Here is a 197,933-nt window from a genome sequence, read left to right as displayed (position 1 = left end):
CGCCAAACTCGACGCTTCCCGTCAGTACCATGTTTTTTTACTTTCCATTCACCTTCACCGTAGACCTTTAGCCCTGTTGCATCAATGGCTAAATGCTGTATTGCGCCTCGGGTCTTTGTCTTGAATGACACATTAACCGTTTTGGCTCGTTTACTGATGCATGAATAATGAGGACATGACAACGGGAGTTGAGCGAGTTTGAAAACAGAATCGATGAATCCTTGTAACGCTCTCAACGGCATCGCGAATACTCGTTTAACCATGAGGGCGGTCGTAATGGCTAAGTCACTAAACAATCGAGGTCGATCTCGTTTACCTTGCTTGAGTTGCTTCCACTGTTGAATCGCTTCCTCATCAATCCAGAATGTCAGTGAACCACGATTGATTAGGGCTTGGTTATATTGTTTCCAGTTAGTTGTTCTGTAGCGAGGCTTTGGCATTGCTCTAAGTATGTGAGTGAACTTAGATGATCTGATCGTAGCTTTAAGCATTAGTTCCCTGATTTAGGAAACAAAGCCGTTTTTACCATCGGCATAATAGGAAACGACGGTTTTACCGATACCGTAAGTGATAGAGAAACCCAGACCGATAAGACCTAGATCCGTCATCGATAATCCATAAGTAGAAATCATGTCGTTTTGCGCGACATTGAAGTTCTTACGGATCAAATACATGGTTAGATAACCAATGAACACGACGAGGTAAGATTGTAGGAATGGTTTAAACCACATTTTTCTTCTAGTTTCGACCGGAAGATCCAGCGTCGGTTTTCGAACCTGATCTAGGAACTTTAACATTGTGAACTCTCTTATTTTTTGTGAGGTCTGCACGGCATAATTGCGGCCATACATTGTTTGTTAGTTGACCGTGAAATAATAAGGAGTCTAAAAATCGACCGCATGAGAGAGGGTCTTAGAATAACTAGGAAAAATTCTTAGTTCAGAATTGGGAGTCAAGAAAGCGTGAACAGCATCACTTTGTTTACGGTCTGTTATGGATTGATATTACGATAACAAAAGTCACTCATTTCAGGGCTGACGAACCTTGTAAATAAACAGAAACGAGTGGATTACTTCACTAAAAAAACACCAGTATCGGTTCATCACCATAAAACTCCATGGTCATGGTGTGTCCGATACTGGTTCAGCATTCATTCTGATTAAAATAGATTCAATAGGCTTGTTACGTTTCGCGTGAATCGTACTACAGTCGCTTGCCGCTACCGTCTTCCCACATTACTTCACATTCATCTTTGATGGCAGCTTTTAATAATTCAACCAGTGGGAACGCTCGACTACCGATATTAACAGGCGCTTCAACCACCTCTTCTTCATTGTCGTCATCAGTATTTTCATGCTCTACGGACTTGCTCTGCTCTGCTGCAATAGCAGCACGTAGATTATCCAGAGCTTGAGGAACCTCTGAAGCATCCATAGCACCTGGGATGGAGCCGCTATGCCCAAGCATCTTGATGAACTGGAGGCCGACTTCACCAAACATCGTGACACTAGCATGAGCTTTACAACTAAAGGTAATTAACATAATGAGCCTTTCTTAATTTTGGTCGTTTACAAACTATGTGGAGTAACTCTCTGGAAAGCAAGTAGATAAAGATCAAACAACGGTTACAAGTTTGATGCTTAAATCTAATCTTCTAGAGATGACCAGCACCATCGGTGATATACATCACTATTTGGAATTGATTGAACAGCCTTTCATATGAAACCTTGATAGTAGTCACACTAAATAGACATCTAAGCCTCTGCATAGCTTGTTATTTAATCTACTATTAACACCATTATCAAAAACTTTGGCACAGATCACATGAAAAGGCTCGTCGGCAGGCACCTAGAAGAAATGGCGGACATACGATCCACCCGCAAGCAAAAAATTGTCCACTCCTTTTCACTGACTGCCGCTGCGTTATTCATTTTCTATACTTGGGCTTACTTCGAAGGCGAGCATTACACGCTGTCAATATTCGAATTGTGCTTCGCCATCATTGCCATTTCTAACGCTTTATATGTAAGAAAAGTCATCAATCCTGAGTATTCCGAATTGATTCTGAGTGGTGTTCTTCTAGTTCAGGGCGTCATCCTATTCTTGTACAGTCACGCCATCCCAGATCGCATCCTCTGGCTCTACCCTATTCTGGCGGCGGTGATTTTTATCAATGACTTCAGAATTGGAATCATCTTCAGCACCTCATTTTGTTTGTTTATCAGCACCTTAATTACGGCAATGCCCAATAACTTTTCTCTGCCATTTAACAGCACACATCGGTTTATTCTTAGCCTGTTTACCATGAGCTTGGTGTGTCACACGTCCGCTTATTACTACACAAAAGCCGTCAGTTATATCCAACGCCTTTATAAAGAAGGCATTGAAGATCTGGCCTACAGAGACCAACTTACCGGATTGGCCAACCGTTGGAGCTTTGAGCGCTGGGCGGTGGAAAAGCTTGCGACAGTGGATAGTGAGCGATCACTTACGGCATTGGTCTTTTTGGATATAGATGACTTTAAAGGCATTAACGACAGCTACGGGCACGATGTGGGAGACAGTGTCTTACAGCATTTTGCCAATCGCTTGAGCAACAACATTCGAACCAGAGACAGAAAAAGCCATGAATACGATTATTCCATCGCGCGCTTTGCTGGAGACGAGTTTGTTCTGATGCTCTACGATGTGCCAACTCGTAAAGATCTAGACGGCATTCTAGATAGGATCTGCGGGCTGTTCGAAAGCGGCTGTCAAACAAACGAGAGAATCAAGGAATTGACGTTAAGTGTTGGGGTTGCTTTGTATCCGCAAGATGCCCAAGAATTACATGAGCTGACGAGATGTGCTGATAAAGCGATGTATGTTGCCAAGCATTCAGGAAAAAACCGATATGCTTATTATCACGACAACCCAGTATCGACCCTGATAGAAGAACTACCAACGAGCCTTGTTAGCTCAGCACCGGATTCATCTGAACTTGAAGATTGCTTTGAAGCGAAGATCGAAGGGAACAATGTTACGCTATTAAAAACGCGCCAACGCTAGCCATTCCTATAACGGAGCGGCGCTGCTAACCTGCAAGGTACATAAGCCAAAGACTCACTAACCCGATCATAATAATCCATATGACTTGACGTGTTCGGTTTGGGTTATTCCCTTTAGGTCGCCTCACCACGGTTTTAAAAGCGGCTTGCTTAGCTGACTGAATAAACGGCGCTTCTATCTCACGTTTTTTCACGCGGCGTTTAACTGCGCTGTTTGCAACCTCTGTAAAGCGCTGGCTTTGCTCCGTTGTAAAGTCGTTATCAAAACCTATCCGACCATGCCTTTCGCCATGTTTTTGCTGAACTGCCATAGCGGCCTCCTTGGCGATATACTCTCTATTGATTATAGACATAATTTCATATTGTTACCTGTTCAAGATTTTCGAATAAGTCACTCAACGCTGTGCCATCTTCTTTTTAAATCAAATTACATAAACTACAGCTATTCAAGTTTATGAGGGTTTCAAAATGACGAATGTGAGAGCAGTAGATCATGTGATTACAGCACATGCCACCTCAGATGGTGATGGCGTCAAAATCCAACGACTCGCAGGTTTTAATAACGCACGTTTCTCTCCATTTTTAATGATTGATGAACTGAAGTCGGATGAAAGCAAAGACTATGTTGGCGGCTTTCCTCCACATCCTCACCGTGGGATAGAAACGCTCACTTACATGCTCCAAGGTCACTTCCAACACAAAGACCATATGGGGAATGTTGGAGAGCTACGCAGCGGTGGCGCTCAATGGATGGCCGCAGGCCGTGGTGTCATTCACAGCGAAATGCCAATGATGGAAGAAGGTGCGCTGCATGGTTTTCAGATTTGGATAAACCAACCTGCGACACACAAAATGCAGCCAGCTCAGTATCACGATTTCCAAAGTGAAAGCATCGCGGAGCATCAAAGTGAACAAAGTGGTTTGTTAAGAGTGATTGCCGGAGGGTTTGAACTGCACAACCAAACTGACAAGGATTCAGAGGCTTTACGAGCGCAGGGTCCATTACAGAAAACAGGTGTGCCATTAAGCGTTGCGGATTGGCGCTCTCATTCTGGGCAAAAAGTGACGTTAGGGACTAATGTTAATCACAATGCCATGACTTACGTGTACAAGGGTAGTATTAAGATCGGCGACAAAGTGATCAACCAAAGTCAACTTGCCCTGCTCACCAAAGCTGACTTGCTGTCTTTGGGTAGCTTGGAAGATTCAGGGGTACTGATTTTTTCTGGTCAGCCGATTAATGAGCCGGTTGTGCATTATGGCCCGTTTGTCATGAACTCGATGGAAGAGATTGAACAGACAATTCAAGACTACAACAACGGTGTGTTTGAGACTTACTGATGTCTTGGCTTTGAGCTTTGAGCTTTGAGCTTTGAGCTTTGAAGATTGAAGATTGAAGATTGAAGATTGAAGATTGAAGATTGAAGAGATTTTGCAACGAACAACGATTTAGTCATCCATTTGATGACTACAAAAACAAGTGACACTATCCACTGCCGGTTACTATCACTTATTTAACCACGCTCCTAGAGCGTGGTTTTTTTCTATTCAATCAGAGACAAACGATGCCCTGATTGAACAAATTTAGATCTGATTACAAATACTCACATAGGTAAGCTGTCGCTTCTTTTACCTGTAGGTCGAATGAAGAGTCACCCGCAACGTCAAAAGACTCACCAGATTGGTATGTCGTCCAATCATCATCGCCAACACGCTTTACAATCAAAGCACCTTTAACAACGGTCATCTTTTCTGGAGCCGCAGTACCAAAAGTGTACTCACCAGCCGCCATTACACCAACACTCACATCAGCACCAGACTGGTTAAACGCTAACGACTTAACGCCACCTTCAAAGTATGTGTTTTCTTTAATCATTGTACTTCCTTGTTATCTTCAAATTGCAATAATTGAGCTCACCGAGTAAGCCTATGCGTAAATTTAGGTGATAATTGTTTTAACCAATTCGAGACTTTCCTACAAGAAATAAATACGCATAGCTTAAGCATTTCTGGAATTCGCTTTCATTGATAACGTAAATACTGAGGAGCAAGGCTAAAAACCACTAACGCAACCAAATTTATTAGAACATTCGATCCTGCTTCTAACTCTTAGAACAATTTTTGCAAACTAAGGTTTTAGTTAATAGAATCTAAAACAATATCAGTCGAAAAATGAAGAGATAATGGCAAAAAAGCCGACTAAAAGCAGAGATCTATTTGCCAACTCGTTACTCTACGGCTTCCTATTAGCTGGCTTTATGGTTGCCCTCACCGCCGGCTATTTTGCTTACCAAGCCCACCAGCAATCTGTCAGCCCAAGCAACGTCTATGGCACATGGATAGAGATTGCGGCGCCACCTTACAACACCGACATCCTGACACTTTCAGAAAACGGTGTGATGATGAATCATCGTCTTATCACTACCTCATTCGATTTTGACGGGAAGATCGTCACGATCAACACTGGCTCTGGAACCACCGTTTACACCATCAGTGGTACTTACGATTCGCCTCGCTTAAAGCGATTAGAGCCAAGCGTACCATCTCAGCAATTTATTAAAGAAGGCTACGAAGATACTGCGACTGGTGATACCCATAGTGTCATGCAACAACGACGCGCTTCCTTAGCTGAGCAATTCAAAAGATAACCCTCTTATCCATACTGCCATAAGCATTCGTCTTCAAGTTTACCCGTCGATCGACCCCGCTCGCTCAACATACTTCACTTTGTGATTCAGCTTCAATCCACAGTATTTTCTTATAGTTTGTCGCACCTTTTCATAACTTCATGTCGTGAATTTTCACTTGTGAGATTTTCCTACTGAAGGATGTTTTATTTTATAAAACATGGACTCAGCCTCTCATTCATTAAGCAACAGAATTGTAACAAGATACAATTTTTTAGTTGTCCATCGAAAACGGATTTATTTTCAGTTATGAAATTAAAACTCTCTCGAATACTGACTGGGAAGCTCCTTCAAAACTGATTGGAGCCGTTTATGGGGCCATTGGGTTCTCGTAATCTTCAAGGAATGAGAGAAATAGTATGATTCGTATAAATACCTGTGCTGCAAGCATTGCTCTAGCGCTATCTGGTACAGCATTAGCTGCTCCAACAGCACCTAGCATCGACATGTACGGTTCCAACAACCTGCAATTTTCTAAAATTGAACTCGCGATGGAAACCACCTCTGGCTACAACCAGATGGTTAAATATCACGACAAAGCAAAAGTCGACGTTAAGTTCAACCAATGGAGCGGAACGTCAGGAAACACGTACAACATCTACTTTGATGGCGTTAAAGTAGCCACTGGCCCAATCACTGGCAGCCAAACCACGGCTTCATTCGAATATGGCCAAGGCGGCTTATTCGAAATGGAAATAGAAGCGTGTGACGAAACAGGTTGTAGCAAAAGCGCACCCGCTAAAATCACGATTGCCGATACAGATGGCGCACACTTAGCGCCACTTGCGATGAATGTGGATCCAAACAACAAGTCATACAACACAGATCCAAACACGGTAGTCGGTACTTACTTTGTTGAGTGGGGTATTTATGGTCGTGACTACACGGTAGATAACCTACCTGCTGATAACTTGACCCACATCCTTTACGGCTTCATCCCAATTTGTGGTCCTAACGAATCAGTAAAATCGGTAGGTGGAAACAGCTACAACGCCCTCATGACAGCTTGTCAGGGTGTTAATGATTACGAAGTAGTGATTCACGACCCATGGGCTGCTTTCCAGAAGAGTTTCCCTCAAGCGGGCCACGAATACAGCTCACCGATCAAGGGTAACTACGCAATGATGATGGCGCTCAAACAGCGTAATCCTGATTTGAAGATCATCCCATCGATTGGTGGCTGGACGCTGTCTGACCCGTTCTTTGATTTCACAACTAAAGCCAACCGTGACACCTTTGTAGCGTCTGTTAAGAAATTCCTTAACACATGGAAATTCTACGACGGTGTGGATATCGATTGGGAATTCCCTGGTGGTGGCGGTGCTGCTCCAGACCTTGGTGATCCTGTAAATGACGGCCCAGCTTACATTGCACTGATGGCAGAACTTCGCGTGATGCTAGATGAGCTAGAAGCGGAAAACGGTCGTACTTACGAGCTCACTTCTGCGATCGGTGTTGGTCACGATAAGATTGAAGACGTGAACTACGGCGATGCTATCCAATACATGGATTACATCTTCGCAATGACTTACGACTTCTACGGCGGTTGGAACAACGTGTTAGGTCACCAAACAGCACTAAACTGCGGTAACTTCATGCGTCCTGGTCAATGTGATGGCACAGGCCTTGATGAAAATGGCGAACAATACACAGGCCCAGCTTACACCACAGACAACGGCATCCAACTGTTGCTTGAGCAAGGTGTTCCAGCGAACAAGCTTGTGGTTGGTACAGCGATGTACGGTCGTGGTTGGGAAGGCGTATTACCATCATCACTCACCGATCCTAGCGACCCTATGACAGGGGTGGGTAACGGCAAACTGAAAGGCAGCTCTGCGCAAGGCGTATGGGAAGATGGCGTTATTGATTACAAAGGCATTAAAGCAAACATGCTTGGCGCGAATAACCAAGGCATCAACGGCTTCGAATATGGCTATGACGAAATGGCAGAAGCGCCTTACGTTTGGAACCGCACTTCAGGTCAGCTCATCACATTTGATGATGATCGCTCTGTAAAAGCAAAAGGCGCGTACGTTCGTAGCCTTGGCCTTGCGGGTCTATTCTCTTGGGAAATTGATGCAGATAACGGCGACATCCTGAATGCAATGCATGAAGGCCTAGCGGGCGGTACAACTGATCCTGTCAACCGCAAACCAACGGCAGCTGCAGGTACAGACCAATCGGTTGAAGGCCCAGCTTCTGTTTCTCTAGATGGCAGCGCTTCAAAAGACAGCGACGGTACAATCGCGAGCTACGCTTGGTCTCAAGTCGGCGGTACAGCAGTAACACTGGCGAACGCTAATGCTGCGGTTGCGAGCTTCGATGTTGTTGAAGTCGCTCAGCAAGAAACACTAACCTTCAGCCTAACGGTAACGGACAACGAAGGTGCTACTTCTACTGACACCGTTGTTGTAACAGTAAGCCCTAAAGATACAGGCCCAGTAAACACAGCACCAGTAGCAGTGGTTACGGCTCCGGCTGAAGTGAATGCGGGTGATGTAGTCGTGGTTGATGCATCGGCTTCAAGCGATGCTGACCAAGACACATTGACCTTCACATGGGATGTACCTGCTGGTATTGATGCAATGGTTCAAGGTTCTTCAGTGAGCTTTGTCGCAGCGGAATACACGAAAGATACAACGCTGAACTTCTCTGTAACAGTCAGCGATGGCACAGAGACATCGGTAGCAGCTACTTCAGTGAAAGTTCTTAAGAAAACCACAGGCGGCGGTACGTGTACTAACGCTTGGGATTCAGGCGCGGTTTACACTGGTGGCGACCAAGTGACTCAAGGCGGTAAGGTTTGGGAAGCGAAATGGTGGACAACCGGTGAAGATCCAACAACGACAGGCCAATGGGGCGTGTGGAAAGAGATCGGCCCAGCAAGCTGTGCTAACTAAAAATAGGATTGAGCTAAACACCAACTAAGCACCTAAAAGCAAGGCCAACCAGATAATGTCTGGTTGGCCTTTTTAATGTTTGTTTTCTTAGCTTTGAGCTTAGGATCTTTTTACTGGCGTCCTACTGACTTGCGCTCGTTGTGCTTAGCCAATTAAGTTATCAAAGCTCTCAAACACTTGTGGGCACTTCATCACTCGCCCGTGACCTTGGCCTTGAGTCGCAATCAAGGTAACGCGACCCATTTCATTAGCTGCTCGCTGAGACACATCAAACTTAGTAAACTTGTCTTGCTCATCATGAACAATGATCGTCTGAGACTCACGAAGCGCTAGCTTTCCATAGGGATCAACAGACTGAATTGGATAGTTAAACTGCTCTTCCACTTCACCCACGACCGCCTCAAACAACTTCATTGAGTAGCCAGAACGCGCAACGCTGCCAAATAGGTTTTCTAGATAATCCAGTACAGGTGCAATCAGCAATAATGGCTTGTTTTCCAATTTAACGTGCTTACATTCCAACGCAGAAGCCGTGCCCATACTGTGACCAACTAAACCTGCTACTTCACCCACCGAATCGAGAACAGCTTCCAAACCATTCACAAACGCTGGGATATGACCATGTACGCCATCACTGCCACCATGAGCAGGATGATCGTAAGCCATTGCAGTAAAACCTTTAGCAGCGATGTGTTCCATTAAAGGAAAGAATTGACTCGCGGTGCCAGACCAACCATGAGTCAGCACCCAAACAGGCCCCGTACCCAAAGAATAGGTTTTTAAAACGCCATCACGACCTTTGATTTCACTCTTAATAAGCCCTTGTGGATCCGCGTTTTTTTGCTCGGTACGCATCGGAGTGAGCAGCAGTTTACGTGCCGTTTTCTTTGCATGACTCGGCGCTAAAATGTAGTGCAGATTGGTTGTAGCGCCAATCAAGCTACGCTTGAAGCTGAATTTGTTCGATGTATTGAAATAGATTTTGTCACTCATGACCGTTCCTTGTATCGCCATCATCATTGGCGGATCGAGCTCGGCCCTAAAAATCGAACGACCGTGCTATTTGTTAGTGTAAAAAATGGCGATAGCGCTTTTTATGGCTGCTTGCCGCCACTTCTCTTAAAATTTCTTATAAGCCTTAGTTAAACAAAACTCAGATGCTTTGCGAGCTAAACCTCTTTCCAGCTAGCGATTAAGCGCTCTACACCACTCCAAAAATGAGTGTGGCTGGCTTGTTGGCCCCGTAATGAGTAGAACAAGTTCGCACTCAAATAAAGACCGTACAACTCGAAGGTTGCCTGTTTCGGGTCTAAATCGGCTCTGAATTGTTTGCTTTCAACCGCTTTTTCTACCTGAATCGTCAAGTAATCAATCCACACTGAAATGGTTTTCTGCAGTGCCTTCTGAATCACAGAAGTTTCGCTGCCTGCATCTTTCCAAGCATCAATAAACATGCAGCTGCCTTGGAACGAATGGTTCCAGCCAAGCCAATTATCGAGCAGTTGTTTCAGCTTGGCTTCAATATCACCGTCGCCCAACTCTCTCGCCGGAATGATGACTCTTTCAGTGAATATGGCGTTGGAATACTCGAGTACAGAGAGTTGCAGGTTTTCTTTAGAGTTGAAGTGTGCAAACAAGCCACTCTTAGACATGCCACACTGTTTGGCTAATTCGCCAATCGTCAAACTCTCAAGCCCGTTTTCACTCGCAAGTGCGAATGCATGACTCAAAATATACTCTTTGGTTATCTTTCCTTTACTCATTATTCACCAAGGATAAATCTGATACGTTATTTTTAGCACGTTCGTTCTTTTTTTCAAAGATTTTTACTTATCTATTGGGATTCAATTTCTCTTCTCAAAGAATTGTGGAAAAATGCGACAGTATTCAAAGGAAATTGAAATCGACTAACAAAGGAAAAACAATGAACACACTTTGGGAACAGTTTGCGTTTTCGGCGTCAGTAACAGGCCCTATCTGTTTAATGCTGTTTCTTGGTGTGATGCTCAAACGAATCGGCTTAATCAACGACAATTTCATTGATGTCGCATCTAAGGTGGTCTTTCAAGTCACCCTACCCGCGATGCTATTTCTGAGTATTGTTCAATCGAATCACAACTTTTCAGCCAGTAGCGCGTTAGTTGCCTTTGGCGTCATCGCTAACTTTATCTTTTTCTTGTTCACGATTTTCTCGACCAAGTTAGTATTTAAAGGTTCGAAAGATCAAGGTGTGATTGTCCAAGGTGGATTCCGCGCTAATACCGCGATCATCGGCCTCGCCTATGTAGCTAATATTTATGGTAACCAAGGCGTGGCATTGGCGGCTATCTATGTCGCATCCCTAACCGTGCTATATAACATTCAAGCCGTAATTGCACTGACACCCAAAGGCGAAGACACAGGCGCGAAAGCGATTAAAGTGATCGCTAAGTCGATTACCAAAAACCCATTGATCATCGCTATTTTCTTAGCGGTCGTCTTCTATGCACTTTCGATTCCTATCCCAAAAATGGTCACTGATGCTGGTCAATATTTTGCCAACATGACGTTGCCTTTAGCACTGCTGTGTACCGGTGGGTCGCTCGATATCAGCTCGCTCAAACAAGAAAAGTTATCGACGTGGTTTGCCTCTAGCTACAAGTTAATTGCCTCACCGTTACTGATTACATTGGCGGCTGGTTACTTAGGATTTGAAGGGCTCGATCTCGGGCTTATCTTCTTGATGAGCGCGGCACCAACGGCAGCGGCAAGCTACGTTATGGCTCGTGCGATGGGAGGAAACTCAACACTGGCGGCTAACATCATCGCGCTTACTACTGTTGTTTCTCTTATCACTTGTACTCTCGGTATTTTTGTACTTACTGCAATGGATTTAATATAGCTGCGACAGGCTTCAAAAAACCGACACTAGCCTTGAAACAAAGGTCATAAGCCTTGATTTAGGACTAACTGGTTGGGCATAAAGACTGCTAGATTTCGTAAAAATTTTACTAAGAGATCTGATATGTCTTCCGTTCAACATACGCCTTCACAACACATCGCCAGTATTGAGTTGGGTCGAGTGATTGCTATCTTGGCGATCATTGGTTTACATGGCCAAGTGGCACTCACTTATTGGCAAATAGATGAAGTGCCTTGGATCGGTTATGTACTCAACCAAACCGCTCGTTTTGCGGTACCTCTGTTTTTCCTAATTTCCGGTTATCTTATTCAGCCCAAGCTGACTGCCTCCCCGTGGCAAACCGTCATTAATTACTCTAAACCACTGCTTAAGGTTTGGTTAGCATGGAGCATCATTTGCTTAGTGATGCCATTCAACCTCGCGAAGGTAGAAGAGTTTGGTTACCTAGGTGAGCGCCAAGGCTATTGGGGTTTCTTAATGAACACGCCACTTAACTCTTTCTTAGAGGGTGGATTGGTTCATTTATGGTTTATTCCCGCTCTCGTATGTGCAGTTTTGATCATTGCTTTGATAGTCGAAATGAAACTCGACAAACTGCTATTACCAGCGGCCATTGTACTTTACGTTTATGGTGTTTTAGCGGGCAGCTACGCAACGCTAACCGGGGTAGAAGCACCTTTCTTCACGCGTAATGGCCCGTTCTTTAGCACGTTAATGGTGACCTTAGGTTTCCTTATTCGTCAGAATCAATGGAAGGTGTCATCAACTAAAGCGTTGGGGTTATTAGCGTTAGGCATGTTGATTCATTTTGCTGAGGCATCATGGCTCACCACGTTCGACGTCGGATTCAACATGAATGATTTCTTGTTTGGCACGGCGCTATGGGGGATGGGCGTGTTCATGTGGCTTTTAGCAAATCCAAGCATGGGTAACTACGCTTGGGTTCGCGCCATTTCAAATCGCATGCTAGGTATCTACGTCAGCCATTTGCTGATCATTATCGTGTTGTTCAATGTCTGTGGAGTTTTAGGCATTACGGAATTGGCAAAAGACGTTACGGTATTTTTTGGCACCGTATTGTTGAGCTTCGGGTTGGTTGTTGGAATCGAAAAAACACCACTGCGACGTGTGCTGCTTCGTTAGTGTTTGTGCCTAACATCATCAGCTAAATCAGTTTTAAAGAGTCACAAAAAGTAAAGGCAAGATAACGGATTATCTTGCCTTTATTTCATCATGTCAGTAATGAGACTGTGTCACTCGCTGGAGTGTTATCGGAACGCCATTGCGCCCTTGCCAACACCTTCATAAGCGACGATTTGTAGTGATTGGTTCTCTGCTAGGCTCGGTTCAACTTGATCCGCGATATAGCCAGCAAGTAATTCCACCGTGGTATCTGTCGGTAAAATTTCCGTCTCACTCTTAGCAATCGCTAGCTCAAATTCGCCTTGTGGCGCGGTGTAGCGGAAGCCATAGTGACTTTCATCATTAACACTGTTCGCGTTTTCACTCAGGTTAAGTGATGAAACTGAAACTTGGTCTTCTTTAGAACCTAAATAAATGTCTTCCCAACGCTGAGCAAATGCTTGTTCACGTTGCCCGTCACGCTGACCATCGACCACGATTTCTACTGGAGAACGGTGACCATGCGCGATGCGTTGGCAGTTGCCATCATGCTTTTTTAAACCATGGGTGTAGTGGTAGAACGCGCCATTAATGTTCTCATGACGTAGGGTGATCTCTAACCCTGTGACGTTACTTGGTAGGTTATCGCGAAGAATATTGTAAACGTGTGCGGTCACACTCTCGATGGTGATCGCTTCTGCATCAATGAGGCAATATGCTTCATCAGGGCAATGTAGATGAAGACTCTTGTCACCACGCAACACATCAACCTTAGAGTAGCCCGCTTTGCTCGCTTGAAGAACAATTGCAGCGCTCTGCATTGGCAGCAGCAAACGATGATCAACATGCTCATCGACAAGCTGTTTGATCTGCTTTTTGACCTTGCTAAAATCCAGCACCATGCTCATTTCATTAAGTTCACCAGACATGGTGACATCTAAAATCCAACTATCTCCTACGACCCCTCTGTGTTCACAGATGTATGAAGAATCGATAACGGTAAGGTCTCTTACAAATAGGTTCAAGTTGAACTCCTTAATACTTTAATGAGATACGGGAGGCTGAATAATGTTCAGCAGGCACTTCGTCTCATTGGTGTCTAGATAAAATAGGACGGGCAGGATGTTACAACGAGCTTATAAAGTCCACCTTTTTACACCCTCTTCCGATAAAAGAACAAACTACATACAATTTCCGCTAAAACATAGACCAGCCAGATACGAATAGCCATAAATCGGGTGGGGATTGCCTGCCGTTTCACGACGCATTTTGCTTTAGCCAAAGGCGCGGCGACACTCCGGCAACATGTTGAAAAGCACGTGAGAATCCTGAATAGCTATTGTAACCCACTTCATCAGCGACCCAATTGATCGGCTTATTTTGCAATAACAGAGATTGAGCAACAGAGACTCGCCACTTTTGCACATAATCTCCCGGCGTTTCACCCACTTCCCGTTTGAACGCTTCAATAAACTGAGTACGAGACATCGCGGCCAGTGACGCCATTTCGGCAAATAAACAATGCAAGGCTGCGACAAATGCCTGTGTTCCGTGTGAGCGCTAGACAAGCTCAACTCCCCCGCGCTCAATACATGAAGGTGGCCCTCTTTACCTTGTTGCGCGTTAAATGACGATACTCCACACAGGTTTCCAGAATAGAAAACGCCAGTGCGTATCGAGAAGTGTTCCATTAGTTGTGAAAGCAGATCCATGCATCCTCCGAACGATTCGCTTAGTTTTTAGTTCTTTTGTCCCTCTATAGACCGGAAGAGTGGGCTAAATTATTTCAAACAAGATAACCAACACTGACAAGGAACTTGATATGTCACACATGAAATCGACCAGTCAAAAAATCACTCTAATGGCCGCGTTACTAGGCACCAGCTTTTCGTTAATGGCAGCAGACCTTGATATGAGTGTCGACAGCAATAACCTCGCAATTAAAGGCTATGATCCTGTCGCTTACTTTGCCAATGAAGGTCCAGTAAAAGGCACATCTGAGTTCACAGCGACCTATAAGAATGCGATCTATAACTTTGCGAGCAGTGAAAACAGAGATGAATTTCGAGCCAATCCAGAAGCCTATGCCCCTCAATATGGCGGTTACTGCGCGTTTGGAGTAGCCATGGGTAAGAAGTTTGAAACCGACCCTCTCGCTTGGAAGGTGGAAGATGGAAGATGGAAAGTTGTATCTGAACTTAGACAAATCGGTTCAGAAACGCTGGCTGGAGAATACACAAGAGTTCATCCAAGACGCCAACAGCAACTGGACAACCATCAAAACCGTAGAAGCCTATAAGCTCTAGCCTACAGCGCTTATCCATTGCCCAAGAATAAAACGGAAGCGACCGAACGCTTCCGTTTTCATTGGGATTTTCCCCAAAGAGGCCAACCCAAAGCGATTGGCAACACCTACTAAGTCCATTTCTATTCTATACTCCTAGCAGATAAGCTTTTCTTTTTATGGAAGAATAATGACATTACCTAAGATTTTGGTACTCGGCCTCTGCGCCCTATCGACACTGACTTATGCCAACCCATGGCAGTTCGTCAAAAGTGAAGATGGCATCATGATTGATAAAAGGCCACACAGCGAAGGCTTGGTCGAAATACGAGCACAGATGCAAACGCCCACCACTTACTCCGGTTTTTTACTGTTATTGGAAGACAGTGAGAACGTGCCAAACTGGATAGATAATGTATCGCAAAGCCGTGTGTTGATGCAGATATCTGAAGATGAAAACATCGTCTATACCCAATTCAAAGCACCGTGGCCTGCCAGAGATCGAGACATGGTGACCTACTCAAAATACAGCATTGAAGATGGTCAGTTTGTCTTGTCGATAAAGGATGCGTCGAACTATTTGGCGAAAGAGTCGGGGTACATTCGAATCTACGATGTGGACGCTCTTTGGACGCTGCAACCGCTGACTAATGGCAATACCTACATCACCTACACCGCGTATGCGAACGCAGGTGGCATCTTGCCAAATTGGTTGATGAACAAGTTATCGATAGGCAGTGCACTGAGCACGTTTAAGGGGCTAAAAGAACAGTTACCAAAGTACCAAGGCCAACAGCACCCTAACCTGCCAAACGAGTCTCGCTAACGGTACAAGTCGATAAGTAAATGAACGAAGTAAGGTTAAAGATTAAGGTCTTCTAGCGAGATCGCGAGCTAAGATAAGCGCCAAGCCAAATACTTGAAGAAACAGGGCGATGTTCTTATAGAAAGCCATTTTCTCATCAAGCCTTTGGATTAACTCAACCAAGGTCAGGTTATCCAAATAGTAATCATCGATTCGAGTTCGTTGCGCTTCTTGTGCACTGTTTATCAGCATCATCAGTTTCGGTAAGTGAGCCAAAGAGATACTTGGCACTTCGCTACTCACCCAACGCCTAAGTTGCCCACGCAGTGCTTCGTCGAGAACCGTGGTCGGCTGCACCGTTTCTGGTTTATCAAGGTGAATCAAAATCGCTTCACGCTTGCGCTCTAGGGTTTCAATCGTATTCCAAGCAAGCTGTATTGAGTACACATTGCCGTATTTGCGATCGTTGTATTCCGCTTTCTCAGCTTCAATTTTATCGAGCACCAAACTCGACATGACAATCGCCATGATGTTGAGTATCAAGCCTGCGAGGACAATCGCCCAAGCAGGAGGAAGACGCAACGCCATAATGCTCCCTAGAACATTTTATCAAAAGGTAGGTAAGCTAAGTTTAGGACAATCAAAGAGATCATGCAGATAAGCGTTAACACCATACCCACTTTTCGACCTTTGAAGTTCTTCGCTAAGATCCCTTTCGCATGAATCACACGCCCCAGAATAAACGCCACACCAATGACATGAATCAGCCACACACCGGCGCCATTCATCTCTAACAATCCCATCAAAATAACGGTGATTGGGATGTAATCCATAGCATTACTTTGTGCCGAACGTGCTATCTGTAACGACTCGACACCGCCATCAGCATGAGCAACAAGATTGATTCGCCTTTGCTTGATCACCTCTATTGCTAACCAAATCATTACGACCGTCAGCAAGGCTGCGTAAAGTGCTGTAACCATCATATTTCCCTATTATTTTGTGTTTACTCAGTGTTCTTTGTTATCTGTTCGACAACACCCGCCGAGATAAAATGAAAATCGCGCCCGAGCACTTGTAAGAGATCTCTCACACCGAACGTAAGAGATCACAATCAAGCTTCGCAGAAAATTCCTAAAATACAAACCCAAGCCCTTGTTTTGTATGAATCCACGCATATTTCTTTCGATCAGCGGGTACATTTATTTCTTGAGGTGGATTGTGAGCAAAGCCTCTGCAGTGTTTAATACACATGTCGACAGGGAGTTGGCAGGAACAGGAAAAAGCCTAACGGATTAGGTATCTTCAGGATGAAGATTTGATGGCTTAGGATGAGTTATCAGTAAGGAAGTTATGCTCTAGGATAGAGTCACTTGTCAGGATGATGAGTTAGTAAGGACACCGCTAGGACGGCGATGAATTGGATAGGTTAAAGGATTTAGCCACGTCAAGGAACGATGCAGGGAGCACCAGTTACCTATTGAAAGATAAGTAACGCGCAGTAGCAGGATGGCTACGAAAAGAACAGACCCCGTTTGGTGAAAGCCAAACGGGGTTTCCTTTTTTGTAACGTCTAAAAGCTATTCGCAGCTAACTGTTAAAAGTCACGTTACAAAATAATGTTCATCAAGAACATTGCACCAAACGCATTCAATACCGAAATCGCGATCATCACCGGGATGTAGCGACCTTCAGTACCAATTGGCCCCATAATACGACCCATGTATTGCACTTGAGAGCCCATCAAGTAGATAGCCGGCGCCAAGATAGCGATATGGTTGCCGTTCAGAATACCTTGGTCAAACAGCGTGATAACCACGCCCACCGCGCCACCCATCGACATCCACGCACCAATCAATACCGCTGCCGCTTCGCCCGGTAAACCAAATACCGCCATGATTGGAGCAAATACACTGCCCATCAAATCCAGCGCACCCGTTATCTGCAACGCCTTGATGATCACAAACGCCATCAGAACATTCGGTACCGTAGAGGTAGTCGCAATAACCCAGCCTTTCTTAGCACCTTCAACGAAAATATCAGTAACCATTGGTTTCTTTGCTTTAACTTCGCTCATTATGCTACTTCCTCTTCCAGTTTTTGTTCTTTGTCTGATTTTGGTTTGTCTTCTTTGCCTTCAGTAATGTTGAGGTAAATACGGAACAGATTCGCGCCGACAAACTTAAAGATAAACATCACAGCGACAGCCAAACCAATTGACGATGTCACCGCTAAAGAGCCGTCCATCGCGGTTAGAGTGAACAGCACCGCACCTGAAGAGAAAAAGTTAACGATCGCCGCACCCGCCGTAAACTGGAACATGGTGAACACATCGGTTTCACGCTTAGTGAGATGCCCTTCATCTTTCAACTGACGTGTCATCGCTGCGCCAGCATCGGTACTTTGCAAAGACGCGATCAGTGCCAAGCCTGAGTTACCCGGAATACCCATCAGAGGGCGAAGCAGAGGTGTCAGTAGTTTACGAGCCGCATCCAGTGCACCGTAGTGCTCAAGTACGTTGATCATACCCAGTGCAAACATCACAGTCGGAATAAGTGTCAAAGCAAAAATGAAACCGTCGCGAGCACCACTACCGCCTTTACCACGCAGTGACGTCGTTGCCGCTTGAATACCATCGGCCGTTTCACTCACATCGTAAGCGACCTTACCGAATGAACCGTTGAGCGTTGTAAAATCGAACACTCCATACCATTCATTGGACTGCATTAAGCCTGAAAAGAACACCATCGCGAACGCGAGTGCGATATAGCTGCCGATCGTGACTTTACGATCGGTTTTGGTTGGATTAGTCATAAGGACCTCTATACATCTCGTTTATGTGGAACAGAACACGTATAGATAGTGCAAACTAATGTTCGAAAGGTTAATGACCAAAATCAAATAGCGTATCGGTTTAAATAAAAGAAGCACAGCAACATATAAAACTGTGATTTGGATTTAAAAGCAGGACCATACGCTAAATAAATTAGAATATTTCACATACAAAACTAAAAAATCTTGCTTCAACAGCGCAACCAAAAACGCACACAATCGCCACACAAGTCTGGCTTCTAGTGAGAAGTTTTTACCTAGTGCGATCTCTGATAATGCTGTAAGAGATCTCTTACATTGTTTTTCTGGTCAATTTTAATTCGATTATAATACAGAGACTTAAAAAGTGATTTTGCCTCCAGAACGCAACCGTTTTCCCTTAGTTGATTGAGTTTTGAGCCAAGCGCAAACAGTGAGCCATTTTATAAAGAATTTGAGCTTAATTCGAAATTTCAGCCCTCAGAGGTGCTATAGACTTCGCGCAGCCAATATAGAAGGAGAACGGTGATGACTATGGAAATGAGAACGCTTAAATATCAAGTAATGGGCAAAGGCATGTGGATCACTGCAACAGTATCTCGCGTAGTAGCGGACAAACTTGCGCTTGAATACCAATCCTATGGCTGGCCTGTTGAAGTATGTGCAGCAGAACAAACACTGACGTTTGATCTCAATGCTGCATAATGTTGGCAATTTCGAATAAGCTCTATCGGCACTGAGTCCGGTAGGGCTTTTTCTTTGGTCTTTGGTCTTTAGTCTTTAACTTAAGTGTGGAAGACAGTAATTTTGAGTATGTAAGACCGTATTTCGTTCACATCACAGTCTATTCCTTTCATTATAATCTATTGAATTATTAAGATATCTATCACACTGCACATGGTTATTTAGGTCTACTCTTTTACCCGTGTTAATAACTTATTAACTTCGGAGCGTAATCCATGTTAGGTATCCAGCTTTCTGCTGTTCTCTCTTTGTTACTCTTTTCTTCGGTAGCAGGTGCTGCCACTTCTCAGTTGGGAGAACCACTCAAGCTCACCAACTCATTCGCTGGCTACCTATCCCTGACCATTTTCGTTGTCGCCTACATCGTGGTGATGATGGAAGAGTACCTAAAGCTCCGAAAATCTAAGCCAGTGTTACTTGCAGCAGGACTGATCTGGATAATCATTGGTTTTATCTACCAAGAACACAACCTTGTTGAAGTCGCTAAGCAAGCACTCGAACACAACTTACTGGAATACGCTGAGCTGTTACTTTTCCTACTCGTCGCCATGACCTACATCAGCGCCATGGAAGAGAGAAGACTGTTTGATGCGCTGCAAGCGTGGATGGTGGGCAAAGGCTTTAATTTCCGCTCTCTGTTCTGGCTAACCGGTATTCTGGCCTTCTTTATCTCACCGATCGCCGACAACCTCACCACAGCTCTATTGATGTGCGCCGTGGTTCTGAAAGTCGCAGGATCTAACCCTAAATTCGTTAACCTAGCCTGTGTGAATATCGTGATAGCCGCTAACGCTGGCGGCGCGTTCAGCCCATTCGGTGACATCACAACGTTGATGGTGTGGCAGGCTGGTTATGTGAGCTTCAGTGAATTCATTCCCTTATTTATTCCTTCAGTGATGAATTACCTCGCCCCTGCAATGATCATGTCTTACTTTGTTCCCACAACCCAACCCGACACGGTGCATCAGCACGTTGAATTAAAACGCGGTGCAAGACGCATCGTGTTGTTGTTCATCATGACCATCGGCACTGCGGTTGCTTTCCATGCCGTACTCCACTTCCCTCCAGTAATGGGCATGATGATGGGGCTGGCGTATCTACAGTTCTTTGGTTATTTCTTGCGTAAGACCTTACCAAATTCACTGGCGAAGAAAAAAGCGGTGGCGATTGCCAACAATGATGGGGGGGCATTGAAGCGACTCGGTTCAGTCGTGCCCTTTGATGTATTTCGAAGAGTGTCCCATGCCGAATGGGACACTCTGCTGTTCTTCTACGGCGTGGTAATGTGTGTAGGTGGCTTGAGTCTACTGGGATACTTGGAGCTTGCCTCTGGCGTGATGTATAGCCAATGGGATCCAATTTGGGCCAACATCATGGTGGGGATCTTATCTGCGATTGTCGATAACATTCCGGTGATGTTTGCCGTGTTATCGATGGAACCTCAAATGTCGATGGGTAACTGGCTACTGATCACCTTAACCGCAGGCGTTGGCGGCAGCTTGTTATCTATTGGTAGTGCGGCAGGTGTGGCGTTAATGGGCGCGGCGCATGGCAAATACACCTTCTTTGGCCACTTGAAATGGATGCCAGTGATCATGATTGGCTATGCCGTCAGTATCGCTGCACACCTATGGCTTAATGGCGATCTTTTCTAATTCGGAGATCTTTTCTAGTTCGAACTGTCTTTCACAGGCTTATCTACAAGTGTCCAGACGTTACTCAATTGTATCGCTGGACATTGGTTGCAAGTTAGCATCTCGCCCTTCTGTTGAATGCGCATCACTAGTCTAGAGTCAGTTCGGCTGCTTCCAGAATTGAATTCAATGGTGATCAAGTCATCATCAACACGATAGGTTCGAGTCACGGAATTATCCGTTGTTTGATAAGTCACTTGCCCGGATTCAAAAAGTAGATAACTGTCATTATCTGCGTTCTCATACATACCTTTGAACAGAGCAAGCTGTGGAACCTCGAAAGGTCGGCTGGTATCAGTTAAACAACCTGTCAAATAATGCAGAGCTGCAGCCAGATATTAGTAAGGGGAATCTATTCATTTGGGCATCCTTGCCTAGAGAACATAGTCAAAGAATATGCAACCAAATCGATATTTCCCAGAAAGCGTTGATTTTAATTCAAAGTCATATTTTAAGAACCACTCGCCTTCACCATTAAGTAGTACGAGATATTCAGCCAGCATCTCGACAGGCTCATGGCTAAATCGCTTGCTAGTCTTGCTCTCTTCCCTCTATCACCAATAAGTGCTGTTTACGTTCTACGCCACCTGCATAACCCGTCAGTTTGCCGTTTTTACCAATCACACGGTGACACGGCACAATCACTGAAACCGGATTTTTGCCATTCGCCAAACCCACAGCACGAACGGCTTTCGGATTGCCTATCGCATCGGCCAGTTGTGCATAGCTCCAAGTCTCTCCATAAGGAATGGTCGTCAGCGCCTGCCAAACCGACTGCTGAAATGGCGTGCCCTTGGCTGCAATCGGCACAGAAAACTGAATAGCTTCGCCCGAGAAATAGCGATTAAGCTGCTCGATAGCCAATGCAAAGATCGGAAAGCTATCATCTTGAACACCCAACGGTTCCGGCTTGGTGGTATGTGTCTCGAACCAAAGGCCGAGCAAGCCTTCATCGTTCGCCTGTAACGTCACGGTTCCCAATGGGCTCTCATAGTAAGTAAAACGGTTGTCCATGATATCTCCTAACTTAGTATTCCGATTAAGACTGATTCCAACAGTGGAACGTGGCGTAACTACCCCAAGGCGAAACACTCTCCGTGTTGATGGCGGGGCGATGCTCAATAAACTTCTTCACCACCAAGTCACCAACCAACAGATGATTAGGTTCGCTTAACCCGCGAAGCAGTGCATATTGAATAGTCCAAGGCCCAATCCCTTTTAGCTCAATCCATTTGGAAGGATGCTCAGCTTCATTGTCGACCATGTATTCGGCAAAACGCTTTAGGGTCTCTTTGCGGCTTCCCGGCATTCTCAAGAAGCTAACATCAGCGTCCGCTATCTGTTTTGGTGTTGGGAAGCTGGCTTTCTCATGTTCATCAGAAAGCTCTTTGACCAATAAGTTAAGCTGACCAATCGCCGCGGTTACCGAAACTTGCTGTCCTAGAATCGCTCTCACGCCTGCCTCCCAAGCACTCCACACGCCAGGAATACGGATACCACTCTTAGCCACCAAGTTAGGATCGATAGTCGTAAAGAACGTCTCAACCTTGGCAATATCGACATCAAGATCAAACATACGGCGGATATTCGCAATCAAGCTTCTTAATTGGCTTATATCATCCAACTCGAATTCAATATCCAAGCGGTTATCTTTGGCTAAAGTCGCCTTGAACCAACCCTTTGACCCGTTCACATTTACCGTGCGCTTATAATAATCTTCGCCAACGCCTTCTAAGCCCTCAATCATTCTTCGTCGATAAAACCTCAACAAGTGGTTCCAATCTAAGGGTCCATGAAAACCAAGCTGAATATGATTACTCTGAGTGTCACTTGGCTTCGCTCGCCTAATTTGGCTTGGCGAAAGCTGCAGCTCTTTTTGAAAGGCATCATTAAAACGGCGCGTACTATTGAAGCCACTAGCAAAGCCGACATCAGTAATGCTCATGCTACTGGTGTGCAGCAACTGCTTGGCAAACATCAATTGACTGTACAGGCTATATTGCTTGGGTGACACGCCGATGTAATTGTCGAATAAGGTTCGTAAATAACGATCTGAAATACCTAACCGCGTTGCAAGGTCGACGATAGATCCTGAATTCAGAGCGCCATTATCAATCAACTGCATCGCACGTAAGAAAGTGGTTTCGACGCCCTTCCAAGCCGGCGAAAAAGGTGCGCTGTCTGGTCGACAACGTAAACAAGGACGATATCCCGCTTTCAATGCTTGAGCTTGATGGGAAAAATATTCGACGTTTTCTTCTTTGGGTGGTGTGGCTGGGCAAATCGGGCGACAAAAAATTCCTGTCGTTTTCACCGCTGTAAAAAACATCCCATCAAAGCGAGCATCTCGTGCATATCGAGCCAAATGGCACTGCTCACTGGTTAAGCTGCTGTTGTGATTGATCTTTTTCGACATGCCGTACTCTTCCCACTTACCATAGCGTTTGATCCGATACCTAAAAGTTTACCGTGAACCACCATTGTCGCTAGCCACTTTCGGAAGCGAAGGTCAGATAAATCACAAAAAAGGGTTTTAATTTTATTCAATTCGACTAAATTTAACCTAGAGAGGGCATTCTTCTCACAACGTCAACGATCGGTACTTAGCACGCCAAGATGCAGAGACCTATCGAATATAAAAAGGAAAAGGCTATGGTTCTACACACATGTCGTATTGTTTTATCAAATCAACAGGTTCTCACCAGTCAATCAGTCGAGCAGTCTCTAAGCTTTCTTGAAGACAAAGCGGACAACGGGATTTCTATGATCGAGATTGACGCAACGGATGGCAATCAAATCCATTCGTACATGTCACGCTCTCTTGAAGAGTCTATTGAGAATCTAATGAACCTATAGGGCTTTTAATAAAGGCTACACATACCAGGCTTAAACGATATTTATGGAATTAGAAACGATCTCTAGTTCCGAAAAGAAGTACATTTCTGGTTTAAAACAAAAATGGCTCCCAACTATACAATTAGTTGGGAGCCATTTTTTATTGAATCTAATCAGCAAAGCCACTGCTTACCGCGAATGCCGTTACTCAGGTGCTTGTTCAGCGGCTTGCTGCAATGTGTAAGCCGTCGATGGGTCAATCTCATTAACCAACTTCTCAACCTGCATGATCGCATCAACCGAGGTACTGCTTTTACGGTAGCTCAGATAAATTGGGAGATACCAGTCTTCAACCCCTTTCACCTTGTGCAGCTGACCCGAATCGATAAAAGGTTCGACTAGAGACACCGGAAGATACGCACTGCCGCCTTTCTCTAAAATGAAATCGAGGGCGATACGGGCTGTAGAGGTACGTAGGTACGGTGCTGGCACTTTAGGGTGACGTTCTGCGTGTTCAGAACCAAAGCGCGTTCCCCAATCCACATAAACATACTTATGTTGAAATACAGATTCCAGATCATCTTGCTGCGTTGATACCAACACCAAAACCAAGTCAGCGACTTTTTTACAGTTCAGCTCTTCTGCTTTGATCTGATCGAACGCGAAAGCCATATCTAAGGTTCGTTCTAACAAATTACGGTTCAGTTGCTCGCGCCCCATCACCTCTGCCATAAAGCCGTAACCACCAAAAGAGTCGGTTACCACACTTAAACAGTTTTGCAGATACGCATCCCAAATATTCGGCGTGCCGCCCAGCGTTAACTGCAAGGCTTTACCACTCTCTAACGACAGCTCAAATTTGGCTTGTTGTAGGGTGGACACCATCACTTCGGCATAACCAATCAAACGTTCACCGGAAGATGTGAGTTTGATGTTATTGCGGTCACGAATGAAGAGCTGAGTATCAAAATAGCCTTCAAGCTGTTTGATCCGCGCACTCACCGCCGCTTGTGTTAAATACAAGTTTTCAGCTGCACGCCCAAAATGGCGCACCCTTGCAACCTCAAGAAAGGTTCTAAATACTTTCACATCCATCAAATACATCTCTGTAATAAATCTGCTAACTAGCCGATCTAGGATTGTTTATCGTAAAGGCAAAAACATTTTGTTTCCTATTTTAGCCTTTTAACAATATTTTCGCGTGAGCAATAAACACTAATTTCTATCTAACCACATTACTGAGGCTGATATGTCTGAGACCGAATTCCGACACGGAAAAAAACGTTTTTATGACACCATTAAATTCCCGAGAGGGTTCGCTAAGTCGGGTGATTTTACTCTTTCAGAAGAGGAAATCCTAACCTTGTTTGGTGACACTATGCTTGCACTTGAAACTGGTGAACTAGCACCAATCAATGCAGAAGAAAAACACTTCATTAAAGTGTTGTCTCACCCTCATAAGGCAAAGTCCAAGTTAGAGCGTGTTTGGTTGAAGTACATTCAACTGGCTCGTGGACGCCGTCGCTTTCACACCCTAAACGGCTGCAAACGCGGCGACGTATCTAGGGAAGAATACGAAAGTGAGTTAGTGTTAGAAGATTAGTAAAATCGCTCAAAGTGATACCTCATCACTTTGGGCTTTTTTTTGCCTTCAAACACACATCTTCTTTGTAATTGGTAAGTTTAGCCAACCTATCCATTTTTACCAATATTTATATACAATTCATAGCGATAGCGTGACTAAAACACAGCTCTCGTTCAATCTTATGGGTATTCATCCCACTGAGATTCATCGTTCTTCATCCTGCCCCTGTCTTTTATCACGATAGCGCTCCATTGCCATCATTATTTTTCTAGTTTCAACTATACGCTCAACGCTTGTTTATACTCGAAACACGTTAATGCACCAAAATTCGTCAATGGTTCGAGCGATGCCATTATTGCAATAATCGTATCAAGGTATAGAAACACACCAACCCTTTCAGGTGCTGAATTAGATCAACATTGCTGTATATGACAAACGTATTAATCTTGTTTAACGCCACCAAATATCCATACAATAATCGTGCAATTTTGAGAGTTCCAGTCACAGTTACGACGAAAAAAGCAAAAACTTGACCTAAAACAATAGCGGAACTGGATAACTTATTTTATAATGCGAATTAATGTTTCAGAACACTATAAAATTTTATTTCTAGGGGCAAAATCAATGAGACTTATTCCATTAAGCAACAAAGCTAAAGTAGGTAAATGGGCTGCTCGTCATATCGCAGATTCAATCAACAAGTTCGCTCCAACGGCTGAGCGTCCATTTGTACTAGGTCTTCCTACTGGTAGCACACCTCTAACTACTTACGCTGAGCTAATTGAACTTTACAAAGCTGGCGAAGTTAGCTTCAAGCACGTTGTAACATTCAACATGGATGAGTACGTTGGCATCGACCCTAACCACCCAGAGTCTTACCGCACATTCATGCACGAGAACTTCTTCAACCACGTTGATATCCAAGCAGAAAACATCAACCTGCTAGACGGCAAAGCTGAAGATATCGATGCTCACTGTGCAGCATACGAAGAGAAAATCCGTTCATACGGCAAAATCAACCTGTTCATGGGCGGCGTAGGCATCGACGGTCACATCGCATTCAACGAACCAGGTTCTTCTCTATCTTCACGCACTCGTATCAAAACGTTGACTGAAGACACTCGTATCGCGAACTCTCGTTTCTTCGATGGCGACATCAACCAAGTTCCTAAATACGCACTAACTATCGGTGTTGCGACTCTTCTAGATGCAGAAGAAGTGATGATCCTTTCTCTAGGCCACAACAAAGCTCAAGCGCTTCAAATGGCTATCGAAGGTTCTGTAAACCACATGTGGACTGTTACAGCTCTACAGATGCACCGTAAAGCTATCATCGTTGCTGATGAGCCAGCTCAACAAGAGCTAAAAGTTAAGACTCTACGCTACTTCCAAGAGCTAGAAGCTGAGAACATCCAAGACCTATAATTCCTATAGTCTTGAATAGCAGGGCGTTTTTATAAAGAGAGCGTCTTGAATAGAAAAAGCCACTGAATGTGGCTTTTTTTGTGCCTGCTGCTTTTGTATTTAATGGGAAGATATTTCGGATATTTTTTAGAAGCACAAAAACAACAAAGCGATTTCTCCAACGAGAGAAACCGCCATCATTTTAATCTTTGTATTGAAACGAACCAACAACTACAAGATATGTAGGGTGTGAAACAAGATAAGCAGGGCTGCAAACTAGAGCTAAGAGCTCAGCGCGTTATCTCGGCACAAGGTAGTGATAATGTCAGTGATAGCTAATACGATCGTCGACTTCACCTTTTGATTATGTCGCCCCAAGAACATTTCAAGCATTGGGCCAGACATGGTTTCCACCATCTCCGCGTCATATTCGATAGGCATAATACGCTGAATCGCGTGCACCTTGTTGAGCTCAAATATCACATCAACTTCTGTAAAGCTGGTGTCTTCACCCTGTATTTTCGCCCACTCTTTCAAGGTAACGAAAACCTCTAGATCGTCGTAGAGTTCTTTACTGATCACGCCAAGTCCGAGTAGCAACTTAGCACGAATCATGATCTCGCCTAACGGCCCACCACTGTTGAGAAGTGGCTCGACAACGAACTTAATTGCAGTGTCGTCTTTCTTAAAGATGTTTTTTAATACGGCATCTACCGTGTCGTCCAATGCATCATAAGCAGCCATTAGGCAGGCGCTAGCACTCTCAGCTTCCGAAAGGGCTTCGAGTAATTCAGTTTCATGGCTTGTTTGTATTGGCATAACGGCTCGACAATAAGAAAGTGCCACTGGTGTGGCACTTTGATGGTTTATCATTTCAATGCTAGATAAGCTTCTTCCGCTAGTTTAACAACTTCTGAGTCACTATTCAGCTCAGAATAATGCGCTAATGTCTCAGCAAAGCCTTTTTCTGCGAACATTGCTTGAAGTTCAACCGCTTGTGGGTCGTCTTCGTTCTTGTAATGGAACGCAGCAGCGATTGCTTTTACTAGGTGAGCATTCGGTAGGCCGTACTCTAATGTACCGTTTAGAGGCTTAACTAGGCGGTCTTGCGGGCTCAGTTTACGAATTGGCTGACGACCAACGCGGTCTACTTCATCACGTAGGAACGGGTTAGCAAAACGACCTAGAATCTTTTGGATGTAGGCAGCGTGTGCTTCTGGATCAAAGCCGTAACGCTTAATCAGAACCGCACCACTCTCTTCCATCGTCGCTGTTACTTCAGCGCGGATTACGTCATCTTCGATAGAGTCTTTAATAGTCTCATGACCTGCAAGCACACCAAGGTATGCCGTTACCAAGTGACCTGTGTTTAGCGTGAACAGTTTACGCTCAACGAAAGCCATTAGGTTATCAGTGCATTCCATTCCTAGGATGTTTGGAATCTCACCTTTGAATTGTGTTTGATCTACGATCCACTCGCTGAACGTTTCAACCGTTACCGCTAGAGGATCTGTTTCGCCCGCTTCTGCCGGTGGCACAATACGGTCGACCGCTGAATCAACAAAGCCAATGTGCTCTTCAGTGAAGGCTTTCATTTCATCAGAAAGGTGCTCTAACACTGCTGCTTTTAATTGGCTAGTACCGCGAACCATGTTCTCTGCCGCGATGATGTTCATTGGTGCCGTGTTGTTTGCTGCTGCACGCTTTTCAATGCCTTGAGCGATAGACTTAGAGATGATTTTAAGAACCGTAGGGCCCACTGCAGTCGTCACAAGATCAGACTCAGCAATGCAATCTACTACTGCGCTTGTCGCTGAGTTTACTGCTGTCACGTTCTTAACAACTTCGACAACACACTCTTCGCCAACAATCTTAACTGGGTATTCTTGGCGTTCAATTAACGCATTTACAACCGTTTCATTTACGTCAGCAAACGTAACCTTCATACCAGCATCAGAAAGAAGCTTACCAATGAAACCACGACCGATATTACCTGCACCAAAATGTAACGCTTTCATAATTTTGACCTTATAAATATTTGAATCTAGATAGCTAACTGCTCAACAACATGCCTTGACGATGTGCCCTAGGCATTAAGCAGTAAGCTATTCAGACTGAATCTTGTTAGAAAGATTAAGACCGAAAATGAGGCCAGTAGGGGGATACCGGCCTCCTTCACTCAGGAGCTTGACTAGAGCTTTTTAGTTTCCGTTGAGAATACGTAGAACATCAGCAGGGTTTGTTGTGTTCTGTAGGCATTCCACAGCTTCTTCATCATCGAGTGAATTGGTAATCGCCATCAGCACCATGTTGTGCTCATCGCCTTGTGCGGCAATACCGATAACCATCTTCGCGATATCATCTTCATCTTCGCCCCACTGAATACCTTCAGGGTACTGACAGAAAACGATGCCGGTTTTTTGTACGTACTGTTTCGCTTCGATTGTGCCGTGTGGTACTGCGATAGACTCACCTAGGTAAGTAGACACAAGCTCTTCACGAGCAAACATGCCATCTACGTATTCTGGTGATACGTTGCCAAGTTTTACTAATTGTTCGCCAGCAAACTTGATTGCGTCTTCTTTTTGAGTCGCTTTAAGGCCAAGGAAGATGCTGTCGTCAGTCAGTGCAAGCTTGTTGCCTTCTTGCGCTGGAGCTGCTGCTGGAGCCGGAGCTTCTACTTTCGCTTCACCACTTTGAGCATCGACAAGCTCGGCAACTAGTTGGTCGTATACGCCGCCGTCTAGGAAGTTGTTTAGAGACATATGCATCGCACCTGGCACAGTGCTACGAGCACGGTCTGTTAGGTCTTTATGCGTAATAACGATTTGCGAATCAGCCGGTAGGTTGTTGATTGCGTAGTTGGTTACTTCAATGTCTAGGCCAGCTGTTGCTACTTTCTTACGTAGTAGACCTGCACCCATTGCACTTGAACCCATACCCGCATCACACGCTACATAAACTGCTTTTACATCCGCTAGGTTTACGTTTGCTTCTGCTGCTGCACCTTTAGAAGACGCTTTCATGTCTTTCATTTGTGCAGACGCTTTTTCTAGAGAGTCTTCGTCGTCATCTTGAGCTGAAGTTTTAAGCAGAATTGAAGCCACTAAGAAAGATACTGCTGTTGCTGCGATAACTGACAATACAACACCGATGTAAGAGCCTTTTGGCGTCATCAGTAAGATTGCGAAGATAGAGCCTGGTGATGCTGGAGAGATAAGGCCAGAATCGAACATTACGTTAGTGAATACACCCGCCATACCACCTGCGATTACCGCAAGAATTAGACGTGGGTTCATTAGAACGTAAGGGAAGTAAATTTCGTGGATACCCCCTAGGAAGTGGATGATAGATGCACCAGCAGCAGATTGCTTCGCGCTACCTTTACCAAACACCATGTAAGCAAGTAGAAGACCAAAACCAGGACCTGGGTTTGCTTCGATTAGGAAGAAGATAGAGCGACCCATCTCTTCAGATTGCTGGATACCTAGTGGAGAGAAGATACCGTGGTTGATTGCGTTATTTAGGAATAGAATTTTCGCAGGTTCAACAAAAATAGATGCTAGAGGTAGTGCACCCGCTTCTACCATTGCGTTTACGCCAGCCGCAAGTCCGCCAGACAGAATCTTAACCGCAGGACCAATCACGATGAACGCGATGATCGCACAGATCATGCCGATGATACCCGCAGAGAAGTTGTTCACTAGCATTTCGAAACCACTCTTCACTTTACCGTGAACAGCTTCATCGAATTTCTTAATTGCGATACCACCTAGTGGACCTACAATCATTGCACCCATGAACATTGGGATATCAGTACCAACGATAACACCCATTGTTGTGATAGCGCCCACTACCGCACCGCGGTCACCACCAACCATTTTACCACCGGTGTAACCAATCAATAGTGGCAGTAGGTATGTAATCATAGGACCAACCATTGATGCTAACGTTTCGTTAGGCCACCAACCCGTTGGGATGAATAGTGCAGTAATGAAACCCCACGCAATAAATGCGCCGATGTTTGGCATTACCATATTGGATAAGAAACGACCAAAGTTTTGAACCTTAATCTTTGCTTCTGGTGATAACATAGGTAGAACCCCGTAATGTATTGGTTGGTCAAATGACCGAAAGTGTGTACTCAAAAGTCGATTAAAATGTATCACAACATTTCCAAAATGCACCTTAGCCCAACTTTCGTGATAGCCATCACACACGAAAAACACTTTCGGGTTAACAAGCACACCTTAGATCACAAAAACACCATGAATTTAAATTACAAAGCCACATTAATGAGAATAGATATCATCAACACACGATCTAGATCACATTTTATTTTGTAATACTTAAAAATAAATAGTGATTAAAGTCACATTTAATAAAATATAGCATCTAAGATCTATATAAGCCGTATAAAAGAACATCGTGTCACGTATATAAAATATGCACCCAGATGAGCAAAATCGCGATACATGTAATTTAATTACAGGTTGAGCTACATTTTGCTCAACATACAAAACGAGACCTAACGCTCTACTAAAAACATAGACCACTGAACTGCAGTTAGCATTGATAGATGTGATATGGTATTTACCAACGCTATCGCATCATATATATATCCAACACCCATCAGCTGATCACTCCGCTATTTGAGAAAAGACTATGTCAGACAAAATTTCCACATCCGCACTCGCTAAACAAAAAGGCATAGAAGCTAAAGCTTTATTTAGCGATCTAAAAACAGCGGGCTATATAGTGCGTTCACAAGAGCGTTGGATTCTCACAGAACGGGGAGAAAGCTTTGGTGGGGAATATGTCGAACACAAGAAGTTTGGTGTCTTTATTGTCTGGCCAGAGAAACTGCTTATCGATTTGGACTCATTCTCAGGAAAAACACTCACCGCCACCCAGCTTGGCAGTGCCTTTCAACTCAGCGCAAAGAAAATCAACTTACTGCTCAACGAGCTTGGTTGGATAACAAAAGAAGAAGACGGTTGGCATGTCACCTCTACAGGCTTAAAAGCCGGAGGTGAACAAAGAGAAGACAAAGCGACTCAAAACTTATTCGTGGTATGGCACGACTCATTGGTTCGCAATAAACGTTTAAAGCAGTCTGTTGTTGAATTCCTAGGGCATGATGCTGAAAGCCACTCGACCGATGTGTCATTCTCCAGTTTTCGTCAGAAATTTGAGGCGAAGCACCGAAGCTTAGACGGGCATTATGTTCGATCAAAGGGAGAGCTGATCATTGATAACTGGCTTTATATGGCAGGAGTGGTCCATGCGTACGAGCGTCCGCTTCCGATATCAAAAGAAGTGATCAGCGATTTTTATCTACCAAGTGGCAAAGTATACATCCAGTTCTGGGGAACTGATTCTGCGCCAATCGCCGAAAATAAACGTGAAGCTACGAGAAAAATCTATGAAGAGCATGGTTTTGGTTTAATCGAAATCACGCCAGAAGATATCCCCAACCTAGACAGCGTACTTCCGCCATTATTGCGCCAATATGGTATCAAAGCGTACTAAGCTACTGAATCTAGAGATTCCACCTCCATTAAGATCACACTTATTGAATCATTATGGACATTATTAACCATAGTGATTTGATATGTTCGCTATTTTTCCCGAGTCATTCTTCTATTATCTTACACCCATCGACTTGAGCTACCGCAGATACTCGATTTATTGGGGCATGTTCGATAACTATTTAGACGTTCAATCTATTGAGATTCGTTTAAATTGGTTATCCGTTTATTGTTGACGTAACTGAACATAAAACCATACAACATTTATTATTGATAGATATTAGGATTCAACATGACTCATCCAATCATTACTGATCTAAACACTCGTTACACAGCTAAAAAATACGATGCAGAAAAACGCATCTCTGCGGAAGACATGGAAGTAATCAAAGAAGCACTTCGCTTGTCAGCTTCTTCTATCAACTCTCAGCCTTGGAAATTCATCATCATTGAGAGTGACGCAGCAAAACAACGCTTCCACAATACTTTCGAAAACATGTTCCAGTTTAACCAACCACATGCGAAAGAAGCGTCACACACGATCCTGTTTGCTCACGATCCTAAGTACACTAAAGAGAAATTCGCGAAGCGTGCTGATACAGAAGTAAGCTCTGGTCACTTACCAGCTGAAATGTACGAGCAATTCTTAGGTGCTTACGCATTCGCAGAAATGAACACAGACGAAACAGGTTTCAACGGTAACTGGACTAAGTCTCAAGTTTACATCGCACTAGGTAACACACTGCACACACTAGCTCGTCTAGGTATCGCTTCAACACCTATGGAAGGTGTAGATGCAGCTATGATCAGCGAAGAGTTTGCTGACGAACTAGAAGGTCACGTTGTTGATGTAGCTCTAGCTATCGGCTACCACAAAGACGGCGAAGACTACAACTACGGCAAACCAAAAGCGCGCCTAACTCTTGATGAAGTCGTTACAACACTTTAGGGCGTGTTGATGTGACAGAGCCCTAACCGCAGGGGTATCAGGCAAGAAAACCTCGATAAACAAGAACAAAAAAAGCCAGTCAACAGACTGGCTTTCTTGTATTCATCTTAGTGCGATAAGCACATTGCGTTTAAGTAAAGGCGAACATTAACCGATAAACGAGATGTAACCCTGAAGGATAATCAGGTTAACGATATCGATAAAGAAGGCACCAACAATTGGCACCACCATGAACGCCTGTGGTGAAGGACCAAAACGGTTCACCAAAGAGCCCATGTTCATTACCGCTGTTGGTGTTGCACCTAGGCCGAAACCACAGTGACCACCTGCCATAACCGCTGCGTCGTAGTTAGAACCCATTACTTTGAACGTCACAAAGTAAGAGAAGATACCTAACACAACCGCCTGAACCGCCAGGATAACCAAGAACGGAATCGCAAGGTCAAATATGTTCCAAAGCTTAAGGCTCATTAGCGCCATTGCTAGGAACAGTGACAATGACACCGTACCAAGAATATCGACCGTTTCGCTGTCAGTCTTATGCAGCTTAGTCACTTCAAACACGTTAGTGATGAACACACCGATAAACAACGCGTAAACGAAGTCAGGAATCATCAACCAAGAAATTTCAAAAGTCGCCACCCACTGCTCTAGGTACTTCGCACCCGTGATACAGATAAGAAGGATGAACAACACTTCAATCACCTTCTTCGCCGTCACTTTGTCTTCTTCATACTCGTTGTAAGTAACAAGTTCAGGGAAGCGTTCATGTGTTTGCGTGCCAGTGCCGTACTCAGATTCAAGCTGGTTTTTATCAATCAGCTTTTGCGCCACTGGGCTACCGATAATACCACCGATGATCAAACCAAAGGTCGCTGAAGCCATCGCGATTTCTAGCGTATTTGCAATGCCAAACGTGTCTGCAAAAGTTTGAGACCAAGCCGCGCCTGTGCCGTGACCGCCCGAAAGGGTGATAGAGCCAGCAATCAAACCCATCAAGGGTTCAAGGCCTAGTGCCGTAGCTAAGGTTACGCCTACACCGTTTTGGATAATGATGTAAACCGACGCTACCCCTAAGAATAGGAATACCTTAGCACCACCTTTTATCAGCTGCGTGTAGTTCGCCGCAAGACCGACCGTTGCAAAGAACATCAACATAAACGTGTTCTGCAGGGGCAAGGAAAACTCAAGATCAAGGCCGTTAAAGTGCAGGGCTGTAATAGCAAAAGCGACAATCAAGCCGCCGACAATGGGCTCTGGAATGTTGTACTTTTTGAGAATCGGAAGCTTTGCATTGACGAAATGACCTAGAAACAAAACACTAATCGCGATTAGGAAGGATTCTAGTGGTCCAATTGAAATTAATTGATTCATATAACCTCTATTTTTTTACGTTCTCATCTTCCCTAATGAGTCTAGTTTTATCTGTAATTATTTGTGCTGCTCTACCTATATTTATACAAACTGGAGAGAAAGTGTGGATTCGAAAAGCGAACACATTACTGCGATCGCTTAGTACCATGTTAGTAGCACGTTAACTTTTATAGGAGATAAAAGGATTTGTGACAACAGTCACCTCCTAAAAGTTGAAAACGGCGTGAGTATCTATGCCGCTGACTCTGCTTTCTTAATACCTAAAAAAGCAAAAGGAGCTATTTCTAGCTCCTCTTTCATCACCATCGCTGGTAATTAGAATTTTTTCGGTGCGTAACCAGTCATAACCTCAATGCGAAGTTCTTTACCGATCTTCGTCATTGGGTGAACAATTACGAGTCCTTTAACAGACTTTTTAAGTTTACCCATATCCGCTTGCTCAGCCTTAGTGATCTCACGGCTAAATGGCATATCAACCAGAGACTTACGCTCTTGGTTCACATCATAGCTTTCTTTGTGTTTAAGCTGGGCAATTTTCTTAGTTAGCTTCTTAATCTCTTCCTCGAACTGACGAACAACAGGACGATCATTACGAGTTTTAGCAGCATCTAACTTGTGGCGACACTTGTCTAGACGGTTGTTAATTTGTTGAAGTTCGTTTTTAACACTCATAATAATTTCCTAAGATTAAACAAGCCAATTCGGATTGGGGCGCGGAGTATAGCACAAGGGTTGTGTTGAACCGAAATTTATCTGTTAATTACCAATAGAAACGAATCACATCGACACCGCTCATTCAGCTTACTTATTCTTTGTGGCGAATCTCTAAGCGGATTATTCATTGATAGGATAGCGCCTACTTCAAAAATTGCAGTCCTCGATGCATCAAAATTCCGTCTAAACTTATACTCTAACGCAATAACTAAATCAGGGTACACAGCTTGGAGTTGTTACCCCCAGCACGACTCTGAATCGCAACGTAATCACAAGGATAGCCGATGACATTATTGAAACGAACATTGACCTGCAGCCTAGCCCTGAGTGCAATGTTTGCCACAACTTATGCATCTAGTGAACAAGCCACCCAAAGTAACCTAATCGTCGAGTACTCTACACCGCAAAATACCGAAGAAGAGCAGCTCAAACGAGAGATTCAAAGCAGTGGCGTTAATGACACCGTGGTCGACCTATCAAACCAACTCTTCATGTTTGAGAAGCCATTAACCATTCAATATGGCGGGGAAGAAGGACCACTCTACGATCCACAAACCCATCAAGTACTGATCCCTTACAGTTTTTACGCTGAGTCACTCAATTACTTTGAGAAGAACCAATACGAAAAAGAGTATGGGAAATCTGCGCAAACCGGCGCTATTGATACCTTGCTGCACACCCTGCTACACGAGACTGGGCATGCGTATATCGAAGATAAGAACATTGCCATATTGGGTAAAGAAGAAGATGCGGTTGATAACCTAGCAACCGTGCTACTGCTTAACTACGTAGAGCATGGGGCCGACGCTGCTATCAGCGCTGCAGACATGTTCGCTTTCGAGTCAGAAGACCGCCCAGAGTATTACGACTTGGGGGAATACATCGACGAGCACAGTTTCGACCTGCAGCGTTACTTCTCCACGTTATGCTTGGTGTATGGCAGCGATCCCGATGCCTATAAGAACTTGCTCGATGAAGTGGAAAACGACTATTTGAAAGACAGAAAAGAGTTCTGCGTTGAGCACTTTGACGTGATCAATGAAAATTGGCATCAGTATTTAAAAAAGAGTGACGATGCTTAGATGCTTAAAGGTTAGTGTCGAGAACTAGGAAAACGGCTTTGGCATCAAATTCCAAAGCCGTCACTCGATAGATTGGCTTAAGTCTTACGTGTTAAGAGTTAAGAGTTAAGAGTTAAGAGTTAAGAGTTAAGAGTTAAGAGCTTAAACCCTAGACGTTCACTTTGTACTTCAGATCTTGTGCTTCATCGCCCGTCATCCCTCGAAAACCCCAACAATGTGAAGGCTGCTCTTTAATGGTGATTTCAATATCAATCGGAGAGATAGCTAACTGCTTCTCTATCTCAGAAAATATCTTCTTAATTAAGCGCTTTTTGGTGTTTACCGCTCGACCTTCCATCATATTTATCTCAATGACGGTATAGGCTTCTGTTCTTCCTTCCGGGTAAAAGAAGTCATCTCGTTCCAATGGCACAAACCGATGTGCTCGCTTGTCATCGGGTAAACCCATTTCACTGTTCAAGCACTGCTGCAACACATTAGAGAGCTGCAACTTAATTGGGTTTAAGCACTCTTTGATACCATAAATAACAATCATGACCATTCCTTTGATGCGATGTTAGGTATAGAAGAACGTCAGATAGAAGCATCGTCTGGCAACTACCCATTCGCTTACTATTTGTTCATATATTACCTAATGACGCGTATGAGAAAAGGTAAAAACAGTGAATTTATGAACAGGTGCAACAAAATATCTATCCCTTTGCGAACATAAGCCGAAGCGAATTGATCGAACACCACCCTCCCCGCGTATATCTTCTCAAATCACATTTGAACTAAGGAGTACTATGTGCCGAATTCACCTAGGAAGACCACGCGGACAGACGCCGAACCAGAAACACCCGTAGAGTCTTCTCTGGAGCTCGCTGTGTTTCCCCTCCCCATCTTCCTTTTACCGGGAGGCAGACAAAGACTGCGCATTTTTGAGCCAAAGTATCTCGCGATGGTCGCTCACGCAGCGCAGGGCGATGGTTTCATTATCGCCACTCAAGACAAATCTAACTCTGATCATCTCAGCTCTTGGGGAACAAAGGTGACCATCGTCGACTTCAATATGTCGGACGACCAGATATTAGAAATTGATGTCGAAGGCGAAAAGTTGGTGCAATTGCATGGGTCGTTTCGAGACGATGATGACCTGATTAAAAGTAAGTTCAGCTTGTTGCCTCACTGGCCTACCGATGAATATAAAGTGCCTAACGTGTTTACCGCTTTTTTGGTTCAGTTGTTTCGCGACCACGATTCGATAAGAACACTCTATCCCACTCCTGATTTTGAGAGCCCACAATGGATCTGTGCGCGATTGCTCGAAATGATGCCTATCCCACTGGAAAAGAAAACAGAATTTACTGAGCCAGCCAGTTTTCCGTCTCTAGTTCCTTTTTTAAATCAAATCATTACGGGGCAATAAGCACTTTTCTTCACTATAATTTTGTATAGTAGAAATTAATTTAAATTAAAGTGATCCCGACTTTCTCCTTTCACGTAGTGCCCATCAAATTCGCATGATGGTTAGTTACTATGCAAGTGGAAAGCAGAAGTTCAGGGAACGGCAAGGAGCATGTCATTATTCCCGATAACAAAGTACCTACAGACAACAAAGTACCGACAGAGCTCTCGAGCTGGCTGGTGTTGGTTGGTACAGACCGAGACAAGCAGGCGTTCACCTGTTTGTTCAAGTTCTTCGCTCCTAAGATCAAGCGTTTTGGTATCAGTAAGTTGGGTGGCGAAGCTGCTGCAAACGAGCTAGTTCAAGACACGATGACTAATGTTTGGAAGAAAGCACATCTCTACAATGTAGATAAAGGCGCTGCGACCACTTGGGTCTACACGGTAATGCGTAATGCAGCATTCGACATGTTGCGCAAAGTGAAAGCGAAAGCCGAACAAACGATAGCCGACGATATCTGGCCAATCGATGCGATGGTAGCCGAGTCTCAAAGCGAAGATTTGCCATTCGGTGACCATTTGATGAGCCGACACGTAATGACTCAAATAGAAAAGTTGCCTCTCGCTCAGAAAACCATCGTCAAAGGCGTTTACTTTCAAGAGCTCTCTCAAGAGCAACTCGCTCAGCAACTTGGCGTCCCACTTGGAACAGTGAAATCACGTCTGAGACTCGCTTTAGCCAAATTAAAAGTTCACATGGGGGAACAAGACCATGATTAAACATCACCCAAACGCGGCAATCTTGAAAGACTTCGTCGATGGCACGTTGGCTGATTCAGTTTCTTTGATTGTTTCTAGCCATGTAGAGCTGTGTGAACACTGCCAACAACAAGTCAAGCAGCTTACAGCTGTAGCAGCGAATAATGCTTTTGACGCAGAGCCAGTATTCTCAAATGAAGATCTAGACAGCTTCTCAATGGACGACATGGACTTTGATTTTGACGCGATAGAGCAAATCACAGCTGATACTTCTCAGTCTGTTGAAGTGACTCCAGAGGTTCAGAAAGTAACTGTTGCTGACACGACATTCACAATCCCTCGCGCTCTAAACTCAGTAGCGAGAAAGGACTGGATGAACCTAGGCAAAATTTCACGAGCAAGACTCGATTTTGCTGACGAAGCACACCACACCAGCTTGTTGCACATCGACAAAGATGGACAAGTGCCTTGCCACACCCACAAAGGCTTCGAGATCACGCTTCTTCTAGAAGGTAGTTTCGAAGACGAAATGGGCGTTTACAACAAAGGTGACTTCATCTGGTTGGATGGCAATCACACTCATCAACCTGCAACAAAAGAAGGTTGTGTCTGTTTAACCGTTTCAAGTGATGCGCTTTACTTCACAAAAGGTGTGAGCCAATTATTCAATCCACTTGGAAAATATATCTATTAACCCAGTTGCACGCTATAAATATACAGGATGGCATGAAGCTATCCTGTATATCGTCAATACATCTGAATAAAAACAACTACGGTGTCAAAGTAAAAACACACCCAGCTCTGTAAGTACGATTAGCAATGTTGAACTATAAGAAAAAGCTCAGAGCAAGAGCAAAGGAGTTGGCCAATGGAAAAGAAAATCAAAATCGGTATCAGTGCATGTGTTGCTGGACACAAAGTACGTTTCGACACAGGTCATAAACGCTCTCGTTTTTGTACAGACGACCTAGCAGACTACGTGGAATTGGAACCTGTTTGCCCAGAGATGGCTGTTGGTCTTCCAACCCCTCGTCCAACCATTCGTCAAACAAGAATGCTAGATGACATCATCCATGTTTCTCGCCCTGATGGCTCAGGTGATGTGACCAACGAACTGATCGAGTTCGGTCAAAACTACTCAAAGAAAAACCAACACATTGCTGGCTTTATTGTGTGTCAAAAAAGCCCAACCTGCGGTATGGAGCGCGTGAAGGTGTACCACCACCATGGTCGCGGCTCTGAATCGACAGGCGTAGGCATGTTCACCCAACAAATTATGGACGGTAACCCGTTACTCCCCGTTGAAGAAAACGGCCGCCTTAACGATCCCATTTTGCGTGAAAACTTCATGACTCGAGTGTTCACATACCAAAAATGGCTCGATCTTGTGGATGAAGGTGTGACCAAACACAAACTGATTCAGTTCCACAGCGCCCACAAGTACCTCGTCATGTGTCACCACGTTGAGGGTTACAAAAGCTTAGGCAAACTGCTAGCGGGTAATGACTTAGAAATCGACGAATTGGCGGCTCAATACATCGAGGGCTTGATGACAGCATTGTCACATCACGCGAATCGAGGGAGTCACGCCAATACGCTGCATCATTTGCAGGGTTACTTTAAGAAACAACTGAGTAGCGCCCACAAACAAGAGTTGACCAACCAAATTGCAGCTTTTCGAGAAGGTGTTATCCCACTGTTAGTGCCGCTGACACTGATAAATCACTACCTGATGGAATACCCGAACGAATACCTAGAATCACAGGTTTACCTAAACCCGCACCCTCAAGAGCTTAAACTGAGATACGGATATTGAGCGACATACTATGGATACGACGAGACCTGCGGATTCACGATAACCCAGCGCTCGTCTCGGCAGTTGAAAACGGCGTAACAATCGCCGTTTTCATTTCAACTCCTCAAACGTGGCAGCACCACCACCTTGCGCCAATCAAAGCTGATTTCATCTATCGTCATCTAAAACAACTCGATTCCCAGCTCGCTGAATTCGGGATAACGTTGCTTCACCTAAAAGCGACCGATTTTGACGACCAATCCAATCAACTCATCGATCTATGCCAGCAGCTTGATGCCAAGTGCGTCTACGCTAACTCTGAACCAGAGGTCGATGAACAAGCTCGCGATAAAAAGCTGATTTCAAGCGGCCTAAACCTGAAGATCAGCGATTGTGACGTTATGCTGCCACTCGGTAGCGTTCTCAACAAACAAGGCGAGATGTTCAAAGTCTTTACGCCCTTTAAGAACGCTTGGTTAAAAGAAGTTCAGGTGAAAGGCATCATCTGCAGTCCAGCTCCTGTCGAGTCAGCTGAACGTTCACAAACACAGCTTCCTGACGACTTACAAGCCTTAACCATCTCTGCTGACTATGATTTCGATTTTCCGCGTGTTGATTCGAGTCGCTGGCCATTAAGCCAAGATGTATTGGGCAATGTGATCCCCAATTTCTTAGGCAATAAAGTCAACGACTACGCACGTCTGAGAGATATTCCCTCAGTTAAAGGAACATCGGGGCTATCACCTTATTTAGCGATTGGCGCCGTGAGCCCACGTTGGTTAGCGATTCAATTGATTCAGCAGCAACCCGATCTGTTATTTGATACGCAATTACCGGCCTTTTGTTGGCTCAATGAATTGATTTGGCGAGATTTTTATAAGCATTTGATGTTCCACCACCCTAAACTGGTCAAAGGTGCTAACTTTCAGCAAAAATACAATGGTTTAGATTGGTATCACGATCATCCTAGCTTCAAAGCTTGGTGCGAAGGAAAAACAGGATATCCATTGGTTGATGCCGCAATGCGTCAACTGGTTGAAACGGGCTGGATGCACAACAGACTAAGAATGGTGGTGGCAAGCTTCCTAACCAAGCACCTGCTTATTGACTGGCGTTGGGGCGAGCGTTTCTTTATGTCGCACCTTATCGACGGAGACTTTAGCGCCAACAATGGTGGCTGGCAGTGGGCTTCAAGTACTGGCTGTGATGCTCAACCTTACTTCCGAATTTTCAATCCAATCACTCAGAGTGAAAAGTTTGATCCAAAAGGAATTTTTATTCGTAAGTACATACCAGAGCTGCAAAATATCCCAGATAAGCATGTACATTTCCCACATGACTTTATCGCTAAAAACGGAATAGACAGCGAATACTGGCAACCCATCGTTGAGCATAAAGAAGCACGATTGAGAGCCTTAGCCTTCTTCAAATAATTAGAGTGAATATTATGGATAACTCTCTATGGCTTGATAACTTTCTCAACATGTATCGAGAACTCGGAACCGACAATTTCGACGTGCTTAAGACGGTTTATCACCCTGATATTGAATTCCAAGATCCGCTGCATCATGTCAGCGGTATTTCGGCGCTTACGCACTACTTCGAGAACCTCTACACCCAAGTAACCAGCTGTTACTTTCATATCGAACACACTTTCGAAGCGAACGACGAAGCTTCCGTTTACTGGACGATGCAGTTTGCTCACAAGCAATTAAATGGGCAAAAGCCAATCGAAGTACAAGGACACAGCCATCTCAAGATGCTCGACGGTCAAGTGATTTACCACAGAGACTACCTCGACGTCGGTTCTATGTTGTATGAACACATTCCAGTACTGGGCTGCGCGATAAAATCCATCAAAAAGAGAGCGAGTCGATAATGCATATTATGATTACAGGCGCGACCTCAGGTATCGGCCAATCCCTAGCTAAAGATTACGCTCAGCAAGGGCATCAGGTGATTGCTTGTGGCCGCAATCCAGACAAACTGCAAGCCTTAGTTGATTCTCACGATACAGACATCGCGCATTCATCAATTACACCGCTCTGTTTCGATCTGACTGATTACCACAACTTTCCAGAACTCGACCAAGACAAGCCGCTCGATCTGCTGATTTTAAATGCGGGTGATTGTGAGTACATCGACGACCCAGTGAATTTTGATGCCGAGCTTTTTGAGCGCGTCATCAACATAAACCTAATTTCAATTGGCTACGCCCTTAAAGCTTGGTTAAAAAACATCAAGCCCGGCGGCCGTTTGGTTTTAGTCAGCTCCAGCGCCAGCTTTTTACCTTTGCCAAGAGCCGAGGCTTATGGCGCTTCAAAGGCAGCCCTCACCTACTTAGGCAGAACACTTTCGGTTGATCTGGCAACGCACAACATTCATGTCTCAATTGTGCACCCTGGCTTTGTTGAAACGCCATTAACCGAGCGAAATACGTTCTCTATGCCTATGATTATTAGTAGTGAGGCCGCAACTCAGCGAATCGTAAATGGTATCGCTCAAGGAAAGAGTGAAATTGATTTCCCAAGACGATTCATCATGTTGATGAAGCTACTAAGAATGCTTCCAACTCCAGTTTGGCAAAAACTCGCTTCAAGGATGGTATAACAATGAAGAAAATCGCCATTATTGGTTCAGGTATCTCTGGACTCACTTGCGCGCATATATTAGACAAGCACCACGACGTAACAGTATTCGAAAAGAACGATTACGTTGGGGGCCACACCGCGACCGTTGATATTGAACATCAAGGCTCGGCGTTTTCGATAGATACAGGTTTCATCGTATTCAACGATCGAACCTACCCGAATTTCAATCAGCTTCTAGAACAACTCGGTGTCGAAAGGCAACCGACTGAGATGAGCTTCAGCGTCCACAACACCACCACTAAGTTCGAGTACAACGGCCACAGCATTAATTCGTTGTTCGCGCAGAGGAGCAACATCTTCAAACCTCAGTTCTGGTCTTTAGTGTCTGACATTCTCAAGTTCAACAAGCTGTGTAAGGCTCAGTTTGAAAGCAATGAATTCACACCAGACGTTACCCTTGGCAGTTTCCTACGAGATAATCAATTTTCCGACTTTTTCAGCCAGCACTACATCTTACCGATGGGCGCGGCGATTTGGTCGACAAGCTTGGAAGAAATGGAAGAGTTTGAGCTCAAGTTCTTCATTCAGTTTTTCTACAACCATGGATTGCTCGATATCGCGAACCGTCCTCAGTGGTATGTGATTCCAAAGGGATCGCGTTCTTATGTTGAAATCATCCTTTCACGCCTAAGTAAGACTGTTGCACTGAATACATCGATTAAACAAGTGACTCGCCAAGAAACAGGCGTCACGATTGAATTTGAAGATGGCAGCGCACAAGGTTTCGACGAAGTAATCTTTGCTTGTCACTCAGACCAAGCCTTACGTCTGCTTGGTGATGCAACAGAACAAGAGCAACAGGTACTGGGCGAAATCCCATACAGCCGCAATGAAGTGGTTCTGCACACCGATACTCGCTTGTTACCAGACAGAAAACTGGCTTGGGCAAGCTGGAACTACATGTTGGATGGCGACAGTAAACGACCTGCTTGTGTCACGTACAACATGAACATTCTGCAAGGCATCGAAAGCCAAGACACCTTCTGTGTCACCTTGAATCAAAGCGAAGCCATCGACCCAGAAAAAATCATTCGCAGCTTTGTTTATCATCACCCGGTACTTAATTCGAACACGGTCGAAGCTCAACACAAGCGTGAGCAAATCTGTGGCAAAAACCAGACGCACTTTGCCGGTGCTTACTGGTATAACGGCTTCCATGAAGACGGTGTCCACAGTGCACTCGATGTGACCAAACGCTTCGGTTTAGATTTGAGTACGAGTTCAGCCCTATGAACAGTCAAACCCTGACACCCGAGATGGGGATCGCATCCAAAAAGAGTGAAGAGCTCAGCGGTATCTATTGGGGTAACGTCAGACATCGCCGCTTTGGCGACATCACTCATGAGTTCAGCTATCAGCTGTATATGATGGGGTTAGATCTTGATGAGCTGCCCCAAACCACAGCGCGCAGTGCGCTGTTCGGAACTCGTTGGTACAACCCGATTCGCTTTGTCGAATCGGATTATCTCGCTGAAAAAAAAGAAAATGTCACCACGGATGAACCAAAATCACTTAAGCAACGTATAGCTTCCAAAGTGCAACAACTTGGTGGGGTTTGGTCTGATTCAAACCGTGTGACGATGCTGGCTCAGTGCCGCTGTTTAGGCATCTACTTCAGCCCAATCAACTGTTTCTTCTGTTATGACGAAACTGGAGACTGTAAGTACATGTTGGCTGAGGTGAGTAACACGCCTTGGCGAGAAAGACACTACTATCTCATCGACATGCACCAAGAATTGAAGGTAAAAAAAGAGTTTCACGTTTCGCCGTTCATGGATTTGAACATGACTTATTTTTGGAAGATTAAGCCACCAGCGAAACGCACGTTAGTTCACATCGAAAGCCGCCGAAACGACAAGCTTTTCGATGCGACACTGGCTCTGACGAAGCAGTCAGTAACCAAGACAAACATTAGACGAACGGTATTCAAGATTCCGGCGATGACGATAAAAGTCGTGATGGGAATTTATTATCAGGCTCTCAAATTATTCCTGAAAAAAGTACCGTTTGTGGCGCATCCAGACTCAACGTCTTAAGCGCACATGAAAGAACTCAATTGAAGCTTGGGTTCGCTCCAATCAAGGAGCAGAACTCAGCTTAGTTGGCACAAAATATTAGAATGAGTTATCAGCGAGGTTTACATGGAACAGCTTGCCAAACAAAACAACAATATTGAACAACAAGCTAAAGCCGTTGCTGTTTCAAGCAACTGTAAATATCGAGCTTTAATCTTCAAGGTGTTAGAAAGCCTGCAATTCGCAACGCTTGAAATCATTGAGCGCGACCAGCATTCAGTATTTGGCGATCGAGAAGCTGAATTGAAAGGTCGAATCGTGATTCATGATGCGACCTTTTTTAGAGATGTGGTCATCAATGGCAGCATTGGGGCATCTGAAGCCTATATCGATGGTAAATGGACCAGCCCAAACCTCACGCGTGTGATTCAAATCATGGCTCGTAACCAAGCCCAATTGGATGAGCTTGATGACAAGACACAATGGATTTCTCGCATCAAAAACCTATTGCTGCGCCGTAAGAATGCCAACACCGAGCAAGGCTCTAAGCGCAACATTCTCGCCCACTACGATATTGGCAACGAGCTGTATGAGCGCTTCTTAGACAGCTCAATGCAGTACTCTTCCGCAATCTACAGCGAAGACGCAGAAACCTTGTCGAAGGCTCAACAAAACAAAATGAAAACCATCTGTGAGCGACTAGAACTGTCTGAGAAAGATAGCGTGGTCGAGATAGGCACAGGGTGGGGCGGCTTAGCCATCTTCATGGCGCAACACTACGGTTGCCACGTCACCACTACCACGATCTCAGATGCCCAACATGCACTAGCTGAACAGAGAGTAAAAGCGCTTGGTTTAACCGACAAAATCACCCTGCTCAAAGAGGATTATCGCAATCTCACTGGTGAGTATGACAAGTTGGTTTCGATCGAGATGATAGAGGCGGTCGGACATGAGTATCTACAAACCTTCTTTGAAAAATGTTCCTCGCTACTTAAGCCCTCAGGCAAGATGCTGATTCAAGCAATTACTATTGCTGACAGCCGTTACGACAAATACCGCAAAGGTGTCGACTTTATTCAGAAGTACATCTTCCCCGGCGGTTGCCTACCTTCTGTTTCAGTGATGACCCAACACCTTGCGACCAGCACCGACCTTGTGGTTCAAGAAATTGATGACATTGGCCTACACTACGCTCGAACGCTGAATGATTGGAACATCGCCTTTGAAAATAGTTGGGAAGAGCTAGAGTCTCTCGGCTATTCAGAAGAGTTTAAACGCTTATGGACCTTCTACTTCTGCTACTGTGAAGGCGCATTCAAAGAGCGCGTGATCAGCACTCACCATGTAGTCGCAAGAAAACCTCGTTACTTTGGAGAAAAAGATGAAGCGGTTTTGGATTATTAATCTCGTACTGTTTCAAGCGACCTGGGTTTGCAGTGCTTTCTTTACCGCGCAAGCCCCGTTCGTCACACCACTGATTGTAGTGGTTCACTTCCTTCTATCACCGACTCGCAGTAGCGATTTGAAGATACTCATTTTATTACCATTGGGGCTATTGCTTGATAGCCTCTTACTCCACTTCGGCGTGTTTGCCGTCGACTCTGAAATTGCGAATCAATCGTGGTTCCCGGTGTGGCTTGTCTGCCTGTGGATCATGTTCTTAATCAGTTTTAACCACAGCCTAAATTGGCTTTTAAAATGCTCGAAAGTGATCTTGTTTGTCATAGGGTTCGTAGCAGGTACTAGTAGTTATTGGGGAGGCATCAAAGCAGGTGCTCTTCTTACTACTTGGCCAGATGCATCGGTAGTTGCTGCCCTTGCAATAAGTTGGGGGATTTTGTTGCCCTTACTGGTGGCCGCCTACTCCAACTTAATACAACCTAAAATGGCAATAACGAGGTGACTTATGGCTTATCCACGCAACCCGACACAAACGTTCAAACCTGAGCGAGGTATTGTTCGCGCTCATCAGCAAGCAAAAAACACACTTCTAAGCTTTATTACTCTCCCATTAATCTTTACTGCGCTGTTATTTGCCGGACACGCTAGAGCCTCTGCTGTCGATGATCTGAACAAACGTGGTGAGGGTGAAATGAGTTACCTGTTTTGGACTCTCTACTCGGCAGAATTCTACGCGACTCCAACCAACTCCGAACGAGCTTTGAAGCTTGAGTATTACCGCTCTATCGATAGCAAAGACCTCGTAGACGCTACCGAAGATCAGTGGAACAAGCTTGGCTACTCTGACAGCAACATTCAACGTTGGTTGAAACCCTTGTACGCGATGTGGCCGAACGTGGAAGAAGGAAGCACACTCACGATTCGTGTCGCTGAAGATAACGTAAGTCGTTTTTATTTCGATGAACAACCGATCGGCACCATCCAAGACAAGCAATTTGGTGAAGCCTTTCTAGCGATTTGGTTGTCTGAAAACACCTCTGAACCCGGTCTTCGTAAACAACTTTTAGGTTTGAACAAATGAATCCAAAAACAACAATAATAAAATTTGCTCTGGCATTTTTTTCACTCACTTGGCTAGTGGGCTGTGGCTCTGCAAGTTTAGAAGACCATGTCGACACAACGCCAGAGCTCAAGCTTGAAACCTTTTTTAATGGCGAGCTAATGGCCTACGGCATGGTGCTAGACCGCTCTGGTAACTTACTGCGCCGCTTTGATGCCAAACTGATCGCGACTTGGGACGGTGACAACGGAGAAATAAAAGAGTGGTTCTCTTTTGCTGATGGCGAGCGCTCAACTCGCGTTTGGAATCTGATCAAAACGGGCGAAAACACCTATTCTGGGACTGCCAACGATGTCGTTGGAACCGCTTATGGTGAAACCCAAGGTTCTGCGCTGTATTGGAAATATCATCTAGAAATTGAAGTAGACGGCAGCACCTATGAAGTGGTGCTCGATGATTGGATGTTCTTAATGGACGATAAACGCTTGTTCAACAAGACTGAGATGTCTAAGTTTGGCTTTAAAGTCGGAGAGGTCATCTTATACATCGAGAAGATTTGATGTAACTGCCGTTTCTGATTCTTAGTTTTAAAACGATGACTACATCTACAGTACGTAACAAAACAGCCCACAACGAAAATTGTGGGCTGTTTTGTTTGATCCCTCGAATAGCATACCTGCATGCTCAAGCCATTGTGCTAAGATGCGCCACCAGCATACAAATGGACTAGACTGACACTAAGCAGTCCCCATTTGTTTCGCTAAGCGTAGATTCCCTACCATGAATAATTGAAAAGGCTTTAAAGCATGAGCAAGTTGACCTCAGCGGAGCGTAAAGCTCGCGACAATGAACGTTTCTCACAACGCGTAAACGACCGCAGAGAAAAAGGTGAAGACGTAGTTGCTTACGCACTGACCAACAAAAAAGCTGTAAAATTCCTGACTAAGTCAGAGAAAAAACGTTTCAACGAAACGAGAGCGACTCTGCAAGAAGAGAAGCGAGTGAAAGAACAAGAAGAGCTTAACCGAATCGAAGACGCGTTCACGATCAAACAGTTCGACGACGAATAATCACTTATGATTACTCAAAAGCGCTGGCTCTATGCCGGCGCTTTTACTTGTTAGTTCTGCTACTTTTTGGCTGTGTTATTTCTGACCAAACCAGTCGATTCTTAACGACTTTCCCCACACTCTTATTCCCCTACGGCTCAACCGATCACCCAAGCTATCAACCAGGCTATCGATCAACTTTAGCCATAGATCTCAGAAAATCTTAGCCTAGCCCCTTACTATCTCGAATCAACTCTACAAATTGAAGACAGTATGATTTTAATTACCGGATCAAGCAGCGGTTTAGGCGCAGCTCTCGCGAAACAATATGCTAACGCCGACGCTCAGCGCGTAGCCATTACAGGTCGCAATGCACAACGTTTAGCAGAAGTGGCGCAAGGCCTACCTGCGAATACCATTAGCCAAGCGTGTGATCTCTGTGACCCGCACTCAGTGAGCGAGTTATTGGATGCGTTACCTGAAATGCCGAAGCTGGTGATCCACAGCGCTGGCAGTGGGTACTTCGGTAAGATAGAACAGCAAGATCCAACCATCATCAGCGACATGCTGAAGAACAATATTGAGTCTTCGATCTTTTTGATTCGCGAGCTTGTACAGCGCTACAAAGATCAATCGGTCACCATCGCTGTGGTGATGTCGACGGCAGCACAAGGTGCTAAAGCTGAAGAGTCCACCTACTGCGCAGCAAAATGGGCCGTGAAAGGCTTTATCGAATCGGTAAGGTTAGAGCTAAAAGGTCACCCGATGAAAATCGTGGCGGTTTACCCTGGAGGAATGGCGACCGAGTTTTGGAATACAAGCGGTAAAGGCATGGATACCTCGAGCTTTATGACCGCGCAAGAAGCCGCTCAGATGCTACAACAGGCGTTGACCAGCACAGAGCATGGATTCGTGTCAGATATCACGATAAACCGCGGCTAGCAGGTAAACAGCTCGCTTAATCGGTAAATAGAGCGACACATTACCAAAGAAATGATTAGAGTAATTATTTGTGAGGGTGAGCATGAAAGTGTGCGACAATGCTCGGCGTAAATTCATATTCAAGGTTTATTATGAAACTTCTAGTTCGTAACCTATCGCGCTCTACCTCTGAGCAAGACATCCGTGTGCTATTTTCTGAGTTTGGCTCAGTAAAAGAGTGCAGCCTAGTTTTAGACCAAGAAACTGGCGACTCAAAAGGCTTCGCTTTTGTTGAAATGCCAGAGCAAGAAGAAGCTAAAGCGGCACTAAACAAGCTGAACTTGTCAAAGCTTGGCAAAAACACGATTCGTGTAAAAGTAGCGAACTCTTAATCGATTCAATGCTTCATCAGCCGCATGGCTTAGCTTAACAGCAGCACAGATGATAAAGCCCGTAACGATATGACGTTTTCCAGCGCAATATCGTTACGGGCTTTTTGCTGCTCGCAATTCTCTTTTCACACGATTTGAATACGCCTACAGACCTTCATGTTCATCAATAGCACGTCTTGCTTCGGCCATTGAACATCCAGATTCCATCACCAGCTGAGCCACAGTCATTGAAGGTGTAGCGGCCAACAGAGATGCCAAACACACCACGGGTTTAGGCAGCACTTTGTCGATTGCAATTGCTATCCAACCGTCTTTTTCATGGGTTAACATCGTTTTAAATTCAACGAGTTGATACTCTTGAGCGACCAACAGCCAATTACGCGAACGACGAACTCGTTTCAACTGACATCCACATTCCGCAGCATTCACCATCACTTGGCTTTTATCACTCACACGATGTACAAAACTATTCAATGGGACGCTAAACATAACTCTCTGCTAATCAATCTATTCCTACCATTCAAGAGCTCTCTACCTATCTCTCAAAACTTTCTAACTGTCACTCAATTAAAACCGTACGTAGGATTACACAGACACAAAAAAACCGCCAGTGATGCACTAAGCAACCTCGCGGTTTTTGGATGTTAACGTGTGTGGTTTACGCTTTAGTTTCTACCACAATGTCCGTTTTTACCGAGTTCGCGATAAAGCAGTTTTTGTGCGCCAAGTGGTGCAGTTTGTCGAGCTGCTTGGCGGTGGGCTTTTTGGTACCTAAAAACACAATTTTAGGGCGCAGAGTCACCTTAGTGACCGATGAGCGGCCAGATTCATCTTCTTCCAACACACCAATCGCATCATCGACATAGGAGTCGATCACGTACTTCTGCTTTGCGGCAATGCCCAAAAACGTCAGCATATGGCAGCTAGAAAGTGCCGCGATAAACGCTTCTTCTGGATCAACATTCGCTTCCACCGAAAACGGCAGTGGCACAACATGTGGAGAGGACGAAGCAGGCACAGTGACACCACCATCGAACTCCCACGTATGACCTCGACTGTATTGATTGTCGCTAAAGACTTCATCTTCTGCTTTTTTCCAGCGAATGATCGCTCCGTATTCAGACATAATTCCTTCCTTTTTTATGCTCAATAAATTAACGATCAGCTAGATGATTGACACCATCGTTGGTCACCACATCACCAATATCAAAAGGGTTTACCCCTTCCAAACAGCCGATGTTAAAACCGTATTCATTTGGGCTAGAACGGCGTTGATGATGGGTATAGATGCCGCAGTTTGAGCAGAAATAATGCTTTGCGGTGTTGGTATTGAATTGATAAAGCTTGAGATGCTCCGCACCTTTGAGGATCTTGATGCCGTCCAGTGCAACAGAGCCCACAATCGCTCCCCTGCGACGACAGATAGAGCAATCACAGCGGCGTGGTTTTTCTATCCCGTTAGGTAAGCTGAACTCTAGTTCAACCGCACCGCAATGGCAGGTTGCCTTGTGAAAAGGTTGGATAACCGTATCTCCGACGACTTTCATTTTTCTCTCCAATCACATCCTTATGTTGGTCGTATCATAACCAGTTCAATGTTCTCTGTCCGTACCCGGGTGTTGAGTTCAAGAGATCTGTCATGCGCTGCTTCTCGGCTAATTTAACTAGACTTTTCAACCAAATCGCCAAACCGCTCAAACAAGAAATCAAGAAACAACCGGATACGCTTGGGCTGATATTTCTTGCTGATGTACACCACATTCAAATCGGCACTCGACACCGACATCGCGGTGTTGAAGTTCTTCATGTAGCCATTAAGCAGCGTCACAAGACGCTGGTTATTGATGTCGCCTTGCACATCCAGTACCGATTTAAGAGCAATGCCCTCGCCTTTTAATGCCCAGTAGCGAATAACTTCGCCATCGTCTGAAAATCGCTTTGGAACAACAGTAATCGACTTCTTCATATCATGATCTTGGAAGTGCCATGTCTTGAGCTCTTCATTGCTGCGCAGCATGGCTAAACAATCGTGATCAACCAAATCTTGTGGTGTTAACGGTGTTCCATGCTTGGCAAGATATTCAGGAGAAGCACACAGCACACGTCGGCTTGGTGACAAGCGTCTGGATATCAAACTGCTGTCGACCAATTCACCATAACGGACCACGATATCCATGCCAGATTCAGCAATGTTCGAGAGGTTATCGTTCAAGTAGAGGTAAGGGATCACGTCGGGATATTGCTGACAGAACTCAGAGAGAATCGGAAGAATGTACTGCTTTCCGATGTCTTTCGGCGCGGCGATTTTGAGTGGACCTTTGACCTCTTTGACGCCATTTTGAATCAGGTTTTCAGCCTCGCTGACGTTATCCAATATCTCCAGACACGCCTTGTGATACAACTCCCCAGAGTCAGTTAAAGACACGTGTCTTGTGCTTCGGTTCAGCAGCTTCACACCATAACGCTCTTCCAACGCCTGAAGCCTTGCTGTCATGGTCGCAGGAGAAAGCCCTAACTCTCGCCCCGCCGCAGCTAACCCATGATGCTTAACAATGCTCACGAACATCGCCATATCTGAAAACTTGTCCATCCACCTCTCCTACTATTCAGTTAATCCGAATAATGATTTTATATTTTAGCCAATTATCAAATTTTAGTCGAATAAATATAATGACAACCATCAGCAAAACACGCAGGAATTCAGAACATGAACAACGAAATTACAAACCAAGAAAAGCACACATTCGTCATCATTGGTGGAACATCAGGTATCGGCAAAGCATTAGCAATGCAATTGAGAAACGAAAACAACACAGTACACATTGCCAGCCGACACACCGGCGTTGATATCAGCAATGAGAAATCGGTTTGTGAATACTTCGAATCGATCGGTGCATTTGATCACTTGGTGATAACCGCGGGTTCATACGCCCCCGCAGGAAAAGTGACAGACGTTGCTATCGCAGACGCAAAAGCAGCATTTGATACCAAGTTTTGGGGAAGCTTAAACGTAGCCAAGCACGCCGCACGTTACATGACTCCAAACGGCTCTATCACGTTCACGACAGGCATGTTGTCTCGCAAAGTAGTGGCTGGCACTTACGTAAAAACCGCCATCAATGCCGCACTAGAAAGCGTGACTAAAATACTGGCGAAAGAGCTATCACCCATTCGAGTCAATGCCGTTAGCCCGGGTTTAACCATGACGGAAGCCTACAAAAACATGGACGATTCCGCTCGTACAAGCATGTACGACAACGCCAAAAAGAATCTACCCGCAGGTAAGGTTGGCGAGCCTTCAGAGGTGGCTATGGGTTACCTATTCGCGATTAACAACCCATACGTAACAGGGTCAATCATCGACATCGACGGCGGCGCTCTACTCGGCTAACACCCCGCAAAGACATAAAGAACAATCGTTAGGGTGTTTATCTCAACGTCCTAACAAACAAGAATTTACATAGGTAACTCATTATGAAATCAAAAGCCATGACACAAGAAAAGATGCCATTCCAAGTTTGGATACTGACACTCGCAGCATTTGCAATTGGCACGGCTGAGTTTGTTATCGCAGGCATTCTTCCACAAATCGCTACATCACTTTCAATCACAGAAGGCCAAGCTGGCTACCTTATCAGTGCTTACGCGTTGGCTATCGTTATCGGCGGCCCGATCTTAACCATCTACCTTGCGCGCTTTAATAAGAAGATAGTGCTGATTGGCTTAATGGCACTGTTCATCATCGGTAACGTGTTGTCGGCCTTAGCGCCAAGCTACCCATTACTACTGGCAAGCCGTGTGATCGCAGGCTTAGTGCAAGGCCCTTTCTATGGCATCGGTGCGGTTGTCGCAACCAACTTAGTGTCGGAAAAAATGGCAGGTCGTGCCGTTGGTCAGATGTTCGCAGGCCTAACACTCGCTAACGTTCTTGGCGTTCCAGCGGGTACTTGGGTTAGCTTGCAATTCGGCTGGCACACCACTTTCTTTACCGTGGCTGCACTTGGCACGATTGCGATGATTTCTATTCTAACGTCAATCAAATCGACTGGTCACAGTGAAGCAAAAGACATCAAAACTCAGCTGTTAGCGTTCAAAAACCCAATGCTGCTGATCAGCTTGGCAATCACTGCTTTTGCTTGGTCTGGCTTCATGACGCTATACGGATACCTTGCGCCAATCGCTATGCACATCACCGGCTACGGTCAAGAGTCTGTTACTTGGATCTTAGTGATTGTGGGTGTCGGCTTAATCATCGGTAACACCTTGGGCGGACGCTCTTCAGATAAAAACCTAGGCAAAGCTTCAATGTTTTGGGCCGTCGCAATGATCGTGTCATTGGTTGTAGTTGGCCTTGTGGTAGACAACAAAATCCTATTCGTTGCAGCGGCATTTGTCTTTGGTATTGCATCATTTGCGAACGTTCCAGCCATGCAACTTCGAGTGATGAACAACGGTGGCGAAGGCCAAGAGCTAGCAGCAACCGCGAATATCTCAGCGTTTAATTTAGCCAATGCCTTTGGTGGATTCCTTGGCGGCATGGTACTCGACAGCCAACTAGGCGCAGGCATGATTCCATTCGCAGCCGTTGTTGTCCCTGTTATTGGTTTGCTGCTTATTGCGAAAGCCAACCGAGCGGGGAGGCCACAAAGCAACTCTATTTTCAGCCCAGCAGAAAGCAAATAAGCCCCAATAAAAAACGAAAGATCACAGCATTAAAACAAGGTAGAAACCATGAACAAATTATTCGAAACATCAGAACTAAAAGGCCTAGAACTGCAAAACCGCGTGGTTATGGCACCTATGACGCGCGCTCGTACTAGCCAACCTGGAAACGTGCCAAACGACATGATGGCAACCTATTACCAACAACGCGCAAGTGCTGGGCTTATCATCACTGAAGCCACGCAAATCTCAGATGATTCTCAAGGTTACTCATTCACACCCGGCGTTTATACCGATGCACAAATCGAAGGTTGGAAATCAGTAACCACAGCCGCAAAAGGGCAAGGTGCCGCGATATTCTGCCAATTATGGCATGTGGGCCGCGTGTCTCATCCAACCTTCCAAAAAGGTGAACTGCCAATCGCGCCTTCGGCACTGGCTCCGGTAGAAACTCAGGTTTGGATCTCTGATGAGAATGGTAATGGCAACATGGTCGATTGCATCCAACCAAGAGAAATGACCCAAACCGATATCGATCGCGTTGTTCAAGATTTTGCTAACTCAGCGAAAAAAGCAGTCGAGGCAGGGTTCAACGGAGTGGAAATACACGGTGGCAATGGCTACCTGATTGATCAGTTCCTAAGAACCAACTCAAACAAACGCACCGACAACTACGGCGGTAGCCGCGAGAACCGACTTCGCTTCCTAATCGAAGTGGTTGATGCTGTGATTGAAGAGATAGGTGCCGATAAAGTAGGTGTGCGCTTGGCGCCGTTCATCACATTCAAAGACATGAACTGCCCAGATATCGTACCAACGATTTTAGAGGCATCGAAGGCACTTCAAGATCGAGACATCGCTTACCTGCACCTATCAGAAGCCGACTGGGATGATGCTCCAGTTATCCCTGAAAGCTTCCGTGTCGAACTAAGAGCCTTGTTCTCTAACACCATCATCGTTGCCGGCAGCTACACACCACAACGCGCCGAAGAAGTACTAAGCAAAGGCTACGCCGATCTCGTCGCATTTGGCCGCCCATTCGTTGCTAACCCAGATCTAGTTTCACGCCTACAAAACGGCAGCGAACTATCAGAACTTGATGGCGCCACTCTGTTCGGCGGCAACGAAAAAGGCTACATCGATTATCCAGTGTTGTAGTGAATCTTAAATTGATAGAACTGCCTTAGATTTTCCTTCAGGCAAAAGAAAGGCTCGCATGACTAGTGCGAGCCTAATGCAGTTTAGGGGGTAAACCACAATCTGATATTAATCTGGGACTAATTATTTAACTTATGAGCCATTATGCACTTGTGCGCATTGATATTCTATTTTTAAATGATTCACTGCAATTAATCAATCGATAAAAGTTAGCGTTTGGTCAATTTAAACCACATAGGTAACAGTGATTTAGTGAGTGATGTCTAGAAAACCATCATAAAACCCATAAAAATCAGATCTATAAACTTCTCATTTGCCAGTAACCTTCACCATTAGTCGCGAGTTGGCTGTGTAAATAATCGAGCGTATCTGCGACCGTTCCCGCAATGCCTTGGGGAGGATTGAACAACAGTAAACCACTACCGATCAGGCGATCATCACCCTTAGGATCTCGAAGGCGAAGCTCCGACTTAATCGGACTTGGCAGCAAACCATCTTTCACTGCGGTCACACAATGGTTCAAAATCAGTGAGCTCTTGTCATCCGTGTAGAGCGGGTACCAAATTAGTGCAGATACCTTCTCAGATTGCTGATACGCCTTAACCAAGGCATCAATCACCGCGAGATATTCTGAATCGGTTTCATAGGGTGGGTCGATAACAATCAGATGGTGGTTGTCATGTTTAGCAACGTCATCAGGTAACGCTTTAAGCCCATCACCTGCGCTAATCGTAAGCTTGCTTGAAATATCTAGGTTACATTGTAACTTCTCAATATTGGTTTGCAGTAAATCAGCTTCATCTTGCTGAATGTCTGAAAAATAGAAACTATCTTGGCTGCGACCTTGTTGGTAAGTGATGGCGGCAGAACCCGGATACAAAGAGATAAGTTGATTCGGATTGTAGTATTCCAGTACCGACATAAAAGAAGCGAATGCCGGAGGAAGATAAGCCTTATTGCGCCACAAGTACCCGACCCCTTCAGCAAACTCACCGGCGTGATTACTTGGTGCGGTGGTGAGGTCATAACACCCTGTACCTGAGTGCGTGTCGATAACATTGAGGCGTGAATGCTGCTGCATTAATGACTGAACAAGTGCACTCAATACTGGATGCTTCAGTGCATCACCATGGTCGCCTACATGACATTGATGTCGATATTTCATTCCCTTGCCTCATTTCTACTAACGTCATCTAAACATACTTCATATCATGAGGGCTTGCCTGCTCAATCCATCGTTTTTTGAAATAGGCTCACTTTTCTCTAACCAGTTGACTCTTATAAAAAAATAAAGCCCCTGAGCTTACTTAGGGGGCTAAGTGAGTTCAGGGGCTTTCATTATTGGTTTCGGTTAATAGCGTAAGTAAATCGGCCTACCGTGCATAAGCTAGCTTAGCTTGACTAAGGGTACTCACCCTCAACTTCTACCGGCGCTTTCACTTGGTAGTGACAAGGCTGTAGACCAAGTAACTTAGGCAGTGTGATACCTACTGAAACTGAAGACCACGTACCGCTGACAATACCTACAACCAGTGCAATCGCGAAACCTTGAAGTGCCGCACCGCCAAGTAGCCAAAGCGCAGATACGGTGATTAGGGTTGTACCTGAGGTCACCATGGTGCGTGAGAAGGTCGCTTTAACCGATTCGTTAAGCAGGTTATCAGTGTCACCATTTGGATTACCACGCAGCATTTCACGAACACGGTCGGCAATGATGATCGAGTCATTCAATGAATAACCTAAAATCGCCAACACAGCCGCTAACACAGTCAGGTTGAACTCGAACTGAGTAAAAGCGAACAGACCCAAGATAAGCGTCACGTCATAGATGATTGCGGCTAGGGCGCCGAGTGCTAAACGCCATTCAAAACGTACACTCAGGTACAGCATGATCATTAGGAAACACACCAATACCGCCAAGCCACCTTGGTCAACCATGTCTTGACCCACTTGAGGCCCAACCACGCTGCTGTTAAGCACTTTTACTTGGTCGCTGACAGAAGACAAAGCATCCACTAAGTTTGGCTGTGGAGCATCTGTCAGTTGGCTATAACGGATTGTCCAGCGATCCTGTTCTGCCATACCAACCACTTGCACATCTTGTTGGAAGGCCGTATCAAGTTTTGTTTTTAACGCATCTTTGGTGACTTGATCAGAGAGCTGAACCTCAGCAACCACACCACCTGTGAAGTCCAAGCCCCAGTTAAAACCTTTCACCGCCACCAGCATCACAGAGCTCATGAACAGCACAATAGATATCGCAGACATCACCTTACGAAGGCGAGTCATATTCTTATCCGAAATATAGCTATTTGAAAAATAGCGGTCTGAAATAGTCATTTTTGAAGTACTCATGCTTAAATCCTTACATCGTGGCGTTGGTCACGCCCCCAAACCAAATTGATGATCGCTCGTGAAGCAAAAATGCCCGTAAACATACTGGTTAGAAGACCTAAGCCCAGTGTCAGAGCGAAGCCCTGAATCGGTCCATTACCAATGGTATATAGAGCCACAGCAACGATCATGGTAGTGACGTTAGCATCGAAAATTGACGAGAATGCGCTATCGAAACCACGGTCGATAGAGCTAGCAAAGCTGCGCCCTTCTTTCATCTTGTCTCGAATACGCTCGAAGATAAGCACGTTGGTGTCCACCGCCATACCAACGGTCAGTACTAGACCCGCAATACCCGGCAGAGTTAACACCGCACCCGGTAGCAGCGCAATCAAACCAAATAATGTGGTCATGTTAACCACCAATGCACAGTTCGCGACCCAACCTAAGCGGCGGTACCATAGCGCCATAAACGTTAGCGTAAGGCCAAGACCAAGTGCCAAAGCAGCAAAGCCGTTGGTTACATTTTCAGCACCCAAAGATGGGCCAATAGTACGTTCTTCAATGATGGTCACAGGCGCAGTCAATGACCCCGCACGCAACAGTAACGCAAGCTCTTGTGCGTCTGCCAAACTGCCTGCGCCAGTGATTCTGAAGCGGCTACCCAGTTGAGATTGGATGTTTGCCACACTAATCACTTCACTGTCTTGCTTGCTGTTGCCCGCTCTGTCACGGCTGTATTCGCTGTAAACGGTCGCCATTGGCTTGCCGATGTTATGGCGAGAAAACTCAGACATTTTCTTACCACCAGAAGAATCAAGCGTGATGTTTACTTCTGCACTGCCCATTTCACCAATGCCACTGCGTGCATCGATAATGTGTTCACCGCTCAGCACTGCTTTGCGAGCAACCACTACGCGATTACCATCTGAATCTTTCAGAGTTTGAGTATTGCGCGTTGCGTTGTCGTACACAGAGTAGAACGCTAATGAAGCCGTAGCACCAATCACGTCTTTCGCAGCTGCAGGGTCTTGTACACCCGGTAATTCGATACGGATACGGCTTTCACCTTGGCGTTGAATCGATGCCTCAGTGATGCCTAGCTCTTCAATACGGCTGCGCATGATCTGCAGGTTTTGTTGAACCGTTAGATTACGTAGCGTTCTTTGCTCTTCTTCAGACTGAGTTAACGTTAGCGATTTATCTGAACGGTCACGTTGCCATTGTGGGAACTCTTCGCGAATCAGTTTCTGTGCTTTCTCGAAATCGGCATCAGTACGGAAGTTAAACTCAACTTGGTTGTTCACCACTTTACCGCGTGCATAACGCACTTGGCTGGTGATTTCATCGACTACAGATTGCGCTTGTGCGTGGTAAACCGGTTCCATGTCTACTTCTAACAGGAACTGCACACCACCACGTAAATCAAGGCCTAGCTGAATCGGTGCGAAGCCCATGTCAGTCAGCCATTTCGGAGCTGCTGGCTCCATCGCTAGCGCAACCGTCGCGTTGTCCAATAGGCGCTCATTCAGCACCTCTTTAGCCTTCGCTTGTTGTTCTGCGTCTTCCAAGATCACGACTAAACGTTGGTCTTTTTGAAATGCCGATTTGGCTTGAATGCCTTCGCTCGCAAGGTATTGGGTAATTTGGCTAGCATCGATGGTCTGTTCAGAACGGTTGTTAATTTGAACCGACGCATTCTCGCCATACCAAGAAGGTAAAGCACTCAGAACCATGATGATAATGGTGGCGATAAGCACCGCGTATTTCCACTTTGAGTAGTGGTTAATTTGTTTTCTTTGAATGCGTTTTTTCACAGTCAAGATCTCTTCTTTCTACCAATCACCGTAAATACGTGCTCAAAAATAGCACCAGAAAAAAGCAGTGATCGAGCATTTTAACCAGCTAGGGTGACCAGTTATTTACTACGATTGGTATGTCTAATATTTTGCGAACACGAGCGATGGCTAATCACGACCAGAACAAGCTGATTGAAAGATAGTGATGCTAAAGCTGATGTCGCTATGTTTGTCTTGGTTAACTGGCGAGTTCAATGGGCACTAGGCGACCACCGATACGACCAATTTAGGGTCAAACGATTAGCTAAGAAGTTCTCGGAAATGCGAGTATTGGATGTTGCCCTCTTTCCACCCCGAAAGCCGGGAAGACGGAGAACTCACAATGCTGGTCCAGTGCAGCTTGGAATCCAACAACGGCGTGTTGAAGAGCAGGGAAGCCAGTATTGAGGGGGGAGAGAAGTCAATCAGTAGATGATAAGCAGGCTCAAGATCGGCCACGCTTTCTTGCTCGTTACTGAGCATACGTCTGAAGTTTGCTGCTTGAAGGCTTGATTCGGTGTCGTGATAGTTAGAACTGTCACCAGAAGGCACGGTGCCAAACTGAGCCTTATCGCACTCTAAGTAGCTCGACGGATTATCCGTATCAGCTTGTTTACAAAGATCATTCTGTGAAGATTGCTCTTGAGCCGAGTATATTTGAAATGGCTTAGAAGGAAACGAATAGCCGTTAGAATTCACTAAGCCAAAGCTCAGTAAAAACAACATTAAGACTAATCGGGTACCCAGTTTAAGCAATCTAATATCCAAACAACATTCTCGTAGATCGTCAATCTACAATACAAATGAAACGCTGTCTTGATTTAAAACATTTTTTTAGAAAATGATACGATGCAACCGATTAAGCGATCTCAAAATTTAGATTTACATAGATCTAAAACGGCTTAACAACAGGTGAGGCATAGACGTTATGAATGGTGGGAAAACAAGAAAGCCAAGCGGTGCTCGCTTGGCTTTGAGTTGTCTCTTTCTGTTGGTTTCAAGCTTTAGGCTTTAGGCTTTAGGACGCATGATGTTCTTAACCTTACGGCTATCTTCACCAAAGATGCGTTGGACAAGTTGATTCATGTCTTCCGCAGTAATCGACCTCGCCACTCGCTCAACTTGAGACAAAGCTTCGATATCGTAACCATGAAGTAAATAACGAGACAGGTACCATGCTTGGTCAATAGAGCTCATCTCGAGAGGCGTGAAGTCCGCTTCAAACTGTTTCACGACTGCGTGCATTTCCTTTTCAGAGACGCCTTGTAAAAGGTCTGCAATCACTTTATCGATCGCCACTTCGACTTGGTCAACGTTCTCCGGCGCTACCATCGCCCCGATAACCCACTCACCACTCAGCTCACTATCTGCGGATGATGAATACGTATATGGCGAGTAATCTAAGCTCAACTCTTCACGAATATAAGCATCTAAACGAGCCGCCAGCAGTCGTTCTAGCAAGTTTTCCGTGAAGATATCTTTTGCCGTTACGCCTTGGTCGGTTTCGGCTTCAGGTTCAGAGATGACTCGTAAGATGTACTCTGCACTATTCACATTGTTGATCGCTAAATCAATGCGTGATTCAGATGGCTGCTTGTAAGCCACCTTAAATTCAGGAACCTCAGCTTTTTCTAATGGAATCGAAGCCAAGTATTGCTCAACCAAAGGCTTTAATTCACTTGGGTCGATGTCACCCACGATCACCAATTGGTTATGCCTCATTTGACCAAACAATTGCTGATGAAGATTAGCGACGTCTTCCACAGAAACCGCTTCAACACGTTCTTTATCAACAAAGAGGTGGCCACTGTCTTGACGATAGATATTCTGGTTTCTTGCGCGCTCAAACTGACCGACAGGGCTGCTCAAGAAAGATTCTTGACCTTGTACAAACTCCTGTTTCACTGCCTCTAACTGCTCGGGAACAATTTTAGGCGCAGTTATGAAGGTATAAAGCGCAGCAAACGTATCTTTGAGCCCATCTTTGTTAATACTAAATTCAACACCATGGCGAGTGTTGCCAATAAAGGAATCAGCTCTAATATCTTCACGATCAAAGTACGCTAAAAGCTCAGAGCCCGTAAACTCACCGACACCACTTCGAGCGAAGGTAGGTAACGCAACCTCAACAGCTGGGTACAAGCTCGGATCCAAAGCGGCTTTTCCGCCGAGGCTCATGTACATCACCCCAACATCATCACCTGCCTCATAATCACGCAGGTACCACATGTCGATGCCATTGCTTAACGTCCACTTTTGGATGTATGGGTCAATAGACATTTGTTCAGCAAGTACAACCTCGCCTTGCGAGCTAGGTACAGCAAAAGCGCTGGCTGTTCCAATCGCAAGCGGCGCAACTCCCGCCTCGCTATACGTGGCTTTTAAACTATCGAGAGAGTTGATGATCGCGGTTCTGTCTTCGGAGTCATCCATCCCAATAACAATAAAGTAATCATCAGAAAGTAGATTCTTGATGTTGTCGTTAATCACTTCAAGGCTCAAGTTAGCGATGAAAGCTTCCAAGCTTGCTTGATAATCTTTCTGTGATTGGACTATTCGATCATTGACTAACGCACTCACTTTGTAATTCGCGTGTTCAACACTGTCCATTTTATCCCAGTTATGCTCGATGTTATCCAGCAAGTCTTGGTAGTAGTACAGTTCGCCAGCAATATCCGTTTCCGAAACACCAAAATCACGCAATGATGCCAATGTAGAAAGCAGATCTTGTTGGATAACTTCACGGTCTCCAGCCGGAAACCCAACACTTATTGACGAATAGTAAAAAGCGCCCATTCGATAACTATCAGATGCAATCCATTGAGTCGGGAACGCGGCATCATTGAACACCGCTTCTAATCGTCGTTGAATCAATTGCTGAGCGGTTTCATCTAACCTGCGTTGATTCTGCTGAGCATGATTTTCAACTATATTTGAACCGCGGTTAAACGTCAGAGTGATGCTTGGCGCTTCTCTTCCTGCGTACTCAACATAATCATCTTCATTGAATGAGGTCGTTTTCTGTTTCTCTGGTCTCGGCGTATCGCCACGCTCCCAGCTAGAAAACTTTTCTTCAATAAGTGGAATCACAGTTTTGATGTCCACATCACCAGAAACGACCAGCTCAACTATTTGAGGTTGATACCAAGTCTGATAAAAGTTGGTGATGCCTTGAGGAGTAGCATTCACGATCGACGATTTAGTCCCTAATGCATCTTGCGATTCGTACGGGCCGCCTTCAACGAAGTAATCATAATATATATCTCCGAATGACTTATCATCGAGGCGAGCCATACGGAACTCACCAAGAACCACGCCTTTTTCTTTTTCGACTTCTGAACTTGATAGATCCAGGCCATCACCAATGTCACGCATCCACGTCAAAGCAGACTGCAATTGGATGTTATCTGGCAAATCTAACTGGTAGACCGTCTCTTCATAAGAAGTGTAGGCATTAATATCAGCACCAAAGCTAGCGCCTGCGTCTTCGAATAGACGAATCACATCGTTCTGAGAGAAGTTTTTACTGCCATTGAATGCCATGTGTTCCAAGAAGTGCGCGTAGCCTTCTTGTTGAGAAGTCTCTTGAATCGAACCGGCGTGCACGACTAAACGAACAGATACGGATTCTTCATGATCTGGATAAACATGATAAGTAAGGCCATTTTCTAGTTGGCCTGAAGTCCATGCCGGATCCGGCTGGATTGGCGTTTCGGTAGTTTTTGATGTTGAACTACAGCCAACCAGGGTAAGGCATACCGCCGTCGCTAAATAATATGTTTTCATAACAACCTCTTAATGTCATTCGTCGACAATATACAGATTGAGCTAAAGATTATTATTTAATATTGAACCTGATGAGTATCTTTGTGATCTGGATCTTTATTTTATAAATCACCAATCGTTATGTAAGATCGCTGTGCTCATTTAAATAGGCATTTAGATAAGAGCCTATTAAATCGATTTTAGACTCGCTAACTACATCTATTTAAAATCAATAAGCTACATAAATTTCAGCTTGTTCGCTACATACCCTTAAAGAGCGATTGCGAAGCACGGCTGATCGGTAACTTCTCACCCGACACATAAGCAGACATCTGGCCTGAGAGCCCTTTTTTCACCTTATCAATGGCTGACACTTTCACCACCACCGAGCGGTGGATCTGCCAAAACTCATCAGGATTGAGCTGGGCAATCAACTCTTTTAGCGACACGCGAAGAATATACTCCTCTAGCGAACTGCCTTGGCCTTTTTTGAATATAGACACGTACTTGTCTTCCGCTTTGAAGTAAGCCACATCATCGACTGCGATTAAGTGAATGTCTTCTCCGACACTGGCTTTGAGCCACGTTAGATGTTTCTTCTGCTGTTGATAAAGGGGCTGCGATAGATAAGGAGGCTGCGTTTGTTGGGAAGACGATTGTGATAGCTGTTGAAGCTGAGCCATTAACGCCGTGATATCAGGTTGTTCAAGGGGATTACCTGTTTGCGTTTGGCTGCTCGACAAACGCGCTTGCACCTTCTGACATGTGGCCAGTAAGCGCTCTTCATTGATTGGCTTAAGTAGGTAATCCATCGCATTATGTTCAAAAGCTTTGACTGCGTATTCGTCATAAGCCGTAATGAACACAATCAATGGCGGTGAATCAAGCTTGTTCAATTGTTTCGCGAGCGAGATACCATCCAGCTCTGGCATACGGATATCGAGAAAAGCCACATCGGGCTTAAGCTGCTGAATACTTTGCATCGCCTCCAAACCGTTTTGTGCCTTGCTGACGATCTCCAGCTCCGGCCAAACCTCAGCCAAGCTCTTGTCTAAGTAATGCCTTAACAGTGCTTCATCGTCTGCGATAATCGCCGTTACGCTCGGCTGTACTGCTGGGTTGTTCATGGTTAGTCCTTTAAATTCACACTGTAAATCGTCTATTTTCCGTCACTGTTCTGTGCTTTCTGGTCTGTAATTCTAAGCGGCTGCGTCAGTTAGTGGTAACAAGATCGTCGAGACTACCCCGCCTTCAGCATGTTCAGTAATCGTTAAGCTCGCCTTATCGCCATACAGGGTTTCGATTCTTTGACGGATATTGCTTAACCCAACACCATGCCCCGTATTCGCAGAGGGCATTTTCAACCCAGCACCACTGTCTGACACTTCAATTTTCAACTGCTCGGCTTGTTGAGTAATACGAATATTCACTTGGCCACCCACCGCTTTGGGTTCGATACCGTGCGTGAGTGCATTCTCGACCAAAGGTTGAATCAAGAACGGCGGAATCACCTGCAAATCGCTAATCTCGTGTGTTTCAATCGAGAACGCTAAGCGCTCACCCAAACGTATCTTTTGGATATTAAGATAAGCGTCTAACAAGTCGACCTCTTGTGCGATGGTCGATTGCTCGGTGCGGCTGTTTTTAAGAGTCACACGCAACAAGTCAGTCAATTTTTCGAGCATCAACTTGGCTTTCGCGCTGTCACTCTCAATCAATACATTGATGGTCGCCAGCGTGTTGAACAAGAAGTGCGGTTCAATTTGACTTTGCAGTTGCTTAAGCTGACTCAGCACCACCACCTTCTCTTGATCGGACTGACGACGCTTGGCCACTTCCAATTCGTTATCAGCGCGTAGTTGTTGCTCTCGTGTATAGAAGTAGTAATAACAAACCGAACAGAAGATCACACCGAGCAAGACTACGGATTTAAGGTCAGAAATATTGGCTCCGAAATATCCGTTCAACCAATAGTGCGCGTTCAAGGTACCAAAGGTCATCGCGAACACCATTGAGATACCCACTTCAAGCGTTCTGGATGTTCTCTTGAACAACTTGACCAAGATGAAAGAGGAACCCACGGCGCTGTAACCAAAGCCAAAGCTTATCGCGAGATTGACCACAAGGTCTCCGCCCCAAATCGTTTGAGTGGTGATGGCAATGACGAAACAAAACAGAGTGGTCAGCGTAAAGCTTTTGATCCATGAAGCCTGACTGTTTGGAGAAGTGTTCATTAAAATCGTCCTTTGATATTTAAAAGAATCATATGACTATCGGGTAAGTTGGCGTAAGCCGAATCACTTTTACCACCTAGAAAGCGTGCAGCAAGTTCCAAATCCAACGATGAATTGCCATTATCTAAAGCCTGATAGTTGAGCCACTGGGTTGCAATAAAACCGCCATCTTGTGGAGACAACATTACATCAAACGTTGGCGTGATATCTTCAAGCCAGCCATGTGTCGAATCCAGAGACCAGTGAAACATGATGTTGTGCTGAACCAAATTGGCGTGTTGGTACCCTTGAGCGTAAGAACTAGCCAGTGATGCTGTCATCGGATTAACTGACAAAGACTCGGCACTTTCTATTGCGCTTTGCCACTCAGAATGACTCCACGCTCGGCTATCAAACCAGTATTCCAACACCACATTGTGGCCAGTGTCATTGGCCCATGTTAATCCTGCTAACGCTTGATAAGCCTCGCCCTGCTCTTCAAGATAAACCGGTTTAAGCATTGAATCCGGCTGACTGTAGCCAAGGCTTTGTCGCTGATAAACCACCGAGCCATGAAACTCCCACGCGAGGTTTAATACCGAAACCAAACTAGCCCCGAGCAAGCCGTGGCGTACATCATCGTAATAAGCGACCCATTGATATTCGTGATCGCCCACTAAGTTATAACGACGTATCCCAAGCCCTTGTTGCTGATTCTGCTTTTCGAATTCATTTACATCTTGGGAAGTCCATGACGAATCACTGTAAAGCAATGTCCACTCGCCCGTCATATCGAACAGTGACGCCGAAGCGACTCCCGCCCCTTCTTCAGCCACAATACCCACAGGATTTTGGCGATAAGGTTTGATGATGTCTAAAGGCCGATAGCCATAACCCACCCCCCAATCCAAACGAACCTTACCAAGCGTCACATCAAGATAGTGGTCACCGATTACTGAATTCGACATCTCAACACCACCTTGCCAAAACAACTCACGCACAATGAATTCAGACTCAAAGCTCGCGTCTTGTTGTTGAGGGTTGTTGCTTAGAATATCGTTGGCTTTCACGGCAAACAGGCCAAGCCAATTGCCATAGCCAACCTCTAGATCCAGCAAACCATTGAGTGACTGACGATTATCTGATGCTAAAGGACTGAATGGCGATTCTCGCGATTCAACCGACTCAGCGCTCAGTTGCCAATCCCAGGCCAAGCTCAGATCGTCTGCTTGAATCGTGTTACTCACACAAGACAAAGCAAGCAAAGTAGTGATTGAAGACTTTATGTGGAATCGGCGATTGGGCGCTTTCATGACGTCCACCTACAGACCAGAAACACTGTTACGCGATAAATAAGCAGGGTTGTAATATTTGTCTTCCAAGCTTTGTTCAATCACTTCGCGGTACTCAATCACGGTTTTCTTGCTTGGTTGAATCTTATCGAGCAAGGTCATCGACACCACTGTGGGTAAACCATCACGCACGCCCTCAGTAAACCAAGCTTGTTTTGCCAGCTTTCCTGAACGCAGATACAGATCCGCTTTAACTGGAAACGCTCGGTCTGCCGTTAACCACAGGTCAATCGATTGATAGCTGGCACCCTTAGTTTTCGCCGCGAGCTTTAGGTGATGGGTATCGAGCTGTTCACCATTGGGCATCTCAACCTGCTGATCGGCAACCCACTCGCCTTGGTAATCTTCGCTCCAAGTCAGCGTCGAGATATCGCCAACCGACGCTTCACCTAATAGCTTTTGCATTGGTGTGATACGAATTGGGCGGCGCGATTTCGGCATCAGTAACCAATAATTATCTTCAATCATCAGCATCTTTTGACCTGCCTCAACAGCTGATTTAAAGACGATTAATGACTCTCGATTTGGCCTTGTGTAGACATTGTATTCTCGCGTTTTATCCAATTGCTCGTCTTGATATAGCGCCACCAAAGACACTACCTTAGACGCCTGTTCGCTGTTCAAGCGATAGCTATCCGCTTTGGCAATCATCTCAGTGACTTGTTGTGAATCGACAGCCCAGCTTGGTGTCGATGCTAGAACCAGAGCCAAAACAGAGCCCAACGCGAAAGCCAAGATATTGAATGAACGAGTTAATTTACACATAAACGAGTGCCTCCGTGATTGGCTTATTCACGCCTTTGCGAGCAGAGAAATAAGCAGCCAGCAAACATATCGTCAGCACACCTAAAGTGGCGTAACCAACCAGTTCCAATGAGAAGTAAATGTTGAGTGGATAACCTTCGGTTCGACCCGGAGGTGGTGGCATTTGTATATCAACCACCAGCAATAACACCGACACTAAGCCACTCACTAGCGCGCCAATCATGCTACCAATCACCGCCAGTAGTCCCGCCTCTTTTAAGAAACCCGCCACGATTTCAGAAGGGTAACTGCCGAGTGCTGACAAGGTGCCAATTTCACGAGTGCGTTCGGTCACCGACATGGTCATGGTGTTAAACAACGACACAAACACTACCAACGCCATCACTGCACCCATGATGCCGAAGATCCGGTCGTAAAGATCTTTAACCTTGGTATAGAAAAACGCGCGATCTTGCCATGGAGTGATCTCGATCTCTGATCCTTGTTCGCTTTGGCTAGCGCTATTTCGATCTAAAGCAGTTTGGATACGTTGTTGAACGGTCGAGGTCTTGCTTGTTTCAAATAGGAACACCGATAAGGTACTGACTTTGTCTGAAGCCAAAAGCTCTTGAGCGGTGGTGATATGAACGTAAAGCTGACGCTTATCCAGCTCTGGCACGCCTGTCGAGTAGATGCCCTGCACCTTAAAATCAAAAGCGTTCAAAGCACCGTCACTGGTGGTCGCGAGCAGTGTTACCCAGTCGCCAACTACAACTTTGAGGTTACGAGCCAAGTCAGTTCCCAGCATCACTTGTGGTTCTTGGCTGTCGTATCTGGGAGATTTCACATCCGACAGGGTTTGCCCGCTGCGCACATCAAGGAAAGGGCCTTTCATGTCGAACTCACGCTCATTGACACCCGTTCCCATAAAGATGGTCGACTTACTGCCGTTAGACACCAAACCACTGAAATAGACTCGCGGCTGCACACCACGCACGTCACTATCACCGATAATGCTCTTGGTTAGCGTTTGTACGTTATCCAGACCATTGCTCAGCGGCATGTCTTCATCTTGTTCAAAATAACCTGGCGTACTCAAAGTAAGGTGGCCAGTATCACGCGCAGTCGATTCTCTCAGTGACTCATAGGTGTAAAGCCCATAACCACCAGCACTGGTCAGTGCAAATACCGCAATGGCGATGATCAACACCGACAACAAACTACGTCGACCATTTCTTAATAGATTAAGCCACGCCAAACGCACCGAAGTTGGAAGTAAAAACGTGCTCATTCTTTGTGTTAACTTGCCCATGAGATCGTCTCCGTTGCTGTGGCTTGTGGAGCCAATTGTCCGTCGATAAGTTCAATCACTCGGTCACAACGCTGCGCCATTCTTGGGTCGTGCGTTGCGACGATAAAAGTCGTACTCATTTCGTGACCAAGCTCTTTCATAATGTCGATCACAAGGTTCGCAGTGTGGCTATCTAAGCTCGCGGTCGGCTCATCGGCAATCACTAAGCTTGGGTTGTGGATCAGTGCTCTGGCAATCGCGACACGTTGTTGCTGACCTCCAGACAAGTTGTCTGGACGATGATTAACGTAATCCCCTAGCCCAACACGCTCTAACATGTCTTGCGCTCTGCTCTGCTGTTCTTGCTTTGAGCATTGGTTCAACATCAATGGGTAAGCGACATTCTCAAGCGCAGTCATTACAGGAACCAGATTGAATCGCTGAAACACAAAACCCAGCGACTGACGACGAAAACGTGCAGCGGCGATTTGCTCTGTCGGATACGGTTGGCCATCAATATTAATCTGCCCTCGATAATCCATATCCAATAAACCAAGAATATTCAAAAGTGTGCTTTTTCCTGAACCCGACGGCCCACATAGCGCCACCATTTCACCGCGTTGGATCTGACCATCAACGCCCTTGAGTGCATCTACGCTTTGACCACCAGTCACATACGCTTTGCCGATACTGTTAAATTCGATCATTTCATTGTCCTCTGAAGACCAGCTCGTTAATGAGATTTAGTAAACCGTTATTTAGCATTTGCAATGAGCGCCTTCGCAGTCATAGTTTCGATATTGCCAGCATCAGCAGTTTCCATTTTTTCAAGCCACACTTGTGCTTGTTTGAAGTCTTCAGCACGAAGCGATGCGGTAATGGCGTAACGGTAAATCCACGATGTCACAGCGAAATGCTGTTGCTGGAAAGCATCTTCAGCCAATAGCGAGAGGAACAGGTCATAACCACGATCGAAATGATTAAACATGTCTGGCAGAGAGGTGTAAGTAACGGCGGCCATTGCGCGAGTTAGGTAAGAATCTGGCAGCCCTTGAACACGGGGTTGTTCATGAATTGGTTGGTCTTCGTCTTTCAGCAGCACCAGTGATTTATCAATGGTTGATAAGCCTCTCTCCACATACTTCATCTTGTTCCAAGGTAAGAACGCATCACGCCCCATCAGGGTTTCTGTGCTTCCTAAATAAACTAAAGTCAGTGGCGTAGCGCCGTCTTGTTGCAGCGTGTCATTAAGGCGTTCATAAGCCACCTCAACCAAGTCTTCATTGCCTTGCGCCGCTTGGTTGTAGATATCGAGCACGTCTGAACTCGGGTTCGCTAAAGCTAACGACGGTGCAAACGAAACAAGAGCAATCAGCAATGAACGCTTAAGCACAGAAGTTGTAGAGCCTGAATTAAATGAGTGTGAAGTAGTCATGATTTCTAATCCCTTTCAAATGTTGACGTTGAAAGGTTAACTAGAATTTGTCGTGCAGTTTTACCAATGCGACGAATGGTAATTATAAGGAGTGAATGGTTGAGAGGCGGTGTGAGTGGGGTCTCAACCTTATAGGAACTAGACGAACACTATTCGCATAATTAGCCATAGTTACCTCCCCCTCTAACTCCCCCTCAATCTGGGTTCATCAATATCTCTAGATCTTTAGCAGAGGGGGAGAACTTTCTTTAGCACTGAACATATATCGACACTTTTAACGATCGATGTTCTATTCCTCCCCTCTCCACGATCAGCAAGGGATCTACATATGAATCAAGGGGAGGCTAGGAGGGGATTTATTTTGGATTAACGCATTCGGCAGAGCTCAAACCCAAAAAATAGCCGCTAATCCGCGGCTATTTTTAGTTATCTAAACGAAGTTCCTATTACTTCGATCTTTCTACTTCTTTGTCTCTTCAACCACGGCTTTCATCAATACTGATGTATCCATGCGGCCTTGTCCTTCGGCAGACAGTGCCTTGTAGGCGTTGTTGGTCTTTTCAGTCAGTGGAAGCTGGATGCCTTGGCGCTCAGCTTCATCTAGACAGAAACCTAAGTCTTTGATCATCCAATCAATTGCAAAGCCAAAATCGAACTTGTCTTGTGCCATTGTGGTAGCACGGTTTTCCATCTGCCATGAGCCAGCAGCGCCGTTTTTAAGGCAATCAACCAGAGTTGGGATATCCAAACCTGATTTTTCAGCAAGCACTAAGCCTTCAGATAAGCCATTCAACACTCCTGCAATGCAGATCTGGTTAACCATTTTCGCGCGTTGGCCTTGGCCGACTTTACCCATAAGAACTGACGACTTACCGTAAGCTTCGAACACAGGTTGAAGGTCGTTGAAAAGCGCTTGTTCGCCACCACACATGATGGTTAGCACGCCATTTTCTGCGCCCGCTTGGCCACCAGATACAGGTGCATCCATAAAGCGAATACCGGCTTGCTTCGCTGCCACTTCAAGCTCTTCAGACAGAACTGCAGACGTTGTAGTGTGATCGACAAGAATCGCGTTTGGCTTCATCGCTGCCAATGCGCCTGTTTCGCTGGTTGTCATGCTGCGTACGTCGTCATCGTTGCCCACACAAACCAATACCACGTCAGCTTCCGCTACACATTCAGCCACAGATTCTGCCGCTTTACCTTGGTGTTTATCAGCCCAGTCTAGCGCTTTACTGTGAGTGCGGTTAAATACCGTTACTTCAAAACCAGCTTTGACTAGATGGCCTGCCATTGGGAAACCCATAACGCCTAGCCCGATAAAACTTACTTTCATTTCTTTCTCCTTTTATTTGACCAAACCATCACTATGAAAAGATCGAACACTCTCAATCAATGCATCAATAAGCAGGGTCAAAGCCTTTGGCTGATATTTTCTTTCTTTGTACACTAAATACGCTTGGCGATCACCCCGATGATACTCAGGGAGTACTTAAATCAGATTCATGTCGGGATAAGACGAACAATATAATGAAGTTCAGCGATAAATCGCGACCAGAGAACGCTTTGTCAGCCGTACATTATGGAACGATGATCAAGGAAAATCAGGTATAACGTTCATAAAAAAACCGAGCACTAGGCTCGGTTTTTTGTATTCTACATTTACTCACAAGAGCAAAGCTATCAATTATAGATTGATATTACAGCTCAGCGTTGTGGTAAACCTGCTGAACGTCATCACAGTCGTCAAGCATGTCTAAGAACTTCTGGAATTTCTCAGAATCTTCTTCAGCTACTGGCGTAGTTGTTTGAGGAACGAAAGTGATTTCCTCAACGTCTAGCGTTAGCTCTGGGAACGCAGTGTTTAGTGCAGTCTTCGTTTTGAAGAACTCAGTCGTTGGAGCGAATACAGTGATTACACCGTCTTCTAGCTCAACGTCAGTCACGTCTACGTCTTCCATCATAAGCGTTTCTAGGATGATCTCGTCATCTTCGCCTTTGAACTGGAATACAGCTTGGTGAGCGAACATGTGAGAAACAGTACCTTCAACACCGATTTTCGCGCCAGTCTTAACGAAACATTGGCGAACGTCTTGGAAAGTACGGTTGCCGTTGTCAGTTAGACAGTCAACGATTACGCTTGTGCCACCTGGGCCAAAACCTTCGTAGCGAGCTGGTTGGAAGTCTTCACCGCCGCCGCCGTTCGCTTTATCGATCGCTTTTTCGATAACGTGTGCTGGTACTTGGTCTTTCTTCGCTTTAGCAATCAGGTGCTTAAGAGGTAGGTTCATGTCTGGGTCAGAGCTGCCGTTCTTAGCCAGTACGTAAATCTCTTTACCGTATTTAGAATAAACTTTAATTTTTGCGCCTGCAGTTTTCGCCATTGAGGCCTTGCGCACTTCAAAACTTCTTCCCATCGGGATCTTCTCTCTGATTCAATTAACGGTGCAAATTCTAGCAAATTACTGTGTCATTTCAATTCTACAGCATTGCTGGGCAAGGTTTGTCTGCGTTTATGCGACACCCATTACCCGTTTGTATTTTTCTACAGACTGTTCAAACCAAGCCTTTTCTTCTGGGTCACCTAGCTTCATTGCTTCTTCAACAATGGCTTCAGGGCCACATTTCGCTTGCTTCAGTTTCCATACAAGAAACGATGCTTGCTTATCCAGTTCGATTTTATTTTTCTCGCTGGGTGGAAGGAGTGAAAGGTTGATAGACATTGCTAGCCTTCGTCTGTAATACACTTGGCCGAGAAATATATCATAGAGCAGCCTCATAAAACCAATACTATGAGTAACAGAAAGGGTTTATGAGACCCGAAACCAAGCAAGTCACTGATGCAGGTCAAGCTAGTTTGGGAAAGTGCGTTTGGTGAAGAGCAACTAAAAAGTGAAAAGCAGAGTTTTGAAAGTTAGCTTACTAAACAACAAAAAGGCGTTAAGGATCGATCGATAATGATTGATAGAATAAAATTGGACCCTTAGATATCTTCTGATTTAGTTCAATAGCTCTTTTTATATCTAACCGCTTTCCATAAGCTAGCACTTCTCTTGTAGCCTCAACATACCCTTCTAATAACTCTAACGATGCTTCCATTCCGAGAATATGGAGATTCATTCTAGCCTTACGCAAAGTTAGATTACTATTGAATGAATTTAGGTAAGCTGTTTTCAAAGAGCCGTCATCGACTTGATCTCTTAGATAATTCGCTAATGTAGTCGTATAAATCGCCATTAAATGCTCAAATTCTGCTACATCATTTGCAGTTTTCATTAACAGATCATTCCGCAGCTTTTGAGCGTCTTTCTTTTCGTCATTGTCGTTATTCAACTTTGTTAAAAGATAAGTTGATGCTGCACCAACTAAACCACCACATAATGTCCCTAATACAGGAAACCCAGACTTAACTATATCGTTATATAATTGTATTTCTTCATTTGTCATTGTATTTGCACATTTTAATAGTAGTAGAAAGAAGGAGCGAGATTTAACCTATAAGTTGGCTCGTTTAACAACCTTCTGTGGCTAAAGAACTGCCAACATTCTCAGCACCTTTAAGTATATAAATTGAAGTGAACCCTACTCAGGCAACAGATAGCGCGTGCTTCTACCACCAGAACCAGATTTAACTAAGCAGCCATGCTCAATCAAAGCGCTCAAATGACGTGTTGCTGTAGCACTACTCACATTCGCTACTTTTTTATATTGACTAGCATTGATACCTTCTGAAAAATCTCCATCGAGCATCCTATTCAGCACTTTAACTTGCTCTACAGTAAGCTTGGTTTGGTCGATGCTGCGCCAATAGTTGGTCTTATATACAGTTTGGTCGACCTCAGCGAAAACCCCTGTAAACGTCTCGTCTAACGTATCTAAGAACCACATCAACCATTCGCTAATATCGAGTCCCCCTTTCTGGGTTCGCTCCAATATCTCGTAGTAATGCTTGCGGTTAGCGAGAATTCCCACCGACATCGCATAGAAGCGTACCGACTGCTGCTCGGCCTGTGCTAACGCCAAGTCGGTCAACAATCGAGTAATACGACCATTACCATCATCTAACGGGTGTAAGGTGATAAACCAAAGGTGAGTGATTGCGGCTCGCAATAGAGGATCGAGTGTGGCGTCGGTAAGTGAATCATTAAACCATTTGATAAATGTATCTAGCTCAGCATCAAGAATGTCTCGGCTAGGCGCTTCAAAGTGCACGGTTGGGCGGTCAATTCTTCCTGATACCACTTGCATCGGAGCGTCACCTCGTAGCTGACCTCCAACTACAGGGTTAAACATGGTGTAGCCTTGAGGAAACAGTCTATCGTGCCAATGTAAGATCCTATCAAGCGCTAGTGGCTCTGTTAGGTTCTGCACCGCATCCAACATAATTTCAGCTAGGCCATCGGTTTGTTCTGTCGTTGGAAAAGGTCGATCTTCACTGACACCGAGTTTATTGGCTAAAGAAGACCGGACCGAGAAAGCATTAAGCTTTTCTCCCTCAATCGCACTGGAATGGACTATGTTCGCTAATAAGGTGTCGAGCATGGTTTGGGATTGATCTGCCGACTGTGAGGTAATCTTGCCCAATAGAATGCCCTGATTAAGCCGTACTTCTCTTAACCTCACGCCTATTTTCTGATTATCCCAAACAAAGTTTGGCCAATTATCTTGCTGCCAAATCCACATATTACACCCCATGATGCGAAAGTATCACTTATTCAACTCATACTATGAGCTGTTTAAGGCAATTATTCAACTCACCTAATGAGCCGAATAATGAGTTAATCGCATCACAGAGGTTGCAAGAGTAACTTCTAACCTACAAAACTATTCACTCACCGTGAACACATCGCAGCGTGAGGCGCAGATGAAATCATTCTTATGCAAGCCTTTGATTGAGTGGCTCCACCAAGTGACGGTGACTTTGCCCCACTCCAATAAGATCGAAGGATGGTGGAACTCTTCTTCTGCCAGTTCTGACACTATGTTGCTGAATGCCCATGCTTGCTTGTAGTTCTTAAACTTGAACACCTTCTCAAGCTGCGGGATGCCGTCTCTTTCGATGATCTGCCAGTCGGACAACTCCAACAGTAAAGATTGTTGTTCATCTTTACTTAGGGCAATCGCGTCGATACTGCAGGCTTCGCATTTTTGTTCATTCAACATGTGTTGGTTCCTTGGGTTCAAAAAGTGGTGGTAGTAACCCCGCATCGATGGCGAGATCAGCTTGCTGTAATAGGTTTTCCTGACTGATTTTAAAGAGCTCAGATAGCTCGTCGATCACGTAATATTTCGGCTGCATGATGTCGATACGATAAGGCGTTCTTAAAACCGTTTGCAGATCGAACCGCTCGCGAACGGCCAAATCCCCTCCCAACGCATACATAGTTTCCGCTGGAGACGAAAGAATGCCACCGCCATAGATTTTCAGTTGTTGGCCTTCTTTTACTAAACCGAACTCAACCGTAAACCAATACAAACGGGCAAGATAAGCGCGCTGTTTAGATGTGGCGGCTTGGCCTAGTTTTCCATAATGCTCAGTGAATGCTGCGAAATCAGCATTAGTGAGCATGGCACAGTGGCCGAAAATTTCATGAAAGAAATCAGGTTCTTGTAAGTAATCGAACTCGTCTCGCGTTCTCAGAAATGTCGCAACTGGGAATTTCTTGTTGGCGAGCAAATCAAAGAATCGGTCGAAATCGATCAATGCAGGCACAGGCTGAACTTGCCAACCGGTTGTTTCCATTAGCACTTTATTTATCTCTGGCAACTGAGGAACTCTGTCCAATGGCAGATCCAGCAAGGTCAGACCGTGCAAATAGGCATCGCAAGCGCGGTCACTAATGACGTCCAGTTGCCTTTTCACCAAGTCGTGCCAAATGGCATCTTCTTCGAGGCTCCACTCAACCCATCCCTCTTGGCTCACGGGCTTAGAATGATATTGAGTCATTACACACCTCCTTTCGAATGTCTCACTTTAAGCCTATCTCCACTCCTTATAAGCGCCAATTTGAGCGATTTTTCGAAACAAGCGATCGTGTAACATTTTATTTACACAATTCCACCAAGCGCTTATTTTGCTGAACTTTTGACTTTGTAAAACCTAAATACCAGACTGAAAACGTTAACTTTTTGTTAAAGGTAAAGGAATGCACGAAAGCAATAAGCCCATTTGGCAGCCAAGCGAGCAGCGTATCGCCAATGCCAACTTAACCCGATTCATCGATAGCCTTGAACAGTCTTGGTTAAACCTAGATAGGGACGTAAAAAGCTACACCGAGCTCCATCAATGGTCTGTGGAACATCCGGAATCATTTTGGCAAAACGTATGGCAGTTTTGTGGAGTAGTCGGCTCACAAGACTCTATTAACAAGGCAGAAAGCGAGACCATCAAAGCTCAAGGTGGGAGCCGCTGGCAGCAGCCTAAATCGAACCGTGATGCGGTTTGGTTTCCCAATGCACAAGTAAACTACGCCGAGAACTTGCTGCGTTTGGCACACACCATGCCTGATGAGCTTGCGATTTGGTTTGAGAATGAACGTGGCGAACAACAGAGTTATACATGGGAAACCCTGTGTGAAGCTGTCTCTAGTGTTCAGCAATGGCTTGTCGATAGCGGAGTGAAACAAGGTGATATAGTTGCTGCGTATACTCCCTATCTGCCACAAACCGTGATAGCCATGCTAGCCGCCACCAGCTTAGGCGCGATTTGGACATCGACCTCGCCTGATTTTGGAGTAGAGAGTGTGATTGAGCGATTCGGACAGGTGAAACCTAAGGTGCTGTTCACCTGTGACGGTTACACCTTCAATGGCAAAACGTTCGATATGGCGGGAAAGAACCGTGAAATCATCGAACACTTAAACGAATTAAAACAGGTGTGTGAGATCGGTTATTTGAAACCGAGTAATGACCTAGAGAAGAGCGATTTAGAGAAGAAAAAAGTTGAACATGATGTGTCGATTCTAAGCTGGCACAGCATCATTAATCACTATCAGACAAAACCTCTTCGATTTACTCGTGTCGGCTTCAATGAACCGTTGTTTGTACTCTACTCTTCCGGCACCACAGGCAAACCCAAATGTATAGTGCATTCTGTCGGTGGCACTACCATCAACCACCTAAAAGAGCATCAGCTTCATTGCGATATTAAACCAAGAGATCGCGTGTTCTACTACACCACTTGTGGTTGGATGATGTGGAACTGGCACGTATCTGCGCTCGCCAGCGGTGCTTGTTTGGTTATCTTTGATGGTAGCCCGGTTTACCCGCAACCTAACGTTCTATGGGATTTAGCGCAGCGTGCTGACGTATCGACATTTGGCACCTCAGCCAAGTACATAGAAGCGATTGAGAAAGCCGAACTCTCACCAATCGACAGCCACTCTCTGCCTCAATTAAGAACACTGTGCTCGACGGGTTCTGTGCTTTACCCAGAGCAGTTCGATTACGTTTACAAGCACATCAAGCAAGACCTGCATTTAGCGTCGATTTCTGGCGGCACGGATATTTGTGGCTGCTTTGTTTTGGGTAACCCAATCTCGCCTGTGTATCGCGGTGAGTGCCAACAGGCCGGGCTCGGCGTCGACATCAAGGTGTTCAATTCGTCTGGTCAAAAGGTCGATCACGAACGTGGCGAATTAGTATGCACCAACTCCCTACCCAACTTCCCCGCTGGCTTTTGGAATGACACCGGAGAGCGCTATCACAGCACCTATTGGGATAGATTCGACAATGTGTGGCATCACGGTGATGAAGTCGCACAGAGCGTTCATGGGGGCTATCTGTTCTATGGGCGAGGCGACACCACACTCAACCCCGGTGGCGTGCGAATTGGTACGGCCGAAATCTATCAGCAAGTGAACACCATTGACGGCATCATCGATTCGATAGCAGTCGGTAAAAACATCGACCGCAATGAACAGGTATGGCTGTTTGTTCAGCTGCAGCAAGGTGTGAGTTTAGATGAAAAGTTACTGACAGCCATCAAAAGCAAACTCAAATCCTCTTGTTCGCCAAGACACGTGCCAAGCCAGATATTTGCGATCAGCGACGTGCCAAAAACACGCTCTGGCAAACTGGTGGAGTTGGCTGTGAAACAGGTGATCAATGGCAAAAATGTAGAAAACCTCGGGGCTATCGCTAACGCCGAGGTTTTGGAAGAGATAAAGAGTGTTGTTTCGCTTTAAACTTGAAACAAAAAAGCCCTTCACGAATGAACATCGTGGAGGGCTTTCTACTATCAATAACCGTTGGGGCTTAATCTGAGCTATACGTTCGCATCTACCTGATTCTCTGGCATCGCCTCAATAAAAGCAGGTAACTGATTGCACGCTTCGACAATTGAGTTAATCAGCGGATAAGGCGACATATCAACGCCAAAGCGCAGCGCATTATACACCTGTGGCACCAAGCAAATATCGACAATGCATGGTGAATCGGTGAGGCTATAAACTGAATCAGCGTATGTTTGACGATGCTTAGAAAGCTTCTCTTCTAATGCCGAAAAACCTTGGCTCATCCAATAGTGAAGCCAGTCTATTTTCGCCTCTTGCTCACACGACAACTCTCGCTCCAAATACTGCAACACACGCAGGTTATTCAGAGGGTGAATTTCTATCGCAATATCCTGAGCCATTGCCAACGCTTGATAGCGCAATGGTGTTTGCTCTGGAATCAACAAGGAGTCTGGGCTGCTCTCACACAAATAGTTTTCGTCCAAGTATTGCAAGATCGTCAGCGACTGATTGAGTTGAACTTCACCATCCACCAGCACCGGCACTAATTCACTGGCATTGAGTTCGCGATAATGTGGATCATGCTGCTCGCCGCCATTACGCACCAAATGGACCGATTTAGACTCATAGTTGAGTTGCTTTAGGTTTAATCCAATACGCACCCGATAGGCAGCCGAAGAGCGCCAGTAACCGTAAAGTATAATGTTCTTGTTCACGATGCTCTCGCTCATACTGAAACCCTATTACGTGGATTATAGCGCTCGATACTGGCTCACTTTTTGGTCTATCGCGCCAAAAATGGAATCACCCGCCGCATCAAGCATCTCAAGCTTGATCGAGTCACCAAACGACATGAATTGAGTCGACGGTTTACCATCACGAATCGTCTCAATCATGCGCACCTCGGCAATGCATGAATAGCCCACGCCGCCCTCGGAAATTGAGGTGCCGTGGTCAGTGCCTTGCTTGTTGGAAACCGTGCCAGAACCAATGATCGCACCCGCCGACAGTGGACGAGTCTTCGCAGCATGGACTACTAGTTCAGCAAAGTTGAAAGTCATATCGACACCGGCATTCGGACAACCAAAAGGCTGGTCGTTGTAGGTCGATATCAACGGTAGATGTACCTTGCTGCCTTTCCACTGCTCACCAAGCTCGTCAGGTGTAACTGCGACCGGAGAGAACGCCGAAGACGGTTTAGATTGGAAGAAGCCAAAGCCTTTCGCTAGCTCTGCCGGAATCAAGCCACGCAAAGACACATCGTTCACCAACATCAGTAGACGAATCGAATCGTGCGCTTGCTTAGCACTTACACCCATAGGTACGTCACCGGTGACAATCGCAACCTCTCCTTCGAAATCGATGCCCCACTCGTCACTGGCAAATTCGATATTGTCACGAGGGCCGATAAACGCATCTGAGCCTCCTTGATACATTAATGGATCAACCCAGAAGCTTTCTGGCATTTCAGCACCACGCGCCTTACGCACCAGTTCAACATGGTTTACATAAGCACTGCCATCAGCCCATTGATATGCGCGTGGCAGAGGTGATTCACAATACTGAGATGCAAACACTTCACTGCCAGTCACATGCCCGTTGTTTAACGAGGTGTATAACTCTTCTAACTGAGAAGCCACGCTGTGCCAGTTATCCAAAGCTACCTGCATGGTAGGTGCCAGATGCATCGCGTGGAAGATTTCGGTGGCAGGCACGCACTGTTTGAGATCTTTACTCACGACCATCAACAGACCATCACGAGTACCATTTTTCTTGGTTGCTAATTTCATCCTTGTTGCCCCTTACTTCTCTTGCCAACTGTAGACATATTCTTTGTTCTCAACGCTATCGAGCTCGTCAGAGAACTGCAGCGCGTGGCGAGTATCGATCATCACCGCGACTTCATCAGTGAACTTTTTCTTATACGCTTGCCCTGCCTTAAAGGCTTTTGGGTGAGGCCCATGCGTGAAGCCTGCAGGGTGGAAGGTCACCATGCCCGCTTCAATGTTATCGCGGCTGAAGAAGTCACCAGCGTGATAGAACAGCACTTCATCGTAGTCGTCATTGTTGTGATAGAACGGCACTTTCAACGCACCTGGATCGCTCTCAATCGGGCGTGGCACAAAGGTACACACTACAAAGCCTGCGCCAACAAAGGTCGTATGCGCAGACGGTGGCAAGTGGTAACGATGTGACATCAGCGGTCTGATATCGCGCCAATTCACTTTCACCACAGCCAAATCCCCATGCCAACCAATCGCGTCTAAAGGATTGAACGGATAAGTGATCACACTGACTTTGTCGTGGCGTTTCACCTGAACTTGGGTTTGATCTTCGGAGTACTGAGCGCGGAATTGATCGTTGATCGACGGGATTTCAAGAACCGCTGGATCAAACACCGCGTGATTGCCGACCATGCCCTTCTCAGGCAAGGAATAAGCCGCGTCGGTGTTCTCAATCATCAAGATGAACATCGGCTCACTTGGCTCCAAGCGCCAATTGGTTGAGCGCGGGATCATCACGTAATCCCCTTCACTCACCTCTAAATGACCATAGTCGCAATAGAGATCTGCCCTACCTTGGTGAATGAACAGCAGCTCATCACCGTCAGAATTACGCACCAAGAAATCCATCTTCTCATCCATGCGCCACACACGGATTTTGCAGTCCGCATTGTGCAAAAGATGAGGCACCGCCCAAGGGGTTATCTGGCTAGCTTTCTCCACCAGCGTAAAATCAAAAGCGCGAGGACGTAAATCACCCTCCCACTCCGACCAACCTGTTGGGGCATGCTGGTGATGAAAGTGAGCGGCAGGGCCAAAGAATCCACTTCGGCCCGCTTCTCGCTCATAAATTGCCTCTTCGGGGAAGTCGGCGTGCGCTTGTTTAGAGCACACCCCCTCCCGATGAGGAAACGAGATCCATTTATGCATCGTCTAATACTCCTCGACGAATCTGGTCCTCTTCAATCGATTCAAACAGCGCCTTGAAGTTACCTTCACCAAAGCCTTCGTTGCCTTTACGCTGAATGATTTCAAAGAACACAGGCCCAATTACCGTCTGTGTGAAAATTTGCAGCAAGATGCCGTCTTTGGTCGGCGCGCCATCAATCAGAACCCGTAAATCGCGCAGCAGATCGGTGTCTTCACCGTGGCCCTTCACACGCTCGTCGACTTTCTCGTAATAGGTATCTGGGGTTGGCATAAAGTCCATGCCGCGATCACGCAGGGTTTTCACGGTTTTGTAGATGTCATCCGTTGCGAGCGCGATGTGTTGGATGCCTTCGCCGTTGTATTCGCGGATGAACTCTTCGATTTGTGATTTGTCGTCTGAAGACTCATTGATAGGGATGCGGATTTTGCCACATGGCGAGGTCATGGCTCTGCTCACAAGGCCTGTCAGCTTACCTTCAATGTCGAAATAGCGAATTTCACGGAAGTTACCGATACGCTCATAAAAACCAGACCACAGGTCCATATTGCCTTGTTTCACGTTGTGCGTGAGGTGGTCGATTTCATACAAGCCAACATTCGCTTCTGCCATGCGCTGCTCTGCATCGTCATAGAATCGGAAATCGACGTCGTAGATGCTCTGCTTGCCATAACGATCCACAAAATAGAGCAGGCTTTCACCGATGCCGTAAATGGCAGGAATGCTCAGCTCCATCGGTCCAATTTCTGTTTTATACTCTTCGCCACCGCCGCTGAAAGCTTGTGTCATTGCCGCAGTTGCATCGTTAACACGAAAAGCCATGCCACACACCGATGGGCCGTGAACTTTAGCGAACGCTTCCGCTTGGCTGTGTGGCTGCTCATTGACGATAAAGTTGATGTCACCTTGTCGATACAGCCAAGCCTCTTTTGAGCGATGCTTGGCGACCTCAGCAAAACCAAGTGACACAAACAGTGCTTTAAGTTGCTCAATTCCCTTGTGGTCAACGGCCGTGTATTCAACAAACTCGAATCCATCCGTGCCAAGCGGGTTGTATGTATCCACCATGAACTTTCTCCTTGTACCTATTGGTTTTGTATTACGTGTTTTTTGTCCTTAATTAAATTTGGCCCACAAGCCGAGATAATGGAATGGGTGGAGGAAAATGGGCAATTTCGATGAAACCCTGTCAGTTTGTAAAATATTTGTTACACACAAACCATCGAGACAAGAAAGTGAGTGCTATCAAGGGATTGAAAGGTGGTGGTTTGATTTACAGAAGAAGAAGGAATGTTATTGAATTGTTACGCATATCCTTTTGTCAGCTACGGTGATAAATCAAACATTAGCCTGATGATGCAAAAAAGCCGCTTTCATCAGCGGCTTTTTTCGTTCTAAAGCGAACATAATTCAAAGATGGGATCAGCGTTAATCCCAGTTGAGAATCGACCAGTTCGGTTGTTCAGCTAACGCTTTTAAACGCGGACATGGGTTCACCAGATAGGCAAAATCGGCGTGTTCACACAAAGGTAAGTCGTTGATTGAATCGGTATAAAAGTGGATATCTGAATAGTTGGTTTCTTGATTGTCTAACCACTCTTTTAAACGCGTCACTTTGCCTTCACGGTAGCTTGGTACACCTGAGATCTGAGACGTAAAGCGGCCTTGGTTTTCAATCAAATCGATACCAAGTGCATTCTCGATGCCAATCTTACGCCCCACAGCTTCCACTAAGAAGGTCACGCTGGCAGAGATGATCAGCATATCGATGTCGTCATTTTCTAGCTGTTCAATCAAGGGTTTAGACTGCTTAAACTGCTTAGGCAAAATATGCTGTTCAACACACTCTTCGACCAATGCTGTAACTTGCTCTGTTGGCATGTCGGCTAAAGGCAGCATGGAGAATGTTAGGTAATCTTCCATGTTCAGTTTGCCTTCCGAATACAGGCCCATTAAGCGCTTATCTTCTTCGATAAAGTTAGGCGCAGTAGCAATGCCCTTTTCAACCAAGAACTCATTCCAGAGCATCGCTGCATCGGCATTGATCAGCGTTTCATCCATATCAAATACATACAAAGGTTTGAACATCTTAGGCTCTCACTGGTTGAATTTCGTTAAGGTTAAACAGGAGTTCAAGTTGGCTGCCGTTTGCCAACAGTCGTTCAGAGGAACGGTTCAATAGATCGACGGTTAATTCACATTCATCGACATCTACCTGGTAGCGAATCACGTTGCCCAAGAGCTGGTGGTTACGAATGGTGCCCGTTTTCGGCGCAGAGATATGTTCGCCATATTGTCGGCCTTGCTCTTTCACGTAGATAGATTCAGGTCGAATCGCCACTTTCCATTCTGTTTCAATGTTGAACAGCTGTTTAGCCTTGTTCGCTTGCACCAAATTGTAGTGCCCCATGAACCCAGCCACAAATTCATTGGCAGGTTGAGTGTAGATCTCTTCGGGTGTCCCCGCTTGTACGATCTCACCTTTATTCATCAAGAAGATGCGGTCAGACATGATCATCGCTTCTTCTTGATCGTGAGTCACGAAGATCGTGGTCAGGTTCATCTCTTTTTGAATATCTCGAATCTGTTGGCGAAGGTGTTTACGGATCTTCGCATCCAACGCCGAAAGTGGCTCATCGAGCAATAGAATACGCGGCTTGACCACCAAGGCTCTTGCCAAAGCCACACGCTGACGCTGACCGCCCGATAACTGATGCGGATAGAACTTTTCTTTGCCCGTTAAGTCCACCAGCCCAATCACTTTCGCGACTTCACGTTTAATCTCGTCAGCAGCAAGCTTTTTCATCTTGAGTCCAAACGCAATGTTGCCTTCAACCGTCATGTTCGGGAACAGCGCATAAGATTGAAACACCATGCCGATGCCACGTTGTTGCGGCACTTGGTGAGTAATCTCTTCACCGTTGACCCAGATCTCGCCACCATCAACAGGATTCAGGCCAGCCAAGCTGCGCAGTAGAGTCGATTTACCACAGCCACTTGGGCCAAGCAGAGTAATGAATTCGCCCTTCTCGATGGAAAATTCAATATCTTCAAACACCGTGTTGTCACCAAAGCTCTTGGTGAGGTTTTTTGCATTTACATAGCTCATTATTTTGTTCCCTGGCTGAAACGACTTGCCAACCAAGTCAGTAAGAAAATAAACAGGAAGTACGTCATCACTAGGGCTGACGTGAAGTGGCCGCTGGTTTGACGCATGTTGTATAGGTAGATTTGCAGTGTCTCGTAACGTGTACCCACCAAGATATTGGCAAACACGAACTCGCCCAATAGGAACGAGAACGACAAGAACAGTGACGCCATTAAGCCTTTCTTAAGGTTTGGCAGAATAATCAACAAGAATGCCTTGGTGGTACTTGCACCGAGCAAGTGTGCTGCATCCATCAAGTCATGCAAGTTAATCGCTTCAAAGCTGTTGGCAATCGCGCGGTACATGAATGGCAGCGCGATGGTGAAGTAAGTACCAATCAAGATCCACGGTGTGCCTATCAGTGAGATTTCGCTGTCTGCATACAGCTGAAGCAAGCCGACTGACGACACTACTGGCGGCACCGCGAACGGCAATAAGATCAGGATGTTCATCACCTTGTCGAGCTTCGGGAAATAGTAAAACACCACGAAAATCGCAGGCAGAACCAACACCACACTCAATGACAGCGCCGCCACACAGATAAACAGGGAACGACCAAAGGCTTGTAAGAAGCGAGGATCCGTCAACAGGTTGATATACCAATCTAACGTGAAGCCATCCGGCAGGATCGTCGCGCCCCAACGAGAAGAGATCGAGTAGATAAAGGTCGCCAAGATCGGGATCATCATGATGCCAACAATCGAATAGACCACGGTTTTATGAAAACGAGTATTGACGGTATTCATTACTTTCTCTTCCCTGCGTAGCTTTTGCTGATCAGCCATTGGTTAATCACGGTGATGAAGGCCAGCATCGCCATCAGAATCACAGAAATTGCGGCGGCTAGGTTTGGTTCTAAGAACAAGTCGCCCGATACCAAGCTCGCGATTCGAATCGTAATCACGTTGTAGTTGCCCGAGGTCAAGGCATACACGCTCGCATAGGCGCCAATCGCATTGGCAATCAAGATGATGAAGGTGCCGAACAAAGCCGGAGATAACACAGGCAGCGCTATTTTGGTCCAGTATTGCCAAGTTTTCGCGCCAAGCAATGCAGAAGCGGCTTGCCAGTCGTCACTCAGAGCATCAAACGCTGGATACAGCAACAACACCGCCAATGGGATCTGGAAGTAGATGTAAATCGCCAGCAAGCCCCATTTACCGTACAGGTCGAAATCACCTAGTAATCCATACTGCTTGAGTAATAAGGTGATCGCACCATTAGTACCAAGGATGATGATGAAGGCAAACGACAAAGGCACACCAGAAAAGTTACTGCTCATGTTGGTGAAGGCAATCACCGCATCGCGGATTTTAGAATCAACGCGGCGTAATGAAGAAACGAGCAGAGTCGCAATCGCTAAGCCAACAATACTCGACCAAATCGACAACCATAAACTGTTGCCAAAAGCCTGCATCATGAAAGCAGAATCGAATATTTCAGAATAGTTTTCGAGAGAGAGCTCATCGTCATAGAAGAAGCTGTTGATCAGCACCCAAACCATAGGTGCCAGTTGGAACAGGTAGAAGAACAGCGCGAAAGGCGCAAGCCACAAAGCGGGCTTGAAGCGTTGAAACAAAGATTTGGTTTTGGGTTTAAGCGCAGAGCCATCGCTCTGCGTGATTACAGAACTGCTCATAGGGCCAACAATTCCTGAGTGTAAGATTTATCGTGTTCAAGGTTGAGTAACTGACAGACGCTGCCGCAGATATCGGTCTGTTTCACTGAACATTCTTGGTGTGTAAACTTATCGCCAATCACAAAGAAAGGCACTTCACGCTCTTCAGGCAGAATGCCACCATGAGACAAGTCATTGTTCATGCCGTGGTCACTGGTGATGATCACCTGATAACCATCGTCTACCCATTTCTCAAGATAGTTTGATAGGTAGATATCCGCGCCACGTGCACTATTGCGGTACTGGCGAGAATCCAACCCATGCTTATGTCCCATATCGTCAATGTTCATTGGGTGAATCAGTAAAAAATCAGGCTGATGAGTCACGCGCAGGTGCTCAGCATCCAAGAACAAGGCTTCATCTGGGTAGTGATCCCAGTGGTAGAAACAGCCATGTTGAATGTTCATGGTCTCATCGTTGGTAAAGCGGTCACGCACAGCATCAAATGGCGCTCGGTTATATAACTCGCTCACCCAATGGTAAGCCGCAGCTGCCGTCACTTTGTTCTGCGACTTCGCCAAGCTAAATACCGACTCGTGATTCGATAAACGCACGATTTGGTTGTTGACGATGCCACTCTTAACAGGGCGAACACCGGTCAGGATGCACTCATACAGTGGACGTGACATAGATGGCAGCTCACACTGCACAGGGTAAAGCGTGGCGCGCAGCTTGTTTTTTTGCGTGCTTATGATTTGCGAAGTGCCCTGTTGATTTTGGGAAACGCTGTGGTTACTGCTTTTCGAGTCACTAAGTTCTAGAAGACCGTTCAGGTAGCCCATGCAATCACGGGCTACCTGATAATTCAGTCCATCTAGAACAACAAGGATAACCTTATTGCTCATGGTCTATTCTCTATTGCTTGTTTCTATAAGCCACCCGTTACAGGTGGCGTGCTAAGCGGGGTTATTGCTGGTGAATCAATACGCTTTCTTGCCATTGACGTGGCAGGCGACGTGCTGATTTTTCCCATGCTGAGAAGTCAGTTACTGGGTGAACGTTGCTGTATTGCTCGTTCGAGATCAGCTTGTCTTGCACTGATTGAGGTAACGTAACGCTGCTACGGATTGGACGTGCGTAACCTTCTGCTAGGTTGATTTGGCCTTGGTCGCTGAAGATGTATTCTCGAGCCAACTTCGCCGCGTTCGGGTTTTTCGCGTATTTGTTGATAATGGTGGTGTAACCAGAGATAACTGAACCATCTTGTGGAATGCTTACCGTAAAGCGCTCACGGTCGATCTTGTCGCGGTAGTTCAATGCGTTGAAGTCCCACATGATCGCCACTTCCACTTCGCCTTTTTCAAGGTTCGCGATGCTTGGATCTGTGTAAGATAGACGGCCTTGCTTCGCTAGTTCACCAAAGAATTTAATCGCTGGTTTTAGGTTTGACTCATCACCACCGTTAGCAAATGCAGCCGCTAGAATCGCGTTGTTTGCTTGTGCTGCTACGCCTACGTCACCAACAGTGACTTTGTAGTCGCCTTCTAGTAGGTCACTCCAAGATTTTGGGGCATCTTCAACAAGATTATTGTTTGAAATGAACGAGATAGTACCTGTATAAGCCAGAGCCCAGTGACCATCTTTGTCTTTCGCCCAATCTGGAATGTCATCCCAAGTCGTTGGCTTGTATGGCTGCGTTACGTCTTTCTGCACAGCGACACGTGCAAAGGCGAAACCAACATCACCGATATCTGCAGTTGCGTTTCTTTTCTCTGCTTCAAATTTCGAGATCTCTTGAGCCGAGCTCATGTCTGTATCCTGATGCTTCAAACCGTAGTTTGCTTTCAGATCAGTCCATGTGCCTTTCCAGTTTGCCCAACTGTCTGGCATACCTACACTGTAAACCGCACCCTCTTTTTGAGCGGCTTCAATCAGTGACTCAAGATCAGCATCCTTCGCCATCGCTGGCATTGAAAGTGTTGCCGTTATTAGCGTTGCACCTATTAGCTTTGTAGATGAACCCATAAGTTGGGCTGGCGATACAGTTGAACGGCTAAGCAAAGTTTTCATTGTCTCTATCCCTCTGGACTAGGTCAGTAAGTTCGTTTTGTATGCTATCGCCAGAGTGTGACGCTTTCGCGCAAGTTATTTGACAGTTAGGATGCATTTCCGTGGCAGTTATATTTCACTCATATGACAGCAAGCCTTTGTTTACTGTCACATTCCTGTTAACTCCGTGGTTTACCTTATTGGGCACACGAACTTATGGACTAGATCAGTAATGAGAACATTGGCTACAGCGCAATCAGGGACACAGCTAGGCAGAATTAAGGCGAGCATTAGAGAGCAGCTTCAATCAGGCATCTTCACCGAAGGGCAAAAACTGCCATCCGAAAGAGAGCTCAGCGAGCTGTTTTCAACCACACGAATTACGCTCAAAGATGCGTTGGTCTCATTAGAAACCGAAGGTTTGATATACCGAGAAGAGCGCCGAGGCTGGTATGTGTCACCCGAACGTGTTCGCTATAACCCATTATCACGTTCTCACTTTCATCAAATGATTCGTGAACAACACCGCATAGCAGAAACCAGACTGCTCAGCACCCGTACAGAGATGGCGGCAGGCGATTACGCCAAAGCATTAGAGATAGAGCAGATAACGCCAATACACGTGATTGAGCGCTTGCGTTTTATTGATGGTAGAGCAGTGCTGTTTGTTGAAAATGTACTGAAAGCGCCCTTATTTGATGGTGTATTGTCAGAAAACCTCACCATGTCACTAACAGGAATCTACCGAGAAAAATACGGCTACGAGACCCAACGCTCGCGTTTTGATGTGATTCCCACTTCTGCCCCTGCTCATGTCGCCAAGGCGCTGAATTTGGCAGAGGGCCAGCCTGTTTTGAAGATCTGCCGAGTGAACTACAAACAAGACGGTGAGCTAATGGACTGCGAGTTGGAGTACTGGCGACCGGGCTCTGTGGTGATTCATATTGATAGTATTGGTTAGCGCCACATGGCCATTTGTATAGTTTTAGGCTTAAGTTTAGGTTTGGGAAGAAAAAGCTAACATACAAAAACTCCGACAAATTCTGACGGAGTTTTTTAACGATCGAACCTTGAAGCTGTGCAAGCTATCTAACTCATGAATCAAGCTTGAGGAACTGTCTTACCCTTGATGAATCTGGGTTAGTGAAAAACTTCTCTGGGTTGGATTTTTCAATCAATATGCCTTTTTCAAGAAACACCACCTGATCCGATACCTGACGCGCAAACTCCATCTCATGTGTCACAACCACCATGGTGTAGCCCTCTTGCGACAGTTTCTTCATCACCAACAACACCTCTTCGACCAATTCAGGATCGAGTGCTGACGTTGGTTCATCAAACAGCAACACATCCGGCTCCATCGCGAGAGCTCTGGCAATAGCGACACGTTGCTTTTGCCCACCCGATAACATGCTTGGGTAGTTCTCTAGTTTGTGCGACATCCCAACCTTATCGAGTTGCTTACGTGCCATCTCTTCGGCGTCTGATTTCGCTATCTTCTTAACGTGAACGAGCGCTTCCATAACGTTTTGCAACACGGTTAAATGCGGCCACAAGTTGAAGCTTTGGAAAACCATACCAAGGCGCTCTCTGAGTTTCGCCAGCTCTTTATATTTGAGTGGTTTACCCGTTTCAGAGTTGATACCAATACGCTCATCACCCATAAAAATCGTGCCGCGCTCTGGCTGTTCTAGCCAATTCATGCAACGCAGTAGCGTCGATTTCCCCGACCCAGACGAACCGAGAATACTCACCACATCGCCTTTGTTGATATTGAGGTTGATGTCTCGCAGTACTTCGATGCCATCAAACTGTTTCGACAGGTTTTCAACCTTAATGATCGTCTCTCGTTCTTCCAATAGTGGTTCGCACTCAATCACTTCCAAATTCACGCCCAAAGAAGGGTTAATCGGTGCTTCCGTTTCAATAATCTCTGATTGTTTAAGCATGGCTAAGCCCTCTAAGTTCAACTTTGGTTTGGATTCGTTTGGTGATGCTTTCAAGTGCAATACTCACGGCCCAGTAGAGCGCGATAGCAATGATGAACGCATTCAATGGGATGAAGTACGTTGATTGAATGCTGTTGGCGGCCGCGGTAATTTCTGCGACGGTGATGATGCTAAGAAACGCAGTGTCTTTTAAGCAGATGATGAGTTGGTTCGTGATCAGTGGAACCGACTTAAACAACACATTTGGGGTAATAACTCGGGTAAATGTTTTGAATTTAGAGAAGCCATAAGCGTGCGCCGCTTCGATGTAACCTGGCTCTAATCCTTTACGAACACCTCGGAAAATCTCACAAAAATAGGTACCGTGATAGAGACTTAGCGCGATGATTCCCGCTGTAATCGCATCGAGTCGAATACCAACCTGCGGCAACCCGTAATAGAGCAGGTACGCTAAGATAAGAAACGGCAAGGTGCGCATCATGCCTATCAAACTATTGATGGTGTACTTCACACCAAGTTTTGAGTTTTCGAGGCAATACAACAAACCAATACCGATGACGAAACTCAAGATTGAAGACGAAACAAAAAGATAAAATGTGGTCACAAACCCTGAAGCAAACAGCTCTTTTTGTTGCCAGATAATATTCCATTCTTCCATATTTACTCCTTAAACTTACCCGCTCAATAACGCATCACAAGCAGGTAAATGGTGTTTCTGACCAAGTAGCCATGACGGCTAAACTGTGGTTGTTGTTGATAGCTGTGACTGAGGTAGATTACTGATAGCCACACTTACTACTGCAGATAAGTAGCTCGGTTTTCAGCCACAGCTTGCAATTTCACCAACACGCCAATAATCAACATGTATATGGCACCCGCACACAGAATTGGCCCGAGTGGCTCATAGGTAACCGCTGCAATTCGGTTGGTGACACGGGTTAAATCAACAATACCAATCACCGCGATGGCAGGGCTGCCTTTGATTAAGAACGACATCTCATTGACTAGCGCTGGTAGGCTCATGATCACCATTTGCGGGAACATGATGCGGCGAAAATAAGTGATACGTCTCATACCAATGGCTTCTGCCGCTTCCATTTGTCCTTTTGAAAAGTTAAGAAAGGCATTGCGCCAAATCTCTGCATTGAATGCCGATGTATTGAGTGTGAGAGCTAAAATAGCAGAAACGTGTTTATCTAAATTGATGCCAAATGACGGAAAAGAAAGGAAAATAAACAGAGCCAGTGTCACCAAAGGCGTTGCTCGTGCCCAGCTGACATAGATACCCAACATTTGATCCACAAACGGGATTTTCATCATTCTAACTAAGGCAATCATTAGGCCGATGACGACACCTAATACAATCGATACTGCCGATATCCATGCCGTTGCCCACGCGCCCTGTAGTAACTGTTCCCAAGCGTAATAATCCATAAACGACCTCTTTGATCAGCGACTTCTTTCGATAGATTGTGCGCCAAAGACTCATGGGTTAAACCGCTTTGAACCCATTGGCATGGACACAAACAGCCGCTAACTGTTTGTGTCGGCGCATGCTTATTCATCTATTGAACGGCTGTTAGCTTGTGATACTGCTCAACCGAAGTGATGGCTTCTGAAGGGAGTTGGTCGAACGATTCACCGAACCACTTCTTCTGCAACTCTGCCATTTTTCCTGTTTGCTCAAGGTGTAGGAAGAATTCCGTTAGGTAAGCCAAAAGCTCAGGATTATCTTTAGGAACTGGCCAGCTAACGAAACCTGGGCCAGAGACTGCTTCGCCTTTTTTGAATACCTTTGACTTCGACTTCACTACCTCGTTAACTGAAACCACACTGTTGATCACATAGTCTATTCGGCCGATTGCCAAGTCGGAATACGCTTCTGGGTAGGATTGATACTGCACCACTTTACCCAAAGATTTGCCTTGTGCTTCGAGCATCACTTCGAGCTCTGGAAGCCTTTCTAGCAAAGCACTGCCCGCTTGTAAGCCCACTGTTTTTCCATCTAAATCGGCTACCGTATTAATATCTTCCGCGTCAGCTCTGGTTAAGAAGTAATGCTGCGCTGAAGCGATAGGTGGAGTGAAATCAAAGGCCTTCAAGCGAGCATCGGTAATGATCGCGCCAGTTAACGCCACATCATATTGACCCGCAGATACCGAAGCGAGTAGTCCTGTCCAAGGTAAGATCTCTTGTTCGATATCGAACTTCGAATATTCACGTAACTCATCAAGCAAATCTTTGTTAATCCCCGCAGGCTTACCGCGGTCGATATAGTTGAATGGAGAGTAGTTGTCTTCTGTCGCCACTTTCATGAAGCCTTGCTTTTCGATGGCTGCAAGCTCCGATGCTTGTGCGACTCCAAAACAACCCAGTACAACTGTCGCTGCCGCTGTTGAAACCCATGCCTTCATCGTCATTCCCTGTTTCATACGCTTTCCTTATCGAGATTATTTGCCTGCCTTTACTTTATGAACGGAATGCATCGGAGACGTAGAGCCAATTTAATTTTCAGGTTGGGACAGAACGATTTTCTAGTTTGGGACAACGTAATTTTCGGGGTTGAGAGAGAGCAAAACACACTCTTAAAACATCAATATGAACTCTGGCGCATTTCTTGCTCTTTTATACAAATTGGACTGAGGTTCACTGAGAATAAGGACTGTATCTCATGGCGATAAATCACAATTGTTTCATCGAGTTTGATTCCAAAAGAAGCCTGCAAGAACAAGTACGTAGCTATTTGGTGACGGCGATATTGAATGGTATTTTTCCGGCTGAACAAGCGCTTCCGTCTTGTCGTAAGCTGTCTAGCCAATTGGGTGTTTCACGCAATACTGTCTCGTTGGTGTACGACAGTTTGCTCGACGATGGCTACCTCATCAGTAAGCCTCGCAGTGGTTATTACCTTTCAGAAAAGTATGAAAACCCGAGTGATACTATCGACGCGAGTTTGGATCATTTTGAATCAGCCGACAGCGACAATGCACCGGATTGGAGCAAACGCGTTAAGCTGCAATTGGGCCAATACCCACGCATCGTCAAACCCTCGCATTGGAGTTGTTACCAATACCCATTTATTTTTGGCCAACCCTCTATCAATGACTTCCCATTAGCTCAATGGCGAGAAGCGACAAGAAAGGTCACCTCAGACCCACATGATCACCGCTGGCTTTGCGACAAGGTCGATAAAGACGTCGACATGCTGGTCGAACAGATACGCACAAGGGTGCTCCCACAGCGCGGTATTCATGCCCAAAGTGATGAGATCCTCATAACCTTAGGTTCGCAGAATGCGCTGTATTTGATTTCGACTTTGCTCATGAACCATCAGAGTCGAGTCGGAGTCGAGAACCCCGGCTACAAAGAAGCGAATCACATCTTCAATCTCTCTGGCGCGCAGTTACACCCGCATCAAGTGGATGAACAAGGATTGAGATTCAATGAGCACTCTTCACTGTGTGATCACTTCTATGTCACGCCTAGCCATCAAGCTCCAACCGGCGTCACCATGAGTGATGAGCGTCGAACTCAGTTACTTGAAATGGCCAAAGCCAATGACGCGGTAATTATCGAAGATGACTATGACGCCGAGTGCAACGTGGAGTGGAATCCTAAACCCGCGCTAAAAGCCAATGACAAGGAAGGGAGAGTCATCTACGTCAGCAGCTTCTCTAAGCTACTGGCACCCGGCTTGAGGTTAGGCTACATCGTGGCACCTGAAGAGTTAATCTACGACCTTAGAATACTGCGTCGCTTGATGTACCGACATGCGCCAAGCCGTGTTCAGATGGAAGTAGCGCACTTTATTGAACAAGGCTACTACGACAGCTTTGTGAGGCGCTTTAGAGAAAACACTCGCCAGCGCTGGAAGCTGATCAACGATGCTGTCTTGAAGTACTTACCTGACTGCAAGCGACTGGCTCAAAGCGAGCAGGCCAACTCTCTGTGGCTACAAACGCCCAGCCACATCAATAGCCAGCGTTTAGCTTCACGAGCCGCCCAAAAGGGCATATTGATTGAGACAGGCTATTCACACTTTATGACGAATACCGAAACGGAATCGGGTTGTGAAGCATTGTCAGAATATGACCCCAATTCCTATTTTCGATTGGGCTTTCACGCCATCGACAAAGATCTGATCGCACCCGGTATCAAAGAGCTGTCAGAGGTAATGAAGAGCTAGCATCACAAAGGGTTATGTAGACGTTGTTATTCAAGACAATGACGTAAAAAAGAGCATCAATCGATGCTCTTTTTCGACTATACCTAACCAATTGGAAGCTAGACACTCAAAAGCCAAGCACTCAGGAAAAATAAGCACTTTGAAAAGAACGGGGAATTCTTTGTCAAAGTGCCTTGGTTGCTGTGCTGGCTATCTTATTGAAGAATTAAGAAGCAAGTTCAAACAACACTTCATCAATGATCTTAACGCCTTTCTTTATCTCGCTTGGCTGAATAACCAAAGGTGGCGCAACGTGAATGCGGTTATTCACAATGAAGGTCAACAGGCCTCGCTTGGTCAATTGCGCTTTCAATTGCCCCATTTTTTCATTGCTCAAAGGTGTTTTACTTTCACGATCTTCCACCAGCTCTACAGCCCAGAACATCCCTTTGCCGCGCACATCACCAATCATAGGGTGCAACTCTTGAAGGCTCAGTAGAAGCGGCCCTAAAACGCTGTTACCGACGTTATCAGCGTGTGTGACAATGCCCTCTTGCTCCATCACATCGAGCGTTGCAACGATAGAAGCCATCGCCAAAGGGTGACCAGAGTACGTTAAGCCGCCCATAAAGAAGTTTGACTTAAAGTACTCAACGATCGGTTCGCTGACCACCACGCCACCAGCCGGCACATAACCCGAGTTCACCCCTTTCGCGAAAGTAATCAGATCCGGCACTACATTAAAGTGCTCAAACGCAAACCACTTACCCGTGCGGCCAAAGCCGACCATGACTTCATCGAATATCAACTGAATGCCATGTTTGGTTGCCAGCTCACGCACGCCGATAAGGTAATCTTTGGGCGGAATGAGAAAACCAGCCGTTCCCGGAATCGTCTCTAGGATAATCGCCGCAATCGCCGTTGGTCCTTCGCATTCAATCACTCGCTCTAAATGCTGCAGGGCACGCTCACTCTCTTCTGCCTCAGTCGCCGCGTTGAATTCGCTTCGATAGAGAAATGGATTGAAGAAGTGAACGTGCCCACGGCTATACTCGTTTGGAATTCGACGAAAATCCCCCGTCGCAGCAATAGCAGTACCTGTATTGCCATGGTAAGAACGGTAAGCAGATAGCACCTTGTCGCGCCCTGTGAATTGTCGCGCCATGCGAATCGCATTTTCGTTGGCATCTGCCCCTGCATTGGTAAAGAACACCTTCTTAAACGAGCTTGGCGCTTTCGACAAGATACGCTTAGCCGCCAAACCACGAGTGAGGTTGGCGGTCGCAGGGGCAACGGTCACTAATGAATCAGCCTGATCTTTAATCGCTTTGATCACTTGTGGATGCTGATGACCAATGTTGGTGTTAACCAGTTGGCTACTAAAATCAAGGTATTCTTTACCTTCGTAGTCCCACATTTTGCATCCTTGCCCACCCGCAATGGCGATAGGCTCCGCTGCTTCTTGAATCGACCAAGAATGAAATACGCTCTTGTCGAGGTCGATAATATCTTGGTTCACAAGCTGTTCTGTTGATACTTCCATTTCATCGTCTCCATTAACAACACTAGATTCACAGCCGCTCGTGCTTGGCTCGTCTTCGAGAATGAAAGACACAAAACACGACATTGAAAAGGCTGCGCTATCGGATGGAATAATCTTCATCCCAAACAGGGCGGAGGTCATAGTGTCAGTTTCAACAAAACATTGGGCCAGTACATCAGCCCAAGTCTCATCCCCGATCCAACAAACTGCTTGACCCAATCCAATCGTCGATCTGGCTCTATTCAAAACTCTTAGGTGTGAATAGATTGAAAGGCAGACGAGACAAGTCTCATCAAACACTAATTAATGCAGCAGTAACTTCAAAAGCAAAGAGGAGAACAAGAGTGGAATTAGGGTTGGCAATGACATTGATTCTGTTTGCAGGAGTAGTGCGAGGCTATTCCGGGTTTGGGTTTGCGATTATCGCTGCGCTCTCCCTAAGCTTTATTGTTCCACCATTGCAAGCGGTAGCCATCGCTATCTTGTTGGACTTTTTAAGTGCCTTTCCTCTGCTCAAGCGAAGTAAAACCACCATCAATATCCGGCTTATTGCGCCGCTGTGTATTGGCATGTTGGTTGCGGTGCCTTTTTCGCTGTATTTCATTAGCACGATATCGGAATCAGGCTTGAAGGCCTTTATCGCGATGATGTCTTTGGTCGCTGGCACGCTGATTATTTTGGACTTACGCCTCACTTGGTTGCACCAACGACACGCGTTTTGGGCGGGAGCCATTTCGGGGTTTAGCATGACCACCGCTTCTTCAGGAGGTCCGCCATTAGTGACGTATTTGATGAACCTGACCATTAAAACCAGTGAACAGAGAGCCACCGCGATTGTGTTTTTTCTGCTGAGTTCAGCGATTTCACTGATCGGCTTCATATGGATTGGCGCATTTAACCAAGAATCGTTCATCACAGGTTTATGGCTATTACCGGCAGCTTTGATTGGCAATGTACTGGGGCAAAAACTGTATCTATCAGTACCGAACTTGTCTGCAAAAACAACGACCGCGCCGATTTTGATCGGCATGGCACTACTTATGTTAATTTCAAATTAGAAGGATGTATTTATGGATAAGATAGCGTTCATTACAGGGGCAACCTCTGGTTTCGGCAAAGCGGCAGCAAAACGTTTCGCAGAAGATAACTGGTCGTTAGTGCTGTCTGGTCGTCGAATCGAAAGGCTACTCGACCTAAAGGAAGAATTAACGGTGCCTGTGCATGTAATTCAACTCGACGTTCGAGACGCAGACGCCGTAAAACAAGCCATTGATTCATTACCCGCTGAATTTTCATCGATTACCGCATTGGTCAATAATGCTGGGTTAGCTTTGGCACCAGAAGGCGCGCCTGATGTGGACTTGAAAGACTGGCACACTATGATCGATACCAATGTCACAGGCTTGGTTAATGTTACTCATGCGCTGTTGCCTACGTTAATTAAAAAAGGCGCAGGAAGCTCAATCATCAATGTTGGGTCAATCGCCGGACAGTGGCCTTACCCAGGAAGCCATGTGTATGGTGCCAGCAAAGCGTTCGTAAAGCAGTTCAGTTACAACCTACGTTGTGACTTACAAGGCACAGGGGTACGAGTGACTGACCTCTCCCCTGGTATTGCAGAAACGGAATTTACTCTTGTAAGAACTAAAGGTAACCAGACGGCTTCAGACAACCTTTACCAAGGCACTACACCGTTGTCAGCAGAGGATATTGCCGAGCAGATGTTTTATATCGCAACCTTGCCAGATCACATCAACATTAACCGAGTCGAAGTGATGCCGACACGTCAAGCATGGTCTGCGTTCGCAATCGATAGAGATTAAGTTCAAACCGACACATACAAAAAAGGTGGTCTTTTCAGGCCACCTTTATCATTTCTTTCACACGATACTTCAAATATAACCAACGGCATAAAAGACTATGTCTAATTCGCCTCATTACTCTTTTAATGAAAGTAAGATTAGAGATACTCAACTAAACAATTTGCTGCTCATGTTCTTTGTTTGATTCCGTCTCTTTCGACAAGAAACTCGCTACGATCTCTCTCAGTTTGCCTTGGTTAACCGGTTTAGGTAAAAACTCATCCATGCCTACATCGAAGCACAAATGCTTGTCTCGCTGCACGACGTTGGCCGTCAGCGCAATGATTGGAATATGCTTTGCAGCCCCTTCTTCGAGCGCTCGGATCTGCTTGGTCGCTTCGAAGCCATCGAGAACCGGCATCTGACAATCCATAAAAATCATCTCGTATTCGTTGGCTTTGAATTTCTCGACACCAATTTCACCGTTGTCGGCAATATCAACCTCAAAGCCAAGCTTCTTGAGCATCATCTTGGCGACTTGTTGGTTTACTCGCGAGTCTTCAACAACTAAAACTGTACCACTAAATTCTCCGACAACTGCGACAGGTTTTGACTCTGCTTGAATTGGAGCTTGTTTATCGGCTGGTGTGGCGTTTACAGAGACAATGGGAGCATCTTTAACAACCGCTGCAGGTTTACTTAACGGCACAGGTTCATTGTCTTTAAACGCAACCTCTCCTCTGTTCGGATAGGTAAAGACTGAAGTATCAGCCGCTCTCGCGAGTACCTCACTGATGGTCCATTTAAGCTGATTATCTTGGTAAGGACGCGCAATGTAGGCAACAAAACCGACTTGTTTAGCACGAGCTTCATCTTGCTTTCTAGGGTCAGCAGAGATCATCACTAACTTGGGACACTCGCTACCAAAGCGTTCAACTAAGCTTCTCGCCAGTTGAAAGCCATCAACGGACGGCATTACTTTGTCTATCAGAACGAGATCATAAGGTGATGACTGAGCCACAGACTCTGAAACCAACTCTAACGCTTGGTTTGCCGTTTCACAGCACTCAGACTTAACGCCAAAGGATTGAAGCTGTGTAGACGTTATACGCATGTTCAGCTGGCTATCATCCACAAGCAGAACCGAAACCTTATTGAAATCGATATTGCTTTCATCGGCTTCTAAACACGGGTCAAAGTCAGCCGTAAAATAGAAAGTACTGCCTTTACCTTCAACACTGGTGAGTTCAAGCTTGCTGCCCATCAATGTCACTATCTTCTCGCATATTGTTAGACCAAGCCCTGTGCCTCCATAAATACGTGTGGTACTGCCGTCGGCTTGTTGAAACTTATCGAACACCGATTTCTGTTTGTCTTCTGCAATACCGATACCGCTGTCGACAACCTCGAACCTCACTCTGAGTTTTTGCTCAGGCTCAACCACCTCTTCCAAACGAAGCGAGAGCGTGACGTGGCCATGCTCGGTAAATTTAATCGCGTTACCTACTAAGTTATTTAGGACTTGTCTTAGTTGTGTACCGTCGCCAATCACCATGGTTGGGATCTTAGGGTCGATCGCTAATTGGAATCGAAGCCCTTTCTGTTCGGCTTTCACTCGAAAGGTTGATTCAACGTCGGCCGCAATGCCCATCATTTTCATCGGCTCTTGCTGAAGCTCTAGTCGCCCCGCTTCGATCTTCGAGTAATCGAGAATGTCGTTGATTAAGTCGAGCAACGTAAGCGAAGAGGTGTTGAGCATGTTGATGTACTCTTTTTGCTCTTTCGGCATATCCATTTCAGAGAGCAAAGACGACAACCCGATAATCCCATTCATTGGTGTACGGATTTCGTGACTCATATTAGCAAGGAATTCACTTTTATTGCGGTTGGCCACCTCAGCAATGTCTTTGGCTTTTTCCAGCTCTTGATATTGTTGACGAATACGTTCTACCGATCGGTTATAGCTACTCTCTAGAGTCGATATCTCATCTTTGTAAATAGAGTGAGTTGGCGTTATAAAGCGCGGTTTGTTGTCTTCGACCTGTTGTTGGTTGATTTGGGAAGACATAGTCATCAAACGTTTTACGACAAGACGATAGACGATGGTTAAACATACGAGAGACAACAAGAAGATTTTAACGGCTTCGAAGGCGAGCAACAATAACACTCGTTCTTCAAAGTCATCTAGGATCATGCTCAAGTCTGATTGCACCGTGAGCGTCGCCAACGGGAAGTCTGTGCCGCCCATCTGGTGCACCATTTCCCAAGACTGAGAATAAGATTGGCCTTGGGTCTTTTGACCTAACTCTAGAATTTTTTCATCGGGACTTTCGATAAGAAGGTAACTGACCGAAGGGAGGCGAGAGATGCCTTCGGCTTGCACAAACAATTGCTCTCGATCTTCAACCCACAAACTTGCCGTTAAACCAGAAAGGTAGCCAGCCTTGACCTGCTCGATCTGAGAGCTGATAAAAGAAACTCGACTTTGGTACTCTACATACAACCCGAGACCTGTCACTATAACTGTGAATAAGGTACTGATCGCTATTATCATCCCGATCAACTGTCGGGAGAGTCCAACGTAGCGTTTTCCTTTTGTCAACATACACAAATTACCATTATTGTTATCCTAGCAAACTACAATTACTCAACTAGTATAATAGTAGTCATTCATCAAATAACTAGGGAAGGTTATGAAAAAACATCTTATCGTTGCATCCATAGTCAGTTTGTTTTCAAGCAGTTATGCTTCTGCAAGCGAACCTCTTCACTACTACATTATTGCGAGCCAAGCGCAACCTTTTCAAATCGAAACTGACGGGTCATCTCACAGAGGAATTGTTTCAGATATTGTGGAAGCCGTGTTTGATGACAGCCAATATGAGATCAACTACCACACCTACCCTTTTAATCGAATGATCGACAAGCTCGATGCGAGAGAGAATCCAAACTGGGTTACCTATGGCAGCCCTAGTTGGGGGAATATTCAATCTGCGAACCTATCTGAAGACCCGATTTACAATGTAAAACACGTATTACTCAGCAGCGGTAAAAAGCCATTTGAGTTCAATACAATCGATGATCTCGATGGGAAAGCCGTAGTATTGCTGAAAGGATTTGAGTATCCGAACTTGGAACCTTATATCCAACAGGGCAAGCTCAACGAGATTCGAGTAAAAGATTACACTGCTGCGTTTCGTGTCCTGAACCGAGCACCTGGCGACACCGTGTTTGTGGAAATGGAATCACGAATCAAATACAACCTAAACGAACAAAAACTGAGTATTGATGATTACCAGATGCAAGAGTTTGGTTCTGTCATCAATAACTACCCTATCCATTTGGCGTTTGACCCTGAGATGGATCCTAAACTGCAAAGCTTCATCAACCAACGCCTAGACCAAATGAAAGACGATGGACAGCTTGACGACATCGTACAGAGTTACTTATAGCACCAGCGTAACTTAGAACTTAGCAACGGATAGCTTAGTCACGTACGTTAACTCTCGTTGATGCCTGACTCTCTAAAACCGAAAAGGCCGCCCTGCTTCATACTAGATAGCAGGGCGGCCTTTTAAATGCGTCTAAGGGGTAATCATAAGCATGCCGCTATCTGAATCGACGAATCAGTGCGAAGCAATCAAATGCAGTTGCTGAGTGCGAAGCTGGTGACGCACTACCATCAGAATCTTACCCAAATGGTTCTCGCCGGTTCCATCGCCACCATCGCCCCAGAAGTGGTCTTTGTGCGAATGTTCTTTGATCACCGAATCTCCGGTGTTGGTAAGAAACAGCGCAAACTGTGGATTCTGTCTGAACTTCTCCGTCACAATAAACTGCATCACTTCAACACGAATGTCATACCAATCGTCGCGAACTTGGTCTTCGTAGTCACGACTTAAAGAGAACGCTTCGGCAGGTGTACTGGCTTCCAAAATGATATTGCGTAGCGCTTCGGAGGCAAACTTCATCGCTTGATAATAATGTTCGCTGGTTGCCCAAACTTGCTCACCCACCTTGATAGGACAAGCGGCAAAATTTGACAGGTATCCGTTCGGATCTTCGGGTTCGTAAAACAGCACTTCTTTAGCTTGAGCCACAGAATTAGACATAGCCTTCTCCTTACCAACGACATCGCATATTTTTGCTTTAACTTTAAAATTAGTGGCGTTGAATATGACTGTCAAACAACTTAGCTCAAGAGTATGCCATGTGCGTGTTTTTCATCTGAAAAGCGTAATATCAAAAGGGTTAGGCTAAACAGAACAGTGAGCCAAAGAATCAAGGAGTTGATTAAATCTGGATAGGAAACATGAAAAAACACTTATAAATCAAAGGGTGGCGTTGTGCCACCCTTCTAAATGCAATGGGGATTATTAGTGAATAAGACCTAGCTCCCTCGCTTCTTCCAGACTCAAACCGCTTTCTCTAATTTCTCTTAGAGTCTCGATACGACGACGAGCTTCAGCAGACTTCATTTTCTTTTCTGGTTTGAAAGATACTTCTTCTTCTTCAGCATCCCACTTGTTTGCAATATTTGTCATTTCATCATGGTTGATAGAATTAATGGACATGTTTTCCTCCGAAAAGCACCATGTAATGGACAGGTAATCTGTAGCAAATGCTTTTTCGCTTGTTAAGAAATTCTGTACTGAAGTGTGATGATTCCGACGCTTCACAAAGCTAATTAATAAATGCCTCATTTAAACTTTGCCAAAGCCATTTTCTGCAATTATATTTAAAAGATTCCCCATAAGAAATGTGGTTTGATCCAACTCTCATTTTCCCCTCTTTCAATGCAATCAAATCCGTTAGCTTTCACATAGGCTAAGGCGAGATTTTCGGCTTAGCCGGAGAATCAGGCTGCGGGAAAAGCACCTGCGCACGATTGATGACCAAGGTTTACCCTGCGACAGAGGGAGAGATACTGTTCAAAGGCAGAGACATCTCTACGCTGAAAAGCCGTAAAGATATCTTGGATTATCGCAGCCGTGTGCAAATGGTGTTTCAAGACCCCTTTGGTTCACTTAATCCCACTCACACCATTGAGCACCATTTAACGCGCCCACTTAAGATCCATAAACAGGTAGCCACTAAACAGGCTCTCACAGAACGCCTCAAAGAGTTATTAACGCTTGTGGAGTTACCCATCGAAACGCTCGCCAAATACCCGCACGAGCTCAGTGGAGGCCAAAGACAGAGGGTTAACCTAGCGAGAGCACTGGCCGTTGGCGCTGAGGTTATTCTTGCTGACGAACCCACCTCGATGTTGGACGTTTCGATTCGACTTGGCGTGTTGAACCTGATGCAAAAAATGAAGCAAGAGTTGGGGATTGGCTTTTTGTACATAACCCACGATCTTGCCACAGCACATTACATCGCAGAAGAGACAGCGGTTATGTACAAAGGACAGATCGTCGAATGGGGATCAACCCAGTCGATCTTAACCAATCCACGACACCCGTACACTAAGTTGTTGATCTCTGCCGTACCAGATCCCGATCTGCCATTTGGCGAACTCGTCAAAAATGAGCCAAACTATTCAATAGACGCTGATCGTATTCGAGAGCAGAGCAGTGAAATACAGCATGAAATCAAACAAGTTTCTGATAATCACTTTGTAAAACAGTGGGATAACGTTGCATGAATGAACTAGACACTTGGTTAGAGCGGATCGGAGATTGGTACAAAGACCGAAAGCATGATCAAGTGGACCGGTTAGAACCTTTGATCTTAACGCCTCCAGATGCGCTCTGGGGGCCATTGATCACGGATGAGCAGAGCAAAGGCATCGCATGTTGGCTAGACGGATGCCTGAGAATCTTTACTTTCTATCGCCACCTCGCGGATTCATCGAATCCGGAGTTGGCTTCGCAGGAGGCCAGCAGCTCAAGCCATCAAGATAAAGCCTACCAATACCTAATGTTTGCCTACAGTAAGCTGCAAGCGGTGTCATGTGACCCAAAATCAGAAGCAAGATTGCAAGAGTGGTGTACACAGCGGCTACAACACTTGTGTGTATTGGCTTTGGAGTTTACGAACCAACAGCAAGAACCACGTTGGAAAGCAGAGTCTGAAAAATTGATCGAGTCGCATGTACGCTTTATGGCAACCCATCCCCGAAACGATGATCAAGGCATTATTCAACGCCATCTCCACTGATCAAGCCCTTCTCGATCAAGCATCAAATCAGAATCTCACCAGAGCTAGATCCGTAGAAAGCATGATCGAGCCTTGATCATGCTTCGGCGTTTAACTCTGTAAGCTATTGAATTTTAATGATTGACTGAATTTTAGGCAAAAAAAAGCGAGTCCCTTGGGAACTCGCAAAAATCTATTCAGTATGATGTAACAAAATATGAGCCAATCTATTAATCACAAGAAAGGACAAAGGTTGTCTATTCGGGATAAATAATAATCAACTAGATGCGCTACTTTGTCATCACTTTGTCAGCGTTAGGTGCGATTTTAATCAGCACCTAATGTGTTCAAAACTATCCATTCAGCGACGGTAAAACAGGCTTATCGCGATAGGATAATGACTAGTGGCCAATCGCCATTTCATCGAGCGCAAGGAACACGTTTTCGTCTAAATGACCTTCATGAACTTGTTTACACACTTTACGACGCACCGCTAAACCAGAGATCAAACGTTCAATGGACAGATGTCGATTGCTGGTGCTATCTCGGTCGTTATATAGCTCAATCAAGCGACTCAGTGTTTCGTATGGGATAACGTCCTCCCCTACTCTCAACCAATCAAGCTTCTCAATGAGCTCTGAGCACTCTTCTTTGATTGAGGCATGTGAGTGCCCTGTCATAGCAGATAAAGCCGTTATGCTGCGTTCTAGAGCCTCTGCAGAGGTATATTTAGAGAGAGTAATCATGATCTCGTCAGCGTTGATCTCAACAGAGTGTTTACGCTGCTTAACTCGACGTCCCAATTTGCCTCTTGGCGACGGTGCTTTACGCTGAATGGGTTCAAACTCACCATCGATAATCTCAGACAGCTCTTCCAGTTTCTGCTTAGACACCATTTCGTTACGAAGTGGGTTCGGCAGCGTTGGTGCCATATTACGCTTACCTGCGTTAGTGGTACGCGCTCTTGAGTAACGTAATACTTCTTCCACATTACATTTGATATCTACCTGATAATCGGTCGTTTTCCCTTTTTCGATCAACGCGGTGATCGTCAAGTGATAACCCCATAGATTAACCAGGAAGGTATCTTCTTGATCCCCGACTTCACCCAATTTTCTGAGCTCGCGGATCAGATCCATCGAGAAACGACGCCAATCGATGTTACGCGCCAATTTCTGGTTGAGCTCACTGAGCAACATGCTATCTGAATGGCGACGTGCCATGCGGCTTCTAAAGTACGAATACATTTGGAAGACCAAGGTATGTTGCTTCAGGATTTCTGGCGGAAATAGGAAGAAATAGTCACGCGTCAGCAGCTCTTCGTAGAACGAAGGCTCCCAAACCAGGATGTATAGGTTCGGTTTAATGCGAATTTCGCCGTCAGAGCCTTCTGTAGGCGCTTCTTCCGATGCGGTAATGGTTCTAGCTAAGAATCGGAAACGATCACTCTTAAAGCCTTCTGGCATGTTCTCACTAAGCCAACGGCCTGTAAGCTCGTGCAGTTGGAAATCCGTGAATTCGATACGATCAATACTGTCGCGGATAGAATCACGTGCAGGGCCGCTGTCTTTCTTGCCACGTAAAGACAAAATATCAGTGATGTAGAGTGGTGTTTTGTTTGGCGTGTGTTTCGCGTCTAGATGGTAATCATCTTGGTGATGATCATGATATTGAACGGTGAGAGTGAATAACGCGAATAGCGTCATCAGATCGTCAACGGTCATGATATTTTTAGAAGATCGTGTCTCGATCACAGCGCGAGTGCCAGAGATCGAAACCATGGATTTCTGGTAGCTCTTACGAGTTCTAGGTGGCGCTAACGCTTGATCAATAATCCCCGCCCAATTGGTTGGCGAAACAATGAATTGATCCGCTTCATCTTTCATCGTTGGTGGGGTATTCAACCCATGTTCATTCAGTAAGCGCTTGTTTACTTTGGTTTGAGCTAGGGCTTTAGAGCGCTTTTGCTTTTCATTTTGCTTCACGCTTTCTGTCACCAAGCTGGTGGCACCCAGCACCGATATCAATTGGTTTGGGTTCACAAAGCGATGCAACATGGTTTTACCAGCAAGGCCTTCTTCAAAGCGAACGGGGATTTGTTTGAACAATCCGATATTAACTGCAGCTCTCAGCCTTTGCTGTAAGGCTGCGCGAGTGACTTGACCATCGGTTGATTCAATAATCTCAGTGGTGGAAACGTACCCGTCTTTACTGCTAAACCCACGAAGTGAAATTAGGTTAAGAAGCTCAACTATGCTTTTGGTGACACCTTTGAAGTGTTGATATTGTTCTATCCATTCAACGGCTGTTTCAGATACCTCAAATAAATGACCATCTTTGTGGCTTCGTGCCTTAATTAACAATTTCTCTTCTGGTTTCATTTTTGATCCGTATCACACTAACCGTAATTTCACTATAGTTCCTGAATGATAAAGAAAGAATGATCATAAATAAAGAGAATTTATTGGCTTTTAAATAACTGATCTTTTTGATTAATATGATCTTAAATGATTAAGTGATCTAATGATCTGGACGTAACTTTGCTTATAAGTGGCTGAATTTAAAGCATTAAAACAAATCGCCTTGGAAAGCATGATCATAAAGGTTCCGAAACTATGATCATTAAACTTAAGAAAGCATGATCACAGAACATCAGAACGATGATCATTAAGTCATTGTAAGCATGATCATTATTGGTTCGAAAGCATGATCATTATACTTATACAGCTTATCCACAGATCGGAATTCAACATCGGTTTCTAAGTCGCTTTTGACTTGTCTAAGTGGACACTTGTGGTGGCCAATCTATCGGAACAATGATCAAGAGAGCATACTTTTTTATCGTTCCTACCCTATTGAGTGCAAAATTTAGTCTGTATCCGCTGGAAATGGATTGCTTTGATGTATTTAGAGCGGGTGGGTCTTAATTAGGAAGCATGATCATGAAATTGTCATGTTTGTGTATTCTTGGTCTGTGTCGATTGAATTTTCAATCATTGAGCCCTTATAGGCGTTGAATCCCCATTCCAAAAGCATTTGTCCGTAACTTAGTTCATAAATTACATGCTTCCGGAACTATGTTTACTTGATCATTTTTCCGGAGGTTGATCATTTCCAATCTGCAGTTGCTCGGATCAATATTGCTCAGTTTACGCCTTGATCATGCTTCATAATTTGGCGTTATCAATTATCTTACACTGGATGTGCTCCATGATCATTCTTCCGGTTAAGTTCCAATCCTCTGTTGTTTTTTGACACCCCATCTTCTCTTCTGTTTTGAATTTTTTGGTCATTGAGTGTTTTTTAATTTTTATTGGATTGAAAATCTATAAATTCGAATGCAAATCACACCAACCGTAATCTACGGTTGTATTTCAATCGTTCCGAAGGTTTTTCGTTGAAATTCCATTTACATTGTAAATAAGTGATGCTGTAACATTTAAAATGTAGACTAGAAATAGCATGGTTATACATGATAGAAACAGTCATTTTTGTGTTTGTCTAAGGCGATGTTTCATCAAATTGTAAAAACGCGGTCTATTTTATGTGATTTTACTCATAAATGTATGTTCATGTTTTTGTTGTGTTTGTTGTTAATCGCTGTACAATTTGTACTTAGTTAATCATTACGGAAACTGGCAATGAAAAGAGAACAAACGATTGATAAGCTCTATCAGCTAGCCGAACAAACTCAACAAGTTCAGGCTGACCGAATTGAGATTATTTTGGAAGAGCGAAGTGATGAACATTTCCCTCCAATGTCTAAAGCTATGATGGAGACTCGTTCTGGTTTAACGCGTCGTAAGCTCGATGAAGCGATCACTAAACTTGAAGCTGATGGTCATCAGTTCACAAAGAACAACGCTAATCATTACTCGATTTCATTGACAGAAGCTCACATGTTGATGGACGCGGCAGAAGTGCCGAAGTTCCACGAACGTAAGCAGCACGCTGACAATAAGCCATGGATTATCAACGTACAAAACCAGAAGGGTGGTACGGGTAAATCAATGACAGCAGTTCACTTAGCCGCTTGTTTGTCTCTGAATTTGGATAAGCGCTACCGTATCTGTCTGATTGACTTGGACCCACAGGGCTCTTTGCGTCTGTTCCTAAATCCACAAATTAGTGGGGCAGAGCACGACAGCATCTATTCTGCCGTCGATATCATGTTGGACAACGTGCCTGAAGGCCAAGATGTCGATCTAGAGTTTCTTCGTAAGAACGTACTATTGCCAACTCAGTATCCAAACCTGAAGACAATTTCTGCTTTCCCAGAAGATGCGATGTTTAACGCTGAAGCGTGGCAAAGCCTTTCACAAGATCAGTCACTTGATATTGTTCGTCTGTTAAAAGAGAAGCTTATCGACAAAATCGCCGATGACTTCGATGTGATTATGATTGATACCGGCCCGCACGTTGACCCTCTAGTATGGAATGCAATGTACGCGTCGAACGCACTTCTGATTCCATGTGCAGCTAAGCGTTTGGATTGGGCTTCAACGGTTAACTTCTTCCAGCACTTACCAACGGTTTACGAAATGTTCCCGGATGACTGGAAAGGGCTCGAATTTGTTCGTCTAATGCCAACCATGTTTGAAGACGACAACAAGAAACAGGTGTCAGTTCTGACTGAAATGAACTACCTGTTGAATGACCAAGTAATGATGGCAACCATTCCAAGAAGCCGTGCTTTTGAAACCTGTGCCGACACTTACAGCACGGTTTTCGATCTAACGGTGAGCGACTTTGAGGGCGGTAAGAAAACTCTAGCTGTTGCTCAAGACGCAGTACAAAAAAGTGCTCTAGAATTAGAGCGCGTATTACATAGCAACTGGCCTTCACTTAATCAGGGATAACAACAATGGCAATTAAAACATCTGACTTAAATGCAAAGCTATTTGGTAAAGCAAACAAACGTCGCGTAGCAACACCACAAGAAGCGCAAACAGCGGCAAAAGAACAGGCTCAAGTGATTGAGCTTTCTGTTGCTGGCGAAGATTTGGTTTCATTTGAATTGGTTCGAATTCCTGCGGCTGAAGTGGCAACTCGAACGGTTGTTTTTGAAGAGAATGCTCGTGAGCAATCTTTCTTAAACGAGCATGCGCTTTCTGATGTTCTTACAACATTGAAAGAACGTGGTCAGCAATACCCAGCAGTTGGTCGTAAGAACAAAGACGGTAAGATTGAAGTTCTTGATGGTAGCCGTCGTCGTATGTCATGTATTTTGGCTGACAAAGAGTTCCTAATCTATGTTGCTGAAAACATTAACGGCGAACACGCTAAATTCCTATCAGACGTAGCTAACGCTCATAAACCGCTTTCTCTTTATGAGAAGGGCAAAGAGATGCAAGCGAAGCTAGATAAAGGCGAAGCTGAAGACCAGAAAGCACTGGCGAAAATGTTCCAGTGCAGTGAAGCTTTGGTGAGTGGTGCATTGAAAGCAGCCGCTTTACCACTTGAATTGCTACAAGCTTACCCAAATGTGAGCGACCTTGGTCGTCCAACCATTGTTAAACTGCACAAGCAGTTTGGTGGATTGACGAGTGAACAGCAGCAAACACTGCTGACTAAGTGTGATGCTTCTGAAGGTTTTGTATGGCAGCGTAGCGAAGCTCAAGGCGTAACTCGTCTAACCAAAGACGTGACAGAAACTTTGGAAGGTTGGATTCTTGAATTGGCGCCAGCGCCAGCGAAGAAAGCTTCTCCAAAAGTTGAGCTTATTAAGGGCCGCGCATCATACAGCCGCAAGGGTTCAAACTTGGCGTTGAACCTTAAGAAAGTTGATGATGCAACAATGGAAGAAATCCTCGCCTTCGTTCAATCGAAGCTCGACTAAGTCGACGACTTTTCATTACTCCTCTAAAGCCGCTTAATGCGGCTTTTTATTTGGCTGTGATAAACTGTGTTTAGATGAATCTGGACGCTAACTATGACAAACCCAACCAACACTTTTCTACATACACTTTCTAATATTGCTCAACATAACGATCACCGTTACGGCGTGGTCTTTGATGGCGATTTTGATTGGCAAAACTCTGCTGTTTTTACCTTCCTTCAAGATTCAAACATTCCGAGCATCTTCCAGGTTGGCGGTACGCCATTTGAAGGTGTGATTCATGCTCCAGTAAAAAAAGGCCAACAACTGCTTGGTCGTGAGTGCCAAGTTCTTGTTTGTGATTTTAGAGAGCAGTTCGATGCGAATGGTTTTAGTGCCGCGTTGGGTTCGTTAGTTGGTGGTGGGTTGTTGTTGGTGTTGCCGCCAAAAGTTAATGCCTCTGAAGATAGTGAAAGCTTTGGCCAACGTTGGTTAAAACGTCATTTCGATAAACTGATTTCTGTTTCACAACACAATGAAGCCGGCGATGTAGTTCAAGCAACTCACGCTCTTCCTCAGATGCAAAGCGCCCAAAACGGATTGGATAAATTTGAACAGCAAAACACGGCTGTTGAATTAGTCAAAAAAGTGGTGTCTGGACATCGTAAACGTCCTTTGATTCTCACTGCGGATAGAGGGCGTGGTAAAAGCTCGACATTGGGTATTGCCGCAGCGCAGCTGTTAGTTGAGCGTCACGGTTTTAATATTATTGTTACTGCACCTTCAGTGAAAGCGGTAGAGCCGGTATTTTCTCATGCTGGCCAAGGGTTGGAATCTTGCGAAGTGGTCAACGCTACTCACATTCGCCATCAAGGGGGAAGTTTGAGATTCGTCGCGCCAGATGAATTACTTAAATCCAAGCCCGATTGTGACCTTCTATTTGTTGACGAAGCGGCTACAATTCCAATTCCGATGCTTAAATCCATGGTCGACATCTATCACCGTATGGTTTTTTCGACCACGGTACACGGTTACGAAGGCAGTGGACGAGGGTTCGGTATTAAGTTTGAGTCTTGGCTTTCTGAGCATCGTCCGGGGTGGAAAGGCTTTAAGCTCGAACAACCGATTCGTTGGAATAGCAACGATCCGCTAGAAGCTTGGTTGTTTGATTGCTTCCTACTTGGTAATGACGCATCAGTCACTGAATCGGCGGTTGATGAAATCGAAGGCTTTTCTGCTGACGCAATCAACCAATTAAACTTGGGCGAGTTATCAAAATCAGAATGCTTGGCTAATCCTGAGCAGCTACAACAATGTTTTTCTCTTCTCGTGGATGCGCACTATCAGACCTCGCCAAATGACTTAATGCAATTTCTCAACAATCCAGCAATCCGTTTATACGCCGCTTGGCAGCAAGATAAATGTTTAGGTTGTATGTTGGTGACGGAAGAGGGTGGTTTGGGCAGCGAGTTGATTGCTCAAGTTCAACTTGGAAAACGCAGGCCTCAAGGTCACCTTGCCCCTGTATTACTGGCAAACCAATTTGGCTGTACTCAGGCGGCGACCAGTCGGTGCCTTCGAGTTATGCGCATTGCTGTTTCAGCACGTCATCAAGGTTTGGGTATTGGCCGTTGGATGTTGGCTCAGTTATCACAGCAAACCAGCCAAGCAGATTATCTGGCGACAAGCTTTGGCGCGACCAGCGAATTGATTTCTTTTTGGCGTGGTAGTGAATTTGAAGCTGTGCACATCGGCCACCAGCGAGATCAGGCCAGTGGCTGTCACTCGGTTCTGATGGTTAAGGCGCTTAACTCAAACTCTCAAGGCTGGATAAACCAAGTTCAAAATCACTTCGAGCGTAGCTACTGTTTTCTTGTTTCAGGTTCTTTGGTTTCACTTGAAACCGATATGGTGCGAGCGCTGCTGCCAAAGAGTGTTCACACTGTTAGCGAGTTTGAAACTCAGTTAGTTAGAAATTACGTGAACGGTGGCAACAGTTATGATGCGATCAGCTTCAGCGTACTGAACTTGATTCTACTCAGTAACGATCGAAACATAGGTATTTCTGACTTACTCATCGCAAAGGTTGTTCAGCAGAAAGAGTGGGGGACTTGTGTTGAACAGTTTAATCTTGTTGGTCGTAAACAAGCAGAGATTCAGTTTCGTAAAGATGTCGATGCTCTGTTAGCAAATTTACAGTGTAAATAGGCTAGCCATCATTTAAATAGACTGACCGCAACAAATTAGATTTACAGTGTAAATTAGAATATTGGATTTACACTGTAAACTGAAGCTCCATATTGAAACCCGTTTTTACCCTGATTATCTGTTACATCATTTCTGTTTTATCTCTCCAGTACAGCCTTTAATCTTCTAAAGCTATTCGCCTTTACTATCTAGCCCTACATCGAATCAACATTCAATCGCACGAAATATTCTGAAAAAATTTTCCTATGTATTTGTAAAGGCGAAGCAGATCATAAAATGTGTAAGTCTTATTTATGAGTCATGTTTGCAGAATCGAAAGTAAGTGATGTGACGCTGATTATTCTAATAATGTGATACTCAGCGCAGAATGAATTATATAGACTGAATAACAACTGAGTCATTAGGGATACTCAATTCGAATGTGGGATAACATCGTTACATTGTCGGAAGACAAGCAACAAGTAATGGCATGTCTGCCAACCGGGACTGTGGTTGACGCAAGCTTTGATAACAAGACGCTGCCACCAACCTTGGAAGCTTTGAATGCATCAAACTATTTTCTTTTCGAAGAAGAGGTGTTGCGTTTCGTTACTCTTGCTAAAGAAGGTAAGGGTGAAGCTTATGAAGGAATCTTGATTGCCGAAGTTCGAAATGCCACTGTTGCGGTCGAACTGTCTGATGATGAGATGTTGGCGAGCCTCGTGGTCACTGGTCCCTACAATGGACACCCACTGCGTGGTAGCGACATCATTCAGTGCTTATCTCAAGCTCAAATAACAAAAGGAATAAATAAGTTAGCGCTCAGAAAAGTTCTGATGATGAGTAGCAAACTTAAGCCCGGCGAAAAGTTTACTCAGCCCGTCGCTAAAGGGACACAACCAGTAAAAGGTAAGGATGCTAAGTTTGCCGCTTTGGTTGAAGATATTACTCGCCAAGTCTTGAAGCCTCGCAGCAAAGACGAAGGCAAGATTGATATGCGAGACTTGGGACAAACCATTACCGTTGGTCAAAATGATCACTTAATGAAACGTACCCCCGCTACCAAAGGTATCGCTGGCTTTACCGTTCAAGGCCGAATTATCCCACCGCTTCCTGGGCAAGACAGTTTAATCAAGCCAGGAAAGGGCACCTACATCTCCCCTGAAGATCCCAATTTACTACTCGCCTCACACCCTGGATTGCCCATCATTAAAGATCGAACCATCGAAGTGGATGACGCCTTATGTGTCAGCAACGTCGATGTCTCAACTGGGCATGTTAAATTTAAAGGTAATGTCTTCGTCTCTGGCAACATCGAGCCGGGGATGATCGTCAAGGCGACCGGAAGTGTTACGGTTGGTGGCTTTATCGAATCGGCCGAAGTTCAAGCCCAGGGGGATATCAAAGTCGCCAAAGGCATTATCGGCCATACGACTAAAGAGGGGGAGCCAAAAAGTTGTAAGGTATTCAGTAAAGGCTCTATCACAGCAAGCTACGCACAGAATGCTGAGCTACAAACGGCCAACGACCTTCGACTTGGTGTGCACAGTATGAGTAATGACATTCGCTGTGGTAACAACCTTATCGTGATGGACAGCTTGAAAAAACACGGCACGCTAAGCGGTGGTGAAGCCAAAGTTGGCGGAAAAGTAGAATGTGTCTTCTTAGGTGTTGAGGGAGACACCGCAACTAAGGTACATGGTTTTGCGCGCTACGATGGTTACCGCCAAAAGATAGCTGAGCTGAAGGAAACTTATAAATACACTCAAGAGCAAACCATGGGTGTGATTCGCCAAGAGTTAGAATTTAAGAAGCGCCCGAAAGCAGAGAGAAGCGAAGAGCAAGCCCTAGAAATAGAGCAGCAACGTGAGAAGAACAACCTCGCAATTGAAAACACAAAGTCGCAGTTAGATACACTCGAAGCGGAGTTTGCAACCAACCTTGCTGAATGCACTGTAGAGGTACACGAAAAAGTGTATACCCGAGTGACGATTCAATTTGGTGATGAGACAGTCACAACCAAGCGAACCCACGGCGGAAGTGTTTTCTCATTCAACCAATACGAGATCCAATGTTCGTTTAAGATGGAGCAAGAGGATATTGCTTTGTAGACTTTTGTGCTGAACACAAAGTGACGTATTGTCTAGGTGTCGATACTGACAAATAGAAAAAGGGGAGCTGATGCTCCCCCTTTTGGTTTCTACTGATAATTATTTATTTAGGTGGCTTGAGCGCTCTAACTAACGGCTCTCACTCGGCCTTGTTTAAGGTCTGAAAGAACCTGTGCTTTAGGACCATCTGCAATGATGCAGCCTTTCTCCATTACGATCACTCGATCGACAATGTCCAACATCGACGTTTTGTGTGTAATCAGAATTAACGTCTCGCTTGGTAGCAATTGGTTAAGTTGGTGTTTGATGTGCATCTCTGAACGGTTATCCATAGCACTGGTCGGCTCATCCATCAACAACACTGGCGGACGGCCAAGGAAGGCTCTAGCAATGGCAATTGACTGACGTTGTCCACCAGACAGCAAGGCACCACCTTCACCCACTTGGCGTTCCAAACCTGCAGGATCTTGTTGAGTAAACGCGGTTACCCCCGCACGGTTTGCTGCATCCATCACGTCACGGTCATCCACCAAAGGACGACCTAAAGTAATGTTGTCTCTTACTGAACCGTAGAACAGGTTACTGTCTTGCGGAACACAACCTATATTGCGTCGTACGTCGACATGATGCAGTTGCTCCATATCCGTGTCATCAATACGTACATGGCCTTCTGTGGGCTTGTACAGGCCCATAATCAGACGTTCTAGTGTGGTTTTACCTGAACCAATACGACCAATGATTGCTACTTTCTCACCAGGACTAATATTGAGGGTTAAGTCTCTAATTGAAGCCACTGGTGAATCTGGGTAGTGGAACGTCACTTTATCTAGCGCGATATGGCCCTGAATAATCGGACGGTGAATGTAGCGTTTACCTTCTTCTTGTTCATCAGGCATCGACATCACTTGCTCAATCAGAGTCATTGATGACTTTGCTTGGTTGTAACGAGTCGAAAGCAAAGACAGCTGAACAAGTGGGCCAATCGCTCGGCCGCTCAACATGGTTGCAGCGATCAAGCCACCCATCGTAAGTTCACCTTCTGCAATTAGATACACGCCAAAGATGATCATACCAACGTTAGTACTTTGCTGAACAAAGCCGGCGGTGTTTTGGATGCTGTCAGTGATGCGTCGACTTTTGATATTCCAATTCGCCATGTGAGCAACGGCTTCTTCCCAACGGAATTGGAATTGGCTTTGCGCACTGAACAGCTTAACCGTCTCTAACCCTGCCAAACTCTCGATTAAGTTCGCGTACTTCTGCGAAGCAAGACGAGAGCCTTCCTCAATGGTACGGCGCAGTGGACCTTGGATTAGCAATGCATAGACGATCAAAATGACCACGCCAGCAACGGGAACAAACACAAGGTTTCCAGCCATTAACCAAATTAGCGCTAAGAACATCAGTGCGAAGGGGAGGTCGATTAACGAGCCAATGGTTGCAGAGGTAAAGAATTCACGAATGGATTCGAACTCTTGCAAGTTTTTAGCGAAAGCACCGACAGAAGCAGGCTTCGCTTCCATACGAATCCCCAGTACTTTACTGAACAGTTTGGAGGAAATGAGAATATCGGATTTCTTACCGGCAACGTCAATGAAGTAGCTGCGCATCAATTTGAGCAGCAAATCGAATAGGAACACGACAAAGATACCACTTGCCAGCACCCACAAAGTTTCAAAGGCGAGGTTGGGAACTACCTTGTCGTACACCAAGCGTGTAAACATCGGCGCGGCAATCGCGAAGATGTTGATAAGAATGGAGGCAATCAACACATCTCGGTAGATGTTTTTAGATTCCCAAATCGTGCTCCAAAACCAATGCCCTTTACGTGTTTTTAGAACTTCTGGTGAACGTTCATCATAACGGAACTGTTTCTTTACCAAGAAGTAGCGGCCGATGAATTGTTCTTTCAGCTCTTCGACAGGAATGATGATTGGCACCATTCCGCTTTCCGCAGTAATGATTTCCGCTTCTTGCTTCTCTAAATCGATACTGTTGAGAACGCACGCCTCACCTTGTTTAAGTAGTAAGACCGCAGGCAGTATCAGGTGAGGAATCTTTTCTAAGTCGGAACGGTTTTCTTTTGCCACTAATCCTGCTCGTTCAGCAGAGCGTGGGAATAGGAAAGGGGTTAGCTTTCCATCGGATAGTGGTAGCCCATTGATCAACGCTTCGGGCGAGTTAGCTAACCCGTAATACCGGCTAACGTAGATCAGTGAGTTCAATAGTGGATCTTGCATGTGATATAACCCTTACAACTATTTATCAACAATGAAGCCTTGGAACACTTCTACGTAGTTATCAGACAGAATATCTAGCTGAGTCTGAGTTTCTATTCGAGACGCGATGGTGGTGACGCCTAGGTTGTGAGCGGTTCTAGAGATCGACGTTAAGGTGAACTTCTGTTTTTCGTCATCAAGGTTATGTGTGAACAGGTAATCTAGTTTCACATAACTTGGACGGTATTCGTTGATGTAATCCAGTGATTGGAAGTTACGTCCGTAGTTATCGACACCAAACACCGCTTCAGCGTTGCGAATGGTGTTACATAATAGTGCCGTGTAGTGCGGAACGTTGATGAAGCAGTTTTCTGGAATCTCAAAGTGCAACAGGTGAGCGATTGAAGCATTCTGTTCAAGCGTCTTACCGATCCAACGGATGAAGCTTGGTTGAGAAATGCTGCTTGGTGAAATGTTAATAGCGACAGGGCTGGTTACTTCTTTTGCATTGAGCTTTTCAACCATCTTCTCAATAACGTATTGGTCGAGAATGTGGCTCATTTCAAGCTGTTCTAGCGCGTATAGATATTGGTTAGCACCGTAACGCACGCCATCTTTTTCAATCGCAGAGAACACCTCTTGGTGATACGTTTTACCAAAGGCATTGTTTGCAGCCTGCAAACGGAAGGTAATGAGGTCGTTGATGATCGCTTCTTCAACCAACATACGCCATTGTTGTTTGCCCATCACTGCGCCGTGATCGTCTGCGGTTACGTAGCCGTAAGCAAGTTCTCGATTCGCCTTGGCACTTGAGAGTGCGTTATCCACCAGCGACATGATTTCAGTACTGGTTTTACGCTTGTTGCTGTAGGTCACACCAAGAGCAATATGTGGATTCGCAGTGCCTGTTGGGTCTGAACCTAGGCTCTGGATACAGTTTACGATGCTGCTCGCGACAAGTTTCAGTTCGCTCTCATCAATGTTTGGCATGATGAAACCGAACTCGTCACTAGAAATACGAGCGATGGTGATATCTGGAGATGAAATTGAAGCTTGCAGCTGTTCAGCCAGTTGATGAACCAAGGCATCACCTTCTTGATAGCCCTTTTCATCGTACTCTTCACTGATAAACTCCGCTTTAAGTACCGCTAAACCACCTAAGCTCGACTCCTCTAACCATTGAGTTAACTGAGACATGTAGTAAGCACGGTTACCTAGCTGAGATACAGGGTCGATATATGCTCTTTCACGTAACTTCTGAGCTTCTTTCGCTTGGTTTTTAAATGCCAGTTCAACTTGAGTCGACATGTGGTTGATGCCATCGACAACCAAGGTGAGATCTTTTGTCTTTGGACGAGCCAGAGGTTCGCCAAACTGATTCTTGGCGATCTGATCCATCTTGGTAATGATCAACGAGAGCGGGCGTAAAGCGCGCTTAAGGATCCAAGAGATAGACACCAAACCGAGCAAGAAGATCGTGCCAAATATGCTCAGTAAGCGGATGAATGCTTGCCAAAGTTGATCGTAGGCAGGGCCTGGGTGACTTACGATCTCGACCTCGGCCAATTGCATCCAGCCACTGGTGATCACGCGGCGGTCATGAACAGGCTCGAACAGGTTTAGGTTGGTAAACCACTCTGGTACGCCAGTTGGCTTTACAGGGTATGAGCGGAGAATGTCTTCACCGCTATCGAGAAAGATCAATCGAACGACTGAGTAAGAACTGCCATCAAACAGGGCGTTGATAACAGACTCCACTGCCACCTTGTCCTTTTCTTCTAGGTAAGGGGCGAGAGCCAGTCCAACAGTATTAATGGTATTACTTACCTCAGAGCGTTGCTGCTCCTCTAAGTATCCACGGGTGGTATTGAATTCGATCATAAAAACTGACGTCATCAGCAGTATGAACACTGCAACCATCCCGACCACAAGCTGTTTATATAAAGTCATTGTACCTACTCATCGTAATTGATAATGGGTTTGTTTAATTTTAGAGAGCGCTCACGTGAACGTAAGTCGTTCCATAAGCTCAATCTTGAAGATTTCCCTGCCAATTTGCCGCTGCCTGCTGCCGACTTGATCAACCAAAGGTTTTTACCGTTAAAACTGTAAATTGGTCGTAGATCTGGGCGTTTGGAACCGCGTTTAATTTCAGGGTTTAAGTTGTCCAAAATTAATGGCTCTGCACTCGGTGTTGAGTAGTAAGCTAACACCATGTGGAACTGGTTTAGTTCCAGTGCTTTTACGTACACTAATCGTAATTTCTTATCTGGGACGCCCAGTTCAAGCAAAGAGAAGTATTTTGCGATTGTGAAGTCTTCACAATCACCGGCGTTGCTGCCTAAAAATTCCAGTGGTGTTGCCCAGTAGTCATTCTTTCCCCACAGTATGTTGTCATCGACAAAGTACATCTGGTTGAAGAACTGGTTTACTGACCTGAGCTTCTCTTTTTCACTTAATCCGTCGTATGACGTCATATTTGAGCGCCATGTCGCCACTCGCTTTCCGGCTCTATCGCCGTAGGTTTTGGTCACTGCATCTATCCACCGTTGGTCGCTCTTGTTGAGCGCCACAGAGGTGAAAGAGGTGAGGACCAGCAGCAATAGCGAAATCCGAGACTTCATAGCCTCTGCTCTTGTCTATTTGCTGTGTATTGAAAGGCGTTATCAAACATCAAACGTCCTTACTCTTTTAGTGCATTGTTTTGAGCGCTTAATAGTGGCTTCAACATGTACTCAAGCACGGTTCTTTTACCCGTGATGATATCGACAGAGGCGGTCATACCTGGAATGATTGGCAACTCTTCGTTCTGTCCAAAATTGTGTTTTTCGGTGCGCACGCGCACGATATAGAAGCTATTGCCTTCTTCATCTTGAGTGGTATCGGCACTGATGTGCTCTAACACGCCTTCTAGACCACCGTACTTAGTGAAGTCATAAGCACTGAATTTAACGATGGCAGTCAATTCTGGGCGTAGGAACGCGATATCTTGCGGGGCGATTTTCGCTTCAACCAATAGAGAGTCTTCTGTCGGTACAATTTCAACGATGTCCATACCCGGTTGGATAACACCACCGACAGTATTAATACCCAATGTTTTAACGGTGCCAGTTACAGGAGAAACCACCACGGTACGGTTTACTCTGTCTTCTAGGCCAACGGCAGATTCGGTCATTGCAGAGAGCTTGTCTTGGGCTTGATTGAGTTTTTCTTGTTGTTCGGAGCGGAAGTTCAGTGCGGCGTCAATACGGCTGAGCATGGATTCTTTGATTGCTGAGCGTAAAAGAGGAATTTTTAGCTCGCTCGAAGTCATTTCTCGGCGAGTGTCGTTCACTTGTCTTTGCAGTTTAAGTAATTCAATTCGTGGTACCACCCCTTCATCGGCGAGAGGTTTGGTGATATCCAGTTCTTGGCGAGCAAACTGGTAGCTCTGTTTTAGGTTTCGAACACGCGCTTTAATCTCAACTAGGTCTTGCTGTTTCTGTTCAACTTGTTGATCAAAAACGGAAAGCTGGTTTCTCAGATTATTGAGATCTTGACGGTATTCTGCTTTTTGACGATTAACCAGTTGAGGTTGAAGTTCATAGAATTTAGGTGGGAACGCAAGCTTGCCATAATCGAGAGTGACACTTTTCTTCCATTCTTTTTCAGAGAATTCTTCATTGATGACAACACTGGTCAGGGAAGCGGAAAGCATTAACACGTTGGCGGTCAAGTTCGCGACTTGTTGTTCACGCTCGCGGAAGTCAGAACGGAATCGTGTGTCATCGATTAACAGCAGTTGTTGACCTTTTTGAACGCGTTGGCCTTCTTTAACTAAGATTTCTTTAACCAAGCCACCTTCAAGGTTTTGTACCACTTGGATCTGAGAGGAGGGGATCACTTTGCCTTGGCCAACGGTAACTTTGTCGATCTCTGCCCATGCAGACCACCCAATAGCAGCAATAAAAAACAGAACGATCACCCACAACATAATTCGCGCACTGGTGGGCGTATTGAGGAGTAGTGCCGCTGTTTTATCATCGACATACTCAAGCTCGGTCTCGTTCAATTTGCTGAAATTTTTCTGACTCATAACAGTCCTTGTTCGCTAAATAAAAGTGCAAGCCTATTGAGTGTATTCTTACTTTTGATAAATGTTAAGATTTTGCTCATTTAAATCTTTGAATTTATATATTTTTTAAGACTTATCGGTTCTTGAAATCTGTTTTATCGAGTTGGTGCTTTCTTAGTTTGTCATACAGTGTTTTTCGCGACACCTGCAGCTCTTGTTGTACCTCTTTTAAACGACCTTGATGGCGATGTAGCGCCTCAATCAAGATAATTTGTTCAAAGCTATCGGTGCGTTGGTTTAACGACTGTTGTTGCTCTTCAATGCTCATATCGAGTTCATTTTGCTCATCAGTATCGCTGTCGAGCGACGGCTGCTTAATTTGAGTCAGCACTCTGAGTTCAGCATGTTGGCGAAGCTGACGAATGTTCTCCGTCCAATGCGTTGCAATGAGTCGCTGAATCTCTTTTTCTGTAATCACGGGTGGCGGCAGCTGATAGCGACTGGCCGCACCACGAGCAAAGTGTTTGAATAAAGAGCCAATATCTTCCGTTCTTTGCGCCAAGGGTAGTAAATTAAACCGGCGTAGTTCACCTGTAATTGTAGTAGGAACTACTGTAGTTGCGATAATGATACAAGTTGCATTGGTCTTGCATGAGTTTTCATGAAGTAGAGTGGGTTTTAGAGCGGCTAACCATAGCCATTGCTGCGAAGTTAACGCTTCTGTTTCATGGATATAGAGTGTTCCACCTTGATGCTTTAAGAACAGTTGCAAAACAAACTGATGGAATGTCGCTTCGTCACTGCGTGGCAAATTAAACGCCGCGACAGGGCAAAGCTCCGCGGTTTGATGACTGTGTAAATCATGGGTGTATTGTGCAGTGACCCTTTTCCCCGTCCCTAAATCACCAACAAACAATAGAAGTGGGTTAGTTTTGGTATCTAGGGTGATCAATTCTCGGCGCAATGCCTGCATTGATGGAGATTGACCAATCAGTTTTGGGCCAACCTGATTTTGCATTGCCAACTCTTTGCGCAATAGGTTGTTCTCTTCAACCAGTGCGAGTTTATCTGCGGCTTTTTTAACGGCAGTGAGTAGGGCATCGACCACAAATGGCTTTTCCAGAAAATCGTAAGCGCCGGCTTTCATTGCGGATACCGCGGTTTGCACGTCACCATGTCCGGTAAGTACGATGACCTGAAAATGAGGATTTTGGCTCAGTAACTTTTGCGTCAATTGAATGCCATCCATCACCGGCATGTGAATATCGGTGACGACAATTCCGGCTTGCGTGGTATCTATTTTCTTTAATGCCTCAATAGCATTGGGAAAGCAGACAATATCGATGCCTTCAATGAGCATGGCTTGTTCTACGGAGTCTCGAATGGCGGGTTCATCGTCGACAAAATAGAGTTTAGGCATAGAGTGCAAAAGCCGATTCCTTAGCAGTAGGTGAGATTAGCAGTATGTGAGATTCGTTTTCTAATCAGCGATAACAACGGCGTGTTAGTCCTTATCGTTATATAACGGGATGTTTAGCGAGAATACCATGCCTGAAGGCTCTAACCGGTTCGCGCTGATCGTGCCGTGATACGCTTCAATAATCCGTTTCGATATTGAAAGCCCTAGCCCTAAACCTTCCGGTTTGGTGGTAAAAAACGGGTCGAACAGCTGTTCTAGCTTATCGTTCGGCATGCCAATTCCGTTATCCCAAATGATCAGCTGACAAGAGTCATGATGCAGTTGCCATTCGATGCCTATCTGTGGGCTAGCCTGTTGGTCAACGCTTTCCAGGTTTTGTTGCTCCTGCAAGATTTTGTGTTCAAGAACTTGTTGTTGCAGCGCTTGAGTCGCGTTGTGAATCAGGTTCACTAGTACTTGCTCGAGTTCGGTTGGATGAATCGCAATATTGATGTCATCTGGCACCGTGCTTAGCCTTAGCGTAATGCCTTGCTTGATCATCAGCGCACTGAGAATGCTAGTGGCGTTATTGACCGCTTGATGCAGGTTCGCCACATGATGTTCTTGTTTGGTGACCTTGCGAGTAAAGACTTTGAGTCGCGCGATGATGTCGGTAATGGTGTTGTTGAGGCCAATCATTTTCTCAAGATTGCTTTTCACTAAATCGGTTCGTTCCATTTCCAGTAGCTTTAAGCTGTTTTCACTGTAGGTTCGCAGTGCTGCAAGCGGTTGGTTGATTTCGTGGTTAATGCTGGCTGACAGCTCACCGAGTACCGCTAGTTTCGCGGTTTGTGTCAGCTCTTGTTCTGTCTGTTTCAACTTCGACTGCGACTCTTGGTATTGAAAAAGGGTTTGTTGCAGCTGCTGATTGGATTGCTTCAAGTAGTGGGTACGTTTATCAACGGTTTGCTCTAGGTTTTGGTTGAGTCGGGTCAACGCCACTTTCGCGAGATAAGTCTGGCGCCACGACCAAGCGATGAGCATCACCAAGCTGTAAATCACCACGAAGATGACATCGATCTGAAAGATTTTAATAAGTTCAGCTCTGGTCTCTTTTAGTGCGACAACTTGGTACTGGTTGTTGCTGACCGTTGCAGGGTAAAGATTAAAAGCACCAAGCTTGAATAACTGGTTGGCGGTGAGCTCTTTTCGGATTTCATTGGATTGAAGGTTGCTAGATTGATTGGTATTGCTCGCTTCTGACTGAGAGCTTGAAGAACGAAAGGCTTCGATGATCGAAATTTCGCTTTGACCGTATTGGCGTTGAAGTGCGATATCCGTTTGTTGTTGCTGAGTTAGTGGCAACAATGAATGGTAAAGCCATGGAGCTTGGCTTGATAGAAAGACCACTTGGTTAGAGTCGAGTACTACGATCTCAAAATCGTCGCTGGTTAGGATGTTTTCGAGATTTTCTAAGCTCACTTTTACGGTGATAACGCCAACAATTTCCTTGTCGATATACAGAGGTGAAGACAGAAAATAACCGCGTACGTTCGAACGAGCGCCTAGCGCGACATATTGTGTGTTGTTACCTTGAATGGCAGAAGCAAAGTAGGGACGAAACGAGAAGTTCTCACCCACAAAAGTGCGAGGCTTTTGGTAATTACTGGAAGCGACCACAGTACCGTTCGGGTCGTGAATATAGATGGTGTCGGCTTGGCTTTGATTCGACCATTCAAATAGCAATTGATTGAGCTGCGCAGCGGAAATCTTGTCTGCTTGTGGTGATGAGTCAAAATAAGAGAGCAAGCGCGGGTCATGGCTGAGCAAATCCGGGATCTGTTTGAATTTATCCAATTCAGAGTCGATTTGTAGATTGGCTTTACTTGCTGCTTCATCGAGTTGCTGAGTGACGATTTTTTCTTGGAATTGCACTGCCATAAAGTGGGTTGCGGTCAGCCCTGCAGCTCCCAATAACAATGAGAATAAAACAAAGGGTGTCATTAGGTTAGGCAGTATTTTGGTCACTCGGATCTCAGCTTGTCATCGGTTTGTATAAAGATTATCAATATGATGGAGAGAGTACCGAGATCTTGTTAACACAGAGCACCTTCTGTGAGACAAAACCATGGCTTAGACTTGTGTTTCAAAGGATTACGGCGCAAAATCACAAAAAAATTTAAAGGAGCAAGCAAATGGAACTGACAGATATTCGTCGCGAATACGCTAAGGGTGGATTGAGACGTAAAGACTTGGCCGCAGACCCGATTGAGCAATTCAATTTATGGCTAGAGCAAGCCATTGAAGCGAAGTTGACGGACCCTACTGCCATGACAGTTGCTACGGTTGATGAAAATGGTCAGCCATTCCAACGAATTGTTCTGCTGAAGAATGTTGATAAAGACGGGTTCGTTTTTTACACCAACTTAGGTAGCCGCAAAGCGCACCAGCTTGAGCACAACAGCAAAATCAGTTTGCACTTCCCTTGGCATCCACTCGAACGACAAGTTCATATTACGGGCACGGCTGAAAAGCTAACGGCTATGGAAAATATGAAGTACTTCTCGTCACGTCCAAAAGAGAGCCAATTGGCCGCGATTGCAAGTAAGCAGAGTAGCCGCATCTCAGCGCGTGGGATTTTAGAAGGTAAGTATCTAGAGCTTAAACAGAAGTTTGCCAAAGGCGAGATTCCCGTGCCTTCTTTCTGGGGTGGCTTCCGAGTTCGTGTTGATAGCATTGAGTTCTGGCAGGGTGGTGAACACCGCTTGCACGACCGTTTCTTGTTCTCACGCCAAGACAACAGTTGGGATATTGATCGCCTAGCGCCTTAGGCTGCTTGATCGCTTAGCTGCTTAACAGATCCAAAAATGCCGTTGATTAGACTGATCAACGGCATTTTTTTGTCTGCATTTTCAGCTGAACAGTCAATCAGTCACTGTGAAGAACAACAGAGATCTGTTTTTTGAGCAGAGTTTCTGGGATCACTGAGCCCAATCCTGAATCCAACGCATACTCAATCAATTGGCTTTTACTGCGTGCATCAAACTTCTGTTTCAATCTAGCGACATGACCTTCGACCGTTTTGATTGAAATGTTTAACGTCGACGCGATGTACTGTGGTTTCTTGCCGAAAAGCAGTAAGAACAGCACCTCTGATTCTCTCGAAGTCAGCCGCTTTTGCAGCTTAGACACGCGCGGCTCTGACCCCGCAAGCGATGCCTGATCGCCTTTTGTTCCTGTGGCCTGACAAACCCAATGACCGACCTCTAAGATCGCGGTATCGGTAAGCTCTTGGCCATAGAAGATGGTGCCTTGGACGTTGTCGTCGTCATCAAGCCATGGTGTTTTAGTAAAGATATGGGCGTGCCAGCGTCCGTCTGGATAGGGGTGAATATCGAGAATCTTAAGGGTACTGCGTGTATCCATCACATGTTTGTCTTGAGCTCTGAAATCTTGTGCGCACTCGGTGGTTTGACTGGGCATGTCGAAGTCGGTCAAGCCAGTACAAGTCTCATTGGGTTTTAAGCCAATCAATTGGTTGTAAGCAAGGTTGGCGTACACGAAGACCGAGTCAGTATCTTTGCAGCCCCAGCAGCCTGGAAGTTGTTCGAATAAAGAACGATGTATGGAGTTGAGTGGATCTGGCAAGGTTTTATCTCGTGTGTTGCGATGTTGCAATAATATCAGTTTCTTATAGCGCTGCAATGGCAATTAGAGTTTGTACTCTGCTCGAAAAATAGGGGGTGAATGACAGTTAAACAGATTGTTGACTAACTGCTTCAATCACGGGGAATCGATGGGCAGAAAGGGTGATAAACAGGCAAAAAAAAGCCAGCCTGAAGAGGGGCTGGCTAAAGACAAGATATGCCTTGTCGACATGTAGAAGATTTTCAGTCTAATTTACGAGGGTCAGGTAAATTAAACTGAGGCATCAATTTGATACCCAGAGTGACTTACTACTCTATCGACGAATCTACTCCTAGGAGTGCTTATGCATAAGGGGGGAATTCCCCTATAAATGCTGCTCAATGTGATAATTGAGAACCTAGAGTAAATATTTGGGATTCTGAGCCTGTGATTGGGAGCCTACAGCTCTCGTACTACTCGGAATCCTAGATAGTTCGCTGCCGTTGAAGGCGGTACGTACAGTTCGTTAAACACTTTTGCTTCTTCAGGAGAGAAGCTCCACGCGCCACCTTTCGCTAGGCCTTTCTGAACGGTTGTCCATTCCCATACATTACCCACCATGTCGTAGAAGCCTGTAAAATGTTTTTCGTGTTCGTGTTCGTGCTTGTGTGATTGCTTGTGAAGTCCCTAAACTCGCCGGAACGATTGGTTTTACAATGCCCGTAGTTTGTACGCTCTTGATCATCTTTCCGGAGGCATGATCAAGATGATCGCGGTAATGATCTTCTGTTTATGGTGAGGAAATGACTCTCATGATCATTTACAAATTCATCTTGTGCAGATTTCAGAGTATTATTCTCACTATGTCGATCTGAGTACTTTGCTGTCATGCCAAAACCTTTACCCTTTCCAAACCTAGACTTGTCCCCGCTAGGCCTTACTGGCCCTCGCCCTGCGGAGATCATTACTTTGCCTTCGCATATGGATTGTCACGATCACCACTATTCGCAAGTCGTGATTGGTTTAAATGGTCAGGCGGAATTTGAAGTGAGTGGTAAGGGGAATCTTGTTGGCCCAGGACAAGGTTGTGTGGTGACAGCGAGCTCTGATCATGCTTTCGGTGGTGTGGTCGGTCAGTCCGACATTTTGGTGCTTAACATGCCCGTGCCGAGTGACGACGACCCGCTGATGTTAGAGAAGATTAACCAGTTAGAATCATCGAACGTCTACTTCCAATTAGACGCGCAAATTCAAAAGCTTATCCATATGTTGGTGCAAGAAATGCAGGCGAGCCCGGATGATCTATTGTTAAGCCGTGCCTGCAATGACACGGTGATCGCTCTGATGCAAAGGCACATATCGGCATTTGAAACCTCAATTAAAGACTCGCGTTTTGATCTTGAAGCACTGGATCGCTACATCGAGCAACACCTCGCGAATAAGATCTCTGTCGCTCAGCTTGCGGGCAGCGTGTTCTTGGGCGAAAGCCAGTTCCATATGCTGTTCAAAGAGCAAATGGGCATTACCCCTCACCAGTATGTTCTTGGTAAGCGTATCGATCGTTCTCGCCGTTTAATTGAACAGGGTAACCTTAGCCTTGGTCAGGTCGCAGAACTGGCTGGTTTCTCCGGTCAATCCTCTTTTACTCACACCTTTTCACGCCTTCAAGGCATGTCTCCATCCCAATACAAAAAGAAAATTTCTGTTAAATAGTGAAACAAAACGGCATATTATTTTAAAGTTTCATATGTGACGTTGTGTTTGTTTTGTTAATAAAGCGAGTTTTTAGCAAAAAACTCGGAGTTTTTGACAAGTAATCCTTATATACTCTAAATACACTGCAGCCATTGTAGAGATCCCGGGCTAATTCCGGGTGTGAGATTAAGGAAAACGCATGTTTACAGCTACTGATGTGTTAAAGCCAGAATTCAACGAGCAGTCGCTTGATGATCTATGGTCGCTTATCTCACCATTATATATGGTGGATGAAACCCAATGGCTAGAGCAACTTCTGCCACTAGCTACCCCTTCTGAGTCTGAAAAGCAGCAAATCACAGACAAAACGACTTCTTTGATCGAAGCTATCCGTGCGGATAAGACTTCTATCCAGATGATCGATGCACTGTTGCTTGAATACAGCTTAGATACTCAAGAGGGCATCTTGCTGATGTGTCTGGCGGAAGCCTTGATGCGTATTCCTGATTCAGCAACGGCTGATGCACTGATTCGCGACAAGCTAAGCGTTGCGGATTGGAAGTCTCACCTAAAGAATTCTGATTCGGTTTTTGTTAACGCTTCAACTTGGGGCTTAATGCTAACAGGCAAGGTGGTTGGACTTTCATCGAACGAGCAGAGTGCTGGACAAGCGGTTAACCGTTTAGTGAACAAGCTTTCTGAGCCGGTAATTCGTAAAGCGATGCACCAAGCGATGAAAGTGATGGGTCACCAATTTGTTCTTGGCCGCAGCATTGCTGAAGCGCAAAAGAACGGTAAGTCGATGCGCGACAAAGGCTTTACCTACTCATACGACATGCTAGGTGAAGCAGCACTGACCACAGCTGACGCAAATAAGTACTTTAAAGATTACCTAATGGCGATTGAAGCCGTAGGTCGAGACAACTATGTTTCTCCACAATCGAAGGTCTCTTCAAAATCTAGCCCAGCGCCATCTGTGTCTATCAAGCTTTCTGCACTTCATCCTCGTTACGAAGTGGCGAACGAAGACCGCGTACTGACTGAGCTATGCGACACGCTAGAGCAGTTACTGCGCCGTGCGATTGAGCTTGATGTTGCGATCACGATTGATGCAGAAGAAGCGGATCGCCTAGAGCTTTCGCTTAAGTTATTCGAAAAACTGTATCGCAGCGAGCTAGTGAAAGGCTGGGGCAAGTTTGGTCTGGTTATTCAAGCGTATTCAAAGCGTGCTTTACCAGTTCTAGTTTGGCTAAACCGCCTAGCAAAAGAGCAGGGTGACTTAATCCCACTTCGCCTAGTGAAAGGTGCTTACTGGGATAGTGAGATCAAATGGTCACAACAAGCTGGTTTCGATAACTACCCTGTTTACACTCGCAAAGAAGCGACTGATGTAGCCTACCTAGCGTGTGCGCGTTATCTATTGAGCCCAAGTGTTCGTGGCAATATCTTCCCGCAGTTTGCGAGCCACAATGCTCACACGGTTTCAGCTATTGCTGTGATGACAGACCATAAAGACTTTGAATTCCAACGCTTACACGGCATGGGTGATTCACTTTACAACCATGCGATGGAAGCTTACCAACAGTCGGTACGTATCTACGCACCGGTTGGCAGCCATAAAGATCTACTGCCATACCTAGTACGTCGCTTGCTAGAAAACGGCGCAAACAGCTCGTTTGTCCACCGTCTAGTTGATGCGCGTTGCCCTGTGGCAGAGCTGACTCAACACCCTGTCGATATGCTTCTGGCATTCGATACATTGCACAACACTAAGATTCCTCTGCCTCCAGCGGTATTCCCTGAGCGTAAGAACTCTTACGGTGTGAACATTGATATTGAAAGTGAAGCGCATCAGTTTGAAGAGCAAGTAAAAGGCTTCTTAAACAATCAATGGACTGCTGGACCTGTGATCAACGGCGAATCTCTTGCCGAAAGCATGATCAAGGCTGATCAGAATGTTGAACAAGTAACAGCACCTTATGATCGTCGAATTAATGTGGGTCAGGTGGCTTTTGCAAACCTTGATCATGTTTCCGCAGCGATCACTGGTGCAGACGCCGCATTTGCTGATTGGAATGCGACATCGGTTGAAACCAAAGCCGCTGCGCTTGAGAAGCTGGCGGATCTGATGGAAGAAAACCTGGCTGAGCTGGTGGCAATTTGTCATCAAGAAGCGGGTAAGACAATTCACGACAGCATTGATGAAGTGCGTGAAGCGGTCGACTTCTGTCGTTACTACGCAAAACAAGCGAACAACCTACAAGGTTTTGAGCTAAAAGGCTTTGATGGTCTAACTCGAATCGCTTCGCGACAAGGTCGTGGTGTATTCGTTTGTATCAGCCCTTGGAACTTCCCATTGGCGATCTTCCTTGGCCAAATTACAGCTGCACTAGTGGCGGGTAACACGGTTGTGGCGAAACCTGCAGAGCAAACAAGCTTAATTGCAGCTCGCGCAGTGGAATTGATGAATGAAGCGGGTTTCCCTGCTGGCACGATTCAGTTACTACCGGGTCGTGGCGCTGAGATCGGCAGTGCGCTAACCAGTCATGATGCGATTGCGGGCGTTGCCTTTACGGGGTCAACACCAACAGCACAACGTATCAACGTGTCATTGGCGAGTCGTAACGCTAAGCCTGTTCCGTTTATCGCGGAAACCGGTGGTCAGAATGCGATGATCGTCGACAGTACCGCACTGCCTGAACAGGTAGTCCGTGATGTTATTCGTTCGGCATTCGCTTCTGCAGGTCAACGTTGTTCTGCGCTACGTGTGCTTTACATTCAAGAAGACATTGCAGATCGCGTGATTGGACTAATTCACGGTGCGATGGATGAGCTAAGCGTTGGTATTCCACATCTTCATGAAACGGATGTGGGCCCAGTTATCGACCAAAACGCGAAGCAGAAGTTGATGACGCACCTAGAAAATATGACTAAGACCCAGAAGAAAGTGGCTCAACTTTCTCTAGGAGCGGATTGTGAACATGGTGACTTTGTTCCACCAAGTGCATTTGAAATCGATGACATCAGCTGTTTGAAAGAAGAGCAGTTTGGTCCTGTACTGCATATCGTTCGCTTCAAAGCGAGTGAACTGGCGCAAGTGGTAGACCAAATTAACCAAACCGGTTTTGGCTTAACCATGGGCATCCACAGCCGTAACGAGACAACTTACCGTTGGATCGAAAAACACGTTCGTGTGGGTAACTGTTACATCAACCGTGACCAGGTCGGCGCTGTTGTTGGTGTACAACCATTTGGTGGTCAAGGCTTGTCTGGTACTGGCCCTAAAGCGGGTGGTCCTCACTACCTATACCGCTTTACTGATGTTCATTTCTCTCAATCACAAGACAAGGCATAAGGAGCAGTATCATGGTTCATCAAGTGACAGGTTTTTCTGATGCTTTGTTAGCGTGGGAACAATGGAATCTTACCGATTTTGATCATAAGAGTGCTCAGGTACTTGCATTCAAATCAGAGATCGAAAGCCAATCTACGTCTTTGGCGGCAGTGGCAACTTATCACCTAGAGCAGGCCTCTGCGCTGCTTTCTGAGCAGCACCTAATGGCTGGCCCGACTGGTGAAACAAACGAGCTGTATGCTGCAGGACGTGGTGTGGCTTTGGTGATTGTTGATGATTGCCAAGACAAAGAGCCAGCACTGCAAACAGCAACCGCGATGATTACCGCAGCACTATTAGCGGGTAACAGCGTGCAATTGTGCAGTGATGACGTGCAGTTCAACACCTTAATTGCTGATGCTGCAAAACAAGCGAATCTACCAACTAACTTAGTACAGGTTTCCTCGTATGACGCGGCTCAACAGCTGCTGTCTTGCGATGTACGAAGTGCAGGTTACGTGGGTAATTTACAAACGGCACAAGCTATCAATTTACAGCTTGCTAAGCGTGACGGTGCAATCGTCGGTTTAGTGGCTGAAACGGATCTGACAGCAATGCATGTTGCTCACGATCCACACCTATCGCTGCGCTTCATTACCGAGCGTACGCGAACTATAAATATAACAGCCGTGGGCGGTAACGCGACCTTGCTCGAACTTGGAAGCGAAGCTCACTAACCTTCAGTAAAATTGGCTCTAAGCTCCTTTGGTTGTTTCCATTTTTTGGTTTCTCCATTTTTGGATTTAACTCATAGTGCCTTGGAGCCTCAATACCTAACTCAATGCACTCGCTTGCCTTTACGGTGAGTGTCTTGCATTGAATTAGGCATGGAAGGCTTTTTACAAATGAGGACTATCAAATGATAGAAAACAGTTTTGCAATAACGACGACGTTCATTGCGTATCTAATTATGATGCTGGCAATCGGTGTTATCGCTTACAAACGTACTTCTAGCTCGACAGACTACTTCCTAGGTGGTCGTTCGCTAGGCCCATGGCCTGCTGCACTTTCTGCTGGTGCATCAGACATGAGTGGTTGGCTACTACTTGGTCTACCGGGTTACGCTTATGCTGCTGGTTTTGAAGCATTCTGGCTTGCTGGTGGCCTGCTAGTTGGTACTTGGGCGAACTGGTTAATCAGTGCTAAGCGTCTGCGTACTTACAGCATTACAACAGAGTCACTGACGCTACCTGAGTTCCTATCTCGTCGTTTCAATGATAATTCTAAGCTGATCCAAACAATTTCTGCTTTCTTTATCCTTTTATTCTTCCTTTTCTACACAAGTTCTGGCTTGGTAGCAGGTGGTAAATTGTTTGAAACAGTATTCGGCCTAGATTACACAACAGCGGTAATCATCGGTACAGTATGTGTGGTTTCTTACACGCTATTTGGTGGTTTCCTTGCGGTATCTTGGACGGATTTGGTTCAAGGTCTGCTGATGTCTGCTGCGCTATTGATTGTACCAATCGCAGCGATGAACGGTGGTCTTGGTCAGCTATCGACTGATCTTCACAACATCAACCCAGAGCTTCTCACGCTATGGAATGATGTGAAAGGTGAGCCACTTTCTGCTATCGCGATCATCTCGCTAGCGGCATGGGGTCTAGGTTACTTCGGTCAGCCACACATCCTTGCTCGTTTCAAAGCAACACGTAGCAACAAAGACCTAACAACAGCGCGTCGTATCGCGGTGGTATGGTCTGCTCTGTCTATGGTTGGTGCAATGCTAGTAGGTCTGGTTGGTCTAATCTACGTGACTAACTCTGGCGCGCCTAAGCTAGACGATGGCGAGAAGATCTTCATGCTTCTTGTGAACGCGATGTTCCACCCAGTAATCGCAGGTATCTTACTTGCTGCAATCCTAGCGGCAATCATGAGTACTGCGGATTCACAGCTACTTGTATCTTCATCTGCACTAGCAGAAGATCTGTATAAGCAAGTACTTAAGAAAGATGCGACGTCTGAAGAGATTGTTCGTGTAGGCCGCTTCGCGGTTATCCTAATCTCTTTGATTGCACTTGTGCTAGCGATGACGCCAGACAGTTCAGTTCTTGGCCTTGTATCTTATGCATGGGCTGGTTTCGGTGCTGCATTTGGTCCAGCTATCGTGTTGAGCCTATACTGGTCTCGTATGAACCGTAACGGCGCTCTAGCGGGTATCGTGGTTGGTGGTGTTACGATTGTTCTTTGGAAGCAGTTCACGGGCGGTTGGTTCGATGTGTACGAAATCGTACCGGGAATCATCCTATCGACGCTTTCTATCGTTATCGTGAGCCTAATTACTGGCGAGCCTGAAGACGAAGTTAAGAAGCAACACGCTGAGTTCGAGAAGAATCTCGTTGAGCTAGACTAATTTACATTGTAAAACAGATGTGAATTAGCAAAGAACATGAGCTAAAAACAATAGAGTCACTTCGGTGGCTCTATTTTTTTATGTGAGTACGACCTTTGTCTTATTTCAAATTAAGTTTATTCGAGGTTTTCTGATATTGAAATGGGGGTTTACAATGTAAATCGAAGCGGTAGGATCTTGCGTGAGAAGGGAAAGATCAACTTACTCAATGGCGAGTGATGTCAAAAAATAAAACAGAAAAATGGCTATTTTTTGAACTTGGCGCTCACTTTTTTCATTAGCTCGGTGAATTGTGGAACCGAATTGGACATGATGTGTCAATTGTCAGTAACCACTAAAGACCTATAGGACAAAGGTATGCCTGATCTCTATTGCAAAGGATGTAAAAAAACAACACTACATAAGTCTATAATGAAACGTTGTGAATCAGAGCCCGAGACAGCTTCTGGCCGTATGATGCAATGGACGTCAAAACTATTTAGTGGAAACCTGTACTACGATATGGAAACTCAGCACTTCTGCCGCACGTGCAATTGTCGTTGCGAAACTGGAAGTGCTGTTCCCCAAGTTGGCCTAGCCTAACTCATAGTAAGTGCTTACTAACTTGATTCAAAAAACCTCCGTGCTAGGAGGTTTTTGTGTTTCTAAGCAGCCTTGAGTGCAAGCTCAGCTTCAATGGCATTGCCATCAATCTTCACTTCCCATCCATAGTTTGAGTATTCATTTGCTAGTGCCTGAGCAACATCTTTTGATACCGTTACGTGTGTCCATGAACCAATACCGTAAGGTTTATATGCGAGTTCTTGCGTTTTCATAATAGAGTCATCCTTTCTCTTTGATAATTATATTATTCACTTTGGCCTATATCCTTTCTTTCGTTTCCGGCTCAACTTATTTGTTAATCGGGTCATTTCTATAATAATTTGTTAATAACCAGAGTTTGATTTATAAGGGTTCTTATCTATTTGTATGTGTTTATATCTGGCGTGAATATCATCCGTGCATTTAGTTTTTAAATGTGTGAGCGAGGTTTTCTTCGATTGCACTTGGTATGGAATATACTGAGCGGAATTTAGAATGTTTAAGGAATGTTATGTCTCAGCATCAGCTCGATCGTATCGATAAAGAGATACTAAGAATTCTGCATATGAAAGGGCGTTTACCTGTTGTTGAACTGGCAAAACAGGTCAACCTTACGACGTCACCTTGCTCTGATAGACTCAAGCGATTGGAGAAAGAGGGCTACATCACGGGCTATCATGCTGAGCTTTGTTCAGAAAAGCTGGGACTCGATGTTCAAGTCTTTATCCATATCCGTCTCGATCAGACTAGCTTTTCGATCTTCGACAAATTTGCCCAAGCCGTGGAAATGATGCCTGAGGTGGAAGAGTGCTACTCACTGTCGGGTGACTTTGACACCATGATCAAGGTTCGAGTGAAAGACATGAAGGCGTACCAAGCGTTTATGGCCACCAAGCTGGGCACCTTGCCTGGTGTGATTCAGACACGTAGTGAAGTGGTGATTGAAGAGCATAAAAAGGGCTTCGGCGTGAACCCTGAGTTGTTGGCAACTCTAAAATAGTGGCCTAATTTCGCTTACCAACGTGATTTAGATATAAAAAATGGAAGCAATAAGCTTCCATTTTTTGTTGAGCGTCAGATAAAGAGCAATCCGATAAATTTGTTCGCCTTAAAGCGTAATGGCCGCAGAGATTAAGCCAATCACACCACCGAATACACCGCCCCAAACCACAAGCCAGCCAAGGTGTTTCTTGATCATGGTCTGAACCATTTCTTTAACCAGCTTAGGTGTTAGTTCATTCAAGCGCTGATCGATGATCGCCTCAATGTTTTCTTTGATTTCATCCATCATCGCAGGCGATTCTAGCTCGTCTTTGATGGCATTTTTTACAGAATCACTCTTGCTGATTTCAATCACAGATTCTTGCATCTTCTCAACAAACGGCGCTTTCATTGGCTCTAGTGCTTCTGTGCCACCAAACATTGCCAACATACCGCCAAACTGAGAGTTCTCGATAACATGCACCAGTGAGTCGAATGCAGGGTTAAAGTCGATCTTCTGAATCACAGGCTCTAGATTGAGCGACTTTCCTGTCATCTCGCTGCTTAGGAAGCGGTCGATGTTACTTTCTGTAAAGAATTGCTCCATCATCAGTTGCTTGATGGCTGCCTTGAACTCTTCAAAGCGTGCTGGAATAACGCCTGAACCGTATAGGCCGGGTACTTTCTCGAACAACATGTGAATCGCAAGCCAGTTGGTGATGGCACCAGAAAAGGCGAATAGGCCTGCGTAAAGCAAGTATTGGTTTGCTGTCGCATAGCCGCCAGCAAGCAGTGCTAACGCAATAACGTTAGTTAAGACACTTTTGTTCATGGTTGATCTCTAGAAAGAATATTGCGCGCATTTTAAGAAAAAAACGCCAAGAAAAAAACAAAAGGATCGATGAAGTTTATTGGACAGGTAGCAAAGAGCGCCAAATAGCAGGCATAAAAAAGGCTAGCCTCCCCCCGAAGTCTAGCCTTATTCCAGAACGCGCAAGCGAGGCGTCTTTGGTGTTAATGTCATTATATAATTACGACATAACATTCTGCCATGTGTAATTTACCGCTAATAAACAAATTGGTGTGAATCACATCGCACTTTTAAAATAGCACAAAAATTAAGCGTTCGTAGCTTGCTCAAGATCATCGGCAATAAAGCCACCGGTCTGGTGATTCCACAATTGAGCATAGATGCCATTTTGTGTAATCAGCTCTTGGTGAGTGCCTTCTTCAACGATATTGCCTTGGTCGAGTACGATCAGGCGATCCATCGCTGCAATGGTCGACAGGCGGTGTGCAATCGCAATAACCGTTTTGCCTTCCATTAGCTCAATCAAGCTCTCTTGAATCGCTGCCTCTACCTCAGAATCGAGCGCAGAAGTTGCTTCATCGAGAACAAGTAATGGAGCATTCTTTAGAAGAACACGTGAGATAGCCACACGTTGACGCTGACCACCAGAAAGCTTAACGCCACGTTCACCTACTTGAGCATCGTAACCAATGTTGCCAAACGGGTCGGTTAGCGTTTCGATAAACTCATGCGCGTGTGCTTGTTTAGTTGCCGCGTATACTTCTTCGTCTGATGCCTCTGGTCGACCGTAAAGAATGTTGTCTTTGATCGAACGGTGCAGCAGTGAGGTATCTTGGGTCACCATACCTATGTTGCTACGCAGAGAATCTTGAGTAACGCTCGAGATCTCTTGGTCATCAATCAGGATGCGACCACTTTCTACATCGTGGAAACGCAGTAGTAAGTTAACTAGGGTCGATTTACCTGCACCTGAACGGCCAACCAAACCCACTTTTTCACCCGGTTTGATGTTGAGGTTTAGGTTGTTGATCACCCCCTTATTCTCACCGTAGTTAAAGCTTACATTGTCGAAGTTGATACCGCCTTGTGGAACCTCCAGAGGCTTCGCGTCTTTCTTGTCTTCAATAGCAATAGGCTTAGACAGAGTTTTAATGCCGTCAATCACGGTACCAAGGTTCTCAAACAGACCACCAATTTCCCACATGATCCATTTCGACATGCCGTTAATACGCAGAGCCAAGCTGACCGCAATCGCGATTGCACCCACGGTGATTGCGCTATCTAGCCATAGGTAGATAGAGATACCCGCAATGCTGAACACCAATAGATAGTTAGCGAATTCCACGCAGATGTTGAAGCCGGTTACCAAGCGCATTTGGCGGTGCACAGTATCTAGGAAGCCTTCCATGCCTTCTTCGGCGTATTCGGTTTCTCTTTTACTGTGTGAGAACAATTTCACCGTCGCGATGTTGGTGTAACTATCGACAATACGACCTGTCATTAACGATCGCGCATCCGCTTGCTCTGAAGACACGTCTTTTAGCTTTGGCACGAAGTGCAGTTGAATACCGATGTAAACGAATAGCCAAATCAGCATCGGAGCCATCAAGCGCCAATCTGATTCAGCAAGCATGAACAGCATCGCCGTGAAGTAAACCGTCACGTAGACAAACACATCGACCATCTTGGTCACAGTTTCGCGCACTGCAAGCGAGGTTTGCATCACTTTGGTCGCGACACGTCCGGCGAAGTCATCTTGATAGAAGGACAGGCTTTGCTTCAAAAGGTAGCGGTGTGCTAACCAACGAATCGACATTGGGTAGTTGCCCAGCAAAGTTTGGTGAAGCAATAGCGAGTAAACACTGATCAAGATTGGCATCACAACCAACAGCAGAATACCGAGCCCCATCAATGTCGATTCGTTGTCTGCTAAGAAAGTGTCTGGGTTGCTTGTTGATAGCCAGTCGACCAATTGCCCCATGTAACCGAACAGCGCGACTTCGATGATCGCGATGGTCATGCTCATCAACCCGAGCAAAATCAATGGTTTTTCGAAACCTCGAGTGTAATGGCGGCAGAATGCCAGTATGCCAGTAGGAGGTTGTATCGGCTCTCCCTTTGGAAAGGCTTCAGTAAAGCCTTCAAATTTCTTGTACATAGATTTCCCTTTATAAACTAGTGCATCTATAAGCGACTGCATCGTTGGTGCAGCTTTGTTTTTATAGTCTTGATTTGAAATTTAACTGTCTTAGTTTGAAATTATATAAGCGGCCATGGGTTCTTATCAGTATTAAATCATTCGATGGATTTTGTTCTAGCGCCTATTTAGGCACTTGGCTTTAAAACACTAAAACTTTGTCTAAGCGATGCAGGAAAGGTCCAAAGAGTGTCTTTCATGACGCTTATTTTAGATTGAATTAGACAGGAAAAGTTAAGCTGATTTCAAACGTAATTGATTGTTATGCAACGGTGATAATCCTAACGCTAAATGGATTAAATTGTAATCAAAACTCGTGATGGGCGAGAAAATGGAATCGGAATATTTATCCATAAAGTGACTTAACGAATATGCATACAGTTGGTTCTTTCTGATGTGCTGTTATCTTGCAGTAAAAATTACCGATTAATCTAAGATCTGCAGTAATTATTTGGGATAAATATTCAAATCAATATTCTTTTCAGTGAATCTTATCGTAACAAGTTGTTTACAATTCTGAAGTAAATAAAAGATAGGGACGGTTGAAATGTTAAACCTACACAAAAAATCACTTCATATTACTAATGTTCAAAACGCCAATTGCGTTGTTATGGTGCCGCCAAAAGAGTTTAAATTTAACGAAGAAACAGCACGTGATAACGAATTTCAGCACAGAGTGAATCTGACCGAAGCTGAGGTGAAGGTAGAAACGATGGCCGAATTTAAGGCTATGGTCGCTTCGTTGCGTAAAGAAGGTGTGCAAGTTGTAGAGTTTGATTACCCAGAATTGGGCGTTGAAACTCCGGATGCTGTTTTCCCAAACAACTGGTTCAGTACCTGTAGTGATGGAAGCTTATTCACGTTCCCTATGGCGTGTGAAAACCGTCAGAATGAAGTTAAGCCAAATGCTCTTATTGAAGCGTTAGAAGCGTCGGGTCGCATTGTTAACCATAGCGAGTCTCTAGAGTCTTACATCGCGCAAGGTTCTTATCTAGAGAGCACGGGCGTGATGGTTATCGACCATATCAACAAGACCATCTACGCTGCGCTTTCTCAGCGTTGTGACCGCGAAGTGTTAGAAGACTATGCAAAGCGCATTGGTTATTCTCGCGTGGTGTCATTCCAAACAGCACTGCCGTCTGGTCAGCCGATCTACCACACCAATGTGATGATGGCGATTGGCGATAACTTCTGCGTGATCTGTGATGAAGTGATTCCTGAGTTTGAACGCCGCTTTGTGGTGAAGTCGCTTGCTAAAGATAAGCAGGTTATCTCTATCTCAATTGATCAGATGAACCGTTTCTGTGGCAACATCCTGCAGCTTGAAACCGTGAATGGCGACAAGGTGATCGCGATGTCTCAATCGGCTTACGATGCGTTTTCTCCAGCCCAACTAGCTCAGCTTTCGACACATGGCAAGCTGCTACCATTTAACGTGAAAACGATTGAAGACATTGGTGGTGGTTCGGTGCGATGCATGTTGGGTGAGGTGTTCCTACCAACACGAGTTAATCGCTTGTAACAAGTATAGAAAGTATAACAAGCACTCACTTTCAGTAATGAATCTTTGAATACCACTCTTATCGCAGAGTGGTATTTTTGTTTTTGTCTTTCACATATAAGAGAACAGAGCTCGATACAGGAGTCAACGCGCAAAAGCTAATGGAAATAAGCTATGAAGCGTCCTTAAAAGCCCTGTGTTCGATGAACTGAGCCGACAGTGTTACGACTTCTTTGGAGTAGACAAGCGCCGTGTGGTTGAGTTTGAGGGCGTAAGTATCCGTTGCTCCTCTCAGGTTGGCGTCTTCGAGTGTGACTGTGCCATCGCCCGGATTTTTCCCCAGTACAATACGTCCAACTCCGGCGTCGTAGGTGCCTGTAATCACGCCAATCGGCACATCAATATCGTAGTCACCCAAGCCATCACTTAAGATCATTTTGCTCGAACCAAATATAAATCCAAGACCATGATTCGACAACGTTTTAGCGATAGTTGCGCCGTTGTGTGGAGTCCCCGCGGTAATGATGCAGGTGTCTGCAAAGTCGGGTTGGTAGAATTTAAAGTAGTGACGTATCAGCAAGCCGCCGAGTGAGTGACCAAAGAAATAGACCTTATCGTGTTCATCAAAGCGCGCATTCACGAAGCGATTTAGGCGTTTTGCTGCGGAAGGAAAGCGCAGTGAGTTGTAGGCGAACTTATGGGTGGTGAAGCCGCGTTTCTTAAAATTTCTATCTAGATATTGCATGATCAACGCAGGCATATACAGACCATGAATTAAAACTATGTGTTTGTTTTTATTATTCATTATTGCCCTCCGACTGATGATGTCCCCAGTATATTTAGTCGCAATTCTAAACTCAATAAAACTTGCTACGAATGAGACGCAAAAGGCAGAGGTGTAAGTTATAAACAGAGCGTTCGTTATAGAGCAAGGTTGGGTTAGTCCGATCTCACTCCACCATACACATCTATGGTTAATCCGCCTTGTTTGGCGTAAGTATTGGGTGTTAGACTTTTACCTTATTGAAGCTTCTCTCTAATGTCCTTTATCGCCAAGTTTTGCAATCCATGTCGAACTAAGCTCTTTTAATATCTTACGAATCAGTTCGCGGTGTCTATCTGTTTGACTTGCCGATATCTAAGGCACCAGTAAATCTTATGATTCTGAATTTTCAGTTTTGGTTAGCTCAGTATCACCTGCTTCACTTTTTGCTTCCGGTTCAACCAAAACTTTGATTACGCCTTTTTGTAGGATCAGGTTATTAGGGTAGGTGATAATGTTGCCCGAACTGTGTCGAAGAATAACATGGAACATGGTGATATCGATGATCACACCGCTGATGTCTTCGTCTTTCTCCGCGACTCTTACTCTGTCGCCAATGCGATAAGGGAAGACGAAAAATATTAGTACGCTGGCTGTGAGGTTACTTAGAATCGACCATTGCGCGAATAAAGCGACACCCAGCACCGCAAATATCGAAGACAAGAACAGAGAAATATCACCAAAACCCAAGTTAAGAACAATCGTAAACACAGCGATGAAGAGTAGAAACAGAACAATATTGAAACACTTAATCACGAACTGCTTTCGCTTCAATTCGACACGCTTATTTTCCGCTAATGTTTCTATCCAGTTCTTACCTAAGCGTTTGATCACCCAATACACAGTGATAAGAAGTAAACCTAAAACTACTTGTCTAAGCCACATATTGGATTGCAAAAACTCAACCATTAAATAAACCTCAATTTTTTCAAAATAACGACCTCTGCCGCTATGACCACGAGCAGCCCAACGCAAAATAGTGGAAATGCTATCGGGTTATCTGTTCCGGGTATCCCAGCGATATTGACACCCAGTAAACCGGTGAAAAACCCAGCAGGGAGGAAAATACCTGCAATGATAGAAAATAGGTACGTATTTCTATTCATTTTTTCAGCTTGTTGCTGACTTAGGCTCGCTAAAAATACATTAATTTGTTCGATGTAAAACTCAACAGACTCGTTAATTCTCAGGATGGTATCAAGGCTGTTCTTTATATGACTGTTGTGCTTACTCAATGGCGCAGGTAGGTCACTCATTAAATCTTCAAAAACGTATTTCTGTGGCTTCAAATAACGCCTTAGTCTGAGTAGCCTTGAATGTAGAGCGTTAATGGATCTTATGTCGATATTGGATGTAGATTCTAACTCGTCAATTAATAGTTCGACGGGTGCTAGGAAGGTTGAAATACTGTGGTTGATTCCACGGATCATGCCCAACAACACATCAGGTAATGATGTAGGGCCTTGGTTTTGTTTGAGATCAGATATCAGATTACTGACCGCTTTTGAAGGAACTTTACGTGTCGATATTAAAGTGCCTTTGTACCATAAGATGCGTAGGCTAAGCATGTCGTCAGGGTTAGCACCTTCGTTTAGATTAATGCCTCGCAGAATCATCAAAAAACAGTCGTGGCCAAATTGTTCGAACCGAGGGCGGGTGTCATCGGTGAGTAATGAATCGATGATGGCATTTGGAACCGTATTACTGTGGAGCCATTCTCTCAAACCGTCAGCATCTCTTTGGCAGTGATACCAAGTTGATTGCTCGAATGAGGCTGGGCTGGTGGTGTGTTCATGTGCCACCCCCTCAGAAAATTGCCAGCTTGAAATTATGAAAGCGTCCATTCATTTGTCCTTAATGATATGACGTAAACATTGATATTATGCGCCATTCAGGCGCGGTATTGAACTGAGCTTAATCGTGGTAAGTTCAATGAGCGATGTGAGTGAGATGAAGTCTAATAAGACATGTTGGTCTTTGGAGTACGACGGACTCTTCCATTATTGTCTCTATTAAATGTAGCTCATTGTTTCGTCGTTATAAATTAGCACTCTGGCTCCATGTTAGCGACGAAAAAAAGAAAAGACCGAGGTCTTTTCTTTTTAGGGGAAGTTGAGGAGAGCTTGTTCAGGCAACTCGAGTTTTCCGATGGTTTACATAAGTAAAAGCACTACCGACACGCAGCAAAAATGTCTTGGTTTTCTCGGTATTCTTTGGTTTGCACGTCCATTAGGCCAAGCAAGGAGTCGAACAGGTTATCGTGAGAAAAGCTCTGCTCTTTCCCCGCCTTTCTTAAGCAGGTTTGGTTTATCCCTTTCTGCTCGGCGAAGCCATCAGACATCCACATGATCATAGGCACATGGGTTTGCTCTTTCGGTGCCAATGAATAAGGCATACCGTGCAAGTAGACGCCGTTTTCCCCTAAAGATTCACCATGATCGGAAATGTACATCAGCGCCACGTTGTACTTATCGGTGAGTTTCTCTAGTTTTTGCATAGCCTGTGAGAGAAAGAAATCCGTATACAAGATGGTGTTGTCGTAGGTGTTAACCACTTCCTCTTTGGTACAGTTTTCGATATCTGCACGAGCGCAGTCAGGCGTAAATTTCTTATGTTCTTCTGGATAACGCTCAAAGTACGTTGGGCCGTGAGATCCTGAGATATGATAGAAAATGATGCTATCTTGTTTAAGATCTTGAGTATCTTGTTCGAAGTTCTCTAGCATGGCTGTGTCATAGCACACATCGTTATTACACAGCGGGTCGCTGTCTTTGGCGACGAGAGTCATCTCTTTGATTCGATGTGCGACCGCCTTGTCTCCACCATCGTGCTCTCGCCAGATAGAGTGAATGCCCGCGCGGTTCATAATGTCGACCACGTTATCTTGGTTGTAGGCTTTGTCGCGATCGTAGTTGCTTCGGTTCATGTTAGAAAACATACACGGCACAGAAACCGCAGTGGCGGTTCCGCATGACTGAACATCAGAGAAAAATATCGGGTTATAAGGCTTGGTATGAGCGTTGGTTTCTCTCTCATAGCCATAATATTGGTAGTTATACACGCGAGCGGTTTCGCCAAGCACAAACACCAATAAGGTCGGTTTGGTTGCCGCTTTTGCTTGTGGCTTGAGTTGAGCATCTAATCCCAATTCTTGATAGGGGATGGGCTGTTTGATGTAGGTGTTATTGATGTATTTGACTGTTGATGCTACGTATTCGGTCGGAATGATCATCTTTTTAAGATGAGAGTTATTACGACCAATCGACACATAATCTTTGTAAAACAGTCCAGCAATAATCGCTATGACAATCAACGAAGAGAGCAATCCAATCGCCTTCCAAATAGCAAAATCTTTCCAAGATTCTTTTTCAAGATCCGTAAATAAAAGCAGCAGTGACGGGACTCCTCCCATCAGAACAAACCATAAAATAGAATAGCTGCTTAGGTAGCTAGCAGCCTCTCCGCTGTTGGTTTCGAAGACGTTTTCTATCATTCCATAGTCTACAAAAATGCCGTAGTTGAACATGCTGTAGCTGACTAAAGAGGAAGTAAGTAGTAACAAGATAAAAAAAGCTTTGGCGAATATCGGCCAGTTGAATACTTGAAAGATAAAGTTGAATGCGGCGAGAAAGAAAAATGGGATCGAGATGATAAACCCAATGCTTTCGGCTTGTGAGGCACTAAGAATATTGAACAGTTCGCGTGAGATAGGCAAGTTAACGACAAGCAGATAATACACGGCCAACACAAAAGGCAGCTTGTTTATCGACATGTTAAAGCTTGGTAGATTCATAGGTCTTGTTTTCCTGCGTCTCTTATCCCTTTATTTTAGTCTCGCTACCAAGAAAGCTCTAATATCAACGCATAAAGCTCAGTAAGTAATGGTGAGCGATAAACCGGCTAAAGTGAAATGACGCGATAGTGCGTGTAGAAACAAAAAATTCACTTTACTGAGTGACCTTCATGACAAGGTGGAACAGCAAAGTGAATTAGTATGTTCAGCTTATTCTATGTGGTTCAATCACATTAGAAGTTGTAAGAACCACCGAAGCTAATGCTGTTGAAGGCAAGTGTTTTGTCTTCTTTCTTAAAGCCGTAGTCGTTCTCAACACTCACTGCGTCTGCTTGTGAGATTAGGCGTAGTGTTAGATGTTCGATTGGCGTGTATTCAACACCAACACCAAAGTGGAAACCGGTACCGCTATCGTCATCATATAGAGCTGCGTTATTTGCGTGTAGGTCAACAGAGCTTAAACCTGCAAGCACGAATGGACGAATCGTGTTGTAGAACGTATAACCTAGGTTTGCTGATAACGAAATAGAAGTTGGCGACAGTTTTGCAGCACCCTTTTTGTAGTCTGCGTAATCGTTGTAGCCAAGTTCAACACCAACGATACGGTTGAACTGGTAGCCACCATATAGGTTGTAACCCATGCCGTCTGAGTCTAGGTTGCCTTGACCGTCTGTATCAGAATCTTGGTACACACCAAGGCCGCCACCGATGTACGCACCGCCGTCAGTACCTGCAGCTAAAGCTGGAAGAGAAACTGCGCTGATTAAACCCAGTGCTAATGCTGATTTTGTTATCTTGTTCATTTTTGTTACTCATTCTTAAATGTCATGCCAGTATCAATTATTTTTGTTTTGCGACCTTTCGACCGTTGGTGAGTATTATTCCGTAGTCTTATACGTATTACTGTATGGCTTTGTAAGTTGAATCGTTACATAGTAGATAAAATGTTCATCCGGTTGCTTAGTGAGTCAGGCTGTTTAAAACAAGGAATAAACATGCTAACGAAACAAAACACAGGTTTGGTGGTTGTGGACGTACAAGGCAAGCTCGCACGCCTTGTTGATGAGAGCGATACGCTGATTGCTAATTGCGGGAAGTTAGCTCAAGGAGCGCAGGTTTTGGGGCTGTCAATTATTCGTTTGGAGCAGAACCCAGAGAAGCTAGGTGCGACGGTTGACGAACTTAATGACTTGCTGAATGATGCAAAGCCGATACCTAAATTCACTTTCAACGCGTGTGATGAGCCCAAGTTTGTTGAGGCGGTTCAAGCCAAGGATGTAGAGACTTGGTTAGTGTGTGGTATTGAGGCTCATATTTGTGTTTATCAAACCGCAATGGGGTTGTTGGAACTTGGGTACAGGGTTCAGGTAGTTGGCGACTGTGTTAGCTCACGAACGGCACTCAACAAAGATCTGGCAATCCGTCGACTAATGGATGCTGGTATCCAAATCACAGGATTAGAAATGAGCTTATACGAGCTTGTGAAAGACTGCCGCGCGCGTGAATTTAAGCTCATTCTATCCTTGATTCGTTAATCACCGAGAGGCTGTCTATCGCCACCGCCTCGGTAAGAATCGAGCGCAACTTTCAAGCGACGCAGTTTGTCGCGCGAACGGTTCTTGTGATTGACTGCGATTCCCATAGAAAGCACATCCACTAACGCCAACATAGCGTAGCGAGAAGCCGACGGCTTGTAGATGAAGTCGGTTTCCATATGCTTGATGGGTAACAAGATATCGGCAATTTTTGCTAGCGGTGTATCTTGTGGGGTAATCGCAATGATCTTAAGTCCGTACTGCTTAGCCAGCTCTGCCGTTTCTGTGATCACTGGTGTAAAGCCAGTCGCAGAGATCATCACCATTACGTCATTAGCATCTGCCGTGGCAGCAACCATACGTGACATCAAGCCATCGTTGTACGACACCACTGGGTAGCCTAAACGAAACAGTCGATGTTGCAGCTCTTGAGAAGCAATGGTTGAACCACCACCCATACCAATAGCAATGATCTGTCTGGCGTTATGCAGCCAGCTGACTGCGGTTTCAACGTCTTGCTCTTTGAACAAGGTGCGGTTGATGTCTAGGCTTTGCTTGATCGATTCGTAGATACCTTGATAACCCGTTTGGTCAACCGGTTCGAGGATAAAGCGCTGGCCAACGGTTAGCGTCTGAGCCAACTTAATCTTCATATCACGTACGTTGCTGCAACCGATCGCTTTAGCAAAACGTGTAATGGTGGCTTCACTCACTTGAGCGCTTTCAGCAAGCTCTGTGATGCTGGCATTGGCAGCAAAATCAATGTCGTCCATGATCAGCTTAGCGACTTTTTTCTCTGCATCACGAAGAGCGGGAAAACGCTCCGTTATCTGTGAAATGATATCTACTTCTAAACTCAAGAATCCTGATCCTTTGTTGATGGGGCTAATCGTTATCACCTAGTTATTAAGAACCTAGCTCGTAAGAAGTAAGCTCTTTAGCTTTTTAGCTTTTTAGCTTTTTAGCTTTTTAGCTTTTTAGCTTTTTAGCCGTTTAAAACTAAGCCTTAGCCCCGTTAGTATATCTTATTGCTTCGCTGATTCTAGCTTATTGAAAAATCGAACTAGAAGCAGGTTTCCACCCAGTTTGTTACCTGATGGTCGTCATCGCTGATGGCAATGTAGCGCCACTTATCGAAGGTTAAACACGGGTGTGAGGTTGAGAAGGCAATCATGTCTCCCACTTCAATCTCAGAAGAGCCGTCCGTTTCAACAAAGGTATGCTGATCCATCACGGCGGTCGCAGTCAGCCCTTTCACAGAGATAGCTTTGCCATTGCGATAGCCGCGTTCGGCAATAGGTAAACCCGCATCAAAGGCCACATCACGCTTGCCTAGCCCAACCACTAGTTTAGTCGGTTCTGGGCGAGAGATTACATACGCCCATACCTCAAGTGCCGATTCCAGATCTCCACCCAATTCGCACGCGTAACCTTGGTTTACTTGGGCACGCTGCAACACCTTGCTTTGAGCGTCTAGGTAGATACCTGTGTCGTGAATCGCGTAACAGCCCGGGCGGATGATCGCCAAGTAATCGGTTAGGTTCGCTAAACATTCTGCAACCACGTCATACCAAGCCGAACCTGCACCAGTGATGATAGGTTGACCGGTAATTAAACCGTCTGATGCGAGGCTTTCGACCGAGGTCAGCGCTTGGTTTAAGAAGGTACGAATGTCTTGCTCGGCATTGTCGCCATGAATCACGCCCTCATACACCTCAATACCCGCTAGCGAAAGTGCAGGCGTATCTTGAATGGTTTGAGCCAGTTCTAAAACTTCTTGAGGTGAACGACAACCACAACGGCCACCCGGAACACCAAACTCGATTAGAGCTTTTAGCGTCTGCTTTTTGTTGGCGAAGTATTGGTTGAGTTGCTGCACGTTTACCGATGAATCCACACAGCAATAGAAATCAACGTCGAACTCACTAATAAGCTGTTCGATGATCGCCATGTTGGTTTTACCTACCAATTGGTTAGCCATGATGATTCTTTTTGCGCCTGCCATTGCTGCAATTTCTGCTTGTGCAGGTGTCGCAACGGTAATTCCCCAAGCGCCATTTTCTAGCTGTTGACGGAAGAAATCAGGCGTCATCGATGTTTTGCCATGTGGCGACAATTTAACCTGATGATGATCGGCGAATGATTGCATCCAATTCAGGTTATTGGTCAACGCTGATTGTTTGATAATTGCTACCGGAAGCGAAATGTCTTCATCAACCAGTCGATAAACACCGTTCTCAGATTGTGATACTGCTCTCCCTTTTTGGCCTTTTTCAGTCAAGATGAAACTATCTTTTTGATACTTTATAACATCTTTTTGTGCAGGGTTATGTTTCATTGCTGATTCCTAACATGATTTAAGTGGTTGTTATTTAATGTTTAAATATATCTATAATGTGTTTTGTGATAGAAACTATCACACAAATTAAAATATTATGTGTGTTTTGTCACTGAAAATAATCGGCTGGATTTCTAATATAGCTCCATCAACACAGTGGATTGAGAGAGTGAAAAATGTTGTTCGATACGATAATCAAAAATGTAGAGGTGTTTGACGGCACCGGCGAACAATCGTTTTGTGCCGATGTAGCAATCCTTGATGGAAAAATCGCCGAAATTGGTCAAATCGATCACGAAGATTGTGGCCAGTTGGTTGAGGGAGCAGGCTTAGCATTGGCTCCTGGATTTATCGATGTACATACACATGACGATACCAACGTAATTCGTTACCCAGACTGCCTACCTAAGGTCAGCCAAGGTGTGACAACCGTGATTGTTGGCAACTGTGGCATCAGCGCATCGCCAACGGTTTTGGCTGGCGATCCACCTGACCCAATGAATCTTTTAGGTGCGCAGGCTGATTTTAAATACCCAACTTTTGCGGCGTATGCACAAGCGGTAGAGCAAGCGCAACCAGCGGTGAACGTAGCAGCGTTAGTTGGCCACACCACACTGCGTAACCAAGTGATGGACGACCTACAACGCACCGCAAGCGAAGAAGAAATTGCAGCAATGCAAAGCAACCTTGATTTAGCAATGGAGCAGGGCGCATTAGGCTTGAGTTCTGGTTTGGCTTACGCAAGTGCGAAGCAAGCCAACGCGAATGAGGTGATGCAGTTAGCCAAAGTGCTGTCTAGCCATGGCGGCATCTATACCACGCATATGCGTACCGAATTTGAAGAGATCTTAAGCGCGATGGAAGAGGCGTTTGAGACAGGCCAATACGCGAAAGTACCGGTTGTTATCTCTCACCTTAAATGTGCAGGTGCAGGCAACTGGGGCAGAACTGTTGAAGTGCTTGATTTGATGGACAAGGTTTCAGAGCACCAAGATGTGTCTTGCGACTGCTATCCATACTCAGCGAGCTCTTCGACATTAGATCTGAAACAGGTGACAGACGATTTCGACATCTTCATCACTTGGTCTAAAGCAAAGCCTGAACATGCAGGCAAAACGCTTAAGCAGATTGCTGATGAGATGAACCTACCACTGATGGACGCAGCAAAAGCGCTTCAACCAGCCGGTGCGGTTTACCACTGCATGGATGAGAACGACGTAAAGCGCGTATTGAAATACAAGCTGACCATGGTTGGTTCTGATGGTTTACCAAATGACCCGCATCCACATCCAAGATTGTGGGGCACCTTCCCGAAAGTCTTAGGTCATTACTGCCGAGAGGAAAAACTGTTTGCGCTGCCAGAAGCGATTCACAAAATGACCGGAATGTCTGCGAAGCGCTATAACCTCGCGGGAAGAGGTGAGATTCGCCAAGACGCATTTGCCGATTTAGTTTTATTTGACCCAAAGAATATTAAAGACACAGCAACATTTGAAAATCCTATGTCAGTTGCTGAGGGAATCGAAAGTGTATTTGTAAATGGTGAGTTAACTTACCAAAAAGGAAAAGTGAAAAATAATCGTTCAGGCGTTTTTATTTACCGTAATTAGAATTTAATTATTTTATTAGATATACAGTAATAAGAAAACGACGAATTAATTTAAATATATTGGAACAGAACCAATATTATCTATAAAGAAGTGGAGTTAAAAAATGACTATTAAACGTTACGGTGTTGAAGGCGGTACAGGTACAGGCGGACAACATTTACCATTTGCACGCGCAACTGAAGCGGGTGGTTTCCTATACGTTTCTGGCCAGACACCGATGACAGATGGTGAAGTGGTAGAGGGTGGCATTGTTGACCAGTCTCGCCTAGCGATCCAAAACTGTGTCGATATCATGACTGAAGCGGGCTACGGCCTAGAAGACGTAATGCACGTAAAGGTTGTGCTAACGGATTCTCGTTACTTCCAATCTTTTAATAAGGTATTCAAAGAGTTCTTCGGTGCTAACCCACCGGCTCGTATCTGCATGGTTTGCGACCTAGTTGTAGACGTGAAGGTTGAAGTAGATGTGACTTGCTACCGCGCGGATCGCGTTTAGTAATAACCTAATCACAATTACCTACTTAGAGAGTATTAGGGGTTAGTCATCCCTGTTATTATCCTTTAATACTCTCACCCTACATTTATAAAAATTACTTTAATTAAAATAGATAAAATCAATAAAGTAATTATATGAAATATAAAAATGAATGAATCATAAATAAAGTTCAAGAATGAACTCAATATTTCACTGAGAGGTGTCAAATGAACAGCACACTTTTTCTTACAGGCTTCGGCGTGTACGTATGTTTTCTAATTTGGTTAGGCTGGTTTGTCTCGCGTAATCAAAAATCTGGCGAAGATTTCTTATTAGGCGGCCGTGGCCTGCCATTATTCTTAGTACTTGGTACAACAGTTGCGACTATGGTCGGCACGGGTTCAAGTATGGGCGCGGTTGGCTTTGGCTACGCAAATGGTTGGGCAGGTGCTCTGTACGGAATTGGCGGTGCTGTGGGCATCCTATTGCTTGCACTTTGGTTTGCTCCGGTTCGTAAACTGAACTTCATGACCATGAGTGAAGAGCTGGCTTATTACGTTGGCGCTAACCGAATCGTAAAAAACGTGGTTGGCCTACTTATCTTTATCGCGTCAATCGGTTGGTTAGGTGCGCACATTCTAGGTGGCGGCATGTACCTAGCGTGGATTGCAGACATCGACCTTAACCTTGCGAAAATTATTATTGCTGCAGCTTTCACTATCTACGTTGTTATCGGTGGTTACACAGCAGTTGTATGGACCGATACGATTCAAGCAATCATCCTTTTTGCTGGCTTCATCCTAATGGCGGTAATGTCTGTTGATCACATTGGTGGCATGGATAACCTTTACGCTGCGATGGACCCTGCTGCTACAAGCTTTTTAGCAATCGATAAACTGGGCATTCTGCCTGCTGTTTCTCTGGCTGTGGTTATCGGTGTGGGCGTACTTGCAACACCTTCATTCCGTCAGCGTATCTACTCTGGTAAAGATGTTTCAACTATCCGTCGCTCATTTGTCGCTTCTGGTGTGTTGTACCTTTTCTTCTCTATTATTCCAGCAATCATTGGTATGGCTGCGCACGCAATCGACCCATCATTGGATAACCCGAACTACTCGTTCCCATACGTAGCTGCAACGGTTCTTCCAGTTGGCGTAGGCATGATTGTTCTTATCGCAGGTCTATCTGCAACCATGTCGAGTGCAAGCTCAGATGCGATTGCCGGTGTATCTATCCTACTGCGTGACGTGTACGTGATGTTCACAGGCCGCGTACCAAACAAAGAATCAATGTTGAACTACTCTCGTCTAGCTTTGGTTGTGGTGATTGGCTTCGCACTACTGTTCGCACTGACGTCAAACGACATCATTGGCTACATCACTAAGATGATTTCAACGGTTATGTCGGGCATGTTTGTGTGCGGTATGTTGGGTAAATTCTGGAAACGCTACAACTGGCAAGGTGCGCTTGCAACACTAGCGGGTGCTTCTGTAGCTTCATTCGTAGTAATGTTAAACGCTGACTACACAGCCTTCTGGGGCAACCCAGTTATCCCATCATGTCTGTTTGCTCTAACGGCAGGTGTGGTTGTGAGCCTAGTGACTCCGGCTAACCAAGTAACACCTGAAATGGCAAAAGCGATTCTTGATGACGAGCGTGCTCTGATGGAGATGGAAATGTCTGAGACTGGCGTACTTGAAGAAGAAGCGGCACCTCAACGTCCTGCAAATCAAACAAGCTAAACCTAGTCTCCACAACTGGTTTGCTTAATTCAGGCCCTGCTTAGTGGCAGGGCCTTCTCCCACATATATCTCTCTATTTTAGGATCGGCTATGCCTGCATCTTCTCATTTCAATATTGCTTTCTTTGGCGAATGTATGGTCGAAATCAGCGGCTCTCCATTAACCAAAAAGTTTGGCGGTGACACACTTAATACCGCACTTTACCTTTCTCGCTTAACTCAACATCAAAACCTCTCTGTGCACTATGCGACAGGGCTTGGCAGTGATGAGCTGTCTCAAAATATGATTGATAGCTGGCAACTAGAAGGCATTCAAACCAATTTCGTCGAACGCATTGCGAACAAGCTTCCTGGACTCTACATGGTTGAAACCGACGAGACAGGCGAGCGACACTTTCATTACTGGCGCAACGACGCGGCAGTCAAATCTTACTTTCAAGCTAGTGATCTGAATAAGCTTGAAATCGCCCTGACCGAGAAACAAGTCGATGCGGTTTACATCAGCGGTATCAGTATCGCGATTTTAGATGACGCCTATCGTGAGCGCTTATTCAAAGCCATTAGCGTGTTCTCAAATCAAGGCGGCAAGCTGATTTTTGATAACAACTATCGCCCGCAACTTTGGACGACTGAACAAGCTCAGCATTGGTACGCCAAGTTACTACCATTGGTCGACATTGCACTGATTACCGAAGACGACGACCTGCTGGTTTGGGGCAATGGCGAGAGCGTTCAACAACGCTGCCTTCGCTTAGGCTGCCAAGAGATCGTCATCAAACGTGGCTGTGAGCCATGCAAGATTGTTCAAGTTGAACAAGGCGATGTTGTTGAGAGTTATGTATCCGCGACTCGTGTTTCTAACGTGGTCGACACCTGCGCTGCGGGCGATTCATTCGCTGCGGGTTATTTAGCTGCGCGTCTTACTGGCGAGAGCGCCACCGACGCAGCCGAATTTGGCCACCAACTGGCTTCCATCGTTATTCAATACTCTGGCGCAATAATCCCTATGATCGCTATGAGCCAACTGATTAAAAAATAAAAAGCGGAACTATTATGTCTCAAGAAATGATCAACACACTTAAGCAGTTCAAAGTTATCCCTGTTATCCAAATCAACAAGGTGGAACATGCGATTCCACTAGCAAAAGTGTTGGTAGAAAACGGCCTGCCAGTAGCAGAAGTGACGTTCCGTACCGAAGCGGCAGCGGATTCGATTCGTGCGATGCGTGATGCCTACCCAGAGATGTGTATCGGTGCAGGTACAGTACTCACACCTGCGCAGATCGACCTTGCGAAAGAGGCGGGCAGCGAATTCATCGTAGCACCGGGCTTGAATCCCAACACAGTAAAACGTTGCCAAGAGATCGGTATGCCAATCGTTCCTGGCGTAAACAACCCAAGCCAAGTAGAGCAAGCGTTGGAGCTAGGTCTTAATTTTTTGAAGTTCTTCCCAGCAGAAGCGTCTGGTGGGATCAATATGGTGAAATCTCTGTTAGCGCCATACGTTGATGTGTCTTTAATGCCAACGGGAGGTATCGGCAAGCACAACGTGAATGACTACCTAGCCGTGGATCGCGTGGTGTGCTGTGGCGGTACTTGGATGGTATCTCCGAAGATGATCGAGAATGAACAGTGGGACGAGATCGCGGAGTTGGTTCGTGAAGCGGTTGAGTTGGTTAGCTAATCATAAGTTTGTGAGCTCATTCGTTTTTCACAGACGATAGGCTTTGAGCTCACGATAAACAACAGCAGTGGCTGAAGGTTCTGTTTTGTGAATCGCCTCCGATAAACAAAACAGAACGTCCGTTATATAGGAAAACTAATAATGAAAAAAACTATATTGTCTCTATTGATTTCAAGTTCAGTAGTATCCCCAATGGCGTTAGCAATGGCTCCGAATACCGATCTAAATTTAATGCCGTATCCACAAACAGTCGAGCTGCAAGCTGGGCAAGTTAAGGTCGACGGTAACTTCAAGGTTTACATCAAAGGCTTTAACTCTGATCGCGTTGAATACACCGCGAAACGCTTTATCGATCGCCTAGAGCGCCAAACTGGCGTGCCGATTCTAAACTGGCAGGTTGATAGCGCAGACGAAGCGAACCTGATCATTGATATCGACGCGGCGCCAAAATCTGAAGTACAAAACATTGATTCTGTGGAGTCCTACAAAATTACGACTCAGGGCGAACAAATCACGCTGAGCTCTCCAAGCCCATATGGCGCTATTCACGGCATCGAAACCCTTTTACAGCTCGTTGAAACCACAGCAACTGGCTACCATATTCCTGCCGTAACCATTGTTGATGAGCCCCGCTTTCGTTGGCGTGGAGTCTCTTACGATACCTCGCGTCACTTCATTGAATTTGATGTGTTGATTCGTCAGCTAGATGCGATGGCTTCTGCGAAAATGAACGTGTTCCATTGGCACTTCTGGGACGATCAAGGTATCCGCATTCAAACGGAATCTTGGCCGCGTCTATGGTCAGAAACCACTGATGGTGATTACTACACCAAAGACCAAGTTCGTTACTTAGTTGAGTACGCTCGTAATCTTGGTATTCGTGTTATTCCAGAAGTTTCACTGCCGGGACACTCTTCTGCTGTGGCGCACGCTTACCCACGCTTGATGTCGGGTGGTGAAGGTCAAAGCTACGAACAAGAACGTGGCTGGGGTGTATTTGAGCCATTGATGGACCCACTTAACCCAGAGCTCTATGAAATGCTGGGCGACGTGTTTGATGAAGTGACAGAACTGTTCCCAGACGAGTACTTCCACATTGGTGGCGATGAGCCGAACTATGCGCAATGGAAAAACAGCGAAAAGCACCAACAGTTCATCGAAGAGAACAATATCGATGGCGAGCGCGGCTTACAGTCTTACCTCAACGTAAAAGTTGAAAAGATGCTGGAAGAGCGTGGCAAGAAGATGACGGGTTGGGATGAGATTTGGCATAAAGATCTGCCAACTTCTATCGTGATTCAAAGCTGGCAAGGACACGATAGTATCGGTCGTGCGGCGAAAGAGGGCTACCCAGGTATTCTGTCTACGGGTTATTACCTAGACCAGCCTCAGCCTACGAGTTACCACTATCGCAATGACCCAATGCCAACGGGTATCACGGTTGATGATAAGCTTCATAGTGGCGAGAAGTTCGTGACGTATCAATGGGAGAAGCCACGCTCAAAAGGCGGCCCGCGTAAGGGAACGCTGACTATCATTGAAGCGAAAGACGGTACGTTCCGCGCGTTCAGTGATTACAACGGCAAGTCTCGTGAAGAGATTTACATCCTTGATTATGTGCCGGGCAAAACCTTTGTCGGCCACTTCGATAACTTCATGTCTTACACTGAGTTCAACCTGAACCTAAATCCAAATGGATTCTCAGAGGGCAGCTACCAATTGATTGGTAACGTGCGCTGGCCAACCACAGGTGAAGTGATTGCGAGTAGCTATATCGAAGGCAGTGTCATCCCTGAGCCTAATGGTGGTTATCCTGCAGAGCTTACCGACAAAGAAAAAGAGTTGATTCTGGGCGGTGAGATTACGATATGGCTTGAGAATAAAGACAGCCTTACGGTCGAAAACTACCTATGGCCACGTAGCTATGCAATTGCAGAGCGTTTCTGGTCGGATGCAGAACTGACAGACGAACGCAGTATGTATAAGCGCATGAAAGCAATGGATACATGGTCGGAAGTATCGGTAGGGCTACGTCATCACGCAGATGCTGATATGTTGTTGAAGCGCATTGCCAAAGGCCAAGATATTCACGACCTGCGCGTGCTAGCGAAATACACCGAGCCGGCTCAATACTATGCTCGCAACTGGGAAAAGTGGAACTCCACTGAACCTAAGGGCACCTTGTACAGCCAATACGAGCGCCTAAATCGCTTCGTGGATGCTTTGCCAGTAGAAAGCTACGCGGTGTATGAGATGCAAGACTTGGTCAATGAAGTGGCGACAGGCAATCAGCAGGCGCTAGAGCAACTTGCAGAGCATTATCAGCAAGCAAAATCAGCTGCACTAGCGGCGGAAACTGTCTTCGCTGGTAACGTGTCTTCGGTAGAGACTGTGGTGGTTGCAGAGAAAACCGTTGAAGTGGCAGACTTGGCGTTAACCTTGATTGCTAAAGCACAAGCAGGCGAGAAAGTAAGAGAAGCTGACGTGAATGCCTACCAAGCGATACTGTCTGATTCAGCGAAAATCTACGATGAATCGATCATCGCGATTGTGCGCCCAACAGAACTGTTGTTGAAGCAGTTAGCTGAGTAAGTCGTTAACGGATTAGTGAATAAGTCACACGCCAATAAGTGAATCAAAATCGCCCTCTGTGGGCGGTTTTTTAGTTCTAGCGCTTCAATAGAATGTGGAGTTCAAGGTCTGTGTAAGTAACTACTCACTATCGCTATTGTTTAGTGTTAACGTAAATGTCATGCCTTGGTCTGAATTGTTCTTCGCTATTAATGTGCCTTGCATATCGCGAACGTTGTTGGCTGTGATAGCCAACCCGAGCCCCAAGCCTTCGCCCATCTTTTTGTTGGTATGAAACGGTTCGAAAATGGTTTCGAGTTGATCTTCAGACACACCACAACCGTTATCTTGAACCTTGATGATCACGCGTTGTTGCTCGGTATGAGCGCTGATCACAATGGTTGCTGGTTTCTGATTCTGCGTGGCATCGACAGCGTTTCTAAGCAGGTTACCAAGCACTTGACGAAGTCGCGCCTCTTCTCCCATTACCATCGAAATATTGGAAGCGACACGCACGCGAATATCGACGTTTTCCAGTTCGGCTTGATGAATTCGCAGGGTTTCTTGCAGTGCGTCTGTCAGTGAAACTGGGTAAGGCTTTTCAAGTCTTTGGAAGGCGAACGACTTCAATTGGCTGGTCATGTTAGCCATTCTGTCGATCAGGCTCATGACTAAGTCCATGTTCGCTTTCAACATCTTGGTCTCGCCTCTTTCCATCAATAGCTGGTTACTTGAAAGTAGCGTTTTTAGGCCAGTAAGCGGCTGATTGAGTTCATGAGTAATCGCACTCGACATGCGACCCAATGCGGCAAGTTTGCTTGATTCGACCAACTCTTGCTGTGCATCTTTTAGGTCTTGCGTTCGCTCTTCTACTCGCAGTTGCAGCGTTTTATTGGCATTTTGCACTGCAATTTCTGCTTTTTTACGCTTACTAATATCGATCACGGTACACAGATAATAAGTGGTCGCATGCCAAGGAAAGGCACTTATAGAGAACAGTACCGGAAAGTAGCTACCATCGCTGCGCCTTGCCATGGTTTCGACGCTAGTTATCTCGGCCAGCTCTTGATGCTGCTCTAAGTTTTTGAGCAGTTGCAAGGTGGTTGAATTCGGGTTACCTGCCTCAAATAACTGCCACGCCTTAATGTTGTTGATCATCGAATCGGACAGGCAGAAGTAGTTCTTCGCCATCAGGTTAATGTCGTGGATGTGGCCGTGTTTATCGATCAGTACCAGCCCAACGTGGGTCTTGTTTATCATTCCGGATAGGCGCTTTTCCGACTCTTCGATAAGCTTTTGGATTCGCAGGTTACTGAGTTTCTTCTGGCGTCTTTGGTAAAGAATCACTAGCAATAACATGACGAAGAGACAGGCCACCGCTACGCTCCAACTGATCCAACTCGTGGTCTGGTTGAGGCTAGTTAATGGGGTGAGGTAGGTTAAGCGCCAATTGAGGTCGTCTAACTTGATTGACTGAATTAGGTAATCCTTACCTTGCAGTCGCCAAACGCGAATATGGGTTTGGTCGTACAACTCGCGTTTTGTAGCTGTTGGCTGGGAATTGAAGGTGTCATTGAACCAATCGGCACTCAGCTTGTTGTCGCTGGAGAGGAAGAACTGATCTCTAGGGTTCTGGAACAGTATCGCTTCACCATCGGCGAACCATTGATCGGTCAGTAACGACAAGTCGATTTGTACCGCCACAATACCTACTATATCTGACGCTCGATAAACGGGTGCGGCAATGAAGTAATCGGGCGTCACGCCTTTGTTTTTTGTTACCACTGAAATCGCACCACCTTGCTGGTGGATTTTAGAAACAATCATGCTGGCGTTCTTATTGCTCAGTTTGCTTCTTTCGACACTCGATACCAACAAGTCACCTTCGCCAGAAAGCAGATACCAGCCCTTGGTATTGGCGGCTTTATCCAATTGAATCAGCTGTTTCTTGATGCGTTTTTCAAGGCGGTCTTCACCATCGATAAAACGAACCGTGGTTTCATCATTGGTTACCAGGTAGGGCAGATAATAGAAACGCTTAAGGGTTCGCCTCGCTTCTGCAATGTAACCAAGGAAGCGTTGTTCGGCGTAGCGTTGGGCTTGCTCGAGTTTCCACTGGCTGATGCCATTCTTGGTGGTAACCTGCACCAATCCAATCAATAAACAGGCACATAGGAATAACCAATATCGATTGTTGTTAACCATGCTTGATTAAATCCTTTTAAAATTAGTGATTTACCTATTCAAGTTAATGAGATACGAAGCTTCACTGTTTTATTGCTTGGAAGGTGGAGTGTGAGACAAATCGAAGCTAACAAACATTATTAAACTGTTAAAGGAGTGTTATTCAAAGTGGGAGCTAGCTCCTTTTCGTCTGAGGATTTTTTACATACCGTGGGCGACATTATTCTGATGTAAGTAGCGGAACCAAACTATGCAGCGTATAGCTTTGATTGAAGATGATGCAATTGTGCGTCAAGCAACCAGCCAATGGTTACAATTAGCGGGCTTCGATGTCACCGCATTTGAGGTTGGGCAAGATGCGTTAAACGCCGTAGAGCAGGGTGATTTTCAAACCATTATCACCGATGTTCGTTTACCTGATATTGATGGTGTTGATCTGCTAGGGCGTTTCAAAGGTCTTGTGCCAGATGTGCCTGTTATTTTGATTACTGGGCATGGTGATGTCGATATGGCGGTGAAAGCCTTACAGCAAGGTGCCTATGACTTCATTGAGAAGCCATTCGACCCAGAGCGTCTGTCTCAAACGGTATCGGAAGCGGTAGATAAACATCAAAGTGGCCAAGACAGAAACAGTCGTCAGAACTATCTGGATAACCTTAAGGGCATTGAACAGGTGCTGATCGGTCGCAGTAAGGTGATGTGTGAACTGCGCGAGCAAATCCAGAAAGTCGCTTCCATAGACACCAACGTGATCATCTATGGTGAAACGGGTTGTGGTAAAGAGCTGGTCGCCTCTTGCTTACATGAATTCAGCCAACGTAAAACCCATCCGTTTGTTCCGCTCAACTGTGGCGCAATCCCAGAAAATCTCTTTGAAAGCGAGCTGTTTGGACACGAAGCCGGAGCGTTTACTGGTGCGGCCAAACGACGCATTGGTAAGCTGGAATTTGCCGACAAAGGCACAGTGTTCCTTGATGAAATAGAGAGTATGCCGCTGTCGATGCAGGTAAAAGTGCTGCGCACCTTGCAAGATAATGTCGTCGAACGCGTGGGGGGGAATCAGCAACAACATGTTGATCTACGAGTGGTCTCTGCCTCGAAAAGCGATCTACTGAATCACCCCGACTTTCGCCAAGATCTATTCTATCGTTTGAATGTTGCCCAGCTGCATTTGCCTCCACTCAGTGAGCGTGAAGAAGATGCCTTACTTTTGTTTGAACACTTCACCCAAGAAGCCAATTCCGAAACACGTATAGCCAGTGAGGCTGATCGCTATGCACTGCTCTCGTATGGGTGGCCGGGCAATGTGCGTGAACTGCGTAATGTTGCGATTCGTTTTGCGCTGGATGAAAGCCTGACCGTTGGTGATATTTTGGCGTGTCGTCCCAATTCTGTCACAGAGTCCACAACGGCAGGCATCCCTTTGGCGGTTCAAGTACAGAGCTTTGAAAGGAAAGTGATTCATGATGCCTTAGTTCGTTATAAAGGGCGTATCAATGACGTGATGCAAGATTTGGATTTACCTCGTCGAACATTGAACCAAAAGATGGTGCGTTATGGGTTAAATCGAAGTGACTATGTTGACCCTTAGAGAGCGGCTTCATCGCAGTGCTTGTTGATTTTTAATGAGCAATAAATGGCTCATTGCATATTTATCAATTTACATACATTGATCACACAACTGCAACATGGTGTGACTTGCTTCCCGATCTACAGGTGTTAATTCCGGTAGCCGATAAGCCAAAAATGGCTTACTTAATAACAGGGGAATAAGCAAAAAACGGCTTATTTTGAATAGGTTTTAAAATAAAAGTAAATTAAAACAAATAGTTAAAAACTGGCATTACGCTTGCTATCTATTGTTGTTAACAAAAATATAACGTGAATAACCCTACATGGAGAGTAACAATGAAATACAACAAGCTGGTTAAAACTTTAGCGCTAGCAATGGCTTCTCTTGGCCTTATCAGTAATGCGTCAGCTGAAGAAGATCGCAGCTATATTTTAGCGACGGCTTCAACGGGTGGTACCTATTATCCAGTGGGTGTGGCCTTAGCGACATTGAGTAAAGTTAAGCTTGCGCCTAAGCAGCATTTTTCTTTAGCGGCTATCAGCTCTGCGGGCTCGGGTGAGAACGTAAAGTTGTTGAACGAGAACGAAGCTCAGTTCGCTATTCTACAAGGTTTGTATGGTGCTTGGGCTTGGCAGGGTTTAGGGCCATATGAGAAATCTGGCAGACAAACTCAACTGCGTTCAGTTTCCATGTTATGGCAAAACGTAGAACACTTTATTGTGCGTTCAGATCTAGCAAAAACAGGTACGGTAAGCGATCTAGAGAACCTAAACGGTAAGAAATTCTCTATCGGTAAGAAGAACTCTGGGACTGAGAATTCAGGACGCCAGATCATGCAGGGCCTATCGGTTAACCCAGAACAATTTAAACTCGCCTTTATGGGTTACGGTGGCAGTGCTAGTGCACTACAAAACGGCACGATTGATGGCATGAATACGCCTGCTGGTGTGCCTGTTGGTGCGGTAACACAAGCCTTTGCTGCCTTGGGTGAAGATATTCAAATCCTGTCGTTTACCGATGCGCAGATCAAACAAGCGAATGGCGATTACAATATCTGGACCAAGTACGAGATCCCAGCAAACACTTATCCAGGTGTCGACAAACCAATTACTACGATTGCCCAACCTAACTTCCTAGCAGTTCGCGAAGACATTTCTGAAGACGATGTGTATCAACTGACCAAAGCTATCTATGAAAACCTACCTTTCCTACAAGGTATCCATAAAGCAACCAAAGCAATGGCACTTGAGAAAGGGATCGCAGGTCTGCCTGTTCCTCTTCACCCAGGCGCTGCACGTTATTATCGAGAGATGGGCATCGAGATCCCTTCTGAGTTGATCGTTAACTAGCTTATCTTTTGTCAGGTAACTATTGGTTCGTGAGCTAATGATTTGTCGCGAACTAGCTGTTTGTCATCAACTAACCCCTTCGTGACTTAATTGCTTGGTGCACGTTCGCTCAAGAATGTGTTCGTGCACCTCCTCACTTTATGGATTTTCTCTTCGTGTTTGCTGCGGAGAGCAGGAGTTTTCTATGAGCGATTCGCTGCAGCAGGAACTGAAAAAATTTGAACTGCCGACCCGAACGGATTTTCCGTGGGTGGGCAAAGCAATAACGACAATGGGAGTGCTCCTCTCGTTGTTACACATTTGGTTTAACACCTTATCTACCTTGCCTGAGCTTTGGATCTCGGCGACGCATTTCGCTGGCTTTGCGATCATTTGTGCACTCTGGTATCCCGCTCATATCTCGCTGAAAAATAGCAAGATAGCGCTGGCTGTCGATATCGGAATTGCCTTGGCGGCTCTGGCTTGTCTTATCTACATCCCCTTTGCAGAAGATGCGTTGTATGACCGAGGCGTAAAATTTATCGCCAGTGATTGGTTTTTCTCTATCTTGGCGATTGCCATCGTCATTGAGCTGATTAGACGCACTATGGGCTGGTTCATTCCAGTGCTTATCTTAGTGTGTTTAAGTTATGTAGTGCTTTGGGGACAATGGACCAGCGGTATTTTTCATTTTCCGGGTTTAAGCCTTGAGACGTTACTTTATCGAAGCTTTTATTCATCAGAAGGGATGTTTGGTTCGATCTCAAGAATCAGTTGGACCTTCGTGTTCATGTTCATCTTATTTGGCGCATTTTTAGTTCGATCTGGTGTCGGCGACTACATTATTGATGTATCTCGTGCCGCGGCGGGCAAAGTGATTGGTGGCCCTGGTTTCATTGCCGTTATTGGCTCCGGCTTGATGGGCTCAGTCTCCGGGTCGAGCGTAGCAAACACAGTATCGACGGGCGTGATCAGTATTCCCTTGATGCAAAAGGCAGGTTTCCCTTCGCGCTTCGCGGCAGGTGTTGAAGCGGCTGCATCTACTGGCGGGCAGCTTATGCCACCTGTGATGGGTGCGGGCGCGTTCATCATGGCGTCTTACACGCAAATTCCTTATGTCGATATTATTGCGGTTTCCTTCGTTCCTGCGCTTATCTACTTTTTGTCTGTGGCATTCTTCGTGCGCATCGAAGCAAAACGCAGTGGTGTGCAAAAGGTGACTTCTGGCTGTGAGCCTCTATTGAAAGTATTGCTGTCGGGTTGGCACAACCTGATCCCATTAGCGGTGTTAGTGACTCTGTTGGTGAAGGGCTTTACGCCGACTTACGCTGCGGGCATCTCGATTCTGTCTGTCGTGGTGGCTTCATGGTTCTCTAAAAATCACAAAATGGGTCCAAAGGCGATCATCGAAGCGCTTTCTCAAGGCGCAAAAAACATGGCGACCACGGCTGTGTTGCTAGTGGGCATTGGTCTGGTGATCAACGTGATCAGCACGACTGGTATTGGTAACACCTTCTCGTTGATGATCAACAGCTGGGCGAACGGCGATTTGTTGGTGATGATCGCCTTAATTGCACTGGCGTCTTTGATTCTGGGCATGGGGTTACCAGTAACCGCGGCTTATATCGTGTTGGGTACTCTGTCTGCACCAGCTTTGTATAAACTGATTGCTGAAAGTCAGTTGCTCGACCTGTTGGTTTCGGGACAGTTACCGGAACAGGCGAAAGCTATCTTCATGTTGGCTGCGCCAGATAAGCTTGATTTGCTGAACGCGCCAATGGCACTTGAAACAGCCAAAGAGATGATTGCGTTAGTCCCTGCTGATTTTGTGGAAACTCTGCTTGAACAGAGCCTTGGCTTAGAAGCGATCAGCCTTGCACTGCTTTCTGCCCACTTGATCATTTTCTGGCTATCGCAAGACAGCAACGTGACTCCGCCTGTTTGTTTAACTGCATTTGCGGCTGCAACCATTGCTAAAACACCCCCGATGAGAACGGGATTAATGGCATGGAAGATAGCCAAAGGCTTGTATTTAGTACCATTGTTGATTGCCTACACTAACTTGGTAAGTTGGGATGTGATCTCCGTGTTAGTCACGGGTGGCTTTGCTGTTATTGGTACTTACGCGTTTATCGCGGCGATTGAAGGTTATCTAGAGAGCGAAGTTAATATTATTACTCGAGTAGCGTTGGTTGCGGTAGGTATAGCTCTAGTATGGCCTGATGTTTCAGTCGTGATCCGTTTGGTATGTGTTGCCATTTTTGTTGGCATCTTTATCTACAGCGGTCGTAAATACGATGCTAATCAAGTGAAAATGGAATCAGAAAGTGAGGAAAAAAAGTTACCTCAAACCGGGTCTAACACTGTCGCGTCTTCCCTATAATTAAAAGGATTGAATGTAGGAATATTATGAACTCAATATACGACTATATTATCGTTGGTGGCGGCATTGTTGGCGTGTCGACGGCTTGGCAATTACAGCAAGCTCACCCTGATAAAAGTATCCTTTTAGTCGAGAAGGAACGTGGTTTCGCGCAGCACCAAACTGGCCATAATAGCGGGGTGATTCATGCTGGTGTTTACTACGCTCCGGGCAGTTTAAAGGCGGATTTTTGTAAACGCGGCGTAGAGCGCACCATCGCCTTTTGTAGCCAACACGATATCCCCGTCGAAAACTGCGGTAAGTTGTTGGTCGCGACCAATGAGCAAGAAGTGGAGCGAATGAATGCGCTCTATCAGCGTTGCCACGATAACGATATTGATGTTGATTTGTTGGATCAAGCTCAGCTCAAACTTGCCGAGCCAAATATCACGGGTTTGGGTGCGATTTATGTCAAAACCACCAGTATTGTCGACTACAAAAAAGTCACCGAAGTGATGGCTCAAGAGTTTGTTGAAGCAGGTGGCAAACTTAGCCTTGGTACTGAAGTGATCTTGGCCGATGAGCAAGAAGATGAGGTGCAGTTAACGTGCAAAGTAGATGGTCAGACTCTTCAACTCAATAGCCGATTCTTGATCACTTGTTCTGGTTTGATGGCCGACAGAATGACCAGCATGCTTGGCATTGAAACCGACTTCCAAATCGTGCCTTATCGCGGTGAGTATTATCAGTTAGACGCTAAGCACAACCAAGTGGTGAATCATCTTATCTATCCGATCCCTGACCCAGAACTGCCTTTCTTGGGCGTGCATTTAACACGCATGATTGATGGCTCCGTAACAGTAGGGCCAAATGCAGTTCAAGGCTGGAAGCGAGAAGGTTATGGCAAGCTTAACTTTAGCTTCAAAGACACTTGGCAGATGCTGAGCTTTGCGGGTTTTTGGAAAGTGACTGCGAATCACTTGAAAACGGGTTTGGTCGAGTTTAAGAACTCGTGGTGGAAACCGGGATATCTAAAGCTAGTGAACAAATACTGCCCGAGTATTACGGTTGATGATTTTAAGCCTTATCCTGCTGGGATTCGTGCTCAGGCGGTACTGAAGGATGGCACCTTGGTCCATGATTTCCTGTTTGCCGAAAGCCCAAGAAGCTTACATGTATGTAACGCGCCATCACCGGCTGCGACCTCTGCAATGCCGATTGGTGAGTACATCTGTGGCAAGGTAATGAAAAAGACGGCTTGATGATAACTAAAGGTTATTAAGTTGAGATGCTCTCCGAAGACAATAAAAAATCCGCAAGCTCCAATCTATTTATGATCGTGGGCTTGCGGATTTTTAGTTTTAGCCGTGTTTGCTAGGTTTAATTGTTAGTCAATTAACCAACCTTAAAGCCAATCAGGAACGAAGTTAGCGACGATGGTGACATCACTAAAGTTACGGTAACCACGCACCATGATGCTGAATTCACCCGCTGGCTTGTTCAATACACACTGTTCGTTGCTGCTGTTCTGGTATGGGCGGCAGTCGTAGTTCGCTTTCGATACGGTGCCGTTGTGTTTCACATATAAGTCGGCATCGCCACTTCGAGGGCCGGTTAATGTTACCGTTAACTGACCTGCACTTTGAGTCGTAAATGTGAAGAACTGCTCTTCACCATATCCTGCAGTAAGTCCTTCAACAGGCACGTCATTTTGCAGCTCTTTAGGGCCTGCAACCGGTGAGTCAAGGCTGGTTTCGACAAGGTAAGCAATGGCTAGTTTGGCGAACTTGGTCGCGTGTGTCGCCGTTGGATCGGAATTCTCAAGCGTGTCGTGCTGGGTATGAATACTTGGGTTGTAATCATTGAACATGCTCTCGAATGGCATGGCAGCTGGGTAGCCAACATTGTGCCAAGAGGCGTGGTCAGAACAGGCATAGCCACAATCATCGAAACCGTAACTGATCTCACTAGCGTAAGTGTCGATCAGCTCGCTTAAGTAGGCGGTTAAGTTACTGTCGGTATAGTCCGTGATGAAGGTGATATCGTGCGCTGAACCGTTGTAGTTGGTCATGTCTAATTGCAGTACCGATACAACGTTTGCTTGCTCATCTCTTAAAGCGTTGGCGACATCTTGTGAGCCGCGTAGCCCGACTTCTTCTGCAGCATAACCATAGAACTTAATGGTCTTGTCTGGCTGAATGCCACTGGCGATCATCAGGCGAAGCGACTCAGTTACCGTTGCAATACCAGACGCATCATCATCGGCTCCGGGTGAGATGGTGCCTTCGCTTGTCCAAGATCCAACGGTTGAATCAAGGTGCCCACCAACAACGACGATCTCTTCAGGATATTTAGCGCCAAGCAGTGTCACTTCAACGGATTTTTGCGGATATTCGGCATGCGTGATCTGGCGTGCAGACGCATAAGGCACATCTTTAATTTCCGTCTCCCAACGTTCTAAAAGCCAATCTGAAGCCGCGACACCAGTAGAAGTAGTATAAAAACGGTTGGTGAAGTTGGTTAGATTTTCGATGGTCGTGACCATGTTGTTCGGCTCGACCTGAGCGAGTAGGTCGTTCACCGTATCTTGATGGCTGATAACTGGCTTTTCGAAGCTGCTCATTGTCAATGGCATAGCCGCCGCTTTGAGAGCTCTTGCTTTGTCTTCGTGCACCATGTAGCCACCACAACGGTGAGTTTCTTCGTGCATGTGGCTGGAGAGTTTCGCCAGCTCTTTCTGGTTGATTTTCGCGACGATGGAATGCTTGTTTCCAGTCACGCTTGGATAAACCGTTGCGCCATGCTGAGTCATTATATGCTGTGCGTCAGCATCGGTGGTGATCCAAACTTCTTCGTTCGCTGGTGGTGTGATGCCTAGTGATGCGTAAGCCGAAGTACTGTTGATTAAGGCTAAAGAACCTCCGAGTACAGCCAAAGCTAGCATGCTTTTTTGAATAGCCATTTGTCGTCCTTTTTATGGTGAGTATTGTTATGTTGATGGGGGTGATTTTTGTGTAATACGTGGATGTTTTTGTGTAGATGTTTCATTTTCTGAACAGTTAACCGCGAAAAGGGCCCCTTTCGGAGCCCTGAATTTACTATCGATTATTGTGTTTTAATGAAACGGTAATGCTTGGTTTCTGAACAGATATCGCTTGAGGTACACACTTGGTACTCCACATCTACTGTTCCGTTATGACGGAACTTGTCGACGTATGAGTTGAAGTCTGTAGCGCCAACATTTTTGCCATTACGCTTAATCACAAAGTAGTCATTGGTGTCGTAATCCCATGCCAGCTTAACGCGCGCCTTACCGTTCGGATTTTTGTTACCAAACTTCAGTTTTAGTGGGAAGCCTTCCGCAGAGTCACCTTCAATCGTGATCGACTTGCTTGTTGATGTTGCAACGCCTGCATCGTCAGTCACGGTCAGAGTCACCACGTAGTCGCCAGCTTCAGCGTAGGTATAACGAGCCACTTCACCGGTTTGTGTGTTGCCATCGCCAAGGTTCCATTGGTAAGAAACGATTTGACCATCGCTGTCTGAACTTGTGCTGCGTAGCTCGACTTCTTTACCGACAATCGTGTGTTCGAAAGAAGAGACGGGCGGCACGTTAGCGCTGCCTGATTCGTACGACGCTTTCAGATTTGCACCTGCGTAATCTGAGTAACCTAGAACGTTAACCGTGTAACGACCTGCGGTTGGGTTTTCAATCACACACACTTCATCGGTCACGGTTTCGCTCTTACAGATATTCTCTTGAGAGCTTGGCGCATAATCTAGACCAACATACATATCCGGATCACCAGTAGACACAGCAAGATCAATCGTTAGCTTGTCTTGGCCTTCTGGTACTTCGATATCGAAGTAAGTTTTTGAGCCTGTTTCACCAGCAACTGCGGCTTCAACACCGTTTTCAAGGCGTTGATATTCCGGTTCTGGTGGAAGTGGTGGTTCGCCACACGGTGATACACCCACTAAGTTAAACGCAGAAACAACATCATCGGCACTGTAGCCAAGGTCGGTTGCTGAGTTTTTCACGCCACAGGCGCCCTGCCAAAAGTCACTGTTTTCAGACCAGTAGATCTGGTTGGCTAGCACGAACAGTTCGAACGCTTTTTTGGTGTCCCAACCTTGTGTGGTTGCAAGATGGTAGAACGCCTTGTTGAACACGCCAGAGCTGTAGTGCACGTTTAAGCCATCGTAGTACTCGGATGCGTTGTTGATTGAAGAGCCATCGCGTGATGGATCGTCCATGTAACGCAGCGCACCTTCGCCTTTAAAGATATTGCGTCCGACCATCCAGTCGTTGGTGCCTTTCATATAGTATTCTGCGGCTTCACCGGCCATGTCAGAGAAGGCTTCGTTCATACCGCCCGATTGGTTTGCGTATATCAAACCTGAGTTTTGCTCAGTGAAACCGTGGCTCACTTCATGGGCTGATACATCTAGGCTAACAAGCGGGTAAAAGAAGCTCTCCCCATCACCAAAGGTCATGGCTCTGCCGTCCCAAAATGCATTCTCGTAGTTTTCACCGTAGTGAACACGCATCATGAGCTTGAAGGAGAGTGGCGCTGTGTCGAACCAGTTTTTATACATATCGAACACGATGTTGCCAAAGTAATGGGCATCGTTGAGTGGTGAGAATGCTCCGTTCACTTCTTTATGTTCGTTACGAGGACATTCGTAGCTGTAAGTAGTGTCGCCGTCTGTCGCACCATTTAGGTCAACGGTAACGACATTTTCAGACTCCATCACACACTCTGTGCCATTTTCTACCACATCAAGGTAGTGGTAGTCGGTGCCGTATTCGTACATGCCGGTTTTTTCGTTGCCACCGGGGCCTGTACCGATCTGTGCGTGAGCAATACCTTCCCAACGGTCGATAACTTCGCCGGTGTGCGCGTCTAGCATGGTGAACGGTCGAGTCGGCTGTTCACTGCCTTCTACTAGGTAAGAGACAACGTACACTAGTCGTGTTTTATCTACGCTTTGCTGTCCGATGCCTTGCTTCACAGAGCCTTGATAGATAAATAGCTGATGTTGAACGTTGTCTAGAGATTTGCTGGTTAAGCCTTGAGTCTTTAGATCTTTACTTGCGAGTTCAACCGCTTGAGCGCTGTTGATTGATGGCTTAACAAAAGATCGCTCTAAGGTCGTTGTTTTAAGGTAGCGACCTTGAACGGACTTAAGTGCGCCACCTTGGACACTTTGGGTGGCATTTAGGTAATGTCCCCATACCGGTGTTCCCCAGATGTTCTGCTGGATCTTAACTTTATAGATACCACGCTTTTTCAGGTTTACTTCTTTCACCATCTTGAAGCTAGAGGCGTTACTGACTCCTAACTGAGCGTTTAACCCAGAGAAGCTAGTAAAGTTGATCGGTTGATCGATTTGAACGGATTCACTTGCATGCACTGACAAAGACATAGCACTGGCTATAGCAACGGCAACTAAACGTTTTCTTATTTTCATTGTTGTTTTCTCTTTCCATGTAAAATCCAAGAAAACGTAACAAATTAATCACAGCGAATTTACATCATTCGATCTGATTAATTAGTAGCATGGCAATGATCTCTTTTATTCATGAAACTTATATTTCTCGTATTTACAGATAGTTATCATTTCTGTTTATTTTTGAACGCACCTATATGTTTATTTATAAAATCATGACACTTTTATTAAGTGTTTATTTCTCTTGGAAATTAAGATTTTCGAGTAAATTGATCTGTGCCTCAATTAACGGATTCTGGGTTGATAGAAGGATCAACGATTTGAAAGTGTCACTTTAAACAGAAGGCCATTTAGCGAATTTAGGGGCAATTTTGATAAGAAATCGAAGACTTTTCGGCTTATTTTTCGAATTGTTAGTTAAAAGAGGGAAGGGGAATCGGGCACTTGTTTGGCACAGAGCACAAAATCTGCTGGATGAAAAAAGCCAGCGACGGGTCACTGGCTTAGATTAACTTAGTTTGTGTAGGCTACTGAATATAGGTAGGCAACTGCGACACTTAATTATGGTACGTGGCTAACGTCACTATAGCGAATTACTGCTTTTTACCGCCAACTTGTACGTAGTCGATACCGATAATACGGTTGATGATACCCAGAACAGAGCTCGTATCAGAGTTTGTTGAGCGAATCGTATCAACCGTTGCACCTTCAGGTACTAATTCCATTGCGCGGTCTTGAGTGTTACCTGGCACTTGGAAACCGACAATGTTGAAGCTCTCTGCGTGCGCTGTGTACACTTCTTCGTTGTGGCTGATACCAGAACAACCCGCTAGAGAAACAATGCCTAAAACAACTAATAACTTTTTCATACAAACACCTTAAGAAAGATTGGAATTTAGATTCAATAGGTTCATTGGGAGACAGCATCTCCCGACCGATGTTGAACATTATTCCAGAGGTGTTTTGTAGTTACTGTATGGGTTTGTCAGTTGAATCATTACATAGCTGAATGGTTATGGTGAATACCGCCCCCTTTAAGGTTTGGCTCTGACCAACCTCTACGGTCGCGCTATGTTGAGCACAGATCTTTTCGACGATAGAAAGCCCTAAACCATGGCCGCTCTTGGCCTTGTTACGCGCTTTGTCGCCAACGTAAAAGGGTTCGAACAGGCGAGCTTGATGTTCTTGTGCCACGCCATCACCGTCATCATGTACCGCGATCTGTAGCTTATCTTGATGCACGCTTGCTTCAATCGACACTTGCGAACGTGCGAATTTCATTGCGTTACGCACTAGGTTATCTAGTGCTCGGTTAAATAGCGTTTCATCCGCCATTATTGAGCTAGGTTGCTCTGGTAGCGATAGGTCGATGTTGAGCTGAGTGTCTTTGTTCCAACGCGCCATTGCGTGGTCGAGAAAGTCTCGAATCTCTAATGGCTTTTTTAAGTTTTCTAGGTCAGTGCTATCGAGTTTGGCGTAATACAATAGTTCATCGACCATCTTTTCCATCTCTTCCGTGTCTTCGACAATACTCTCAATCGTGCTTTCTTGCTCTGCGTTTAGCTGGGTGTCTTTCAACATTTCAGCTTGCCACTGAATACGGAATATTGGCGTGCGCAGTTCATGAGCGACAGCATTAGTGAGTGAGCGATTACTTTCAACTAAGCGATGAATTCTGTCGGCCATCAGGTTGAAGGATTTGTTCAGTGAACCAATCGCAACACCGCTTGAAGTCTCGGCTCGTGTGGAGAGATCCCCTTCAGCAAAACGCAGAGTGGCAGACTCAAGCTTTTTGACTCGGCGGAAGATAATAAATAGATGACACAAGCCATATAAGATAAAGCTCGCTAAAAAGAACAACCAAATGAGGTCATCCTCCAACTCAATTTTTTGCCTAACGAACGCTTCACTGTTGGGAAGGTAGTGATAGGTATTGTCGCTGCTTGCTAAGCGAAACCATAGGTCACGCTCATCATCGTGAAAGATAAAGGTATTCGGATTGGTACTGAAGAACTCTGAAACGGGGCCTGGTATTTCATCGTCTGGGCTGAACGTAACCAGTTTATTTCGTGTGGTTTCTACAAATTGGTTTATCGCTTGATGAGCAGCTTCAAGACCCTGATTTTTAGCGATATTTTCGATCAATTGCTGGTGGGCAGTCGCTTCGTAATCTTCCAGTACGTATTCGTAGTCGGTATTGAGCTGATAGACGCTAATCTCGTAGGCGACAAGGCCGGCCATGAAGCAAACTAACAGCCCTAATAGGGACTCCAAAAAGATACGTCGCATAATCCGCTCTCTCTATTACGCTCGTATTGAGCGAGGTTAACGCCAGGCGGTCGAAACAAATAAGTAGCCTTTACCGCGAATGGTCTGAATTTTCTCTGCTGGTGTGTGGTCGTCGCCCAAAATCTTCCTTAGACGTACAACCTTGTTGTCAATCGTCCGGTCTATTCCGTCGTACTCAATCCCGCGCAATGTTTGCGTCAAGTAGTCACGAGATAACGGCGTGTCTGGGTTGCTTGCCAATAACCAAAGTAGGTCAAACTCGCTGTCAGTGAGTGATAAAACCGCACCTGAAAGTTCACACTTCTTATAAGTGTTTTTCAGAACGAGTTGATCGAACTGAAGGGTGTCTGAGTCATCGACTGAAGCGGTATTGGTGTCTTGGCGGCGTAATAGCGAACGAACTCTGGCCAGCAGAACTCTTGGTTTGATTGGCTTGGTGACATAGTCATCAGCCCCTGTCTCTAAACCAGCGACGTGGTCAAAGTCGTCATCGCTAGCAGTGAGCATCAAGATTTTACCTTTATAGTGCGTACGCGTCTGTCGGCAGATTGTAAGTCCATCAGTTACAGGAAGCATCAAATCCAGCAGTACGATGTCAGGTTGCTCCGTGAGGATGGTGTGTGCGGCATCACTGCCATCGTCCAACACCGTGACATCAAAATCTTGCGCGACGAAGTAGTCCTGCAACATTTTCTGAAGTTTCAAATCGTCTTCCACGATGATCATTTTAGGTTTTGTCATTCCATTATCAGCCTTGTCGTGCGTTTCACTTATTGAGATTAGGTGAGCGAGTCTTCGTCGTGATGAACCATTACGATTATACGCTATTGCATATAAGTTCAGATGCTTCGCCAAATACCTAAAGCGAATGATTAAACACTTTATAAGTTAGTTCAATGATGAATTGGCATTTATAGGAAAATAAAAAACATCGTTCAAATAGGCTCGACATTCTCATACATTTCCACGACAGATAAATTCAGCGCTAAACAATAGAATTTTCTCATCAAACATTTTGGGAATAACGGTATGAACGACTATAGAAATGCATTACTGGCGTTACCTTTGATTCTGTTAGCGGGCTGTAATTCAAGCTCTAACTCAGGTAAAGCTGCCACCAAAGTGCAAGCAAAACCTCAAGCGGATTACGTATTTTCATCAGCGAAACTGGGTGAGTTGTATAAAGAGCGACAAGAGGTCCAAGAATCCATAAAACTTGATTACAACGGTGTGCAGTATGAAATCGTTCTGTTTGCGGAAGATATTAGTGATAAGCAAAAAGTGGTTAGGCTTGCGGATAGTTTAGGTCAAAGTGTGGATCTGTACCTCCCTGATGCAGGATTTGATAGCTGCGGTATCTACACAGAGAGCAAGGGTTTGGACGTGTTTGATTGTGGTGCGGCTCAACGCTCAATCGGCAATGACACCACGTTAATTAACACGACGACGAATACTCATAAGCCCGTCGAGCTTGAGTATCACAATGAACTGGTTCAATACGTGACTAGCCTTGGGTCTACCATTCTGAGTAACACTAAAAGTGGGAATAAGGTAACGATAACCACCTCGTTTGCTTTCAACGCTTTTTACCGTGATGTGCTCAACGAGACTGGCGCTGTTGATCGCATTACTTCCACTCTAGGCGCATCAACCTATTCTCAGCTTTTTGATGTCGTGAAATTGTATCAAGGCAGTGAGATGACGTTGAAGTTTACCAACCATATTGGTGGCAGCGCTGACGATGATATCAATATGTACACCGGGCGCATGATCCACAGTAACAACATGACGACGATCGTAACGCCTACGGGGTCGGTGTTCTCTGGCGGCACGGATCTTTTCGCTGCGGGTAACCCACGAGTTTTGCAACGAGCAGATACCACTAAAGCCATTGAGCTTAATAAGCAGGTTGGTGTGCACAGTTGGGCTGAGGATGATAAAACAGCCAAAGACTTCCCATACACGAACGAAAGCCATCGCAAGCAAGCGACCTACTTTAAAAAGGTAATGGGAGACAAAGGAATCGACTTCTATATCTTCACGTTGGATTCTGCTCCGGCTTCTGGCGAACACTGGGTGACTAAGGCTGAGTCAGATAAATACGGTTTCATCACACGCATTGAGTAGCTTAGGCTTGCAATAACATTAGAAACGACTGAGAAGGTTGGTGATGACGCTGTTGTCGCCAACCTTTTTTGTTCATTTTTTGATTCGTTACCTGTGTTGATTGTGGATTTCCTTGTCTTAAATTTCAGTATGAAAATTCCTTGATACTTCCTTTCCACTCCCTCCCCAAAAAGTTTCTACAAGGACTCTCACTGATTGATTCTTGAACTTTCTAAGTAAAAACATTTGACCAATAACTATCACACCTCAAATCTTTAGTTGTTTTCGTTAGTGCTCTAAATGATATTTAATTTATTGTTTTATAATGATTTTTGTTGTTTTGAATGCTGTGTTGTTACGAGTTTGTTTTAAATAATCATTTGAACCCTAACTAAATTTCTGTCATTTTATATTTAACTGAACGTTCAATATAAAATAAAAGGACTAAGAAATGCCGAAGGTTGGGATGCCTGATATACGTAAACCACAGCTTGTTCAAGCCACCATGACGGTGATTGATCGAGTGGGTTTGCATGCCGCGAGTATTGCGTTGATCAGCAAAGAAGCGGGAGTCTCCACTGGCATTATTAATCACTATTTTGGCGGGAAGCATGGGCTGCTCGAAGAGACCATGCGTGAAATCCTTCGCCAACTTTCCAATACCATCACCACTTCACTAAAAGCACTTCCTGTTGATGCTCACCAACAGAGAATCAACGCGATCATCGATGGTAACTTCGAAGGTTACCAAGCAGAAAATAAGGTCGCGAAGGCGTGGTTGGCATTTTGGTCATATTCAATGCATGACGAGCAGCTGAAAAGACTGCAACGTGTGAATGAAAAACGTTTGATTTCACACTTACGTCTTGAGTTGAAAGGTATTTTGAATCATGAACAAGCGGATCTCGTTGCTCACGGGATTGCGTCTCTGATTGATGGTTTGTGGCTGAGAGGCACACTAAACCCAGATGGTATCGATGCTCAAAAGGCGCGTGCCATCATCAATGATTATCTAGATAAACAACTGACGTTCTACTCGTGCAGTACCAAATAGAACGCAGTGTTAGAACTAGAACAGCACTAGAACGACCAATACTTACACCCAAAATTCAAACTAGACCAGTAGAGTCTAATAACAATAATTAAGTCAGAATCTCAAATGGAAATGAACTCGTTATACATCGATGGCGCAGCGGTTAAAGCAACCTCTGGTGAAACCTTTGATAGCATTAACCCTGCCAACGGTGAACCTATCGCGACCTTAGGCCAAGCATCTTCAGCGGATGTCGACAGTGCTATTGAATCTGCGAAACGCGGGTTTGCGGTATGGTCTGCAATGACCGCTGTGGAACGCAGCCGCATTCTGTTGAAGGCAGTGGAAATACTTAGAGCTCGAAATAATGACCTTGCAAACCTTGAGGTTGTTGATACGGGCAAGCCGCTGCAAGAAGCAATTGAAGTGGATGTGGCGTCTGGTGCTGATGTTATTGAATACTTTGCTGGCTTGGCACCAACGCTACAAGGCGACCAACAACCGCTGAGCGAATCTCAATTTTTCTACACTCGCCGCGAACCGCTAGGCATTTGTGCGGGCATTGGCGCGTGGAACTACCCAATTCAAATCGCGATGTGGAAGTCGGCTCCGGCATTGGCTGCGGGTAACGCGATGATTTTCAAACCTTCAGAAGAAACGCCGCTAACGGCGCTCAAGCTTGCAGAAATCTTTACTGAAGCTGGTCTTCCTGATGGCGTGTTTAACGTGGTTCAGGGCGATTACCGTGTTGGTCAGATGCTAACGGCGCACCCAGACATCGCGAAAGTGTCGTTCACGGGCGAAACCGGTACCGGTAAAGCGGTAATGTCGGATAGCGCTAAGACGCTGAAATCAGTCACCATGGAACTTGGCGGAAAGTCACCAATGATCGTGTTTGATGATGCGAAATTGGATGATGCAGTTTCCGCTTCGATGGTGGCTAACTTCTACACCCAAGGCGAAGTGTGTACTAACGGTACCCGTGTTTATGTACACGAAAACATCTACAACGCATTCATCGATCAACTTAAAACACGCACTGAGAAGCTGATCATTGGTAACCCAATGGACATGGAGACTCAGATCGGCGCGTTGATTTCTAAAGAACACCTTTCAAAAGTCCTTGAAGCAATTGAGCTAGCTAAGCAGTCGGGCGCAACTCTGCTGACGGGCGGCTATCAAGTGACAGATAACGGCCTCGAAAACGGCAACTTTGTTATCCCAACCGTGTTTGTTGATTGCGAAGACCACATGCCTCACGTTCAACAAGAGATCTTCGGCCCTGTGATGTCAGTGTTGAAGTTTACGGACGAAGACGATGTGATTCGCCGCGCTAACGACACCAAATATGGCCTTGCGGCTGGTGTGTTCACGCAAAACCTTTCTCGTGCGCACCGTGTTATTCATCAAATGCAGGCAGGTATTTGTTGGGTGAACACGTGGGGCGACTCACCGGCAGAAATGCCTGTTGGTGGTTACAAGCTTTCGGGTGTTGGCCGTGAAAATGGACCAGAAACCCTACTTCATTATACGCAGACTAAGAGCATTCTTATTGAACTTGGCGACTACGCCAGCCCTTATGCCTAACGCGTAACACTCAATTTTATGGGTTAGCTTAAAAGAGCTAGCCCTACTGACTCATCTCAGGGAAATCAAAACATGGAACAACGCTACGATTATATTATCGTCGGCGCGGGTTCGGCCGGCTGTGTGTTAGCGGATAGGCTAACGGAAAGCGGTGAACATAGCGTTTTATTACTGGAAGCGGGTGGTACGGATAAGAGCATTTTTATCCAGATGCCAACCGCGCTTTCTTACCCAATGAATACTGAAAAGTACGCTTGGCAATTTGAAACAGAGAAAGAACCGGGCCTTGATGGACGTGAACTGCACTGCCCACGTGGCAAAGTGTTAGGCGGTAGTTCATCAATCAATGGCATGGTTTACGTGCGTGGTCATGCTTGTGACTTCGACCAATGGGAAGAAGAGGGCGCTGCGGGTTGGAACTACCAAGCATGTCTGCCTTATTTCCGCCGTGCTGAATCATGGAACAAAGGCGGTGATGAATACCGTGGAGACAATGGCCCTGTTGGCACTTGTAACGGTAACGATATGGAGCTCAACCCGCTTTACCAAGCGTTCATCGATGCAGGTAAAGACGCCGGTTACCCAGAAACACAGGACTACAACGGCTACCAGCAAGAAGGCTTCGGCACTATGCATATGACGGTAGACAAGGGTGTTAGAGCCTCAACCTCTAACGCTTATTTACGTCGAGCATTGAAGCGTTCAAACCTGACCTTGAAGAAAGGTATCGTGGCGCGTCGTTTCTTACTTGAAGCACTCGTCGTAAAAGACCAGTCATCAAAAGGCCAATCAGGCCTGAAAGCCGTCGGTGTCGAGTTTGAAAAGTCAGGCAATACTCAAGTGGCTGTGGCGAACAAAGAAGTGATCTCTTCTGCGGGTTCTATCGGTTCTGTTCAACTGCTTCAGCTTTCTGGTATCGGCCCGAAAGCCGTGCTTGAAAAGGCAGGCGTTGAGCTTAAACACGAGCTGAATGGCGTCGGTGAAAACCTTCAAGATCACCTAGAAGTGTACTTCCAATATCACTGCAACGAACCGATCACACTCAACAGCAAGCTTGGCTTGGTGAGCAAAGGCATGATTGGCGCGGAATGGATTCTGACTCGCAAAGGTCTGGGTGCTACTAACCACTTTGAATCGTGTGCGTTCATTCGCTCTCGTAAAGGATTGAAGTGGCCAAACATTCAATATCACTTCCTGCCAGCAGCGATGCGTTACGACGGACAAGCGGCCTTTGATGGTCACGGTTTCCAAGTACACGTTGGGCCTAATAAGCCAGAGAGTCGCGGTACGGTTGCGATCACTTCTGCTGATCCGCATGCCAAGCCAGAGATCATTTTCAACTACATCTCGACTGAACAAGATCGCCAAGATTGGCGCGATTGTATTCGTCTGACGCGTGAGATTTTGTCTCAACCTGCGATGGATGTGTACCGAGGCAAAGAGATTCAGCCGGGTCTGAATATTACTTCCGATGAAGCAATTGATGAATGGGTTAAGCAGAACGTTGAAAGTGCTTATCACCCTTCATGTGGCTGCAAAATGGGTTCAGATGATGATCCAATGGCAGTGCTTGATGAAGAGTGTCGCGTTCGCGGCATTGATAATCTGCGCGTTGTTGACTCATCTGTTTTCCCTGTTATTCCGAACGGAAACTTGAACGCCCCGACCATTATGGTGGCTGAGCGTGCTTCCGATTTGATTTTGGGTAAGTCAATGCTCAAAGAGCAGGACGTTCCAGTGTGGATTGCACCTGAATGGCAAGAGAAGCAAAGAATAAATAAACCAGTAAGAGAAGCGTAAGCCTCTGTTATTAGTTCAAAAATAGAAAGTAGTTCAAACATAGAAAAAGCAAAAAGTAACAACAAAAATTAGTCAAAAGTCAGAAGAACTGCTCTCTATCGGTGTTGATATCGAGCAGAAAAAGGAAAGATAAAAAGGAATCATTATGACGACTCAACATAAACAAACCGCTACAAAAAAGGTATTAGCAACATTAGCCATCAGTTCATTTGCATTTGGTGCTAACGCTTCTATTGAACCACAGCAATGTGAAAACGTCCGCTTCGCTGATGTAGGCTGGACTGACATTACCGCAACAACCGCCGTTACTTCTGAACTATTAAAAGGCCTTGGTTACAAAACCAAAACCGACCTACTTTCAGTACCGGTGACATACTCTTCAATGGCGAACGGCGATATTGACGTATTCCTAGGCAACTGGATGCCAACCATGGAAGGCGATATTGCTAAGTACCGTGAAGAGGGCACGGTTGAAACCGTTCGTGCCAACCTTGAAGGCGCAAAATACACGCTAGCCGTACCAAAATACGTGTACGACTCAGGTGTAAAAAGCTTCGCCGACCTAGCAAAACATGCCGACAAATTTAAAGACCGCATCTATGGCATCGAGCCGGGTAACGACGGTAACCGCCTAATACAATCAATGATTGATTCAGACGCGTTTGGCTTGAAAGATTTCAGCCTAGTGGAATCAAGCGAAGCGGGCATGGTGTCGCAAGTATCTCGCGCTGCTCGTCGTAGCCAGTGGATCGTTTATCTAGGTTGGGCGCCGCACCCAATGAACAGCAATGTTGAGATGGAATACCTATCAGGTGGTGACGACTTCTTCGGCCCTAACTACGGCGGCGCGAATGTTTACACTAACGTTCGTTCAAACTACCTGTCTGAGTGTGCAAACGTCGGTCAACTTCTACAAAACCTAGAATTCACTCTAGAGATGGAAAACCAGTTGATGGAAGCGATTTTGAACCAAAATGTGAAGCCAGAGAAAGCGGCTCAGCAATGGTTGAACAGTAATCCACAACAAGTAGAAGCTTGGTTAGACAACGTCAAAACGCATAAAGGTGAATCTGCGACTCAAGCGGTTACTGAATACCTAAAGCAAGTTAAAGCTTAGTTTTACCTACCTATCGTTCTATTTATCAAAGCTCTATAAATAAAAAAGGTGGGCTTGCCAATTGTCTATTGGTTTGAAGTAGCCCACCCATAATAAAAGGCAATATTGTGAATTTTATTACGGAAAACAAAATCCCTGTTGGTCAATGGATGGAAGCGGGTGTTGATTGGCTAACAATCAATGCAGCAGGACTCTTTGACGCTATTTCGATTTTTCTAGAAACCGTCATTATGTTTTTAGTCGATGTATTTAAGTGGATGCCACCGGCTTTACCAATCGTGATGACCGCGGCGATTGCATGGTACTTACACCGTAAACCTTCGCTAGTGATCTTTGTGGTCGCGGCACTGCTGACTATTCTTAACCTCGGCTATTGGCAAGAAATGCTGGAAACCTTTGTTCTCGTCTTTGCGGCGACAACGATTTCCGTATTAATTGGCGTACCGGTTGGCATCATGGCTGCTCACCGTCCTTGGCTCTATACAGTTTTGCGTCCAATCCTTGATTTGATGCAGACAGTCCCAACTTTCGTTTATCTGATTCCAACTCTGGTTCTATTCGGCTTGGGTATTGTTCCTGGCTTAATCTCGACCATTATTTTCGCGATAGCTGCACCGATTCGTTTAACCTACTTAGGCGTCACTAAAGTGCCCGAAGAGTTGATTGAAGCGGGTAAAGCGTTTGGTGCCAGCCGCATGAAGTTGCTGATGAAGGTGGAATTACCGGCTGCCTTACCAAGCATCATGGCGGGTGTAACCCAATGTATTATGTTGTCGCTTTCGATGGTGGTTATCGCCGCCCTTGTCGGAGCTGACGGACTTGGTAAACCTGTTGTTCGTGCATTGAACACAGTGAACATCTCACAAGGTTTTGAAGCCGGGTTGGCGATTGTATTAGTCGCTATCATTCTTGATCGCTTGTGTAAAACACCAAACCAGAAGGAAGCTTAATCATGTCTAACTCTCAGGAAAAAAAGACAATGGACGCGATTACCATTAAGAATCTCGATGTTGTGTTTGGTAATAAATCGAAACAAGCGCTTGAGCTACTCGACCAAGGTAAAACTCGCCAAGAGATCATTGATGAGACTGGCCAAGTGGTTGGCGTAGACAATGTGTCGCTGACGGTGGAAGAAGGCGAGATTTGTGTATTGATGGGTTTGTCTGGTTCTGGTAAATCATCTTTGCTGCGTGCAGTTAACGGCTTGAATGAGATCAGCCGTGGCTCATTAGCGATCAAAGATGGCGATAAGCTGGTTGATTTAGGTGAACAGTGCGACGAAGCGACCTTGCGTCATCTTCGTACTCACCGCGTTTCTATGGTGTTCCAAAAATTTGCCCTAATGCCTTGGTTAAACGTGTTAGATAACGTGGCGTTTGGTCTAGAAATGCAAGGCGTAGCCAAAGATGTTCGTCGTGCTAAAGCGCGTGAACAACTTGAAATGGTGGGTTTGGCAGAGTGGGAAACCAAGTATCCGCATGAGCTTTCTGGCGGTATGCAGCAACGTGTTGGTTTGGCGCGTGCGTTTGCAATGGACACCGACATTCTGTTGATGGATGAACCGTTTTCGGCGCTTGATCCACTGATTCGTGCTCAACTGCAAGATGAACTGATCACACTGCAAAACAAACTCAACAAAACGATTCTGTTCGTGAGTCACGACCTAGATGAAGCACTGAAGATTGGTAACAACATCGCGATCATGGAGTCAGGAAAGCTGATTCAACACGGTAAGCCTGAAGAGATCGTATTGACGCCAAAAACAGAATACGTAAAAGACTTCGTTGCACACACCAATCCATTGAATGTGCTTAAAGGTCGTTCTTTGATGCAGCCTCTTGATTCACTGACGCAAGAGAATGAAAGCTGGAAGATCTGCGATTCTAAAGATCTCTGGATTGAACAGAATGAAGGTGCTTTATCTGTGAAAGGTGAATCTGCTTTGGCGCTTGTCGAGTGGAGCGAGTCTGACGACCTAACCGCGATCAGCGCGTCGAGTGTGGTCGTGGCAAGTCCGGAAATTGGCATGCGTGATGCGATTAAGCTCAAGCAGATCAGTAACCACCCGATTTTGCTGGTGGAAGACAATCAACTGGTCGGTATTCTGGATAACAGCGAGTTTTACAACGCACTAACGGGTAATTTTCAGATGAATACAGCCGCGTAAAATTTCGTTTTCCAGCTTGGCGATTAGGGCTGGTTTTTTATTAGGTGGAGAGGGTTAAGTCTCTTTACCTCTATGATTATTAAAATATATTATTCTTTGAGTTTGTATTCTCTGGTTCATTATTTTTGTCTTCATTGAAGCTTTCATTTCCCCTTCATTAAGCAAAAGTGCCGTACCACGCAAGTTTAGTGGTATAGAAAAGATTGAGAATAGTATGAACATCAGTACAATGCGGAAAAATCAATGAAGTAATTTATCAATTTACAGTGTAATTCGAGCTCACCTGACGTAAATAATCAGGACATATCATCGCTTCGACGCTGTAAAACCATTCACAGTATATTAGTACAAAGGTCTGCATCTTGGACAAACATGACGAAATCCTGGTCGCTATTCGCCAAATTATTCGCGCTATCGATTTACATTCGAAAAAGCTGAGTAAAGAGTATGGTTTGACTGGCCCTCAATTAATCTTAATGAGAGCAATCCAAGAAATGGGTAATGTGACGATCAAAGAATTGTCTAATCACACCAATGTAAGCCAAGCCACCACAACCACGATCATCGATCGCTTGGAACTGAACGGCTATGTACAACGTGTTCGCAGCTCGTCAGATCGCCGCAAAGTACACGCAAACCTGACTGAAAAAGGTCAAGAGTTGCTAAACAATGCGCCACCACCGCTGCAAGATAACTTCGTTAAAAAATTCCAAAACCTAGAGCCGTGGGAGCAAAGCTTACTGCTTTCTTCAATGCAGCGAGTATCATCAATGATGAACGCAGAAGACATCGACGCCGCTCCAGTACTTCAACTTGAAGGCATTGCAAACGTAGCCAAGAGCTAACCTTATTTATAAATTGTTTATTTAGAACAACAACTTAAATAATTGTCAAATGGTCGCACTAAGCGGCCATTTTTGATCCTGCCATTTAAAATTCTCTATTTGCCTTGCGTGTTAGCTACGCCTTCTTATTTTAAATTCCCCTGACTTTTTGCCCCGTTTGTAGCCGCCTCATTGGATTGTCATCAAAACTCCATTGACTATTCTCTGACAATAAAACACTAGACCGACCGGTCTGTTGTGTATTATTGTGTGCTCATCTTAACCACGAGGTGATGTATGAAACACGAATTGACGCCAACACAAATGACCATGACGTTGAACAACATGCAGGGAGCTTTTGCACAGAACCCGATGCCAGCGGTATCGGTGAGAATTGAGCAGTTGCTTGCACTTAAATCTGCGCTTATCGATTACACAGATCGTTTGTGTTCAGCCGTGAGTGAGGACTATGGTCACCGCAGTCGACAAGACACTTTGATGGCCGACATATTGCCTTGCATCGGAAATATTGATCACAGCATTGAGTGTTTACCTCATTGGTCGACATCTTCGATTCGTCATTCCGGCCCTTTGCTTTCAACCTCTCGTGTTGAAGTGGTTTATCAACCCAAAGGCGTTGTCGGGATCATTGCTCCGTGGAACTTCCCGATCATGTTATCCGTCGGCCCGCTTATTTCGGCGTTGGCAGCGGGCAATCGCGCCATGATCAAGATGAGTGAATTTACCCCAGCGACGAACCAAGTATTAAGAGCGCTATTGGCGGAAGTCTTCCAATCCGATGAGGTGTGCTTGGTTGAAGGTGAGGTAGAAATCGCAGCCGCATTTTCGGCGTTGCCGTTTGATCATCTTCTGTTTACGGGGTCAACCCAAGTGGGTCGCCAAGTGATGAGGTCAGCGGCTGACACGCTAACTCCAGTCACGCTAGAGCTAGGCGGTAAGTCACCGGTTATCGTTGCAGAAGACATGCCAATTGATATCGCGGTTGAGCGAATCATTTATGGTAAGAGCCTCAATAACGGGCAGGTGTGTGTGGCTCCTGACTATGTATTGCTACCTGAAGGGAAAGTTGAATCTTTCATTCAAGAGTATAAAAAACAGTACCAACTGCTGTTTGATGAAGGGGTTTATTCCGAGAATTTGACGTCCCTAATCAACCCTCGCCAATGCGACCGCGTCGTGGGTTTGTTGAATCAAGAACAACAAGCGGGAACTCGAACTGTGGCCTGTCATGACAACGCGATGGACTTAGATTGTCAACGATTGGTGACGCATCTGATTGTTGAACCAAATCTGTCATCCAAGGTGATGAACGAAGAGATTTTCGGCCCACTATTACCGTTGATTACGTATCGTAATATCGAAGAGGTGTTCCAAGTTATTAATAGCAAACCAAGGCCTTTGGCGCTGTATTTGATGAGCTTTGATTTGAGTTTACAGGCTCAGGTTAAGCACCAAGTTCACTCCGGTGGCATGTGTATTAATGACTGTGTGTTCCATTTAGCGGTTGATGATGCGCCGTTTGGTGGCATTGGTGAATCAGGTCAGGGCAACTATCACGGTAAAGAAGGTTTCCTGACTTTCTCCCACGCCAAAACAGTCTTGGAAACGGGTTTAGATCATCGAGTTAAACATCTGTTTTCAAAAGAAGACAACGAATTAAAAACAGCATTGATGGGCATGCTTGGCCAGTAAATCACTGTTGGTATGACACTGTTTATTTTTCAAAAAGTTATTTTCACGAAATTATTTTAAGAGGTTACTTTTATGTTAGAACGTTTTTTTGAACGTACGATCAAATCGTATTTGATGATTACCGGTTTCTTAACAGCGACGGCTTTTTCCACTTTCCTAGCGCCAGATTGGAGTATGCAGACGCTGTTCTCGTACAACGATACCATGATGGAAAACAAAGAGTACTTGCTGGGGACTTATCAACACTGGGGTGTGATGGTTGGCTGTATTGGTGTGTTGTTGATGTTCTCGGCGAAGTACAAATCGCTGCGCACCTCGACGATGATTTACAGCGCATTTGAGAAGTCGATGTTTGTTGGCATCTTCTTATACAACGTGTGTATCAACGATTATGAGTGGTTCTATGGCTGGAGCGGCGTGTTTGCGCTCGATGGTTTTGTGACCGTTTATTCTTTGGTTTATCTGTACTACTACCTCACTAGAGATAAGAGTAAGGTCCCAGCTCACCTTCGTTAATCGTTAACCGTTTGTGACTTACTCAGGGTGAGTCAATAACACTTCTATAATGATCAATAGCTTACTTATGATTACAGCCCGCATTTGCGGGCTTTTTTCGTTTTGGGGCAATGATCCATAAAGATCTTAATTGACATATCTTTGACATTTACACTCTAGACCGACCGGTTTGTTTTGGTTATTGTTTAGTCATCAACTAGAAATGAGGTAAACACCATGACAACCAATAATTTTAACTTTCAACTTAAAACCATTGTTCATGCTCAAGAGAACGGCATTGAAAATATCCCTTCTCTGTTTGGTCGCTTAGGTGCGCAAAGAGTCGTGCTCTTTTCTGATAAAGGTTTGGAGTCTCTTGGCTTTGTTGAGCAGTTCTCGGCGTTGTTTGTAAACCAGAGTGCGAATCAGGAAGCGAACCAACAAGCGGTTCAGCTTGTTGGCGTGTACACCGATATCGCGCCAGACGCGACTTGCGACAACATCAACGCAGCCATTGAGTTTGCAAACAGCGTCAATGCTGATGCGATCTTGTCTGTTGGCGGCGGCAGCGTGATTGATGCTTCTAAAGGTGTGAAATACGCATTTCATAAGAAGATAGATGACATTCGCACCGTAATTGCAGGTGGTGGTCATATGGATGTGTGGCCAAACAATGAAGATATTCGAGTGCCCCACATTGCTGTTCCGACAACGGCTGGTACGGGCGCAGAAGCCTCTCCGATTGCTGTTTTTTACAACGAACATGAAAACATTAAGGCAAGCCTAGTCGCATCGGGATTGGAAGCTGATATCGCGATTCTTGATCCAACGGTGACCACTAAGCTGCCAGCTCACCTGACTCGTTCTACCGCCATGGATGCACTAACACACGCTGTTGAAGCAATTGTCTCGCCAATGAGTAATGCATTCACCGACGCTTACGGGATTCAGGCGGCAAAACTGATTGTTGAAAACTTACCCTTGGCACTTAAAGAGCCAGAGAACCTAACAGCGCGCGGCAATCTTCTTCAAGCAAGTACCATGGCGATCTCTGCTTTCTATTCGTCTTTGGGCGGCATTCCGATTCATAACTGTGCTCACGCCTTTGGTGCGATTAGCCACATTCCACATGGCGATGCCAACACGGTGCTGATACCGGTTGTGATTGAAGCGCTGCCGGAATTTTATATGCCGAATGCGGCGAAGTTAGCTCAAGCTTTCTCTGTCGACACGACGGGAACCGATGAGATGATCTACCAACGAGTTTTGGATTTTTTAAACAACTTCCAAACGAGTGTTGGTGCGATGAAGCGTTTCAGCAGCTGGGAGTTTGATGAGCAAGAGAAGAGCAACATTGCAGAAGCGATTGAAAAAGACATCTGCTTTCAGTTCTACCCTATCTCGAAACAGACGATTGAAACCATCATTGAGAAAGCGATTTAAGTCTCTGTCTTAATCGACTGAATCTTATGACCATTTAGTTCAGTCCCTGATTCACTTACAACTATTACTCGAGAGCCAATTATGAAAATTGAAAACGTATTGCTATCAAGCTTGTGCATCATCGCGCCATTCCTACTTTTCACCTAATTCATTCGACAGGGACGTTGTGACCTTTATTCCCGAGGAGGAAATAAATGATCAATAAACGTTTAACTACCGTGATTCTGACTGGTGTTTTGGCTGCTCTGTTTTTTGCCAAAGCAAGCGTTGGAAGCGAAAGCTCTAAGAACGCAGCCACCATGGATCAATCGCAGCAGTATCAAGATGTCGTGCAATTGTTGGATGAGGCTTACCAAGGGCAATTGGATGCCCAGCTCTCTGTCGCTTACTTATATCTGAGTGGAGAAGGCGTAGAACAGAATGACGAAAAAGCAGCGGAGTGGTTCGTCACCGCAGCCAACAACGGTAGCCCTGAAGCTCAAACGCAGCTTGGGTTGATGTATATCTCTGGAAGTGGCGTTCAAGCCAGCCAAGCGGAAGCTGTCACCTGGATCGGCATGGCAGCAGCTCAAGAGTATGACCCTGCGCTCGACTTATTACATTGGATGTCGCAAGCCGCGCACTAATTCAAATCCTAACTCAGGTTACTCACAGAAAAAGTTACTCGCAGAAAAGTTAATTACTGAAACAAGTTAATCACAGAAATTGGAGAACGTCTTATGCAGACATTCAAGAAATCTTTAGTCTTCACTGCAATGGCTGCGGCAAGCAGTGCTGCTCTTGCGGCTGAATCAGAAAAACCGAATATTGTTGTTATTGTTGGCGATGATGTAGGCTTTGCCGATACTCAGCCTTATGGCTCAGAAGCCAATACACCAAACCTAATGGCGCTGGCTGAAGAGGGGGTTAAGTTTACTAACTTTCATGCGTCACCAACCTCATCGGTAACGCGCTCTATGATGTTAACCGGAGCAAATAGCCACGAGGTTGGGCTAGGCACCTTCGACTATGCTGTCTATCCGGGTGCGATTGGCAAGCCGGGTTATGAAGGTTACCTCACCAAGAAAGGGGTTACGGTCGCAACGCTGCTTAAAGAGAGTGGTTATAACACTTACCTCTCTGGGAAATGGCACTTGGGGCACGACGATGGTTTCTTACCTGACGATCGAGGTTTTGAAGAGAGTTACGGTATCTTAGCGGGCGGCTCGAATCATTTTAATCGAGATATGATGTTCCCGGCCAAAAATGCCGCGACAGCGGATGCGCTGCAAAAAGGCGATATTCCCGGCGTCGAAGTTGAGCCAACTTACCGTAACGGTGAAGTGGTTGAGGACAAGTACAAAGGCGAGTACTCAGACCAAGTTTACACCAACGAGATCATCAAGATGATCGACAGCAAAAAAGACGACGGTAAGCCTTTCTTCGCTTACGTCCCATTCACCGGTATTCACCTGCCATTGCAAGCGCCTGAGTCTGCTTATCAAGATAAAGTCGATTACTACGTTGAACATGGTTGGGACTCGGTTCGAGAAGATCGTTTCCAACGTATGAAAGAGATGGGTGTGATTCCAAAAGACGCCGATATTTCAGATCGTAACGCATTAAGCCGACCTTGGGACTCGCTCTCTGAGAAAGAACAAAAGTGGTACGGCAAGAAAATGGCTGTCGCGATGGGCATGATGCAAATGCAGGACCAACAAGTCGGCCAGATAGTCGATTACCTGAAAGAAATCGGCGAATATGACAATACCTACATTATGTATCTAGCGGATAACGGCCCAGAAGCGGCGGATATTACCGGTGAAAATATCAGTGATTTGATCCGAACATGGACTGCTCATCATTTCGACAACTCGACGGAAAACCTAGGGAAAGCCAACTCCAGCGTTTCATTGGGTCCTGAGTGGGCAAGCGCTTCAACCGGTGGCCTATCTTGGTACAAAGCTTACACAGCAGAGGGCGGTATCCGTGTGCCATTTATCGTTAAGCCAGCCAAAGCGCTTTTAGAAGGTGAAGATGCGTTACAGCCGGGAACTCAAACAGATGACTTATCCCAAGTGAAAGACATTGCAGCCACGATTCTTGAAATTGCAGAGGTAGAGCATCCAGGAACGGAATATCAAGGTCGAGAAGTGGCGCCGATGAGTGGTGTGAGCTTGTTGCCTTACTTCAAAGGTGAAACGGCAGAGGTGCACAGTGCCGATAATGCGATTCCATTTGAATTGTTTGGTAGCGGGATTTTGCTAAAAGGTGATTACAAGATCATTCGAATCTCTACGGGAATGGGTGGCGACAGTGAGTGGCACTTATACAACACCAAGAAAGACCCAGCCGAGCAACATGACTTGAGAAATGAAATGCCAGATCTGTTCCTTGAAATGGTCGCTGAATATCAAGAGTACGAAAAAGCGCAAAACATCGTCCCGGTTGACGAAGCGTGGAACCCGTTTGAAAACGTGAAATAGAGGAAAAAATCACTCGGCCAACCTAATGCCATCAAGCTTGGTTGGCCGATGAACACCGTATAAAGGAATTACGAATTGTTTTGGCTAATACAATAACTTTTACATCGAGGCACTCTTCATGACGACATTATCGCTATCAAATTTGAGTTCAGTTCCGCAGTTCAATGGCAAAGCACACTGCAAACTTCAGGCGTTAGCAAAACCGATTGGGGCGGTGTGTAATATCAGTTGCACCTACTGTTATTATTTAGAAAAACAACAGCTGCTTGATTACCCAAAAGGCTCTCAATATACGATGGATGAAGTTCTATTAGAGCGTTATATCAAGCAGTACATAGAAGGGCAGAATACGCCTGAAATCATCTTTTCTTGGCATGGTGGAGAACCTACTTTGTTGGGGCTTGAGTACTTTCAAAAGGTCGTCGAGCTGCAGAAAAAATATTGTCCTAGCTACAGTAAGATCAGCAATGACCTTCAAACCAACGGCACGTTACTGAATGATGCGTGGTGTGAGTTCTTCAAGAACAATGACTTTATCATTGGCGTGAGTATTGATGGACCAGAGCACCTACATAATCACTACCGAACTAACCGTGCAGGCAAAGGCACTTTTTCTCAAACAATGCGTGGCATTCGCTACTTGAAACAACATAACGTCGAGTTCGCGACTCTAAGCTGCGTGAATGATGTGACAGGTAAGTATCCATTAGAGGTCTATCGCTTTCTACGCGATGAAGTGGGTTCGAAGCAATTGCAGTTTATTCCTGTCGTCGATAAGCGCGAAGCTCACACCAACAATAAATGGTTGAGCAACCAACAAGCGATCATTCCCGTATCAGGCGAGGTTGAACCGTGGAGTGTCGGCTCTGCGCAATGGGGACAATTCCTCACTACCGTTTTTGATGAGTGGTTTGAACACGATTTTGGTCGAGTGTTAGTGCCGTACTTTGAAAATTTTGTCGGTGTATGGATGGGCAGAGAAAGCACCATGTGCACGCTGAGTGAGATCTGTGGCAAAGGGTTAGCGGTTGAGCCCAATGGCGATGTGTACTCATGTGACCATTTTGTATTTCCTGAATTTCAGTTAGGTAATATTCAGGAACAAGCACTTTCATCTTTAGCCTTTTCGTCAAAGCAGCAGCGTTTTGGGTTCGCCAAACAGAAGTCTCTGCCGAAACAATGCCAAGCCTGTGAGTTTAAATTTGCATGCCATGGCGAGTGCCCCAAAAACCGCATCATCAAAAGCCGCGATGGTGAGGCAGGGTTAAATTATCTCTGTGAAGGATGGCTGAGCTTCTTCAAGCATATCGACCCGGTTATTAAGGGCTTATTCAAAGCCAATAATATTGCGTCTCGTCTGGGGTAATGGAGTAGGCGTGAATGGATTCAATCAAGATTTAAGTTAGATAGAAGGCTCGCTAAATTGTGCGAGCCTCTTGGTATTTGGTATTTGGTATTTGGTAACGGGTATCTAGTCAGCCGATTCTTGGGCTGGGCTCATGGCGAGAAGAGTCTCTTCCATGGCATTGTTTAGAATCGAACGGTTACGCTGCATGGCGGCCATGAGCGTTGAGCCAAGCCATAAACCATAAAGCGTTCGAGATAGCGATTCGGGCTCTGCGATAGTGAAATCACCGGCCTCATTGCCTTCTTCAAACAGCTTTGCCATACGCAGGATTATCTTTTCTGCGCCTTCTGCCATGGTCGATTGCAACGGGTTTGCAGACCCAGATACTTCTCCCGCCAGTTTTACAACAAGACATTGGATATTGAAGTCTTCAGTCAGTTTCGACGCACACCAAAACTCGAAATAGGCTTTAACGCGGTCACGACGAGAAAGCGATTCATCACTTAAAAAGTCATCCAGCTTAGCGAGATGCTCATCAAAGTAGTTAGTAAGAAGGATCTCACCAAAGTGCTCTTTGGATTTAAAGTAGTGGTAAAAAGAACCCTTCGTGCCTTCCGCTTGGTTGATGATCTTCATCAGGCCAACACCAGCAAACCCGTGTTCATTAATAAGGCTAAATCCTGCATCGAGCATAGCTTGTCGCATGTCTTTCATTGTTCTTACTCTTTATGCTGAGAATGAGGAATAGTGTAACGAGCAACATACCAACCGTCCAGTCTAGCGCGTTAGGACGCGGTCAATAATTGACTCGTTTCGTCAAAGTAACTTTTTCTCTTATTGGCACTTCTAAGCGACAAAACTTTTTTCAAGATAAGCACATCCTATAAATCGAAAATAACAACCTTAAAGGGCCTGTTTGGTGCCTTAAAATGGCTAAATTTGGGTGTTTTAAGTTGCTGTTTTTGTTCGTTTTTAATTTGGTGTTTTCTTAAGATCGCAATGGTAGTCTTAGCTTAATTTCTTTAGGGGGCTAAATGGACACCAATAACAGCACTTATCATCACCACAATTTTGCTCAGCAAGACTTATCAGAGCTTACATTTACAGCCTGTACGTTTATCCGTTGTGATTTCAGACGTTCGAACTTACGTGATGCAACGTTTATTAACTGTAAGTTTATCGAACAAGGCGATATTGAGGGATGCCACTTCGATGTTGCAGATTTGCGTGATGCAAGTTTTCAGAACTGTCAGTTGGCGATGGCGAATTTTAGCAACGCGAATTGCTACGGTATTGAGTTACGTGATTGTGACCTGAAAGGGGCGAACTTTACTCGTGCTAACTTTGCCAACCAGGTAAGCAATAGAATGTATTTTTGCTCCGCGTATATTACGGGCTGTAACCTGTCATACGCCAACTTGGAGCAAGCTTGTTTAGAGAAGTGTGAGTTATTTGAAAACCGCTGGATAGGTACTTACCTTGGCGGAGCGTCACTGAAAGAGTCTGATCTCAGCCGAGGTGTGTTCTCGGAAGATGTATGGGGGCAATTTAGTATGCAAGGTGCTAATTTATGCCATGCTGAATTAGAAGGGTTAGATCCTCGCAAGGTAGACACATCGGGGATTAAAATCGTTGCTTGGCAACAAGAACAACTGCTTGAAAGTATGGGTATCGTAGTGATGCCAGATTGATAGCTGTAATTTCTAACTACAGGCTATTTGGAATATGTAAGAATTCGCTATAGAAGAAAAGCCCAAAGCTAATAACTTTGGGCTTTTCCGTATTTGGTAACCAGCATTTTATAATGAATTTTTAAAAAGAGAATGCTTGGTGATAGAGAACTGATTGGTTGATTAATGCATGCTTGAGCGCATTTTGTCGGCGAGCGCAAAGAAGACAAAAACGACGAAACAGACTAGAGCAGCACACAGTGAAGTTAAGATGGTTGTGGCGTCTTTTGAAATCAATGGAATGGTGATAGAAGCTAGCGCTATCAACATAACAAGGATATGAACAATTCGACCCGGAATTGGATTTTTATGACAGAATGAAGCCCAGAGGTAACGCATTTTCAACACCAGTATAAAATTAGTGGATTTATTCTATTTTCTTAGTGAGTATTTTGTAAATAACAATTGGTTACAATTGGTTGTAAATAAGATCTAAGTCGAATTAGTATTAAACCAGTTAAATAACAGCAGTTTATTGATCTTTTATTGAATTTTAACTTTCAAAATGAACATCATAATATTCCGTATTCTTTGGAATGCTAAGTCAAATATTATTCGAATTTTTGTTTTTTGACTTAAGATCTCATTTATTGAGTGTTCTGTTAAGAGACCGTTTGCGTACAGGTATTGGTGGCGTAACTATCAAGCGAATTAGAGTCATCCTAGAGCCTGTTATTCGTTTTATGTTATTTATCAAAGTGACTCCTCAAATTGAGAGCGAAGTAATCTTGTGAATTTTTCGGTTTGATATACTCAATATTCATTCGATAAAGATGATGGAGATGATATGTCGAAAACCGCGAAGATCATTAATGAAGATAAGCTGGTAAAAAAAGCAGTTGAAGTCGGTTTTAAGATGGCAAAGCTACAAGGTTTTGATTTACCAAATTCATCCCAACCGATAAAGGTTAAAGCGGTGTACTTGTTCCTGGTTGAAGTCAATCAGATCACACCGTTACCGGACGATAAGCTTGATGGCGCGAACATCAAGAAGCGTTTAGCACTCTGGCTTCATAAGGCACTGCCGGACAATGACCCGCTGAAGTAAACTTGTATTACCTCATTTTTTATATTTGAAACCTAGCGATTTTTCGCTGGGTTTTTTGCTTTATGGAGCAGTAAAATTTGAGGGTGTAGAAAATGAAAAGATACCCACCTAAGTCTATCGTTGCATTCTTGTTTTTGACTATATCAGCGCTGGTTTTAGTTGCGGCTGTCGTGCTTCAAATTCGCGGTGAACAAGTGTGCGATAAAACAACGCTGATAATTAGATTAAGAGCCATGCTATTGAAACATCGCTCTTTTTTAGATTTGGATACGCGCTTTCTTGTTTAATCGCGAGTTTGTTCGGCATTCAAATGCCGAATCAACTTGGCTGGAGTGCCGCCGTACAGGCAATCTGGTGGTACATCATTGTTAACCACTGAGTTCGCTGCGATAACAGAGCGAGCGCCAATCGTAACGCCTTGGTTGATGACTGAGTTTCCACCAATCCACACATCGTCTTCGACTGTGATAGGTAGGCAGAAAGTTTCCCACTTACGGCGGCTGAGATAATCCAGTGAGTGGGAGGCTGTGTAAAACTGGGCACTTGGCCCTATCAATACATTGTTACCAATCTTGATATTCGCGCCATCAAGCATCACCACGTTCATGTTGATAAAGGTGTCGTCACCGATCTCGATGGTTTTGCCAAACTCGCAATGAAAAGGAGGACGGACAACGCTGCTTCCTACTTTACCAAACAGATTAGCCTGAAGACTTGGCAGTTGAGTATCGTCTGAACATTGATTCAAGTCTGATAGCGCCTTGCTGGCGTGAGTGCGCATGTGGTCTACCTCATGGTCTGCGCCATCAAAAATCTCGCCGGACAGCATTTTCTCGAGTTCTGTTTTCATTGTTTGCATCCCATTCGTCAACATCGATATTAGAATACGGATAATTGGACATAAAAAAAGAGAAAAGCCTAAGCCTTTCTCTTCCTGTTTTGTACCTTTAAGCATTAATGCTAAGTGAGCCCAGCTATTCAGCAAAAGGCGCGCTTTACCAATTAGATTTGCTCAACGAAACCCATTAGGTGCTGTTTCACTTCGTCTGAAGCAAAAGCGCTCTCTACAGAGTACTTGTAGATCTCTGCGTAGTCTTCTTGTGTTAGACCGAACGTTTCACATACACGCTTCACTTCGTTAGTCATGGTTGTGTTCGACACAGTGCGGTTGTCTGTGTTGATCGTTACAACGATGCCGTCTTTCTTGAATTCAGCAATTGGGTGGTCGCTGAATTTGTGAATACATTTAGTTTGCACGTTACTTGTTGGGCAAGTTTCAAGCGCAACCTGCTTCTCTTTAACGATGTTGTACGCGTCTTCGTTACCTTGGATGTGGACACCGTGGCCGATACGCTCAGCGTCAAGCAGTGTGACTGCATCGTAAACGTTCTGACCATGCCATTGCTCACCTGCGTGAACCGTCACACGGTAGCCTTGTTCAATAGCGTATTGCGTGTACTCAGGGAATTCAGCGCAGAAGCCCGGCTTTTCACCGCCTGCAATATCAAACGCAACCACGCCTTTACCAAGGTATGGTTTACCAGCGTCGATTACATCTTTGATTGAGTCTTTCGGGAACATACGAAGTACAGACATGATGTAGTTGCCCTTAATGTCGTATTTCTCTTCTGCACGCTTCATGCCTTTAACCGCACTTGCGATGATTGCATCAAGAGACAAGCCCTTGTTTACGTGAAGAATCGGTGCAAAACGAACTTCTAGGTACTTAACGTTTTCTAGTGCTGCGTCTTCGTAAAGCTCAAAAGAGATACGCTCAATCGCTTCTTCCGTTTGCATCACTTGCAGTGGCAGGCTAAAGCAAGCTAGGTACTCATCAAGGTTTTTGCAATCTTCAGGCACTGTTAGAGACTTTACTACCGCTTCACGGTCTTCTGGAAGTTCGATTCCGTACTGTTTCGCCAGATCAATAATGGTGTCTGGACGAACACTTCCGTCTAGGTGGCAGTGCAGATCAATCTTAGGGAGTGCTAGAAAGTTCATGAGTATTCCTTAGGTCTATTATTTTTTGAGTTATTAACTCATAGGTTACATGGGCTTAAATTAACAAGTTTGTGATATGATTTAAAGTGACATAAAGTCATCATTAATCTGAATCTAAGGAATATCATGGTAGATGTTAAAAGCTTACTCAAATGTGATATGAATTTACTGCTGTGTTTACACGTGTTGCTTGAAGAGCGCAGCGTGAGCAAAACGGCAGAGCGATTGTTCCTTAGTCAGTCTGCGGTGAGTAAACAACTCACTAAGCTGCGTTCTTTGTTTGACGACCCTTTGTTTGAACGTGAGTCAAAAGGCCTGTTTCCAACACCGAAAGCCACCTCTTTAGCGCCTAAAATTCATCAAATCCTTCTGCAAGTTGAACAGCTAACCGTGCCGGACATTTTTGAGCCGAAAGACAGCGAACGTACTTTTAATATCGATCTTGTTGAAACCGCTTATACCGCGATTTACCCTAAATTTATGCCTAACGCGCTAGCAGATGCGCCGAACATTACGGTAAACAGCACTACTTGGAGCAGCGAAACCTTTAAGCGCTTACTAAAGCGTGAGGTCGATTTCGGGATTGGAATTTTTGAGCTCGATGAAAGGGCTAGCACCCACATTCAAAATATCCCTGCCGAGCTAAACCACGTCGAGTTGCTGCAAGATTACTCTGTGTGCTTGATGCGAAATGATCACCCAGTACTTCAAGAAGAGTGGAATCTGCAAGCCTTCCTTAAATACCGTCATATTCAGTTGGTGACCGGTGGCGTTGGCGACTGGTTGCTACTGGAAATCTTGCAAGCCAAACAGCTTCAAATTAACAAAGCCGCCAACGTGTCGGACATCACCAGCGCAGTAAAGCTGTGCAAACAAAGCGATTTGCTGATGTGTTATCCGTACAACTCGGTTCGTGACTATATTGAGAGTGGCGAACTGGTGATGAAGCCGATTCCTATTGAGTTGGTTCCCGGTGGTTTGTTTTTGCTTTGGCACCGTTACTTTGATTCTGAACCAAGCCACAAATGGCTTCGCGACCTCATAGTCAATAAGACCCAAGAACCTCAGCTGTAAACCGCGAGCTACGATGATCAAAACGGCGAAATAAGTTTTTTTAAATTTATTTCGTCTTTTTAGAATGAGCATTGTCTTATTACGGGTGCCAAATGCCCGCCAAGAATGAGATATCTAAATGAATCCAATGCCATCGATTCGTTGGTGTTGATTGATTAGTGCTTAATCCTGATGACAGACAGACAGACAGACAGACAGAAGTAAGGCCAACGTGTATACGCTGGCCTTTTTTATGGTTCTTCGCAGATTAGCGCCAAGTTGGATAAGCGACTCGGCTTGTTGTTACGTTATGCTGGAACCTTAAAACAAGAATCTTGATTGCTGTATTTTGGTACGAAGCACAATTTGTCTGCCGACATTTTTAAGCCGTTTTGCATCTGGATATGTGTTACCGCCCAAATCACGCAGCCATGAGGCAAATTGAATAGCGAGCGAGTTTGAGTGAACAACACGCCGTCATCATAGGCTGGTGTAATGTTCGTCGCTTTGCCTTGCCACGCCTTATGAGTGGTTTGCACATCAATATTTGGAACAATCAATGAGAGCATTTCTGGCTCAACGTCTTTTACGACTTTCAAGCAGATACGACACCCATCGTAGTATTGTTCTATCCAGATTTTATGTGGAATAGCGTGATCATCCCAACCCAGTTGTAAGATATGTTCCATGACTTTGTCCTTGGTATCTAAGAAGGAAAGGCAGTGCTCAACACTGCCTGAATTAGCTCAAATATTATTCGTAACTTAAACCATGTCCGAACGGGTAAAGGGTGTCGGCTTGATCATACCCAGGGTAGTCTGAGTCTTGGTTTTGAATGGCTTGGGCACTGTTCGCTAAAGCAAATGGCAGTTTTCCTTGAGGAGCAAAGTTGCCTGAAAGTACTTCCATTAGGTTGCTGTCCGAGACACCAAATGTGGCGATCACGGCACCGGCTTGCTTAAGATTACTTTGATCGTCTAGCACGAAGGGTTGTCTAAAGTTGATGGACAATACCGTTTTGTCAGCGCCCACTTCGTTCATAACGGCTTTAATGTCGCTTAGGCTTGGTTCAATATGCCAAGATGCAGCTGTAGCCATTTCACTGAACGCAAGAATATCGAGTTCATCTGGGTTCGCGCCACCAAAGATAAGATCAGGATCTGAGCCTTCGTTAGATACGCGAACACGAATAACCGCATAGTCCGTATCGGCTGGTACTGGTGGACGCGTTTCTCCCGCTTCGTAATCTCCAGAAGTCACGGTAAAGTTGTACTTGTCGTCTCCTGCAATGTTTTCGTCCATTCCCATGACATACAGAGCAACAGGATTTTGTGCGGTTGATTCAGCTAGAGGTAAAGTCTTATTGGTATTTTGAAGTAAGACGACAGACTTTTTCTGTGCGTAATCAGCGCGTTCTTGGTACTTCTCGTTGCCTAAAATCTCTTGGGCTTTTTTCTCATCAACGTAAGTGTTTTCGAAAAGGCCAAGCTTGAATTGTTCTTCAAGTAAGCGTGTGACTGATAGGTCGACACGCTCTTCGGTAAGCAGATCTTTTTCCACGAGTTTCACGATGACTTCTTTATCATGGAAACCTGAAAGAACATCGACTCCAGCTTCGACCGCCATGGCAACCTGCTCATCAATCGTTTTGTGTTCTACACCCCATGCTCGCTCACCAATAATGCCGGTATCTGAGTTCACGTTACCTGTGTAGCCCAATTCGTCTCTGAGAAGGTCGGTAACAATGCCTTTTGAGAAGGACATACCAACATCGTTTGGCATCCACTTTTGATCTACAGGGATGCCGTAGTAAGGCATGATTGAAGAAGCGCCAGCCTCAATCGCAGCAATAAACGGTTTTAGGTGGTAATCAAAATTGTTCTTTGGATAGACTTGGTTTTTACCGAAGTCATAATGTGGGTCACCACCGTTTTCTTGTGGACCGCCACCAGGGAAGTGTTTGATGGTTAGCGCGATACTGTCTTCGTTGACCTCACCGCCATCCTGCAACCCTTTGATAAGTGAGCGCATAATGTCAGACGCTAAATCTGCATCTTCGGTAAAGGTTTCGTGTACTCGGTACCAACGAGGTTCTGTCGCCAAATCCATCATGTATCCGTACATACTGCGTAGGCCAATTGAAGACCATTCTTCATTCATGATACCTGCAAATTCAGTGATTAAATCCATGTCGCGAGTGGCTGCTAAACCTGCCTCTTTAGGCCAAGCAGAAAAGGCACCTGAAGAAACGTTGATCCCTGCTTTAGCTGATGGATCTATGTGGTTACGAGCATTGGATTTGAATAGAGCGGGGATACCCATTCGCGTCTGTTCACGCAGTTCTTGAACACTATTCATGAACTGGGCAGCTTCTGTTGGGGTTATCTGACAACCTGAACGGCCTGAATCGCAATCAGGCGCATTGGTAGGTGTTTCAACTACGCTGTTACGGAAGATAAAGCGCGTCATTTGGGCATCGCCAATCATGTCTTGCCCTTTACTACTAACGAGCCCACCTTTGGACGAGTTTAAGGTGTCAATGAGCATCATGCCGGCTTTCTCATCTAGCGTCATTCGGCTAACCAAGTCTGCTGCTCGCTCTTCTGGAGATAATCGCCAGTCTTCAAAGGGTTCAAGTGTTCCATTGCCGTTAGAATCTCGGAATTGGTAACCTTCAACGTTCAATACATCATGAACACGAGAGTGAACTTGGGGTTGTTGGAAGTTATTGTCGCTATCAGATGAGTTGCATCCTGCAAGAAGCAACGCGATTGCTATAGGTGTCAGGGTAAGACGCTTCATGGTCACGATCCTATTGTTAGTATAATAATAAGTACATGACCAATTTTAATAATTAACGGGTTATTGGTTAACCAAAATAAATCAAACTAAAGATTTGGATCACCATATAAATTTAATTGGTGATTTAATTCAATTTAGTATTGGAAATATATTGACGAAGTTTAAATGATGTAAACTTAACTAGATTTAATTTTTTGATATCCAATTAATCCCCCATTTAATTAGTGATGTATTACTTC

At 45.3% G+C, this 197,933-nt stretch carries 174 protein-coding genes and 8 pseudogenes; 84 read left to right on the top strand and 98 right to left on the bottom strand.

The window, feature by feature from the left end; all coding sequences use genetic code 11:
- The 3 genes and pseudogenes from AB4375_RS09660 to AB4375_RS09650 all read right to left on the bottom strand — a co-directional run.
- On the bottom strand, positions 1-440 hold a 440-nt coding region (locus AB4375_RS09660), incomplete at its 3' end, for an IS5 family transposase (protein WP_372051447.1).
- A gap of 78 nt (positions 441-518) precedes the next feature.
- Positions 519-797: pseudogene (uhpT, locus tag AB4375_RS09655) on the bottom strand (hexose-6-phosphate:phosphate antiporter); the annotation flags it as partial.
- 406 nt (positions 798-1,203) lie between these two features.
- Complete coding sequence (locus tag AB4375_RS09650) at positions 1,204-1,542, bottom strand: DUF1840 domain-containing protein (RefSeq protein WP_017061543.1); 339 nt, start codon at positions 1,540-1,542, stop codon at positions 1,204-1,206.
- A gap of 315 nt (positions 1,543-1,857) precedes the next feature.
- Between AB4375_RS09650 and AB4375_RS09645 the strand changes: the two genes are divergently transcribed.
- Positions 1,858-3,048 carry a GGDEF domain-containing protein gene (locus AB4375_RS09645; RefSeq protein WP_171733670.1) on the top strand — a complete coding sequence of 397 codons (1,191 nt, stop codon included), beginning with the start codon at positions 1,858-1,860 and terminating at the stop codon, positions 3,046-3,048.
- 25 nt (positions 3,049-3,073) lie between these two features.
- On the opposite strand, the gene AB4375_RS09640 is transcribed toward AB4375_RS09645, so the two are convergent.
- Positions 3,074-3,358 (bottom strand): hypothetical protein, encoded by a 285-nt coding sequence (locus AB4375_RS09640; RefSeq protein WP_017061541.1) that lies wholly within the window; start codon positions 3,356-3,358, stop codon positions 3,074-3,076.
- 157 nt (positions 3,359-3,515) lie between these two features.
- On the opposite strand from AB4375_RS09640, the gene AB4375_RS09635 reads away from it, so the two are divergent.
- Positions 3,516-4,388 (top strand): pirin family protein, encoded by an 873-nt coding sequence (locus tag AB4375_RS09635; RefSeq protein ID WP_372051445.1) that lies wholly within the window; start codon positions 3,516-3,518, stop codon positions 4,386-4,388.
- A gap of 253 nt (positions 4,389-4,641) precedes the next feature.
- Here AB4375_RS09635 and AB4375_RS09630 read toward each other — a convergent pair whose 3' ends face one another.
- Entirely contained in the window at positions 4,642-4,923 is a 282-nt protein-coding gene (locus AB4375_RS09630) for a pyrimidine/purine nucleoside phosphorylase (RefSeq protein WP_017057600.1), read from the bottom strand.
- 307 nt (positions 4,924-5,230) lie between these two features.
- Here AB4375_RS09630 and AB4375_RS09625 point away from each other — a divergent pair, with 307 nt between their 5' ends.
- Both AB4375_RS09625 and AB4375_RS09620 read left to right on the top strand, forming a co-directional pair.
- On the top strand, positions 5,231-5,695 hold the full coding sequence (locus AB4375_RS09625; RefSeq protein ID WP_017065063.1) for a DUF2850 domain-containing protein: 465 nt from the start codon (positions 5,231-5,233) through the stop codon (positions 5,693-5,695).
- Positions 5,696-6,093: 398 nt separating this feature from the next.
- Positions 6,094-8,634, top strand: a complete 2,541-nt coding sequence (locus AB4375_RS09620) for a glycosyl hydrolase family 18 protein (RefSeq protein ID WP_372051444.1) — start codon at positions 6,094-6,096, stop codon at positions 8,632-8,634.
- A gap of 144 nt (positions 8,635-8,778) precedes the next feature.
- On the opposite strand, the gene AB4375_RS09615 is transcribed toward AB4375_RS09620, so the two are convergent.
- Together AB4375_RS09615 and AB4375_RS09610 are read right to left on the bottom strand one after the other, a co-directional pair.
- Positions 8,779-9,627 carry an alpha/beta hydrolase gene (locus AB4375_RS09615; protein WP_076648613.1) on the bottom strand — a complete coding sequence of 283 codons (849 nt, stop codon included), beginning with the start codon at positions 9,625-9,627 and terminating at the stop codon, positions 8,779-8,781.
- A 176-nt stretch (positions 9,628-9,803) separates the two neighbouring features.
- Positions 9,804-10,397: a TetR/AcrR family transcriptional regulator gene (locus AB4375_RS09610; RefSeq protein ID WP_372051442.1), complete on the bottom strand. Its 594-nt coding sequence runs from the start codon at positions 10,395-10,397 to the stop codon at positions 9,804-9,806.
- 161 nt (positions 10,398-10,558) lie between these two features.
- Here AB4375_RS09610 and AB4375_RS09605 point away from each other — a divergent pair, with 161 nt between their 5' ends.
- On the top strand, positions 10,559-11,515 hold the full coding sequence (locus AB4375_RS09605) for an AEC family transporter (protein WP_017072390.1): 957 nt from the start codon (positions 10,559-10,561) through the stop codon (positions 11,513-11,515).
- A 123-nt stretch (positions 11,516-11,638) separates the two neighbouring features.
- Complete coding sequence (locus AB4375_RS09600; RefSeq protein WP_372051440.1) at positions 11,639-12,679, top strand: acyltransferase; 1,041 nt, start codon at positions 11,639-11,641, stop codon at positions 12,677-12,679.
- Between the two features lie 125 nt (positions 12,680-12,804).
- Here the strand turns inward: AB4375_RS09600 and AB4375_RS09595 are convergent, their stop codons facing one another.
- Positions 12,805-13,683, bottom strand: a complete 879-nt coding sequence (locus AB4375_RS09595; protein ID WP_104216219.1) for a 6-carboxytetrahydropterin synthase — start codon at positions 13,681-13,683, stop codon at positions 12,805-12,807.
- Positions 13,684-13,915: 232 nt separating this feature from the next.
- Positions 13,916-14,370 (bottom strand): annotated as a pseudogene (locus AB4375_RS09590) (helix-turn-helix domain-containing protein).
- Between the two features lie 110 nt (positions 14,371-14,480).
- Between AB4375_RS09590 and AB4375_RS09585 the strand changes: the two are divergent.
- Positions 14,481-14,964: pseudogene (locus tag AB4375_RS09585) on the top strand (YHS domain-containing (seleno)protein).
- Here AB4375_RS09585 and AB4375_RS09580 read toward each other — a convergent pair.
- Positions 14,961-15,083 carry a hypothetical protein gene (locus AB4375_RS09580; protein WP_017061529.1) on the bottom strand — a complete coding sequence of 41 codons (123 nt, stop codon included), beginning with the start codon at positions 15,081-15,083 and terminating at the stop codon, positions 14,961-14,963. The pseudogene AB4375_RS09585 and the gene AB4375_RS09580 sit on opposite strands and share 4 nt — an antisense overlap.
- 49 nt (positions 15,084-15,132) lie before the next feature.
- Here AB4375_RS09580 and AB4375_RS09575 point away from each other — a divergent pair, with 49 nt between their 5' ends.
- Positions 15,133-15,768 carry an START domain-containing protein gene (locus tag AB4375_RS09575; protein WP_102398472.1) on the top strand — a complete coding sequence of 212 codons (636 nt, stop codon included), beginning with the start codon at positions 15,133-15,135 and terminating at the stop codon, positions 15,766-15,768.
- Positions 15,769-15,810: 42 nt separating this feature from the next.
- On the opposite strand, the gene AB4375_RS09570 is transcribed toward AB4375_RS09575, so the two are convergent.
- The 4 genes from AB4375_RS09570 to AB4375_RS09555 all read right to left on the bottom strand — a co-directional run bounded on the left by AB4375_RS09570 (position 15,811) and on the right by AB4375_RS09555 (position 18,561).
- Positions 15,811-16,335, bottom strand: a complete 525-nt coding sequence (locus tag AB4375_RS09570) for a hypothetical protein (protein ID WP_017061527.1) — start codon at positions 16,333-16,335, stop codon at positions 15,811-15,813.
- An 8-nt stretch (positions 16,336-16,343) separates the two neighbouring features.
- Positions 16,344-16,730 (bottom strand): MAPEG family protein, encoded by a 387-nt coding sequence (locus AB4375_RS09565; RefSeq protein WP_004732742.1) that lies wholly within the window; start codon positions 16,728-16,730, stop codon positions 16,344-16,346.
- 626 nt (positions 16,731-17,356) lie between these two features.
- Complete coding sequence (locus AB4375_RS09560) at positions 17,357-17,824, bottom strand: YjiG family protein (protein WP_004737023.1); 468 nt, start codon at positions 17,822-17,824, stop codon at positions 17,357-17,359.
- Positions 17,824-18,561: a nucleoside recognition domain-containing protein gene (locus AB4375_RS09555; RefSeq protein WP_017061525.1), complete on the bottom strand. Its 738-nt coding sequence runs from the start codon at positions 18,559-18,561 to the stop codon at positions 17,824-17,826. Before AB4375_RS09555 ends, AB4375_RS09560 begins: the two co-directional genes overlap by 1 nt.
- A 525-nt stretch (positions 18,562-19,086) precedes the next feature.
- Between AB4375_RS09555 and AB4375_RS09550 the strand changes: the two genes are divergently transcribed.
- The gene (locus AB4375_RS09550; RefSeq protein ID WP_017061524.1) at positions 19,087-19,263 is read left to right on the top strand and encodes a hypothetical protein; all 177 of its coding nucleotides are present in this window, start codon (positions 19,087-19,089) and stop codon (positions 19,261-19,263) included.
- Positions 19,264-19,517: 254 nt separating this feature from the next.
- On the top strand, positions 19,518-20,957 hold the full coding sequence (nhaD, locus tag AB4375_RS09545) for a sodium:proton antiporter NhaD (protein ID WP_372051437.1): 1,440 nt from the start codon (positions 19,518-19,520) through the stop codon (positions 20,955-20,957).
- Between the two features lie 14 nt (positions 20,958-20,971).
- Here nhaD and AB4375_RS09540 read toward each other — a convergent pair.
- The 3 genes and pseudogenes from AB4375_RS09540 to AB4375_RS09530 all read right to left on the bottom strand — a co-directional run bounded on the left by AB4375_RS09540 (position 20,972) and on the right by AB4375_RS09530 (position 23,412).
- A pseudogene (locus AB4375_RS09540) lies at positions 20,972-21,356 on the bottom strand (hypothetical protein).
- A 171-nt stretch (positions 21,357-21,527) separates the two neighbouring features.
- Positions 21,528-22,010, bottom strand: coding sequence for a methylated-DNA--[protein]-cysteine S-methyltransferase (locus AB4375_RS09535; protein ID WP_017061521.1), 483 nt, complete (start codon positions 22,008-22,010; stop codon positions 21,528-21,530).
- A gap of 25 nt (positions 22,011-22,035) precedes the next feature.
- On the bottom strand, positions 22,036-23,412 hold the full coding sequence (locus AB4375_RS09530; protein ID WP_017061520.1) for an AlkA N-terminal domain-containing protein: 1,377 nt from the start codon (positions 23,410-23,412) through the stop codon (positions 22,036-22,038).
- 236 nt (positions 23,413-23,648) lie between these two features.
- Here AB4375_RS09530 and AB4375_RS09525 point away from each other — a divergent pair, with 236 nt between their 5' ends.
- The gene (locus AB4375_RS09525; RefSeq protein ID WP_017072361.1) at positions 23,649-23,852 is read left to right on the top strand and encodes a hypothetical protein; all 204 of its coding nucleotides are present in this window, start codon (positions 23,649-23,651) and stop codon (positions 23,850-23,852) included.
- A 183-nt stretch (positions 23,853-24,035) separates the two neighbouring features.
- Here the strand turns inward: AB4375_RS09525 and AB4375_RS09520 are convergent, their stop codons facing one another.
- Positions 24,036-24,926 carry a LysR family transcriptional regulator gene (locus AB4375_RS09520; protein WP_017061518.1) on the bottom strand — a complete coding sequence of 297 codons (891 nt, stop codon included), beginning with the start codon at positions 24,924-24,926 and terminating at the stop codon, positions 24,036-24,038.
- 154 nt (positions 24,927-25,080) lie between these two features.
- On the opposite strand from AB4375_RS09520, the gene AB4375_RS09515 reads away from it, so the two are divergent.
- A complete protein-coding gene (locus AB4375_RS09515; protein ID WP_017061517.1) occupies positions 25,081-25,434 on the top strand; it encodes a DUF413 domain-containing protein in 354 nt (117 codons plus the stop codon).
- Positions 25,435-26,040: 606 nt separating this feature from the next.
- Entirely contained in the window at positions 26,041-26,841 is an 801-nt protein-coding gene (gene nagB / locus AB4375_RS09510; protein ID WP_017057618.1) for a glucosamine-6-phosphate deaminase, read from the top strand.
- A 261-nt stretch (positions 26,842-27,102) separates the two neighbouring features.
- On the opposite strand, the gene AB4375_RS09505 is transcribed toward nagB, so the two are convergent.
- From AB4375_RS09505 to AB4375_RS09495, 3 genes are all read right to left on the bottom strand, one after another.
- Positions 27,103-27,639 (bottom strand): MltR family transcriptional regulator, encoded by a 537-nt coding sequence (locus AB4375_RS09505; RefSeq protein ID WP_198592367.1) that lies wholly within the window; start codon positions 27,637-27,639, stop codon positions 27,103-27,105.
- 50 nt (positions 27,640-27,689) lie between these two features.
- Complete coding sequence (locus AB4375_RS09500; protein ID WP_372051436.1) at positions 27,690-28,838, bottom strand: mannitol-1-phosphate 5-dehydrogenase; 1,149 nt, start codon at positions 28,836-28,838, stop codon at positions 27,690-27,692.
- A 183-nt stretch (positions 28,839-29,021) separates the two neighbouring features.
- On the bottom strand, positions 29,022-30,914 hold the full coding sequence (locus AB4375_RS09495; protein WP_017070220.1) for a PTS mannitol transporter subunit IICBA: 1,893 nt from the start codon (positions 30,912-30,914) through the stop codon (positions 29,022-29,024).
- Between the two features lie 571 nt (positions 30,915-31,485).
- Between AB4375_RS09495 and AB4375_RS09490 the strand changes: the two genes are divergently transcribed.
- Positions 31,486-32,352 (top strand): hypothetical protein, encoded by an 867-nt coding sequence (locus tag AB4375_RS09490; RefSeq protein WP_017070219.1) that lies wholly within the window; start codon positions 31,486-31,488, stop codon positions 32,350-32,352.
- A gap of 291 nt (positions 32,353-32,643) precedes the next feature.
- On the top strand, positions 32,644-33,300 hold the full coding sequence (locus AB4375_RS09485) for an NAD(P)H-dependent oxidoreductase (RefSeq protein ID WP_102428129.1): 657 nt from the start codon (positions 32,644-32,646) through the stop codon (positions 33,298-33,300).
- A 147-nt stretch (positions 33,301-33,447) separates the two neighbouring features.
- Here the strand turns inward: AB4375_RS09485 and gltS are convergent, their stop codons facing one another.
- Positions 33,448-34,674, bottom strand: a complete 1,227-nt coding sequence (gene gltS, locus AB4375_RS09480) for a sodium/glutamate symporter (RefSeq protein WP_017060972.1) — start codon at positions 34,672-34,674, stop codon at positions 33,448-33,450.
- A gap of 315 nt (positions 34,675-34,989) precedes the next feature.
- Positions 34,990-35,346, bottom strand: a complete 357-nt coding sequence (locus AB4375_RS09475; protein WP_017060971.1) for a YibL family ribosome-associated protein — start codon at positions 35,344-35,346, stop codon at positions 34,990-34,992.
- Between the two features lie 326 nt (positions 35,347-35,672).
- Between AB4375_RS09475 and AB4375_RS09470 the strand changes: the two genes are divergently transcribed.
- A complete protein-coding gene (locus AB4375_RS09470; protein WP_372051435.1) occupies positions 35,673-36,470 on the top strand; it encodes a DUF4344 domain-containing metallopeptidase in 798 nt (265 codons plus the stop codon).
- Positions 36,471-36,618: 148 nt separating this feature from the next.
- On the opposite strand, the gene AB4375_RS09465 is transcribed toward AB4375_RS09470, so the two are convergent.
- A complete protein-coding gene (locus tag AB4375_RS09465) occupies positions 36,619-37,005 on the bottom strand; it encodes a tautomerase family protein (RefSeq protein ID WP_102320407.1) in 387 nt (128 codons plus the stop codon).
- Between the two features lie 252 nt (positions 37,006-37,257).
- Between AB4375_RS09465 and AB4375_RS09460 the strand changes: the two genes are divergently transcribed.
- The 16 genes from AB4375_RS09460 (at position 37,258) to AB4375_RS09385 (ending at position 49,902) form a co-directional block, all read left to right on the top strand.
- Entirely contained in the window at positions 37,258-37,878 is a 621-nt protein-coding gene (locus tag AB4375_RS09460; protein WP_017065084.1) for an LON peptidase substrate-binding domain-containing protein, read from the top strand.
- 110 nt (positions 37,879-37,988) lie between these two features.
- A complete protein-coding gene (locus AB4375_RS09455) occupies positions 37,989-38,636 on the top strand; it encodes a sigma-70 family RNA polymerase sigma factor (RefSeq protein ID WP_017060967.1) in 648 nt (215 codons plus the stop codon).
- Positions 38,629-39,309, top strand: coding sequence for a ChrR family anti-sigma-E factor (locus AB4375_RS09450; RefSeq protein WP_017060966.1), 681 nt, complete (start codon positions 38,629-38,631; stop codon positions 39,307-39,309). The genes AB4375_RS09455 and AB4375_RS09450 overlap by 8 nt, the downstream gene beginning before the upstream one ends.
- A gap of 174 nt (positions 39,310-39,483) precedes the next feature.
- Positions 39,484-40,431, top strand: coding sequence for a DUF523 and DUF1722 domain-containing protein (locus AB4375_RS09445; RefSeq protein ID WP_017070215.1), 948 nt, complete (start codon positions 39,484-39,486; stop codon positions 40,429-40,431).
- Positions 40,428-41,843, top strand: coding sequence for a deoxyribodipyrimidine photo-lyase (gene phrB / locus AB4375_RS09440; RefSeq protein WP_372051433.1), 1,416 nt, complete (start codon positions 40,428-40,430; stop codon positions 41,841-41,843). Before AB4375_RS09445 ends, phrB begins: the two co-directional genes overlap by 4 nt.
- Positions 41,844-41,857: 14 nt before the next feature.
- Positions 41,858-42,289, top strand: coding sequence for a nuclear transport factor 2 family protein (locus AB4375_RS09435; RefSeq protein WP_050647550.1), 432 nt, complete (start codon positions 41,858-41,860; stop codon positions 42,287-42,289).
- Positions 42,289-43,020: an SDR family NAD(P)-dependent oxidoreductase gene (locus AB4375_RS09430; protein WP_136974016.1), complete on the top strand. Its 732-nt coding sequence runs from the start codon at positions 42,289-42,291 to the stop codon at positions 43,018-43,020. Before AB4375_RS09435 ends, AB4375_RS09430 begins: the two co-directional genes overlap by 1 nt.
- 2 nt (positions 43,021-43,022) lie before the next feature.
- Positions 43,023-44,294 carry an NAD(P)/FAD-dependent oxidoreductase gene (locus tag AB4375_RS09425; protein ID WP_372051432.1) on the top strand — a complete coding sequence of 424 codons (1,272 nt, stop codon included), beginning with the start codon at positions 43,023-43,025 and terminating at the stop codon, positions 44,292-44,294.
- Positions 44,291-45,097: a DUF1365 domain-containing protein gene (locus tag AB4375_RS09420; RefSeq protein ID WP_372051431.1), complete on the top strand. Its 807-nt coding sequence runs from the start codon at positions 44,291-44,293 to the stop codon at positions 45,095-45,097. The genes AB4375_RS09425 and AB4375_RS09420 overlap by 4 nt, the downstream gene beginning before the upstream one ends.
- A gap of 105 nt (positions 45,098-45,202) precedes the next feature.
- Positions 45,203-46,483 carry a cyclopropane-fatty-acyl-phospholipid synthase family protein gene (locus AB4375_RS09415; protein ID WP_017070213.1) on the top strand — a complete coding sequence of 427 codons (1,281 nt, stop codon included), beginning with the start codon at positions 45,203-45,205 and terminating at the stop codon, positions 46,481-46,483.
- A complete protein-coding gene (locus tag AB4375_RS09410; RefSeq protein WP_017061278.1) occupies positions 46,461-46,982 on the top strand; it encodes a DUF2878 domain-containing protein in 522 nt (173 codons plus the stop codon). Before AB4375_RS09415 ends, AB4375_RS09410 begins: the two co-directional genes overlap by 23 nt.
- A gap of 3 nt (positions 46,983-46,985) precedes the next feature.
- Positions 46,986-47,561 (top strand): chalcone isomerase family protein, encoded by a 576-nt coding sequence (locus AB4375_RS09405; RefSeq protein WP_372051430.1) that lies wholly within the window; start codon positions 46,986-46,988, stop codon positions 47,559-47,561.
- Entirely contained in the window at positions 47,558-48,100 is a 543-nt protein-coding gene (locus AB4375_RS09400; protein ID WP_372051428.1) for a DUF3833 domain-containing protein, read from the top strand. The genes AB4375_RS09405 and AB4375_RS09400 overlap by 4 nt, the downstream gene beginning before the upstream one ends.
- A gap of 246 nt (positions 48,101-48,346) precedes the next feature.
- The gene (locus AB4375_RS09395; RefSeq protein WP_017061275.1) at positions 48,347-48,610 is read left to right on the top strand and encodes a hypothetical protein; all 264 of its coding nucleotides are present in this window, start codon (positions 48,347-48,349) and stop codon (positions 48,608-48,610) included.
- A gap of 252 nt (positions 48,611-48,862) precedes the next feature.
- Entirely contained in the window at positions 48,863-49,531 is a 669-nt protein-coding gene (locus tag AB4375_RS09390; RefSeq protein ID WP_017065090.1) for an SDR family NAD(P)-dependent oxidoreductase, read from the top strand.
- A 131-nt stretch (positions 49,532-49,662) separates the two neighbouring features.
- On the top strand, positions 49,663-49,902 hold the full coding sequence (locus AB4375_RS09385) for an RNA-binding protein (RefSeq protein ID WP_017061273.1): 240 nt from the start codon (positions 49,663-49,665) through the stop codon (positions 49,900-49,902).
- Between the two features lie 144 nt (positions 49,903-50,046).
- Here AB4375_RS09385 and AB4375_RS09380 read toward each other — a convergent pair whose 3' ends face one another.
- The 4 genes from AB4375_RS09380 to AB4375_RS09365 all read right to left on the bottom strand — a co-directional run bounded on the left by AB4375_RS09380 (position 50,047) and on the right by AB4375_RS09365 (position 52,492).
- Positions 50,047-50,391, bottom strand: coding sequence for a ribosome recycling factor family protein (locus AB4375_RS09380; RefSeq protein ID WP_017061272.1), 345 nt, complete (start codon positions 50,389-50,391; stop codon positions 50,047-50,049).
- Positions 50,392-50,560: 169 nt separating this feature from the next.
- Positions 50,561-51,028 (bottom strand): OsmC family protein, encoded by a 468-nt coding sequence (locus AB4375_RS09375; RefSeq protein ID WP_017065091.1) that lies wholly within the window; start codon positions 51,026-51,028, stop codon positions 50,561-50,563.
- Positions 51,029-51,056: 28 nt separating this feature from the next.
- Positions 51,057-51,449 carry a GFA family protein gene (locus AB4375_RS09370; RefSeq protein WP_372051427.1) on the bottom strand — a complete coding sequence of 131 codons (393 nt, stop codon included), beginning with the start codon at positions 51,447-51,449 and terminating at the stop codon, positions 51,057-51,059.
- Between the two features lie 113 nt (positions 51,450-51,562).
- The gene (locus AB4375_RS09365; RefSeq protein WP_102320399.1) at positions 51,563-52,492 is read right to left on the bottom strand and encodes a LysR family transcriptional regulator; all 930 of its coding nucleotides are present in this window, start codon (positions 52,490-52,492) and stop codon (positions 51,563-51,565) included.
- Between the two features lie 117 nt (positions 52,493-52,609).
- On the opposite strand from AB4375_RS09365, the gene AB4375_RS09360 reads away from it, so the two are divergent.
- The 3 genes from AB4375_RS09360 to AB4375_RS09350 all read left to right on the top strand — a co-directional run bounded on the left by AB4375_RS09360 (position 52,610) and on the right by AB4375_RS09350 (position 55,722).
- On the top strand, positions 52,610-53,293 hold the full coding sequence (locus AB4375_RS09360) for an SDR family oxidoreductase (RefSeq protein ID WP_372051425.1): 684 nt from the start codon (positions 52,610-52,612) through the stop codon (positions 53,291-53,293).
- Between the two features lie 83 nt (positions 53,294-53,376).
- Positions 53,377-54,585 (top strand): MFS transporter, encoded by a 1,209-nt coding sequence (locus AB4375_RS09355; protein ID WP_372051424.1) that lies wholly within the window; start codon positions 53,377-53,379, stop codon positions 54,583-54,585.
- 48 nt (positions 54,586-54,633) lie between these two features.
- Positions 54,634-55,722 carry an alkene reductase gene (locus tag AB4375_RS09350; RefSeq protein WP_372051423.1) on the top strand — a complete coding sequence of 363 codons (1,089 nt, stop codon included), beginning with the start codon at positions 54,634-54,636 and terminating at the stop codon, positions 55,720-55,722.
- Between the two features lie 298 nt (positions 55,723-56,020).
- On the opposite strand, the gene rlmJ is transcribed toward AB4375_RS09350, so the two are convergent.
- The 20 genes and pseudogenes from rlmJ to phhA form a co-directional block, all read right to left on the bottom strand.
- The gene (gene rlmJ, locus AB4375_RS09345) at positions 56,021-56,887 is read right to left on the bottom strand and encodes a 23S rRNA (adenine(2030)-N(6))-methyltransferase RlmJ (protein ID WP_102428121.1); all 867 of its coding nucleotides are present in this window, start codon (positions 56,885-56,887) and stop codon (positions 56,021-56,023) included.
- 236 nt (positions 56,888-57,123) lie between these two features.
- A complete protein-coding gene (gene secF, locus AB4375_RS09340; protein ID WP_017061264.1) occupies positions 57,124-58,077 on the bottom strand; it encodes a protein translocase subunit SecF in 954 nt (317 codons plus the stop codon).
- Between the two features lie 2 nt (positions 58,078-58,079).
- Positions 58,080-59,879: a protein translocase subunit SecD gene (secD, locus tag AB4375_RS09335; protein ID WP_372051421.1), complete on the bottom strand. Its 1,800-nt coding sequence runs from the start codon at positions 59,877-59,879 to the stop codon at positions 58,080-58,082.
- Positions 59,880-60,155: 276 nt separating this feature from the next.
- The gene (locus tag AB4375_RS09330; RefSeq protein WP_017072340.1) at positions 60,156-60,620 is read right to left on the bottom strand and encodes a hypothetical protein; all 465 of its coding nucleotides are present in this window, start codon (positions 60,618-60,620) and stop codon (positions 60,156-60,158) included.
- Positions 60,621-60,905: 285 nt separating this feature from the next.
- Positions 60,906-63,680, bottom strand: a complete 2,775-nt coding sequence (locus tag AB4375_RS09325) for a pitrilysin family protein (RefSeq protein ID WP_017070200.1) — start codon at positions 63,678-63,680, stop codon at positions 60,906-60,908.
- Between the two features lie 239 nt (positions 63,681-63,919).
- Positions 63,920-64,786 carry a LytR/AlgR family response regulator transcription factor gene (locus AB4375_RS09320; protein ID WP_372051420.1) on the bottom strand — a complete coding sequence of 289 codons (867 nt, stop codon included), beginning with the start codon at positions 64,784-64,786 and terminating at the stop codon, positions 63,920-63,922.
- Between the two features lie 72 nt (positions 64,787-64,858).
- Positions 64,859-65,893, bottom strand: a complete 1,035-nt coding sequence (locus tag AB4375_RS09315) for a sensor histidine kinase (RefSeq protein WP_017070198.1) — start codon at positions 65,891-65,893, stop codon at positions 64,859-64,861.
- Positions 65,893-67,185: a hypothetical protein gene (locus AB4375_RS09310; protein WP_372051418.1), complete on the bottom strand. Its 1,293-nt coding sequence runs from the start codon at positions 67,183-67,185 to the stop codon at positions 65,893-65,895. The genes AB4375_RS09315 and AB4375_RS09310 overlap by 1 nt, the downstream gene beginning before the upstream one ends.
- A gap of 9 nt (positions 67,186-67,194) precedes the next feature.
- Positions 67,195-67,989, bottom strand: a complete 795-nt coding sequence (locus AB4375_RS09305; RefSeq protein ID WP_372051417.1) for an outer membrane lipoprotein-sorting protein — start codon at positions 67,987-67,989, stop codon at positions 67,195-67,197.
- The gene (locus AB4375_RS09300) at positions 67,982-69,280 is read right to left on the bottom strand and encodes an ABC transporter permease (protein WP_372051416.1); all 1,299 of its coding nucleotides are present in this window, start codon (positions 69,278-69,280) and stop codon (positions 67,982-67,984) included. The genes AB4375_RS09305 and AB4375_RS09300 overlap by 8 nt, the downstream gene beginning before the upstream one ends.
- Positions 69,268-69,966 (bottom strand): ABC transporter ATP-binding protein, encoded by a 699-nt coding sequence (locus AB4375_RS09295; protein WP_010432353.1) that lies wholly within the window; start codon positions 69,964-69,966, stop codon positions 69,268-69,270. Before AB4375_RS09295 ends, AB4375_RS09300 begins: the two co-directional genes overlap by 13 nt.
- 47 nt (positions 69,967-70,013) lie before the next feature.
- Complete coding sequence (locus AB4375_RS09290; RefSeq protein ID WP_372051415.1) at positions 70,014-70,694, bottom strand: hypothetical protein; 681 nt, start codon at positions 70,692-70,694, stop codon at positions 70,014-70,016.
- Between the two features lie 460 nt (positions 70,695-71,154).
- The gene (locus tag AB4375_RS09285) at positions 71,155-72,030 is read right to left on the bottom strand and encodes an NAD(P)-dependent oxidoreductase (protein ID WP_017070192.1); all 876 of its coding nucleotides are present in this window, start codon (positions 72,028-72,030) and stop codon (positions 71,155-71,157) included.
- Between the two features lie 12 nt (positions 72,031-72,042).
- Positions 72,043-72,207: pseudogene (locus AB4375_RS09280) on the bottom strand (LysR family transcriptional regulator); the annotation flags it as partial.
- A gap of 187 nt (positions 72,208-72,394) precedes the next feature.
- On the bottom strand, positions 72,395-73,111 hold the full coding sequence (locus AB4375_RS09275) for a YebC/PmpR family DNA-binding transcriptional regulator (RefSeq protein WP_010432326.1): 717 nt from the start codon (positions 73,109-73,111) through the stop codon (positions 72,395-72,397).
- A 96-nt stretch (positions 73,112-73,207) separates the two neighbouring features.
- Positions 73,208-73,417 carry a DUF3283 family protein gene (locus tag AB4375_RS09270; RefSeq protein ID WP_010432323.1) on the bottom strand — a complete coding sequence of 70 codons (210 nt, stop codon included), beginning with the start codon at positions 73,415-73,417 and terminating at the stop codon, positions 73,208-73,210.
- A gap of 217 nt (positions 73,418-73,634) precedes the next feature.
- Positions 73,635-74,141, bottom strand: a complete 507-nt coding sequence (locus AB4375_RS09265; RefSeq protein ID WP_017066729.1) for a hypothetical protein — start codon at positions 74,139-74,141, stop codon at positions 73,635-73,637.
- A 135-nt stretch (positions 74,142-74,276) separates the two neighbouring features.
- Positions 74,277-75,377, bottom strand: a complete 1,101-nt coding sequence (locus AB4375_RS09260) for a Fic family protein (protein ID WP_372051414.1) — start codon at positions 75,375-75,377, stop codon at positions 74,277-74,279.
- Positions 75,378-75,518: 141 nt separating this feature from the next.
- Positions 75,519-75,857, bottom strand: coding sequence for a 4a-hydroxytetrahydrobiopterin dehydratase (locus AB4375_RS09255; RefSeq protein ID WP_372051413.1), 339 nt, complete (start codon positions 75,855-75,857; stop codon positions 75,519-75,521).
- Positions 75,847-76,641, bottom strand: a complete 795-nt coding sequence (gene phhA, locus AB4375_RS09250) for a phenylalanine 4-monooxygenase (protein WP_017066732.1) — start codon at positions 76,639-76,641, stop codon at positions 75,847-75,849. The genes AB4375_RS09255 and phhA overlap by 11 nt, the downstream gene beginning before the upstream one ends.
- Positions 76,642-76,840: 199 nt before the next feature.
- Between phhA and AB4375_RS09245 the strand changes: the two genes are divergently transcribed.
- Positions 76,841-78,880 (top strand): acetoacetate--CoA ligase, encoded by a 2,040-nt coding sequence (locus AB4375_RS09245; protein WP_372051411.1) that lies wholly within the window; start codon positions 76,841-76,843, stop codon positions 78,878-78,880.
- 80 nt (positions 78,881-78,960) lie between these two features.
- Here AB4375_RS09245 and maiA read toward each other — a convergent pair whose 3' ends face one another.
- The 4 genes from maiA to hppD are packed head-to-tail and all read right to left on the bottom strand — an operon-like array spanning position 78,961 to position 82,927.
- Positions 78,961-79,659, bottom strand: a complete 699-nt coding sequence (gene maiA, locus AB4375_RS09240; protein ID WP_372051409.1) for a maleylacetoacetate isomerase — start codon at positions 79,657-79,659, stop codon at positions 78,961-78,963.
- Between the two features lie 21 nt (positions 79,660-79,680).
- A complete protein-coding gene (locus tag AB4375_RS09235; protein ID WP_372051408.1) occupies positions 79,681-80,718 on the bottom strand; it encodes a fumarylacetoacetate hydrolase family protein in 1,038 nt (345 codons plus the stop codon).
- Positions 80,719-80,730: 12 nt separating this feature from the next.
- Complete coding sequence (locus tag AB4375_RS09230) at positions 80,731-81,861, bottom strand: homogentisate 1,2-dioxygenase (RefSeq protein ID WP_102424054.1); 1,131 nt, start codon at positions 81,859-81,861, stop codon at positions 80,731-80,733.
- A complete protein-coding gene (hppD, locus tag AB4375_RS09225) occupies positions 81,854-82,927 on the bottom strand; it encodes a 4-hydroxyphenylpyruvate dioxygenase (protein ID WP_372051406.1) in 1,074 nt (357 codons plus the stop codon). The genes AB4375_RS09230 and hppD overlap by 8 nt, the downstream gene beginning before the upstream one ends.
- A gap of 83 nt (positions 82,928-83,010) precedes the next feature.
- Here hppD and AB4375_RS09220 point away from each other — a divergent pair, with 83 nt between their 5' ends.
- On the top strand, positions 83,011-83,193 hold the full coding sequence (locus AB4375_RS09220) for a hypothetical protein (protein ID WP_372051405.1): 183 nt from the start codon (positions 83,011-83,013) through the stop codon (positions 83,191-83,193).
- A 94-nt stretch (positions 83,194-83,287) separates the two neighbouring features.
- Here AB4375_RS09220 and AB4375_RS09215 read toward each other — a convergent pair whose 3' ends face one another.
- From AB4375_RS09215 to AB4375_RS09190, 6 genes are all read right to left on the bottom strand, one after another.
- On the bottom strand, positions 83,288-83,947 hold the full coding sequence (locus AB4375_RS09215; protein WP_372051404.1) for an HAD family hydrolase: 660 nt from the start codon (positions 83,945-83,947) through the stop codon (positions 83,288-83,290).
- A gap of 1 nt (position 83,948) precedes the next feature.
- Positions 83,949-84,968 (bottom strand): ABC transporter ATP-binding protein, encoded by a 1,020-nt coding sequence (locus AB4375_RS09210; RefSeq protein WP_017078395.1) that lies wholly within the window; start codon positions 84,966-84,968, stop codon positions 83,949-83,951.
- Positions 84,968-85,753, bottom strand: coding sequence for an ABC transporter permease (locus AB4375_RS09205; RefSeq protein ID WP_004732591.1), 786 nt, complete (start codon positions 85,751-85,753; stop codon positions 84,968-84,970). The genes AB4375_RS09210 and AB4375_RS09205 overlap by 1 nt, the downstream gene beginning before the upstream one ends.
- Positions 85,753-86,646 carry an ABC transporter permease subunit gene (locus tag AB4375_RS09200; protein WP_004732590.1) on the bottom strand — a complete coding sequence of 298 codons (894 nt, stop codon included), beginning with the start codon at positions 86,644-86,646 and terminating at the stop codon, positions 85,753-85,755. Before AB4375_RS09200 ends, AB4375_RS09205 begins: the two co-directional genes overlap by 1 nt.
- On the bottom strand, positions 86,643-87,530 hold the full coding sequence (locus AB4375_RS09195; RefSeq protein WP_372051402.1) for an alkaline phosphatase family protein: 888 nt from the start codon (positions 87,528-87,530) through the stop codon (positions 86,643-86,645). Before AB4375_RS09195 ends, AB4375_RS09200 begins: the two co-directional genes overlap by 4 nt.
- A 61-nt stretch (positions 87,531-87,591) precedes the next feature.
- Positions 87,592-88,695 (bottom strand): ABC transporter substrate-binding protein, encoded by a 1,104-nt coding sequence (locus tag AB4375_RS09190; RefSeq protein ID WP_372051401.1) that lies wholly within the window; start codon positions 88,693-88,695, stop codon positions 87,592-87,594.
- 211 nt (positions 88,696-88,906) lie between these two features.
- Between AB4375_RS09190 and AB4375_RS09185 the strand changes: the two genes are divergently transcribed.
- Entirely contained in the window at positions 88,907-89,635 is a 729-nt protein-coding gene (locus tag AB4375_RS09185) for a UTRA domain-containing protein (RefSeq protein ID WP_372051400.1), read from the top strand.
- 133 nt (positions 89,636-89,768) lie between these two features.
- Here the strand turns inward: AB4375_RS09185 and AB4375_RS09180 are convergent, their stop codons facing one another.
- From AB4375_RS09180 to AB4375_RS09165, 4 genes are all read right to left on the bottom strand, one after another.
- Positions 89,769-90,623: an amino acid ABC transporter ATP-binding protein gene (locus AB4375_RS09180; protein WP_102428101.1), complete on the bottom strand. Its 855-nt coding sequence runs from the start codon at positions 90,621-90,623 to the stop codon at positions 89,769-89,771.
- Positions 90,616-91,281, bottom strand: coding sequence for an amino acid ABC transporter permease (locus AB4375_RS09175; protein WP_372051399.1), 666 nt, complete (start codon positions 91,279-91,281; stop codon positions 90,616-90,618). Before AB4375_RS09175 ends, AB4375_RS09180 begins: the two co-directional genes overlap by 8 nt.
- 137 nt (positions 91,282-91,418) lie before the next feature.
- On the bottom strand, positions 91,419-92,057 hold the full coding sequence (locus tag AB4375_RS09170; protein ID WP_372051398.1) for an amino acid ABC transporter permease: 639 nt from the start codon (positions 92,055-92,057) through the stop codon (positions 91,419-91,421).
- A gap of 131 nt (positions 92,058-92,188) precedes the next feature.
- Complete coding sequence (locus tag AB4375_RS09165) at positions 92,189-93,055, bottom strand: transporter substrate-binding domain-containing protein (RefSeq protein ID WP_065584482.1); 867 nt, start codon at positions 93,053-93,055, stop codon at positions 92,189-92,191.
- A gap of 239 nt (positions 93,056-93,294) precedes the next feature.
- Between AB4375_RS09165 and AB4375_RS09160 the strand changes: the two genes are divergently transcribed.
- A complete protein-coding gene (locus tag AB4375_RS09160) occupies positions 93,295-94,809 on the top strand; it encodes a PLP-dependent aminotransferase family protein (protein ID WP_372051396.1) in 1,515 nt (504 codons plus the stop codon).
- A gap of 205 nt (positions 94,810-95,014) precedes the next feature.
- Here AB4375_RS09160 and AB4375_RS09155 read toward each other — a convergent pair whose 3' ends face one another.
- Positions 95,015-96,331 carry an aspartate aminotransferase family protein gene (locus AB4375_RS09155; RefSeq protein WP_017065135.1) on the bottom strand — a complete coding sequence of 439 codons (1,317 nt, stop codon included), beginning with the start codon at positions 96,329-96,331 and terminating at the stop codon, positions 95,015-95,017.
- A gap of 362 nt (positions 96,332-96,693) precedes the next feature.
- Between AB4375_RS09155 and AB4375_RS09150 the strand changes: the two genes are divergently transcribed.
- A complete protein-coding gene (locus tag AB4375_RS09150; RefSeq protein WP_372051450.1) occupies positions 96,694-97,389 on the top strand; it encodes a sulfite exporter TauE/SafE family protein in 696 nt (231 codons plus the stop codon).
- A gap of 12 nt (positions 97,390-97,401) precedes the next feature.
- Complete coding sequence (locus AB4375_RS09145; protein ID WP_017061222.1) at positions 97,402-98,154, top strand: SDR family NAD(P)-dependent oxidoreductase; 753 nt, start codon at positions 97,402-97,404, stop codon at positions 98,152-98,154.
- Between the two features lie 151 nt (positions 98,155-98,305).
- Here AB4375_RS09145 and AB4375_RS09140 read toward each other — a convergent pair whose 3' ends face one another.
- Positions 98,306-100,738: a response regulator gene (locus AB4375_RS09140; protein WP_372051395.1), complete on the bottom strand. Its 2,433-nt coding sequence runs from the start codon at positions 100,736-100,738 to the stop codon at positions 98,306-98,308.
- 88 nt (positions 100,739-100,826) lie between these two features.
- Between AB4375_RS09140 and AB4375_RS09135 the strand changes: the two genes are divergently transcribed.
- On the top strand, positions 100,827-101,585 hold the full coding sequence (locus AB4375_RS09135; RefSeq protein WP_019823349.1) for an ABC transporter substrate-binding protein: 759 nt from the start codon (positions 100,827-100,829) through the stop codon (positions 101,583-101,585).
- 174 nt (positions 101,586-101,759) lie between these two features.
- On the opposite strand, the gene AB4375_RS09130 is transcribed toward AB4375_RS09135, so the two are convergent.
- Both AB4375_RS09130 and AB4375_RS09125 read right to left on the bottom strand, forming a co-directional pair.
- The gene (locus AB4375_RS09130; RefSeq protein WP_372051393.1) at positions 101,760-102,320 is read right to left on the bottom strand and encodes an NADAR family protein; all 561 of its coding nucleotides are present in this window, start codon (positions 102,318-102,320) and stop codon (positions 101,760-101,762) included.
- 189 nt (positions 102,321-102,509) lie between these two features.
- The gene (locus AB4375_RS09125; protein ID WP_017070170.1) at positions 102,510-102,707 is read right to left on the bottom strand and encodes a hypothetical protein; all 198 of its coding nucleotides are present in this window, start codon (positions 102,705-102,707) and stop codon (positions 102,510-102,512) included.
- 185 nt (positions 102,708-102,892) lie between these two features.
- On the opposite strand from AB4375_RS09125, the pseudogene AB4375_RS09120 reads away from it, so the two are divergent.
- Both AB4375_RS09120 and AB4375_RS09115 read left to right on the top strand, forming a co-directional pair.
- A pseudogene (locus AB4375_RS09120) lies at positions 102,893-103,780 on the top strand (ABC transporter ATP-binding protein).
- Positions 103,777-104,295: a transcriptional regulator gene (locus AB4375_RS09115; RefSeq protein ID WP_372051392.1), complete on the top strand. Its 519-nt coding sequence runs from the start codon at positions 103,777-103,779 to the stop codon at positions 104,293-104,295. Before AB4375_RS09120 ends, AB4375_RS09115 begins: the two are co-directional and overlap by 4 nt.
- Before the next feature lie 380 nt (positions 104,296-104,675).
- On the opposite strand, the gene AB4375_RS09110 is transcribed toward AB4375_RS09115, so the two are convergent.
- Positions 104,676-106,655 (bottom strand): replication initiator protein RctB domain-containing protein, encoded by a 1,980-nt coding sequence (locus AB4375_RS09110; protein WP_017071247.1) that lies wholly within the window; start codon positions 106,653-106,655, stop codon positions 104,676-104,678.
- Between the two features lie 1,260 nt (positions 106,656-107,915).
- On the opposite strand from AB4375_RS09110, the gene AB4375_RS09105 reads away from it, so the two are divergent.
- From AB4375_RS09105 to AB4375_RS09090, 4 genes are all read left to right on the top strand, one after another.
- Complete coding sequence (locus AB4375_RS09105) at positions 107,916-109,133, top strand: ParA family protein (protein WP_017061213.1); 1,218 nt, start codon at positions 107,916-107,918, stop codon at positions 109,131-109,133.
- Between the two features lie 5 nt (positions 109,134-109,138).
- Positions 109,139-110,113: a ParB/RepB/Spo0J family partition protein gene (locus AB4375_RS09100; protein ID WP_017065141.1), complete on the top strand. Its 975-nt coding sequence runs from the start codon at positions 109,139-109,141 to the stop codon at positions 110,111-110,113.
- Positions 110,114-110,206: 93 nt separating this feature from the next.
- Positions 110,207-112,300, top strand: a complete 2,094-nt coding sequence (locus AB4375_RS09095; protein ID WP_017070167.1) for a GNAT family N-acetyltransferase — start codon at positions 110,207-110,209, stop codon at positions 112,298-112,300.
- 419 nt (positions 112,301-112,719) lie between these two features.
- Positions 112,720-114,390: a DUF342 domain-containing protein gene (locus AB4375_RS09090; protein ID WP_372051390.1), complete on the top strand. Its 1,671-nt coding sequence runs from the start codon at positions 112,720-112,722 to the stop codon at positions 114,388-114,390.
- Between the two features lie 125 nt (positions 114,391-114,515).
- On the opposite strand, the gene AB4375_RS09085 is transcribed toward AB4375_RS09090, so the two are convergent.
- The 6 genes from AB4375_RS09085 to AB4375_RS09060 form a co-directional block, all read right to left on the bottom strand.
- Positions 114,516-116,630 (bottom strand): type I secretion system permease/ATPase, encoded by a 2,115-nt coding sequence (locus AB4375_RS09085; protein ID WP_017061209.1) that lies wholly within the window; start codon positions 116,628-116,630, stop codon positions 114,516-114,518.
- Positions 116,631-116,648: 18 nt separating this feature from the next.
- A complete protein-coding gene (locus tag AB4375_RS09080; RefSeq protein ID WP_102320930.1) occupies positions 116,649-118,559 on the bottom strand; it encodes a LapD/MoxY N-terminal periplasmic domain-containing protein in 1,911 nt (636 codons plus the stop codon).
- Between the two features lie 5 nt (positions 118,560-118,564).
- Positions 118,565-119,233: a transglutaminase-like cysteine peptidase gene (locus AB4375_RS09075; protein WP_019823329.1), complete on the bottom strand. Its 669-nt coding sequence runs from the start codon at positions 119,231-119,233 to the stop codon at positions 118,565-118,567.
- Between the two features lie 59 nt (positions 119,234-119,292).
- A complete protein-coding gene (locus AB4375_RS09070) occupies positions 119,293-120,684 on the bottom strand; it encodes an HlyD family type I secretion periplasmic adaptor subunit (RefSeq protein ID WP_017061206.1) in 1,392 nt (463 codons plus the stop codon).
- 112 nt (positions 120,685-120,796) lie between these two features.
- Positions 120,797-122,083 (bottom strand): sigma-54-dependent transcriptional regulator, encoded by a 1,287-nt coding sequence (locus AB4375_RS09065; RefSeq protein ID WP_372051449.1) that lies wholly within the window; start codon positions 122,081-122,083, stop codon positions 120,797-120,799.
- An 84-nt stretch (positions 122,084-122,167) separates the two neighbouring features.
- Positions 122,168-124,090 (bottom strand): ATP-binding protein, encoded by a 1,923-nt coding sequence (locus AB4375_RS09060; RefSeq protein ID WP_372051389.1) that lies wholly within the window; start codon positions 124,088-124,090, stop codon positions 122,168-122,170.
- Positions 124,091-124,257: 167 nt separating this feature from the next.
- Here AB4375_RS09060 and pdxH point away from each other — a divergent pair, with 167 nt between their 5' ends.
- Positions 124,258-124,893, top strand: a complete 636-nt coding sequence (gene pdxH, locus AB4375_RS09055) for a pyridoxamine 5'-phosphate oxidase (protein ID WP_017061203.1) — start codon at positions 124,258-124,260, stop codon at positions 124,891-124,893.
- Positions 124,894-124,990: 97 nt separating this feature from the next.
- Here the strand turns inward: pdxH and AB4375_RS09050 are convergent, their stop codons facing one another.
- Positions 124,991-125,773 carry a helix-turn-helix transcriptional regulator gene (locus AB4375_RS09050; RefSeq protein ID WP_032546410.1) on the bottom strand — a complete coding sequence of 261 codons (783 nt, stop codon included), beginning with the start codon at positions 125,771-125,773 and terminating at the stop codon, positions 124,991-124,993.
- Positions 125,774-126,148: 375 nt separating this feature from the next.
- Positions 126,149-126,325 (bottom strand): annotated as a pseudogene (locus AB4375_RS09045) (SUMF1/EgtB/PvdO family nonheme iron enzyme); the annotation flags it as partial.
- A gap of 252 nt (positions 126,326-126,577) precedes the next feature.
- On the opposite strand from AB4375_RS09045, the gene AB4375_RS09040 reads away from it, so the two are divergent.
- The 4 genes from AB4375_RS09040 (at position 126,578) to putP (ending at position 133,131) form a co-directional block, all read left to right on the top strand.
- On the top strand, positions 126,578-127,402 hold the full coding sequence (locus tag AB4375_RS09040; RefSeq protein WP_372051388.1) for an AraC family transcriptional regulator: 825 nt from the start codon (positions 126,578-126,580) through the stop codon (positions 127,400-127,402).
- A 181-nt stretch (positions 127,403-127,583) separates the two neighbouring features.
- Complete coding sequence (putA, locus tag AB4375_RS09035; protein ID WP_372051387.1) at positions 127,584-130,739, top strand: bifunctional proline dehydrogenase/L-glutamate gamma-semialdehyde dehydrogenase PutA; 3,156 nt, start codon at positions 127,584-127,586, stop codon at positions 130,737-130,739.
- An 11-nt stretch (positions 130,740-130,750) separates the two neighbouring features.
- Entirely contained in the window at positions 130,751-131,455 is a 705-nt protein-coding gene (locus tag AB4375_RS09030) for a 1-pyrroline-5-carboxylate dehydrogenase (protein ID WP_372051386.1), read from the top strand.
- Between the two features lie 185 nt (positions 131,456-131,640).
- Positions 131,641-133,131, top strand: a complete 1,491-nt coding sequence (putP, locus tag AB4375_RS09025; RefSeq protein ID WP_029235685.1) for a sodium/proline symporter PutP — start codon at positions 131,641-131,643, stop codon at positions 133,129-133,131.
- Between the two features lie 644 nt (positions 133,132-133,775).
- Here putP and AB4375_RS09020 read toward each other — a convergent pair.
- Positions 133,776-133,946, bottom strand: coding sequence for a hypothetical protein (locus AB4375_RS09020; protein WP_017070161.1), 171 nt, complete (start codon positions 133,944-133,946; stop codon positions 133,776-133,778).
- 278 nt (positions 133,947-134,224) lie between these two features.
- Here AB4375_RS09020 and AB4375_RS09015 point away from each other — a divergent pair, with 278 nt between their 5' ends.
- Positions 134,225-134,713, top strand: coding sequence for an Lrp/AsnC family transcriptional regulator (locus AB4375_RS09015; protein ID WP_004732526.1), 489 nt, complete (start codon positions 134,225-134,227; stop codon positions 134,711-134,713).
- A gap of 108 nt (positions 134,714-134,821) precedes the next feature.
- Here the strand turns inward: AB4375_RS09015 and AB4375_RS09010 are convergent, their stop codons facing one another.
- Positions 134,822-135,526 (bottom strand): hypothetical protein, encoded by a 705-nt coding sequence (locus AB4375_RS09010; RefSeq protein WP_017065155.1) that lies wholly within the window; start codon positions 135,524-135,526, stop codon positions 134,822-134,824.
- A 286-nt stretch (positions 135,527-135,812) separates the two neighbouring features.
- Entirely contained in the window at positions 135,813-137,663 is a 1,851-nt protein-coding gene (locus AB4375_RS09005; protein WP_017065156.1) for an ABC transporter ATP-binding protein, read from the bottom strand.
- A 586-nt stretch (positions 137,664-138,249) separates the two neighbouring features.
- On the opposite strand from AB4375_RS09005, the gene AB4375_RS09000 reads away from it, so the two are divergent.
- Positions 138,250-139,224 (top strand): arginine deiminase-related protein, encoded by a 975-nt coding sequence (locus AB4375_RS09000; protein ID WP_017061193.1) that lies wholly within the window; start codon positions 138,250-138,252, stop codon positions 139,222-139,224.
- A gap of 151 nt (positions 139,225-139,375) precedes the next feature.
- Here the strand turns inward: AB4375_RS09000 and AB4375_RS08995 are convergent, their stop codons facing one another.
- From AB4375_RS08995 to AB4375_RS08970, 6 genes and pseudogenes are all read right to left on the bottom strand, one after another.
- The gene (locus AB4375_RS08995; protein WP_017070159.1) at positions 139,376-140,008 is read right to left on the bottom strand and encodes a triacylglycerol lipase; all 633 of its coding nucleotides are present in this window, start codon (positions 140,006-140,008) and stop codon (positions 139,376-139,378) included.
- A 134-nt stretch (positions 140,009-140,142) separates the two neighbouring features.
- Positions 140,143-140,341 (bottom strand): annotated as a pseudogene (locus AB4375_RS08990) (AraC family transcriptional regulator); the annotation flags it as partial.
- 18 nt (positions 140,342-140,359) lie between these two features.
- On the bottom strand, positions 140,360-140,935 hold the full coding sequence (locus tag AB4375_RS08985) for a mechanosensitive ion channel family protein (RefSeq protein ID WP_017070158.1): 576 nt from the start codon (positions 140,933-140,935) through the stop codon (positions 140,360-140,362).
- Positions 140,935-141,870: a CorA family divalent cation transporter gene (locus AB4375_RS08980; RefSeq protein WP_017062015.1), complete on the bottom strand. Its 936-nt coding sequence runs from the start codon at positions 141,868-141,870 to the stop codon at positions 140,935-140,937. The genes AB4375_RS08985 and AB4375_RS08980 overlap by 1 nt, the downstream gene beginning before the upstream one ends.
- A gap of 326 nt (positions 141,871-142,196) precedes the next feature.
- The gene (locus tag AB4375_RS08975) at positions 142,197-143,819 is read right to left on the bottom strand and encodes a phosphoethanolamine transferase (protein ID WP_372051385.1); all 1,623 of its coding nucleotides are present in this window, start codon (positions 143,817-143,819) and stop codon (positions 142,197-142,199) included.
- A gap of 233 nt (positions 143,820-144,052) precedes the next feature.
- The gene (locus tag AB4375_RS08970) at positions 144,053-144,622 is read right to left on the bottom strand and encodes a porin family protein (RefSeq protein ID WP_372051384.1); all 570 of its coding nucleotides are present in this window, start codon (positions 144,620-144,622) and stop codon (positions 144,053-144,055) included.
- A gap of 192 nt (positions 144,623-144,814) precedes the next feature.
- Here AB4375_RS08970 and AB4375_RS08965 point away from each other — a divergent pair, with 192 nt between their 5' ends.
- Entirely contained in the window at positions 144,815-145,354 is a 540-nt protein-coding gene (locus AB4375_RS08965) for a hydrolase (protein ID WP_372051382.1), read from the top strand.
- On the opposite strand, the gene AB4375_RS08960 is transcribed toward AB4375_RS08965, so the two are convergent.
- The gene (locus AB4375_RS08960) at positions 145,351-146,214 is read right to left on the bottom strand and encodes a MurR/RpiR family transcriptional regulator (protein ID WP_017062019.1); all 864 of its coding nucleotides are present in this window, start codon (positions 146,212-146,214) and stop codon (positions 145,351-145,353) included. The two genes, AB4375_RS08965 and AB4375_RS08960, sit on opposite strands and share 4 nt — an antisense overlap.
- A 203-nt stretch (positions 146,215-146,417) precedes the next feature.
- Positions 146,418-147,692, bottom strand: coding sequence for an amino acid deaminase (locus AB4375_RS08955; RefSeq protein ID WP_372051381.1), 1,275 nt, complete (start codon positions 147,690-147,692; stop codon positions 146,418-146,420).
- A gap of 176 nt (positions 147,693-147,868) precedes the next feature.
- Between AB4375_RS08955 and AB4375_RS08950 the strand changes: the two genes are divergently transcribed.
- The 6 genes from AB4375_RS08950 to AB4375_RS08925 all read left to right on the top strand — a co-directional run bounded on the left by AB4375_RS08950 (position 147,869) and on the right by AB4375_RS08925 (position 155,793).
- Positions 147,869-149,302 (top strand): amidohydrolase family protein, encoded by a 1,434-nt coding sequence (locus AB4375_RS08950; RefSeq protein ID WP_372051380.1) that lies wholly within the window; start codon positions 147,869-147,871, stop codon positions 149,300-149,302.
- 103 nt (positions 149,303-149,405) lie between these two features.
- Complete coding sequence (locus tag AB4375_RS08945) at positions 149,406-149,798, top strand: RidA family protein (RefSeq protein WP_017065166.1); 393 nt, start codon at positions 149,406-149,408, stop codon at positions 149,796-149,798.
- 206 nt (positions 149,799-150,004) lie between these two features.
- On the top strand, positions 150,005-151,519 hold the full coding sequence (locus tag AB4375_RS08940) for a sodium:solute symporter family protein (protein WP_048660497.1): 1,515 nt from the start codon (positions 150,005-150,007) through the stop codon (positions 151,517-151,519).
- A gap of 90 nt (positions 151,520-151,609) precedes the next feature.
- On the top strand, positions 151,610-152,557 hold the full coding sequence (locus tag AB4375_RS08935) for a sugar kinase (protein WP_372051378.1): 948 nt from the start codon (positions 151,610-151,612) through the stop codon (positions 152,555-152,557).
- A 14-nt stretch (positions 152,558-152,571) separates the two neighbouring features.
- Positions 152,572-153,201, top strand: coding sequence for a bifunctional 4-hydroxy-2-oxoglutarate aldolase/2-dehydro-3-deoxy-phosphogluconate aldolase (locus tag AB4375_RS08930; RefSeq protein WP_372051376.1), 630 nt, complete (start codon positions 152,572-152,574; stop codon positions 153,199-153,201).
- 141 nt (positions 153,202-153,342) lie between these two features.
- Positions 153,343-155,793, top strand: coding sequence for a family 20 glycosylhydrolase (locus AB4375_RS08925; RefSeq protein ID WP_372051375.1), 2,451 nt, complete (start codon positions 153,343-153,345; stop codon positions 155,791-155,793).
- Between the two features lie 120 nt (positions 155,794-155,913).
- Here the strand turns inward: AB4375_RS08925 and AB4375_RS08920 are convergent, their stop codons facing one another.
- A complete protein-coding gene (locus AB4375_RS08920) occupies positions 155,914-157,977 on the bottom strand; it encodes an ATP-binding protein (RefSeq protein ID WP_372051373.1) in 2,064 nt (687 codons plus the stop codon).
- Positions 157,978-158,206: 229 nt separating this feature from the next.
- On the opposite strand from AB4375_RS08920, the gene AB4375_RS08915 reads away from it, so the two are divergent.
- The 4 genes from AB4375_RS08915 (at position 158,207) to lhgO (ending at position 164,481) form a co-directional block, all read left to right on the top strand.
- The gene (locus tag AB4375_RS08915) at positions 158,207-159,547 is read left to right on the top strand and encodes a sigma-54-dependent transcriptional regulator (RefSeq protein ID WP_372051371.1); all 1,341 of its coding nucleotides are present in this window, start codon (positions 158,207-158,209) and stop codon (positions 159,545-159,547) included.
- A 317-nt stretch (positions 159,548-159,864) separates the two neighbouring features.
- A complete protein-coding gene (locus AB4375_RS08910; RefSeq protein WP_017061064.1) occupies positions 159,865-160,878 on the top strand; it encodes a TAXI family TRAP transporter solute-binding subunit in 1,014 nt (337 codons plus the stop codon).
- Between the two features lie 184 nt (positions 160,879-161,062).
- The gene (locus AB4375_RS08905; RefSeq protein WP_017061065.1) at positions 161,063-163,240 is read left to right on the top strand and encodes a TRAP transporter permease; all 2,178 of its coding nucleotides are present in this window, start codon (positions 161,063-161,065) and stop codon (positions 163,238-163,240) included.
- Positions 163,241-163,266: 26 nt separating this feature from the next.
- Positions 163,267-164,481, top strand: coding sequence for an L-2-hydroxyglutarate oxidase (lhgO, locus tag AB4375_RS08900; RefSeq protein WP_372051369.1), 1,215 nt, complete (start codon positions 163,267-163,269; stop codon positions 164,479-164,481).
- Positions 164,482-164,624: 143 nt separating this feature from the next.
- Here the strand turns inward: lhgO and AB4375_RS08895 are convergent, their stop codons facing one another.
- The 5 genes from AB4375_RS08895 to AB4375_RS08875 all read right to left on the bottom strand — a co-directional run bounded on the left by AB4375_RS08895 (position 164,625) and on the right by AB4375_RS08875 (position 171,703).
- Entirely contained in the window at positions 164,625-166,181 is a 1,557-nt protein-coding gene (locus AB4375_RS08895) for a M28 family metallopeptidase (RefSeq protein WP_372051367.1), read from the bottom strand.
- A 143-nt stretch (positions 166,182-166,324) separates the two neighbouring features.
- On the bottom strand, positions 166,325-168,694 hold the full coding sequence (locus AB4375_RS08890) for a M4 family metallopeptidase (RefSeq protein WP_372051365.1): 2,370 nt from the start codon (positions 168,692-168,694) through the stop codon (positions 166,325-166,327).
- Between the two features lie 572 nt (positions 168,695-169,266).
- Entirely contained in the window at positions 169,267-169,542 is a 276-nt protein-coding gene (locus AB4375_RS08885) for a hypothetical protein (RefSeq protein ID WP_017065177.1), read from the bottom strand.
- A gap of 100 nt (positions 169,543-169,642) precedes the next feature.
- A complete protein-coding gene (locus tag AB4375_RS08880) occupies positions 169,643-170,962 on the bottom strand; it encodes a sensor histidine kinase (protein ID WP_372051363.1) in 1,320 nt (439 codons plus the stop codon).
- A gap of 36 nt (positions 170,963-170,998) precedes the next feature.
- Positions 170,999-171,703 (bottom strand): response regulator, encoded by a 705-nt coding sequence (locus tag AB4375_RS08875; protein ID WP_029235682.1) that lies wholly within the window; start codon positions 171,701-171,703, stop codon positions 170,999-171,001.
- A gap of 288 nt (positions 171,704-171,991) precedes the next feature.
- On the opposite strand from AB4375_RS08875, the gene AB4375_RS08870 reads away from it, so the two are divergent.
- From AB4375_RS08870 to AB4375_RS08805, 14 genes are all read left to right on the top strand, one after another.
- Positions 171,992-173,089 carry an alpha/beta hydrolase gene (locus tag AB4375_RS08870; RefSeq protein WP_372051361.1) on the top strand — a complete coding sequence of 366 codons (1,098 nt, stop codon included), beginning with the start codon at positions 171,992-171,994 and terminating at the stop codon, positions 173,087-173,089.
- 430 nt (positions 173,090-173,519) lie between these two features.
- Positions 173,520-174,122 (top strand): transcriptional regulator BetI, encoded by a 603-nt coding sequence (gene betI, locus AB4375_RS08865; RefSeq protein ID WP_048610022.1) that lies wholly within the window; start codon positions 173,520-173,522, stop codon positions 174,120-174,122.
- Positions 174,123-174,227: 105 nt separating this feature from the next.
- Positions 174,228-175,688, top strand: a complete 1,461-nt coding sequence (betB, locus tag AB4375_RS08860; protein WP_372051360.1) for a betaine-aldehyde dehydrogenase — start codon at positions 174,228-174,230, stop codon at positions 175,686-175,688.
- 72 nt (positions 175,689-175,760) lie between these two features.
- A complete protein-coding gene (betA, locus tag AB4375_RS08855) occupies positions 175,761-177,488 on the top strand; it encodes a choline dehydrogenase (protein WP_372051359.1) in 1,728 nt (575 codons plus the stop codon).
- Between the two features lie 145 nt (positions 177,489-177,633).
- A complete protein-coding gene (locus AB4375_RS08850; RefSeq protein ID WP_372051358.1) occupies positions 177,634-178,605 on the top strand; it encodes a choline ABC transporter substrate-binding protein in 972 nt (323 codons plus the stop codon).
- 107 nt (positions 178,606-178,712) lie between these two features.
- Positions 178,713-179,555, top strand: a complete 843-nt coding sequence (gene choW / locus AB4375_RS08845; RefSeq protein ID WP_102333552.1) for a choline ABC transporter permease subunit — start codon at positions 178,713-178,715, stop codon at positions 179,553-179,555.
- A 2-nt stretch (positions 179,556-179,557) separates the two neighbouring features.
- Entirely contained in the window at positions 179,558-180,772 is a 1,215-nt protein-coding gene (gene choV, locus AB4375_RS08840; protein ID WP_372051356.1) for a choline ABC transporter ATP-binding protein, read from the top strand.
- Positions 180,773-181,134: 362 nt separating this feature from the next.
- The gene (locus AB4375_RS08835) at positions 181,135-181,617 is read left to right on the top strand and encodes a MarR family winged helix-turn-helix transcriptional regulator (RefSeq protein WP_017061075.1); all 483 of its coding nucleotides are present in this window, start codon (positions 181,135-181,137) and stop codon (positions 181,615-181,617) included.
- Positions 181,618-181,893: 276 nt separating this feature from the next.
- On the top strand, positions 181,894-183,309 hold the full coding sequence (locus AB4375_RS08830) for a coniferyl aldehyde dehydrogenase (RefSeq protein ID WP_372051355.1): 1,416 nt from the start codon (positions 181,894-181,896) through the stop codon (positions 183,307-183,309).
- A 72-nt stretch (positions 183,310-183,381) separates the two neighbouring features.
- A complete protein-coding gene (locus AB4375_RS08825; RefSeq protein WP_017070129.1) occupies positions 183,382-183,825 on the top strand; it encodes a hypothetical protein in 444 nt (147 codons plus the stop codon).
- Positions 183,826-184,041: 216 nt separating this feature from the next.
- Positions 184,042-185,247, top strand: a complete 1,206-nt coding sequence (locus AB4375_RS08820) for an iron-containing alcohol dehydrogenase (protein ID WP_372051353.1) — start codon at positions 184,042-184,044, stop codon at positions 185,245-185,247.
- A 194-nt stretch (positions 185,248-185,441) separates the two neighbouring features.
- Positions 185,442-185,873, top strand: a complete 432-nt coding sequence (locus tag AB4375_RS08815) for a tetratricopeptide repeat protein (RefSeq protein WP_372051352.1) — start codon at positions 185,442-185,444, stop codon at positions 185,871-185,873.
- 93 nt (positions 185,874-185,966) lie between these two features.
- Positions 185,967-187,712: an arylsulfatase gene (locus AB4375_RS08810; RefSeq protein WP_372051351.1), complete on the top strand. Its 1,746-nt coding sequence runs from the start codon at positions 185,967-185,969 to the stop codon at positions 187,710-187,712.
- 118 nt (positions 187,713-187,830) lie between these two features.
- Positions 187,831-189,078, top strand: coding sequence for an anaerobic sulfatase maturase (locus AB4375_RS08805; protein ID WP_372051350.1), 1,248 nt, complete (start codon positions 187,831-187,833; stop codon positions 189,076-189,078).
- 105 nt (positions 189,079-189,183) lie between these two features.
- On the opposite strand, the gene AB4375_RS08800 is transcribed toward AB4375_RS08805, so the two are convergent.
- Positions 189,184-189,774 (bottom strand): TetR/AcrR family transcriptional regulator, encoded by a 591-nt coding sequence (locus AB4375_RS08800; protein WP_102458015.1) that lies wholly within the window; start codon positions 189,772-189,774, stop codon positions 189,184-189,186.
- Positions 189,775-190,094: 320 nt separating this feature from the next.
- On the opposite strand from AB4375_RS08800, the gene AB4375_RS08795 reads away from it, so the two are divergent.
- On the top strand, positions 190,095-190,751 hold the full coding sequence (locus AB4375_RS08795; protein ID WP_017070122.1) for a QnrS family quinolone resistance pentapeptide repeat protein: 657 nt from the start codon (positions 190,095-190,097) through the stop codon (positions 190,749-190,751).
- Positions 190,752-190,913: 162 nt separating this feature from the next.
- Here the strand turns inward: AB4375_RS08795 and AB4375_RS08790 are convergent, their stop codons facing one another.
- The gene (locus AB4375_RS08790) at positions 190,914-191,129 is read right to left on the bottom strand and encodes a hypothetical protein (protein WP_372051348.1); all 216 of its coding nucleotides are present in this window, start codon (positions 191,127-191,129) and stop codon (positions 190,914-190,916) included.
- A 448-nt stretch (positions 191,130-191,577) separates the two neighbouring features.
- On the opposite strand from AB4375_RS08790, the gene AB4375_RS08785 reads away from it, so the two are divergent.
- Positions 191,578-191,838, top strand: coding sequence for a DUF5062 family protein (locus AB4375_RS08785; RefSeq protein WP_017061084.1), 261 nt, complete (start codon positions 191,578-191,580; stop codon positions 191,836-191,838).
- A gap of 92 nt (positions 191,839-191,930) precedes the next feature.
- Positions 191,931-192,125, top strand: a complete 195-nt coding sequence (locus tag AB4375_RS08780; protein WP_136973848.1) for a hypothetical protein — start codon at positions 191,931-191,933, stop codon at positions 192,123-192,125.
- Here AB4375_RS08780 and AB4375_RS08775 read toward each other — a convergent pair.
- Together AB4375_RS08775 and add are read right to left on the bottom strand one after the other, a co-directional pair.
- A complete protein-coding gene (locus AB4375_RS08775) occupies positions 192,122-192,688 on the bottom strand; it encodes a sugar O-acetyltransferase (protein ID WP_017068135.1) in 567 nt (188 codons plus the stop codon). The genes AB4375_RS08780 and AB4375_RS08775 overlap by 4 nt on opposite strands.
- 152 nt (positions 192,689-192,840) lie before the next feature.
- Positions 192,841-193,839, bottom strand: a complete 999-nt coding sequence (add, locus tag AB4375_RS08770) for an adenosine deaminase (protein ID WP_017061091.1) — start codon at positions 193,837-193,839, stop codon at positions 192,841-192,843.
- Positions 193,840-193,965: 126 nt separating this feature from the next.
- Here add and AB4375_RS08765 point away from each other — a divergent pair, with 126 nt between their 5' ends.
- Positions 193,966-194,913 (top strand): LysR family transcriptional regulator, encoded by a 948-nt coding sequence (locus tag AB4375_RS08765; protein ID WP_017061092.1) that lies wholly within the window; start codon positions 193,966-193,968, stop codon positions 194,911-194,913.
- A 287-nt stretch (positions 194,914-195,200) separates the two neighbouring features.
- Here the strand turns inward: AB4375_RS08765 and AB4375_RS08760 are convergent, their stop codons facing one another.
- Both AB4375_RS08760 and AB4375_RS08755 read right to left on the bottom strand, forming a co-directional pair.
- A complete protein-coding gene (locus AB4375_RS08760; protein ID WP_017057786.1) occupies positions 195,201-195,581 on the bottom strand; it encodes a hypothetical protein in 381 nt (126 codons plus the stop codon).
- A 64-nt stretch (positions 195,582-195,645) separates the two neighbouring features.
- The gene (locus AB4375_RS08755) at positions 195,646-197,694 is read right to left on the bottom strand and encodes a glycoside hydrolase family 3 N-terminal domain-containing protein (RefSeq protein WP_372051347.1); all 2,049 of its coding nucleotides are present in this window, start codon (positions 197,692-197,694) and stop codon (positions 195,646-195,648) included.
- Between the last annotated feature and the right edge of the window lie 239 nt (positions 197,695-197,933).

The organism is Vibrio sp. 10N.261.51.C6 (genome assembly GCF_041471785.1).
Classification (GTDB): domain Bacteria; phylum Pseudomonadota; class Gammaproteobacteria; order Enterobacterales; family Vibrionaceae; genus Vibrio; species Vibrio crassostreae_C.
The sequence above is the reverse complement of the archived record's forward strand: the minus strand, read 5'-3'. Positions and strand labels throughout refer to the sequence as shown.

Excerpts from the sequence above, each read along its gene's own strand:
- AB4375_RS09650 (WP_017061543.1), bottom strand. The coding sequence starts at position 1,542 with ATGTTAATTACCTTTAGTTGTAAAGCTCATGCTAGTGTCACGATGTTT.
- AB4375_RS09645 (WP_171733670.1), top strand. The coding sequence starts at position 1,858 with ATGGCGGACATACGATCCACCCGCAAGCAAAAAATTGTCCACTCCTTT.
- AB4375_RS09640 (WP_017061541.1), bottom strand. The coding sequence starts at position 3,358 with ATGGCAGTTCAGCAAAAACATGGCGAAAGGCATGGTCGGATAGGTTTT.
- AB4375_RS09635 (WP_372051445.1), top strand. The coding sequence starts at position 3,516 with ATGACGAATGTGAGAGCAGTAGATCATGTGATTACAGCACATGCCACC.
- AB4375_RS09630 (WP_017057600.1), bottom strand. The coding sequence starts at position 4,923 with ATGATTAAAGAAAACACATACTTTGAAGGTGGCGTTAAGTCGTTAGCG.
- AB4375_RS09625 (WP_017065063.1), top strand. The coding sequence starts at position 5,231 with ATGGCAAAAAAGCCGACTAAAAGCAGAGATCTATTTGCCAACTCGTTA.
- AB4375_RS09620 (WP_372051444.1), top strand. The coding sequence starts at position 6,094 with ATGATTCGTATAAATACCTGTGCTGCAAGCATTGCTCTAGCGCTATCT.
- AB4375_RS09615 (WP_076648613.1), bottom strand. The coding sequence starts at position 9,627 with ATGAGTGACAAAATCTATTTCAATACATCGAACAAATTCAGCTTCAAG.
- AB4375_RS09610 (WP_372051442.1), bottom strand. The coding sequence starts at position 10,397 with ATGAGTAAAGGAAAGATAACCAAAGAGTATATTTTGAGTCATGCATTC.
- AB4375_RS09605 (WP_017072390.1), top strand. The coding sequence starts at position 10,559 with ATGAACACACTTTGGGAACAGTTTGCGTTTTCGGCGTCAGTAACAGGC.
- AB4375_RS09600 (WP_372051440.1), top strand. The coding sequence starts at position 11,639 with ATGTCTTCCGTTCAACATACGCCTTCACAACACATCGCCAGTATTGAG.
- AB4375_RS09580 (WP_017061529.1), bottom strand. The coding sequence starts at position 15,083 with ATGGACTTAGTAGGTGTTGCCAATCGCTTTGGGTTGGCCTCTTTGGGG.
- AB4375_RS09575 (WP_102398472.1), top strand. The coding sequence starts at position 15,133 with ATGACATTACCTAAGATTTTGGTACTCGGCCTCTGCGCCCTATCGACA.
- AB4375_RS09570 (WP_017061527.1), bottom strand. The coding sequence starts at position 16,335 with ATGGCGTTGCGTCTTCCTCCTGCTTGGGCGATTGTCCTCGCAGGCTTG.
- AB4375_RS09565 (WP_004732742.1), bottom strand. The coding sequence starts at position 16,730 with ATGGTTACAGCACTTTACGCAGCCTTGCTGACGGTCGTAATGATTTGG.
- AB4375_RS09560 (WP_004737023.1), bottom strand. The coding sequence starts at position 17,824 with ATGAGCGAAGTTAAAGCAAAGAAACCAATGGTTACTGATATTTTCGTT.
- AB4375_RS09555 (WP_017061525.1), bottom strand. The coding sequence starts at position 18,561 with ATGACTAATCCAACCAAAACCGATCGTAAAGTCACGATCGGCAGCTAT.
- AB4375_RS09550 (WP_017061524.1), top strand. The coding sequence starts at position 19,087 with ATGACTATGGAAATGAGAACGCTTAAATATCAAGTAATGGGCAAAGGC.
- nhaD (WP_372051437.1), top strand. The coding sequence starts at position 19,518 with ATGTTAGGTATCCAGCTTTCTGCTGTTCTCTCTTTGTTACTCTTTTCT.
- AB4375_RS09535 (WP_017061521.1), bottom strand. The coding sequence starts at position 22,010 with ATGGACAACCGTTTTACTTACTATGAGAGCCCATTGGGAACCGTGACG.
- AB4375_RS09530 (WP_017061520.1), bottom strand. The coding sequence starts at position 23,412 with ATGTCGAAAAAGATCAATCACAACAGCAGCTTAACCAGTGAGCAGTGC.
- AB4375_RS09525 (WP_017072361.1), top strand. The coding sequence starts at position 23,649 with ATGGTTCTACACACATGTCGTATTGTTTTATCAAATCAACAGGTTCTC.
- AB4375_RS09520 (WP_017061518.1), bottom strand. The coding sequence starts at position 24,926 with ATGGATGTGAAAGTATTTAGAACCTTTCTTGAGGTTGCAAGGGTGCGC.
- AB4375_RS09515 (WP_017061517.1), top strand. The coding sequence starts at position 25,081 with ATGTCTGAGACCGAATTCCGACACGGAAAAAAACGTTTTTATGACACC.
- nagB (WP_017057618.1), top strand. The coding sequence starts at position 26,041 with ATGAGACTTATTCCATTAAGCAACAAAGCTAAAGTAGGTAAATGGGCT.
- AB4375_RS09505 (WP_198592367.1), bottom strand. The coding sequence starts at position 27,639 with ATGCCAATACAAACAAGCCATGAAACTGAATTACTCGAAGCCCTTTCG.
- AB4375_RS09500 (WP_372051436.1), bottom strand. The coding sequence starts at position 28,838 with ATGAAAGCGTTACATTTTGGTGCAGGTAATATCGGTCGTGGTTTCATT.
- AB4375_RS09495 (WP_017070220.1), bottom strand. The coding sequence starts at position 30,914 with ATGTTATCACCAGAAGCAAAGATTAAGGTTCAAAACTTTGGTCGTTTC.
- AB4375_RS09490 (WP_017070219.1), top strand. The coding sequence starts at position 31,486 with ATGTCAGACAAAATTTCCACATCCGCACTCGCTAAACAAAAAGGCATA.
- AB4375_RS09485 (WP_102428129.1), top strand. The coding sequence starts at position 32,644 with ATGACTCATCCAATCATTACTGATCTAAACACTCGTTACACAGCTAAA.
- gltS (WP_017060972.1), bottom strand. The coding sequence starts at position 34,674 with ATGAATCAATTAATTTCAATTGGACCACTAGAATCCTTCCTAATCGCG.
- AB4375_RS09475 (WP_017060971.1), bottom strand. The coding sequence starts at position 35,346 with ATGAGTGTTAAAAACGAACTTCAACAAATTAACAACCGTCTAGACAAG.
- AB4375_RS09470 (WP_372051435.1), top strand. The coding sequence starts at position 35,673 with ATGACATTATTGAAACGAACATTGACCTGCAGCCTAGCCCTGAGTGCA.
- AB4375_RS09465 (WP_102320407.1), bottom strand. The coding sequence starts at position 37,005 with ATGATTGTTATTTATGGTATCAAAGAGTGCTTAAACCCAATTAAGTTG.
- AB4375_RS09455 (WP_017060967.1), top strand. The coding sequence starts at position 37,989 with ATGCAAGTGGAAAGCAGAAGTTCAGGGAACGGCAAGGAGCATGTCATT.
- AB4375_RS09450 (WP_017060966.1), top strand. The coding sequence starts at position 38,629 with ATGATTAAACATCACCCAAACGCGGCAATCTTGAAAGACTTCGTCGAT.
- AB4375_RS09445 (WP_017070215.1), top strand. The coding sequence starts at position 39,484 with ATGGAAAAGAAAATCAAAATCGGTATCAGTGCATGTGTTGCTGGACAC.
- AB4375_RS09435 (WP_050647550.1), top strand. The coding sequence starts at position 41,858 with ATGGATAACTCTCTATGGCTTGATAACTTTCTCAACATGTATCGAGAA.
- AB4375_RS09430 (WP_136974016.1), top strand. The coding sequence starts at position 42,289 with ATGCATATTATGATTACAGGCGCGACCTCAGGTATCGGCCAATCCCTA.
- AB4375_RS09425 (WP_372051432.1), top strand. The coding sequence starts at position 43,023 with ATGAAGAAAATCGCCATTATTGGTTCAGGTATCTCTGGACTCACTTGC.
- AB4375_RS09420 (WP_372051431.1), top strand. The coding sequence starts at position 44,291 with ATGAACAGTCAAACCCTGACACCCGAGATGGGGATCGCATCCAAAAAG.
- AB4375_RS09415 (WP_017070213.1), top strand. The coding sequence starts at position 45,203 with ATGGAACAGCTTGCCAAACAAAACAACAATATTGAACAACAAGCTAAA.
- AB4375_RS09410 (WP_017061278.1), top strand. The coding sequence starts at position 46,461 with ATGAAGCGGTTTTGGATTATTAATCTCGTACTGTTTCAAGCGACCTGG.
- AB4375_RS09405 (WP_372051430.1), top strand. The coding sequence starts at position 46,986 with ATGGCTTATCCACGCAACCCGACACAAACGTTCAAACCTGAGCGAGGT.
- AB4375_RS09400 (WP_372051428.1), top strand. The coding sequence starts at position 47,558 with ATGAATCCAAAAACAACAATAATAAAATTTGCTCTGGCATTTTTTTCA.
- AB4375_RS09395 (WP_017061275.1), top strand. The coding sequence starts at position 48,347 with ATGAGCAAGTTGACCTCAGCGGAGCGTAAAGCTCGCGACAATGAACGT.
- AB4375_RS09390 (WP_017065090.1), top strand. The coding sequence starts at position 48,863 with ATGATTTTAATTACCGGATCAAGCAGCGGTTTAGGCGCAGCTCTCGCG.
- AB4375_RS09385 (WP_017061273.1), top strand. The coding sequence starts at position 49,663 with ATGAAACTTCTAGTTCGTAACCTATCGCGCTCTACCTCTGAGCAAGAC.
- AB4375_RS09380 (WP_017061272.1), bottom strand. The coding sequence starts at position 50,391 with ATGTTTAGCGTCCCATTGAATAGTTTTGTACATCGTGTGAGTGATAAA.
- AB4375_RS09375 (WP_017065091.1), bottom strand. The coding sequence starts at position 51,028 with ATGTCTGAATACGGAGCGATCATTCGCTGGAAAAAAGCAGAAGATGAA.
- AB4375_RS09370 (WP_372051427.1), bottom strand. The coding sequence starts at position 51,449 with ATGAAAGTCGTCGGAGATACGGTTATCCAACCTTTTCACAAGGCAACC.
- AB4375_RS09365 (WP_102320399.1), bottom strand. The coding sequence starts at position 52,492 with ATGGACAAGTTTTCAGATATGGCGATGTTCGTGAGCATTGTTAAGCAT.
- AB4375_RS09360 (WP_372051425.1), top strand. The coding sequence starts at position 52,610 with ATGAACAACGAAATTACAAACCAAGAAAAGCACACATTCGTCATCATT.
- AB4375_RS09355 (WP_372051424.1), top strand. The coding sequence starts at position 53,377 with ATGAAATCAAAAGCCATGACACAAGAAAAGATGCCATTCCAAGTTTGG.
- AB4375_RS09350 (WP_372051423.1), top strand. The coding sequence starts at position 54,634 with ATGAACAAATTATTCGAAACATCAGAACTAAAAGGCCTAGAACTGCAA.
- rlmJ (WP_102428121.1), bottom strand. The coding sequence starts at position 56,887 with ATGAAATATCGACATCAATGTCATGTAGGCGACCATGGTGATGCACTG.
- secF (WP_017061264.1), bottom strand. The coding sequence starts at position 58,077 with ATGAGTACTTCAAAAATGACTATTTCAGACCGCTATTTTTCAAATAGC.
- AB4375_RS09330 (WP_017072340.1), bottom strand. The coding sequence starts at position 60,620 with ATGTTGTTTTTACTGAGCTTTGGCTTAGTGAATTCTAACGGCTATTCG.
- AB4375_RS09325 (WP_017070200.1), bottom strand. The coding sequence starts at position 63,680 with ATGAAAACATATTATTTAGCGACGGCGGTATGCCTTACCCTGGTTGGC.
- AB4375_RS09320 (WP_372051420.1), bottom strand. The coding sequence starts at position 64,786 with ATGAACAACCCAGCAGTACAGCCGAGCGTAACGGCGATTATCGCAGAC.
- AB4375_RS09315 (WP_017070198.1), bottom strand. The coding sequence starts at position 65,893 with ATGAACACTTCTCCAAACAGTCAGGCTTCATGGATCAAAAGCTTTACG.
- AB4375_RS09310 (WP_372051418.1), bottom strand. The coding sequence starts at position 67,185 with ATGAAAGCGCCCAATCGCCGATTCCACATAAAGTCTTCAATCACTACT.
- AB4375_RS09305 (WP_372051417.1), bottom strand. The coding sequence starts at position 67,989 with ATGTGTAAATTAACTCGTTCATTCAATATCTTGGCTTTCGCGTTGGGC.
- AB4375_RS09300 (WP_372051416.1), bottom strand. The coding sequence starts at position 69,280 with ATGGGCAAGTTAACACAAAGAATGAGCACGTTTTTACTTCCAACTTCG.
- AB4375_RS09295 (WP_010432353.1), bottom strand. The coding sequence starts at position 69,966 with ATGATCGAATTTAACAGTATCGGCAAAGCGTATGTGACTGGTGGTCAA.
- AB4375_RS09290 (WP_372051415.1), bottom strand. The coding sequence starts at position 70,694 with ATGACTACTTCACACTCATTTAATTCAGGCTCTACAACTTCTGTGCTT.
- AB4375_RS09285 (WP_017070192.1), bottom strand. The coding sequence starts at position 72,030 with ATGAAAGTAAGTTTTATCGGGCTAGGCGTTATGGGTTTCCCAATGGCA.
- AB4375_RS09275 (WP_010432326.1), bottom strand. The coding sequence starts at position 73,111 with ATGGGAAGAAGTTTTGAAGTGCGCAAGGCCTCAATGGCGAAAACTGCA.
- AB4375_RS09270 (WP_010432323.1), bottom strand. The coding sequence starts at position 73,417 with ATGTCTATCAACCTTTCACTCCTTCCACCCAGCGAGAAAAATAAAATC.
- AB4375_RS09265 (WP_017066729.1), bottom strand. The coding sequence starts at position 74,141 with ATGACAAATGAAGAAATACAATTATATAACGATATAGTTAAGTCTGGG.
- AB4375_RS09260 (WP_372051414.1), bottom strand. The coding sequence starts at position 75,377 with ATGTGGATTTGGCAGCAAGATAATTGGCCAAACTTTGTTTGGGATAAT.
- AB4375_RS09255 (WP_372051413.1), bottom strand. The coding sequence starts at position 75,857 with ATGTTGAATGAACAAAAATGCGAAGCCTGCAGTATCGACGCGATTGCC.
- phhA (WP_017066732.1), bottom strand. The coding sequence starts at position 76,641 with ATGACTCAATATCATTCTAAGCCCGTGAGCCAAGAGGGATGGGTTGAG.
- AB4375_RS09245 (WP_372051411.1), top strand. The coding sequence starts at position 76,841 with ATGCACGAAAGCAATAAGCCCATTTGGCAGCCAAGCGAGCAGCGTATC.
- maiA (WP_372051409.1), bottom strand. The coding sequence starts at position 79,659 with ATGAGCGAGAGCATCGTGAACAAGAACATTATACTTTACGGTTACTGG.
- AB4375_RS09235 (WP_372051408.1), bottom strand. The coding sequence starts at position 80,718 with ATGAAATTAGCAACCAAGAAAAATGGTACTCGTGATGGTCTGTTGATG.
- AB4375_RS09230 (WP_102424054.1), bottom strand. The coding sequence starts at position 81,861 with ATGCATAAATGGATCTCGTTTCCTCATCGGGAGGGGGTGTGCTCTAAA.
- hppD (WP_372051406.1), bottom strand. The coding sequence starts at position 82,927 with ATGGTGGATACATACAACCCGCTTGGCACGGATGGATTCGAGTTTGTT.
- AB4375_RS09220 (WP_372051405.1), top strand. The coding sequence starts at position 83,011 with ATGGGTGGAGGAAAATGGGCAATTTCGATGAAACCCTGTCAGTTTGTA.
- AB4375_RS09215 (WP_372051404.1), bottom strand. The coding sequence starts at position 83,947 with ATGTTCAAACCTTTGTATGTATTTGATATGGATGAAACGCTGATCAAT.
- AB4375_RS09210 (WP_017078395.1), bottom strand. The coding sequence starts at position 84,968 with ATGAGCTATGTAAATGCAAAAAACCTCACCAAGAGCTTTGGTGACAAC.
- AB4375_RS09205 (WP_004732591.1), bottom strand. The coding sequence starts at position 85,753 with ATGAATACCGTCAATACTCGTTTTCATAAAACCGTGGTCTATTCGATT.
- AB4375_RS09200 (WP_004732590.1), bottom strand. The coding sequence starts at position 86,646 with ATGAGCAGTTCTGTAATCACGCAGAGCGATGGCTCTGCGCTTAAACCC.
- AB4375_RS09195 (WP_372051402.1), bottom strand. The coding sequence starts at position 87,530 with ATGAGCAATAAGGTTATCCTTGTTGTTCTAGATGGACTGAATTATCAG.
- AB4375_RS09190 (WP_372051401.1), bottom strand. The coding sequence starts at position 88,695 with ATGAAAACTTTGCTTAGCCGTTCAACTGTATCGCCAGCCCAACTTATG.
- AB4375_RS09185 (WP_372051400.1), top strand. The coding sequence starts at position 88,907 with ATGAGAACATTGGCTACAGCGCAATCAGGGACACAGCTAGGCAGAATT.
- AB4375_RS09180 (WP_102428101.1), bottom strand. The coding sequence starts at position 90,623 with ATGCTTAAACAATCAGAGATTATTGAAACGGAAGCACCGATTAACCCT.
- AB4375_RS09175 (WP_372051399.1), bottom strand. The coding sequence starts at position 91,281 with ATGGAAGAATGGAATATTATCTGGCAACAAAAAGAGCTGTTTGCTTCA.
- AB4375_RS09170 (WP_372051398.1), bottom strand. The coding sequence starts at position 92,057 with ATGGATTATTACGCTTGGGAACAGTTACTACAGGGCGCGTGGGCAACG.
- AB4375_RS09165 (WP_065584482.1), bottom strand. The coding sequence starts at position 93,055 with ATGAAACAGGGAATGACGATGAAGGCATGGGTTTCAACAGCGGCAGCG.
- AB4375_RS09160 (WP_372051396.1), top strand. The coding sequence starts at position 93,295 with ATGGCGATAAATCACAATTGTTTCATCGAGTTTGATTCCAAAAGAAGC.
- AB4375_RS09155 (WP_017065135.1), bottom strand. The coding sequence starts at position 96,331 with ATGGAAGTATCAACAGAACAGCTTGTGAACCAAGATATTATCGACCTC.
- AB4375_RS09150 (WP_372051450.1), top strand. The coding sequence starts at position 96,694 with ATGACATTGATTCTGTTTGCAGGAGTAGTGCGAGGCTATTCCGGGTTT.
- AB4375_RS09145 (WP_017061222.1), top strand. The coding sequence starts at position 97,402 with ATGGATAAGATAGCGTTCATTACAGGGGCAACCTCTGGTTTCGGCAAA.
- AB4375_RS09140 (WP_372051395.1), bottom strand. The coding sequence starts at position 100,738 with ATGTTGACAAAAGGAAAACGCTACGTTGGACTCTCCCGACAGTTGATC.
- AB4375_RS09135 (WP_019823349.1), top strand. The coding sequence starts at position 100,827 with ATGAAAAAACATCTTATCGTTGCATCCATAGTCAGTTTGTTTTCAAGC.
- AB4375_RS09125 (WP_017070170.1), bottom strand. The coding sequence starts at position 102,707 with ATGTCCATTAATTCTATCAACCATGATGAAATGACAAATATTGCAAAC.
- AB4375_RS09115 (WP_372051392.1), top strand. The coding sequence starts at position 103,777 with ATGAATGAACTAGACACTTGGTTAGAGCGGATCGGAGATTGGTACAAA.
- AB4375_RS09110 (WP_017071247.1), bottom strand. The coding sequence starts at position 106,655 with ATGAAACCAGAAGAGAAATTGTTAATTAAGGCACGAAGCCACAAAGAT.
- AB4375_RS09105 (WP_017061213.1), top strand. The coding sequence starts at position 107,916 with ATGAAAAGAGAACAAACGATTGATAAGCTCTATCAGCTAGCCGAACAA.
- AB4375_RS09100 (WP_017065141.1), top strand. The coding sequence starts at position 109,139 with ATGGCAATTAAAACATCTGACTTAAATGCAAAGCTATTTGGTAAAGCA.
- AB4375_RS09095 (WP_017070167.1), top strand. The coding sequence starts at position 110,207 with ATGACAAACCCAACCAACACTTTTCTACATACACTTTCTAATATTGCT.
- AB4375_RS09090 (WP_372051390.1), top strand. The coding sequence starts at position 112,720 with ATGTGGGATAACATCGTTACATTGTCGGAAGACAAGCAACAAGTAATG.
- AB4375_RS09085 (WP_017061209.1), bottom strand. The coding sequence starts at position 116,630 with ATGCAAGATCCACTATTGAACTCACTGATCTACGTTAGCCGGTATTAC.
- AB4375_RS09080 (WP_102320930.1), bottom strand. The coding sequence starts at position 118,559 with ATGACTTTATATAAACAGCTTGTGGTCGGGATGGTTGCAGTGTTCATA.
- AB4375_RS09075 (WP_019823329.1), bottom strand. The coding sequence starts at position 119,233 with ATGAAGTCTCGGATTTCGCTATTGCTGCTGGTCCTCACCTCTTTCACC.
- AB4375_RS09070 (WP_017061206.1), bottom strand. The coding sequence starts at position 120,684 with ATGAGTCAGAAAAATTTCAGCAAATTGAACGAGACCGAGCTTGAGTAT.
- AB4375_RS09065 (WP_372051449.1), bottom strand. The coding sequence starts at position 122,083 with ATGCCTAAACTCTATTTTGTCGACGATGAACCCGCCATTCGAGACTCC.
- pdxH (WP_017061203.1), top strand. The coding sequence starts at position 124,258 with ATGGAACTGACAGATATTCGTCGCGAATACGCTAAGGGTGGATTGAGA.
- AB4375_RS09040 (WP_372051388.1), top strand. The coding sequence starts at position 126,578 with ATGCCAAAACCTTTACCCTTTCCAAACCTAGACTTGTCCCCGCTAGGC.
- putA (WP_372051387.1), top strand. The coding sequence starts at position 127,584 with ATGTTTACAGCTACTGATGTGTTAAAGCCAGAATTCAACGAGCAGTCG.
- AB4375_RS09030 (WP_372051386.1), top strand. The coding sequence starts at position 130,751 with ATGGTTCATCAAGTGACAGGTTTTTCTGATGCTTTGTTAGCGTGGGAA.
- AB4375_RS09020 (WP_017070161.1), bottom strand. The coding sequence starts at position 133,946 with ATGAAAACGCAAGAACTCGCATATAAACCTTACGGTATTGGTTCATGG.
- AB4375_RS09015 (WP_004732526.1), top strand. The coding sequence starts at position 134,225 with ATGTCTCAGCATCAGCTCGATCGTATCGATAAAGAGATACTAAGAATT.
- AB4375_RS09010 (WP_017065155.1), bottom strand. The coding sequence starts at position 135,526 with ATGAACAAAAGTGTCTTAACTAACGTTATTGCGTTAGCACTGCTTGCT.
- AB4375_RS09005 (WP_017065156.1), bottom strand. The coding sequence starts at position 137,663 with ATGTACAAGAAATTTGAAGGCTTTACTGAAGCCTTTCCAAAGGGAGAG.
- AB4375_RS09000 (WP_017061193.1), top strand. The coding sequence starts at position 138,250 with ATGTTAAACCTACACAAAAAATCACTTCATATTACTAATGTTCAAAAC.
- AB4375_RS08995 (WP_017070159.1), bottom strand. The coding sequence starts at position 140,008 with ATGAATAATAAAAACAAACACATAGTTTTAATTCATGGTCTGTATATG.
- AB4375_RS08985 (WP_017070158.1), bottom strand. The coding sequence starts at position 140,935 with ATGGTTGAGTTTTTGCAATCCAATATGTGGCTTAGACAAGTAGTTTTA.
- AB4375_RS08980 (WP_017062015.1), bottom strand. The coding sequence starts at position 141,870 with ATGGACGCTTTCATAATTTCAAGCTGGCAATTTTCTGAGGGGGTGGCA.
- AB4375_RS08975 (WP_372051385.1), bottom strand. The coding sequence starts at position 143,819 with ATGAATCTACCAAGCTTTAACATGTCGATAAACAAGCTGCCTTTTGTG.
- AB4375_RS08970 (WP_372051384.1), bottom strand. The coding sequence starts at position 144,622 with ATGAACAAGATAACAAAATCAGCATTAGCACTGGGTTTAATCAGCGCA.
- AB4375_RS08965 (WP_372051382.1), top strand. The coding sequence starts at position 144,815 with ATGCTAACGAAACAAAACACAGGTTTGGTGGTTGTGGACGTACAAGGC.
- AB4375_RS08955 (WP_372051381.1), bottom strand. The coding sequence starts at position 147,692 with ATGAAACATAACCCTGCACAAAAAGATGTTATAAAGTATCAAAAAGAT.
- AB4375_RS08950 (WP_372051380.1), top strand. The coding sequence starts at position 147,869 with ATGTTGTTCGATACGATAATCAAAAATGTAGAGGTGTTTGACGGCACC.
- AB4375_RS08945 (WP_017065166.1), top strand. The coding sequence starts at position 149,406 with ATGACTATTAAACGTTACGGTGTTGAAGGCGGTACAGGTACAGGCGGA.
- AB4375_RS08940 (WP_048660497.1), top strand. The coding sequence starts at position 150,005 with ATGAACAGCACACTTTTTCTTACAGGCTTCGGCGTGTACGTATGTTTT.
- AB4375_RS08935 (WP_372051378.1), top strand. The coding sequence starts at position 151,610 with ATGCCTGCATCTTCTCATTTCAATATTGCTTTCTTTGGCGAATGTATG.
- AB4375_RS08930 (WP_372051376.1), top strand. The coding sequence starts at position 152,572 with ATGTCTCAAGAAATGATCAACACACTTAAGCAGTTCAAAGTTATCCCT.
- AB4375_RS08925 (WP_372051375.1), top strand. The coding sequence starts at position 153,343 with ATGAAAAAAACTATATTGTCTCTATTGATTTCAAGTTCAGTAGTATCC.
- AB4375_RS08920 (WP_372051373.1), bottom strand. The coding sequence starts at position 157,977 with ATGGTTAACAACAATCGATATTGGTTATTCCTATGTGCCTGTTTATTG.
- AB4375_RS08915 (WP_372051371.1), top strand. The coding sequence starts at position 158,207 with ATGCAGCGTATAGCTTTGATTGAAGATGATGCAATTGTGCGTCAAGCA.
- AB4375_RS08910 (WP_017061064.1), top strand. The coding sequence starts at position 159,865 with ATGAAATACAACAAGCTGGTTAAAACTTTAGCGCTAGCAATGGCTTCT.
- AB4375_RS08905 (WP_017061065.1), top strand. The coding sequence starts at position 161,063 with ATGAGCGATTCGCTGCAGCAGGAACTGAAAAAATTTGAACTGCCGACC.
- lhgO (WP_372051369.1), top strand. The coding sequence starts at position 163,267 with ATGAACTCAATATACGACTATATTATCGTTGGTGGCGGCATTGTTGGC.
- AB4375_RS08895 (WP_372051367.1), bottom strand. The coding sequence starts at position 166,181 with ATGGCTATTCAAAAAAGCATGCTAGCTTTGGCTGTACTCGGAGGTTCT.
- AB4375_RS08890 (WP_372051365.1), bottom strand. The coding sequence starts at position 168,694 with ATGAAAATAAGAAAACGTTTAGTTGCCGTTGCTATAGCCAGTGCTATG.
- AB4375_RS08885 (WP_017065177.1), bottom strand. The coding sequence starts at position 169,542 with ATGAAAAAGTTATTAGTTGTTTTAGGCATTGTTTCTCTAGCGGGTTGT.
- AB4375_RS08880 (WP_372051363.1), bottom strand. The coding sequence starts at position 170,962 with ATGCGACGTATCTTTTTGGAGTCCCTATTAGGGCTGTTAGTTTGCTTC.
- AB4375_RS08875 (WP_029235682.1), bottom strand. The coding sequence starts at position 171,703 with ATGACAAAACCTAAAATGATCATCGTGGAAGACGATTTGAAACTTCAG.
- AB4375_RS08870 (WP_372051361.1), top strand. The coding sequence starts at position 171,992 with ATGAACGACTATAGAAATGCATTACTGGCGTTACCTTTGATTCTGTTA.
- betI (WP_048610022.1), top strand. The coding sequence starts at position 173,520 with ATGCCGAAGGTTGGGATGCCTGATATACGTAAACCACAGCTTGTTCAA.
- betB (WP_372051360.1), top strand. The coding sequence starts at position 174,228 with ATGGAAATGAACTCGTTATACATCGATGGCGCAGCGGTTAAAGCAACC.
- betA (WP_372051359.1), top strand. The coding sequence starts at position 175,761 with ATGGAACAACGCTACGATTATATTATCGTCGGCGCGGGTTCGGCCGGC.
- AB4375_RS08850 (WP_372051358.1), top strand. The coding sequence starts at position 177,634 with ATGACGACTCAACATAAACAAACCGCTACAAAAAAGGTATTAGCAACA.
- choV (WP_372051356.1), top strand. The coding sequence starts at position 179,558 with ATGTCTAACTCTCAGGAAAAAAAGACAATGGACGCGATTACCATTAAG.
- AB4375_RS08830 (WP_372051355.1), top strand. The coding sequence starts at position 181,894 with ATGAAACACGAATTGACGCCAACACAAATGACCATGACGTTGAACAAC.
- AB4375_RS08825 (WP_017070129.1), top strand. The coding sequence starts at position 183,382 with ATGTTAGAACGTTTTTTTGAACGTACGATCAAATCGTATTTGATGATT.
- AB4375_RS08820 (WP_372051353.1), top strand. The coding sequence starts at position 184,042 with ATGACAACCAATAATTTTAACTTTCAACTTAAAACCATTGTTCATGCT.
- AB4375_RS08815 (WP_372051352.1), top strand. The coding sequence starts at position 185,442 with ATGATCAATAAACGTTTAACTACCGTGATTCTGACTGGTGTTTTGGCT.
- AB4375_RS08810 (WP_372051351.1), top strand. The coding sequence starts at position 185,967 with ATGCAGACATTCAAGAAATCTTTAGTCTTCACTGCAATGGCTGCGGCA.
- AB4375_RS08805 (WP_372051350.1), top strand. The coding sequence starts at position 187,831 with ATGACGACATTATCGCTATCAAATTTGAGTTCAGTTCCGCAGTTCAAT.
- AB4375_RS08800 (WP_102458015.1), bottom strand. The coding sequence starts at position 189,774 with ATGAAAGACATGCGACAAGCTATGCTCGATGCAGGATTTAGCCTTATT.
- AB4375_RS08795 (WP_017070122.1), top strand. The coding sequence starts at position 190,095 with ATGGACACCAATAACAGCACTTATCATCACCACAATTTTGCTCAGCAA.
- AB4375_RS08790 (WP_372051348.1), bottom strand. The coding sequence starts at position 191,129 with ATGCGTTACCTCTGGGCTTCATTCTGTCATAAAAATCCAATTCCGGGT.
- AB4375_RS08785 (WP_017061084.1), top strand. The coding sequence starts at position 191,578 with ATGTCGAAAACCGCGAAGATCATTAATGAAGATAAGCTGGTAAAAAAA.
- AB4375_RS08780 (WP_136973848.1), top strand. The coding sequence starts at position 191,931 with ATGAAAAGATACCCACCTAAGTCTATCGTTGCATTCTTGTTTTTGACT.
- AB4375_RS08775 (WP_017068135.1), bottom strand. The coding sequence starts at position 192,688 with ATGAAAACAGAACTCGAGAAAATGCTGTCCGGCGAGATTTTTGATGGC.
- add (WP_017061091.1), bottom strand. The coding sequence starts at position 193,839 with ATGAACTTTCTAGCACTCCCTAAGATTGATCTGCACTGCCACCTAGAC.
- AB4375_RS08765 (WP_017061092.1), top strand. The coding sequence starts at position 193,966 with ATGGTAGATGTTAAAAGCTTACTCAAATGTGATATGAATTTACTGCTG.
- AB4375_RS08760 (WP_017057786.1), bottom strand. The coding sequence starts at position 195,581 with ATGGAACATATCTTACAACTGGGTTGGGATGATCACGCTATTCCACAT.
- AB4375_RS08755 (WP_372051347.1), bottom strand. The coding sequence starts at position 197,694 with ATGAAGCGTCTTACCCTGACACCTATAGCAATCGCGTTGCTTCTTGCA.